Origin of the sequence: Paenisporosarcina sp. NPDC076907 (genome assembly GCF_050269735.1) — a bacterium.
Classification (GTDB): domain Bacteria; phylum Bacillota; class Bacilli; order Bacillales_A; family Planococcaceae; genus Paenisporosarcina.
The window spans coordinates 230,686-461,371 of record NZ_JBNNIX010000002.1; the positions used below are offsets into that span (position 1 = coordinate 230,686).

At 38.6% G+C, this 230,686-nt stretch carries 256 protein-coding genes, 1 riboswitch and 1 other annotated feature (2 of these 258 running past the window's edge); of the genes, 31 read left to right on the forward strand and 225 right to left on the reverse strand.

Annotation, left to right across the window (positions count from 1 at the left end; all coding sequences use genetic code 11):
• The 3 genes in view from ACQKEV_RS08750 to ACQKEV_RS08760 are tightly spaced (each overlapping or abutting the next) and all read left to right on the forward strand, a layout consistent with a single transcriptional unit that may run on beyond the window.
• Positions 1-511, forward strand: partial view of an SGNH/GDSL hydrolase family protein gene (locus ACQKEV_RS08750; protein ID WP_427445884.1) — the 3' portion only. The gene continues 293 nt to the left of window position 1, outside the view; the window shows 511 of its 804 coding nt (coding positions 294-804); the start codon falls outside the window, past its left edge; it ends in the stop codon at positions 509-511.
• Positions 504-1,421, forward strand: a complete 918-nt coding sequence (locus ACQKEV_RS08755) for an ABC transporter ATP-binding protein (protein WP_427445883.1) — start codon at positions 504-506, stop codon at positions 1,419-1,421. The genes ACQKEV_RS08750 and ACQKEV_RS08755 overlap by 8 nt, the downstream gene beginning before the upstream one ends.
• The gene (locus tag ACQKEV_RS08760) at positions 1,414-2,394 is read left to right on the forward strand and encodes an ABC transporter permease (RefSeq protein ID WP_427445881.1); all 981 of its coding nucleotides are present in this window, start codon (positions 1,414-1,416) and stop codon (positions 2,392-2,394) included. Before ACQKEV_RS08755 ends, ACQKEV_RS08760 begins: the two co-directional genes overlap by 8 nt.
• Positions 2,395-2,659: 265 nt before the next feature.
• On the opposite strand, the gene ACQKEV_RS08765 is transcribed toward ACQKEV_RS08760, so the two are convergent.
• The 9 genes from ACQKEV_RS08765 to ACQKEV_RS08805 all read right to left on the reverse strand — a co-directional run bounded on the left by ACQKEV_RS08765 (position 2,660) and on the right by ACQKEV_RS08805 (position 10,038).
• On the reverse strand, positions 2,660-3,130 hold the full coding sequence (locus tag ACQKEV_RS08765; RefSeq protein ID WP_427445880.1) for a DUF4188 domain-containing protein: 471 nt from the start codon (positions 3,128-3,130) through the stop codon (positions 2,660-2,662).
• 441 nt (positions 3,131-3,571) lie between these two features.
• A complete protein-coding gene (gene lepB / locus ACQKEV_RS08770) occupies positions 3,572-4,201 on the reverse strand; it encodes a signal peptidase I (RefSeq protein WP_427445879.1) in 630 nt (209 codons plus the stop codon).
• A gap of 187 nt (positions 4,202-4,388) precedes the next feature.
• On the reverse strand, positions 4,389-5,048 hold the full coding sequence (locus ACQKEV_RS08775) for a uridine kinase family protein (protein ID WP_427446244.1): 660 nt from the start codon (positions 5,046-5,048) through the stop codon (positions 4,389-4,391).
• 1,165 nt (positions 5,049-6,213) lie between these two features.
• A complete protein-coding gene (locus ACQKEV_RS08780) occupies positions 6,214-6,519 on the reverse strand; it encodes a hypothetical protein (protein ID WP_427445877.1) in 306 nt (101 codons plus the stop codon).
• Between the two features lie 16 nt (positions 6,520-6,535).
• On the reverse strand, positions 6,536-7,051 hold the full coding sequence (locus ACQKEV_RS08785) for a hypothetical protein (RefSeq protein WP_427457824.1): 516 nt from the start codon (positions 7,049-7,051) through the stop codon (positions 6,536-6,538).
• 25 nt (positions 7,052-7,076) lie between these two features.
• The gene (locus ACQKEV_RS08790; RefSeq protein ID WP_427457827.1) at positions 7,077-7,472 is read right to left on the reverse strand and encodes a hypothetical protein; all 396 of its coding nucleotides are present in this window, start codon (positions 7,470-7,472) and stop codon (positions 7,077-7,079) included.
• Positions 7,463-8,065: a hypothetical protein gene (locus ACQKEV_RS08795; RefSeq protein ID WP_427445872.1), complete on the reverse strand. Its 603-nt coding sequence runs from the start codon at positions 8,063-8,065 to the stop codon at positions 7,463-7,465. The genes ACQKEV_RS08790 and ACQKEV_RS08795 overlap by 10 nt, the downstream gene beginning before the upstream one ends.
• Positions 8,066-8,102: 37 nt before the next feature.
• Positions 8,103-9,167 carry an ABC transporter permease subunit gene (locus tag ACQKEV_RS08800; RefSeq protein ID WP_427457830.1) on the reverse strand — a complete coding sequence of 355 codons (1,065 nt, stop codon included), beginning with the start codon at positions 9,165-9,167 and terminating at the stop codon, positions 8,103-8,105.
• A 4-nt stretch (positions 9,168-9,171) separates the two neighbouring features.
• The gene (locus tag ACQKEV_RS08805; protein WP_427445868.1) at positions 9,172-10,038 is read right to left on the reverse strand and encodes an ABC transporter permease subunit; all 867 of its coding nucleotides are present in this window, start codon (positions 10,036-10,038) and stop codon (positions 9,172-9,174) included.
• Positions 10,039-10,256: 218 nt separating this feature from the next.
• Between ACQKEV_RS08805 and ACQKEV_RS08810 the strand changes: the two genes are divergently transcribed.
• Positions 10,257-10,490 carry a hypothetical protein gene (locus ACQKEV_RS08810; protein WP_427445867.1) on the forward strand — a complete coding sequence of 78 codons (234 nt, stop codon included), beginning with the start codon at positions 10,257-10,259 and terminating at the stop codon, positions 10,488-10,490.
• Positions 10,491-10,620: 130 nt separating this feature from the next.
• Here ACQKEV_RS08810 and ACQKEV_RS08815 read toward each other — a convergent pair whose 3' ends face one another.
• The 7 genes from ACQKEV_RS08815 to ACQKEV_RS08845 form a co-directional block, all read right to left on the reverse strand.
• Positions 10,621-11,133 (reverse strand): hypothetical protein, encoded by a 513-nt coding sequence (locus ACQKEV_RS08815; RefSeq protein WP_427445865.1) that lies wholly within the window; start codon positions 11,131-11,133, stop codon positions 10,621-10,623.
• Between the two features lie 29 nt (positions 11,134-11,162).
• The gene (lepB, locus tag ACQKEV_RS08820; RefSeq protein WP_427445864.1) at positions 11,163-11,723 is read right to left on the reverse strand and encodes a signal peptidase I; all 561 of its coding nucleotides are present in this window, start codon (positions 11,721-11,723) and stop codon (positions 11,163-11,165) included.
• Between the two features lie 51 nt (positions 11,724-11,774).
• A complete protein-coding gene (locus ACQKEV_RS08825; RefSeq protein ID WP_427445863.1) occupies positions 11,775-12,056 on the reverse strand; it encodes a hypothetical protein in 282 nt (93 codons plus the stop codon).
• 706 nt (positions 12,057-12,762) lie between these two features.
• Positions 12,763-14,133, reverse strand: a complete 1,371-nt coding sequence (argH, locus tag ACQKEV_RS08830) for an argininosuccinate lyase (RefSeq protein ID WP_427445862.1) — start codon at positions 14,131-14,133, stop codon at positions 12,763-12,765.
• The gene (locus ACQKEV_RS08835) at positions 14,130-15,338 is read right to left on the reverse strand and encodes an argininosuccinate synthase (RefSeq protein ID WP_427445861.1); all 1,209 of its coding nucleotides are present in this window, start codon (positions 15,336-15,338) and stop codon (positions 14,130-14,132) included. The genes argH and ACQKEV_RS08835 overlap by 4 nt, the downstream gene beginning before the upstream one ends.
• Positions 15,339-15,499: 161 nt before the next feature.
• Positions 15,500-16,252, reverse strand: a complete 753-nt coding sequence (locus tag ACQKEV_RS08840) for an SDR family NAD(P)-dependent oxidoreductase (RefSeq protein ID WP_427445860.1) — start codon at positions 16,250-16,252, stop codon at positions 15,500-15,502.
• Entirely contained in the window at positions 16,239-17,183 is a 945-nt protein-coding gene (locus ACQKEV_RS08845; RefSeq protein WP_427445858.1) for an MBL fold metallo-hydrolase, read from the reverse strand. Before ACQKEV_RS08845 ends, ACQKEV_RS08840 begins: the two co-directional genes overlap by 14 nt.
• Before the next feature lie 487 nt (positions 17,184-17,670).
• Here ACQKEV_RS08845 and proC point away from each other — a divergent pair, with 487 nt between their 5' ends.
• A complete protein-coding gene (gene proC / locus ACQKEV_RS08850) occupies positions 17,671-18,483 on the forward strand; it encodes a pyrroline-5-carboxylate reductase (RefSeq protein ID WP_427445856.1) in 813 nt (270 codons plus the stop codon).
• A 49-nt stretch (positions 18,484-18,532) separates the two neighbouring features.
• Positions 18,533-19,555 carry an NADPH dehydrogenase NamA gene (namA, locus tag ACQKEV_RS08855; RefSeq protein ID WP_427445855.1) on the forward strand — a complete coding sequence of 341 codons (1,023 nt, stop codon included), beginning with the start codon at positions 18,533-18,535 and terminating at the stop codon, positions 19,553-19,555.
• Between the two features lie 44 nt (positions 19,556-19,599).
• Here the strand turns inward: namA and speD are convergent, their stop codons facing one another.
• Entirely contained in the window at positions 19,600-20,400 is an 801-nt protein-coding gene (speD, locus tag ACQKEV_RS08860; RefSeq protein WP_427445853.1) for an adenosylmethionine decarboxylase, read from the reverse strand.
• A 198-nt stretch (positions 20,401-20,598) separates the two neighbouring features.
• Between speD and ACQKEV_RS08865 the strand changes: the two genes are divergently transcribed.
• Positions 20,599-21,855, forward strand: coding sequence for a TolB family protein (locus tag ACQKEV_RS08865; protein ID WP_427457833.1), 1,257 nt, complete (start codon positions 20,599-20,601; stop codon positions 21,853-21,855).
• Between the two features lie 116 nt (positions 21,856-21,971).
• Here ACQKEV_RS08865 and ACQKEV_RS08870 read toward each other — a convergent pair whose 3' ends face one another.
• The 17 genes from ACQKEV_RS08870 to ACQKEV_RS08950 form a co-directional block, all read right to left on the reverse strand.
• Complete coding sequence (locus tag ACQKEV_RS08870; RefSeq protein ID WP_427457836.1) at positions 21,972-22,502, reverse strand: hypothetical protein; 531 nt, start codon at positions 22,500-22,502, stop codon at positions 21,972-21,974.
• Positions 22,503-22,543: 41 nt separating this feature from the next.
• Entirely contained in the window at positions 22,544-22,672 is a 129-nt protein-coding gene (locus tag ACQKEV_RS08875) for a hypothetical protein (protein ID WP_427445849.1), read from the reverse strand.
• 32 nt (positions 22,673-22,704) lie between these two features.
• Positions 22,705-22,887: a hypothetical protein gene (locus ACQKEV_RS08880; RefSeq protein WP_427457839.1), complete on the reverse strand. Its 183-nt coding sequence runs from the start codon at positions 22,885-22,887 to the stop codon at positions 22,705-22,707.
• 38 nt (positions 22,888-22,925) lie between these two features.
• Positions 22,926-23,456 (reverse strand): GNAT family N-acetyltransferase, encoded by a 531-nt coding sequence (locus ACQKEV_RS08885; RefSeq protein WP_427445847.1) that lies wholly within the window; start codon positions 23,454-23,456, stop codon positions 22,926-22,928.
• A gap of 179 nt (positions 23,457-23,635) precedes the next feature.
• Positions 23,636-24,364, reverse strand: coding sequence for a GNAT family N-acetyltransferase (locus ACQKEV_RS08890; protein ID WP_427445845.1), 729 nt, complete (start codon positions 24,362-24,364; stop codon positions 23,636-23,638).
• Positions 24,365-24,784: 420 nt separating this feature from the next.
• Complete coding sequence (locus ACQKEV_RS08895) at positions 24,785-25,192, reverse strand: hypothetical protein (RefSeq protein ID WP_427445844.1); 408 nt, start codon at positions 25,190-25,192, stop codon at positions 24,785-24,787.
• Between the two features lie 443 nt (positions 25,193-25,635).
• Entirely contained in the window at positions 25,636-26,079 is a 444-nt protein-coding gene (locus ACQKEV_RS08900; RefSeq protein ID WP_427445843.1) for a hypothetical protein, read from the reverse strand.
• 26 nt (positions 26,080-26,105) lie between these two features.
• On the reverse strand, positions 26,106-26,429 hold the full coding sequence (locus ACQKEV_RS08905; protein ID WP_427445841.1) for a hypothetical protein: 324 nt from the start codon (positions 26,427-26,429) through the stop codon (positions 26,106-26,108).
• Between the two features lie 123 nt (positions 26,430-26,552).
• Positions 26,553-26,846, reverse strand: coding sequence for a hypothetical protein (locus tag ACQKEV_RS08910; RefSeq protein WP_427445840.1), 294 nt, complete (start codon positions 26,844-26,846; stop codon positions 26,553-26,555).
• Between the two features lie 644 nt (positions 26,847-27,490).
• Complete coding sequence (locus tag ACQKEV_RS08915) at positions 27,491-27,886, reverse strand: DUF4181 domain-containing protein (protein ID WP_427445839.1); 396 nt, start codon at positions 27,884-27,886, stop codon at positions 27,491-27,493.
• 186 nt (positions 27,887-28,072) lie between these two features.
• Positions 28,073-28,363: a hypothetical protein gene (locus ACQKEV_RS08920; RefSeq protein WP_427445838.1), complete on the reverse strand. Its 291-nt coding sequence runs from the start codon at positions 28,361-28,363 to the stop codon at positions 28,073-28,075.
• Between the two features lie 17 nt (positions 28,364-28,380).
• On the reverse strand, positions 28,381-28,914 hold the full coding sequence (locus ACQKEV_RS08925; RefSeq protein WP_427445836.1) for a GrpB family protein: 534 nt from the start codon (positions 28,912-28,914) through the stop codon (positions 28,381-28,383).
• A gap of 36 nt (positions 28,915-28,950) precedes the next feature.
• Complete coding sequence (locus tag ACQKEV_RS08930; protein ID WP_427457842.1) at positions 28,951-29,391, reverse strand: hypothetical protein; 441 nt, start codon at positions 29,389-29,391, stop codon at positions 28,951-28,953.
• 80 nt (positions 29,392-29,471) lie between these two features.
• Positions 29,472-29,684, reverse strand: coding sequence for a hypothetical protein (locus ACQKEV_RS08935; RefSeq protein ID WP_427445834.1), 213 nt, complete (start codon positions 29,682-29,684; stop codon positions 29,472-29,474).
• Positions 29,677-32,715: an FtsX-like permease family protein gene (locus ACQKEV_RS08940; protein ID WP_427445833.1), complete on the reverse strand. Its 3,039-nt coding sequence runs from the start codon at positions 32,713-32,715 to the stop codon at positions 29,677-29,679. The genes ACQKEV_RS08935 and ACQKEV_RS08940 overlap by 8 nt, the downstream gene beginning before the upstream one ends.
• Positions 32,687-34,222 carry a hypothetical protein gene (locus ACQKEV_RS08945; RefSeq protein ID WP_427445831.1) on the reverse strand — a complete coding sequence of 512 codons (1,536 nt, stop codon included), beginning with the start codon at positions 34,220-34,222 and terminating at the stop codon, positions 32,687-32,689. The genes ACQKEV_RS08940 and ACQKEV_RS08945 overlap by 29 nt, the downstream gene beginning before the upstream one ends.
• Positions 34,215-34,910 carry an ABC transporter ATP-binding protein gene (locus tag ACQKEV_RS08950; RefSeq protein ID WP_427445830.1) on the reverse strand — a complete coding sequence of 232 codons (696 nt, stop codon included), beginning with the start codon at positions 34,908-34,910 and terminating at the stop codon, positions 34,215-34,217. Before ACQKEV_RS08950 ends, ACQKEV_RS08945 begins: the two co-directional genes overlap by 8 nt.
• Positions 34,911-34,999: 89 nt before the next feature.
• Here ACQKEV_RS08950 and ACQKEV_RS08955 point away from each other — a divergent pair, with 89 nt between their 5' ends.
• Positions 35,000-35,734, forward strand: a complete 735-nt coding sequence (locus ACQKEV_RS08955; RefSeq protein ID WP_427445828.1) for a YdeI/OmpD-associated family protein — start codon at positions 35,000-35,002, stop codon at positions 35,732-35,734.
• Positions 35,735-35,774: 40 nt separating this feature from the next.
• Here the strand turns inward: ACQKEV_RS08955 and rnz are convergent, their stop codons facing one another.
• The 5 genes from rnz to mce all read right to left on the reverse strand — a co-directional run bounded on the left by rnz (position 35,775) and on the right by mce (position 41,177).
• Positions 35,775-36,722: a ribonuclease Z gene (rnz, locus tag ACQKEV_RS08960; RefSeq protein ID WP_427445827.1), complete on the reverse strand. Its 948-nt coding sequence runs from the start codon at positions 36,720-36,722 to the stop codon at positions 35,775-35,777.
• A gap of 1 nt (position 36,723) precedes the next feature.
• Positions 36,724-37,989: a DNA polymerase IV gene (locus ACQKEV_RS08965; protein ID WP_427445825.1), complete on the reverse strand. Its 1,266-nt coding sequence runs from the start codon at positions 37,987-37,989 to the stop codon at positions 36,724-36,726.
• Between the two features lie 87 nt (positions 37,990-38,076).
• The gene (locus ACQKEV_RS08970; protein ID WP_427445824.1) at positions 38,077-39,201 is read right to left on the reverse strand and encodes a M20/M25/M40 family metallo-hydrolase; all 1,125 of its coding nucleotides are present in this window, start codon (positions 39,199-39,201) and stop codon (positions 38,077-38,079) included.
• Between the two features lie 12 nt (positions 39,202-39,213).
• Positions 39,214-40,761: an acyl-CoA carboxylase subunit beta gene (locus tag ACQKEV_RS08975; protein ID WP_427445823.1), complete on the reverse strand. Its 1,548-nt coding sequence runs from the start codon at positions 40,759-40,761 to the stop codon at positions 39,214-39,216.
• 5 nt (positions 40,762-40,766) lie between these two features.
• A complete protein-coding gene (gene mce / locus ACQKEV_RS08980; RefSeq protein WP_427445821.1) occupies positions 40,767-41,177 on the reverse strand; it encodes a methylmalonyl-CoA epimerase in 411 nt (136 codons plus the stop codon).
• A 127-nt stretch (positions 41,178-41,304) separates the two neighbouring features.
• Here mce and prli42 point away from each other — a divergent pair, with 127 nt between their 5' ends.
• Positions 41,305-41,400, forward strand: coding sequence for a stressosome-associated protein Prli42 (gene prli42 / locus ACQKEV_RS08985; RefSeq protein ID WP_424472050.1), 96 nt, complete (start codon positions 41,305-41,307; stop codon positions 41,398-41,400).
• Between the two features lie 21 nt (positions 41,401-41,421).
• Here prli42 and ACQKEV_RS08990 read toward each other — a convergent pair whose 3' ends face one another.
• The 13 genes from ACQKEV_RS08990 to ACQKEV_RS09050 form a co-directional block, all read right to left on the reverse strand.
• Positions 41,422-42,414, reverse strand: a complete 993-nt coding sequence (locus ACQKEV_RS08990) for an aromatic acid exporter family protein (protein WP_427445819.1) — start codon at positions 42,412-42,414, stop codon at positions 41,422-41,424.
• A gap of 694 nt (positions 42,415-43,108) precedes the next feature.
• Positions 43,109-43,549, reverse strand: a complete 441-nt coding sequence (locus ACQKEV_RS08995) for a BrxA/BrxB family bacilliredoxin (RefSeq protein WP_427445817.1) — start codon at positions 43,547-43,549, stop codon at positions 43,109-43,111.
• A 62-nt stretch (positions 43,550-43,611) separates the two neighbouring features.
• A complete protein-coding gene (meaB, locus tag ACQKEV_RS09000; protein WP_427445815.1) occupies positions 43,612-44,706 on the reverse strand; it encodes a methylmalonyl Co-A mutase-associated GTPase MeaB in 1,095 nt (364 codons plus the stop codon).
• Positions 44,706-46,859, reverse strand: coding sequence for a methylmalonyl-CoA mutase (gene scpA / locus ACQKEV_RS09005; RefSeq protein WP_427445814.1), 2,154 nt, complete (start codon positions 46,857-46,859; stop codon positions 44,706-44,708). Before scpA ends, meaB begins: the two co-directional genes overlap by 1 nt.
• A complete protein-coding gene (locus tag ACQKEV_RS09010) occupies positions 46,849-48,492 on the reverse strand; it encodes a methylmalonyl-CoA mutase family protein (protein WP_427445813.1) in 1,644 nt (547 codons plus the stop codon). The genes scpA and ACQKEV_RS09010 overlap by 11 nt, the downstream gene beginning before the upstream one ends.
• Before the next feature lie 178 nt (positions 48,493-48,670).
• Positions 48,671-49,987: a dihydrolipoamide acetyltransferase family protein gene (locus tag ACQKEV_RS09015; protein WP_427445811.1), complete on the reverse strand. Its 1,317-nt coding sequence runs from the start codon at positions 49,985-49,987 to the stop codon at positions 48,671-48,673.
• Positions 49,988-50,007: 20 nt separating this feature from the next.
• Positions 50,008-50,991, reverse strand: coding sequence for an alpha-ketoacid dehydrogenase subunit beta (locus ACQKEV_RS09020; protein ID WP_427445810.1), 984 nt, complete (start codon positions 50,989-50,991; stop codon positions 50,008-50,010).
• Positions 50,991-52,001: a thiamine pyrophosphate-dependent dehydrogenase E1 component subunit alpha gene (locus ACQKEV_RS09025; RefSeq protein ID WP_427445809.1), complete on the reverse strand. Its 1,011-nt coding sequence runs from the start codon at positions 51,999-52,001 to the stop codon at positions 50,991-50,993. The genes ACQKEV_RS09020 and ACQKEV_RS09025 overlap by 1 nt, the downstream gene beginning before the upstream one ends.
• A 30-nt stretch (positions 52,002-52,031) precedes the next feature.
• Positions 52,032-53,462 (reverse strand): dihydrolipoyl dehydrogenase, encoded by a 1,431-nt coding sequence (lpdA, locus tag ACQKEV_RS09030; protein WP_427445808.1) that lies wholly within the window; start codon positions 53,460-53,462, stop codon positions 52,032-52,034.
• A gap of 16 nt (positions 53,463-53,478) precedes the next feature.
• Entirely contained in the window at positions 53,479-54,567 is a 1,089-nt protein-coding gene (buk, locus tag ACQKEV_RS09035) for a butyrate kinase (protein WP_427445806.1), read from the reverse strand.
• Positions 54,568-54,648: 81 nt separating this feature from the next.
• Positions 54,649-55,743, reverse strand: a complete 1,095-nt coding sequence (gene bcd / locus ACQKEV_RS09040) for a branched-chain amino acid dehydrogenase (protein WP_424472072.1) — start codon at positions 55,741-55,743, stop codon at positions 54,649-54,651.
• 30 nt (positions 55,744-55,773) lie between these two features.
• Positions 55,774-56,679, reverse strand: coding sequence for a phosphate butyryltransferase (gene yqiS / locus ACQKEV_RS09045; protein WP_427446243.1), 906 nt, complete (start codon positions 56,677-56,679; stop codon positions 55,774-55,776).
• 135 nt (positions 56,680-56,814) lie between these two features.
• Positions 56,815-58,866: a sigma 54-interacting transcriptional regulator gene (locus tag ACQKEV_RS09050; protein ID WP_427445804.1), complete on the reverse strand. Its 2,052-nt coding sequence runs from the start codon at positions 58,864-58,866 to the stop codon at positions 56,815-56,817.
• A 348-nt stretch (positions 58,867-59,214) separates the two neighbouring features.
• Here ACQKEV_RS09050 and ACQKEV_RS09055 point away from each other — a divergent pair, with 348 nt between their 5' ends.
• Positions 59,215-59,469, forward strand: a complete 255-nt coding sequence (locus tag ACQKEV_RS09055) for a DUF2627 domain-containing protein (RefSeq protein ID WP_427445803.1) — start codon at positions 59,215-59,217, stop codon at positions 59,467-59,469.
• 53 nt (positions 59,470-59,522) lie between these two features.
• On the opposite strand, the gene ACQKEV_RS09060 is transcribed toward ACQKEV_RS09055, so the two are convergent.
• Positions 59,523-60,248 (reverse strand): glycerophosphodiester phosphodiesterase, encoded by a 726-nt coding sequence (locus tag ACQKEV_RS09060; RefSeq protein WP_427445802.1) that lies wholly within the window; start codon positions 60,246-60,248, stop codon positions 59,523-59,525.
• 594 nt (positions 60,249-60,842) lie between these two features.
• On the opposite strand from ACQKEV_RS09060, the gene ACQKEV_RS09065 reads away from it, so the two are divergent.
• Complete coding sequence (locus ACQKEV_RS09065) at positions 60,843-61,310, forward strand: hypothetical protein (RefSeq protein ID WP_427457845.1); 468 nt, start codon at positions 60,843-60,845, stop codon at positions 61,308-61,310.
• A 76-nt stretch (positions 61,311-61,386) separates the two neighbouring features.
• Here ACQKEV_RS09065 and ACQKEV_RS09070 read toward each other — a convergent pair whose 3' ends face one another.
• The 3 genes from ACQKEV_RS09070 to ACQKEV_RS09080 are packed head-to-tail and all read right to left on the reverse strand — an operon-like array spanning position 61,387 to position 63,624.
• Positions 61,387-62,148: an N-acetylmuramoyl-L-alanine amidase family protein gene (locus ACQKEV_RS09070; protein WP_427445799.1), complete on the reverse strand. Its 762-nt coding sequence runs from the start codon at positions 62,146-62,148 to the stop codon at positions 61,387-61,389.
• Entirely contained in the window at positions 62,145-62,591 is a 447-nt protein-coding gene (locus ACQKEV_RS09075; protein WP_427445798.1) for a phage holin family protein, read from the reverse strand. Before ACQKEV_RS09075 ends, ACQKEV_RS09070 begins: the two co-directional genes overlap by 4 nt.
• Before the next feature lie 46 nt (positions 62,592-62,637).
• Positions 62,638-63,624, reverse strand: a complete 987-nt coding sequence (locus ACQKEV_RS09080) for a tyrosine-type recombinase/integrase (protein ID WP_427445796.1) — start codon at positions 63,622-63,624, stop codon at positions 62,638-62,640.
• Positions 63,625-63,737: 113 nt separating this feature from the next.
• Between ACQKEV_RS09080 and ACQKEV_RS09085 the strand changes: the two genes are divergently transcribed.
• Complete coding sequence (locus ACQKEV_RS09085) at positions 63,738-63,896, forward strand: hypothetical protein (RefSeq protein WP_427445794.1); 159 nt, start codon at positions 63,738-63,740, stop codon at positions 63,894-63,896.
• 56 nt (positions 63,897-63,952) lie between these two features.
• Here the strand turns inward: ACQKEV_RS09085 and ACQKEV_RS09090 are convergent, their stop codons facing one another.
• The 31 genes from ACQKEV_RS09090 to ACQKEV_RS09240 all read right to left on the reverse strand — a co-directional run bounded on the left by ACQKEV_RS09090 (position 63,953) and on the right by ACQKEV_RS09240 (position 87,934).
• The gene (locus ACQKEV_RS09090) at positions 63,953-65,242 is read right to left on the reverse strand and encodes an O-antigen polymerase (RefSeq protein ID WP_427457848.1); all 1,290 of its coding nucleotides are present in this window, start codon (positions 65,240-65,242) and stop codon (positions 63,953-63,955) included.
• Between the two features lie 81 nt (positions 65,243-65,323).
• Positions 65,324-67,855, reverse strand: coding sequence for a right-handed parallel beta-helix repeat-containing protein (locus ACQKEV_RS09095; RefSeq protein ID WP_427445790.1), 2,532 nt, complete (start codon positions 67,853-67,855; stop codon positions 65,324-65,326).
• Positions 67,856-67,933: 78 nt separating this feature from the next.
• Entirely contained in the window at positions 67,934-68,089 is a 156-nt protein-coding gene (locus tag ACQKEV_RS09100; protein ID WP_427445789.1) for a hypothetical protein, read from the reverse strand.
• An 18-nt stretch (positions 68,090-68,107) separates the two neighbouring features.
• On the reverse strand, positions 68,108-68,422 hold the full coding sequence (locus tag ACQKEV_RS09105; RefSeq protein ID WP_427445788.1) for a hypothetical protein: 315 nt from the start codon (positions 68,420-68,422) through the stop codon (positions 68,108-68,110).
• Positions 68,419-69,225: a phage tail protein gene (locus ACQKEV_RS09110; protein WP_427445786.1), complete on the reverse strand. Its 807-nt coding sequence runs from the start codon at positions 69,223-69,225 to the stop codon at positions 68,419-68,421. Before ACQKEV_RS09110 ends, ACQKEV_RS09105 begins: the two co-directional genes overlap by 4 nt.
• Before the next feature lie 14 nt (positions 69,226-69,239).
• Complete coding sequence (locus tag ACQKEV_RS09115) at positions 69,240-69,824, reverse strand: putative phage tail protein (protein ID WP_427445785.1); 585 nt, start codon at positions 69,822-69,824, stop codon at positions 69,240-69,242.
• The gene (locus ACQKEV_RS09120) at positions 69,821-70,891 is read right to left on the reverse strand and encodes a baseplate J/gp47 family protein (RefSeq protein ID WP_427445784.1); all 1,071 of its coding nucleotides are present in this window, start codon (positions 70,889-70,891) and stop codon (positions 69,821-69,823) included. The genes ACQKEV_RS09115 and ACQKEV_RS09120 overlap by 4 nt, the downstream gene beginning before the upstream one ends.
• Positions 70,888-71,301, reverse strand: coding sequence for a DUF2634 domain-containing protein (locus tag ACQKEV_RS09125; protein WP_427445783.1), 414 nt, complete (start codon positions 71,299-71,301; stop codon positions 70,888-70,890). The genes ACQKEV_RS09120 and ACQKEV_RS09125 overlap by 4 nt, the downstream gene beginning before the upstream one ends.
• A complete protein-coding gene (locus ACQKEV_RS09130) occupies positions 71,301-71,675 on the reverse strand; it encodes a DUF2577 family protein (RefSeq protein ID WP_427445781.1) in 375 nt (124 codons plus the stop codon). The genes ACQKEV_RS09125 and ACQKEV_RS09130 overlap by 1 nt, the downstream gene beginning before the upstream one ends.
• Positions 71,662-72,660 carry an XkdQ/YqbQ family protein gene (locus ACQKEV_RS09135; protein WP_427445780.1) on the reverse strand — a complete coding sequence of 333 codons (999 nt, stop codon included), beginning with the start codon at positions 72,658-72,660 and terminating at the stop codon, positions 71,662-71,664. The genes ACQKEV_RS09130 and ACQKEV_RS09135 overlap by 14 nt, the downstream gene beginning before the upstream one ends.
• Entirely contained in the window at positions 72,657-73,313 is a 657-nt protein-coding gene (locus ACQKEV_RS09140; RefSeq protein WP_427445779.1) for a LysM peptidoglycan-binding domain-containing protein, read from the reverse strand. The genes ACQKEV_RS09135 and ACQKEV_RS09140 overlap by 4 nt, the downstream gene beginning before the upstream one ends.
• Positions 73,310-74,929, reverse strand: coding sequence for a hypothetical protein (locus ACQKEV_RS09145; protein WP_427445778.1), 1,620 nt, complete (start codon positions 74,927-74,929; stop codon positions 73,310-73,312). Before ACQKEV_RS09145 ends, ACQKEV_RS09140 begins: the two co-directional genes overlap by 4 nt.
• A 154-nt stretch (positions 74,930-75,083) precedes the next feature.
• On the reverse strand, positions 75,084-75,482 hold the full coding sequence (locus ACQKEV_RS09150) for a phage tail assembly chaperone (RefSeq protein WP_427445777.1): 399 nt from the start codon (positions 75,480-75,482) through the stop codon (positions 75,084-75,086).
• Positions 75,483-75,548: 66 nt separating this feature from the next.
• The gene (locus tag ACQKEV_RS09155) at positions 75,549-75,971 is read right to left on the reverse strand and encodes a phage tail tube protein (protein ID WP_427445776.1); all 423 of its coding nucleotides are present in this window, start codon (positions 75,969-75,971) and stop codon (positions 75,549-75,551) included.
• 20 nt (positions 75,972-75,991) lie between these two features.
• Complete coding sequence (locus ACQKEV_RS09160; RefSeq protein ID WP_427445774.1) at positions 75,992-77,038, reverse strand: phage tail sheath subtilisin-like domain-containing protein; 1,047 nt, start codon at positions 77,036-77,038, stop codon at positions 75,992-75,994.
• Between the two features lie 27 nt (positions 77,039-77,065).
• The gene (locus ACQKEV_RS09165; RefSeq protein ID WP_427445773.1) at positions 77,066-77,500 is read right to left on the reverse strand and encodes a hypothetical protein; all 435 of its coding nucleotides are present in this window, start codon (positions 77,498-77,500) and stop codon (positions 77,066-77,068) included.
• Complete coding sequence (locus ACQKEV_RS09170) at positions 77,497-77,919, reverse strand: hypothetical protein (protein ID WP_427445771.1); 423 nt, start codon at positions 77,917-77,919, stop codon at positions 77,497-77,499. Before ACQKEV_RS09170 ends, ACQKEV_RS09165 begins: the two co-directional genes overlap by 4 nt.
• Complete coding sequence (locus ACQKEV_RS09175; protein WP_427445769.1) at positions 77,919-78,263, reverse strand: hypothetical protein; 345 nt, start codon at positions 78,261-78,263, stop codon at positions 77,919-77,921. Before ACQKEV_RS09175 ends, ACQKEV_RS09170 begins: the two co-directional genes overlap by 1 nt.
• 1 nt (position 78,264) lies before the next feature.
• Positions 78,265-78,657 (reverse strand): hypothetical protein, encoded by a 393-nt coding sequence (locus tag ACQKEV_RS09180; RefSeq protein ID WP_427445767.1) that lies wholly within the window; start codon positions 78,655-78,657, stop codon positions 78,265-78,267.
• A gap of 11 nt (positions 78,658-78,668) precedes the next feature.
• On the reverse strand, positions 78,669-78,818 hold the full coding sequence (locus ACQKEV_RS09185; RefSeq protein ID WP_427445766.1) for a hypothetical protein: 150 nt from the start codon (positions 78,816-78,818) through the stop codon (positions 78,669-78,671).
• Between the two features lie 61 nt (positions 78,819-78,879).
• A complete protein-coding gene (locus ACQKEV_RS09190; protein WP_427445764.1) occupies positions 78,880-79,974 on the reverse strand; it encodes an SU10 major capsid protein in 1,095 nt (364 codons plus the stop codon).
• Positions 79,975-79,999: 25 nt separating this feature from the next.
• Positions 80,000-80,659, reverse strand: coding sequence for a phage scaffolding protein (locus tag ACQKEV_RS09195; RefSeq protein ID WP_427445762.1), 660 nt, complete (start codon positions 80,657-80,659; stop codon positions 80,000-80,002).
• Between the two features lie 74 nt (positions 80,660-80,733).
• The gene (locus ACQKEV_RS09200; RefSeq protein WP_427445761.1) at positions 80,734-81,660 is read right to left on the reverse strand and encodes a phage minor capsid protein; all 927 of its coding nucleotides are present in this window, start codon (positions 81,658-81,660) and stop codon (positions 80,734-80,736) included.
• Positions 81,661-81,664: 4 nt separating this feature from the next.
• Positions 81,665-81,907, reverse strand: a complete 243-nt coding sequence (locus ACQKEV_RS09205; RefSeq protein ID WP_427445760.1) for a hypothetical protein — start codon at positions 81,905-81,907, stop codon at positions 81,665-81,667.
• A gap of 8 nt (positions 81,908-81,915) precedes the next feature.
• Positions 81,916-83,421: a phage portal protein gene (locus ACQKEV_RS09210; protein ID WP_427445758.1), complete on the reverse strand. Its 1,506-nt coding sequence runs from the start codon at positions 83,419-83,421 to the stop codon at positions 81,916-81,918.
• Positions 83,418-83,870, reverse strand: coding sequence for a phBC6A51 family helix-turn-helix protein (locus ACQKEV_RS09215; RefSeq protein WP_427445757.1), 453 nt, complete (start codon positions 83,868-83,870; stop codon positions 83,418-83,420). Before ACQKEV_RS09215 ends, ACQKEV_RS09210 begins: the two co-directional genes overlap by 4 nt.
• A 32-nt stretch (positions 83,871-83,902) precedes the next feature.
• Positions 83,903-85,663 carry a hypothetical protein gene (locus tag ACQKEV_RS09220; protein ID WP_427445755.1) on the reverse strand — a complete coding sequence of 587 codons (1,761 nt, stop codon included), beginning with the start codon at positions 85,661-85,663 and terminating at the stop codon, positions 83,903-83,905.
• A 229-nt stretch (positions 85,664-85,892) separates the two neighbouring features.
• Positions 85,893-86,102: a hypothetical protein gene (locus ACQKEV_RS09225; protein WP_427445754.1), complete on the reverse strand. Its 210-nt coding sequence runs from the start codon at positions 86,100-86,102 to the stop codon at positions 85,893-85,895.
• Between the two features lie 267 nt (positions 86,103-86,369).
• The gene (locus ACQKEV_RS09230) at positions 86,370-86,954 is read right to left on the reverse strand and encodes a recombinase family protein (RefSeq protein WP_427445752.1); all 585 of its coding nucleotides are present in this window, start codon (positions 86,952-86,954) and stop codon (positions 86,370-86,372) included.
• Between the two features lie 360 nt (positions 86,955-87,314).
• The gene (locus ACQKEV_RS09235; RefSeq protein ID WP_427445751.1) at positions 87,315-87,581 is read right to left on the reverse strand and encodes a hypothetical protein; all 267 of its coding nucleotides are present in this window, start codon (positions 87,579-87,581) and stop codon (positions 87,315-87,317) included.
• Positions 87,582-87,655: 74 nt separating this feature from the next.
• Entirely contained in the window at positions 87,656-87,934 is a 279-nt protein-coding gene (locus ACQKEV_RS09240) for a hypothetical protein (protein ID WP_427445749.1), read from the reverse strand.
• A gap of 171 nt (positions 87,935-88,105) precedes the next feature.
• Between ACQKEV_RS09240 and ACQKEV_RS09245 the strand changes: the two genes are divergently transcribed.
• Complete coding sequence (locus ACQKEV_RS09245) at positions 88,106-88,291, forward strand: hypothetical protein (protein ID WP_427445747.1); 186 nt, start codon at positions 88,106-88,108, stop codon at positions 88,289-88,291.
• 4 nt (positions 88,292-88,295) lie between these two features.
• Here ACQKEV_RS09245 and ACQKEV_RS09250 read toward each other — a convergent pair whose 3' ends face one another.
• The 19 genes from ACQKEV_RS09250 to ACQKEV_RS09340 form a co-directional block, all read right to left on the reverse strand.
• Entirely contained in the window at positions 88,296-88,448 is a 153-nt protein-coding gene (locus ACQKEV_RS09250; RefSeq protein WP_427445746.1) for a hypothetical protein, read from the reverse strand.
• 151 nt (positions 88,449-88,599) lie between these two features.
• On the reverse strand, positions 88,600-88,746 hold the full coding sequence (locus ACQKEV_RS09255; RefSeq protein WP_427445744.1) for a hypothetical protein: 147 nt from the start codon (positions 88,744-88,746) through the stop codon (positions 88,600-88,602).
• A 15-nt stretch (positions 88,747-88,761) separates the two neighbouring features.
• Positions 88,762-89,433 (reverse strand): N-6 DNA methylase, encoded by a 672-nt coding sequence (locus tag ACQKEV_RS09260; protein ID WP_427445743.1) that lies wholly within the window; start codon positions 89,431-89,433, stop codon positions 88,762-88,764.
• Positions 89,430-89,666, reverse strand: coding sequence for a hypothetical protein (locus tag ACQKEV_RS09265; protein WP_427445742.1), 237 nt, complete (start codon positions 89,664-89,666; stop codon positions 89,430-89,432). The genes ACQKEV_RS09260 and ACQKEV_RS09265 overlap by 4 nt, the downstream gene beginning before the upstream one ends.
• Positions 89,667-89,687: 21 nt before the next feature.
• Positions 89,688-90,221 (reverse strand): GIY-YIG nuclease family protein, encoded by a 534-nt coding sequence (locus ACQKEV_RS09270; RefSeq protein ID WP_427445740.1) that lies wholly within the window; start codon positions 90,219-90,221, stop codon positions 89,688-89,690.
• Positions 90,222-90,313: 92 nt separating this feature from the next.
• Positions 90,314-90,493 carry a hypothetical protein gene (locus tag ACQKEV_RS09275; RefSeq protein ID WP_427445739.1) on the reverse strand — a complete coding sequence of 60 codons (180 nt, stop codon included), beginning with the start codon at positions 90,491-90,493 and terminating at the stop codon, positions 90,314-90,316.
• A 320-nt stretch (positions 90,494-90,813) separates the two neighbouring features.
• Positions 90,814-93,303 carry a hypothetical protein gene (locus ACQKEV_RS09280; RefSeq protein ID WP_427445738.1) on the reverse strand — a complete coding sequence of 830 codons (2,490 nt, stop codon included), beginning with the start codon at positions 93,301-93,303 and terminating at the stop codon, positions 90,814-90,816.
• Positions 93,304-93,609: 306 nt separating this feature from the next.
• The gene (locus ACQKEV_RS09285) at positions 93,610-94,689 is read right to left on the reverse strand and encodes a hypothetical protein (RefSeq protein ID WP_427457851.1); all 1,080 of its coding nucleotides are present in this window, start codon (positions 94,687-94,689) and stop codon (positions 93,610-93,612) included.
• Between the two features lie 157 nt (positions 94,690-94,846).
• The gene (locus ACQKEV_RS09290; RefSeq protein WP_427445736.1) at positions 94,847-95,032 is read right to left on the reverse strand and encodes a hypothetical protein; all 186 of its coding nucleotides are present in this window, start codon (positions 95,030-95,032) and stop codon (positions 94,847-94,849) included.
• Positions 95,033-95,078: 46 nt separating this feature from the next.
• Positions 95,079-95,279, reverse strand: a complete 201-nt coding sequence (locus ACQKEV_RS09295) for a hypothetical protein (RefSeq protein ID WP_427445735.1) — start codon at positions 95,277-95,279, stop codon at positions 95,079-95,081.
• A gap of 846 nt (positions 95,280-96,125) precedes the next feature.
• Entirely contained in the window at positions 96,126-96,380 is a 255-nt protein-coding gene (locus tag ACQKEV_RS09300; RefSeq protein ID WP_427445734.1) for a hypothetical protein, read from the reverse strand.
• 52 nt (positions 96,381-96,432) lie between these two features.
• Positions 96,433-96,639, reverse strand: a complete 207-nt coding sequence (locus tag ACQKEV_RS09305; RefSeq protein ID WP_427445733.1) for a hypothetical protein — start codon at positions 96,637-96,639, stop codon at positions 96,433-96,435.
• Between the two features lie 26 nt (positions 96,640-96,665).
• Positions 96,666-99,128 (reverse strand): ATP-binding protein, encoded by a 2,463-nt coding sequence (locus ACQKEV_RS09310; RefSeq protein ID WP_427445732.1) that lies wholly within the window; start codon positions 99,126-99,128, stop codon positions 96,666-96,668.
• Between the two features lie 12 nt (positions 99,129-99,140).
• Complete coding sequence (locus tag ACQKEV_RS09315; RefSeq protein ID WP_427445731.1) at positions 99,141-99,395, reverse strand: hypothetical protein; 255 nt, start codon at positions 99,393-99,395, stop codon at positions 99,141-99,143.
• 12 nt (positions 99,396-99,407) lie between these two features.
• Entirely contained in the window at positions 99,408-99,782 is a 375-nt protein-coding gene (locus ACQKEV_RS09320) for a glycosyltransferase (protein ID WP_427457854.1), read from the reverse strand.
• A gap of 149 nt (positions 99,783-99,931) precedes the next feature.
• Entirely contained in the window at positions 99,932-100,195 is a 264-nt protein-coding gene (locus tag ACQKEV_RS09325) for a hypothetical protein (protein ID WP_427445729.1), read from the reverse strand.
• A 192-nt stretch (positions 100,196-100,387) separates the two neighbouring features.
• Positions 100,388-100,618: a hypothetical protein gene (locus ACQKEV_RS09330; protein WP_427445727.1), complete on the reverse strand. Its 231-nt coding sequence runs from the start codon at positions 100,616-100,618 to the stop codon at positions 100,388-100,390.
• A 29-nt stretch (positions 100,619-100,647) separates the two neighbouring features.
• On the reverse strand, positions 100,648-100,935 hold the full coding sequence (locus ACQKEV_RS09335) for a hypothetical protein (RefSeq protein WP_427445725.1): 288 nt from the start codon (positions 100,933-100,935) through the stop codon (positions 100,648-100,650).
• Positions 100,936-100,948: 13 nt separating this feature from the next.
• The gene (locus ACQKEV_RS09340; RefSeq protein ID WP_427445724.1) at positions 100,949-101,086 is read right to left on the reverse strand and encodes a hypothetical protein; all 138 of its coding nucleotides are present in this window, start codon (positions 101,084-101,086) and stop codon (positions 100,949-100,951) included.
• Positions 101,087-101,222: 136 nt separating this feature from the next.
• Between ACQKEV_RS09340 and ACQKEV_RS09345 the strand changes: the two genes are divergently transcribed.
• On the forward strand, positions 101,223-101,489 hold the full coding sequence (locus ACQKEV_RS09345; protein ID WP_427445723.1) for a helix-turn-helix domain-containing protein: 267 nt from the start codon (positions 101,223-101,225) through the stop codon (positions 101,487-101,489).
• Between the two features lie 707 nt (positions 101,490-102,196).
• Here ACQKEV_RS09345 and ACQKEV_RS09350 read toward each other — a convergent pair.
• The 26 genes from ACQKEV_RS09350 to ACQKEV_RS09475 all read right to left on the reverse strand — a co-directional run bounded on the left by ACQKEV_RS09350 (position 102,197) and on the right by ACQKEV_RS09475 (position 127,355).
• A complete protein-coding gene (locus ACQKEV_RS09350) occupies positions 102,197-103,162 on the reverse strand; it encodes a tyrosine-type recombinase/integrase (protein ID WP_427445722.1) in 966 nt (321 codons plus the stop codon).
• A 161-nt stretch (positions 103,163-103,323) separates the two neighbouring features.
• Positions 103,324-104,115, reverse strand: coding sequence for a sporulation transcription factor Spo0A (spo0A, locus tag ACQKEV_RS09355; protein ID WP_427445721.1), 792 nt, complete (start codon positions 104,113-104,115; stop codon positions 103,324-103,326).
• A 264-nt stretch (positions 104,116-104,379) separates the two neighbouring features.
• Positions 104,380-105,306 carry a SpoIVB peptidase S55 domain-containing protein gene (locus ACQKEV_RS09360; protein WP_427445719.1) on the reverse strand — a complete coding sequence of 309 codons (927 nt, stop codon included), beginning with the start codon at positions 105,304-105,306 and terminating at the stop codon, positions 104,380-104,382.
• A 145-nt stretch (positions 105,307-105,451) separates the two neighbouring features.
• Positions 105,452-107,146: a DNA repair protein RecN gene (gene recN / locus ACQKEV_RS09365; protein WP_427445717.1), complete on the reverse strand. Its 1,695-nt coding sequence runs from the start codon at positions 107,144-107,146 to the stop codon at positions 105,452-105,454.
• Positions 107,147-107,162: 16 nt separating this feature from the next.
• Positions 107,163-107,612: a transcriptional regulator AhrC/ArgR gene (gene ahrC, locus ACQKEV_RS09370; protein WP_269927108.1), complete on the reverse strand. Its 450-nt coding sequence runs from the start codon at positions 107,610-107,612 to the stop codon at positions 107,163-107,165.
• 102 nt (positions 107,613-107,714) lie between these two features.
• Positions 107,715-108,533 (reverse strand): TlyA family RNA methyltransferase, encoded by an 819-nt coding sequence (locus ACQKEV_RS09375; RefSeq protein ID WP_427445715.1) that lies wholly within the window; start codon positions 108,531-108,533, stop codon positions 107,715-107,717.
• The gene (gene dxs, locus ACQKEV_RS09380; protein WP_427445713.1) at positions 108,530-110,434 is read right to left on the reverse strand and encodes a 1-deoxy-D-xylulose-5-phosphate synthase; all 1,905 of its coding nucleotides are present in this window, start codon (positions 110,432-110,434) and stop codon (positions 108,530-108,532) included. Before dxs ends, ACQKEV_RS09375 begins: the two co-directional genes overlap by 4 nt.
• Before the next feature lie 87 nt (positions 110,435-110,521).
• Positions 110,522-111,403, reverse strand: coding sequence for a polyprenyl synthetase family protein (locus tag ACQKEV_RS09385; RefSeq protein ID WP_427445711.1), 882 nt, complete (start codon positions 111,401-111,403; stop codon positions 110,522-110,524).
• The gene (locus ACQKEV_RS09390; protein ID WP_427445709.1) at positions 111,400-111,642 is read right to left on the reverse strand and encodes an exodeoxyribonuclease VII small subunit; all 243 of its coding nucleotides are present in this window, start codon (positions 111,640-111,642) and stop codon (positions 111,400-111,402) included. Before ACQKEV_RS09390 ends, ACQKEV_RS09385 begins: the two co-directional genes overlap by 4 nt.
• On the reverse strand, positions 111,639-112,997 hold the full coding sequence (gene xseA / locus ACQKEV_RS09395; protein WP_427445708.1) for an exodeoxyribonuclease VII large subunit: 1,359 nt from the start codon (positions 112,995-112,997) through the stop codon (positions 111,639-111,641). Before xseA ends, ACQKEV_RS09390 begins: the two co-directional genes overlap by 4 nt.
• A 90-nt stretch (positions 112,998-113,087) precedes the next feature.
• Positions 113,088-113,948: a bifunctional methylenetetrahydrofolate dehydrogenase/methenyltetrahydrofolate cyclohydrolase FolD gene (gene folD, locus ACQKEV_RS09400; RefSeq protein WP_427445706.1), complete on the reverse strand. Its 861-nt coding sequence runs from the start codon at positions 113,946-113,948 to the stop codon at positions 113,088-113,090.
• Between the two features lie 19 nt (positions 113,949-113,967).
• Positions 113,968-114,357 carry a transcription antitermination factor NusB gene (gene nusB, locus ACQKEV_RS09405; protein ID WP_269927028.1) on the reverse strand — a complete coding sequence of 130 codons (390 nt, stop codon included), beginning with the start codon at positions 114,355-114,357 and terminating at the stop codon, positions 113,968-113,970.
• A 126-nt stretch (positions 114,358-114,483) separates the two neighbouring features.
• Positions 114,484-114,891 (reverse strand): Asp23/Gls24 family envelope stress response protein, encoded by a 408-nt coding sequence (locus ACQKEV_RS09410; RefSeq protein WP_427445704.1) that lies wholly within the window; start codon positions 114,889-114,891, stop codon positions 114,484-114,486.
• Between the two features lie 15 nt (positions 114,892-114,906).
• On the reverse strand, positions 114,907-116,259 hold the full coding sequence (gene accC / locus ACQKEV_RS09415; protein ID WP_427445702.1) for an acetyl-CoA carboxylase biotin carboxylase subunit: 1,353 nt from the start codon (positions 116,257-116,259) through the stop codon (positions 114,907-114,909).
• Positions 116,260-116,269: 10 nt separating this feature from the next.
• Positions 116,270-116,782, reverse strand: a complete 513-nt coding sequence (gene accB, locus ACQKEV_RS09420; protein WP_427445701.1) for an acetyl-CoA carboxylase biotin carboxyl carrier protein — start codon at positions 116,780-116,782, stop codon at positions 116,270-116,272.
• Positions 116,783-117,410: 628 nt separating this feature from the next.
• Positions 117,411-117,953, reverse strand: a complete 543-nt coding sequence (locus tag ACQKEV_RS09425; protein WP_427445699.1) for a SpoIIIAH-like family protein — start codon at positions 117,951-117,953, stop codon at positions 117,411-117,413.
• On the reverse strand, positions 117,950-118,390 hold the full coding sequence (locus ACQKEV_RS09430; RefSeq protein ID WP_427445697.1) for a hypothetical protein: 441 nt from the start codon (positions 118,388-118,390) through the stop codon (positions 117,950-117,952). Before ACQKEV_RS09430 ends, ACQKEV_RS09425 begins: the two co-directional genes overlap by 4 nt.
• 56 nt (positions 118,391-118,446) lie before the next feature.
• A complete protein-coding gene (locus ACQKEV_RS09435) occupies positions 118,447-118,608 on the reverse strand; it encodes a hypothetical protein (RefSeq protein WP_427445696.1) in 162 nt (53 codons plus the stop codon).
• On the reverse strand, positions 118,608-119,513 hold the full coding sequence (locus tag ACQKEV_RS09440; RefSeq protein WP_336283212.1) for a stage III sporulation protein AE: 906 nt from the start codon (positions 119,511-119,513) through the stop codon (positions 118,608-118,610). Before ACQKEV_RS09440 ends, ACQKEV_RS09435 begins: the two co-directional genes overlap by 1 nt.
• A gap of 410 nt (positions 119,514-119,923) precedes the next feature.
• On the reverse strand, positions 119,924-120,124 hold the full coding sequence (locus tag ACQKEV_RS09445) for a SpoIIIAC/SpoIIIAD family protein (protein WP_269927019.1): 201 nt from the start codon (positions 120,122-120,124) through the stop codon (positions 119,924-119,926).
• 194 nt (positions 120,125-120,318) lie between these two features.
• On the reverse strand, positions 120,319-120,879 hold the full coding sequence (gene efp / locus ACQKEV_RS09450) for an elongation factor P (RefSeq protein WP_269927018.1): 561 nt from the start codon (positions 120,877-120,879) through the stop codon (positions 120,319-120,321).
• 16 nt (positions 120,880-120,895) lie between these two features.
• Positions 120,896-121,957 (reverse strand): M24 family metallopeptidase, encoded by a 1,062-nt coding sequence (locus tag ACQKEV_RS09455; RefSeq protein WP_427445694.1) that lies wholly within the window; start codon positions 121,955-121,957, stop codon positions 120,896-120,898.
• Positions 121,958-122,401, reverse strand: coding sequence for a type II 3-dehydroquinate dehydratase (aroQ, locus tag ACQKEV_RS09460; protein ID WP_427445692.1), 444 nt, complete (start codon positions 122,399-122,401; stop codon positions 121,958-121,960).
• A gap of 60 nt (positions 122,402-122,461) precedes the next feature.
• Entirely contained in the window at positions 122,462-122,884 is a 423-nt protein-coding gene (locus ACQKEV_RS09465; RefSeq protein ID WP_427445691.1) for a hypothetical protein, read from the reverse strand.
• Positions 122,885-123,777: 893 nt separating this feature from the next.
• A complete protein-coding gene (locus ACQKEV_RS09470) occupies positions 123,778-126,342 on the reverse strand; it encodes a vitamin B12-dependent ribonucleotide reductase (protein WP_427445689.1) in 2,565 nt (854 codons plus the stop codon).
• A gap of 176 nt (positions 126,343-126,518) precedes the next feature.
• Positions 126,519-127,355 (reverse strand): lipoate--protein ligase family protein, encoded by an 837-nt coding sequence (locus ACQKEV_RS09475; RefSeq protein WP_427445688.1) that lies wholly within the window; start codon positions 127,353-127,355, stop codon positions 126,519-126,521.
• Between the two features lie 101 nt (positions 127,356-127,456).
• Between ACQKEV_RS09475 and ACQKEV_RS09480 the strand changes: the two genes are divergently transcribed.
• The 3 genes from ACQKEV_RS09480 (at position 127,457) to ACQKEV_RS09490 (ending at position 129,683) form a co-directional block, all read left to right on the forward strand.
• Positions 127,457-127,837, forward strand: a complete 381-nt coding sequence (locus ACQKEV_RS09480) for a rhodanese-like domain-containing protein (RefSeq protein WP_424471141.1) — start codon at positions 127,457-127,459, stop codon at positions 127,835-127,837.
• Between the two features lie 82 nt (positions 127,838-127,919).
• Positions 127,920-129,188, forward strand: coding sequence for an ATP-binding protein (locus ACQKEV_RS09485; RefSeq protein WP_427445687.1), 1,269 nt, complete (start codon positions 127,920-127,922; stop codon positions 129,186-129,188).
• A 216-nt stretch (positions 129,189-129,404) separates the two neighbouring features.
• Complete coding sequence (locus tag ACQKEV_RS09490) at positions 129,405-129,683, forward strand: hypothetical protein (RefSeq protein ID WP_427445686.1); 279 nt, start codon at positions 129,405-129,407, stop codon at positions 129,681-129,683.
• 191 nt (positions 129,684-129,874) lie between these two features.
• Here ACQKEV_RS09490 and ACQKEV_RS09495 read toward each other — a convergent pair whose 3' ends face one another.
• From ACQKEV_RS09495 to ACQKEV_RS09550, 12 genes are all read right to left on the reverse strand, one after another.
• Positions 129,875-130,312, reverse strand: a complete 438-nt coding sequence (locus ACQKEV_RS09495) for a hypothetical protein (RefSeq protein WP_427445685.1) — start codon at positions 130,310-130,312, stop codon at positions 129,875-129,877.
• 289 nt (positions 130,313-130,601) lie between these two features.
• A complete protein-coding gene (gcvPB, locus tag ACQKEV_RS09500) occupies positions 130,602-132,092 on the reverse strand; it encodes an aminomethyl-transferring glycine dehydrogenase subunit GcvPB (RefSeq protein WP_427445683.1) in 1,491 nt (496 codons plus the stop codon).
• Positions 132,055-133,401, reverse strand: coding sequence for an aminomethyl-transferring glycine dehydrogenase subunit GcvPA (gcvPA, locus tag ACQKEV_RS09505; protein WP_427445681.1), 1,347 nt, complete (start codon positions 133,399-133,401; stop codon positions 132,055-132,057). Before gcvPA ends, gcvPB begins: the two co-directional genes overlap by 38 nt.
• 24 nt (positions 133,402-133,425) lie before the next feature.
• Positions 133,426-134,529 carry a glycine cleavage system aminomethyltransferase GcvT gene (gcvT, locus tag ACQKEV_RS09510; RefSeq protein ID WP_427445680.1) on the reverse strand — a complete coding sequence of 368 codons (1,104 nt, stop codon included), beginning with the start codon at positions 134,527-134,529 and terminating at the stop codon, positions 133,426-133,428.
• A 226-nt stretch (positions 134,530-134,755) separates the two neighbouring features.
• Positions 134,756-134,848, reverse strand: a riboswitch (glycine riboswitch).
• A 142-nt stretch (positions 134,849-134,990) separates the two neighbouring features.
• Positions 134,991-135,509 carry a shikimate kinase gene (locus ACQKEV_RS09515; RefSeq protein ID WP_427445679.1) on the reverse strand — a complete coding sequence of 173 codons (519 nt, stop codon included), beginning with the start codon at positions 135,507-135,509 and terminating at the stop codon, positions 134,991-134,993.
• Between the two features lie 205 nt (positions 135,510-135,714).
• Entirely contained in the window at positions 135,715-136,155 is a 441-nt protein-coding gene (comGF, locus tag ACQKEV_RS09520; RefSeq protein WP_427445678.1) for a competence type IV pilus minor pilin ComGF, read from the reverse strand.
• Entirely contained in the window at positions 136,140-136,439 is a 300-nt protein-coding gene (locus ACQKEV_RS09525) for a prepilin-type N-terminal cleavage/methylation domain-containing protein (protein WP_427445677.1), read from the reverse strand. The genes comGF and ACQKEV_RS09525 overlap by 16 nt, the downstream gene beginning before the upstream one ends.
• Positions 136,429-136,863, reverse strand: coding sequence for a prepilin-type N-terminal cleavage/methylation domain-containing protein (locus ACQKEV_RS09530; RefSeq protein ID WP_427445676.1), 435 nt, complete (start codon positions 136,861-136,863; stop codon positions 136,429-136,431). Before ACQKEV_RS09530 ends, ACQKEV_RS09525 begins: the two co-directional genes overlap by 11 nt.
• Positions 136,853-137,188, reverse strand: coding sequence for a competence type IV pilus major pilin ComGC (gene comGC, locus ACQKEV_RS09535; protein WP_427445675.1), 336 nt, complete (start codon positions 137,186-137,188; stop codon positions 136,853-136,855). Before comGC ends, ACQKEV_RS09530 begins: the two co-directional genes overlap by 11 nt.
• Before the next feature lie 15 nt (positions 137,189-137,203).
• Positions 137,204-138,268 (reverse strand): competence type IV pilus assembly protein ComGB, encoded by a 1,065-nt coding sequence (gene comGB / locus ACQKEV_RS09540; RefSeq protein ID WP_427445673.1) that lies wholly within the window; start codon positions 138,266-138,268, stop codon positions 137,204-137,206.
• Positions 138,237-139,280 (reverse strand): competence type IV pilus ATPase ComGA, encoded by a 1,044-nt coding sequence (gene comGA / locus ACQKEV_RS09545; RefSeq protein ID WP_427445672.1) that lies wholly within the window; start codon positions 139,278-139,280, stop codon positions 138,237-138,239. Before comGA ends, comGB begins: the two co-directional genes overlap by 32 nt.
• A 143-nt stretch (positions 139,281-139,423) precedes the next feature.
• Positions 139,424-139,801 carry a Spx/MgsR family RNA polymerase-binding regulatory protein gene (locus ACQKEV_RS09550; RefSeq protein ID WP_427445671.1) on the reverse strand — a complete coding sequence of 126 codons (378 nt, stop codon included), beginning with the start codon at positions 139,799-139,801 and terminating at the stop codon, positions 139,424-139,426.
• A gap of 283 nt (positions 139,802-140,084) precedes the next feature.
• On the opposite strand from ACQKEV_RS09550, the gene ACQKEV_RS09555 reads away from it, so the two are divergent.
• Entirely contained in the window at positions 140,085-140,327 is a 243-nt protein-coding gene (locus tag ACQKEV_RS09555) for a DUF2626 domain-containing protein (protein WP_427445669.1), read from the forward strand.
• 359 nt (positions 140,328-140,686) lie between these two features.
• Here the strand turns inward: ACQKEV_RS09555 and ACQKEV_RS09560 are convergent, their stop codons facing one another.
• Positions 140,687-141,325, reverse strand: a complete 639-nt coding sequence (locus ACQKEV_RS09560; RefSeq protein ID WP_427445668.1) for an MBL fold metallo-hydrolase — start codon at positions 141,323-141,325, stop codon at positions 140,687-140,689.
• Positions 141,326-141,487: 162 nt separating this feature from the next.
• Between ACQKEV_RS09560 and ACQKEV_RS09565 the strand changes: the two genes are divergently transcribed.
• The gene (locus ACQKEV_RS09565) at positions 141,488-141,667 is read left to right on the forward strand and encodes a DUF2759 domain-containing protein (RefSeq protein ID WP_427445666.1); all 180 of its coding nucleotides are present in this window, start codon (positions 141,488-141,490) and stop codon (positions 141,665-141,667) included.
• A gap of 93 nt (positions 141,668-141,760) precedes the next feature.
• Here ACQKEV_RS09565 and ACQKEV_RS09570 read toward each other — a convergent pair whose 3' ends face one another.
• From ACQKEV_RS09570 to ACQKEV_RS09635, 14 genes are all read right to left on the reverse strand, one after another.
• Positions 141,761-142,867 carry a hypothetical protein gene (locus ACQKEV_RS09570; protein WP_427445664.1) on the reverse strand — a complete coding sequence of 369 codons (1,107 nt, stop codon included), beginning with the start codon at positions 142,865-142,867 and terminating at the stop codon, positions 141,761-141,763.
• A 222-nt stretch (positions 142,868-143,089) separates the two neighbouring features.
• Positions 143,090-144,994: an LTA synthase family protein gene (locus ACQKEV_RS09575; RefSeq protein WP_427445662.1), complete on the reverse strand. Its 1,905-nt coding sequence runs from the start codon at positions 144,992-144,994 to the stop codon at positions 143,090-143,092.
• Positions 144,995-145,389: 395 nt separating this feature from the next.
• Positions 145,390-145,596: a YqgQ family protein gene (locus tag ACQKEV_RS09580; RefSeq protein WP_427445660.1), complete on the reverse strand. Its 207-nt coding sequence runs from the start codon at positions 145,594-145,596 to the stop codon at positions 145,390-145,392.
• 4 nt (positions 145,597-145,600) lie between these two features.
• Positions 145,601-146,173 (reverse strand): 5-formyltetrahydrofolate cyclo-ligase, encoded by a 573-nt coding sequence (locus ACQKEV_RS09585; RefSeq protein ID WP_427445659.1) that lies wholly within the window; start codon positions 146,171-146,173, stop codon positions 145,601-145,603.
• Between the two features lie 57 nt (positions 146,174-146,230).
• Complete coding sequence (gene rpmG, locus ACQKEV_RS09590; RefSeq protein ID WP_016426933.1) at positions 146,231-146,380, reverse strand: 50S ribosomal protein L33; 150 nt, start codon at positions 146,378-146,380, stop codon at positions 146,231-146,233.
• A 160-nt stretch (positions 146,381-146,540) separates the two neighbouring features.
• A complete protein-coding gene (gene phoU / locus ACQKEV_RS09595) occupies positions 146,541-147,200 on the reverse strand; it encodes a phosphate signaling complex protein PhoU (RefSeq protein ID WP_427445657.1) in 660 nt (219 codons plus the stop codon).
• A gap of 20 nt (positions 147,201-147,220) precedes the next feature.
• A complete protein-coding gene (gene pstB, locus ACQKEV_RS09600) occupies positions 147,221-148,045 on the reverse strand; it encodes a phosphate ABC transporter ATP-binding protein PstB (protein ID WP_427445654.1) in 825 nt (274 codons plus the stop codon).
• Positions 148,046-148,072: 27 nt separating this feature from the next.
• Positions 148,073-148,951, reverse strand: a complete 879-nt coding sequence (gene pstA, locus ACQKEV_RS09605) for a phosphate ABC transporter permease PstA (protein ID WP_427445651.1) — start codon at positions 148,949-148,951, stop codon at positions 148,073-148,075.
• Between the two features lies 1 nt (position 148,952).
• Positions 148,953-149,900, reverse strand: a complete 948-nt coding sequence (pstC, locus tag ACQKEV_RS09610) for a phosphate ABC transporter permease subunit PstC (RefSeq protein ID WP_427445649.1) — start codon at positions 149,898-149,900, stop codon at positions 148,953-148,955.
• A 203-nt stretch (positions 149,901-150,103) separates the two neighbouring features.
• Positions 150,104-151,045, reverse strand: a complete 942-nt coding sequence (locus ACQKEV_RS09615) for a PstS family phosphate ABC transporter substrate-binding protein (protein WP_427445646.1) — start codon at positions 151,043-151,045, stop codon at positions 150,104-150,106.
• Between the two features lie 155 nt (positions 151,046-151,200).
• Positions 151,201-153,402, reverse strand: coding sequence for a peptidoglycan D,D-transpeptidase FtsI family protein (locus ACQKEV_RS09620; RefSeq protein ID WP_427445644.1), 2,202 nt, complete (start codon positions 153,400-153,402; stop codon positions 151,201-151,203).
• A gap of 231 nt (positions 153,403-153,633) precedes the next feature.
• Positions 153,634-154,242, reverse strand: coding sequence for a superoxide dismutase (locus ACQKEV_RS09625; RefSeq protein WP_427445642.1), 609 nt, complete (start codon positions 154,240-154,242; stop codon positions 153,634-153,636).
• A 119-nt stretch (positions 154,243-154,361) separates the two neighbouring features.
• A complete protein-coding gene (locus ACQKEV_RS09630; protein WP_427445640.1) occupies positions 154,362-154,841 on the reverse strand; it encodes a DUF456 domain-containing protein in 480 nt (159 codons plus the stop codon).
• Between the two features lie 81 nt (positions 154,842-154,922).
• A complete protein-coding gene (locus tag ACQKEV_RS09635) occupies positions 154,923-156,554 on the reverse strand; it encodes a Na/Pi cotransporter family protein (RefSeq protein WP_427445638.1) in 1,632 nt (543 codons plus the stop codon).
• Positions 156,555-156,740: 186 nt separating this feature from the next.
• Between ACQKEV_RS09635 and ACQKEV_RS09640 the strand changes: the two genes are divergently transcribed.
• The 4 genes from ACQKEV_RS09640 (at position 156,741) to ACQKEV_RS09655 (ending at position 159,422) form a co-directional block, all read left to right on the forward strand.
• Positions 156,741-157,247: a DUF1189 family protein gene (locus ACQKEV_RS09640; RefSeq protein ID WP_427457857.1), complete on the forward strand. Its 507-nt coding sequence runs from the start codon at positions 156,741-156,743 to the stop codon at positions 157,245-157,247.
• 48 nt (positions 157,248-157,295) lie between these two features.
• Positions 157,296-157,628, forward strand: coding sequence for a hypothetical protein (locus tag ACQKEV_RS09645; protein ID WP_427445634.1), 333 nt, complete (start codon positions 157,296-157,298; stop codon positions 157,626-157,628).
• A 94-nt stretch (positions 157,629-157,722) separates the two neighbouring features.
• Entirely contained in the window at positions 157,723-158,829 is a 1,107-nt protein-coding gene (gene ispG / locus ACQKEV_RS09650) for a flavodoxin-dependent (E)-4-hydroxy-3-methylbut-2-enyl-diphosphate synthase (RefSeq protein ID WP_427445632.1), read from the forward strand.
• Positions 158,830-158,843: 14 nt separating this feature from the next.
• Positions 158,844-159,422, forward strand: a complete 579-nt coding sequence (locus ACQKEV_RS09655; RefSeq protein ID WP_427445629.1) for a hypothetical protein — start codon at positions 158,844-158,846, stop codon at positions 159,420-159,422.
• A gap of 38 nt (positions 159,423-159,460) precedes the next feature.
• On the opposite strand, the gene ACQKEV_RS09660 is transcribed toward ACQKEV_RS09655, so the two are convergent.
• The 3 genes from ACQKEV_RS09660 to ACQKEV_RS09670 are packed head-to-tail and all read right to left on the reverse strand — an operon-like array spanning position 159,461 to position 161,504.
• A complete protein-coding gene (locus tag ACQKEV_RS09660) occupies positions 159,461-159,871 on the reverse strand; it encodes a Fur family transcriptional regulator (protein WP_427445627.1) in 411 nt (136 codons plus the stop codon).
• Positions 159,868-160,734 (reverse strand): metal ABC transporter permease, encoded by an 867-nt coding sequence (locus tag ACQKEV_RS09665; protein ID WP_427445624.1) that lies wholly within the window; start codon positions 160,732-160,734, stop codon positions 159,868-159,870. Before ACQKEV_RS09665 ends, ACQKEV_RS09660 begins: the two co-directional genes overlap by 4 nt.
• Positions 160,731-161,504 carry a metal ABC transporter ATP-binding protein gene (locus tag ACQKEV_RS09670; protein WP_427445621.1) on the reverse strand — a complete coding sequence of 258 codons (774 nt, stop codon included), beginning with the start codon at positions 161,502-161,504 and terminating at the stop codon, positions 160,731-160,733. Before ACQKEV_RS09670 ends, ACQKEV_RS09665 begins: the two co-directional genes overlap by 4 nt.
• Before the next feature lie 103 nt (positions 161,505-161,607).
• Here ACQKEV_RS09670 and ACQKEV_RS09675 point away from each other — a divergent pair, with 103 nt between their 5' ends.
• Positions 161,608-161,847: a hypothetical protein gene (locus ACQKEV_RS09675; protein ID WP_427445619.1), complete on the forward strand. Its 240-nt coding sequence runs from the start codon at positions 161,608-161,610 to the stop codon at positions 161,845-161,847.
• A 48-nt stretch (positions 161,848-161,895) separates the two neighbouring features.
• Here ACQKEV_RS09675 and ACQKEV_RS09680 read toward each other — a convergent pair whose 3' ends face one another.
• Both ACQKEV_RS09680 and ACQKEV_RS09685 read right to left on the reverse strand, forming a co-directional pair.
• Positions 161,896-162,783 (reverse strand): deoxyribonuclease IV, encoded by an 888-nt coding sequence (locus ACQKEV_RS09680; RefSeq protein WP_427445616.1) that lies wholly within the window; start codon positions 162,781-162,783, stop codon positions 161,896-161,898.
• Between the two features lie 13 nt (positions 162,784-162,796).
• The gene (locus ACQKEV_RS09685; protein WP_427445614.1) at positions 162,797-164,098 is read right to left on the reverse strand and encodes a DEAD/DEAH box helicase; all 1,302 of its coding nucleotides are present in this window, start codon (positions 164,096-164,098) and stop codon (positions 162,797-162,799) included.
• 122 nt (positions 164,099-164,220) lie between these two features.
• Between ACQKEV_RS09685 and vrrA the strand changes: the two genes are divergently transcribed.
• Entirely contained in the window at positions 164,221-164,748 is a 528-nt protein-coding gene (gene vrrA / locus ACQKEV_RS09690; protein ID WP_427445612.1) for a VrrA/YqfQ family protein, read from the forward strand.
• Positions 164,749-164,813: 65 nt separating this feature from the next.
• A complete protein-coding gene (locus ACQKEV_RS09695) occupies positions 164,814-165,791 on the forward strand; it encodes a 4-hydroxy-3-methylbut-2-enyl diphosphate reductase (protein WP_427445610.1) in 978 nt (325 codons plus the stop codon).
• A 40-nt stretch (positions 165,792-165,831) separates the two neighbouring features.
• Here the strand turns inward: ACQKEV_RS09695 and ACQKEV_RS09700 are convergent, their stop codons facing one another.
• The 8 genes from ACQKEV_RS09700 to ACQKEV_RS09735 all read right to left on the reverse strand — a co-directional run bounded on the left by ACQKEV_RS09700 (position 165,832) and on the right by ACQKEV_RS09735 (position 174,398).
• Positions 165,832-166,950, reverse strand: a complete 1,119-nt coding sequence (locus ACQKEV_RS09700) for a Nif3-like dinuclear metal center hexameric protein (protein WP_427445608.1) — start codon at positions 166,948-166,950, stop codon at positions 165,832-165,834.
• Entirely contained in the window at positions 166,947-167,645 is a 699-nt protein-coding gene (locus ACQKEV_RS09705; RefSeq protein ID WP_427445606.1) for a tRNA (adenine(22)-N(1))-methyltransferase, read from the reverse strand. The genes ACQKEV_RS09700 and ACQKEV_RS09705 overlap by 4 nt, the downstream gene beginning before the upstream one ends.
• Before the next feature lie 236 nt (positions 167,646-167,881).
• A complete protein-coding gene (gene cccA, locus ACQKEV_RS09710) occupies positions 167,882-168,247 on the reverse strand; it encodes a cytochrome c550 (RefSeq protein WP_427445604.1) in 366 nt (121 codons plus the stop codon).
• 141 nt (positions 168,248-168,388) lie between these two features.
• The gene (locus ACQKEV_RS09715; protein ID WP_427445602.1) at positions 168,389-169,528 is read right to left on the reverse strand and encodes an acyl-CoA dehydrogenase; all 1,140 of its coding nucleotides are present in this window, start codon (positions 169,526-169,528) and stop codon (positions 168,389-168,391) included.
• A 140-nt stretch (positions 169,529-169,668) separates the two neighbouring features.
• Positions 169,669-170,799 carry an RNA polymerase sigma factor RpoD gene (gene rpoD / locus ACQKEV_RS09720; protein ID WP_427445599.1) on the reverse strand — a complete coding sequence of 377 codons (1,131 nt, stop codon included), beginning with the start codon at positions 170,797-170,799 and terminating at the stop codon, positions 169,669-169,671.
• 29 nt (positions 170,800-170,828) lie between these two features.
• Entirely contained in the window at positions 170,829-172,640 is a 1,812-nt protein-coding gene (gene dnaG / locus ACQKEV_RS09725; protein WP_427446242.1) for a DNA primase, read from the reverse strand.
• A 302-nt stretch (positions 172,641-172,942) separates the two neighbouring features.
• Positions 172,943-173,746: a pyruvate, water dikinase regulatory protein gene (locus ACQKEV_RS09730; RefSeq protein ID WP_427445597.1), complete on the reverse strand. Its 804-nt coding sequence runs from the start codon at positions 173,744-173,746 to the stop codon at positions 172,943-172,945.
• 13 nt (positions 173,747-173,759) lie between these two features.
• Positions 173,760-174,398 (reverse strand): helix-turn-helix transcriptional regulator, encoded by a 639-nt coding sequence (locus ACQKEV_RS09735; protein WP_427446241.1) that lies wholly within the window; start codon positions 174,396-174,398, stop codon positions 173,760-173,762.
• A 328-nt stretch (positions 174,399-174,726) separates the two neighbouring features.
• Here ACQKEV_RS09735 and ACQKEV_RS09740 point away from each other — a divergent pair, with 328 nt between their 5' ends.
• The gene (locus ACQKEV_RS09740; protein ID WP_427445595.1) at positions 174,727-176,109 is read left to right on the forward strand and encodes a glycine--tRNA ligase; all 1,383 of its coding nucleotides are present in this window, start codon (positions 174,727-174,729) and stop codon (positions 176,107-176,109) included.
• 149 nt (positions 176,110-176,258) lie between these two features.
• Here ACQKEV_RS09740 and ACQKEV_RS09745 read toward each other — a convergent pair whose 3' ends face one another.
• The 26 genes from ACQKEV_RS09745 to gpr all read right to left on the reverse strand — a co-directional run bounded on the left by ACQKEV_RS09745 (position 176,259) and on the right by gpr (position 202,031).
• Entirely contained in the window at positions 176,259-176,816 is a 558-nt protein-coding gene (locus ACQKEV_RS09745) for an N-acetyltransferase family protein (RefSeq protein WP_427445592.1), read from the reverse strand.
• A 107-nt stretch (positions 176,817-176,923) separates the two neighbouring features.
• On the reverse strand, positions 176,924-177,499 hold the full coding sequence (locus ACQKEV_RS09750) for an MEDS domain-containing protein (protein ID WP_427445590.1): 576 nt from the start codon (positions 177,497-177,499) through the stop codon (positions 176,924-176,926).
• A 257-nt stretch (positions 177,500-177,756) separates the two neighbouring features.
• A complete protein-coding gene (gene recO / locus ACQKEV_RS09755; RefSeq protein WP_427445588.1) occupies positions 177,757-178,551 on the reverse strand; it encodes a DNA repair protein RecO in 795 nt (264 codons plus the stop codon).
• 18 nt (positions 178,552-178,569) lie between these two features.
• On the reverse strand, positions 178,570-179,484 hold the full coding sequence (gene era, locus ACQKEV_RS09760; protein ID WP_427445586.1) for a GTPase Era: 915 nt from the start codon (positions 179,482-179,484) through the stop codon (positions 178,570-178,572).
• On the reverse strand, positions 179,468-179,878 hold the full coding sequence (locus tag ACQKEV_RS09765) for a cytidine deaminase (RefSeq protein ID WP_427445583.1): 411 nt from the start codon (positions 179,876-179,878) through the stop codon (positions 179,468-179,470). The genes era and ACQKEV_RS09765 overlap by 17 nt, the downstream gene beginning before the upstream one ends.
• 12 nt (positions 179,879-179,890) lie before the next feature.
• A complete protein-coding gene (locus tag ACQKEV_RS09770) occupies positions 179,891-180,256 on the reverse strand; it encodes a diacylglycerol kinase family protein (protein ID WP_427445580.1) in 366 nt (121 codons plus the stop codon).
• Complete coding sequence (gene ybeY, locus ACQKEV_RS09775) at positions 180,253-180,726, reverse strand: rRNA maturation RNase YbeY (RefSeq protein ID WP_427445578.1); 474 nt, start codon at positions 180,724-180,726, stop codon at positions 180,253-180,255. The genes ACQKEV_RS09770 and ybeY overlap by 4 nt, the downstream gene beginning before the upstream one ends.
• A gap of 12 nt (positions 180,727-180,738) precedes the next feature.
• On the reverse strand, positions 180,739-182,823 hold the full coding sequence (locus ACQKEV_RS09780; protein WP_427457874.1) for an HD family phosphohydrolase: 2,085 nt from the start codon (positions 182,821-182,823) through the stop codon (positions 180,739-180,741).
• 470 nt (positions 182,824-183,293) lie between these two features.
• A complete protein-coding gene (locus ACQKEV_RS09785; protein WP_427445572.1) occupies positions 183,294-184,256 on the reverse strand; it encodes a PhoH family protein in 963 nt (320 codons plus the stop codon).
• Positions 184,257-184,258: 2 nt separating this feature from the next.
• Complete coding sequence (locus ACQKEV_RS09790; protein WP_427445569.1) at positions 184,259-185,383, reverse strand: sporulation protein YqfD; 1,125 nt, start codon at positions 185,381-185,383, stop codon at positions 184,259-184,261.
• A complete protein-coding gene (locus tag ACQKEV_RS09795) occupies positions 185,383-185,625 on the reverse strand; it encodes a hypothetical protein (RefSeq protein WP_427445566.1) in 243 nt (80 codons plus the stop codon). The genes ACQKEV_RS09790 and ACQKEV_RS09795 overlap by 1 nt, the downstream gene beginning before the upstream one ends.
• 50 nt (positions 185,626-185,675) lie before the next feature.
• The gene (locus ACQKEV_RS09800; RefSeq protein ID WP_427445563.1) at positions 185,676-186,122 is read right to left on the reverse strand and encodes a hypothetical protein; all 447 of its coding nucleotides are present in this window, start codon (positions 186,120-186,122) and stop codon (positions 185,676-185,678) included.
• A 35-nt stretch (positions 186,123-186,157) separates the two neighbouring features.
• Positions 186,158-187,168 carry a flotillin-like protein FloA gene (gene floA, locus ACQKEV_RS09805; RefSeq protein WP_427445560.1) on the reverse strand — a complete coding sequence of 337 codons (1,011 nt, stop codon included), beginning with the start codon at positions 187,166-187,168 and terminating at the stop codon, positions 186,158-186,160.
• Positions 187,165-188,493 carry an NfeD family protein gene (locus ACQKEV_RS09810; RefSeq protein ID WP_427445557.1) on the reverse strand — a complete coding sequence of 443 codons (1,329 nt, stop codon included), beginning with the start codon at positions 188,491-188,493 and terminating at the stop codon, positions 187,165-187,167. The genes floA and ACQKEV_RS09810 overlap by 4 nt, the downstream gene beginning before the upstream one ends.
• 493 nt (positions 188,494-188,986) lie before the next feature.
• A complete protein-coding gene (gene rpsU, locus ACQKEV_RS09815) occupies positions 188,987-189,160 on the reverse strand; it encodes a 30S ribosomal protein S21 (protein ID WP_016426884.1) in 174 nt (57 codons plus the stop codon).
• Between the two features lie 102 nt (positions 189,161-189,262).
• Positions 189,263-189,934 carry a deoxyribose-phosphate aldolase gene (gene deoC, locus ACQKEV_RS09820; RefSeq protein ID WP_427445554.1) on the reverse strand — a complete coding sequence of 224 codons (672 nt, stop codon included), beginning with the start codon at positions 189,932-189,934 and terminating at the stop codon, positions 189,263-189,265.
• 329 nt (positions 189,935-190,263) lie between these two features.
• The gene (locus ACQKEV_RS09825; protein ID WP_427445551.1) at positions 190,264-191,001 is read right to left on the reverse strand and encodes a 16S rRNA (uracil(1498)-N(3))-methyltransferase; all 738 of its coding nucleotides are present in this window, start codon (positions 190,999-191,001) and stop codon (positions 190,264-190,266) included.
• Between the two features lie 7 nt (positions 191,002-191,008).
• Positions 191,009-191,956: a 50S ribosomal protein L11 methyltransferase gene (gene prmA, locus ACQKEV_RS09830; protein ID WP_427445549.1), complete on the reverse strand. Its 948-nt coding sequence runs from the start codon at positions 191,954-191,956 to the stop codon at positions 191,009-191,011.
• A gap of 13 nt (positions 191,957-191,969) precedes the next feature.
• Entirely contained in the window at positions 191,970-193,091 is a 1,122-nt protein-coding gene (gene dnaJ / locus ACQKEV_RS09835) for a molecular chaperone DnaJ (RefSeq protein ID WP_427445546.1), read from the reverse strand.
• 364 nt (positions 193,092-193,455) lie between these two features.
• The gene (gene dnaK / locus ACQKEV_RS09840) at positions 193,456-195,279 is read right to left on the reverse strand and encodes a molecular chaperone DnaK (RefSeq protein ID WP_427445544.1); all 1,824 of its coding nucleotides are present in this window, start codon (positions 195,277-195,279) and stop codon (positions 193,456-193,458) included.
• Between the two features lie 33 nt (positions 195,280-195,312).
• Positions 195,313-195,882, reverse strand: a complete 570-nt coding sequence (gene grpE, locus ACQKEV_RS09845) for a nucleotide exchange factor GrpE (protein WP_427445541.1) — start codon at positions 195,880-195,882, stop codon at positions 195,313-195,315.
• A gap of 17 nt (positions 195,883-195,899) precedes the next feature.
• A complete protein-coding gene (hrcA, locus tag ACQKEV_RS09850) occupies positions 195,900-196,934 on the reverse strand; it encodes a heat-inducible transcriptional repressor HrcA (RefSeq protein ID WP_427445539.1) in 1,035 nt (344 codons plus the stop codon).
• Between the two features lie 94 nt (positions 196,935-197,028).
• Complete coding sequence (gene hemW / locus ACQKEV_RS09855; RefSeq protein WP_427445536.1) at positions 197,029-198,168, reverse strand: radical SAM family heme chaperone HemW; 1,140 nt, start codon at positions 198,166-198,168, stop codon at positions 197,029-197,031.
• Between the two features lie 67 nt (positions 198,169-198,235).
• Complete coding sequence (gene lepA / locus ACQKEV_RS09860; RefSeq protein ID WP_427445534.1) at positions 198,236-200,059, reverse strand: translation elongation factor 4; 1,824 nt, start codon at positions 200,057-200,059, stop codon at positions 198,236-198,238.
• Between the two features lie 62 nt (positions 200,060-200,121).
• The gene (gene spoIIP, locus ACQKEV_RS09865; protein ID WP_427445531.1) at positions 200,122-200,949 is read right to left on the reverse strand and encodes a stage II sporulation protein P; all 828 of its coding nucleotides are present in this window, start codon (positions 200,947-200,949) and stop codon (positions 200,122-200,124) included.
• A gap of 32 nt (positions 200,950-200,981) precedes the next feature.
• Positions 200,982-202,031 carry a GPR endopeptidase gene (gpr, locus tag ACQKEV_RS09870; protein ID WP_427445529.1) on the reverse strand — a complete coding sequence of 350 codons (1,050 nt, stop codon included), beginning with the start codon at positions 202,029-202,031 and terminating at the stop codon, positions 200,982-200,984.
• 209 nt (positions 202,032-202,240) lie between these two features.
• Between gpr and rpsT the strand changes: the two genes are divergently transcribed.
• Positions 202,241-202,489, forward strand: coding sequence for a 30S ribosomal protein S20 (rpsT, locus tag ACQKEV_RS09875; RefSeq protein ID WP_016426872.1), 249 nt, complete (start codon positions 202,241-202,243; stop codon positions 202,487-202,489).
• Positions 202,490-203,066: 577 nt separating this feature from the next.
• On the opposite strand, the gene holA is transcribed toward rpsT, so the two are convergent.
• The gene (gene holA, locus ACQKEV_RS09880) at positions 203,067-204,077 is read right to left on the reverse strand and encodes a DNA polymerase III subunit delta (protein WP_427445525.1); all 1,011 of its coding nucleotides are present in this window, start codon (positions 204,075-204,077) and stop codon (positions 203,067-203,069) included.
• A 166-nt stretch (positions 204,078-204,243) separates the two neighbouring features.
• Between holA and ACQKEV_RS09885 the strand changes: the two genes are divergently transcribed.
• On the forward strand, positions 204,244-204,378 hold the full coding sequence (locus ACQKEV_RS09885; protein WP_016426870.1) for a YqzM family protein: 135 nt from the start codon (positions 204,244-204,246) through the stop codon (positions 204,376-204,378).
• 17 nt (positions 204,379-204,395) lie between these two features.
• Here ACQKEV_RS09885 and ACQKEV_RS09890 read toward each other — a convergent pair whose 3' ends face one another.
• From ACQKEV_RS09890 to ACQKEV_RS09945, 12 genes are all read right to left on the reverse strand, one after another.
• Positions 204,396-206,519 carry a DNA internalization-related competence protein ComEC/Rec2 gene (locus ACQKEV_RS09890; RefSeq protein WP_427445522.1) on the reverse strand — a complete coding sequence of 708 codons (2,124 nt, stop codon included), beginning with the start codon at positions 206,517-206,519 and terminating at the stop codon, positions 204,396-204,398.
• Positions 206,520-206,692: 173 nt separating this feature from the next.
• On the reverse strand, positions 206,693-207,274 hold the full coding sequence (locus ACQKEV_RS09895; protein WP_427445520.1) for a ComE operon protein 2: 582 nt from the start codon (positions 207,272-207,274) through the stop codon (positions 206,693-206,695).
• Positions 207,275-207,347: 73 nt separating this feature from the next.
• Complete coding sequence (locus ACQKEV_RS09900) at positions 207,348-207,977, reverse strand: helix-hairpin-helix domain-containing protein (RefSeq protein ID WP_427445518.1); 630 nt, start codon at positions 207,975-207,977, stop codon at positions 207,348-207,350.
• 119 nt (positions 207,978-208,096) lie between these two features.
• Complete coding sequence (locus tag ACQKEV_RS09905; protein WP_427445515.1) at positions 208,097-208,834, reverse strand: class I SAM-dependent DNA methyltransferase; 738 nt, start codon at positions 208,832-208,834, stop codon at positions 208,097-208,099.
• Complete coding sequence (gene rsfS, locus ACQKEV_RS09910; RefSeq protein WP_427445513.1) at positions 208,834-209,184, reverse strand: ribosome silencing factor; 351 nt, start codon at positions 209,182-209,184, stop codon at positions 208,834-208,836. The genes ACQKEV_RS09905 and rsfS overlap by 1 nt, the downstream gene beginning before the upstream one ends.
• A complete protein-coding gene (yqeK, locus tag ACQKEV_RS09915) occupies positions 209,185-209,754 on the reverse strand; it encodes a bis(5'-nucleosyl)-tetraphosphatase (symmetrical) YqeK (RefSeq protein WP_427445510.1) in 570 nt (189 codons plus the stop codon).
• A complete protein-coding gene (locus tag ACQKEV_RS09920) occupies positions 209,747-210,313 on the reverse strand; it encodes a nicotinate-nucleotide adenylyltransferase (protein WP_427445507.1) in 567 nt (188 codons plus the stop codon). The genes yqeK and ACQKEV_RS09920 overlap by 8 nt, the downstream gene beginning before the upstream one ends.
• 2 nt (positions 210,314-210,315) lie before the next feature.
• Entirely contained in the window at positions 210,316-210,615 is a 300-nt protein-coding gene (gene yhbY / locus ACQKEV_RS09925; protein WP_427445505.1) for a ribosome assembly RNA-binding protein YhbY, read from the reverse strand.
• On the reverse strand, positions 210,602-211,444 hold the full coding sequence (gene aroE, locus ACQKEV_RS09930; RefSeq protein ID WP_427445503.1) for a shikimate dehydrogenase: 843 nt from the start codon (positions 211,442-211,444) through the stop codon (positions 210,602-210,604). Before aroE ends, yhbY begins: the two co-directional genes overlap by 14 nt.
• A 12-nt stretch (positions 211,445-211,456) precedes the next feature.
• Positions 211,457-212,560: a ribosome biogenesis GTPase YqeH gene (yqeH, locus tag ACQKEV_RS09935; RefSeq protein WP_427445500.1), complete on the reverse strand. Its 1,104-nt coding sequence runs from the start codon at positions 212,558-212,560 to the stop codon at positions 211,457-211,459.
• Positions 212,557-213,078, reverse strand: a complete 522-nt coding sequence (locus ACQKEV_RS09940; RefSeq protein ID WP_427445497.1) for a YqeG family HAD IIIA-type phosphatase — start codon at positions 213,076-213,078, stop codon at positions 212,557-212,559. Before ACQKEV_RS09940 ends, yqeH begins: the two co-directional genes overlap by 4 nt.
• Before the next feature lie 37 nt (positions 213,079-213,115).
• Complete coding sequence (locus ACQKEV_RS09945; RefSeq protein ID WP_427445495.1) at positions 213,116-213,898, reverse strand: phosphatidylserine decarboxylase; 783 nt, start codon at positions 213,896-213,898, stop codon at positions 213,116-213,118.
• Positions 213,899-213,989: 91 nt separating this feature from the next.
• Between ACQKEV_RS09945 and pssA the strand changes: the two genes are divergently transcribed.
• Positions 213,990-214,529, forward strand: a complete 540-nt coding sequence (gene pssA, locus ACQKEV_RS09950; protein ID WP_427445492.1) for a CDP-diacylglycerol--serine O-phosphatidyltransferase — start codon at positions 213,990-213,992, stop codon at positions 214,527-214,529.
• 85 nt (positions 214,530-214,614) lie between these two features.
• Positions 214,615-215,364, forward strand: coding sequence for an RNA polymerase sporulation sigma factor SigK (gene sigK / locus ACQKEV_RS09955; protein WP_427445490.1), 750 nt, complete (start codon positions 214,615-214,617; stop codon positions 215,362-215,364).
• 13 nt (positions 215,365-215,377) lie between these two features.
• Here sigK and mtnN read toward each other — a convergent pair whose 3' ends face one another.
• From mtnN to recD2, 14 genes are all read right to left on the reverse strand, one after another.
• Positions 215,378-216,070 (reverse strand): 5'-methylthioadenosine/S-adenosylhomocysteine nucleosidase, encoded by a 693-nt coding sequence (mtnN, locus tag ACQKEV_RS09960; RefSeq protein ID WP_427445487.1) that lies wholly within the window; start codon positions 216,068-216,070, stop codon positions 215,378-215,380.
• A gap of 106 nt (positions 216,071-216,176) precedes the next feature.
• A complete protein-coding gene (locus tag ACQKEV_RS09965) occupies positions 216,177-216,884 on the reverse strand; it encodes a YrrS family protein (RefSeq protein ID WP_427445485.1) in 708 nt (235 codons plus the stop codon).
• Between the two features lie 358 nt (positions 216,885-217,242).
• Positions 217,243-217,719 (reverse strand): transcription elongation factor GreA, encoded by a 477-nt coding sequence (gene greA / locus ACQKEV_RS09970; protein ID WP_427445483.1) that lies wholly within the window; start codon positions 217,717-217,719, stop codon positions 217,243-217,245.
• A gap of 109 nt (positions 217,720-217,828) precedes the next feature.
• Positions 217,829-218,467 (reverse strand): uridine kinase, encoded by a 639-nt coding sequence (udk, locus tag ACQKEV_RS09975; RefSeq protein WP_427445481.1) that lies wholly within the window; start codon positions 218,465-218,467, stop codon positions 217,829-217,831.
• The gene (locus ACQKEV_RS09980) at positions 218,464-219,741 is read right to left on the reverse strand and encodes a peptidase U32 family protein (RefSeq protein ID WP_427445479.1); all 1,278 of its coding nucleotides are present in this window, start codon (positions 219,739-219,741) and stop codon (positions 218,464-218,466) included. Before ACQKEV_RS09980 ends, udk begins: the two co-directional genes overlap by 4 nt.
• Positions 219,742-219,758: 17 nt before the next feature.
• Positions 219,759-220,688 (reverse strand): peptidase U32 family protein, encoded by a 930-nt coding sequence (locus ACQKEV_RS09985; RefSeq protein ID WP_427445476.1) that lies wholly within the window; start codon positions 220,686-220,688, stop codon positions 219,759-219,761.
• A gap of 5 nt (positions 220,689-220,693) precedes the next feature.
• Entirely contained in the window at positions 220,694-221,329 is a 636-nt protein-coding gene (locus ACQKEV_RS09990) for an O-methyltransferase (protein WP_427445474.1), read from the reverse strand.
• Between the two features lie 113 nt (positions 221,330-221,442).
• A complete protein-coding gene (gene mltG / locus ACQKEV_RS09995; RefSeq protein ID WP_427445472.1) occupies positions 221,443-222,561 on the reverse strand; it encodes an endolytic transglycosylase MltG in 1,119 nt (372 codons plus the stop codon).
• A gap of 343 nt (positions 222,562-222,904) precedes the next feature.
• Positions 222,905-223,198, reverse strand: a complete 294-nt coding sequence (locus tag ACQKEV_RS10000) for a DUF1292 domain-containing protein (RefSeq protein ID WP_269925223.1) — start codon at positions 223,196-223,198, stop codon at positions 222,905-222,907.
• A 6-nt stretch (positions 223,199-223,204) separates the two neighbouring features.
• Positions 223,205-223,630 carry a Holliday junction resolvase RuvX gene (ruvX, locus tag ACQKEV_RS10005; protein ID WP_427445468.1) on the reverse strand — a complete coding sequence of 142 codons (426 nt, stop codon included), beginning with the start codon at positions 223,628-223,630 and terminating at the stop codon, positions 223,205-223,207.
• A gap of 3 nt (positions 223,631-223,633) precedes the next feature.
• Positions 223,634-223,900 carry an IreB family regulatory phosphoprotein gene (locus tag ACQKEV_RS10010; protein ID WP_016426845.1) on the reverse strand — a complete coding sequence of 89 codons (267 nt, stop codon included), beginning with the start codon at positions 223,898-223,900 and terminating at the stop codon, positions 223,634-223,636.
• 90 nt (positions 223,901-223,990) lie between these two features.
• Positions 223,991-226,618, reverse strand: coding sequence for an alanine--tRNA ligase (alaS, locus tag ACQKEV_RS10015; RefSeq protein ID WP_427445465.1), 2,628 nt, complete (start codon positions 226,616-226,618; stop codon positions 223,991-223,993).
• Between the two features lie 254 nt (positions 226,619-226,872).
• Positions 226,873-227,081: a binding site (T-box leader), on the reverse strand.
• 100 nt (positions 227,082-227,181) lie between these two features.
• Positions 227,182-227,832 carry an HAD family hydrolase gene (locus ACQKEV_RS10020; protein WP_427445462.1) on the reverse strand — a complete coding sequence of 217 codons (651 nt, stop codon included), beginning with the start codon at positions 227,830-227,832 and terminating at the stop codon, positions 227,182-227,184.
• 647 nt (positions 227,833-228,479) lie between these two features.
• Positions 228,480-230,686, reverse strand: partial view of an SF1B family DNA helicase RecD2 gene (gene recD2, locus ACQKEV_RS10025; protein ID WP_427445459.1) — the 3' portion only. Its footprint extends 235 nt past the window's final position; only the last 2,207 of its 2,442 coding nucleotides appear in the window; its start codon lies beyond the right edge, outside the window; its stop codon occupies positions 228,480-228,482.

Genomic DNA, 230,686 nt, shown 5'->3' on the forward strand with positions numbered 1-230,686 from the left:
AGCCATAAAAGGCTTCACTTCCCAACAACTTCTAAAGCAGCTTGAACAAAAAGAAATCCAAAGTCAATTAAGTGATTCCAACCTGATTGTTATGACCATCGGTGCGAATGATTTATTTCAAGGGGGTGAATCCCTCTCTCATCTAGATCAGTCAATTATTAGTTCTCTGGAAAAAAATTATTTAGGCAATCTTAAAAAAATCTTTGACACCATAAGAATAATAAATCCTGAAGCAACTGTTTTCCACGTTGGAATATACAATCCTTTCATTGAATTACCCAATTCCGAAAAAACGTCCGAGGCTGTTCGCAGATGGAATTTCGTTACGGCAGATTTGGCTGCATCTTATAAAAAAATTGTGGTAGTACCAACTTTCGACTTATTTGAAATAAATGTAAATAATAATTTATCCAGTGATAAATTCCATCCAAACAGTAATGGGTACAAATTAGTGGGGAATCGCGTTGCAGCCCTCATTAACTTTGAGAAGGAGAATAAACAAAATGAGTAGCTCTCACCCTCCTTTATTAGTTAAAGATCTTAAGAAAACAATAGGGAAAAAAGAAATCATTAAAAATATTTCATTCGAACTGAAGCAAGGTGAAGTTTTTGGTTTTCTGGGTCCTAATGGAGCAGGAAAGACAACCACAATACGCATGCTTGTTGGCTTGATTAAACCGACTTCTGGGGTGGTTTCCATTTGTGGCTATAATTTAGCACAAGATTTTTCCAATGCCATAAAAAACCTTGGGTGCATCGTGGAAAATCCTGAACTTTATCCTTATTTAACGGGCCGTGAGAATCTGCAACAGTTTGCTCGAATGGTTCCTGGAATCAATGAAGACCGCATACAAGAAGTCATTGGCCAAGTGGGACTTCAAAATCGAATTCACGATCTGGTTAAAACCTATTCTTTAGGAATGCGTCAGCGACTTGGAATTGCCCAGGCCTTATTGGGGAAACCCAAAGTTCTCATTCTTGATGAACCTACAAACGGTCTAGATCCCGTCGGAATAAGAGAAATGCGTGAATTTATTCGAAAGTTAGCAGAGGAAGACCAAATAAGCATCCTTATCTCCTCCCATTTACTAAGTGAAATCCAACTTATGTGCGATCGAGTAGCCATTATTTCAAAAGGGGAAATCATTAAGATTGATTCGGTTGCACACTTACTTGCCGAACAGGAAAGAGTATCTTGGAAACTTCATCCATTGGCACTAGGAAGAAGAGTTTTATCAGAAGAAACAACCATATTGTACGAACACGATGGGCAGTTGATTACCCTTTATGATGAGCAAAAGCTCTCGTTCATTAATGAAAGATTGGTTAGAGAAGGTGTCAAAGTAAGTGGAATCCAAACAAAAATTCCAACACTTGAGGATTTATTTATCGAGTTAACCGGTGGTGAAACGATTGATTAATTTAGTCCAGAATGAACTCATCAAACTTGTTCGTAAAAAGCGTCTATACGTAATTGTCGCCATTGTGGCGGTCCTTGTTGCGTTGTTTACTTACGCTCAAATGAAAGAAGTGAAAACTTTACAAGAACGCTTAGGGACTACTGACTGGAGAACGCAATTGCAGCAGGACATTGTGAATTCACAAAATCGCCTTGCATCGAAAACCATTCCAGATGATTTCCGTAAATATTTACTGATTAGTGTCAGCCAGCAGGAATATTATTTGGAACATGATGTGGATCCTTCAGCGCCTGGAGCCCCTACATTCATGCGCATATTTTTGGAAAACTCTATTGACCTATTGATGCCGTTGATGGTTGTCGTCGTCGTTGGTGATTTGGTTTCCTCCGAATTAAGCGGTGGAACAATTAAAATGCTTCTAACGAGACCAGTTAAAAGATCGCGGATTCTACTAAGCAAGTTTCTTACAATGATTCTTTCAGTTTCCTTTATTGTGTTGTCCCTTGGTATATTGTCCTATCTCATATCGGGAGTAGTCTTCGGCTATTCCGGTTGGACGATGCCTATTCTGACCGGATTTTCAACAAATGGATATGACCTCGTCACAACCAATGTTCACGAAATCGGCCAATGGCAATACCTTCTGATGGAATTTGGACTTACTTGGTTCGTTGGAATCATCGTGGGGTCAATTACGTTAATGCTTTCTGTCTTAATGCGCAGTACGGCAGCTGTAACTGGCGTTATGCTGGCAACTCTTATCTCGGGTCCCATATTGGCTAATATGGCCTCATCTTGGGAATCGGCAAAATATCTTTTTATGGTCAATCTTAGAATTACGAATTATATCAGCGGAGGAGCTCCCCCCATCCAGGGAATGAACCTGGGCTTTTCGATGGTAATCCTTACAATATGGGGAATTACAGCACTCGTTGTTGCCTTTATTACTTTCACGAAAAGAGATGTGTACTAATTTAAGAAAGATTTTTTCAATGAGGAAGAATAAGTAACTAACCTGTAATAGATAAAGAAAAATAGACCTCTTTTCATTAACGACTAGCACAATTTAAAAGCCTGAAATCTATTCAGGCTTTTTCTAATTTCCTATTTTCAAATCAAATCTCCATCTTTAATGACAATCATCTGTTCTTCAGATAAAGCACCTATAATTTTTTACAAATTAAAAAGCATTCCTCATTACTTGGAAATGCTTTGCTTTTTACTAAAAAAAAATTACATTATTTATTTATTCTACGCCTTGCTGAATCTGTCTTTGAAACTACAGGAATATGAGAGGTAGCCTTTGAAAGTCCGAACTTCGGCATATTGTTATATATAGCTTCCGATGCACTTTTTTCAATTATGTATGTTTCATGGTATATCCCCACACTTCCGTCGTCTTTAATCTTTTGATTAAAGCTTTTCCAAGCCGCAGCGTGTGTCTTCCCATGAGCATATGCCTCCAAATCCTCAAAGCTTCTCCAATACTGGATAAGTGTTACCCCCCTCCAGCTAAAAAGAAATTCAGTGTGACGGAAGCCCCATTCTGAGTTCTGATATAATTCTTTGATCATTGGTCCCATTGCCATAAAGACAGGTACCCACTTTGAGAAGGATAAAAATTTATTAATACGCATTCCAATTAAAAATAAAACGAAACTCTCCTCCGTGCTTGCTGTAAACCTACCGTTATAAATTTTCTCTCCCAAAAAGTTACCCCCTATTTGTGTTTAAAGTCGTATATTCTATTTTTAGCTACCAGTTAGCCACCCATGCATCGCAATACCAGCGCTGCACCACAGAGGATGAAAATGTGTACAGAACGGGTATAGATTACTACGGATAGGAGATGAAGGTCGATGAACTATGGTGCCGCAGAGCCCAACCGTTAGTCTGACTCCAACAACCACGGTGTATCACAGAATGTCGCGCCCTTAATGGGTAGCACTCATGGGAGATTAATCCTACTCAGGTTGTTGCACTAGCCAATCACCCTATACTTTTTACAAGGGGGAGGATTTTGATTAAATCAGCTAACAGCTTAATAATAGATCTTACAAGGCTCAGCCTTTTTTAAAAAGTTTTTTACTGGGTCTATTTTAATTTGCACTTTTTTGATTTTAATTTTCATAGGGGTCAAAGAACAAAAATCATTTTGAATAGCCCAAGACTGTTCCTTGTATCCTTTCAACCGGTAACAGGCCAAAATCCTTGCTGTCAGTCCCCCGCCACCACTGATCAACCAATACAAAAACTGTACCTTCTTTTACTTGAATTGGATTCATTTCGGTTTTAAAATATCTCTTTACACTTTCTACGTCTACTACACCGCTCAAATCATTATTTTCAAAGTATTCCTCTTCAGTCCGACCGGTCCTTGTAGCTTCCCCATAGAAGGTATCCAACCGCTCATTGTTTATATACACGTGTCCGTACCTGATCATAACGGTTTCACCAGGTAGTCCCACTACTCTTCCCAAATAATCTTCTGGAATCAATGGATTTTTCTTAATTTCTGATTCGATCATCTTATAATAAACGACATCCCCGCGTTCAAGAGATTCATAATTTGGATTTACCACTAATTTGCTATGTGTTATGGAATTATAATCGTAATTACCTCTATCCATGGAATCGGAACCCCAATCTACTAAAAGGTGTTTTTCATCAGGTGTGACCATTTTGATTTCTGGCGAAGTTTTTTCATCCGTAATGGTTTTCATCTCTGGTGTGCATCCTACTAACAACAGACTGAGCAAAACAAACATCAGCTTCTTCAAATCCACCAACTCCTCTTTACATATTATACCAACGTCATTCTGATACAACACGTAATTTAATGAATTTTCTGTGAATTATTTTATTAAAAGAAGCATGACATACAATGCAACATATTTAATGACCTTTCAGATGGATATGAAAAGAGCTACATTTGCAGCCCCTCGAATTTAACTTAAAGAATCATATTTATGAGCTCTGCCAGCTTTTAATATCAATTTTTTCCGGTAAAAACTCATCATTTGAGTTATTTATAACAATATCAAAATTTCTATGATAAGGATGCATAAATAAATCGTATTGAATTCGTCGTTCTTCATGAGATTGTCTTAAATATTTTATATCCGTTCCTCTTTCAGCAACATCGCGAATACCTCTTCTAATTAACTCGGTTTCTCCATCCGTGTATAAGTAGATTTTTATATCAAACAAATTTGGGTCTATAAATGCCACGCTCATACCTTCGACTATATTTACTTTATTTCTTGATGAAATTACAGTATTGTTCTTAGAATTCGTGCAAAATGAATAAAAATCTAAACCATCTCTCAGCATGCATAGGTCTCTCTCTAAATCAGATAAATTATGTGCAGCAGGATGACATGCAGTCATTTTATAATGATGGTTTTCATTCATATATTCATAATCTATAAAAGTATGTTTCCTAATATTGGACCCTATAATATATGGATCAGTATTAATATAATTTACGTCTCTATGATCGAGAAGTTTAATAAGATTGTTTGCAAATGTTGTTTTTCCGGAAGCACCATGACCCGATATCCCGATGATTATTTTTTTATCATCATTTATAATTTTATTGGCTATCTCGTTTAAGAACTTATCCATAATCCCTTCCCTTTTCTTCTGAATTTGAATAAAATCTTCTGGCATTATTGACACATACTTTTCTAGATTTTAAGCAAAGACTTCCATAAATTTGAATACTTTTTTGTTTCTTCGTATTGAATGTTAAAATCTTTGACTTTAAAGAAAAAGAAATTCCTTAATAATTTGCTTTTTGTTACAAGAAATCTACTGTTGTTGCAGTTTATTCAGTTACTTCTTACAAATCATCTAATTTTTTAGCTGATTTGTCTTTTTCGAACTTCTTTGTTTTTATCAGTGAATACAGTTCTCTGAAAAAGATATAATACGCAAGCAACATCAATGTTATCATCGGATAGGCAATCTTAGGATATTTATCAAATATAAAATCTCGTTGAGCAAGCATAAAATAATGTATCATAATTAATAAAATGAAATAGTAAATTACTGAAATTAATTTATTATGTTTGCTGAAAATAACTAGAGCTACTAAAAACAATACATTTGCTAGAACAAAGGTCCACAAAAAATTAATCACAAATATTGTTGATTCCACTTTTAACACAACCCTAAAAATCCCCTAATTAGATAAAGCGTTATTTACAAGTCAATTGAGTAAGTACTAAAATGACTGTTAGTCCCACTACTAGATAACAATCTGAGTGTAACTAGCGGAATATAAACAGTTTTCAGCGCTAGTTTCCTGCAATTATAAATCCTATTGACGCGGTAGTTGTTCTACCTGCGAATATTTCCCCCAAATAATAACTGTGCAGCAGAATCAATAGCATCGATAAACCTATCCCCATCTTTATTATTTCTGCGCCAACGAATACACTTGCATTGACTAAGATGGATTGTTTTTTTCTTTTAGATACTTTAAGTACGCATCTCTATCTTTAAGATGATTTGATGAGACATCATTTTCTGTAATAATGTTGGACTCTGTGACTGGAGCAGGTGTTAGATTAATAAGTCTAATGTTAATTTCTGTTAGTAAGGATATCCCTCTAAACAGGCAGCCCACAATTATCCCAAAAGCAATACAACCGCCAATGATTGGTCCCAATATGAACAGAAAATAACCTAAAATTGAAAATAACATTATTAAAAATAGAAGCTTCATTGTTCTTCCCCCAATTCAAAAACTACTCTATATTGTATTTTGACAAAATCAAAAAGAACCCTATGCTTCGCCGTAGAATTCAGCGAAATAGAGAAAACCAATCTTTCTAACAAGGAAGTTTCTCAACTCACCTTGAGTTGCTTCTTCGATTGGTGGTTTAGTTAAGGTATATGCTTTTGGGTTTAACTCTGCAATTTTTTCTTGATCAATTTCATTATGGAATTGATCATCTATAATACCGGATGATAATGCCGCTTTTGGATAACTCATAAAAAACACATGCGTTCGAAGTGCCATATGGGGTGTAGAGTGTAATAGAAGAAAAACACCTACATCTAACACGAGAATGCTTATCATTTTTTTCATGCTTATCCCCCATTTATTATTCATAGTAACCATTAGAATCTGGTAATTCTTTGTATTCTTCTTTGTTTGAAAGAATGCTATGAATATGATCTGCCAGCTTCAACAATTTCAATACATCCTCTGGATACCCATCACAATAACTCTGGGTATAAAAGGAATTAGTCTTGCCATCCATTTGAATATTCCAGATTGTATAAGATGGTGGTTCGGTATCACATACCTCTTCTTCTCTCACCGTGAATTTTGAATCATCCATAATATTAATATTCATCATTTCATGATAAGTCTGTTCCATTTCTTCTTCACTAAAAGCGATGTTTACTTCGATCGTGCCGTCCTCAACTAAGTCCTTTACAATCGTATCATTGAATGTGTCGATTTTTTGTTTACCATAAGTACCATAGATCAGACTAAAGTTAAAATCCGCAGGCATTTCTTTAATTTCCAACTTATCAGGTTGGTTAGAGCAGCCAATAAAACTCATGATTAAAAGTGGGATTAGATACAAGAAAAGAGATTTTTTTCTTGTCAAAACAATCACATCCTTCTTGCAATAGTTAACCTTCTAGAAATTTCATATAATAGAAAACTTTATCATCGACCTCGACGATTAATATATCGAGTTCCAATCCGTTTTCACTTGCAGAGTAGATTTTTGTTCCTACCGGTAACTTTGTAGCAGTCCAATCCTTAAAGCCGAAACTACTAGTTGATTGCTTTTGTGTTTCACCTAAAAGAGTGTGTTTTATTAATTTTTCTTTTCGTTCTTGAAACCATTCTAATTCGGTCATATTACTATAGATGAACCCATTTATCTGTATAATATCTGCTTCAGAATCTTGTTTTATCACATCTTTAGCTGTAATGATCCCATCGTCGGCGACACCACAACTCGATAGAATGAAAAGCAAGAGTGAGCATAGTAATAATAAATTTGATTTACTTATAAACAAGATTGATTGTGCTCCTCCTCAAACAATTTTTGTAATTTCCTCGATAACTCTTTCTGTTTCGTTACAAAATCTTCAGTAGATATAATGAAATAAGAAGATGTACCATCTAATTGAATTAATGGGCATTCGTCATAAATTAAGCTGATCATTAACATATTTTTAGGGGCAATTGCTTTTTGGCTCAGGAATCTCTCCAGATCTAGGTATAATGTTCTCCCTAATTCGTCTGTAGACTTCTCAAGCGTGAAACGACCGGCAAAGCTGTTCCACCAGACTCTAAAAGAAAAGTGAATTTCATGATAAGTCTCCAAACTTTCTTCAGTTTTTTCAAATAAACTTTGATAAAACAAGCTTTTCTCATCCATAAAAAGCTTAATATCATTCAATGGATGCTCGGCTATTCTAGATTTCACTTCACTCCACAAACTTCTAAAACGAAATTCAAAATCTTCTTCAAATGCACATTTCGAATAAATAGAAGGGAATTTGTACTGTTCTTTACTGCGTTTCTGATTTAGAAATATATTTTGTATATAAATCAAAAAGTTCAATGAATTGGAAGCTTCTGTTTTGATTTCTAATGTACATTTCATTAAATTAACCCCTTTTCCGGACCCATTATCCTTGAACTTAATCTCTTGCAGATCGCATGGCTCTTAAATGAATTCTCTCGAAGGGATGTTCACCCTTACTAAATTCAATTTCACTTCGTTTTTGAACAGGCTCCCTCGTACTGTCGACTGCTGCTAACACTTTCGTCAATCCTTCCATCATCCCTTTTGCAGATAGGATTAATAGGCAAATAAATAAAATTGGCATGAAAGAAATCCACGGATAGGACGTCCATAAGTATTCCCACCACATCCCTAGCAAACCAGCCCATTCATTTGAATTGGAGACTCGTTTAGTGGAGCCAAATAAATCACCACGGAGGGTATATCCCCCTATGAATAACCCTAGAACGGCTAAATGGGACATTAAAATCAGCGTGTGAATGAAATCTCTTAAGAAAATAATCGCTAGTTGAGGAACGAGAAACGGTTTAATATGTTTATTTACAATTCGCCAATTACTGGCTCCAAGCGTCCTGGAGCTTTCGATAAATTCCTTTTTATAAATGGTCTTTACTTCATTTGCAATCAAGATTGAATTTGTTGGGACAAAAAGAAGAGCAAAAATAAGGATATAGAAAAGTACCCTGCTCCAATAAGGCAAAGGCTCCGGTCCGTTAACTAAAGCACCATCTACCATAAACATCTCCACCTCAGATATTAAAATGCCATTCAATAGAAGAAATGCCAACAAAGTCATCGGGAAGTAGTTCAAAGCATCTGCCATTGATTTAAGGGGTTTTTCAATCTTCTGCAGGAAGAAATGAATGAACAGCCCAATCCAAAAGGACGGGAAAACACGGAGAAATGTAATCAGTATTGCGGCTGCAATTGTATATTTTGCTCCTACAAGCATGACGATAAATAAATCCCGTCCAAAATTGTCAGTTCCTAAGGGTGGAAAGTTTTTATAACTGTAAGGTGCAGGTAATGGTTTCCCCTGGCTATCATAAAGTAATGAGGTTGTAGGAATCCGATCATTAAAGAAGAAAAAATATAGCATGCTAACTACAAACAGACCAATGATGCTGAGGAAGCCGGAAAGAAATAACTTATTTAAGAGAATTCTTTTTAAAATATACACACAATCACCATTCCAATCTTTGGCCTGTATATTTTTCTATAAGGCTAGTAATAACGGCGTATAAGAGGAAAACAGGCACAAAAAACAGTATCAAAGTGAATGCAATCACATTCGGATTTGGATAGCTCGTTATAAACGTAAAAATTCCATAGATGTTGAATAGTTTTTCAAAAATCACCATTGAAGACAATAGATACAGAACAATCGTCTTACTATGACTAAAAATGCTTGGGGCTATATTTCTCAGAACATGGTAAAAGAAAATTTCCGTTTTGTTAAACCCTTTGCTTTTGGCCAATTCTACGTATGATTTAGTCCATTCATCACTGACTAAATGGAGGTTAATTCTAAAAATCATGAATGAGGGAATTAAGGCTAACGTAACAACCGGCAGAAAATACGTTTGGTTTTGGGATGAACCAGCTACAGGAAATAATAAATGACCGCTCTGCTTGAAATATAAAATAACGGAAAATTGAATGAGCATGATGATGAATAAGTCTGGTAGGGATTCGAGTAAGGATACAAATCTAGAAACCAAATCGTTTATTTTTTGTGGAAGCAAGACTGTGAGGTAAGTAATAAATAAACCGCAGATCATAGCAATAAATAGCGCAGAAATGAAAATGGTTACCGAGTAAAAGTAATAATCCCAAAAATTTAAGAAAATAGAATACTCTTGATTAGTCGGTCCTAAAATAATTAAGTTGTCAGGAAAAATTAGAGACTTGATGATATGTAAAACATTTTTCAAAAAAACCGTAAAATCAAGCTGAATTCCATTAGAAAACAACCCTACGAATGCACTTAACAAAATAATTCCAAGGACTACGTAAAGAAAACGCGTTAATACTCTCAAACTTGAAATCATAAGGATTCTCCACCTTAAATTCTTTATCCAAAAATTGTAACTTAAAGTCAAGATTACCATATATTTTTTGGGAGTAATAGCTATTATTAAGTATTTTCCGATAATTAACATTGTTTCGCTTTGACGCAAATAGGAATTGCATTGAAATTCCTGTAAATTCTTTGGTTGTATCTTAACTCAGAATAAAGTTTGGTGATTTTTATTCAGGAGATGAAATTATGACAAACCAACAAAATACAGATCAACAAGGTAACCAAATTTCCAAAGGTATTAAAGAGAAGGCTGGAGCAGCATTTCATGCAGTGCACAGCGCTTTAGAAAAAACTGAAAATGCCGCTATGAATGCGGTGGATAAAACTGCTAATGCAGTTAATGGTCTAACCAATAAATCAAAAAATAAGACCGGTAATTCATCGAACAATCTAACCGCTAACAAAGGACTGCAACATTAGAATATCTGGTTTTAGATTGTTTGATGTCTTCATATATAAAGCACCCACGAATAATAAAATCGTTGGGTGCTTTATCTATTTATATTCGCTCTTACTGAAACAAATAAAAACAGTGAAAAATAATGATACTTTATTTCTCATGTAGCCAGCCTTCCACTTGTTCTTTCATCTCTTTTTCTAATCCGTCGATGGTTTCGGTATCATTCACTGCCATTTTTACGTATTTTTCTGGAAACATTTTCTTTATGGAAGATGCATATTGATTCCCGTCTTTTGGTTCAGTGTACTTAATTACTTCATAACCCGAATCCACTTTCTTTAATTGAATGAAGGCAGGTAATGAGTGTCCTGATTGATTGTTGACACCACTATCCTTATTAAATCCGCCGAAATATGACCACATGTATACGTTGATTATTCCTTTGTACTCACTAGTTCCATAGATCTTATGGACTTCAAATTGTTTTTCTGAAGGATAATATAACTTCTTGTATTTTTCTACTATATACGCTGAAATCACCTCGTCCATTTCTTTAGTTACATGTGCATTTCCATCCTTGATCTCGGGAGAATCTGGAGCACATCCCACTAAAAATACCGACAATATCATGATAAACAATTTATTCATATACCATCTTTTCACTAAGAAAATTCTCCTTGTCTTTCAATAAATTATTCAACCATACCAATTTCCTTAAGTGGCCAAAAGATTATGTTTGTTTTACCTATGACTTCCTCTAGTGGGACTAAACCAATGATTCGACTATCTGTACTGTTTCCACGATTGTCCCCCATAACAAACAAGTATCCTTCTGGAATTACTTTCTCTCCTGTCCGTTCTTCAAGGGTGAAATCTTCTGTTAGAATCCCACCGTTCATAAGTGTTTTATAAGAATCCAAATATGGTTCTTTCTGAAGTTCGCCATTGATATATAGTTGATCATTTTTGTATGCGACATGATCTCCAGGCAATCCAATCACTCGTTTGATATAGTCCTTTTTCTCAGGTGCGTGAAAGACAACGATATCGAATCGACTTGGCTCTCCAACTTCGTAGCCGATTTTACTAACAATCATTCGTTCTCCATTTTCAAGAGTCGGCATCATTGACTCCCCGTCGACAACGATTGGTGTAAACAAAAAGTGACGTATTAACCAAACAGCTGCAAAGGCAATAAGCAATGCTTTTGCCCACTCCCAAATTTCATTTTTTTCTTTTTTCACTTGTTCCATTTTACGACCTCCTGGAATAAAAAAGTTTGAGTTGGATTAAATCTTTAACCATTATTGAATCCATTCCATCACATATATCTTTTTATTTTTCTTATTTAATATGACGACTAAAAAGCTATTGTCTTCATTCAATTTATAAAAATACTGATTGTCTAATATGAATTGGACCGGATTATCTACGAGTACTTCCTGTTTATTTACTTCTACATTATTGTTAAGATCTTTTTGGAATTTCTCAATAAGTGTTGTTACCGTATCCAATGACGTTTCATCAATTGGTAACCACATATCTTTTGCCAATACTTTTTGGATTTGATAATAATCGTAATCCAAAATAGTGTAGGTAGCACCCTCACTAGGAAAACCCTCTCGACTCGTATAAACAACTTCAAATTTTTTAGGCAAAGGCAAGGATATATCTTAATTCAGTTTCCACTCCAATACTGTTGTGATAATTCCAATCATAAAAAACCCTGTTACGGTTATAATCCCCACAATAAATAATGAGAATATTCTTTTCTTACTCTTTTTCATTTACTTCTTTCCCCTCAATAAGACTCAAACGTATCCAATAGTTTTCACATTTTTAAAATTAATCTAATATTGACGACGAAAGGGAAAAGTTAAAAGTTTCAATACAGAACTAAGTTATTTATTCTCATAACCATTTACGAAAGTTAATCCTTTTTCAATTAAGGCGCGTCGTATCAAATCAAGCGCTTTCGGACCCATTCCATGTAATTTCAAAACATCAGCCTCACTAACTTTGGTAAATTGCTCAAGTTGAATGTATCCAGCTACATCAAGTGCTCAACGTGCTGGCGCTCCTATTGAGGTTGGGATGTCACTTTTTAAACTACTATTATTTTTCGTCATTACTTCTCACCTTTCTTGATTGTTTATTCAAAATAAAATTGATAAATATTAATTTCTATAGTCATCCACTTATGTCCTTCTTCCTACCTTTTAAAAAACGGAACACATATAAAACACAAAAAACATCCCGCCTGTAAGCAAATGCTTAACAAGCGGGATGTTTTCATACTAATGATTTTGCTTTTTCAATTTGCAAACGGACTTGGTCAAAACCAGTTCCCCCAAGCGAATTTCTTCGCTTGACTGCCGCTTCGGGTGACAGTATATCGTAGATATCGGGTTGGATTAAACTACTGGCTTCCTGCAAGTCTTCTATCGTTAGGTCCAACAAGTAAATGCCGCGCTGGATACATAGGAATACAAGCTTCCCTGTGACTTCATGTGCTTCACGGAATGGCATGCCTTTTGTTGCCAAGTAATCGGCGAGTTCCGTAGCATTTGAGAAATCTTGATGCACCGCTTCATTTAAGCGTTTTGTATGAACTGTCATGGTTCTGACCATGCCTTCAAAAATTTGAAGTGATCCATTTAAAGTTTGAACCGTATCGAACATGCCTTCTTTGTCTTCTTGCATGTCTTTGTTATACGTGAGTGGCAATCCTTTTAGCGTTGTAAGCAGGCTAAATAAGTTCCCATACACACGACCCGTTTTTCCGCGAATCAATTCGGCCATATCGGGGTTTTTCTTTTGAGGCATGATGCTGGAGCCTGTGGCGAACGCATCGTCGAGTTCAATAAATTGAAACTCCTGGCTCGACCACAGAATGATTTCTTCAGCGAAACGCGATAAGTGCATCATCACAAGTGATGCATTACTTAAAAATTCCACGATGAAATCACGGTCACTCACGGCATCCATGCTATTTTGGTACACTTGCTCAAACCCAAGGGTATTGGCTGCTTTTTCGCGGTCAATTGGGAATGTCGTACCTGCAAGTGCACCGGCACCTAATGGTGAAATATCAATTCGTTTAAGTGATTCGGTCAAACGTTCCTGATCACGCTCAAGCATCCAAAAGTAAGCCATCAAATGATGGGCAAACGATATCGGTTGTGCGCGTTGCAAATGCGTATAACCAGGTGCAATAGTTTCAATATGTTGTTCTGCCTGCGTCAAAATGGCTTTTTGAAAAGCTTTGATGCTTTCGATAATTTCCACAACACGATGCTTTAAAAAGAGGTGCATATCTGTTGCTACTTGGTCATTTCGACTGCGACCCGTATGCATCTTGCCACCAACCGGTCCAATCAAATCAATCAACATCTTTTCGAGATTCAAATGAATATCTTCATTTGCAACTTCAAACACCAGCTCTTCCTTTGCTGCTTTTTCTTTCAGTTGCTCCAAGCCATCTACGATTTTACTTACATCTTCTGCAGATAAAATCCCACAATCGCCGAGCATTTTCACATGTGCCAAACTGCCCGTCAAGTCTTCCATGACGAGTTGCTGATCAAAGCCGATGGATGCGCCAAATTCATCCACCCACTCTTCAGCAGACTTTTGAAAACGGCCGCCCCATAGTTTGGTCATACCGACACCTTCTCTTTTCCTTTGTTGACCATGGCATGAACTTTTGTCGGAAGACCCCATAGTTCAATGAAGCCCACGGCAGATTGATGGTTGAATTCATCATCCGTTGTATAAGTAGCAAGTTTTTCATCATACAGTGAATTCGGAGATTTACGACCTTCGACAATGGCGTGACCTTTAAATAATTTTACACGCACCACACCGTTCACATACACTTGTGTTTCTTTTAGGAATGCTTCAAGAGCCACTTTTAATGGTGAGAACCATAATCCTTCGTAAATCAGTTCCGTTAATTTTTTCTCGATGACCGGTTTGAAATGTGCCAGTTCTTTTACAAGCGTAATGTCTTCAAGTTCTTTGTGGGCTAATAATAGTGTGTGTGCTCCAGGAACTTCATATACTTCGCGTGATTTAATTCCAACTAAACGATTTTCAACGTGGTCGATACGTCCGACGCCGTGTTTTCCAGCTACGATATTTAACTCGGAGATAAGCTCAGCTAGTGGATAAGCTACATCGTTCAATGCGACTGGTACACCTTGTTCAAATGTAATTTCAATCATATCTGCTGTATCTGGTGTATCTTCGAGTGCAACAGTCAAATCATAGGCATCCGCCGGAGGTGCAGCCCATGGGTCTTCCAAAATGCCACATTCATTCGAACGACCCCAGAGATTTTGATCAATTGAAAACGGGCTATCCAAATTGATTGGAATTGGAATGTTATTTTTCTTTGCATAGTCAATTTCTTCTTCACGGGACCAGCCCCATGCACGAACAGGTGCAATTACTTCGAGAGAAGGATCCAGTGCTTTAATCGATACTTCAAAACGCACTTGGTCATTGCCTTTTCCTGTACAGCCATGAGCTACGGCATCCGCACCTGTTTGTTGTGCGATTTCAACCAACTTTTTAGAAATCAATGGACGTGATAAAGCGGAAACCAAGGGGTATTTCCCTTCATACCAAGTATGAGCTTGAAGTGCGAGCAATGCATATTCGTTTGCAAATTCTTCTTTTGCATCGACCATATAACTTTCAACAGCACCAACTTGAATGGCTTTCTTTTTAATGAACTCCAAATCTTTCCCTTCACCAACATCTAGACAAACAGCGATTACATCATAACCTTGTTCTTTTAACCATGGAATTGCTACGGAAGTATCTAGGCCACCTGAATATGCGAGAACTACTTTTTTGTTCATATGTTATTTTCCTCCTGAATGTATTTTTATTCATCTTTTATGAATTAATATACACGAATGATAACATGTAATAAAAATGTATACAAGTGAATACTCATACATTTAAAAAGTTTAACTATTCAAAAAAAGAACAACCGCTATGGTTGCTCTTTTTCCCGTGTTTATTTTTTCATAAAAAAATCTCGTCCTATTCGTTCAATTAGCGATGGAGCCAGATTGTATGCTTTACTCGAAATGCCCATGTACCAAGGCAAGTCCACTTCCCGCACCGGCTGGTCAATTACTCGAACGATTGCACTGGAAACTTCTCCTACAGATAATAAAAACTTTTCTAGTGAATTTTTATATGTACCTGTTGTATCCGCTAAATCCAAAAATGGTGTATCAATAGGTCCAGGATTAATCGTTGTCACGTGAACCCCATAAGGCTGAACTTCCATTCTAGTAGCATTCGCATAACCAAGAAGCGCGTGCTTCGTTGCTGCATAGACGGACGCTTTTGGTGTAGCAACTTTCCCAGCTTGGGAAGCGACATAAATAAGATGCCCTGATTTCCTTTCCAACATGAAAGGTAAAATCCTACTCGTTAATTTCATAGGTGCTGTTACATTGATTGTCATCATGTCATCAATTTGTTGGTCAGAAGTGTCATGTGCCAAAGCAAATGTTCCCACACCAGCGGAAAATACAATGACATCAGGAGCTGGACATTGACTACATACATTCTCTAAACCATGATCAGTTAGCAAATCAGCTTCAATTGTATGAATTCCAAGAGAACTGAGTTTCTCAAGCGCAGATTTGGAACGACCTGTTGCATAAACGGTGTATCCTTGCTTGTGTAAATCATGTGCGACTTGTAGACCTACGCCACTTGTCGCACCTGTAATCAGGACTGTTTTAGGCTTGACCATAAGTGAATACCCCATTTTGATCTCGCGATTCGATTGCAAGTCCTTCAGCAAGTAAATAATCCACTTGTCCAATCGTTTCAGAGAGTGTCAGACCGAGCTCTTTTTCATAAACAGATGGAAATAATTTTTGTGTGATTTCAAAGATAGTCAGTTGTGTCTCTGCAAGCATCGCATGTACTTTCATCGCACGATCATGTTGTTTTTCCAATCGATGTGCAATCAATGCATGAACATTGTATACTTCATTCCCGTGTCCACTGTATATTTTCTCTACCGGCATGGCCATGACTTTTCTTAATGATTCATTATATTGAATCATCGCTTGAGGTCTTCCGGCACTAGGGTCAAGTGGTGGTTCAATCAAAGGATTTGAAGAAATTTTTTCTAATATATGGTCCCCACCAATCATTTCTTTACTTTCAGCGTGCCAAAAAGAAACGTGGCTCTGTGCATGACCTAGTGTTTCCACAACCGTCCAACCTGGATGGCCTGGAAGTGCATCGCCCTCCTCCACTGTCATATCAAGTGGACGATTGCCCATGAAAGCAACTGGGCGTTTCATTTTTTCGACCCAGGCATGATATTTTTGCGGAACGCCTTCTTCAATCAATCGTTCTAAATAAAATTCATCATGATAGGCAAAAAACGCTGGATCCCGAGTCAACCAAAGATCATTATAGGCATGGCCATATACTTTAGCATTTGGAAAAGCATCAATCCAGCCTGCATGGTCTGGGTGATGGTGGGTCAAGAATACTTGCTCAACATCATTGAACGTATAACCCGCTTCCTTTATTCCACATTCGAGTGCTGTATAAGCTTCTGGTGTTTTTGGGCCCGCATCAATTAACGAAAGCGAATCTCCTTTTAATAGATAGGCATTGACATCTCCAACAGCAAAAGGTGTCGGCAAAATAAGTTTGTGGATCATATGGCATTCTCCTTAAAATGAATCACTATTCACTCTATTGTACAAGTTTTCCATGTTCACGTCACTTTTCAGGATAATTAATGGGTGAGCACGATTGAATCGTAAAAGTTGAAATGAAATGGGGAAAGTTCACACCGTTGTTGCATATACTGAAATTACCCAGAATTCTTTTAACTATTCTTCTGTTGACATCCATTCATATGCAAGTCTATAATTTCAATAATTTAGAACGTTCAGGCTTTGATAAAGATCAGTAATCGTGTTGAAGGAATGTAGAGATTGTGTTCACCGGCTGAAAGACACACTTCCCTCTCACAGGATGAACCTACTTTGGAGCCGCCATGCAAACATGGCCGTGCCTTCGCGATAAGAAGGAACAAGTTGTGCTCCATGTGGGGCAAAACAAGGTGGTACCGCGGAAACATGCGTTTTCGTCCTTTTATTAGGACGGGAGCGCATTTTTTTATACAAAAAAGGAGGAGTAACAATGAAAACGATTGTATTTGTTGGAGCGGGTTCAATGGCGCAAGCGATGATTCATGGCTGGATGAAAGAAGCGACTGTTTCCCCGGAGAACGTATTTGTAATGAACAAATCCGATCGCAAAAAGTTGACTTCTCTTAACGAAACATACGGCGTTCAAGTCGTTTCTGAAAACAAAGATGTTTTAAAAACAGCTGATTTAATTATTTTGGCGATGAAGCCTAAAGATGTTCAGGCGGGCATGCAGGCAGTAGCCCCTTACCTTTCCAAAACTGCTGTAGTGCTGTCAATTCTTGCAGGAGTTCCTATAACGACAATCGCTCAAGGACTTGGCGAACGTCCAATTGCCCGTTGTATGCCAAATACGTCGGCTACAATCGGAATGTCTGCAAGTGCAGTAGCCTGGAATGAACTGATGACTCAAACTGATAAAGAGGAAATCTTGAAACTTCTGGGTACAATTGGATCTGTCATTGAGGTAGAAGAAGATCAACTACATGTCATTACGGCTTTATCCGGTAGTGGTCCAGCATATGTTTATTACTTTGTCGAAGCCTTTGAAAAAGCTGCAGTCGCAAGTGGACTTGACCAACAAATTGCTCGTAACTTACTCGTCCAAACATTGGCCGGGTCAGCTGAGATGTTAAAACAATCATCCGATTCTCCATCTACGCTGCGAGAACATGTCACAAGTCCTGGCGGGACAACGGAAGCCGGGATTCAAGCATTGCAGGAGAAAGGGTTTATCGACATGCTTGGAAGTTGCTTGAACGAAGCTGAATCACGTTCTCGTGAGCTTGGGAAGCGCTATATTTAGGGTGAATTTGCTATACTACCTCATATACATAAAGGAGGAATAACATTTTATGGCAAAAGCTAAATTATTTGAAGAATATACAATAAAAAATGTGACGTTCAAAAATCGAATCGTAATGGCACCGATGTGCATGTATTCAAGTCACAATCAAGATGGGCAGGTTGAAGATTGGCATCGTGTTCACTACCCAACTCGCGCTGTGGGTCAAGTTGGCTTAATCATATTGGAGGCTACTGCCGTCTTACCTGAAGGTCGAATATCTGCACAGGACCTTGGCATATGGAGTGATGAACACACAACCGGATTATCTGAACTCGTTCAATCCGTGAAAGTGCATGGCTCAAAAACTGGCATCCAGCTTGCGCACGCAGGCCGTAAAGCAACGGTGGATGGTGACATTTTTGCCCCTTCTCCTTTAGCATTTAATGATCAATATAAAACACCGGTTGAAATGTCAAAAGATGATATTGCTAAAACAGTTAATGCTTTTAAAGCAGGTGCAATCCGTGCGAAAGAAGCTGGATTCGATGTCATTGAACTGCACGGTGCGCATGGCTACCTAATCAATGAGTTTTTATCCCCACTTACGAATAAACGCACGGATGAATACGGCGGAAGCGACGAAAATCGTTACCGTTTACTTCGTGAAGTAATTGAAGCAGTACGCAGTGTTTGGGAAGGACCATTATTTGTCCGCATTTCTGCACACGATTATACGGAAGGCGGCATGACACCAGAATCCTATGTAACGATGACCAAATGGATGAAAGAACAAGACATTGATTTGATCGACGTCAGTTCAGGAGCGAATGTTCCAGCAACGATCGATTCCTTCCCCGGCTATCAGGTGAAGTTTGCTGAAACAATCAAACATGGGACACCGATTGCGACAGGTGCAGTAGGAATGATCACTTCCCCACTTCAAGCTGAGGAAATTCTGAAAAATGAACGTGCAGATTTAATCTTTTTAGCACGTGAATTATTACGAGATCCATACTGGCCTTATCGTGCAGCTAAAGAACTTCGCACAGAAATAAAATCACCGGTACAGTATGAACGTGGATGGTTATAAGACTATAGAAAAAAGGACCCAATTGGGTCCTTTTTTGCGTCTATTTAAGACATATTTTTTGCGTAGAAGATTTCATCCATTTCTTTTTTCAGCTTCTTCGTAATCTCGATCTTTTCTTCTTCAGACAATGTATCTTCCTTGTATCCAAATAAGTAATTGTTAAGATCGAATTTTTTCAGCTTACATTTTGTATGGAAGATATTTTCCTGGTAGACGTTCACATCAATCATTTGGAAAACGTCCTGAACGCTCTCAGGAATGTAGTTCTGGATGGAATTGATGTCATGATCGATAAAGAGTTTATGACCTTCAACGTCTCTTGTGAAGCCACGAACACGATAATCAATGACCATAACATCGGTTTCAAATGAGTGAATCAAATAATTCAATGCTTTTAATGGAGAAATTTCGCCACATGTTGAAATATCGATATCTGCACGGAATGTACTGATACCTTCATCAGGATGGTATTCCGGATATGTGTGAACGGTTATATGGCTTTTATCCAAATGACCGACTACTGCATCAGGACCTGGAGATTGCTTGAAAGATTCCAGTGGGGACTCGTCAACTGGTCCCTCTGAAACCAAAATCGTTACACTGGCCCCTTGTGGTTCATAATCTTGTTTGGCAATGTTTAAAATGTTTGCCTCAATCATATCTGAAACGTTGGTTAAGATGTTTGTCAGACGCTCTGCATTATACTGTTCATCGATATAATTGATATACGCCTCTCGCTCTTCCTTTGTTCTTGTATAGCAAATATCATACATGTTGAAACTTAATGTTTTAGTTAAATTGTTAAAACCGTGTAATTTAATTCTTTCATTCGGAGTTAAACTCATTTTATGTAATCCCCTTCTCAATTGATTATTAGACAAATTTCGCAATTTGTATTCTTCACAGGCTATATTTTTCCCGAATCCATTATTGTGAAACATACAGTCAATTATATCACTTTTTACTAAACGGCAAAAACTTTCCCATTTTCACATGTGTAAGTTCTAGTATACGGTACAACATATCAACTAAGAGGTGATGATATGGCGAGGCTTGTTTATCTGTTTTTGATAGTTTGTTTTTTACACCCTTCCATGACGAATGCGGCACCAACTGATTCGACCGTAAAAGTCGCCTATATTAAGGATGGCTATTTGTGGATCAAAGATAAAGGGTTAGAACAAAAGTTGACTGATCAAATAGCAAATTATCCTAATCCCCCGCAATGGTCTTTTGATGGGAAAATGCTTCTTTATCAAAAAGAAGTACCTGCTACTATAAATGATAGTCAAGGCACTGAAAGTGAATTGTGGGTGTATGATTTAAAAACCAAAAAGCATCGTAAAATTTTTTATGACGGATACAATCCAAAATGGTCGCCAATTGAAAACATTGTAGCGTTTCAAAATGGTGGTGTGTTGAACATATCTGACTTAACTAGTTTTTATAACATCTCTCTCGGAGTAGATGATTATGCATGGCAGCCGAATGGGAAGGGCTTTATCGCATCATCAAGTGCTTCCTTAAGACCAGATGGATGGACAAATCCAATCCTTTATACTATTTCATTAACGGGCGGCAATCAAAACATCAGCGATTTATCTACAAATGCGAAAAAATTCTTTGTGGTTCCAAAAGAACTCCAGAAAGATGAAGTCAAAATCCCTTCAATCAATGTCCAATCATTTGCCTATTCACCAAATAACAAATGGATATCTTTTATTGTGTCCCCTACCGCTTCTTGGTCGATGGACAGTAATATGCTTTGTGTCATTTCAGCAGATGGGAAAGAATTTACCGTTCTTGACGAGGTCATCTTCGAATTCAATCCAAAGTGGTCATTTAAGGATAGTTTACTCGGCTACATCGCAGGTGGAGGACGTATCGTATTTGGTTTCAAAGATAAAGACTTAAAAGTAACTGAACTCCCTGCATACCATACTTTGACCCTTACGCCAAAAAACTATGCAGATATGGGTTTCACATGGGTAAACGAGCGTTCTCTTATTGTATCCAGGGTGAAAGAAAGTGAATGGTCAAATGACCCTGAAAAGCGCCCAAAACCATCATTGTATTTCTTAACTCTGGGCAGTCAGAAACAATTGAAAATTACGATCCCTCCAAAAGATCAAGGTGATTATTATCCACAATTTTTGCCTTCGATTAATAAAATCACTTGGGTAAGACAAATCGATATCGCGAATACTAAAGGGGATTTATGGATAGCTGATCCGAATGGTGAAAACGCGCACATTTGGATAGAAGATGTTGGACCGTACTCTTTCTATCCTTCATCATGAGAAGGATTAACTACTTATACAAAATTAAAGCCAACTCTGAAGAAAGAGTTGGCTTTAATTTTGTACATGATATAGGGATTTTAATGCTCTGTTGTTTCCTTCTGCACTCATTATGCTTAATGATTTTGAATGAACAATGTTCCATGGTCATCCACTGAATAGAAAAAAATATCTAAATTCGTCATGGGAGAAGAAAGTTCAATTGCATATCCATATTTCAAAGTTCCATTATCTTGCACTTCGAAGTAATGATAACTTTCAACAGCTCCATTATTTTTTAACCTTTGTAATTCTTGCATATAAAAAGACCTGAATTTCTGAACATCTATATAGGTTGTGTAAAAATTGGAGCAACCGTCTTCTTGGAATTTAATGAATGTCCTTTCTGGTAGACGCACAGAAAAACTTTGTAGCGCCTCACTAAATTCACATTGATAAGTATCATTAGTAAATAAGTAGCTCTTTATCAAATTATTGAAACCCAAATTCCAAAAGTAGAATTGGATTAAAAGGAACAACGGTAAAACGATTGAAAGAATTTTTTTAGTTGGAGTACTCCCTTTAATCCAATAAAGAATTATTGTAAGTACAATAATCGAAAGAACAATGAAAATGGTGTATGGAATGTAAAGTATATTTCCTGCCATCATCAATTCTCCTTCTTCAAGACGGTCTTCTTTGATAAAAATTATTTTGTCAATGAAATAGTCTTTTCTTGACTCAATCTTTCTACTTCTTGCTCCAATACATGAAGTCGTCTATGAATGCGATAAAAAATCGGTAAATATGCAACAACGACGATCAATAACCACCCCATACATGCACTACCTCCCTAAAATTCTAAAGCTATCAATCCATTCCTCCACCCGAATGATTGTTGTTATCTCCCATCCGGTAATTCGTATCATCCCCTGGCTTCGCATGTGGATGTGTTGATCTAAATGGGTGATTATTAATCTTCTTTCTTCTCCAGTCAATGTACACTCCCAAGCCGAAAAGCATTGTGAACATAGCACCAAAAAACCATCCCAATGTGACCCCTTCCCTTCATTTCAAGCATTATGTTGATATTAAATAAGAAAATCTGTCCATTCACCATTTTCAAATGCAAATTTTTCTCTCGTACATTCCAATTGAAAACCGGTTTTTTCTGCTAGACGAATGGAATGTAAATTGTCCGTATTAATATGCAATTCAATTCGATGAAAACCTAAGTTCTTAAACACCCATTCCTTGGTGGCAGATACACTTTCGGAACCATAGCCAATATGCCAGTATTGATTATGAAGGGAGTACCCCATCATAGCCCATTGATAATCTAGCCTTAAGATCTTGCATAATTCAACTTTGCCTACATTCACTCCATCTTCTTTACGAAAGACTCCGTACTGGTACATTTCATCATTAATTGCTGCTTTATTAAATCCTTCAATCCAGTCGCAAAACCAGTCAAAAGTGGAAGACGGCATATCTGAAGGGCGTCCATCGTCATATTTATATTGGGATGGACGCCTGTTGTCATATTCCGCGTACCAATTCTCATAATCTTCATTTTGATATGGGCGAATAATTAACCTATCCGTTTCAATTTTGATTTCCAACGAAAAAAACTCCTTTATTCGAACATTATCTAAATGGTGAGTTCATATGTAACTAGTTGATGTTGTTCTTCAAAACCCACCTTTTTGTAAATGGAAATGGCTGCTTCATTACTCCGTTTAACACATAAAGTTATTTCATTTATTTCATGAAAGGAGAATAAGAATTTCAGACTTTCGTTTTACAATTGTCTCCCTATTCCTCTGTTTCTTGCATGAGGAGTAACGGAAAAGAAATGAATATCCCCTTCTGAAAAGTTCGGATTCGCTTCACAAAATACATAACCAAGCAATTTCCCATCTGAACATGCAACAAATACTTTATGTTCGCTATTGATTTTCTTGATTATTTCTTTAGCTGTGAAATAAGCATGCTTAAATGCTTCCTCATGCAACAATTTGAAAGAATTGTATTCGTTGGGTGTCATTTCTGCTACATCACAATTTGCTTCATTAGATCGTTGAAGATGTGAACGAGTGATTGTCAGAATCGAATGCTCACCTTTATTTGTAGCCCCTAGCCATTTCATAAAAGAAATACAATTGGTATTATGTGACTGATAAAAACCAAGTGCTTTATTAAGGGACAATGGAAGTTGTTTTACTAATTTATCCCACATCATAATGGAGACTTGCTGCCATTCATCATGGTTGACAAAAGGTCCCCAAATTTCAGCATTCCTTGTATTCCCATCGATATCAAAACCAAGAACGCCAATCATTTTGTCATTTTCGTAGGCTACCACTAATGACTCTTCCAAGGGGAAATCTGAGAAATCATTCAACAATGTATGTAAAATCTCTTCTTCATTTATTCCACAATATCCAACATGATGTAGGGTAATCTTATTCATGTTAGCAATGAACGTAGAAACAGCCTCAACGTCCTTAGAGTATTTAAGTTCAATCATGGTAAACCCTATCCTCAATAAAGTTTTCTGAATAATTAACTTAATTATAACCTTTACGAATATGGAAAACATCTGTTAATTTGGTTTTACTTTCCAAGATGTTTTAAATTATTAATTGTAATCTGTCTAACTTTAATAAATACAAAAACACTGGATTAAAGTCTAAGCCTTTCAGTATTAAATCATTTTCCTTAATTAAAAACCAAAAAAGGCACCCAATTATCATAGAACAATTGGATGCCCTTTATTATTGTTAGATCAAGTTTTGCATCTACTTTACTTCCTAATTGCACACATAATTAACAGTTCAAATAACAGAATAACAATTTTAATTGTTATTGAGCTAATCGACTATCTATTAGGCAACTAGAACGGTAGCACTCGTGGTTGAAAACAGTATTATCTATACGGAGATGATCATCAGTCCCCTTGAGTTATTTCTATTTTAAATGCCTTAGGGTTCAAATTGTTTTTTATTATCGCTTCTTTAATAATCTTGTTAACTTTTTCTTTTTCTTGTGGAGTAACCACCGCGTTATTTGGCATTATAATGTTAAGTCTAATATCATCTTGAGAATATATCATCCCAGCAATAGAATAGTTGTATTTTTCTTTTTTCATTTCTTCATTCACTTGATCATAAAACCCTCCCTTTTTTTCAAGGAGTTCTTGAAAGTCATCTACTTCTTTTAGTAAGACTTCACTTGCCTTTTGGGACATTTGAGAAGAAGCTTTTTCTTCTTTTACAAAGACCTGAGTGTAAATAAATAATGCTACAACAATTAAAAGTAATCCAACTCCGAATACACTAAACTTCCCTAACTTCACGCAGACAACTCCTATTGTGTTTTTCTAATGATATGTCTGAGCAAATGGAAATAGCCGTTAAAATAACCCCCAAATGAGGTAGTTTTCGCGCTTTCTGTTCCATAAGAATGGCAGCATGTCCTTCAACTAAGCACCCGTTTAATAGGGAATTATTAATTTTTTTCATTTATCCACTCTTTGTATTCAGGTAAAGTTGGGATTGTTGGATCCTCCACAAGGGAATGGGACTGATTGGTTTCAATTTTTTGTATGCTTATATCTATCTATATAGAAACTAGATTCGAAAGATTTGGTATCTCATTAATAAACAAATGGAAAAGGATTGTACCCTCTTAATTTGGGTCCAATCCTTTTAACTTGTTAACGATTAAAATGAGAATAAATTTGTCTTTTCTTTATCTAAAGCACTCGTTTGTTGAAGAAAAGGTATATAAATCGAGATGTTATATTCTTATGTCACCAATCTTATTTAGAACTCCCCTAAATTTACTCTGTATTTTTCTACATTTATCACTTCTAATTAATTCATCAATGAACCAAAAAATGAAAGCAGACAAAACTGCACTAACAAAGAAGAAGTTATTCAATAAACTATCTACATCTAAAATAAGTATATATCCTTCATGTGCCCACAGTTGCATTGGAAATAATACTAATAATGCGCCAATAAATACATGAATAATGAACGCCATAAACATTCGATAAAAACCTCTTAATCTTTTAGTAATTAAGTCAGAAAAAATAGAGGATGTTGTTCCATATATTAAAACAATTGGTAGTAGGTACATCCCTAAAAAGAGACTCACCGCAATTTCTTCAAATACTGAATAAATAATAAGCATAATTGCACTAGCAGTAAAAGCAGAAACTATTTTTCTGACAATCAAAAGACCGCACTCCAATCTACTTAAATTTATTTAAACGCATCTTCGACTGTTTTTATCTCAAACTTCATACGGTCCAAATCCCAAACGTCAGCATCAGCATTAGAAAAGACAGTTACTTTAAGTTTCTGCCCAATTTTATATCTCTCTACATTATCTACAGGTATTTCGTAAATATTTCCGTCTTTTCTGCCTTCATCTAACCCGTCATATTCTTTAATAACTAACATTTCTTCTTTAACAAGGATTTCCTCTACTGTTCCAGTGAAAGTAAAGTCCTCTTGATAATCAGAACAGCCAGTAATGAATAAAAAAATCAATAATAATAAACTTATTGTGATTTTATTTTTCACAATAACACCCCCTTGAAAAATTAGATGCATAATGTGAACTAAATTGTCCTATTAGTTCAAAGAAGAAAAATAGTTACTTAAGCAACCCTATGATCTTTAACTAAACACCAATTCGTTGAAGAATTACTGTTTAAACCCAAACCTCGTTTTTACACTAGCCCCTTTTTCATTAGCCTCTATAACAGCATACGGAATACCAAAAAAAGTATAAGCAACTACTTCAGCAGTAACTGGAGGTTCATCTTGTTCATTAAGAGAAACACCGTAAGAGATAATAATTAACCTTTCAACAGCATTATCTAAGGTTAAATTAGTGATGGAGAGTGCATCTGACACAAGCTGTCTATCTTCAACTTTAAAATCTTCTACATTCGTTTTTAACAAATATGGTGGTATGAATGCTAATAAACTAATCACGATTAAAATGCCATTAACACTTTTAAAAATGTTTTCAAATACATCCCCCTTAAGTAATAGGAAAGTTCGAACCCTTTACTAATACGTTTCTTTATCCTAAAAGTTCCAATTCATACTTCAACTGTTGCGTTAGTTGAAGAAGATTAGGTCTTTAATCCTTATTGATGCAAAGCCCTTTTGAATAAGGCTCCTATTTTCAATCCTAAAAACTAATACATCATCAGATATTTGAAAATCTATTTTTTCGCCTCAATTCCCCCTATTAATTGACGTTCATAGTAATCTAGATTTCTCATTTAACCTCCTCCGTTACTCAAATAAGTTCAACAAAAATAGACATTAATCCCTCTCGGATTAATGCCTTCAATTTACAAAAACATTGAGTTAGCAATTTTAAGTAAATCATCTACTGTTATATGCCATATATACAACGATAGCTACATAACGAATTTTGATCATTCTTAACCTCCAATACTAAACTAAAGCACCAGTTCAACAAGATAAATTTTCTAATTCGTTTTTTCGGATTAATAACCTTAATTCCAACAACAACGAATAGCACTATATCTTTTTTACAAATTTTCCCGTCCAAATGATAAAACTCAAATTGAATATTAATTATATGACTTGGGTAGAAGGTAGTTTTATGGTGTAATAAAAAAATTCGCTTTAAATAGAATGGCGATGGCAATTAACATTAAGATACCTTCAGTAAGAGTTAGAATAGCTTGTTTGGGATTCTGTGAATAATTCCTCTCAAAAAAAGCTCTCACTGGATAATCTAGTCCAATGATAATAAGCGGTATTAGTAAAAGGTTAATTGAATAATTTTCAATCAGTACCATGATATTAGTTACCATAATGGTAATAACAGAGGTAATTCTGATTCCCCAATCTATCTTTTTATGCAAATCATTAATGTAGTTATATGAAAAAAATGGCTTTTTTTCTTTTTCAATGTTAAGCATCTTCCTTAAGAAAAGCTTAACTCCCATATTTAAAGCAAAAACAATCAATACAAAAAAAGCCAATTTCACCATGATCAGATGAGCCTCCGATGAGTTTTTTATGAAAAACGCGATATGTTTATTTAGTTGGTATTTTTGTTGTTCGGATGTACTTCTTCCGATTTACCCTACTCAGTAGGGAGACATTCATGTTTATGAAGCTGATAAGAAATAATTCTATTTTTATTTCACTACAGAAAGTAAATTGAATACCGCATTCTAATTGAAAAATTCCAGCCAACTCGGGTAATCATACTGTCCCTTAGAAATCTGAAAGAAGCTCCCCATGAACCCTAGGTGAACGATTCCGTGTTCATAAGGCAATGCCTGCACTGAATAAGTTGAAAAAAGATAAAAGTTTATTCTTTCTACGACTACATCTTCTGGAATCTCTAAGCCAATCGTTTCTTCACTAAAAATTAAATAATCATGTTTGTTTGGATTGAATACTAGAGAAATGATTAGTAGAGACAGTAATAGTAGTAAGGTGATGATTTTTATTCTACTCATTCTCTCTGACTCCTATCTCATCCATTTAGTCTCTTCGCATATATTCCTTTCACGAATTCTTCCTTATGATCTGTGTACGCCAGAATGCCTTTATCAGATTTCTTAACGTAATCCAATTTGAGTTGCTCATATTCTTTTCTAATTGTTTCATGCGAGTTTAAATAGTCTCTGAAGAAAATCAAATTCTTCCAGAGTTCTTTTTCGTATTCAACCAAATGAATGAAATGCGTTTTCTCCTCAGAAGTGTCATCTGTAAATTTTGCAAATACTACTTCTCCAAGACGTTCTATCCGTAACCTTAAAAAACCAGCTTTTTTAAAACCATCCGTAACTGGTTTTTCAATTTGGTTTATTTCATCAAGACCAACCACAATATCCACAATTGGTTTTGCCATGATCCCTTTAATAGATGTGCTGCCAATATGTTCAATCCGATTATTTTCGATTTGAGTATGCTTTTGTATCTGCTGTTTTATCTTGATAAATTCTGCATCCCATTCAGATGTATGTGGTACTAATAAAACCTCATCTTTTTTTAATCCTAGTTTCAAATCCATACTCCCCCTTTAGTGATATTGATGATTGATTTATGGTGCTTGGATCCTATCAGTAGTATTTAATAAAAACTCTTTCAGTAGTTGAGTTTCTTCTTGCGTTAAATGACCAAGGCCTTCTTTCTCGCTCCCACCGTTGATTGTTGCTGTATTATCCGCATTAAACCAAATTTTATATTCATATAAGCGTTCGGGCATATTTTTATCAGTTTCCCACCACAGTGTAACTTGAACATCTTCCTCACGAGACATAGATGGCATTTTGTTCGGTTCCCATTTAATTTCTTTGAATGCTTGATCAATATCAATTAAACTTTGTTCATCAAGAATCATCCAGGTTCCTTCTGACTTGTCATCGGGATTAGTGATTTCGAAATACACTCTAGTTAATGTAGGCGAAACTACATTGCTGCAGCCAACCAGTACGAACATTATTAATGAAATAATGTAAAAACGTTTAAGTATAAATTTCATAACTTTCTCCTTCAATCGGTTTACTGTAAATAAGGAATTTACAAAGAAATAAGTTCCATTAATATAGAGTAATTGTTTTGTCATAGAGAACATTTAGACAAAAGAAATATGACGACTATGCCTAGAAGCACCGTCAAAATCGTTGACATACAACCGCCTTTAGCTAATGCTCCTAAATCACCGACCATTGATCGGTTAACGGCATCTGCGAATTCAATTGTAGGGATTTTTTGTTGTTTCTTAGGCTGTTTGAATTCTGTTTCTACCTCATGATTTTCATGTTTATCACTCAAGCTCCAACCATCCTTCCAAAAATTCACTGAAATCTTCTTCAAAGTAGTCATTGAAGAATGCTGCAAAAGCTTGACTATCGACATATTTAAATTGAAATTCATTGAAGTATGCAGATAAGAATCGAATTGCTTCCTCTTGCCCACCGTGTTCCTTAAAGAAATCTCTTAAGAGAAGAGGCGTTTTCCCATAAACAGTTGAAATGTACTCTGATTGAAACCTATCCAAAGGAATATTGACTTTTTCACTCGGGGTTACACTTTGAAAGAACTTGGTCGGCAACTCGAATGCAAGGTTCTCATCACCATACTTGTTTGACAAAAATAACGATGTTGCAAATGTAGTAATCCCTTCGTCCAGCCAAGCATCCTTATATGGATCATTCGAAACTATATAATAGAACCATTGATGGGCGATTTCATGGACCAGTGTGTTTTCAAAGTAATCTGCTTGATCATTGACTTCCACAACATTTGGATATTCCATTCCACCGTTATTTGCGATAATATCCAATTCTTTTGTCGGATTGTCTCCCAATTTCTCTTCAAAATAGCTGAATGCTTCATTTGCAACCAAAGACATCTTTTCCTTTATGTCGGACTGATTCGCTGGCACAAACAGTCTGATTGTGGTGTCATTTACTTTAGTAGATTTACTAGACCAATGATCTGGCTTTAAAAGGGCCAAATAGAAATCTTTGATATTTTCTCCTTTAATCACTCCTGAGGAGGACGGACCAACTTTACCTTCATCCCCGGAGCTAACCACCAGATAATGATCAGGAAGGTTGTACTTTATTTCATAATTGCCGTAGCTAGTATGGTAGGATTCACCCTTAGCATCGAAGTCCTTAATATTCCAGCCTTCTTCTTGATAATGCCCAAGCATTGGATACCATTGCGCTAGAAAGAAGCTTTGATTGATTTTTGATAAACGAACACCGTTATCAGGTATTTTTAATGTATAGTCAATTTTCACTGTTTTAGTTTCACTTGGTACAAGGTTTGTTCCTAGCTTCAACAAAAGTTTACTATTCGTTAATTCGTAAGGTACGTCTTTCCCATCCGATATAATCGATGTAATAGAAACATCAGCTTTATCAAGTAGAAATTCTGGTTTGTATTTTTCCGTAAATGCATTAGGAATGAAATAAAAACCGATGTCTTTCCAAGAATCCTGTGACTCATTTACAACATCTATTTCTGCACTGATATGAAATATATCTGATTTATCTAAAACGACATCCAAGTAGTAGTTTCCACTTGCTCCAGGCTGGATTTTTCCTGGGCTTACACTATTTGTTGCGGGAGGTATATCGACAACTACAGTTCCTTCTGCATACTCCAGTGTATCGATGAACAAGACCAGCTTGCCGTGACTTTTTGGCACTTCAAAGGTTACGACAACACTTACTTCACCAGGCATAAAAACACGAAGATTATTCCAACTATCCCCTTTAATTGTCTCTACATCTTTTACGAGATACTTATTTCCGTCTTCATCAAACAATTTATAAAGCTGAGGCTTAAAGATATACGAGAATTCGTCTTCACTTTCTTCTTTTAGCGTGACCGGAATGGATAACAAAGTATTTTCCGGATTTTCAGGATGTAAGTTTGGTAAAGGTTTTGTTAACTCTCCAAAAGTTAAGGTTGGTCGGAATGGTTTATCATCAGGATTTGTATTTTCACCTAACGATAAAACTTTCCACGCATTTGATTTTAATTCGGCAAATGCATCACTTTCCTCTACTGGTTTTTCTTCCTCTTCCAAAGGCAACTCGACTTTTTCATTTGTCTTTTTTGAAACTTCAATCATTTCCCCTTCAGTTTTCGAGTCACTATGAGTCGCAACCTTATGAGTCGAATTTTTTTCTAAATCTGGAATCGATAACATAAGTAGAATTAGCACTCCGACAAATAGAGCTGATCCTGAAAAACTAAAGACCACCTTGAAATGTTTTTCCGTTTTTTTAGAGTTCGTAAGCCCTCCGCTTATCGCCAAGTAGGGCTGAATTCCCACGGCTTTTTCTGCTGGTAATATGGCGCCAACAATTCCTGTAATAACAGGAATAATTAAAGTTCCGACTAAGAATGTCATTTCGTTCGTTGGGAATTGTCCATACATCGTAAAGATAATAAAGAGGGCAATTCCTAACCCGACAATACCTGCAATGACTCCACAAATTAATCCTTCAAATAACACAAGCAATCTCGTTTGTTTATTGTGCCATCCCACTGCTTTTAAAACGGCGATTTGTGGTTGTCTTTCTGCAACGTTTTGCCACATGATTTCGGCAGTAGTCAAAACGGCAATCAGTAATGCAACACCCATTGCTACGTAGTGCATCGTTCCAACTTCCAGTGCGACAAATTCACCGAGCCAAGTAGAATACAAGACTCCTTTTAATCGGAATGTGACGAACAGGAAAAATATGAATAAACTGGTCGGAACAGCGATTGCAACGATAGAAAGGATGCTTCTTTTCCACTGTGTAAACAAATAATTTATACTCATTCCAAAAACCGACTCAGCTTTTACAATTCGTTTATATATATTGGATATTTCTCCAGATTTCATCGTCTCGTATGGTCGAATCTTTTGAACCAACCACGCCGGTATCAGAGCTCCCAACAAGTAAATGGACAAGCCACTAACTCCAATCAAAAGGATTCTTATACCCGATGTTTCGATACTATTGGTCACTAAAAATAAACCGAGAATGCCCCAACTGATGAATGCTACAATTAGTCCGAGAATAGTGGATTCTAAAAAAAGCATTTTCGATAATTGTGACGGTCTCCATCCCAAGGCTAAAAGGACGGCAAACTCCTTTTTGCGCGCATACATCATGATAAGGTTTGAGGAAAATACATAGACGATCGCAACCAGGATGACACTCGCAATGACTCCTGATAAACCGAGCTTAGTTTCTTGGAATATGGAGATTGAAGAACCTAATTTTATCCACGGTTGCTGGACCCATCCAAGCGCTTTCTCACCTTCAAGTCCTGGCAAATGGGTTAATGCCAATTGTGGAGAAGATCCAAGTGTTATATCTGTTAATTCCTGTCTTTTGCTCGATTTCGGCTGCTACTTCCTGCAACAACTTTTCACTATCTTCATTCATGGTTTCCACGTCTTTAACATTCACTCGAATTGCCGAAATAGGAGTATCTCCCAGTATTTTCGCAGCCGCTTCAAGCGTCGTAAGCATTAATGGCGGTTTCGTCAAAAATCCATATTCATCATTCGTTGGCTTCATGTCTGTCGGTGGATTAACAGGCTTATTGTCAGAATCCATCACCCATTGCGCTTTCGCTGGGAAATAAGTTTCCATCGGTAATTCAGTTAGTGGGTCCTTTGAAATTTTGAGTTTTTGTGGATCAAATATCCCGACATAATTCATCCGTACTCTTGGCCATTCTGAACTATCTTCACTGAAAGGGTTAAATTGTCGATACATATGTTTGATTAAAAAAGGTGAATCTTCAGGAAGGGTAAATGGTTCTATTTCGTAAGCATACGGCCATCGCTCACCAAAAGGACTTGTTACAGGATTGTATTTAACTGTTGATGGTTTAAAAGCAATCCAGGAGAAATCAGGTAGACGTAGAATTCCATCATAAGAAGGATTCAATATTTTAGTTAGTAATTTTTTATGGACTTCATTTGTGGAATAGGAATATTCCTTAATCGGCATTCCTGGTAGTGTTTCTAAATAGGTTTTTCCTCCTTTCGATTTAATGTCTTCCACAATTTGTTGCTGGTTTTGATTAAATTGAATATCTAGCTTTTCTATTTTATAAGTAAGGCTTGCATCTACGAATTCTTGATTACTAACGATTATGGGTATGCGGGTGTCAGTAATTCCGTCGTTTGCCTCTTCATTCACCTTGTCAGTACTATTAAAGTATCGGCTATTACCATCTGTTATCATTGCCTGATCAATCCCAACGAGTGCCGCTTCAGCCTCAGGATCAATACCAGCTATCATGACATTCGTTCCATATGTCAATGTGTGCATCCCAGGTGATACTCCATAACTTGTTGCATCTGCTGGTTGCCACGCACCTACTGCCACATAATGACTTTCATCAGTTGTCTCGATTTGAGCGCCAGTGTTCGTCTTCTCAAGCATGTTTATACGATAAATTCCGGGATCAGTAATATTGGGATTTTCCAACTCGACATAATTTGTATCTGATCCTATCATCGCGATTGGTGCGGCAATGGAGACATTTTCAATTTCTTTTATTTTTTCATATTGCTCGAGACTAATACCGCCTTCGAGACCGCTTAAATAATTGGGTTCCAAGAGGTTCAAGTCTTCAGTGATACTGCGACTCCCTTGTGGACGGACGACTAGATGATAAGACGATTGCCACCTTTTTTGAAGTTCATCAACCACAGTCCCATTATTAGCTTGTGTGATGCCGATCAAATAACTGAGTCCTGTACTTAAAATCAACACACCGACTAATAGCAAAATAAAACGTTCTTTATTACGCCACCATGAATTCCAGATGAATTTAAGCATGTTGTTTTACCAATGTGTCGGAAATAATTTCCCCGTCTCTCATCTCCACCTTGCGATTTGCGCGCTCCGCAAGCGACGGATCATGTGTGACAAAGAGAACGCCACACCCTTTCTCTTTGTTTAAGGAAAGAAGTAACTGGAAAATAATTTCGCCTGTATCCGTATCCAAATTTCCTGTTGGTTCATCGGCTAGTAACCATTTTGGTTCATGAACTAAAGCACGCGCAATAGCCACACGTTGTTGCTGTCCACCAGATAATTGAGAAGGTAAGGAATTTGATTTGTCTTTAAGACCTACCAAGTCAAGCAGTTGCTCAGCACGTTGTTTTTTATCGTAGCTGACCTTCCTTCCAAACAAAGGAGCCATGATATTCTCAAGAGCGGTCAACGTGGGAATAAGATGAAACTGTTGAAAGATAAATCCAATGTTTTCAAAACGGAAATCGGCCAGTTTCTTGTTGTTCATTTGACTGATGGGTTGTTTTTCATAAAGCATTTCTCCTGCAGATGGAATATCAAGTGTTCCAACAATACTTAATAATGTTGATTTACCTGAACCTGATGGACCAATGACGGATACAAATTCTCCTTCATTCAATGTCAAGTTCACATTTTTTAATGCGTAGGTTTCAATTCCATCGCCTTTAAATCGTTTCTCTATCTGTCTGCATTCGATTAAATTTTTCAAAGTTAATCCCCCATATAGAATAATTTTTCTATTTCGTTTATTCTAAATATAACAAAGAGATTTATAATATCATATGTTTTTTGTATATTATGGAAATCCTTAGGTGTTTTAAATATATAAATGAAGAGAGACAAGAGGAGATTAAGATGAATTCTACGAAAAGCGTTATTGAAAAATTAGGCATACATAAATACTCTACGAAATTAATCTTGAACAAGCCGGAAAATGTCCATGATTTTAACGAATTACACTATGATACGAACATAAAGGAAGCTCGCTACCAGTTCGTGTGCATCTTTACTTTTACAATGGAAGATTTCACACAACAATTAAACACAGTCATTGAAAAGAATTTGATCGAAGACAATGGCTATCTGTATTTTGCTTATCCCAAAAAGAACAATCCAACCTATCAAGAATATATAGAACGCGATCGATTTTATGAAGATTTATCACTTGATGAAGATGGGTATGTGCGAAACAGTCAGATTAAATTTTCGCGCATGGTCAGTCTAGATGAAACATTTACGATTGTCGGTTTGAAATCATTCCCAAAGAAACCGAAAAAAGCGGACAGCACAAAAAATAGCCAGTGTGTCGATGACTATATCGAGTATGTCGACCATATTAAAGAGTATTTAAGCAACAAGGAAGATTTACTGAATGCCTATAACCAATTGACATACGGCTACCAAAAAGATTGGGCACGTTTTGTGTATAGTGCAAAACGAGTTGAAACCCAGGAAAAACGCTTACTGGAAATGGAGAACGTGCTTGGGGAAGGCTATAAGTCGATGGATTTATATCGAAGAAAGAAAAAATAATCGCAAAAAAGCGTACCTGAATGATTACTTCCAGGTACGCTTATTTATTTTTGATTCGTTTTAATTCATCTTGCTTCAATTCATATTCCGCAAAGTCTTCCGCTACATGGATGGAAGGAAAGATGGATAATCCTTGTTTTCGGAGTTCTTCAGCTTGGCTCGGTAAAAATCTAGCACTGATATGTTGAACAATAAGATGATTGGCTCCACTCTCTTTCGCAACTTGTGCTGCCTGCGTAATGGTTGAATGGCCATATGGTTTTGCCAGTTCTTCGGTACCAGCATCAAAGGTTGCTTCATGAATGACGATATCGACATCTCTGCTTAATTCGATCGATGCCTGGCAATACCGTGTATCCCCAAGAATACTTATAGAAAATCCTTTAACTGGCCCTGCGGTCACATCCTGACTTAAAACGGTTTGACCATTTTCTAAAACTACATCCTGCCCATTTTTAAGTTTTGCCAACAACGGTCCTTTCGGTACTCCCATTTCAACGGCTTTTTCGATTAATAACTGCGGAGGCAATGGTTTTTGAATGACTCGAAAGCCAAAACATGGAATGACATGGTGCAACAGTTTGGCTTCAACAGTAAATTGATCATCTTCAAAAATAATACCTTCTTTAATTTCGACAAAGTTCACTTTATACTGCAAAACGGTACGAGATATGCGAAGTGTCGTTGTAATCCACTCTTCGATTCCAATCGGCCCATAAATGGTCAATGGTTCTTGCCCGTCCATAAAAGAACGAGAACCCAGTAAGCCTGGCAATCCGAAAATATGATCCCCATGCAAATGGGTAATAAAAATTTTTTCGAGCTTTCTTGGCTTTAAGGTTGTGTGTAACATTTGATGCTGGGTCGCTTCACCGCAATCAAACAACCAGAACGTTCCTCTTTCTTGCATCAATTTTAATACGAGTGCGCTTGTATTTCGTTGTTTGGAAGGCATACCAGCGCCTGTGCCTAAAAATTGTAATTCCATATCACTTGTTCTCCCTGTCTTTGTGATCGTCTAAAAAGTCTTTACTGAAACTCGTCTTCGATTCATACGTCGGTTTTCTAGCTTGTGTATGACCTCTTGTAATCATATCTTTGCCAAATTTTGATTGGAGCGTTTCCACTAGTTTCAATATAGGTTCTTCTTTTGCATGTTCTTCAAAATTGTAGATGGACAATTGCTCGGTAAAGTCTACACGATCCACTACGTTGCTAACCGTCACGCCAAGCAGTCGGATTGGTTGACCATCCCAATTTTTCGTAAACAATGACCATGCCACTTCAAAGATCTTATCTTTTTCATAAACCAAATTGCGAAACGACTGGCTTCGAGAAGAATTTCTCCAATCTGCATCCCGAATTTGAATGGAAACTGTAGGACCCGCAAGCCGCTTTGCTTCCAAACGGTTCGCTACTTTTGCACTCAATGTTTGAAACACTTTTCGCAACTCCATTAAATCGGTTTCGTCACTAGGAAGTGTTGTAGAGTTGCCCACACTTTTCGTGTCATATACGGAATCCGGGTCAACAATCCGGTCATCCTGACCATTTGCACGATTTTTCAATCGGATGCCATTCTTCCCAAGTGCTTCTTTCAATAAACCATCTTCAGCCTTTGCAATGTCGCCGATTGTGTTCAAACCGATACTGTTCAACTTTTTCCCCGTGCTCTCTCCAACCCCATGCATGTCTAACACAGGTAATGGCCACAGAACTTTATCTATATCCCTCTTTCGAAGGACTGTAATTCCCATTGGCTTTTTTAGGTTCGACGCTGTTTTCGCTAAAAACTTGTTCGGAGCTATGCCAATCGAACAAGGCAAATCCAGCTCTTGCATTAATCTCATTTGAATATCCGCAGCAATTTGAAGTGCCGTCATCGGGCTATCGATTTCTGTGACATCCATATACCCTTCATCGATCGAAACAGGTTCTACTTGTTTCGTGTACGTTCTTAATAAATCAAACATCGCACGTGATGCTATTCGATAACGCTCAAAATTTGGTGGCAACAAAATCAGTTCAGGACATTTTCTTTTCGCTTCCCAAACACTCATCGTTGTATATACCCCACGGGCACGGGCCTCATATGAACAAGTTACCAAAATCCCTCGTCGTTCTTTCGGATTTCCGGCTATGGCAATCGCTTTTCCTTTTAAGGATGGATCATACGATTGTTCAACTGACGCATAAAAACTATTCATATCGATATGAAAAATAATACGAGATTTATTGTGTTTTATTTCCGTCATATCTTCATCGCCTCTTCATGTACTGAATTTAATCATAACAAAAATCGAGACATCAGGTTATCCTGAAATCTCGATTTTATCAGTACATTAAGCTTTAATAGCCGAAACTTTAACAATTTCCACAAGTAAATCAGACAATTTCTCAAGTTCTTCGACTGGCATACGTTCATTTTTAGTATGAATTTCTTCGTATCCAACAGATAAGTTAACTGTTGGAATGCCGAAGCCAGCAATGATATTCGCATCACTTCCGCCACCACTTGTCCCAAGGTTTGGTGTGCGTCCAATATTTTTAACTGCTTGAATGGCAACTTGTGTCACATGTTCATCTTCACCGAAACGGAAGCCAGGATACATTAACTGAACATCAATTTCTGCTTTTCCACCCATTGCTGCAGCGGTCTCTTCAAATACTGTTTTCATATGAGCTGTTTGAGTATCCAATTTACCAGGCACAATAGAACGTGCTTCAGCAAGAATATCCACTTCATCACATACGATGTTTGTTGCACTGCCACCTTCGAATCGTCCGATATTGGCTGTTGTTTCTTCGTCGATTCGACCTAATGTCATTTTCGCGATTGATTTAGCGGCGATGTTAATAGCAGAAATTCCTTTTTCCGGTGCTACACCTGCATGAGCTGTTTTGCCTAAAATTTTTGCCCGAATTTTTGCTTGATAAGGAGCCGCCGTAACGATTCCCCCAACTTTTCCATCTGAATCGACCGCAAATCCATATTTAGCGGTAATCAAAGAAGCGTCCAATTGTTTTGCGCCTGCAAGTCCACTTTCTTCACCAGCAGTAATGATGAATTGAATGTCCCCATGCTCAATGGATTCTTCTTTCAGACGTTTGACCATGTCGAATAACGCCGCAATACCTGCTTTATCGTCCGCGCCTAAAATCGTTGTTCCATCTGAATATATATAGCCGTCTTCGCGAAGCTCAGGTTTGATGCCTTTTCCTGGTACTACAGTGTCCATATGTGTTGTGAAATAAATCGTATCAACATCTGAAAGAGTTCCTTTTAACGTTGCAATTAAATTGCCAGCACCATGGCCACTGCGTGCTGCCGAATCGTCTTCAATGACTTCGAAACCAAGCTCTTCCATTTTGCTTTTTAAGATAGGGGCAATAATTTGCTCGTGTTTTGTTTCAGAATCTATTTGTACGAGTTCGAAAAACTCATCAATTAAACGTTGGTTTGTCATAATAAAACTCCTTTATAATGGAATATTGCCATGTTTCTTGGCAGGTCGAGTTTCTTTTTTATTTCTCATCATATCCAGCGCCTGAATAAGTTTAATACGTGTATCGCGTGGATCGATTACATCATCCACCATTCCTCGAGCTGCAGCTACATAAGGATTTGCAAATTTTTCGCGATATTCCTCGATTTTTGTCGCGCGCGTTTGTTCGGGATTGTCGCTTTGCGCGATTTCCCGGGAAAAGATTACGTTCGCAGCCCCTTGTGGACCCATTACTGCAATCTCCGCATTTGGCCAAGAGAACACAAGATCAGCACCGATGGATTTAGAGTTCAATGCCACGTATGCACCGCCATATGCTTTTCTTAAAATGACTGTCATCTTCGGAACCGTCGCTTCTGAGTAAGCATATAAAATTTTCGCTCCGTGACGAATGATTCCTCCATGTTCTTGCTTAATTCCCGGGAAAAATCCGGTTACATCCTCAAAGGTGATGATTGGGATATTGAATGAATCGCAGAAACGGATAAACCTTGCTGCTTTATCCGAAGAATTGATATCCAGACCGCCAGCCATTACTTTCGGTTGGTTACATACTAATCCTACAACTTCACCTTTGATACGTGCCAGCCCAATTACCACATTACGTGCAAACTCTTTTTGGACTTCCATGAACGAGTCCTGATCCACCACTTGTTCAATAACCTTACGAATGTCATAAGGACGAATGGCATCAAACGGGATGATATCTGTTAAATCAGGTCGATAATCATCCGCTTGGTCTGCTTCCAAACGAGGTGGTTTTTCATCGTTATTTTGTGGCAAGAAACTCAACAAATCTCTAACCTGTTTAAGTATTTCTTGTTCAGTATCAGCTCTGAAATGAGCATTCCCGCTAATGGCATTATGTACTTTTGAACCGCCCAAGTCCTCAGCAGATATTTTTTCTCCAGTTACGGTTTCAATAACTTTTGGACCGGTAATAAACATTTGACTAGTATTATCAACCATAAACACAAAATCAGTAATTGCCGGTGAGTAGACGGCTCCACCAGCACATGGTCCCATAATGACAGATATCTGTGGGATGACGCCGGAATATATGGCATTGCGATAGAAAATATGACCATAACCATCAAGAGATACGACACCTTCTTGAATACGTGCACCACCAGAATCATTCAACCCGATAAAAGGTGCTCCATTTTTGGCTGCCAAGTCCATAACGTTGGCAATTTTCATCGCATGCATTTCACCAAGAGCCCCGCCAAATACAGTAAAGTCTTGTGAGAATAAATAAATGGCACGACCGTTTACTTTTCCGTAACCTGTAACGACTCCGTCACCTGGCCCTTTTTGATTGGCCATGCCAAAGTCGACTGTACGGTGTTCAATGAATGGATTCAATTCAACAAATGTTCCCGGATCCACCAATAGGTCGATGCGTTCACGTGCCGTTAGTTTTCCTTTTGCGTGCTGTTTTTCAATTCTATCGTCTCCGCCACCAAGTTCGATTTCACGCTTGCGATCATATAAATCACTGATTTTCTCATAAATGTCCATGTATTTTACCCCTTTAACCCGCTTTTATCACACAATTCATAAAGTACACCGTAAGAAGATTTTGGATGTAAGAATGCAACTTGAGCACCACCTGCTCCAATCTTCGGCTGTTCATTCAGTATTCGAACGCCTTTTTCACGAAGTTCATTCATCCGTTCTTCTATACCTTCTACCCCGAACGCAATATGGTGAATGCCTTCCCCTTTTTTCTCAATAAAAGTATGAATGGCACTTTGTTCAGACATCGGCTCTAATAGCTCCAGTTTGACGTTACCTGCATCGATAAATGCTACACGAACCATTTCGGAAGCCACTTCTTCAATTTTCAAAACTGTTAAACCTAATATTTCTGTATAATAAGGGATTGTTTCATCTAGATTTTTAACTGCAATGCCGATATGATCGACTTTTTTCAAAATAGCCACACCCTTCTGTTTTCTCCATCCTCTATTGTACCGATTTCTTTTTGAAAACTCTACCTCTTGTGAATTTTTTCAAATTCTACTAAACTTAAGATTAGCTAGGGTAAAGGAGTTGTTTCGCGTGCGCAATGCAAATTTCCGCAAGTTTATCATTTATTTAATGATTATCATGATGGCTTTATCAAGTGTATTGTTTGGTTTAAGTTTATTCTTTTAAAAAAACAGCTTCGAAGGATTGTTATAACTCCTTCGAAGCTGTCTTTTTTTTCATTTTAAATCCAACAAAACTGCGTTTGATGTGCAAGTATTGATCCATCTCCTCGATGAATTGGTACAATGCCGCCATCGCCAGAAAGTTTTCATGATCTTTTGGTAATGGCATTTTCGCAAATTCTTCTTTAACTTCATCAAGTTTTGAGATAAATTTGTTAGCTGTATTACCGGAATGCACGTGATCTGCCAGTTCTTCCATAAAATCTGCGACAATGAAACAATGCGAAACATTGACTGGCAACGCAGTAATTTTCGGTAGCACTCTTTCGATTATTTCGAACTGTTGTTCGCGCATATCAAAGTATAGATAGTACAGATTTTGCCTACGATTTAAATGATTTTCAACATCCTGGTAAGCAAGAGCTTTTCCTTTTTCAATGACTTCAGATGCTTCTACAAGCTCTTTCCCATCCCAGTCAGACTCTCCATTTCTCAAATAAAAAGCAATTTCATGGAATATTTTCGAGTACAGGGACTCAATTTCCAAACGAAAGTTTTTTAAATCCTTGTCAATGGACGGCATGTACGTGTTAACTAGTAGTGCCACGCCAAAACCAACAGCCATTAATTGAGCTTCATTCCACAACAGTGACCATGTCAATTCTTTGGAGTCGAATAAATGAAGAAGGATGACAACGCTCGAAACAAAGCCATCTTGAAATCTTAAAGAAACAAGAGTTGGAATAAATAATATTAAAATAAGACCAAAAACGAGTGGATGATACGCGATTCCTTCAAAAAAGACGAAAGCAAATCCCACACCGATGATGCTCGCAATAATGCGGGAATATACGGCACGGACGGACTTCCGTTTCGTTGGCTGAATGCACAAAACGGTCAAAATAAAGGCAGAACTGTAATAGTCTAAGTTTAAAAACATGGCAATGAGCATGGCAATACTTGCACCAACAGCCGTCTTTAATGTCCGATAACCGATTTTAAATCGTCGGAAATTCATAATACACCAACTTTCGAAAAGAAAAGTGATTTTTCTTACAGTGTAATCATTTGTTAAACACTTAGTAATTTTATTTAGCACCATAAATAAATTCTGTATTAAAATGAGCAGAAATTTTTAAAAATAGCTCAATTTAAACGATATTGTTGATTTTCGTTCCATGCGGACGCTTTCCGCGGGCGGTCCACTAGCCTCCTCATTCGCGGTGCTCACTGCGGGGTCTAGTTTGGACACGCTGATTCCGCTGGAGTCGCCGCATTCTACTACAATCATTAAAGTAAACAGGCGAATGACTTAACTTACGATCTAGTGATATGAAGCATCTCTGCGACGAGTAATCGCAGGAGCCAAAACAGTGAAGACTCCTGCGGGAACAGCGAAGTGCTGAAATCCACTCGGACATTAAGTCCGAGTTAGTTCGGCGCAAGCCCGCGGAAAGCGTAGCTGTTTTGCGGAATATCAACAACAACATTTATCATAGCCTTAAAAATAAATAGAATGCATTTGCGATCCTAGCAACCCGGAGGAAAGAATTTGTCCAAAGAAGTTTTGTTCATATTTTTGGCAACGAAGCTCACGAAGTTGGCTCATTCGGAACGTGGGGCAACCGAAAACCACAAAACAATAAAGTTTAACAATGCCAACCTATAAATAGAGTAGAAAAAAGAGCACTGACTAAGTGCTCTTCCTTTCCTTATAGCTCGTCACAATGTTCTTCAAAAAGTGCTTGGATGTGTGTGATAACTGACATTGGATCGTGCCCTTCAATTTCATGACGACCAATTTCAGCAACAGGTTGTCCATCTTTTAAAAGAACAAATGAAGGAGATGATGGCAAATGTTCGTCGCCAAACAACATACGAGCTTGAGCTGTTGCTTCTTTATCTTGTCCTGCAAATACAGTTACTAAATGATCTGGTCGCTTGTCGTAATGCACTGCATTCGCAGCTGCTGGGCGAGCGATGCCGCCTGCACAACCACATACGGAGTTAATCATCACTAGGGATGTACCTGGACGTGCAAATGCTTGATCAACGTCTTCTGCTGAAGTCAATTGCTCATAGCCACTTGCTTCCATTTCGCCACGTGCCTGACGTACTATATCGTTCATCAATAAGTTAAAATCCATATTCATTTGTAAAACTCCTCTCAAACTTCACTATTAATAATAGCAGGTCGTGAATGGTCGCGCAAAATCTATGTTTTATTAGTGTTTGTAAATAAATTTTCTACTGCTTGGGAAACGGTCTTATCACCTTGTAAAATTTCTTTTTCGAGCAATTTTACTTGAGATTTCGTATCTGGGGTTCCGTAAAATTCATCCATTAAGCGATCCATAATCATTGTATGGAACCATTCTTTTGTCTGAGACTGGCGGCGTTCATTAAATACGCCAGAATCGATCAATGATTCTTGAAAAGAACTGATTACTTCCCACACTTCGCGTATCCCCAGTTTTTCAATTGAAGATACAGGCATTGCTTTAGTGGTCCAGCCTGGACTAGCAGGCTGCAGGAAATGAAGGATTTGCTCATATTCGGCAACCGTTTTTTTGGCCATTTTTGCATTGTCCCCGTCTGCTTTATGCACAATCAATAAATCGGCCAATTCCATAATGCCTTTCTTCATTCCTTGTAGCTCGTCCCCTGCACCTGTCAAAACCAACAACATAAAGAAATCGACCATACCCCGGACGATTGTTTCACTTTGACCCACACCAACCGTTTCAATCAAAATGACATCGTAACCTGCAGCTTCGCAAAGCAACATCGTTTCACGCGTTTTTTTGTGAACGCCCCCGAGCGTTCCTGCGGAAGGAGAAGGTCGAATGAAGGCATTTTCGTGTCGAACGAGCTCTTCCATCCGGGTTTTATCCCCTAAAATACTACCTCCAGACAGACTCGAGCTTGGATCAATGGCGAGTACTGCCACTTTAAAGCCAAGCTCACACAAATATTTCCCAAACGCTTCAATAAATGTGCTTTTTCCTGCACCAGGAACACCCGTGATGCCTATACGAATACTTTTCCCCGTATGAGGCAGTAATTCCTGTAATAACTGTTGACCAGTTCGTTTATCTTCCATTACCGTACTTTCAAGCAAAGTAATCGCTTTAGCTAAATGGAGCCTTGAACCTTGACGAATTTCGCGGGAAAAATCATCGACAGAAATCTCTTTTTTGTGAGATCGTCGAAATTGCTTTCGAGACGTTTGCCCCATGCCGTCATGAGTTGACTTTAATCCGCCCATTACATGCATAGTACTATTCTGCTGGTTCTCTTGACCTTCCATTATTCGCTCACTTCCTCATAACCTAGTCTTCTGTAGATTTCTTCTATTACTTTCCCTGCTGCAACCGGAATGACTGTCCCTGGACCGAATATCGCAGCGGCACCATTTTCACGTAAAAATGCATAATCTTGAGCAGGAATAACGCCCCCGACCACAATCAGAATATCTTCACGATCCATTTTCTTCAATTCACTTTGAAGTGCAGGCACCAACGTCATATGGCCAGCTGCAAGTGAACTGACTCCGATGACGTGAACATCGTTTTCCACCGCTTGTCGCGCTGTTTCTTCCGGTGTTTGGAACAATGGACCAATATCTACATCAAAACCTAAATCAGCAAAGGCAGTAGCAATGACTTTTGCTCCGCGATCGTGTCCGTCCTGCCCCATTTTGGCAATTAAAATCCTTGGACGACGCCCCTCGTTTTCCTTAAAGTCTTCCGTCATATCTTTTACTGCCTGGATTTCCTCTTCATTTGAAAAGTTTGAACTGTATACACCGCTCACGGATCGAATCACCGCCTTATGTCGACCAGATACGCGTTCAATCGCATCTGAAATTTCGCCTAAAGTAGCACGAGCACGTGCAGCTTGAACAGCACATGCCAATAAATTCTCTTCTCCTGTTTCTGCTGCTTTTGTAAGAGCCGTCAATGCCATTTGCACGTCTTCTTCATTTCGCGTTTGTTTCATCTTTTCAATACGTTCAATTTGTTTTTGACGCACGACAGTATTGTCAATATTTAAAATATCAATTGGTTCTTCTTCAGCCAGTCGGAACTTGTTGACACCGATGATGATTTCTTTGCCCGAATCAATCTGCGCCTGTTTTTTAGCGGCTGCTTCTTCGATTTTCATTTTCGGTAATCCCGTTTCAATCGCTTTTGCCATTCCGCCTAGCTCTTCGATTTCTTCAATTAATGCCCATGCTTTTTGCATCAATTCATCTGTTAACTTCTCGACAGCATACGAACCGCCCCATGGATCAATTACTTTCGTCATCATTGTTTCTTCCTGCAGGAACAGCTGGGTATTACGCGCAATTCGTGCAGAGAAATCCGTTGGTAAAGCAATCGCTTCATCCAGTGCGTTCGTATGGAGGGACTGAGTATGACCCATAGCAGAAGCATTGGCTTCAATTAAAGTACGTGTGACATTGTTGAACGGATCTTGCTCCGTTAAACTCCATCCTGACGTTTGCGAATGCGTACGCAGTGCTAGAGATTTCGGGTTTTTCGGATCAAATGTCTGCATCATTTGCGCCCAAATTCTTCTTGCTGCACGCATTTTTGCTACTTCCATGAAATAGTTCATGCCTATTGCCCAGAAAAACGACAATCGGGGTGCGAACGAATCAATGTCGATTCCTGCTTTCAAGCCTGTACGGACATATTCCAATCCATCTGCCAATGTATAGGCAAGTTCAATATCTGCAGTGGCACCAGCTTCTTGCATATGGTAGCCAGAAATCGAAATTGAATTGAATTTCGGCATATGTTTCGACGTGTATTCAAAAATATCCGCGATGATTTTCATCGACATTTTTGGTGGATAAATATAGGTGTTACGTACCATGTATTCTTTCAAAATGTCATTTTGAATCGTACCCGTTAATTGCTCATGCGATACTCCCTGTTCTTCAGCTGTCACAATGTAAAAGGCTAAAATCGGCAATACTGCCCCGTTCATTGTCATGGAGACAGACATTTGATCAAGTGGAATGCCATCAAACAATATTTTCATGTCTTCTATTGAGTCAATTGCTACTCCCGCTTTTCCCACGTCGCCTGTAACGCGTTCATGGTCGGAATCGTATCCACGATGGGTCGCCAAATCAAAGGCTACAGAAAGCCCTTTCTGTCCCATTGCCAAGTTTCGACGATAGAAGGCATTGCTTTCTTCCGCAGTTGAAAATCCTGCATATTGTCGGACAGTCCATGGTCGTGATACATACATCGTAGGGTAAGGCCCGCGCGTATTTGGTGCAATCCCCGGGAAATCCGACATGTGATCGAGTTTTTCTACATCTTCTTTTGAATATCTTGAAGCCAAACGAATGCCTTCATTCGTCAAGTAGGATTCTTTAGATGCTTGTGACTCATGTTGTTGTGTGACAAATTGGTCCAGCTGAACCTTTTTGAAATCAGGCTTCATTTTCGTGGCCCCCGTTCTTTTTAACATCTATCAATTGCTGCATTTTAGCAATGACATCCTGACCTGCAAAAATTGAACCATTCAGACCTTGTTCACGCCAATGATTTTCAACCGCATGTCGACCTGCAACATCAATGATTGTATATGGATCAGCAACTTTTAAGAGTTGCGGCAGAAATTCGTTCGTGATTTCATCCTTCGCTGCAAATACCACATATTCCATCTGGTTAGATTTGACCCAATGCCATGCATCTTGAGCATCTGCAAATAACGGGCTCATAACTGGGTTCAAACCACCCGCTTGCAGGAATCCCTGGACAAAATCAGCTCTTGGTTTCACGTCTTTCAAAACGCCAAACATCACTACGGCAGTTCGAAGAGGTTGTTCACTAAAATATTTTCGTAGCTGTTCGAAAGGAACCGCTAATCTTTCATTTTCATCATCTAAATGTGAGGTTGCGACAGCATCTGTCGGATTAGCATAAACATTCGTCCCAATTAAAGAAGCTTTACGCTTTGCGATTGACTGAGTTCTAGATGATTGAACATCTCTTGCCAGTGACAGCAAGTACTCTTCTTGTTCTGAATGGTTCATTTCCACCAATTTCAAGAACAAATCCCATGCTTGGCGAACAAGTTCCGCAGTTAAAGATTCGACATAATATGAACCTGCCGAAGGATCAATTATTTTATTGACCATGGTCTCTTCACGAATTACCAGTTGTACATTGCGGGCAATACGCTCTGAAGTCGGTGAACTCCCTGTCAATTCATCATAAGGCACAACCGAAATGATATCCGCTCCACCAAGCACTGCAGAAAATGCAGCATTTCCGGCTCTTAGTAGATTGACGGTCGAATCCATTTTTGAATACGATCTCAATGAAGTATTAGCAATGACGGAAATCGCATTTTCGTTTTGTTTATAGGCACTTGAAAACGCTTTCCATAATACGCGGAATGCACGTAATTTAGCGATTTCCATAAAGAAGTTCGTGTCGATTTCAAATTGTACCGCTACTTTTGTTAAATCTCCGTGTTTCGTAAGTGCTAACAATGCATTGGCCAGTTCATGAATCGCCGTCCCACCAGCGTAGTGAATCGCGCTCGTTGTTAGTACTGTGTTTAGAGATGGTGCTGAGACGGAGCCATCAACGTATCCTACCAGTGCATTTAACTGATGTTCAGTCATACCGTCAAATACTTGCATGATTTGATCGTCATTAGCTTGAATCGATAAACGGAATGGATGGTTAGTCAACATTTCAGCTAATTGCTCTAGTTCATGGGCGTTCCATGTCCATGAAGACAATGAGCCTTTATAGACAATCATGTCATTCCCTAGACTTAATTGTTCTTTTGCTTTATGTAAGAATTCTGATGCAGAATTGGCTTTTGTCGTTTGTGCAATTAGCCAATTTGCTTGGTTTTTCGAATGCGAGATTACGGCAGAATGATTCAATGTCTTTTGTAAATGTTCAGCCGTATATAGTGGTTGGAGGTCGATGCCTTCAAATGTTGGAGTGATCAGTTGTTCATACGGCTTCCCTTTTAAAGTACGAACAGCTTCTTCTTGCCAATTTTCAAAATTCGCTTTCGGAAAAGATGTCTTTTTCATTTGTTCGATTGTCATGTGGTCGCTTGCGCTTCCCTCCTTCGAATCTGTTACTCACTCTTAGTCTAACTGAGTTTGGGCTATGATTAAAGCACAAAAAACCCGATGACCGAGAGTTTCGGCATCGGGTTATATTTATGTCCAGTTTCAAGCGCCAAGCTGGAGTCGTACTTGAGTGGCGCTTAACACTTTTGTTTTAATAAACAGACGTGTTTTCTTTTGTCATGTTTTCAAGGATTTCTTTTACGCGAGCTAAGAAGCGTCCGCATACCAAGCCATCCAATACACGGTGATCAAGAGATAAACATAAATTAACCATGTCGCGAGCTGCAATCATTCCGCCATCCATGATGACTGGACGTTTAACGATCGATTCTACTTGCAGAATTGCTGCTTGTGGGTAATTGATGATGCCCATTGATTGAATTGAACCGAATGAACCGGTGTTGTTTACTGTAAATGTACCACCTTGCATTTCGTCCGATTTCAACTTACCAGCACGCACTTTGCCTGCCAATTCATTGATTTCACGACCGATGCCTTTAATTGTTTTTTCATCAGCATTTTTAATAACCGGTACGAATAAAGCATCTTCTGTCGCAACAGCGATCGAAATGTTGATGTCTTTTTTCTGTACAATTTTATCGCCAGCCCACATTGAATTCATCATTGGGAATTCTTTTAAAGCTTGTGAAACAGCTTTAACGAAGAATGCGAAATAAGTCACATTGAAGCCTTCTTTTTTCTTGAATTCATTTTTGATTGAATCGCGGTATTGAACAAGATTTGTTACGTCTACTTCAATCATTGTCCACGCATGTGGAGCTTCATGTTTACTACGCAACATGTTTGCAGCAATGGCTTTACGAATGCCTGTAATCGGAATTTCGATATCACCTACAGCTACTGGTACATTTACAGGTGCAGCCGCTGGTTTAGTAGCTGGAGCTGTGTTTTGTGCCGGTGCTGCTGTTTCTGCTTTAGGAGCAACTTGTTCAGCTTTAGCCGTTGGGATATTACCGCTTTCGATAATCGCAAGCAAATCTTTACGAGTGATACGACCTTCATTACCAGTTCCATCAACAAGTGATAAATCGATGTCGTTTTCTTGTGCAATTTTTAGTACTGCTGGTGAATAACGTGCTTTCGAACCTTTTTCACGTACAGGAGCCGGAGCTGCAGCCTTTTTAGATTCAGCAGCTGGCATTTCAGCAGCTGTTTCTTTTTCAGCAGGAACCTCTTCAGAAGTTGATTCTTCTGAAGTTGCACCACCTTCTGTCTCGATTGTACAAACAACAGCGCCAACTTCCAAAGTTTGACCTTCAGTTGCAATCAATTCTTTGATTACACCTGTAAATGACGATGGAATTTCAGCTGTTACTTTATCTGTATTTACTTCAGCTAGTGAATCATACTTGTTTACTTTATCACCCGGTTGGACCAACCATTTTTCGATTGTTCCCTCCGTTACGGATTCACCGAGCTGGGGCATTTTAATTTGTTCGATTGCCAATTGTAACTCCTCCTTTCAGGTTAAAATTCTGCAAGTTCACGCATTGCTTTTTCGACTTTATCAGGATTGATCATAAAGAATTTCTCCATTGTCGGTGCATATGGCATTGCAGGTACATCTGGTCCTGCTAAACGTTTGATTGGTGCATCTAAATCAAACAAGCAGTTTTCAGCAATGATTGCTGCAACTTCTCCCATGATGCTACCTTCCATATTATCTTCAGTAACAAGAAGAACTTTACCTGTTTTTGAAGCCGCTTCAATAATTGCTTCTTTATCCAATGGATAAATTGTACGCAAATCAAGAATGTGAGCTGAAATACCATCTTGCTCCAAACGCTCCGCAGCTTGCAGTGCAAAGTGAACAGCAAGACCGTAAGTAATAACTGTGATGTCTTCACCTTCACGTTTTACGTCCGCTTTACCGATTTCAATTGTGTAATCATCTTCAGGCACTTCACCTTTGATTAAGCGGTAAGCGCGTTTGTGCTCGAAGAACATAACTGGATCATCATCACGGATTGCTGCTTTCAATAAGCCTTTTGCATCGTAAGGTGTTGAAGGAATAACGATTTTCAAACCTGGTTGGTTAGCAAAGATTGCTTCTACAGATTGTGAATGGTAAAGAGCTCCATGAATTCCACCACCAAAAGGTGCACGGAATACGATTGGACAAGACCAGTCATTATTAGAACGGTAACGAATACGAGAAGCTTCAGAAATGATTTGGTTAACAGCAGGCATGATGAAATCAGCAAATTGCATTTCTGCAATCGGACGCATTCCATACATTGCTGCACCGATTCCGACACCGGCAATAGCAGATTCTGCTAACGGAGTATCCATCACACGGTCTTCTCCAAATTGATCGTATAAGCCTTGAGTAGCTTTGAACACGCCGCCTTTTTTACCAACGTCTTCACCAAGGACGAATACGTTTTCATCACGTTCCATCTCTTCTTTCATTGCGAGTGTAATCGCGTCAATATAAGACATAACTGCCATTATGCGTTCCCCCCGTCTTTTTCAGCATAGACGTATTTTAAAGCATCTTCAGGTGCAGCATATGGCGCGTTTTCTGCATAATCCGTTGCTTCGTTTACTTCTTTCATAATGCGGTCATTCATTTCTTTTTCAAGTTCTTCAGTCAAAATGTTCAACTCTGTTAAATAAGCAGCGAACTTCCCGATTGGATCAGCAGCTTGCCCTTCAGCAAGATCTTCTGCTGTACGGTATTGACGGTGATCATCATCAGATGAGTGAGCAGTCAAACGGTGAGATACCGCTTCGATAAGGCTTGGGCCTTCTCCGTTACGTGCACGGTCTGCAGCTTCTTTAACCACTTTATACACTTCTAAAGGATCCGTTCCATCAACAGTGAATCCAGGCATGCCGTAACCAATTGCACGGTCTGCAACGTTTTTAGCTGCTACCTGTCTGTCATAAGGTACTGAAATCGCATATTTATTGTTTTCTACCATTGTGATACAAGGCAATTTATGAACACCAGCAAAGTTCAATCCTTCGTGGAAGTCTCCTTGGTTGGATGACCCTTCTCCAAGTGTTACGAAAGTAATAAAATCTTTTTGTTGGATTTTACCAGCTAATGCTACTCCTACTGCATGTGGAAGTTGCGTTGTAACAGGAGAAGAACCTGTCAAAATACGATTTTTCTTTTGACCGAAGTGACCAGGCATTTGACGTCCACCTGAGTTTGGATCTTCCGCTTTTGCAAAAGCTGAAAGCATTAAGTCACGAGCTGTCATACCGAAGTGTAAAACAACACCCATATCACGGTAATAAGGAGCAATATAATCTTTTGTGTTATCAAGTGCGAAAGCAGCACCTACTTGTGTTGCTTCCTGACCTTGACAAGAAATAACGAAAGGAATTTTCCCAGCGCGGTTTAATAACCACATACGCTCATCCACTCGACGTGCCATAAGCATCGTTTCAAAAATTTTCAGTACGTCATCATTAGACAACCCTAGTTCTTCATGACGATTTTTTGTCATCTGTACATCCCCCTTTTAATCTGTGATCTTTTACATGTGAATTGCTTTACCCTCTACTGCCAATGCAGCTTCGCCCATCACTTCTGAAAGTGTTGGATGCGGGTGAATTGTGCTCGCAATTTCCCATGGTGTTGCATCTAGAACCATAGCCAGACCCGCTTCAGAAATCATATCTGTCACGTGTGGTCCAATCATGTGTACGCCTAAAATATCATTTGTTTTTTTATCGGCAATAATTTTCACGAAGCCGTCTGATTCACCGTAAACAAGCGCTTTACCGATGGCTTTGAAAGAGAATTTACCAACTTTCACATCAAACCCTTGATCTTTTGCTTGCTGTTGAGTAATTCCAACGCTAGCTGCTTCAGGATTTGAGTAGATACAGCGTGATACCAAGTTGTAATCAATCGCATGCGTTTTTTGACCAGCAATGTGTTCCACTGCCGTAATTCCTTCATGAGAAGCAACGTGTGCCAACTGTAATCCTCCGATTACATCGCCAATTGCATAAATATGTGATTCTTTTGTTTGGAATGTGTCTTTTACTTGGACAAATCCTTTATCGACTACGATATCCGTATTTTCGATTCCGATGCCTTCAACATTCGCTTGACGGCCAACCGATACCAACATTTTCTCAGCAGTAAATGTTTTTGTTTCTCCTTTGAATTCGGCAGAAATCGTTACACTTCCTTCTGCTGTTTCCAATGTTTCCGGTAAAACTTTTGCACTTGTTGCAAATGTAATGCCCTTTTTCGCTAATAACTTCTGCATTTCTTTTGAAATGTCAGCGTCTTCTGTAGGAATGATGCGATCAGCATATTCAATGACAGTCACTTCAACGCCGAAATCATTCAACATAGAAGCCCATTCAATTCCAATGACACCGCCACCAACGATTAAAATCGATTTTGGCAATTCTGTCATAGCAAGTGCTTCATCAGAACTCATGACATGCGTTCCATCAATTGTTAATCCAGGTAGTGTACGTGGACGTGAACCAGTTGCGATGATGACATTTTTCGGGATAAGCATTTCATTCTCATCACCATTGTTCATTTCAACAGAAACCGTGCCGCCTGGAGATGGGGAGAAAATTGAAGGTCCTAACATTCTGCCTGTACCTTCGTATACATCAATTTTCCCTTTTTTCATCAATCCTTGAACACCTTGATGAAGTTGTGACACGATGCTTTCTTTACGAGCTTGTACACGTGAGAAATCCAATGAAACTTCTCCTGTATTTACCCCAAAGTCAGCTGCATGATTTTTTGTTGTCGAAAATACTTCAGCACTGCGAAGTAGGGCTTTGCTTGGAATACAGCCTTTATGTAGACAAGTTCCACCTAAGTTCCCTTTTTCAACGATTGCTGTTTTAAGTCCTAATTGAGCCGCGCGGATTGCTGCTACATACCCGCCTGTTCCGCCTCCAAGAATAACGATATCGTAATTGTGAGCCATAACTTTCGGCCTCCTTTTATTTGAGGTTCGGATATACTTTTGCTTGTTCTTCACCGTTTAATACGCGAATGGCACCTTCAGATAGTGCTTGCAATTCGTTTTCACCAGGCTGGACAACAACATCAGCGATCCAGTTGATGCGTTTTGAAATTGCTTCAACAAAATCTTTGCCATAAGCTAGTCCACCCGTCAAAATGATGGCGTCAATCTTACCTTCAAGTACGGCACTTGCTGAGCCGATTTCACGTGCAACTTGATAAGCCATTGCCTCGTAAACAAGTTCAGCTTCTTTGTCGCCTTTTGCAATGCGTTTTTCAACCGCTACTGCATCATTCGTTCCAAGATAACTGACAAGTCCACCTTGACCGACTAATTTTTTCATAATTTCGTGACGATAATATTCCCCCGAGAAACAAAGGTCGATTAAATCGCCTGCAGGAACTGTGCCTGCGCGCTCAGGACTGAAAGGTCCATCACCATGTAAACCATTATTTACATCAATTACTCGCCCATTTTCATGAACACCGACTGTTATACCGCCACCCATATGAGTGACAATCAGTCTCATGTCTTCATAGGCTTTGCCGCACTTTTTAGCATATCGTCGTGCAACAGCTTTTTGATTTAATGCATGAAATATCGATTTTCGTTCAATTAACGAGAATCCTGAAATACGTGCAATCGGAGCCAACTCATCGACGACCACTGGATCGACAATATAAGATGGAATATTTAAACCTGTTGCAATTTCAAATGCTAAAATCCCACCTAAATTGGAAGCGTGTTGACCTGAGTATCCTTTTTTTAAATCTACTAGCATTGCGTCATTTACCGCATAAGTTCCGCCTTCAATCGGACGAAGGAGTCCACCTCTGCCACAAACAGCGGATAACTTCGAAATATTGATTCCTTCTTCATCCAAGGCTTCTAAAATGGTTTGCTTACGAAATTCATATTGATCAATGATAGAAGAAAATTGTCCGATTTCCTCAGAAGAGTGTCGGATCGTTTTTTCCATCAATAAAACATCGTTTTCAAAAACACCAATTTTTGTAGATGTGGAACCCGGGTTGATGACAAGAATGCGATATGAATGTTCTTGCACAATGATTCCTCCCAAAAATGTCTTTAAAGATAAGAACAGATACAACCATAAATGAAAGTATCTGTTCTTACTTTTTTTAAATTAACGTCCGCTTAAGATATGTTTGCCGTTTTGTAAGAATTGGCTGCGTGATTTACCAACGCGAGCGATACGTTCTTCAGCTAAACGGTCAGCTGCTACGTAAGTTGGAATTCCTTGAGTACGTGAAATTTCCATTACTTTTGCAATGTTGTCATAAACTGTTTCTACACGTTTCATTGCACGTTCACGGTTGTAACCGTTCAATTCATCAGCAACGTTAATTACGCCACCAGCGTTGATTACATAATCAGGTGCGTATACGATACCAAGTTCGTGCAACTGATCACCATGTTTTGTTTCTTTTAATTGGTTGTTAGCTGCTCCAGCAACAACTTTTGCTTTCAATTGAGGAATTGTTTCGTCGTTAATAATTGCGCCTAGTGCACATGGAGCAAAGATGTCTACATCTTGAGAGTAGATTTCATCTGTATTTACAGCAGTAGCACCGAATTCTTCAACTACACGATCAACTGCTGCTTTATTGATATCCGTAACAATCAATTTCGCGCCTTCTTCGTGTAAGTGACGGCATAAGTTATATGCAACGTTACCAACACCTTGAACTGCGATGCGTTTGCCTTCTAGTGAATCGCTGCCGAATGCTTCCATTGCTGCAGCTTTCATTCCACGGTAAACACCGTATGCTGTTACTGGAGATGGGTTACCTGAAGAACCAAATGCAGGTGAGATTCCAGTTACGTAATTCGTTTCTTCATGGATTAAATCCATATCCGCTACAGTAGTACCAACATCTTCTGCAGTGATGTATCGACCATTTAAGCCTTGGATGAAACGACCGAAAGCACGGAACATTTCTTCGTTTTTATCTTTTAATGGATCACCGATAATAACCGTTTTACCACCGCCAAGGTTTAATCCAGCTGCTGCATTTTTGTAAGTCATACCTTTAGCAAGACGAAGTGCATCTTCAATAGCATCTTCTTCAGAAGCATAAGTCCACATACGAGTACCACCAAGTGCAGGTCCTAATGTTGTATCATGAATTGCGATAATTGCTTTTAGACCAGAAGTTTTATCTTGGCAGAATACCAATTGTTCGTAATCATAAGTCTCCATATATTTAAAAATTTCCATTTTAAATTCCTCCTTTGAGTTGGTCGTACATTAATTCTTAGATGTACAAATTGCTAGTGCTAAAGAGTTTAATTTACTCTCTGCACTGTCAGACCGAGAAGTCAGGACAATCGGAGCTTTTGCTCCTACTATCACTGCGCCAACTTTTGCACGGGCAAAATAGACAAGTGATTTGTATAAAATATTGCCAGACTCAATATTCGGTACAAGCAAAATATCCGCTTGTCCAGCGTGAGGACCTTTCAAACCTTTGTGATGAGCTGCCTCAACTGAAATTGCATTATCCAGAGCAACAGGTCCATCAATCACGCAGCCATTGATTTGTCCTCTTATATTCATCGCTACTAAAGCGGCTGCATCCAGAGTCGGTTGCATAGATGGGTTTACTGTCTCTACAGCTGCAAGTGGGGCAACGACTGGCGTTTCGACACCTACTGCGTGAGCTACTTTAACAGTATTTTGCACAATTTGTGCTTTTTGCTGTAAATCAGGTGCTATGTTCATAGCAGCATCCGTTACGAAAATTAAACGATCAAAACCATTTATTTCAAAAGCTGCAACATGTGAAAGTACACTTCCAGTTCTGAGTCCAAAGTCTGGATTCAACACCGCTTTAAGGATAAGAGCTGTTGGAATATGACCTTTCATCAATACATTCGCTTCATTCAAATGGACAGCTTTGACTGCCGCAATCGCTGCTTGTTGATCATCTTTTACATGTTGTGTGTAAATTTTCGGATGATGCAACAAGTGGGGATAGTGTATGACCATCATTTCTTTTAATTTGTGTTCATCATCATATAGACGGAAACTCGCCATATCTTGTTCAATGGCCAAGTTAACTGCTTCAAGTACTTCCAAGCTAGCAGCAGATGCAACAGCAACTACATTATCGTCGGAAGAAGAAGCTTGTCGGATTAAATCATTTAGATTCAATGGAATCACCTCAACATTCATAATTTAAGCATAAAAAGTACCCTGATAACAATCGTGAAAACGCTTTATTTGGCAAGAATTCGTCATTTTAGGTATGCAAATGATTGCAAACCATGCAATTTATTGCACACAATACTATTCAAGCCCATATTTTTCTAATTTATAGTATAAAGTTCGAAGCGAGATACTTAAATGTTTGGCAGTTTTTGATTTGTTCCCTTTTGCCATTTCCAGTGAAGAAGAAAGAATTTCTTTTTCCATACGTTCCATTTGGTCAGCAAGAGGCAGAATTTCCTGCGCTGGTTTGCTAGAGTCAGGTTCCTGATGTTTCAACATGGACAACGGCAAGTGATGATCATCCAAAATGGATTCAGTAGGCTTCATGAAAATCATCCCCCTGCTGATGATATTCTCCAGTTCGCGTACATTTCCCGGCCAAGAGTAAACAATCAGTCTTTGCATGGCTACCTCAGATATACCTTCCACATTTCGACCATACTCCTGGTTAAGCTTCACCAATAAACGTTCAGCAATCGCTGGAATATCCTGTTTGTGATTTCTTAATGGAGGAATTTGTATCGGCATTCGATTTAATCGATAATATAAATCTTCCCTGAACTTGCCTTCAAGCATCGCTTTTTCCATATGTATATTGGTTGCTGCGATTACTCTTACATCAATATGAATTGATTTCGTCCCACCAACGCGAACAATTTCATTTTCTTGCAATACGCGAAGTAATTTCGCTTGCGTATTACTTGAAAGTTCACCGATTTCGTCCAAAAAGATACTGCCATGATTGGCTTCTTCAAAAAGTCCTCTTTTGCCACCTTGTTTTGCTCCGGCAAAAGCTCCTTCTTCATAACCAAACAATTCACTCTCAAGCAAATGTTCGGCAATAGCCGCGCAATTTACACGAATGAACTTATTGTATTTCCGATCACTCGAACTGTGAATCGCATGGGCAAAAAGTTCTTTTCCAGTTCCCGATTCTCCCCGTAAAAGGACGGTAACTGGTGTTTTGGCTGCCAATTTAGCTTGTTCAATCGAAATTCGCATTTCATGTGAATCACCAATGATATCATCAAAAGTATACTTCGATTCCAAAGTTCGAATTATGCTTCGTGCGCGGTCCAGTTCTTTCATCAATGAACTGATTTCCGTCATATCGTGAATGACGCCTACACTACCTTTCAATCGGTTGTTAACGATAATCGGCGCAACATTTACAATGACTTCTCTTTTTAAAGGACCAACTCGCATATTGACTCCGCGTATGGGCTTACGTGTCTGCAATACTTTTAAATGCATACTCTCCCCTTCGCTAATATCTGCAGTGGCTGGTTTTCCAATAATATCGTCCGTTTGCAAACCTGTTATTCTTGTATAGGCTGGATTAATTAAAAGACCTTTACCTTCTTCATCCACAACGGAAATGGCATCGTCACTGGACTGAATAATTGCTTGAAGCATGGTCTGAATCTCTTTTAAATTGGTTATTTCTCCTGCTAAATTTACGACTTCCGTAATGTCTTTGAATACTGAAAATGCACCAATACGTTCGCCTTTTTCATCTATGACAGGAAATCTGGAAGTGACAATTTTCGTGCCATTGCTTAGCATTAATTCACGATTGACTTCCGTTCGACCCGTCTCAAAAATTCGGGGTAATTCACTAGAAGGAATCACTTCATAAATGGGTTTACCCAATGCTCGCTCCATCGAAATATCCGTCATGCGTTCAGCACTTTTGTTGAAGAAATTGACGTATCCTCGAGCATCAATACCGATCATGCCTTCTTCAATCGAATTGAAAATTAATTGTTGCTTATGGGTTTCCTCTCGGATTGTTTGAATGAAATGATCTTTCTCACGCAACAAACGGATCAACATATTCGCAACTGCACCAGGTATTAACACGGTACGGGCTGGGCGTGCCTTCAAAAGCTCTTCGAAAACCTCTGGCTGGCCTGTCAAATCAAATATCATATGTAACTCTTCTGTTAAAAACGGCTTCCACTCCGCACTTGCCGGAATGTTATTCTCCTTGGCAATCTGAATGGCCGGTGCTTGTTCGTTAATATCTACTACTCGCTTAACACAAAAAAATTCAGCTGATAGTAACAACTTTAAAATGGCAGTACCACCAACACCGCCACCAATTATTAAAACATTTTGCAAAGACATTCAAATCCCTCTTTCATCCTGTGCAATCTATTGCAAAACTTTCTTTTATCATACCTTACCGACAAGTTCTATGCAACGAATTCGCGGCTAGTAAAATGGAACGAAAATTTGTTTTCATGTTAAACTAGAATAGATTAAAATTTTTTCGGTTTTGATTAATAACGTTATCCTCTATCGTATAATTGCTTAGCCTTACAGTCCGAATGGTCCCGCAAATTATGAAAACACATCATTGTGGTTTCATAATTTGCGCTCATTTGGCATGGTAGGTGCACTATACTCGATATTAATTATCACAAGCCTTCATTATCATTACCGTTTAAATACAGCAGCAGGAGATGAATACTATTGGTACGAATGTTAGCCTTTCTTGTATTATTGATTCCCGGATTGATGGCGGCCGGTGGTATTAAACTTATACGTGATACTATTTTCGGAAAATTAATTGGTCCCATCCCATTTCTATGGTTACAATTACTAATCGGGATTGCTTTATTAGTTATTGGTTTTGGGTTTTTTGCAGGTTTCTTATTGCATAGAGATCGAAAAAATGGCAAAGTGCAAGCAAAATTCGCTAAAGAAAAACCAAAAAAACAGCCTTGATGACAGTCACTCAAACGTTAAAAATTTCATAAAAAAAGGAATCCCGAGTTCGCTCAGGATTCCTTTTTTAATTGTTTCATTAATACTTTATCCGGGAAGTCCGTAATCCAACCTAATACTACCGGGTGCGGATCAACTAAATATTTTTCATTCCCATCAATTCCGTAAAAACGTAAAGGCATGTTCGATTTAAACGCCAAATCGAGTTTTTTCTGATTGTAATGTCTTTTATGCATATGGAGTGCATCAGCTGCAGTCAATCGACCAAGTTCTTCCCAATTTGTTTTTTTCGTGCCGATATATGCCGTCTGCAACATCGGATTACATTTTTTAATTCGTTCTAGCAACTCATAATGAAACGAAGAAAAATGAATGTTCAAATGACTGTACGACCGTTTAAACAGAAGATCAATTTGTTCTGGAGCATTCAAAAATGTTTCTTTTAACTCAACATTAAGAGCGAGTTCGTTTTTTGCAGCAAACCCCAATACTTCTTCGAAAGTCTGAATAGAATCCCCATTCACCAACCGCCAAAAAGAGGTGCCTAATCTTAATTTCTTTACTTCTTCATAATACATTGACGAAACATTTTTTCGGATTTTTGCTAACCGCCAAAAGTCAGAATCATGAGTAACAATGGGTACTAAATCTTTTGTTAACTGTAAATCAATTTCTAACCCATCTGCTCCCAGTTCAATCGCTTTTGTAAAAGCGGCAGATGAATTTTCAAGTGCATATGCAGATGCACCTCGATGTGCATATATCGGAACTCTCATCATCTATCGTCAACACCTTGTCTATATGTATAGTTTTTACTTACCCTCTCTTCCCTAATATATGCATCTTTTTCCATAGAACAGGGGGAAAAAAACACAGATGCCAAAAAATCGACATCTGTGCTTTAATATTAACTAGCCATATTTTCCAATCGAATTTTATCGGCAATCATTGCAATGAACTCCGAGTTAACATTGACAATAAATCAATGTTTCGAATTGAAAGGCTGATAGGCTTGTAATTGTTAAATTGTTTGTTGGGTATGAAGCAATCTTTATTTACTGTTTTTAGCTCGTTTTATTTATAGATGATATTACCTTACCTATAATGAAGTGTCAATGTATTCCAATATGATTCCACTAATCAACTAAAAAATTAACTAAAAAAATAGAGCTACAACATACAGTCATAACTCTATTTTCATATTCACTTGATGTATTTAAAGGATTTTACATACATTTGATTATTATTTTTTAAGGTGGGCTATTAGTAAGCACCACGTTCATTTAGCTATTAAGTTAAAGTATTTCGAAACTTTTCACAAATTGATTCGTACTTGTCTTATAATAAGAAAAAACTGGATGGAGTGGAATGTTTTGAAGGAGTCAAAATTCAAAGAAATTATGATTGATAAAAAGGCAGCATTAGTTACTTTAATGCTTGTTCTCTTTGGAATTTTTATTGCATTCATGAGTATTGAGGGACAGACTGAAGAAAAATTAAATGGTTTTAAACATGAATCAGTTCAGTTTGAAGACTTTACCTTTGAATTAATGGGATCAAACTATGCAGATAATCAATACACCTTTCATTTTGAAATTGTAAATACTAGTAGTTCTAGCATCAATCCAAGTAAGACTTTTTTCAAAATCAAAAATGATAGTCTGGTATATTCCTCAGAACTAGCTAATATTGAATTTGGCGACTTAAATCCTGGTATGACTACATCTGGAAAAGTGGTTTTTAAAATGAATAAAGAAGACCTTGAAAAAGGTTCCCCCATAATGCAAATTGAGTACGGTTACATCTTCGACGAAACCATAGAGATTGAGCTAAAACAGTAAACCCTTCCATTATAGTGGTTGGGTTTTTCTTTTGGTTAAACAAAAAAAGACCACCCATTAAAGAGTGATCCATCCATCATTTATTCGCTAATTGCTTTTCCAACGCTTCCACTTTTTGAGCCAATCCAACAATAACACTAAATAAATACAAGCGATTAACCTCACCTAATGGATCGTTACCATCCGTTAATTTGAGTCGTTTAGCTTCATCAATCAATGCTTGTTGTCCTGTAGATAGTTTTTGTTCTGACACAGCTTTCACCTCGGTTTTTAGTTTCAAATCCAAATATTCCGCAATTCCTAGAGCAATCGCTTCACCTTGAGTTTTCAATAGCTCATCATTTCTCATAGCAGCAACATCAACTCGTGAGTCCATAAAACCACCCTCTGTTAGTATTGCAGGTGCTTTGATTTCTCGGAGCATATGCAAATTAGCTGACTTGATTCCACGATCTTTTAAACCCATTGCTGACACATATTTCGGATGTACCAATTGGGCAAGTTTAAGTGATTCCGCATAGTTTGCCGTACCCTGCATCGCAAGAGTTTCGATTCCAAGACTACCTGAATTCCATTCACTGTCCTGAGCGTTATGATGAACATCAACATGAACATTCGTCCTCCAGGAGTTTGCCTGATTGCTACGTTCTTTCAGAGGAATATCGAGTTTTCCTGATGGGTCGTCTAGTCTCAGTTGAACAACGCCTTCAAATTGGGCAAGGAAAGCCATTCCAGCACGTACTACTTTATCATTGAACGTCCATTCCTTTTGACCGTCAGGAGTTTGCTTTCCTGGTGTAGTAAGTCCATGTCCAGCTGACCATGTAACTTTTTTCATTTTTTCTCACCTTCTTTAAGCTGCTCGTCCACTTTTGTTCCGATTAACTCTTCTCCGATTTGTTTTGGTAGGCTAGGAGTATCGGACTTTCTTGCTTCAATGACTTTTAGTTTTTCAACTAAGTTTGAGGGTACAAGCACTCCTAATTGAGCCAAATTCTCTGTAATTGAAAGACCTTCATTAGCAATGTAAAAAATAACGGTTGCATATGTTATTGCTCCACCCATACCTAAAATTTGATCCATCACATTGGCAAGGATAATGACACCAAATATTAACAACTTACGTGCGTATCCAAACAAACTTTTTCTACTCCACAAATTTCCCTTTTTTATTGCTTTAGCTATTCCTGTTATGATGTCGACTAACATCAATAAAACTAGTAAATGTAAAAACTTTACACCACCGAATAGAAAAAATCCTACTATTTCTATGTGTTCCAATTTATTTCCTCCTTATAAATAAAAAAGAACGCCCTTTGTGGACGCTCTAAGCATATCTTTTATGAGCTTGTTGCTTACGTTCTTCCGATACCTGAGCGTAAACTTGAGTTGTTCCTATGTTCTCATGTCCGAGGATGTTCTGAACTTCTTCAAGACTCGCTCCGTTGTCTAACATGTTTTGTGCTAGTGTATGGCGCATAATGTGTGGCGTCAATTTCTTCTTCAAGTTTGCTCGTTGTTCAATTTTATCGATTTCATCTTGTATCGTGTGATTTTTCATACGACGATAAGGCTTTCGCTGTGTAACAAAAACAGCATCACAATCATCATCTCTGGATTTAAGGTAGTTTTTCAAATGATACAGGGCTGTCCATGTCAAATAGACAACTCGCTCTTTATTACCTTTACCGATGACAGTGGTGCTCATATCTTGGATGTTAATACGGTCTCTATCCATACTAGCCAATTCAGATAGGCGACACCCAGTAGAGTAAAATACCTCAATAAGTGCTCGTTCACGCTTAGTTTCACAAATTTCTCGAACAAATGCCAACTCTTCCACAGACAATCCTTTAGGCAATCGTTTTTTCTTTTTCGGAGTCTTTATTTTAGCGGTAGGATCTCTCAGTAACATTTCCTCCCGTACCATCCAGCCGAAAAAGCTTTTCAATACGGTCAACTTCTTACCAATTGTGGATGTTTGAACATTTTTCAGGGAAGCCAAATAATTCCGTATATCTGGTGTTTGTATTTGAACTACAGCTTTATTATTTTGCTTAATGAACAAATCCAACTCCATCTTATAATCTTTAAGAGTATTTTCCGATAATCCTTCAAGTCGTTTGGATGATAAAAACAAATTCAGCTTGTCCTGCATATCATTCTCTAAATCTTGCGATGCACGATGTTCAATATGGTAGCGATAAAGAACTTCTTCCAATCTTAGGGCGAGAGTGTCTTGTAATATCTCTGGGCTAAGTGTTGTCACAATGGTTTGTAAATCACTTTGTAATCGACTTGCATCGTTATTCACTACTAATCTCTCCTTTTGTTGTATATATTTTATATAATGTATATACTATAAATTCTTCCATTGTATATGTCAAATATAAAGTATATACTGTATATAAATAAGGAGGTTTTGCAATGAGCGAAAAAAATGAAATCACAAAAATTCTTGTGGGCTTCCCAGAGGATATATTGAATGAAATCGAAACTTATCGATTTGAAAATCGAATCCCTAATCGCACGCAAGCTATACTTGAATTGATTAAACAGGGATTAAAAAAAGAGCCTACTGAGTAATTTCAGTGGCTCTTTTTTATCGCTTAATTACTACTTTCTTTCCCAACAGTATCATCCTACTGTGATAATAACGGTTTTTCGTTTTTTTGGATTAATAAAATTAAGGTAATTAAAACTGGAACAATAATTATCATTGAGTTAAACAATGAGTACCCATTCATATTAATACACAATAGAGTGCTAATTGCGTAGACTGAGATATGCTTTTGACTGATTTTATTTAGCAACCTCAAAATAAACCCCTGCATAAAACCAACTATTAGTATTCCTATCCATCCGAAATTCAATATAGACTCGACTGTAACTCCAAATACATATCCCCAAGAAAGCTGGCTAACGTCTATCGCCCCTGAATCAATACTCAATAAGGGCGCGACGTGTATCGTGAACCATCCTTCTGTAGAAAACCCCTTAAAAGGTGCTAGTGCCCTTGGTACGAAGGCGAAAAGTGTATATACATAACCAGAACCAAAATAAGGTAAGAAATTACTTGAAATAAAACTTGTATTTTCCAATGCCATCCAAAGTGTCCAATTTCGATCAAAGTCTCCACCAATTATTTTACCAATTGTCTTAAAAAATGAAGATTCTCCGCTAAGCATGTAAGAAGCTTTAAATGTAATGGCGTACCAAGCTGCAAAACTTATTGCAATGATAAAAGATGTGACAATAGGGATGAAACTCTTATTTTTGGCGTAAAGCGCAATTGCTGGTAAAAGAAAAATTAAAATTAAATCTGTTCTTTGCCCCCTAATGAAAGCAGTTGTTATTGCCATCAACGTGAAAACGATAGCCATAATAAAAATCCTTTTCCGTTTTTCTTTGATAAATTCGCCCCATAAATACAATGAAACACCTAAAGGGATTTGCAGGAAAATTACATAGGGACCAAAGCTAGCTAAAACATCCCTAGCGACCATATTGTTAGAAAAACTACTAAGTCCCATTGCTAATATTATTTTAGCGACTATAAGAAAAATAATAATTGTAATAAGGAAAGTTAATGGTTTGATTAATTGTTGTATGGGCTTGAAAACTAAAAAAACTTTTACGAATGAGTTTACCAACTTGTTCGAAGCTACGTAACCTATGCCTCCACAAGTAACTGTGAAAAGAATAATTAATAGCCCCCAAGATACTATAGACTCATCTTTTAGAGGATAATATTGAAATTCAAAATAACCCATCCTACCCAAATAGTAAGGCATTATATAAAAAATAAACGTACCAACAATATACCAATCAAACATGTTAAATGTAAGTCGTCTACTTTTTACTTTCAAATATCTAATTATGAAATATGAGATGAAAAACAGAATAAAAACAAATTCTAATAACAAATACATTAATTGCACCCCTGAGTATGAATTCTGGATTTATCATACCATGCCCACAAATTTTATGTTTATATTTGTTAAAAAACCCATTTATACTATAGAACCGCTCTTATCTCGATTCATACTTTTATAAGTTAATGTGCCATTATCAATAATTCCTCCTGTTACCCCACCATCATAACAATCATTACTCGTCAACATAATATTATTGCATCCTATATCATCAATTCTAATAGCAAACCTTGGTTTGTTCACGGTTTCACCCGAACGCACTGTATTTTGTTGGACTGTAGCATAATCAGAATTGAATAAAAAGATATTATCATATACATTATTCGTTGTCTGGCTATTTTCTAACAATTGATTGTTTGAGATACTGACATGATTACAACCTTCCAGACGAATGCCTTCCTTCAAATTATTTGTAATCCTATTTGAAGAAATATCGCAGTAATGAGAACTGCCTGACAATTGTATTCCTCTACTATTGCCTTTTGTTAGATTATTGGCAATGGTGTTTCTTTCAGCAGCAAACACATAAATACCGAAAGAAACATTATTAATGCATATGTTATTTGTTATAATATTTCTTTTTGAACCAGCAATTAATATTGCTACATCTGTATGTTCTCGACACACATTCCCGGTTACCGTATTGTTCTCCGAACCACCTGCAAAAGCAATCGCTTGTTTATTGGCAATACACACATTCCCTTGTATAGAAGAACCGAAGCTACTTGTGATACTTATCGCGGCTTCGTTTGCATGATTCTTCAGTATATTGCCAACAATCGTTACATTATTTGTGTTATAAACAGAAATCCCTCTACCTCTATTAGCTTCAAATGTATTTCCGATAATAGCTATTTGCTTACTTCTTGGATTTACTTGGATTCCATCCGCATTATTGATAAATGAATTTTCTGATATTTTTACATTTTGAACGTAATAAGAGTCACTAAAAGCTTCAAGATCAATGCCAGCAGATGGAGCAGTACCTTGTGTGTCTAAGAATTGACATCTAGTAACCACCAACCCGTCAACGGACTGTACGCTAATTCCTTGCCTGCGGTTATTTTGGAATTTTGTTTTTATAACCTGTATATTCTTAGAAGGTGTTAGCGTATTAGAGATGCCAGAATTAATAAAAATTCCGTCTCCCCAACAATCTGTAATTGATACATCGTTGATAGTAATGTTAGTTGACCCGTTAATAATAATTCCATAACCCCATTCCCCACCGTTGTCCGTATGAGTTAATCTATCACCTTTTACAGATCCACCCTCAACAGTGACATTATCTGCATCTTGTATACGGATTATTGCGTATCTTTGGGAGCTACTTGATATTGATTTTAAAGTTGCATTCTTAGACAAATAAACTCGTTTATTACTCGGTATTTTCAGACCGCCTGTCGTGGGATTATCGTTGCTGTTAGTTACCGCATTGATGAGATACGTCCCATCTGGAATAAAAATATTACTAAAAACAGAATTTAAAGCGTTTTGAATTGCCGATGTGCTATCTTGGACTCCAGTTGGGTCAGCTTGATAATCTTCTACAACGTCTATCCACATTTTTTTTTGCTTTTTCACATTATCCGCCAACTGTTGGGAAAGGTTGCTAATCGTTGTGGCGTTTTGTTTGTCGATTAATTTCCATCCCGTACCTGTTTCAAAGCGATAAGTTTCAGCTAGTCCACTCGCACCCGTTAGTACATTTACTACTGATCCATGAGTTGGATTTGGGTAGGTTGAATTACGCAATGCGATAGTGTCAACAGGAGATAAGTTAACAATCACATTATCGGCTTTCACTTGCTCTAATTCAGCCACTTTAGTATTTGCATTAGCTGTGGCTGTTTCAGTTGCTGTTTTTGCGACAAGCGTATCGTTCTTAACTTGTAGCACTTCGTTCTTAACTTGTAGCACTTCGTTCTTAACTATTTCAGTTGCTATTTTAACCGCATCTGTCGCATTCTTAACTGCTTCAGTGGTATTTTTCATAGCTAAAGTATCTGCTGTAGCTTGTTCTGTTGCTTCTTTGACTGTAAGTGTGTCAGTTTTAACAGCTTCTATTGATACTTTCAAAGATTCCATTTCATCAATCTTATTTTCACTAGCCAATAAAGCATCATTTAATTCATTTGTTGCTTGTGTAGCACCGATAGTTGCAGTTTGTGAAGCCTCAATTAAGACAGGAATTTCAAATAGTGTCTGTTCAATTAGTGTCTTCTCTTCTGTTAACGGTTCATAAGTAGCACCTGTCGGATCGAGTTGAACGTACATACTCTCACGAATAGTTGATACTCGATTTTGCTCTATGTCATACAACTGTATAACTAATTGTGTACGCCCTTCTACAGCTGTTTCTTTTCTTCCAATTTCAAATGAAATGGTTCCTGCATCAGCATCAATATTTCCGACGTTGACTATGGTTTTTCCATCTCTACGTGTACATGCTAAAGTTGCTGTTGATACATTTGTTAGTGGAAAAGCATTGCCATCCTTCTGAACCGTGTAGACAAATGTTATATCATCATTCATCATTACTACTGGCTCAGGTTGCCAATCCAATAAGCTAATATCTGCTGTTCGTTCAATAATATTTTCTAATGGCATTTGCACACCTCTTTCTCAAAAATAAAAAGAACGCCCACAATGAGCGCTCAATTTTTGGGCATAAAAAATAACGCTAGCCTAAGCTGCGTTTAATAGGTCAACTAATTCGGTATATTCAGCTTGAGTGATACGATTGCCTAATAAAAAGATGTCGAGTTTTTGCTGCATATCCTCTTTAGATACATACGATTTTCGCTCAATCTGTGATTTACATGCTCTGTATGTTAGATTCATTTTTATTCCTCCTCAATTTTATAAGCCTAGTTCGATCATGGTTACTCGGAAATCCACGTCCACGATGTAGTCAGAGAGTTGTTCTGTTGGTGATGGTGGTTTAGGTGGTTGCGGTTCGACAACTGGTGGCGCTTTCTTGACAACTTCGACACGGTTATCTGTTCTTTTTAACTCTACATTTTCAAGGTTAGTTTCTATGGTGTCGTAATCTGATTTCACACCTTTGAAATTCCCATAAACATTTAATGCAAGTTCTTGATCCAGAGTTCTCCCCTGCGATATATTCCCAACGATTGCAAGTGTATGCTTGTTATAAATTAATTTTTGCGTCATTTGGTGATCGCCTCCAATTCAAAAGTTTCGGAAAAAGCAACCGGGTTAGCGTTGAGGTTTTTTAGTGTAATTTCTATTTGATTGGTGGTCGGGTTGTAAATTAAACTATCCAATGAAATGCCTGCATGTATTTGACTTCCCCCACTTATCAGTGCTACATTCCCTGCGGAGTTTGTCAAATACGAAATTGTTGTTGTATTATCTTCACCCACGGCAATGCGTTGCGCATATACACGGTTAGCAAGTGCTGCAGCTTTATTCGCTTGAAAGGACATTGTAACCTGGTAGTAGTCAGCGTATAAATTAACTTTAAAATCCACCATTTCACCAGGTAAGGTAATCTTTCGCACATAACTTCCATTGGCAGGTATAGATACTGAATTAAAGATTATTTTTTCGAAATAAGAATTCACACCCGCACTCGGCAAAGCGCTTTGTGGTATTTTCCCAGTACCATCAAGCCCCGCAACTCCGTTAGGCTGATTGATTGATGATTTTAAAACCCGGCTATCGGCATTGTCATTTGCTGTTTTCACTGCCTTGGGTGTTGCGGCTTCTGTTTCTGATGTGCTATTCACAGCGTTATTTAGCTTTGTAATACCTTTGACAGTCAAAGAAGCATCGGGTATTTCTTGTACATTTAACTGATTTGCATGCACTTTTCCATCTGAACCAAGAGTAGCCAGACCATTATTTGCTCCTGCCTTATTGTCCACTGCTTCTGCGAGTGCGTTCATATGGGTTACAACGTCATTCGTCAAGTTTCCCGAAATTGTTGGCAACCCTAATTTTGTTGTAGGCACATCTTAACCTCCTTTTAAAACTCAGTAGTTTTCAAATCTTCATATGTCAATCCTGTTGCTTTTAGTTGGTCGTAAGTCATTCCGTTGACTTTCATGACGTTATATGTGACATATGTGTATTCAAGTCGATACGTCAAATGAGCAGGAATAACTTCACGTAAGGTTTTCTCGAAATCACTCATGTTTGGCGGTATTCCAAGCGTTCCGACAAACCTGATAACAACTGTGTAGTTCGGATTATCTTCACTTACTTCCACTTCACTTGCAGCATAGGATTGAGCCACATTTTTAATTAGCTCTTTCGTAGTTGTTCCTGCACCACGGAGTTTTGAAATCACAACAGACCTACGCTCCTCTAAAGGTTTTGTTTGCTTTGAAGTGATGCCAAGATCATATTCATAGGCTTTCAAACCCCATGTTGCGCTCTGTGCGTTGAATTGATTCAGAGCATCATTGATTCGAGCGTTTAGTAGCTCTAGCTCAACAGCTTCTGTCTCAATAATTGCCACCGATTCCCGATATTCTTCATACTCTTTTGGCATGTAATCAAACATAGAACGCTCAATATCACGTTCAAGATTCGTCCCTAATGGCTTCACGTGAAGTTCACCGTCCCGATGACACCAACTTGATCATTTGTTGGAGTAATGTTGGCTGTTGCTCCGTTTAATAGTAAATTGGAATAGTCAACGATATCTGGAATTTCTAGAAGGACACTTGCAATTCTCGTGTATCGAATCAGTTCACCAGTGAAGGCAATGGATTGAAGGTATGAAACCAATCCCTCGTTAAACAAAGGAAGAACCTCTTCAACCGTTGAGCTATCTGTCAGAGTAAGCGTTGCGCTAACATTGATTGGCAATTCGGTTGCTCCAACAATTGTGACATCTGCACCGATTGGGCGAACGCTTTCAATGTATGCTGTTGCGTCAGATATCACAGCAGCATCTGGAGCAGTCTTTGCATCGTCAAGCAATACTAGTTTCACGGTTCCTGCACCATTCCAAATCGGATAGACTTTTACGTCCCCAACACCTGGAATTTCTTTTGCCCACTGTTCATATTGATATACGTTCCCACTAGTGGCTGGTCTGCGTACTTTTTCATAGTAGCGATTCAGTAATGGTTGATTATCTTCTCGGTCTGTTCCACCAATAAATTCAACGGGGTTAGTCACCGATGAAACCCCCGTCAAATCTCCAAGCACCACAACAGCACTGTTCGGATGAACATTTCCATTTGCTCCACCAATTTCAGCAATAGCAGGAACTGTGACGGTTCCGTTTGAGAGAACACCTTCAGCTGTCGTCAAGAAATAAATAGCTGTTACTTCATCTGTTCTAACTCTTGTCCCATTAGGAATCAAGGTTCCATCTTCTCCAGTGAACGTTAATTGCCCTATTGCTTGAATCGAAGGTTTCCGAGTGATTCCTTGTGTGCTCACTTTCAAGTCCACAAAGTCATCGGGAGTATCTGCTGTGACGTTTAACCCGAGGGCAATAGTGTCATCAAGTGCTACATAAGCCTGTGTAATTTCAAAAGATGCTGGACTGAGTGCGTCATGAATCACAGAACCCTGTCTTTTGTCGATATCATCGCTAATTCTCTCTTTCATCCGTTCCAAAATCGAATCTTCTGTTTCATTTGTGTATAGTCGTTCTATCATACTGTCACCTCACTTTCTACTGTCTGACCTGTTGTCAGAGTCACGGAGAACTGGATGAAAACCTTGTCCCCTATATAAGTGACGACAAAATTATTCACACTTGCAATTCGGTCATCATAAATGAGCGTTTCAGTAACTACCCGAGGGATTTCTTCTTCCAGCAACTCTCGTGTGATGTTGGCTCCAATCAAATTCTCCAGTTCTGAGCCGTATTCATCGTTGTAAATTAAAAAACGATTACGGACAGTCCGAATCGCTTTTGAAATAAACTGTTTAATGGCTTCCTCTCCGTCAATATTTCCACCGATACGACCATTCAAAAGAGCATACGTCTTTGAAGGTTCAATCGTTGGTGTTATGTCAAGAAATTCAGTCTCCACTGTTGCTAGTGCTTCAGGGATAATAGCCATTAGTCCACCACCTTATCAAGTACATAATATTTTTGTGCGTCATTTGCTTCAGCGACCATCACAGAATCACCTGGGCTGATATAGTCGTTAGAAAAAGTCAAGGTTAGCGTGTCTCCATTGAAAATACCGCTGATTGAATCATGTGTCGACTGACCATTAATTTTGACAACACGCTCATGAGGAAGAAAAGATTGAGGGACAAATAGTGACTCATGATCAATCACGAATGGATCACCAGGAATCTGAATAGAGAAAGGAATCACTGACACAACTGTTGCGATATGGTATCGTGTGTCCACGTTATGCCCCTGTTCCTTCATCAATTGCAAAACCCTTGCAGCCCCGTTTCCTTCTAGTCGATTATTGTTTGTCATCGATACCCAACTCCTCATCACTGATTTCAATGGTCGGCATTTCAAGCGACTTACTGATTTCCAGTTGCATAGTGTGACCACTAGATGCGTAAGTATGGCTGTCAGAAGTCACATAATATCCACCAGCAAGACCCGTCATAGGTTCACGTATGTAAACTCCACATCCTGTGACGACACCGTTGATTCCTATCGCTGAAACATCTGCTTGGTCATTGATTACAGCCATTTCTTTTAAGAGCGTTTCAGCTCTCTGTTTGACCTGTGAAGATGTGGATTTTTCGTCCATTTCCTCATAATGTTGCATGATTCCGTAAAGTTTTTGAGTGTTTGCTGACTTAACGGTATGTGTGAATTTATTATCTTTCCCACCTGTTACCTGTACCTGAGTTTTCGTATCTTCAATCGATACTGAATATGAGGCAGAAATCAGGTTTGATCCAGCAGCAAGAATCCAAGGAGTCACATTGTTTTTATGTTGTTTGATGGTCAATTTTCCATTTTCACTTCCAAAAAAGAATCGCTTACCTGTCTGCTTCTTCGTTATTACCAATGCTTTGAGCATCATGTCATATAGAGAATGATTTCTCAGAATCAGCGTAGGGATAACGAATCCAGTGTCTTCAATCGTTCCAACAGGGATTCCGAAGTCGGTTGCCAACTGTTTGATAATGTCCGAAGCTTTCTTGTTTTTAAACTGTCGAGACGTGGTAGATTTCAACGTGTAATAGTTTCGGTCATAGCAAGTGACTGTCATGTCGCCTGACTCGTTAATGACCGTATTGAACACTACACCGACAAAGATTCTAACTGTCCCATCATAGAATTGGACGACCTCACTGTTATTAATAGCAAAAGCCTTGGTTCTCCCATTGATAGTGTTCTTCAATGTTAGAATCAAGGCTCTATTTGGTTTTTCGCTATGACCTTCATTTACAACAGATTCCACAAAGTCAGTAATGTCGATATCTCGTACTAAGACTCTCACGGGAACACCAGCTTCTGCCCAGGGTAGATAAGATTCGGATTCTTACCAATCACGGATTTATTTGCATTGTAGATGTCCATATTTTTAGACCCCTCACCGTAGTGAGCCTTTGCAATTGTCCAAAGGTTGTCCCCTTTTTTAACCGTGTAAGTTTTAGCCGTAGACTTCTGTTGAGAAGGTCTTTTATTTACACTCGGTTTAGTTGTAGCTCCTTTTGTTTCCACCTTTTTGACAACAGGTTCACGGTATTCCACACATGTTATACTGTAAAAGATATCACCCACATGTCCTGCACGTTCGGGTTGGATATCAAAGCTTTCAATCAGAACGGGAATGCTGACATTTGTTCCAGTAATCAGAAATCGAATACTTTTTCGTGTGTCTCTCCATGTTTCCATCTGCAACACCCATTGACGAGGGTTCATGAATCCACTGTACTCACAATATGTCGGGTTGTAGTCACGAGGAAAAAAGGAACCAAAGGTAACATCCTTCAAGTTTCTTTCTCCCGGAATTGTCACTTCACCAAGAGATGCAACCTGGATACGATTCACACCGAACGGAGAAGTTACGGTGAACTCTGATGGATTGACTGGGAGACGGAGATACAATCCTTCTCGATCTTTCAGCCAAAATTGAATAGGGTTTGTCATGCGGTTTGACCCCTTTCACCTTCAAGTAATCTCGCAAGTTGCATAGCAATCTTGTTGATATCGGATTCTTCACGGACGCTCATGTTTTGTACAGTGATATTCACGCCACTACTTCCATTTCGATAGTCCTTAGCTTGTTGAGCAGTTAGAACTTTTTCATCCTTATGCAATATTGGCTGATAGCCGTTGTAAGGTACTCTATCAAGACCAGCAGCATGTCCTTTTTTAACACCTGTATTGCCCCAATTTCTATCAAGTGCATCACTAGCACTTTTTAAAGTAGGTGCACCAACTTCATTCCATGCTTTCTTAGCATTACTGAGCGCACCGGGCAACGTGCCTTTATAAGCGTTCAGTGCCAACTTTCCAAGTGTCGAAGATTGAGCAGCAGACTCAAGTCCGTTGACAATTCCGTCAAGTAAAGATGAACCTAACTTGGCTCCAACTTCTGCGAATGCTTTGGAATTATTTAGAACACCTAACAATGTTTCCGTGACGTCCGAAGCAAATTCGATGAGATTGTCTTTTCCTCCACCGTCATACCATGCTTGTAACTTCTCAGCGATATCGGAAACGATGAAGTCAACTTTTCCAAATAATGTGGATTTACTTTGAAACTCTGGATCGTTTGCGATACTAGTGAACCAATCATATAAGTGAATCACATTGTTAGATAAGCCATTCACCATACTCTCAATGACACGACCACCCCATGTAGCGAACTTCTGTATGTCTTCACCCTCTAAACGGTCAAGCAATCCACCAAGGAACGTGCTGACAGCTTTCAGAGAAGGTTCTCCCATGTCTCGTAGCACTAATTGGAATCGCTCTTTCACCTGTGCCCACATACCTAATGCCGTACCGCCCATTTCATCAATGAGATGAGTTGTCAGTCCAATCTTGTTGAAGTAATCATCCAACTTAGTCAACTGTTGATCTAATGGAAGTTTCTTAATCTCATTCATCACAGTCCGTGGAAGTTCAAATCTTTCAACAATGGACATTGCATCACCACTAAATAACTCTCTCAGTGCGAGAACAGAACCCTCAAGACCTTGTTTCGGATCAGATGCCATCAATCGTTCGGTTAAGTTCCACATCTTTTCCAACTGTTTCACATCTTTGGATTGTGTAATGAAGGACTTACTGTTTCCATACATAGCTTGAGAATCCATGAGTGGCGAATTGATTGAGAATTTATCAATCATCTTCATATAATCAGCTGATAGTTGTTTGTCATTGAACATTGCACCAATGATGACTTCAGATTGTTGCATCTTCATAGCTTCACCAACAGTGGAATTGAATATCTTCACTGCACCATAGGCTGCACTTGCAGCAGCAGCTATCCCAAGAAATCCAGAATTTAAAGGATTGAGTGCTGAGGTTAAACGTCCTACCCCTTTTATTGCTGGGCTCATGTCATAAGCATGAAGCATCTTGCCCATCTTAGTCCCTGAAGTTGCTAATTTATCAACAGCAGTTCCAGTTTGATTCGCTTTTGTTCTCATTTTGTCTAAAGCTCGTTGATTACGTTCAACTTGTTTTTCAACATTTCGCATTGGTTGTGTAAATTTATCAACTAAGCTCATGCGCGCGACTAATTTTACTGCCATTATTTGTTCGCCTCCTTTTCTAACTCAATTTCAAAACGCTGAAATGCCAGGATTGTATTCTTTATGCGTCTTCCTTTTGCGTACAATTCATCCGGCATAACATTGTGTCTACGAAAGGCTTCAAACAGAAAGTACATTTCGCCACCCGCAGTTATTAGTTTTTTATTTCTTCGTAGCTTTCTTCTTCAGCTTCATCGTCACTAAAACCACTAGCAATCAAGATTTCCTGTTCAAGCTTTTGTTGTTCTCCTGGGAGTAATAGAGCCTTAACCACTTCCCATGCAGAGCTTGCACCAGCTTTTTCTTTTAACTGATTGTCGTTTAGGTCAGGATTAACAGTTCCTTTGGCAATGGTCAAATAGCCCAGTTTAACTTTATCCCTCTCTTTTTTACGATTGACTCCCTTGCCCACAAAATAAGTGGCTTGTTCATGAATGCTTTCAACCTCATCAGCAGAAAGTGCTCGAACCTCGAAATGAGTATCAAGTCGTGCAATATAAACTTCTTTTTTGATATTAAAATCAGCTTTCAATAATGCGTCCAATGCGTTCATTTTTTATACCTCCAGTAAATGATAAAAATAAAAAGAGCCAGTGAAATACTGACTCTTGAATGGTTATTAATCTAAATACTCATATCCGCTAAATGTGAATGGTGTTTCCTCTGTCACGATTGAACCAGCTTCATACCCCATCAGGTTTACTACATCGAATTGAACCCCTTTGATTCGAACTCGTTGTTTTCCTTCAGCTGAATCAGGATCATCCAGTTTCAATATCAGCTCCGTCACAAACATAGGTGACTTATCATCTGTAAACTGACCAATTCGTTTTGTTAATTCAGGAGTAATCTTATAACCCGTCATGGAACCACTACCTACAACCGACATCGCCTTATGCCCTACCCAACGAGTACCAGAACGAGTGATTTCCTCTTTGTTGATTTGAACGGATGCTTGAGCAGCAGTCACGTTTGTCAACCATTGCCCCTCATGATGAGCGTATCCGTAAGAACCTGAGATTGTTTTGCTTGCGTCTAACATTTACTGACACTTCCTTTCTTTTAAACTGTGATTGTTAAGAAAATTCTTTCCATCGAGTCTAGTTCACGATAGCTGATTGCTAGGAATACTTGATCCCCGACAGAAGCAACGATTGGATCAAGAGTGACCACGATGTCTGTCAAGACACCATTCTGCTCAAGTGTTTCCAAATAAACTTTGATTGCTGAAATCAAGGCAGCTTGTCCATCTTCATCGTTGTTGACTTTCCCGATGTAGTTGTCACGGGCTGTTTTCTCAACATCCGTAGCAATTGCAATTCGAGATCGTGCTGAACGAATTTTTAAGCCATTCGTTGTGATTGCTGATTCAATCTTCACTTTCTCACCGTCATGAACAAGAACTAACGATCCTGCTTCAAGTGCAGAAACTACTTCACTATTACGGAATCGTCTATTTACATCATCAAGAGGTACTTGAGCGAATGTCAGAGAACGATTGATTGCCGAACCTGCGATAGCTCCTGCGATATATGGTGCATACTTGCCTGAAGAATAGTCCACTCCACCGACATTTCCTCCTACAATTAGATTCACGATAAAATCATGTTCCAATGAAGTGCTACGAGCATTTCCTGTTGCAGGAGTAGAATCATCCGCAGCACTTCCACCCGTTACATACATGAATAGTTTTTTCTCAGCAATGTTTTGCTCAAGCCACGTTTTGACGTTTGCATTTTCTCCAGCAGGTGGTTCAATATCCCAAACAAATACGTTGAACGCACGAGCTTCATACGCTTCTCGCATTGCGATATAATCGGCAGCATCAGGAGTTGCAGGAACTGTATAAACTAGTACTTGTTTGGCTCCACCTTGAAGAACCAATTTCACTGGTGCAATATTCGCAAGACCGAATAGTTCAAGTGCCTGTGATTCATCCTCAATTGTGTAGAAGTTTTCAGCAACCGCTGTACCCGAATACGTATGAAGAGGTAAAGCGACAATTCCACGTTCACCACCTGTGATTTGTGCAATCGCTGCATCTTTAAAATTAATATATAGCCCTGGGCGCTTTGGTAACGCTGTTGGGTTCCATTGTGATATAGGCATTCTCTTGCCTCCATTTCTTTTTTCTAATTAGTAAAACGCTGAAGTGACATTTGCCATCTTTGGAACAACTTCAAATGTTCGGCTGATGGTATATGATGCCTCGACCATACATAGGAAAGAGTGCAACCCACTATCTGTCTTAAAAACACGGGACATTGAATGATCCTGCATTTTAATAAATCGATCTTCGCAAGCCAATGACCCAGTTTCAGTGAAAAGTGCATCTACTTTTGCATGGAGCTCCATCGCTTTGTACATATCTTCAGCATAAAAAATCAATTGGTAGGAACGTTTTCTGTGCACGAGTGTACGATTTAATTCCTCTGCATCCGTTCCGACCACTAAAAAAACAGCCTGACGGTCAGTCGGCTGTTGCTTTGCTTCTGCAATGAGTTGAATAGGCTTCAAATTTTCATTTATTAAGCTTTCAAAAGATGAAAACTCTTGTAGTATAGAAATCATTTGCTCCACCCTATCTTTCCAAGAGCACTGAGTATTCTACCCTCTAATATCGTTTGCCAACGTGACTCATCAACTGACTTGTCCAAGAATTCATATTCTGTTCCAGGAGTTTGAAGTTTCTTACCTTCTGCTTGTAGTTCATGTAGGTAATATCCGTAATTAAAACGTCCATAACCACTCGTATGATTAACAGCATTACCTGTAACCATTACGTTACTCTCAAGACCATCAGGATTAACTTTTCCTTTGATTTGTTTACGTAAATTCCCACTATCAAGTGGTGCAATATCTCTCGCTTCCATGACCCAATCATCTTTAATCGAATCTAATCCCTTTACAGCTGCCTCTCCAGCAACTTTTGGGGCATGTTGAATAGCATCATGTAAACTACTTAAATCCATTTCAAATTTAATAGCCATTACACATACACCACCGTGAGTATGACTTTACCTGCAAGATTACGTTTAGGTTCAATGTCGAGAGGAGTATAAGTTGTGGTAATACCGAGTTCATTTGTGTACTCAATAGTGTCTTCATAACGGATGTCAGCAAGTTTATCCAAAATAATCCGAGCACTAGACTGAACTTCATTGGACATAGATTGGTTTACACCAACACTACTTGATGCTCTCTTTACTGTTTTTTGTTGTTCATCCAAGCGACACTTCATTGTTACGGTTTCTGGCAATAACGGACGATTGTATTTATCAGTTTTGTAGGGTTTAGTTACTGTAATTTCTTGCTTCAACGGTATCAACGCCACTTTAAAACACCGTCCATTTAGCAATCTTGATGTGTGGATTCAATGATGTAATTCCATTTTCAGAAGCTATAAAATCTAAAGCAGATTGTGGAATTAACTCTGATAAATCGCTTACAGAACGATTAAACCTGAATGAACTAACATCTGGAATGGAGAACTGTTCGACTCCCTGCATTTGCAATTTATTAGTATCATTAGTTGCTGTTGCTAAAGATGCGGCATACTCATAAACAGCAAGATCAGGAATCACATATTCGGGAAATTTAGATTTCAAAATTCTTTCCGATGTGTTTAGTATTCTCTGTTTCCTTTGCTCGTCTGCTTCAATCCAGTCATCAATATCAATGACATTAAGACCGATGTATAAATCAGCATCTACAATAGTTATGGGCATTGTTACCCCTCCTATTTGTCACTCGCTTTTTTAATCCCTTTAACTTTTAACAGGGCTGCTTGTAACTTTTTATCATCTGTCGTGTATTCGTAATCAAAAAATTGAATGGCTTCATCGTTAATGTAAACCGTTTCATTTTTATACATTGATTTAAATTTCATTTTGATTACCTCCTTCTTTACAATTAAAAAAAGAGCCCACAAGAAGTGAGCTCCAAAAATATTATGCTAAGTTGAAGATACGTGCGTGTGCTTTCTCTTGTTGGAATTCAAGAGTGTACTCACCCACTAGCATACCTTCTGTATAATCACCTTTAGTACCAAGGTAAGTATGACCGAACTCACGAGTCTGTAATGGACGAATAGCTGTGCGGTTTGTATCGAAAATGATTACCTCATCAGAAGATAAGTTGTCATTTAAAAGAATTTCAGCACTACCGAAGTCTGATAAGAAATAATCAACAACTTGACCTCGACCATTATCTTGACGGTCTAAACGGATGTCAGCTTTACCGAACGCTGAAATCACTCGTTTTTGCTTAGCAGGAACCATGATTTTGTAGTTACCGCCTGTTTTAAATCCACCAGCAGCCCAAATCTTTTGCAACTGATCAGAAAGCATATCAGCATTTAATGCACCAGCTGATGCATTAGCAACATTTGTTTGAATAAATGAACGCATACCGCCCATTTGAGCAACCGAACCATTACGATATTTAACTCCATTTACAATTGCTTTTTCAAGCTGTAAACCAAGCTCAATAATCTTCTTAGCTTTCTCTTTCTCGTATTCATTGGCAACTCCGTATTGAGATACAGCAGCAGCAGTCCCTGAAATACTGATTGATTCATCAAAAATCTGCGTGTAATTATTCTTAGGAACACGAGCTTTGTAACGAGCTGAACGAGCATCTGCACCTTCAGATCCTTCAACGAACTGCACTTCGATTTCAGCACCGTTTGCAATTGCAGCAGCAGTTGTACCTGCATAGCCACGGTCAACCGTTAATGTTTTTGTGCCAACATTGACTGCTGTCACTTTTAACATTTCTGATCCAACTTTGACAATGTGTCCTACTCGGAATGGTTCTACATCTGCTACAACAACTGCGGTAGCTACGTTAGTTACTGCTCCATTTACTGTTGATTCAGTACCGAACATTGAATCCTCAAACCATTCGTGGTTTGTTGCTGTTACCGCTTCAGAGAAGCCAAGCAAGTTTAATAATGGTGTTTGTGCTGGATTTAGTAAAAGAAAAGCATCCGTTACACTTTGTTTTACGCCTACTAATTTTGGGGATAAGATTTCTACTGTCATTTTTTGTTGCCTCCTAGTGTTTTGGTTACATATCCAATTCTTGTTTTAACTTGTTATAGTTGGCTAAGTCTTGAATACGTCCCGTTTTCTTGTATTGTTCTCCTGCTTCTTTAAGAAGTTGTGCTTTAGTACGTGTACGATCTTGATTACCTGGATTTGAAGGAGTACCGATTTCCGCTGACTCTTCAGACAATAAAAACGGCTTTTCTTCAGCAAGTGTTTTTACGACATCTTCTAATCCTTCAATCTTTCCATCTTCACCAATTGTGAAGGCAGACATATCAATTAACTTCATTGCATCGTCCACGTATTTAATTTTTGCTTCTTTAGCAGCAGTTTTGAAAGCATTCACAATTTGATTTTTTGTTTGTTGTGCTTTCATTTCGTTGAGTTCTTTTTCAAGTGTCGCAGCATGTGACTCTTTATCAGTCAATTGTTGCTTAATCTTATCGAACTCGGTTAAATCTTTTTCCTCATATTCCTTCAACTTGCTCTTGAGTTCATCGTAATCAGCTGGTGGTTCGTTTTTAATCCTAGCCACTCGTTTTTTGATGATTTCTTCAAGTTCTGCTTTCGTGAAAGTTTTATCTGCATCTTCATTGTTGTTGCCATCTAGTTGTTTATCTTCATGCAAATTATTCTCTTCCGCAAAAAATTGAAGGTTAAGCTTTGGAAATTTTGTCATATTTACTCCTCCGTTTTAAGCCCGTTCGGCAATCTCAATGAGTTTTTAACGTCTTCACGGATTGGACGTTTTTGTTAACTGACCAATGGATTTCGACCACCTATTGCAAGTGCTCGCTTTCCTAGTTCTGCTTGTTCTTCTGTACGCTTCTTACGTTTTTCTGATAACTCATCCAAACTACGAATAGGTGTGATTACATGTTTACAATTCGGATGAAAAATTTGACCGCTATTACGTAACTCTTCGATTGTTGGATAATCGCCTGGTGCATTTGGATCAAGTTTTACAATGCGTCCCTCATGGAATCGACAAGCATTTGGAGCATTATGAGAAGAAACAATTGCATATTGAACTCCATTTTCAAGAGCTTCATTTGTTGTAGCTTCAATGTGAGCATTTAGCATCTTAGTACGAACAACCATTTCAGCGTAAGTCGCTGGTTTCCAACGTCTACCTGCTTTGTCGATTATTCCAGTTCCTAATGCATCGCCAAGGTCTTTTTTCCACTCTTTTAATACATCTCGCTTGAGTGCTTGAGTGCCATTTATACCTTGTGTCAAGTTTGCTCTCATGCTTTTACCAGTTCCCTTACGAATTGCGTTTCGGAGTTTACGAGATACATTGTTTGTAACTTGCAATAAGTCATCTTGTGTATCTGCTACAATTGCCCGTACTAACAAATCGTTTATTTCGGAAAACTGAACCATTTTTCGTGCATCCTTCATACTTTCGACCAAAGATAAAGAGAATAACGTAGTTGCTATTCCCTCAGTTACGGCACTAGGCATGAATGTACTTGTCCATGTAGTGACACCAGTATTTAGTTCTTCAAGAATAGCTTCTATGTTCTTCTGAGTAATTAGAATTTGAGCACGTTGGAAATCATTTATAAAAAGAGTGTTCATTTCTTTTTCTAACCGTTTTATTGCAAGTTCATATTCCTTAACTAATAACTGAATATCATCGTTATAGTTGGGTTGGGGTGCTTCCCGAATAGACATTGAATCAACCCCAATCTCTCATAGAATCAAGAAGATGGGTTTTGAGAACTTCCGCAAGACCGATTTGGACAACCTTTGAATCACTGTTCCAACCTGAATGAAAATCTCCATTTTTCGTTTGAATCATACAAATGATACTTTCAACTTCTCCACTATCGATAAGTGCCTGAATCGATTCCAAAAGCTTACTAGGTGTGATTTCACCGTTCTTTTGAGCCTTAAACTCTGTCAAATCTTTGATTTTCATCTCTTCACCTACTCATTAAATACGTTAGAACTGACTGGCTCATAACGCATCTCATCTTCAGCAATTCGTTTCAAAATCTCATCAGCTTGCATGTCATCCAGTTCATCTTGACGTTTAATTGCCGTCTTTTGGTCAAGTGTTGGTTTATCACCTGTACGGATTGCCATGATTTCAGCCTCTTCTTTTTCGTTCTTTGGAATTCCATCTTTCCAATAGATTTTTGGATAGATATCTTTACCTGTGTAAGTACCATGTGCTTTATCTAATTGGAAACATGCCCATAGAGCATCACGGACAGCTTTATCAAATCCATTACGAATTCTTTTAACTTTAGATAAAATTGGCATGAATCTTGCTTTAATTGCTGTGCCATCTGAATGACTAGTTCCTGTTCCTCCTGCATTTCCGTCACTAATTGTGGTACCAAACAACCATTGTGGCGTTTCAGACATTTGGAAAATATACGAGACTAAGAACCCAATCTCTTTAAAGGCACCTTCCATTTGACTATCCCATGTGACAGCACCAGGCTGAACATCATCTTTACCTAACGGAATGTACTTCCCACCAAATTGAGTAGCAGAAGGAGTACCAGCAACACCAGATAATTCGGGACCATATAACAATGGATCAGTATGCTTTAATAAAACATAATCCAATTGAGCTAAACGATCTTCAAGAGCTTGCAATGCGTGTTCAACAGTTTCGATGAATCCTTTCCCTTTCCAATCATCATCAACAGATGAATAAGGAATATGGAATACTAATGGATGTTTTGCTCCTGTTTTCACTACATCTTTATCGAGTCCTGTATCTACTTTTTCTTCAATTAGATATGTAGAAATAGGATAACCATATTGATTGTTAACTGTTTCAGGAATTTCTTTCATTCGATATCGCTCATTAATGATGTAACCAGGCAAATGTTTTTCTACTATTAAATAGGGAACTTCTTTTTTACCTTCATCAACCCACTCAATTACACAGACATTAAATGCCTTGAATTTTTTCACATTGCCTTCAACGACTTCAGGAAAAACCATATCAGCAGCTGCATGTTCAATAATTGCTTCAGAACGTCCTACACTGGTTAATCCATATTTAGCAAGTTCAGTAGTGTCTTCACGTTTACCAAAACGCACCTTTAAGAAACTGTCTCCTCGATATGATCCACTTGTTGCACTTTCGTAAATCAAAGTGTTTAAGTCATTTTCTTCGACGTAAGAATTGAGTGCTTTTTGTTCTTGAGAGTCATCTTTTTCGCCACTATCATATGTCGGTCTGTCACCAATCAATAAATCAGCTGGTTTTAATGACAAGATATATGGCAAATTAACCGCAATGTATAATGTTTCAAGTTGAGGTTTTTGTGGAGAGTCTTTCAATAATCTGTGCATACGATCATAAATATCTGCGTGATTACCGTTAAAATAAGCTTTCATTCGATGATATTTAGCAATCCGTTCAATATGATTTTCAGGTGGAAAAGTTTTGCCCACTTCAATCAAGCTCATTCATTTCCCTCCTCTAATAAACTGTCGATATCTGCAATAGTTTCCTCAATCTGATCGTTTGAATGATTACTATCAGATGTGTCATGTTGTTCAACAATCTGACGTTCAGTTAGTAATCCAAATCGACGATAATACAAATCAATCGCCTTCACAGAAGGTTGTCCATTATCAATTAATGACATTAACTTCTTATTAACAACCGCCCTCTTTTCTAACAAGAAATCGTCAGCAATTGCATTCTTGTATTCAATAAACTCAGGAATCGAACGCCACTCATACAATGTGTTTCGATGAATTCCGCAAGCTTTTGCAACATCATCATAATTTGCATGACCTTCTTCACCTTTGTCTTTAAGCTCGTATGAGAGTAGTTCATATGCGGCTTTTACTTTTTGAGTTCCCAGTTTTGCTTCAAGCTTTTTCATCCGTGCGCTAGGTTTAATGCTCATTTATTTCACCACCATTCAATATTTTTCGATTTTTAACCATATAAAAACGCTGGCTTATCGACCAGCGTTGCTTTGCGTCTAAATACATTGTCAACTGCTCCTTGTAGTGCATCTATGGAGTCTACATAATCCCCAAAAGGATATTGAGCGAGTTGGTCAATTAGTATTTTATGTTTGTCATTTAGTATCAGTGTTTTATTGTGGAATAATGGCTCAAGTGATTCCATTCGTTGCTCCTTACTCGATTTATGACTCTTTACATCATTGATTCGAGTAGAAGATAAACCTTCCACACGAACAGCTTCTTGTAACTGTCTAAAGTATTCATGTTGAGCATTAATCGTTTCAACTGAGAACACTTGATGACCAAATTGACGGATTTTCTTAATAATGACATCAATATATACATGAGCTGGTTCCTTAGAGGCGTATTCATCTAATACAAATATCAATCCTGTCTTATCATGCTTACCTACTGTAATAACCGCATTGTAACAACTACGTGCATTCTTACCTTGAGCTATATCCCAAAAGCCACTTATGGTTAATTCGTTCATTGGAATGAGCAAATCCTCGTACTGAATGAACGTTTTTCCATTTTCAATTCGATAATGATATTTGCCATAATTGTCAGGGAAGAAGAATTGTTCATCTTCTGAAAATGCGAGATTACGATACTCTGAATTATAAGCACGTGTGCCCATATTCACTTTCTCATGCATTAATGCCCTATATGACCATCGCCAAGACCATGCAACAATTACACCATCTTCAAGTTGTTCCTTATGAGCTTCATAAAAAGCATCAGGTTCATCCATACTCTCAGATTTAGCGTACAGTTCGTTATATTGATCCCATAACTGAGGATTATTCGGTTCAGATACGACAGCACCATGGAAGGATGCTTTGAAGTCTTTACGTTTCAATACGTGATTCAGTAATCCTGTTGCAGATACCATTGTTCCGACTAAAACTATTGCAGTTCCTTTGGCTCCAAGTGGTACAACTTCTGTATTAAACCAGTGAAGCATCTTCTCACGTGCTTCTTTTGTATTCTCATTGTGACTTGACGAAGCATCATCGATAATGACTAAATCAGGTCTTAAGGCTCCATGACGTGAACCACGGAGACGTTTACCAGATGATGAAGCTTCAACAAGAGAGCCTTCAGTCGTAATGAATAGCTCCTCGTTGTCCTTTGTATTCATACTCTGTTTTGGGTAGAGTAACTCACCAAAGTCTGAACGTAATTTTTCATTAAATTTAAGCTGTTTATTTATCCAACCAATTAATTTCTTGGATAGTGTATCTGTTTCAGTTACCACTAAGATGTATTTACGTTTTCTAAATACAAGATTCTTTAATGGGAAAGCATTCGAGAATGTTCCCGATTTATTATGACCCCTTGCAGCAGCAATCGCTAAACGAGCATCGATTTTTTCATTGTTCACATAGTCGCATAAGTCGAAGAATTCTCTGTGTATTTGTGCAATCTGTTCAATTGGATCATGAGGTGTTCCATCAGGTGCATGACGAATAATATTATCATCGTTATCTGGATTTTCTAAATCGGATAAGTACGCATATGAGAAATAAGCATCATCAACTTCAGCTCGATGTATACGTTTTAGTCGTATTAGTTCATTCTTATCAGCCATCATTTGTTCAGTATGAAATTCAGTTGCCATTTGACGTTTATGTAATTCAACTAATTTCTTCAAGCGATTCGAGATGAGATTTATTCTGATTGCTCTATCTGTTCGATTTATCCATTTATCTGATACCCATGCCATATGCGTACCTCCTTTCTTATTTGTTTGGTTTTACTGTGAATTAAAGTTCAAAAATTTTCTTTGGTTTTGGTATATGTGAAGGTCAAAGGATGCGGAAAAGATTGATGATAAACGTAGCAATAAGCAAGGATATTGCCATTCTGCTTACTCTGATTTCCACCTTTTCTTTAATCATGTATGTGTAAAAACGTTTCATCCCTGCCACTCCCTTGTTGTTATCTGTTGTGTCTTATTTGACATAACGGTCAATTTCCTTCTTTGTCTTACCAACGATTTGTATATAAGCATCATCCATCGTCACAGTGTCTGAATATAGTCTTATGTCGTTGAAATCGACACTTACAAACTTCCCATGTGAGCGATAGTGTAGTAGTAGGTCAACTGCTTCTTCGATTGTAGAACCTAAAATCAAATTCACCTTTTCGTAGTTTTTATCCATTTAGCATACCTTCCTTTCTTCCTTCACCGTTTGAATCAAGTGCAACGGCATTTATACGCTCATTGGTGCATCCAAAGGGGGATTATGGACACACCAATCAGCATACAATTGTGGTTAGTGTGATTCGTTTAATAATCAGCTGACTACCTGAGTTAGAAAAAATGGTGCGTAATTTTAAAACAGCAGTTGTAGGATATGGAAAAGGGTGGCTTGGGGGTAGGAACATTTGTTCTTATTCAGACATTAAAAAAACGCAAGCATATACGCTCACGTCTTTGGTTGCTTATTAAGTTTTGCATAAATAGTTGGCTTAGGAACACCAGTAATTTTCACAATATCTGCTACACTCATACCATTTGTGCTTCGATTAGCCATAAGTTCTATTGCTTGCTTTACCTTCTTATCTGGCTGTCCTTTACGTCCCATATGCTTACCTTGTGCCTTAGCTCTCTCACGTCCTTCAGATGTGCGTTCTACTATGATGTCACGCTCAAACTGTGCGAATGATCCAAGGATATTAAACATCAAATTGTTTACACCTGTAGCACGTTCCCCTGCATTGAATGTTAGGTTATCCCGTATGAATTCAACGCTTACACCCTTCTTATTTAACTCAGTTACAATCTTATTTAAGTCGATAACACTTCTTGCCAAGCGATCAATCTTCGTTACTACTACAACGTCTCCATCTCGTACATTTTCAATCATTGCAGCTAACTGAGTACGTGGTGCAGTGGATGTACCAGTTACCTTCTCAACATATAAGCGTTCACATCCAGCTTCATTTAAAGCTAGTTCTTGTGATTCTAACTCTTGACCTACCGTTGAAACCCTTGCATATCCAATTCTCATTCTTATTACCTCCGTCTTTATGTTAGGTTAACTTCTATACTTTTAATTATAGACTAACATTTATACAATTTCAAGTAATAAAAACAGCGTTTTATCGGTAAATTTAATTGGATTGGATTAGGTGTATATAAGTGTTAACTTTTAGACTACTAACCCCCTGAGTTTTGACAGATGGATTCGCTTCAGACCTTTGCAGTAGTTGTAATCCATTCGTCTGAACAAATTTGAACTAGATATATCAATCTCATATCACTCACATAATAGCTACAGTTTCAAGGTTTCTTCATTAATCATCAGTAAATAACTACATGGCTACAATTTAATTTCCCCATAAGAAAAAGCATCCGATTACTCGAATGCTCAATCTTTCCCATGTTCCAAAGTTTCAATTGAATTTATTGCCCTTAATAAATCTTCTTTACTAAGAACTAACTCGCAAATTTTTCTCATGGAATTGTTTTCTGTTTCTGTCATTACGTTTACCATAATGTAATCTTTATAAGTAATCAAAGTATTAAACTGTAACCACCTACTCGAAACTTGACAAGGCACGTATCCATTACCATGCTCATTGATCTTTCTTTGTTCATAAGAAATTGGAATTTTTACAATTTTATTCTCATCCAAACTAATCACCTCAATTGTAAGATGATTATATTCTATCATGAATAACCTTTGTCATTACTAAAGCACATACTTTATTATTCTGATTCATCAAATCCGTAATAACCGCAATCCCAACCATGAGACATGTACATATCTACCTGTGATTTCAACACATCATCATCATTAGTTTCAATGTTTAAAACTTCCAAGTAAATGTATGCGTAATCTTCTTCATAGTTGATCACTATTTCTACTACTCTTACTTCTTCGTCTGATTCAAATGCCGAAGATTCAATTCGATCTTTTACACTTGGTATCACATTTGACTGGAAAGTCTTTGTAACAGTTCTCCATTTTTTAGGATTGTAATTCAAAGTAATACCACGACTAATAATAATATCCAATTCTTCCACCTCACTTCCATTCCTAATAATAGGATAAAAGCGAATGGGTGTAAATGAGAATTTTCAGAAACTAATTATGAATAAGCTCTTTTTCAATTCCCCATACTGTTTGCAATAACTACAAAAGGATTGGTGACAACAATGTCAAATGACTACTCTGAAGGAGACAAAATGATTTTCGCTTCTTATATAATGCTTGAGGTTGCTGCAATGCAAGCAGAAAATGAAATCTGCAAAGCAAATGGGCATTATCCTAAATTTAATGGTAATGACTTTGCTAAAGCAGTTAAATGGGCAAATGAAAGAATGAGAGGAGGATGGTTTTAAGCACCTACCCTCTTTTATTAGCATCTTCTTCATCTAGCACAATATTTTCATTAATCAATTTATCCAGGTTTTCAACTAATTCCTCTGGACATTTTTCTTTGAACTCTTTGCGAAATCGCTCTTGTACTTCTGGATTCTTTCTAATTTTCATTTTCAATTGATACACACCTCTTTCATTTTAATGAAAAAGAGTATAGCCATAAATCGCTATTGCAATACGTAAATTTTTCCATTACAAAACAAAAAAAGAGGTTAGGCAATTGTGGATCAAATGGGAACACCCCAACCACATGTCGCAAACCCTCTTTTTATTTTCGTCTACTCTCAATACTATGTTGCAGTTCCAATTGGTCACGATTAATCTTAGCTAATTCAAGACTATGCTTTAAAAACCACACTTCTTGCTCTAACTCCTTAATCTTCATTTCATATTCAAACTTTAAATCATCATTCACTATGGTTGTCTCCTTTCATACACTCATCAAATGTCTAGGAAATTCTTCACTCTCAACCAATGGCTCATACATAATTCCGTCATCCCATTCAACTTTCAAGAAGTCCGCAACTTCCTGTGTATATGGCATTACATTCAAGCTGCTAAACATCATATGGTCATCTTTTTCATTCTGGACAAAGAAACATCCTTTTGACTTCCTACTTAGCACATCACAATGAACCACAATGGCATTCATTCCTCGAATCATACAATTAAACAACAAAAAAGGTATGCACCTATCACTCAATTCCTCACAGTGATATACATACCAACTCGGCTTATAATCAAATGGACTATGATTCATTCTATCCTTTTGCCATGCTTGAATTGTGATTCCTCCAGTACCTGCACATGGTTCATATCTAGTCCAATTGTCAATCTCAGGATCATTCATCAATTCAACTAACAACCTTGCTACACTAACAGGAGTAAAATCTTGCTTCTTGTTCTTCCTATCCGCATGTTCATCTTGAAAATATTCATGAAACCAATCATAGCTAACATCAAAGTCAAATAACTGAAGAAACTCCATAAATACCTTCTCACGCTTATCTTTATCTCTTAACATCTTCATCAATGCTTCAGGTGCCTTGTATGAATCATCAATTCCCAACAGTTCATTAATCTTCTTTGTAATATCACTCATTCAATAACCGGTTCAACTTTCAGATACTTTTCCTTAGCCGACTTAATCAAATCTAATTCACTTTGAATCTCATCAAATTTACCCTTCTTCAGCAATGATTCAATCAGCTCAATTTTCCCATTAAATCCTTCATTAAATTGTTCAACTCTATAATCCATACGGTCTGATTTAGCTTTCAAATTTTTGTATCGTGTATTTGGTACATATGGAATATTTTCAATTGTAATTGTCATGTAATTATTAATCCCCTCTAATTAAGATGCTTCTTCTTGATCTTCTAATAGATGACTCCACGATAAACCACGATTAATAAAGCTGATATTGACTTGTGTGACATTAAATATTTCAGCTATTTGCCATTGTCGTAAATCTGTTGTATCTAACATTTTTCTAATATTAAATACGTCTTCTTCAGTCAGTTTAGAGTTGTAACATTTTTCACCTTGTTTTTTTAGTCGCATTTTCTTTTTAGCTTCTTCAGTATGTTTAACACCCTTTAATCCAGCTCCACCTTGATTCCTGTTGTATCCATAATTAAACGAATTACAGAAACGAATCCAGTATGTTTCCTTCTCAATACCTTCTTGCATGTTATCTGCTTCATCAATAACTTCCCAGGTGAATTTATCAAATCCAATTTCCATCATATCTTCGTAGAATGCATGATTTTTAATGTTTCCTGACTTAGCTAAAAATTCATGACGATATTTGCGTTCCTCTAAGCTGAACTTTGTACACCCAATATAAGATTTTCCATTAATTTCATTTGTCGCCTTGTAAATAATCATTTTAATTCCCCCATTTTCTTTTTTGTTTTAGTTTTTTTACAAAATAAAAAGCCACCACTCACAACGGAGTAACGGCTTGTCGATTATTTGTTTTATTTGCTTGCGATGTACTGTTTCAATTGTTGGACGTGACGATCACTCATGTTTGTTTTTAAAGCAAAGAAGTTACACACCCATGCACAAGAAACTTGTAAATGTTCTGCCAAATCTTTTTGTTTGATCTTCTTCATTTTCATTTGTATAAATAGCTCAAATATTTCTTTTTCACTCATTTGATTTGCTCCTTTCAATTTATTTTCAATTCTTATATTGACTTCTTAAAATTTTGACTGTATTGTTAAGTTGGGTAAATTTAATTATTTGTTTAAAAAATTAATATAAAAATTATCTCCATATATTAAAAAATGTCTCATCACCTTTTACAGCGATAAGACTAAAAAATGGAGAAACAGGAAAGAAAGGCTGACATACCTTGACCTTCCCTATAGACCATTAACTTAATAATAGTGACAACACGATATTACCGTATTTTTCGATAGTTTATTAAGATATTAATTTCCCTATATTAATTTCTAAAGCGTGACATTTATTGTCATGAAACTTTCTTCTCTCGACTCTTCTGTTTGCGTAATCGAGCTGCTTCTTTCTTCGCTTTTTCTGCACAATCAGTACATTTAACTTGTCGATTACTTGCAGGTTCAAACTCCTCTGTACATTCACAACGTTTCAACTTACCAAGATTACTTTTCATATTCCAAAGAATTTCTGCACCAAAACAATCCCACATAAATTTCGAATATTCACTGCCATGCAAGTGTTTAATCAAGACATCTACAACATAATTAATATCTTCATTAAGCTCTAGCAGCTCTTTTCGTAACACTTGTATAGCAAATAACCGAGCTGGAGTATCGCCTTGTAGCTCTAATTGCGTTTGCATTTTAAAGTATCTTGTTGCTGTTAATTCCTTGTATTTCTTAACGATCACATCATCGACTTTTACATTTGCGTTATTCATTAAAACTTTATAGTCAAAATCTTGATTATCGAACATTAAGCGTTTAGTCTGCATTACGTCATATAATCGATTAACTGTACTGTTATTGCGCTCCGTCACTTGCTTTCTCTTCTTATCTTTTGCCTGAATAAAGAAAGTAGGTAATTTCACACTATCTAATTTCTTCAGTTTATTTGACAATTCCAATGGAACTTGCGCAATCCACAGTGTTTTAGCATAGTCGATGTACTGGTTGTTGATATAGCATAATTGTTTGACCATTTTTAAGTCGTCTTCAGTAATCACATCTTGATTAAACACTTTTGTAATCTTATTGCTCACTTCACCAATATTTTTACTGTAAGCACTCTTCAATGATTTTGTTATATTATTACCATTTATTTCACTCGCTTCTGCAACACCTAAATCAAATTGCAATGGCACAACGTCAATCATATGAGCCTTAGCATTCTTTACGAATGTCTCATTATCAATGATTAAAGCCGTATCTCCGTCAACATCAAACATCAATTGTGTGCTGATAGCATCACGGACAGATGTATATACACCATTAGTTGTAAACCATCGCTTTACTTTTTCATTAACTAAATTTTGACGTACACAATGTTCAATATACAAATGAGGACTCCTTAAAACATCCAACTCTTTACCGTCTTCATAGAGCTGGCAACTCACTTGTCCATCTTCTAACAATCCAGTTACCTTTAATCCAAATAACCACTGACAGAAGGCATAGCAATCAGGAATAAGGAATGTTCGTTTTGTGTTAGGAATAACAATTTTTCCACTTCTAGCATCTTTAATCATTGAAGCTTTCTTATCTTTCACCATCTTCTTGAAGTAAGCATCATTAATCAATTCAGGATGCAGCAATAACGCTTCGTGCCATGGTTGCTTGTATTTCTTATCTTTAGTCGCTCCAATAAATTCAATCATGTTCTGCGTTGACGAAGTAGCATTCTCAATCGTTTCCTTTGTGTGACTAGTGATTTCCACTAAATCTTCGTGCGACATATCATACAACGTTTGCAACATTTGATAATTCAACGTCTTATCTTCAAATACATCTCCCTCAATGTCGCAAATAGAAAACTCGCAGCCATACTCATTAAAGTCCGTTTTGTACTCATCCCAGGACTTGAAATACTTAGCCATTTTGAATTGCGACTTAGTAAAAATGATTTGAATATCATCCTCAACAATATTATGTTCCGTCCCCCATACGTCTTTTACAATCGGACTAGCCACTTCATGCTCATTTATAAATTTAATGAAATCAAATGGAGTTAATAATCCCTTAAACCACACTCCACGGAATTGAATGTTCTTGTCAATTACACTTGGTAGCATTAATCCTGCGCCATCCACCACTTGATTACTAATATCAGCAACTTTTCGGTTCACCTCATAATCTGATCCGATGAAATCAACTGTCTTATCCTTAATAGTGAATTCGAAATCATCAACGACAATGGCTTTATTTAGATCAATATCCCATTTGACACTTGAACTATTAGCCAGAGCTTTGTAGGCAATCAGCTTATTAATACTAATTCCACCATTATCATTAATTATCGAATCTGTTAATCCGGCAGTCAGTTTATTTTCAATTTGCTTAAAGCATGATTCTTTTATGAATACTAATTTCTTCGTTCTAATCTGTCCTGCACTACTAAACATGTAACGATAATGTTCACCATTATGCTTAAATCCATTAGAAATTAAGCTGTCCATTATCGCATAGTGATACACTTGGACAATCATGATATCCTGACTCGGAATATTGCTATTACTATCTAATTCCAATGCTCGTGTAAGGCTGCTTTCAAATTGTGCAATTGTAGTGGATTGATTTAATGCAGATGCATTCAGTTCACGCACTCTTAAATCCTGTATCATCAATTGATTCAATTCGTCTTTCAATTCATTAATTCGTTTCGTTGTATCTGATTCACCCTTCATTTGTAAATCATAAATCTCCTGTTGCTTCATTTGCTCCTGTTCATTGTAAAAAGCCTTAGTTGTTACCGAGTATAAGTAAATTTGATTTGTTTGTTTTGTCATTTTATATTCCTCCATTAATTAAGTGTGTATTCTCCATCTATTTATCTATCAGTCCATTAAGCCAACAATTTATATTCATCAAGGTTCATCATTTCAAGCATGATTTTCTTCATCATCTCTTCCATTTCATCGTCTGATTTAGCATCAAGAAATTCTTTGTAAAGGCTTTTCAAGTAGGGATTCACTCCTTTCGTATTAATGGTTGCTTTATATGAGTTTGGTGTTATAATATTTAGTGGATAGATGTTTTTACTTTTGCTTTAAGATTCATAAAAAATAAGGTTGCAGCCTTATGAATATGAGTTCTTAAAACATAGATGCTAAATTTTCATATTGAGGTTTTTGAATAATAACTGTTTCAACTTTTACCTCATGAGATACAACTTCTTGTTCAATTCCATTTACCTTCGTGTAATACAATTCCTCTGCCTTTTCCCATTCTTCTTTGAATTGTGGATTACCTTTCAGACGATCAATTCGTTTTTTCGCACTCGCTAAGAATTTAGATTCCAATGCAGTAGGCTTACGGTCTTTCACATTGTCCACAACTTCCATATAAAACTCATAATCGTCATACGTCGGAAATACGCTTGTACCTTCTTCATCTGTATACATGTTGAAAATGTCTGTCTCATTGATTAACCATTCATCATAATCAGTAAGGTTCTCTTGACCCTCATGAATCTTATCAGTGGCTTTTTGGATTTCATTCTTCTTGGTCATATTAGATTTTTCTTCTTTGCTAAATGGTTTGATTTTATAACTGTTAACATCTCGCTTCTTTTGCTCAAGATAATCTCCAACATTGCAGTAAATTGATTTATGTTCAATCGCATTAGCCACTTTTTGTATTGCAGTATTACGTGAGCACATTAAAATACTCGCCCATCTGTCAAGCGAACAATTGAATGAACCTTTCCATTTTGCGACTGTCAGATGGATATATAAATCTGATATGTCATTAGCAGAATCAAATAGGAGGTATGGCAATTGATAAAATCCTTCACCTTTCAACTTAGGAATTGTAATTCGTAATGACTGATTTCCTTTTGGATCATTGATTATTTCACCTTCTTGATTGGACACTGTGATAACCGATTTGTTTTGCAATCCCACTAATGCCTCTTTGACATCTTTAATATTCCTGTCACGTTTATTGTTGAATGGAACTAGAAGGAAGTCGGCTGTTAATGAAGTTGTAGTCTTAATATCATCGCTCAGATGTTGCTCTCTCTTCATGTGGCAATATAGATATAATTCCTTTTCCGTGAGATGTTGCTTATTGCCTTCCATTGTGAAAGAGTTTAATACTTGAATGTAACTCATGATTTCATCTTCTCCTTTGATTAGTCTTACATATAATTGATTAGTAAGTAGGCTTGTCATCCACCCACTTCTTTTTTCCTCTCTGTAGTAATCTCTCTTTATAGGTAGTCTTTCTGTAATCAGTCCAAAATCTGTGGTAATTTACACCAGAATTTGCACTACCTATGTCAAAAACTGTGGTAATTTACACCAGATCCTGACACAACTTTGGGGTAATTTACACCAGTTTTTGCACTACTAAACTGCTGAATGTGTTGATGGAGTCGTTTAATTCGTCTGTAACCTCAAACAGATAAAATACCTTATTGGATTTTGGAGCAATTGCTCTTGTAATATGTTGAAATCCATTTTTATTAAGATGTCTAGCCATCGTCTTGTTGTAGCAAAAAAAATAGTTGTTCATGTATGACTCTCCTTGTAATTGATTATTTTGTATTTGAAATCTTTCCTCACACATTACTTTCAAGAAAATTCTGCACAGTCTTCATGCGTTGTTCAGCAAATGTTTCTTTCCCATTGATCCATCTGCTAAACGTTACATGGTGTACGCCTATCTGACTTGCGACGAATAGCTGCTTAATACCTTTCAGAGTAATTAACTCTTCCATTTGAACACGTAGCTTCTCATTTAAAATTTCTCGTGTATTCATCTTTATCAACTCCTTCTTCAACACATTAATAATTGTTAATGTAAGTGGTTAAAAAAAGAAAATTCCCAAATTACCCCTTACACTACTTTATATATACATAAAATGGACTTTTATCAATAGCAAATGAAAATAAATTTTATCCCTCATATCCCTAGCCTTGAAAACGGGGTTTTTGATACGTTTTTCGCCCAAATCACTTTTTGAAAATATATCCTACATAGTTTAAGGGGGTGGGAAGGTAGTTTTGTCCATGTTTCCTGCAATTTGAAATTTATAAATAGCTCCCTCATTAGTTTATGTCCCACTTCCAAAATCACGAAAATTGCCATTTAACTATGATGATTCCTGCCTAAAATGCCGATTTTGGCAATTTCGTTTTTCAGGTAAAAATTTCTCTATTTGTGTCTAAATTGTGAACATTTGTAACAATTACCAATTACCATTATGGATAGTGTCCGAAGAATCCCTCTGAAATATTTTTTTGGCTCAAATTAATTTCCAGTTAGGTTCATCTCATCGTAGCAGTTTGAAAATGGTCAAATTTTCATTTCACAATTCCACTATCCATCTGAACATCTAACTGACCTCACAGAATCGTTTTATTAATACGTAGAATGCTCTCAGAGCTTCCGTTTTGAGCTTAACGAATATTTGGTTGTCTGTTAGAATGGCTGTGAGAGCGTTGTGGGATTACATTCAAAATTCTTCAAAATAATTTAAAACTAATTTGAAACATTTGAACCTGTCTACCCCAATAAATGAGAAAAGTTTAAAATTGTTTTGAACTTGTTTGAATGGGCAAAAATAAAAGCACCTCAATTTAATGAGATGCTTGATGCTAATTCCTTATAAGTATTTGCTGGCAATTTCAAGAAACATTTTAGAGTCGATTCCGTTTTCTTCAGCAATTGTTTCTCCAAAGCTTAGAATATTTTCTAAAGAAAGTTTCACTTCCTCGTCAGCGATGATCTCTTTTTCAATTAATAATTGCACTAATGATTTTATCTTAATGCCGTCTAAAGTTTTTTCTATTTTTAATTGTACAAGTTCACTAATTATTTCTTCATGAGTCATCTCGTAATCAACAACATTAATTTTCATTTCATAACCTCCTACTCTCCTAATTCTACAAAAGATTTCCAATACCTCTAATTCATCTTGTTTCAATTAAAATTCTCAGAATTGACTTCCGTTCCTCTTTATCTTTGTAATGCTCCACTATAGCTTTAAATACATCCTCATAACTGTATTGGACAAATTTATGTGTATTCGTTTCTCCATCAGCAAACTGTACGATTACATCATAATCACTAGTTGCAATTCTTTTTCCTTCATCTATATACATCGTAGCCTTCTTCATAGTGATCCCTCCACACACTTACAATTCTACAATGCCTCTTGTAATTCCTTCCAACTTCGACCATAGATTTGAGCATGTCGTTTCGTTAAAAATGAGTTATCATATGAAAGTTTAACAGGTGGTTTCATGTGACAGATGAATGCAGGTTGCAACTCCTTAGCTGCACGAACAGATACAATTGCATAATGATTAGGTAGATGAGTCGCTTGATCCATCGGTAAAGTATCTTCAAAACGATGCTTCGATAATTCAAACGTTTTTAAATGGTCATTAGCAAATAGGAATTGTTGAACTCCTCCACCTTGTAAATTCTCCTGTAAACTATTCGGCAACTTATTCCAATGGTGGAACGCATACAGCGATCCTAATCGTTCTTTACGTCCTTCTGTGCCAATCCTTCCCATCAGCTTAGTTAAACCTTCAGTTGCGTACTGTTCAGGCTCATTGAACACGATGAAGCATCCATTCTCCTGTTTTTCCTTATCCATCAACATACGAGTCATGAAAGTTTTAAGCGTAATCCAATGGACTAAAGTTTTGGTTGCTAATTCTCCAAGTACACGATTAGGAATCCGAATGATTACAACTTTACCTTCTCTCATCCACTTTTCGAAATCTACTTCTTTCTTCGGCTCCTGGGCGAAAATATCATAAAGCGTATCATTACCAAAGAACGTATCTAATCGGTCAAGGATAGGACTAACTTTATTCCCTAAATCATCATTCGTTCCCCAACTGATTAAATCACGAGCTAATCGTGTATTTCCTTCTGATTGAAGTTGCTCAATACGATCAAGACGGAATTCTTCATCTTCAATAATCCGTTTAATGTTGTAGAGTGAACCACCTGAAGCTTTAGCTGCTTCTCGTAGATACTTTGATGACCTCGATAGTCCTTCAATACCCATAAAGTCAATCATTTCATCACCGAATCGTGAAGCACCTTTTCGACCAAGTTTAGTAATGACCTCTGTTAAATCCATCGGAACAATCCAGTCTCCATTTCCTAAATCAATATCAATGATTTTGTCAGCTGGCAATGAGTCCCGTATACCATCAGCCATACCCCTTTCACCATCCTCACATATTGCATCAGGAATGATGGCTGAAATGTTGTGATTTAAACATCCGTCAATAATCCAGTTTTTAATAGCTGTATCTTTCCCTGCACCTTGCCCACCTATAAACGTATATCCTCTATATAACACATCTGGATTGTCTACAGGCATGAGAATAGGTATCTTCTCATCTTTAACCTCAGCTATGCCTAATTCGATACCATTTGGATTACGTAAAGCACTTGGAATAGATACTTCTGCACGACTTTTCACGTCTAATTCATCTGCATATCTACGTTGTAAATCTTTAGATGGGATTTGTAGTGCTAACTTGCTCATCTCATCTGTAGAGACAAGATTTGCGTTAACATCGTATTTCGTTTTAACTGATAGCTTCATAGTGTTCAATTCCTCGACTATTTGCAATCTACGTCCTCCACGAGCAGTAAAGCCTTGTAATTCGTTATCTTCCACCATGTCATTCATAGACAACGCTAATGTCTCGCCTATCGTGTCACGAGTCAGTTTGTCGGATGAATGAGCTGCAATACGAATATGACTCTTAAATACAGGTTGATTGATTTTATCTAGGCTTGCTCCACTTAATCGACTCGAATTGATAGCATCTTGAAGCGTATAGCCTTTTTCAATTATTTTGTCACTCTTAAAATCCTTTTCAGACTTGAAGAAGACGTTTGAGAACGCTTGAAACGTATCAACAAGCAATCCGTTCACTTCATTGATAATTCCAGCTACGGTCATCTTAAGCAATGGAACAGCATTATTTGGACTAAGACTAGCTCGTTGAGGAACTTTCCCTTTATTTAGCTTCTCTCTTGCCCATGAAGCATTCTTGATCCATTTCTTACGACTTTCAACTTCATTACAAATTGACAGTCTTGCCATATCACCATCAAATTGTAAATCTTCAACTGTATTTAGGATTGATGAAATTGGAGTTTGTTTTTCATTTGCGTTGGTATTTAACGAGAAGATGTCATGACGTAAGTAGCGTAATTCTTGTATAACGGTGTTTTCTACGGGGATTTGTAAAGCAGATATTGGAACTACTTTTAGTGTAACGTCCATTTTGTTTTCAATTTTACGCTTCAATTTGACTGCTTGGAACTCAGTTGTTGATACATAAAATTCAATCTTTCGTTGCCCATTAATTTGACGAAAAATCACATCAAACCAAAAGTAATCTTTTTCACGAAAATGAAACTTGAATCCATCTCGTTCTCTACGACTACCGACACTTTCATACATTTCATACATTTTGTGAATGGATCGCCACAACCGCTTATTGTTATTAGCGACAATGGAATGAGGAATAATCCTGTAAACTACTACTTCATTTGTGGCAACCGTGACAATTTTCATTTTTTTCCTGTACCAAGGTCTTTTAATGATTACTGGTATGGCATCCATGCTTCTCCTCCTTTAGACTGTTGTTAAAATACAGACTGCGACAATCAAACCTCCTGCATAAATAGCAAGTGGCTTCATCATACCTCCACTACCAACCATCGAACCTAAAACGATTGCTCCAGCTGCTAATAATGCACCGTAACCCATGACATCAGGTAATACTTCTACAAACCAATTCCAAGCTCCTGAAGCAACATTTTTAAAGAATTCGCCTACTGGTTGCATGATAAATTTATCGCCTTGTTCCTTCGCCCATTCGCCAATCATTAGTAATCCCCCTTAGATGCTTTTTAAGAAGTCACGTACATCAACAGCGTGTCTTGCCAAAATGTAACCGCAACAAACTCCAATTAATATCTCTAATGCCTTTCCTCTGTGTCCTAATGCCCAAGCTGCTCCTGCAAAAATTATTACCATAACTACACCTACGTCAAATGCTCCCATTATAGCTGAGTGTACGTTACCAAAAGTTGCATCTGCACTAGCCGCAAAGATTTTTAGTGGCAAAGATACAAATAAAACACTTGTTGACATAAGCGTTTTTGAAAGCATTTTTGAATCATGAGTATCATTTTCAAGCAACATAGGAAACACTAAACCTTTACTCGAAAAATCTGTATAGTCCTTTTCTTGAACTACTTTGTATTTCCGCACAAAATTCCCCTTTCTTGTATCAAGTTTTGATGACCGTGACATACTAAACAAAACATGTGAGGAAAGGATGATTGTTGTGTTTATTGCATATCTCCTAATTGGATATGGAATTGGATTATTTGTTAATACATTAGTGGGATGAAGTCGGTTTAATGCCGACTTTTTTTATTTTGCTCTTTTAATTTTGCCAATCGATCACTGGATGATTCTTTGACTGAGGTTGTTTCTGCTAAATTTGTTTGAGCCAATATCGCTTCTGTTTCTCTTATCAAGATGTCTGCAAGCAACAGTTTTTTTACATATCCACTAAAGTTTCTTCGTTTAATCGCTTTCAGTATTTTGGCATCTGTTTCATTTGTGATGTTGAAGCTAACACTTTTAATTACTTTGTTTTTTGGTTTGTTGTTTGTCATGATTGAAAGCCTCCTTTGTGGTTTTTATATGGTATGACCGATATGACCAAAAGATTCCTGACAATAAAAAATGACCAAGCATTTGCTCGGTCATACTTTTCTGATTCGTTATTAACGTGTAGTTCCGTTACTTAACGATATGCGAATGTGATGTAAAACGTGCATGATGAAAACTTTTATTTCGTTGCAATTTTAATACTCATCAGCCTCAAATGTTTCAAGCTTCTCAATTGAGTGATTAAACACTTCTACTTCATATTCTTTTTCCTCAATTCGTGATTGCATAATCAATTTGACATCAGCAAGTAAAGCATCAAATTTAACTGCTACTTCTTCTTTTGTTAGCCCCTCAACTGCAAACTCAACTTGCATGATCCCGTGTGTAGAAACTAATCCATCTTTTACTGTGATTGTTGCTGCCATTTGCTCATTTCCCCTTTGTTTGTGTGATTTTATTTTTGAGTTACTTTAAAGCCTAATCCCTCAATTTCAAAAGTATTAATGCAATTTATCATACAATAATCCCCTACAGAATTGTAAAAGGCATCCATAAAGAATGAATTTTTTGATTTTGTTTCAGCGTATAGTCTTAACAAAAGTGTTCCAGTGCCTTGATGAATATTGAAATTTTTAACAGTGTAATTTCCAGTTTCAATGTAAAATTTCACTTCTTTAATGAATTTTGGTGAAGTTATTTGCTCAAGCTTATCAAAATCAAATTTCTCGCCCATTTGAACCATCTTAAATCCCCTTTTAAATTGATGTAGCAACAAGTAAAACTAATGCAAAGACAATTGAATATGATCCATAAAACCATGCGTAATCGCTCCAGTGGATTACTTCACCTTCTTCAGCTATAAAAAAATGATTGATTGCTTTTATCACCTTCATCCATTTTGACCTCCTTAATAAAATCGTTTAACTAATATCGTTTAACTAATTGAATCATACAACGAATTTAGTTAAACGTCAATAGATTTACTAATTTATTTTTTTGGTGTATAATCAGAATGAATGAGGTGATAAAATGACTGTTAGAATAACGTTAAGCGATACTCTCCAGCGACTTGAAAAACAGGGTGTTAATATGACCAAGAATAAAATTGCCGTTGAGTCTAAAACAAGACCCTCAACCTTATCTGATTTATTTAACGGTAAAACAAAAGCAATAAAGCTGGACACATTAGATGATATTCTAAATGCAATGAATCGCTTATATCCTGAAGGTAATTTTACAATTGAGGATATAGTGAATTATGAACAGGATCAAAAAATAAAAGAGCAGAAGGATTAATCTCCAACTGCTCTTCTTCTATATAAATTTGTTATATTTTCTTTGATTTTTTTCTTGACATCTTTTACGCTTTTTACCACAAAACTGATTGCTTGGCTCAGGCTTGGTGCTTAGTTTGTCTGCCTAATGTAAGCTAAACTAAATGAATAGTAATAACTTACAAGACAGACAATCACATTTCACAAAACGTCATGATGGACGAGTATCGTATGCCCTTGTTTGATTGCGAGAATCTCTTCTCAACATATCTACTAATCTACTACTGCCCCCGATAGTTCGCTTACTTCACACACAATGATTCAATTGCACATGATGAATGTATATCCGTCTTTGCGGAACTCTACAACGTAAGGTCTGTGATATGCTCTACAACGTCCGTAAACGTTCAGTCCTTCCACTCCTAGCCGTTAATGGTCGCTAACACCATTCAGATACACGACAAACAAGGAAAGTCGTTATTTGTATCCTAGACGTTTGTTTGCAACGGGAACGTCAAACCTTTCCAGTTTTGTTTAAAGTCCTGTTAGTGGGCAACCAAGACTGAATCAACACTAAAAAAGAGTGCACTTAATAAACCTTTGCATTTCCCAATTTTTTTTGGTATAATGAAGGACATAATACACTTATTGCTGGTAGGCTTTTAGTGTGATTCATATTTAACTGTGAGAAGGTCGGGTGCGTCAACACCTAGCCTTCTTTTTTTGTGCTTAAATGTCTAAATTTTGTAATGGTGAATGCTTTTTATATTTAGTCATGATTTCTTTATCGGCAAAATCGAGATAGATCTGGCTGGTTATTTCTATCGAGGCGTGTCCTAGCAGCCTAGATAAAGTCGCTAAATCCCCACCATTAATGAGATAGCGTTTAGCAAAGTTATTTCTCAATAGATGCGGGTGAACCTGTAAGCCTACATCACGACTTCTCAGTCTAAATGATCGCTCAATGCCTTCAATTTTCAACTTGTTGCCTTTTAATGTAGGAAAAACAAAATCCGAGTCAGAATATCTGTCTTTATAATCAAGCCATGACTTTAAATTTCGTCTTGTCTTATCGCTAAAGTACACAAATCGCTGTTTTTTGGATTTCGTTTCACGAAGCAAGATGGCATTAGCTCTCAAATCAATATCAGATGGAACAATAGCCAACAATTCCCCTACTCTTGCCCCTGTATCAAAAATTACCCTAGCTATAATCCAATCACGGAACTGGTCGAATTTAGAGACATCAAATGCTCTAAAGAATTGTTTCAGTTCATTGTCCTCTAACATCACCTTCATTTTTCGTTCTGGCTTAATATTCTTGATACTCTTCATTGGATTTTTTCGTATGATTTTCTCGTTTTGTAGGTGACTGAAGAAAACCTTGATGTTTCTTGTATAATTTGCAATTGTCGATTGAGAAATTTTCTTTCCAAAATCTTGTCTTCGTTCAGGAAAATTGATTGGTTTATTAACGGATGTCATTTCATATTTACCACGTTCCGCTAAACTTCTCATGTAACTTTTGAGATGCTCACCTTCAACTGCTTTAGGTGTGTAAATTTTAAATTCATTCTCTAGCCATCTTGCAAAAAGTTTTAATGATTGCTCATATGATTTCATTGTCTTAGGTGACAAACCTTTGGCTGAACAATCCAACATAAATCGATCTATCTCAATATCAAAGTCAGACATAACAAAAAACACCTCCACTTCACGATTAAAAACTCGCAAAATAAAGGTGTTCCATATTCAACGTATACAATTTAACTATAACTCAGACGTTTTTTAGTTTGTCGGGTATGTCACCGTGATTCTAATAGTGAACAATCCTTACAGACATCTGTGCTTTAATATTAACTAGCCATATTTTCCAATCGAATTTTATCGGCAATCATTGCAATGAACTCCGAGTTTGTTGGTTTGCTCTTCAAATGATGCACTGTATAACCGAAAGTTTTGGAGATAGATTCATAGTTTCCACGATTCCATGCCACTTCAATCGCGTGACGGATTGCACGTTCTACTCGGGAAGACGTTGTATTAAATTTAATTGCAATCTCTGGGTAGAGGACTTTTGTAATCGATCCCAATAATTCGATATCTTCATAGACCATGTGAATAGCTTCACGTAAGTATGCATAACCCTTAATATGAGCCGGTACACCAATTTCTTTAATAACTGCCGTGATTGTTGTATCAATCATTTTTTGATTCGCTTTTGGCTGCGGTTGGCTTTGTAGAATGCTTGTGCGTGGTGCTGTTTCCGTTTTATGGCCAGCCACTTGAAGAATTTGATTAACCAAGCGATCAAATTCAAATGGTTTAAGCATAAAGTAGGAAGCGCCTAATTCCACAGCTTGTTTCATTACATCTTCTTGACCGAAAGCTGTCAGCATAATCACTTGCACTTTTGCAAGGTTTTCATTTGACTGCATCATTTCGAGTACTGCCAAACCATCTAAGTGAGGCATGATAATATCAAGCAACAATACGTCTGGTAACTCATTTTCCATCATGCTAAGAATCACTTTTCCATTTGGAGCAGTTGTAATTACTTCGATTTGAGGGTGACTCGACAAATAGGACTCAAGAGTTTTCACTAATTCTTTGTTATCATCTGCGATTGCGACCTTTATTTTTTCCAATGGTATTTCCCCCTTAAAACGTCTCTTGCGAACATGGTTGTTTGTTACACGGCACATTCTACCAATTTTCACACTGCAAAGTTAATTCGACATTTACAACGCAATCCCTTTAATGATTTAAAAAACGAGTAATAAGTTGGATGATTTAGACAATTTTCGTCTATTGTCAAGTTTTTCTAACAAAATGTCGAATAATCGTTACATTCATCATAAACAATTACGCAAAAAAATACCACACTTTTTACAGTGTGGTAAAAAATATTTTTAGGGACGTTTTTTCATCATTTCTCGGATTGGGATGGCTGCTCCTTTAACAGGATTATCCACCACCATATGTGTGATGGCTCCAGCAAATTTTCCATCTTGTATAATTGGAGAACCACTCATCCCTTGGAGAATTCCGCCGGTCTTATTAATTAGTTCCTGATCCGTCACGATGAACTGAAATGTTGTTTCTTCCACTTTGATGATTTCGATATCATAAGCTTGAACGTCATTTCCATCGATTGCCGTAAACAATTCTGCACTACCCTTTTTTATATTTTTGGCAGTCAGCGTCGGAATTGCATCTCCTTGTTTCATATCTGATTCAAGCAATTCCCCAAAAACACCATAAACAGTGTTTTCTTTCACATTGCCTGCTTGGACATGAACAGCTGCCTGTTTGGCAATTTTGTATCCTGGATTACCAGGAGTGCTTTTGTGTATGCGGGCAATTTCAGATAAAAAAATCGTTCCACCCAAAAATGGTGGGGTTTCTGAGATTTGTTGATCCACTATTTGATGTCCAAGAGCTCCATATTCCTGGGTTTTTGGGTCAACGTAAGTGATGGTACCAATTCCTTCAGTGTGATCACGCATAAAAGGAAGCATACTTTCCAACTTATCTGTTGATACTAATACAGATTTTCTTTTATTTTCACGAAGGATTTCGATGGATACTTGCACTTCATTTACATTTTTGCTTAATTTCTTCCAATCGGCAATCGAACCGATGGATTTTTCATTTAGTGAAAGAACTTGGTCTCCACTTTTGAACCACCATTGATCATTGATTAAAACGTCATGAACAAATGTTGGTTTTTCTAATTTCAATTGCACACCAATAGACTGACCCAGCGGAATTAAAGCATTGTCGTTCTTCTCAGCAAACGAATGAGCCGGTAACAAAAGCAAAAATCCCAAAAACATGGTTACAATCCTTTTATTCGCAACACATCGCATATTTCACCTCCGTTTAACAGGATGTTCTTACTATGTGTCTGAACGGCATTGTTATGAACGGTAAATTTTCGAAAAAAAAAAGCACATGCTGTAGCAGCAGTGCTTGACGATTCTATACATGTGTTATTTTTTTTCGTTGCTCTGCAATCGATAATAATTCACTGGCATGTTCCAAAGTCAACGAAGTAATTTCAGCACCGGACATCATACGACTTAACTCTTGAACGCGGTCTTGTCCGGTCACTGCCGTCAACTTCGTCATCGTCCGTTTTCCCATAACTTGTTTCTCAATTAATAATTGCTGATCGGCCATCGCCGCAACTTGAGGCAAATGCGTGATACACAATACTTGTGAAGAACGGGAAATGTTTGCTATTTTTTCAGCAATTGCCTGAGCAACCCTGCCGCTTACACCCGTGTCCACTTCATCGAAAATGATAGAAGTGATTCCTTGGTGTTTTGAAAAAATTCCTTTTAGGGCAAGCATCATTCTCGATAACTCACCGCCAGAAGCAATTTTCGAAATCGGCTTTGCAGGTTCTCCAACATTTGTTGACATATAAAAAGATACATCATCTTTTCCGTTTTTATCAAAAATGTTCGTAGATTTGAAAATCACTTCAAAAGTCGCTTTTTCCATAAATAATTCACGAAGCTGAACAACTATGGCTTCGCTCAGTTTTTTTGCTGCTTTTTTTCTGATTAGCGTTAATTCTTTAGATTCAACTTCCAAGTCTTTTTCCACTTGATCTAACGCTTTTTGACGTTGCTGAATGCGTTCATCTCTATTAACAAGAGCATCCAGTTCGTCACCGATTTTTTGTCGATATAAAAGAATTTCTTCTATAGAATCCCCATATTTTCTTTTTAATGATTGAATCGCAGCTAATCTTTCTTCAATGACATTCAACCGTTCTTCATCAAATTCCGATTCGTCCATCTCATTTTTCAATTGATAGGACAATTCCTGGAGTGAATAGAAAGAATTTGACACGAGTTCTGCTTGCTCTTTATAGGATTCATCAAATGATGCAATGTCTTCAAGTTCACTCATTGCATTTCCGATCCAGTCTAAACCTTTTGACTCTCCATTCAATGCTTCGTATGCAGCAGAAATACGCTCAAACGTTTTATGGTAATTCTGGAACTTCTTACGTTCCAATTGGAGTTCTTCGTCTTCATTTTCAATTAATTGCATGGCATCAATTTCATTGATCTGGTACTGATACAAATCAATTCTTTGGGCGATTTGCTGTTCATTGTCACTGACTGAAGCCAATTCTTTTTTCAACTTTATGTATCTTTGATAAAGACCATTGTAACTTTCTTTTGCTCGGTGTATTTTACTTCCTGCAAATTGATCTAGCAAGGAAATATGTAAACGTTCATCCATCAATTCCTGGCTTTCGTGTTGTCCATGTATATCAATCAATGAGCCGCCAATTTCTCTTAAAATAGCAATGGTAACCAATTTTCCATTGATCCGGCAAACACTTTTTCCGTGATCGTTAATATCTCTTCGTAAAATAACAGAATCATCATCTGCTTCAATTCCGACATCCTGAAGTTTTTGAAAAACAGGATGCTGAGCATTTTGTATGAAAAATAATCCTTCAAGCTCTGCTTTTTTTGCTCCATGTCGAATAAATTCCTGCGAACCTCTTCCACCGGCCAGTAAGTGAACAGCGTCAATAATGATCGATTTTCCTGCTCCCGTTTCGCCGGTTAGAACCGTCAAACCTTCAGAAAAGCTCACCGATACTTCTTCAATTATGGCAAAGTTTTTTATTGATAATTCTTTTAGCACAATGAATCACCTCTTTTTAAAGCATTTCAAGTAATCTTGTTCGAATGATATCTCGCTCGTCGGTATCTTTGCAAATGATTAAACATGTGTCATCTCCACAAATAGTCCCAAGGATTTCTTTCCAGTCCAAGTGATCGATTAAAGAGCCAATTGCATGCGCATTCCCTGGCAAAGTTTTCATCACAAGAAAATGACTTGCGCCGTCTATACTTACAAAAGCATCTGTTAATGCACGATGTAATTTTTGCATGGGGTTAAATCGTTGGTCGGCTGGCAGGCTATATTTATATCGTCCGTCCTGTAAAGGAACTTTGACTAAGTGGAGTTCCTTAATGTCCCTGGAAACTGTAGCTTGCGTTACATTGTATCCGGCATTTTTCAGAATCTCTACTAAATCATCTTGTGTTTCAATTTCGTGATTCGAGATAATGTCTCGAATCCGTATATGGCGTTGCCCCTTGTTCATCATTGGTCACTCCTAAAAATGAATAATTATGCTTAATTATTAATATCGTACCATTTACTGGTCTTGCGTACAAGAAAAACACGGCCTACAAAGTAGGCCGTGTCATGATAGTTGTGAATGTGCTTCACGTACAATTTCTTTTAATTGTTCTTCTGTAAAGGTTGTTTCATTTTCCTCAGTTGCCACTAAGTGAAACAGAAATTCAATGTTCCCTTCCCCACCTGTAATCGGTGAGAAAGAAGCATTTTTTAGTGTGAAGCCGGTTTGTTGTGCAAAGCTCGCGATTGTTTGAAGTACGTTTACATGCACTTTCGAATCACGAACCACACCTTTTTTCCCGACATTTGCTTTTCCTGCTTCAAATTGAGGTTTTACCAGTGCAATGACATCACTGCCAGGCACCAACAAAGTTTTTAGAACAGGCAGAATCAGCTTCAATGAAATAAATGAAACATCGATCGTTGCAAATTCCGGCATACCTTCTGCCAAGTCAGCTGCTGTTACATAGCGGAAATTGGTACGCTCCATAACCGTTACACGTTCATCTTGACGGATTTTCCAAGCAAGCTGATTGTAACCTACATCCAGCGCATAACAGTGACGTGCTCCGTTTTGTAAGGCACAGTCTGTGAATCCGCCAGTGGAAGCTCCTATATCAAGCATTAACTTATCTTTTACATCCACTTGAAAAAATTCAAGTGCCTTTTCAAGCTTCAAGCCGCCTCTGCTTACATAACGCAGTTCATTGCCCTTCACTTGCAAAGGAGCATCCATAGCGATTTTTTCGCCTGGTTTTTCTAATCGAAGTTCATTCGTATAAACAGTTCCGGCCATAATAGCACGTTTTGCTTTTTCTCTTGTTTCACAAAGTCCACGTTCCACTAAAAGGACATCGACTCTTTCTTTTGGGGTTTTTATCATAATACGTGAGTACCAGCCTTACCGATCTTATTCATTTTATTTTGTATACGCGTGACTAATTCATCCGCATTTAAATGTATTTCGTTCAACAATTCATCGACGTTTCCGTGCTCAATAAATTGGTCCGGAATTCCCATACGACTGACGGAAACGCCCGTATACTCATGATCCTGTATGAATTCCAAAATACTGCTGCCAAAACCACCTTGTAGTATCGCTTCTTCGACTGTAAATAGTGGAAGATTGCGCTCAACTAAATCATGAAGCATTCTTTCATCAAGTGGTTTTATGAACCTTGCATTAATTACTTCCACTTGAATACCTTCACGAGAAAGTCGTGTTGCCGCTTCCATTGCCATCGGAATCGTTGTACCGAATGTTAAAATCGCCGCATCCGACCCTTTTCGTAAAACTTCCCACGAACCGATTGGTATCGCTTGTAATTCGGCATCCATCGGAACTCCGAGACCATTTCCTCTTGGGTAGCGTAAAGCGATTGGGCCATCATTGTAATCAATGGCGGTTTTCACCATATGCTGGCCTTCATTTTCATCTTTAGGCATCATAATTACCATGTTTGGCAAGTGTCGTAAAAACGATATATCGAAGACGCCTTGATGCGTTTCACCGTCTGCGCCGACTAAACCTGAACGGTCAATTCCGATAAAGACATTTAAATTTTGTCGACATATATCGTGTAAAACTTGGTCATATGCACGTTGAAGGAAAGTTGAATAAATCGCTAAAAACGGTTTCATCTCCTGAGTAGCAAGACCTGCAGCCATTGTAGTTGCATGTTGCTCCGCAATTCCAACGTCATAGAAGCGCTCAGGGAATTCAGAAGCAAAGCCTTCCAATTTCGAACCTACTGGCATTGCAGGTGTAATCGCGACAATTCGCTCATCTTCACGAGCAAGTTTACGCACGGTTTCAGCTACCAATCCACTCCAAGATGGAGCCGTTGTCGATGACTTTACAAATGCACCAGTTTCCATTTTATAAGGACCTGTACCGTGCCAAGTTCCGATTTTGTCTTCTTCAGCAGGACGGTACCCTTTGCCTTTTTTCGTAATGACATGAACCAATACTGGTCCCTTCATTTTTTTTGCATATAATAAATTCTCTTGCAAATCTTCGTAATTATGTCCGTCAATAGGACCTAAATACGTAAATCCAAGTTCTTCGAAAAACACACCAGAAACTAGTAAATATTTTAAACTGTCTTTTACTCGTTCAGCCGTAGCTGCGAGTTTCCCGCCTACTGCAGGAATCTTTTTCAGCAAGTACTCTAATTCATCTTTTGCCTTGTTGTATTTTCCGGCTGTACGAAGTTTTCCTAGTACGGTATGAAGTGCGCCAACGTTAGGTGCGATTGACATTTCATTATCATTCAAGATAACAATCATATCCGTTTTTTCATGACCGATATGATTTAATGCTTCCAATGCCATTCCGCCGGTCAAGGCGCCATCACCGATAATCGGGATAATATGATTTTTATCTTTTTTGATATCCCTTGCAGCCGCCATACCCATCGCTGCCGACAAGGACGTAGAGCTGTGACCTGTTTCCCAAACATCATGTTCACTTTCAATGCGTTTTGGAAAACCACACAATCCTTTAAATTGGCGAAGTGTATCAAATTGATTAGCCCGACCAGTTAAAATTTTGTGGACATACGCTTGATGTCCCACATCCCATATAAATTTATCATCTGGACTATTAAAAATTCGGTGAAGAGATACAGTCAGTTCGACGACACCCAAATTTGGACCGATGTGTCCACCAGTAATCGATAATTTTTCAATTAGAAACGAACGTATATCTTCACTTAACGTCAATAGTTCTTCTTGAGATAAATCTTTTATAAAGGATGGACTTGTAATTGTATTTAAATCCATCGACATCACACACCTTTACACAATACTTGCGATTATTATCTTTCATTATATCAATGTCAACTGAATGTACAAACATTTACCTGATAACTATTTGCTGCGATTAACGATAAAAGCAGCTAATTCATCCAATAGACCAGGTTCACTAGAAATAAGGCGAAGTGATTCGATGGCTTGGTTATAATGCCAATCGCGTTTCATTTTTGCTCCATCGAGAGTCAATAATGCTGGGTACGTATTTTTTTCACTTGCAACGTCTTTTCCAGCCGTTTTCCCTAGCGACTCCGTTGTGCCTTCAATATCCAAAATGTCATCCTGAATTTGAAAGGCCAGTCCAATATGAAAACCGAAATCTTGCAATGCCTTTTTTGCATGAGCATCAGCAGAAGCTAAAATTGCCCCCGCTACAATACTAAATGACAATAGTGCACCCGTTTTGTTGATATGTATGGTTTCCAATTCATCTACTGAAATGGTTTTTCTTTCACTTTCGATATCCAAAACTTGTCCGCCAACCATTCCTTCAGCTCCTGCTGCCTCGCTCATTAGCTGAATCAATTCCAGTTTATTTTCGGGTGATACGGTTTTCAGGCGTGAAAGAACCCCGAAACTGTAAGTTAATAATCCGTCTCCAGCTAATATAGCCATTGCATCGCCATAAACTTTATGATTGGTCAATTTCCCTCGACGGTAATCATCATTATCCATGCTTGGTAAGTCGTCATGAATGAGAGAATAGGTATGGATCATTTCTATTGCCGCTCCAACAGTTGCGGCTTCAGAATGTTGCACCTTGAAAAAATCCAGGACAGCTAGTAAGAATAACGGTCTTACTCTTTTGCCACCTGCAGCCAAAGAATAATTCATTGCCTCTTTTAAAATACTAGGTGCATTAATTGACTGGATTTGCTCAGTCAATTGTTGATCGATTAAAGGAACATGCATTTCGGTAAAAGTTTGAAGACAAGTCATCGGGATGCGTCCTCATTTTCAATAGCATCAAAAGGAACTTTTTCACCGCTATCATCCATAATTGAAATCAATTGTTTTTCTGCATTATGAAGCTTCTCGTGGCAGACCGTTGACAATTCCATCCCTTTTTTATAAAGAGAAATGGCATCCTCAAGAGGGACATCGCCTTGCTCCAACTGACGCACGATTTCTTCTAATTGTTCAATGGCTTGGTCAAAAGATACAGTGTTTTTTGTCATGATGATTCTCCTTTAGACTGTTTGGTAATAGAGTCTATAGATGCAATTACGACTCCATCTTGTAATTTGATATGCAGTGGCTGAGTTGGATTGATTTCTTCAATTGATTTGACAACCTGGTCATTTTGATATGTTAAACTGTAGCCTCGATCCATTATTTTCAAGGGATTCAAAGCTTCCAGCAACTGAATCATGTTGCTGAACGATCGGCCTTTAGCCTGCACATTTTTTTGAGCAGCCAACCGCAGTCGTTGTTCATAATTGATTACATTTTTTTGATGTTGTAAAACCATTTTCTGCGGATTTTGCAACGTCAGACGCATGGTTTGCTGTGCAATCTGTTGTTGTTTTTGTTGTAATATTGTCCGTCCATTTTTCTCCAACTGTTCATTGGCTCGCGTTAGCCTCTCAACAAATGGTCGATACAATCTTTCTGGGTAAGCAAGTGGATATGCAGATACGACCCGATTTAACCTTTTTCGCTCCTGCGATAAGATGGCTGTGACAATTGAAACCATTTGTGACTTTCTATTGGAAACTCGTTCAAGCAAATCCAGTTGATTTGGTACAGCAAGTTCTGCTGCAGCAGTGGGAGTCGGCGCACGCAGATCAGAAACAAAGTCAGCAATCGTTGTATCCGTCTCATGACCTACCGCACTGATGATCGGAATGGTACTGTTCGCGATTTCCCTTGCAACAACCTCTTCGTTGAAAGCCCATAGATCTTCAATCGAACCGCCACCCCGCCCGACGATACAAACATCCAAATCAGGATAACTATGAGCACGTTTTAATGCTTTGACGATACTCGGTGCCGCTCCTGCGCCTTGAACAAGAGCAGGAAAAATAATAACTTCCGCTAACGGATAACGTCGGCTTAACGTCGTAACGATATCGCGGATAGCAGCTCCTGTGGAAGCTGTAATGACCCCGATTTTTTGAGGATATTTAGGAATCTGTTTTTTTCTCGAAGGATGGAAAAGCCCTTCTTTTGCCAGTTTTTCTTTCAGTTGTTCAAATGCCACAAACAATTCACCTATTCCATCTGGTTGCATTACTTGAGCATAAAACTGATATTGGCCTGAGCCTTCATAAACATTTACATCGCCTTGCAAAAGAACATTCATTCCGCTTTCTGGTTTGAATTTCAAACTTCTTGCCTGAGCCGCAAACATGACAGCAGGCATCCTTGTTTGATCGTCTTTAATGGTGAAATAAATGTGTCCACTCGTATGTATTTTGACATTGGATAGTTCACCTTTGACGTAAACGTTACGCAAATGGGGATCCGCATCAAATTTTCTTTTTATGTATTTGGTCAGTGCTTTCACTGTTAAATATGAAGTTGCAGTCACGTGTATTCGAACTCCTCACGAAGAAGAAATAGAAAAGCTGTCTTTCTATAAGAAAAACAGCTTCTTCCCTTTATTTTACCTGTTTTAACTTCATTTGTCTTGACGCAACTCATTTTCTGCGGATTGCACGGTGTTGGCCATTAACATAGTGATTGTCATCGGTCCGACTCCACCTGGAACTGGTGTTATGTATGATGCTTTTTCTTTTACCGTTTCAAAATCCACATCGCCACACAAACGATTATTTTCATCCCGATTCATGCCAACATCAATGACGACGGCACCGTTTTTAACATATTCACTCGTTATGATTTTTGTTTTACCAACAGCAACCACAAGTATGTCCGCTTGCAATGTAATTTCCTTTAGATTAGGTGTCTTGGAATGCGCATAAGTTACAGTTGCATCTTTTTGTAATAGCAACTGGCCCATTGGTTTTCCGACAATGTGGCTGCGTCCTACTACAACAGCGTGTTTGCCAGAGAGATCAATCCCAGAGAATTCCAGGAGTTTCATCACTCCATATGGCGTACAAGGCAGGAAAGTTTCCTGTCCGAGCATCATTTTCCCAACACTGATTGGATGGAAACCATCAACATCTTTTGTTGGATCTATAGCAGCCAATACAGCTGATTCTCCAATGTGTACCGGTAACGGCAGCTGTACTAAAATGCCATGTATGTTAGGGTCATCATTCAAAGAATGGATTGTTTGTAAGAGTTCACTTTCGGTTAAGTCTGCCTCAAAAGAAAGTAAACGAGAATTCATGCCAAGTGCTTCACACGTTTTTTGTTTATTGGAAACATAGGTCTTCGAAGCTGCGTTGTTACCAACTAAAATAACCGCTAAGCCCGGAGTAATGCCTTGATTCTTCAAGTAAATGATTCGTTCGGTTAAATCATCGCGTATCTCTTGTCCAATTTCTTTTCCGCTAATTAATGCACTCGACATGTCTTAATTCCCCCTGTTGTCAGTTAGAAGTCTCGACCGTATATTTAGATAGAACTCCGTTTACAAACTTGCTTGATTTCTCATCACCAAACGTTTTGCATAATTCAATCGCTTCATTCATTACAACTTTTGAAGGTGCATCTTGCATAAATAACAATTCATAAACTGCCAAACGCAATACTGTGCGTTCAATCTTAGGTAAACGATCCAAAGACCAATTTTCTAATTTTGTTTTAAGTGATTCATCTATTTGCGCTAGCTGTTCAGTCGTTCCACGAACAAGTTTTTCATAGAAAGAATCATTGTCGCCATCTAATACGTGGCTCATTGCTTCTTCAATTGTTAACTCCGTGTTTTCTAACTGAAACAAAGTTTGCAACGCTTTTTCACGAGCTTCTCTACGTTTCATGGGTAGTCTCCTTTTATATGCATTCGAACACATCATAGCATATTTCGCGTACACAAGACATCCTCAAAGGGAAGTTCGAATGTTCAGAAAAAAGCATCGTTCGGATTGACCGAACGATGCTTTAGGTTATTCGTTAGTTGGTTCTTTTTGCTGTTCAAACTGGACGCCCGTAATATGAACATTTACTTCCTGTGTTTCTAGAAGTGTCATATTCAAAATTGCTTGTCGCACTTGGCTTTGAACTTCTTTTGCTACTTTAGGAATTGATGCGCCATATTTCACGGTGCAATAAATTTCAACAAAAAGACCTTGGTCAGTCAACTCTGTTTTGATCCCTTTACCGTGAACTTTTTTACCTAAACGCTCGGCAACTCCAGTTGCAAAACTTCCGCGTGTACCTGCCACTCCTTCAACATCTGTCGTGGCAATGCCTGCGATTACTTCCAGTACTTCTGGAGCTACTTCGATTTTACCTAACTCTTCTTTACCAGCAGGAGTCATTTGCAAATAAGCAGTTGTTGTTTTTTCAGCCATTTCAATCATCCTTTCTTAGGAATTCATAACGTCGTATTTCTCTAAAAACTTCGTATCGAAATCACCAGATTTGAATTCTTCATGGTCCATCAATTTCGCATGGAAAGGAATTGTTGTATAAACACCTTCCACAACAAACTCACTTAGCGCACGCTTCATTTTTGCAACCGCTTCTTCACGAGTATCCGCAAAAGTAATCAGTTTGGCCACCATTGAATCATAGTATGGAGGAATGCTGTAGCCTGAATACATAGCTGAATCCACACGTACACCATTTCCGCCCGGTGCTAGATACATTTCAACTTTTCCAGCTGAAGGCATGAAGTTTTTTGAAGGATTTTCCGCATTGATACGACACTCAATTGCCCACCCTTTAATGGTTACGTCTTCCTGCGTATACGCTAATGTCTCGCCAGAAGCTACTTTAAGCTGCTGTTGAATCAAATCAATGCCTGTCACCATTTCCGTAACAGGATGTTCAACTTGAATACGTGTATTCATTTCCATAAAGTAAAACTTTTGATTAATATGGTCAAATATAAATTCAACTGTTCCCGCACTGCGATAATTCACCGCTAGAGCAGCTTTCACCGCCGCATCTCCCATTTGACTACGGATTTCTGGAGATAAAGCTGGAGATGGCGCTTCTTCTACCAGTTTTTGCATACGACGTTGGATTGAACAATCACGCTCACCTAAATGAATCGCATTTCCAAAATTATCAGCCAGAACCTGAATTTCAACATGTCGGAATATTTCAATGAACTTTTCAATATAAACACCAGGGTTGCCAAAAGCAGCCGCAGCTTCTTTTTGAGTAATCTGAATGCCTTTGACCAGTTCTTCTTCCGTACGTGCCACGCGGATCCCTTTACCGCCACCACCGGCAGTTGCCTTAATAATGACTGGGAAGCCTATTTTATGGGCGATCTCTAAACCTTCTTTTTCGTCCGCCACAATACCAGTAGAGCCCGGTACGACAGGAACACCAGCTTTTCGCATCGTTTCACGTGCAACATCCTTCGTTCCCATTCGTGAGATGGCATCAGATGTTGGACCGATAAACGTGATATTGCATTGTTCACACAGCTCTGCAAAACTTGCATTTTCAGCCAAGAAACCATATCCCGGATGAATCCCATCACAACCCGTCAACTTAGCAACACTAATGATATTGCTAAAGTTCAGATAACTATCTTTCGATTGTTTTGGACCGATACAATAAGCTTCATCCGCCATTTGAACATGCAACGCTTCACGATCTGCTTCCGAATAGACAGCCACTGTTTCAATATCCAACTCTTTACACGCACGAATAATACGAACCGCGATTTCACCGCGATTGGCAATTAAAACTTTTTTCATCATCCGTTCCCCCTCAGTTCGCTTTTACTAAGAACAGAGGTTGGCCGTACTCTACGAGTTGTCCATCTTTTACTAAAATTTCTACAATCTCGCCAGACACTTCTGCTTCGATTTCGTTGAATAATTTCATTGCTTCTACGATACATACAACTCCATCTTCCGTTACTTTATCGCCTACTTGAACATAAGCTGGCACATCCGGTGACGAAGATTGATAGAACGTCCCTACCATTGGTGAAGTAATTTGATGAAGAGAAGCATCATTAACTGCTAATTCTTTTGCTTCAACATCAGTTTTTGCTTCTTTAGCAGTTGGAGCAACCGGTGCTGGATTCACTTCCACTGAAGCAGGTGTTTCAATAGCTGGTGCTGCTGGTTTCGCTTGAGGAACAATTGTTTCAGTAGTTACCTGTACACCATTTTTTTTCAGTTTCACTTTCGTGCCTTCTGCCTCGTAAATAAACTCATCGATTGATGAATGGTCAATTAATTTAATAATTTCACGAATTTCTTGTACTTTTAACATTCCGAACTCCCCTTACCTCGTATCGAATTACGTACCTCTTCTATTTTAGACGTTATTGAGAAAATTTGAAATAGATAACCAAAACTTTTTAAGAGTTGGTACTAATTCGGAAAGTTCGGAGAAGTGAGAAATTAATTATTAGTCAACTATTGTAGCTTATAAATACAATTCCACTCTTATTGAAACCTGAAAGTTTTGACGACAAAACAAATACCTTTCTCCGTGGTTGATCATGGAATCAAGAGTAGTGCATGTTGCGGAATCTTTTAACGAGTATTGATAATTGGTGATTCAAACCGTCATGATCTTTTTTTCAGACGTCATGCCTCGATTTTCAGACGTCATCTCCATTTTTTCAGACGTGAATCGCTAAAAGTCAGACTGAGCGTCCGCTCACTCAAAAGTAACACAGTCGATTGTTTTATTTATTAATTGTAATGGCCATTTATCTTATTTCTCACCACTCCAACGACTTTATATTAACTCACGACTGGTTATCGTCTACTTAGCAGTCAGTTTTGTCCATACAGTACTATAGCAATTCCAATGAGTAAACGATCCGTACTAATTCACTACTAATCTCATATACTCGCAAAAAAAAGGACCTAAATTCGGCCCTTTTCGTTCATTATGAAGCTGGTTGGAATGTTACCGTTACTTTTTTCGCATCTTCCCATTGTTTCATGACAGTGTGAATAATTTGATTTGCTTCGGATTTTCCAAGTTCATCAGCGATTACTGTTACATCCACTTTTCCTGTATCTGTTTGTACCAAGGCATCTGAATATCCTAGTGAACGAATGAGCATTTCAAGCATAGCTTCCGTTGACTCGCGTACAGTTAAATCATTCATATCAGAGTATGCTTCATTCACTTCGTCAGCCGACATTTCGTTAGAAGCAATTCTTGCTGTTAAGTGTTCTTTTAACTGACTGCGTTCGTTTTGTAATTCCATTCTCATTTCTTCAAATAACGCACTTTGAGCATATACTGGTGTCACTGATTCATCTGCAGTTGTGTCATCGACCTTCATTTGATTAAGGTCTTCATCTGAGAAAATAGCTAAACCATCAAAGGGCATATTGTTGGGTTCGTTCACGTAATACACCGAAATTACTGCTACCAAACTTAATAGAGTTAGCATCCACACTGTACGTTTTTTGACTTTCATTTAGAAACCCCTTTCTCATCCATCGGGACGACGACAATTCGATGTTGTGGCAGCAATAATACTGCCGATAAATATTCTTTTAACATTGATCTGGTTTTTGCTTGATCCGCTCCACTGGCTACTACCAATACGGATTGAATAGTGCTTTGCTCACTGGTTGTCTGATCAAACAAGGCAAAGCTAGGTTTTTCCGTAACTGTTTGATGAGGCTCGTTCGTGCCTGTATAAAAAAATAATTCGACTTCACCTACCCCAGCCATTTTTTCCAATGCCGTTTTCAATGAGTTTTCTTGCGATATTGCATCTTGTGACTGACTGGATGAGTTAGATTGCTTGGTGAAAATGGATTCACTGAACAAGAAAAACACCATGAATACCAAGAGACTAGCGAGCAGGATCCCGCTCTTCATTCGATTCGTTTTAATGGATGGAATCACGCTCCTCTCTTAAGTGAGACAGGCATTTGATAAACTATATGACAAGCATTCCTCAACTATTCATAGAAAAAAGAAGAGATAAACAATAAGATATACATGGCTAGTCCCAGTTTGGTATATTCCTCTATCTTTTCGTTGGAATCAGAATGCTGAAAAATTGCCTGAAGAATTTCACTGAGAAGAATAATGAACACTAATCCTTTTAACCAATCAGCCATCATGAACCCCTCATCAGCATCGAGAATTTAACCAATATTACAATAAAAATGGCCGTATAGAAAAAGGCGAAGGCAATCAGGAAAGATAAGATACTTAAGACGAAAATCGATTTTCCGATATCATCCAGAAAACTGGCAAGATCTTCGGGTCCGAATGGTTCAATAATTGCTGCCACCAATCGATAGCAAAAAGCAATACTGATTGTTTTTAATGTAGGAATCAACACAACCAGAAGAATGGTAAAAGCAATACCACCGCCAGTAATGGACGTGATGGATGATGAAAAGCGTGTAAATGTACTTAAACTCTCTGAAAAAAAAGAACCCACAAACGGAATGTTCTGTTGAATGATTTTTTTGATGGGTTCTGTAACTGCACTTGAGATATTCCAGGAGATAAAACCTTGTATAGAAATGAAAAAACTATAGATAACTACAACTGCTGAAACGATACTGAGTAAAGACGTCCGTATAATATCGGTCAGTTTTGAAAACGGGGTAGCTGGATGGAAACGACTGATGAAATCTAGCAGGATGGTGGTCATTAATAACGGGATAAGAATTCTTTCGGTAAGCACCACAGTAAATTGAATAAATACATAGAGTGCAGGATTCCAAATAGAAAATGCCATCGTTCCGCTATTCATTAACAAGCCAGCCGTCAACACGGGATAGACACTCATAAAAACAGTTACCATCTGTCGTGCAAATTGCTGCATAATATGCATGGCATCAATTGCTGGCGTCAGAGTGTACAGCACCGCAATACAAAAAAGGGATAACCTTGTCCATCGTTTGGCCTCAGGAAATAAAATATCGATAATCATCGCAAAAATAATTGCGATGAGAAGTACGATAAAGTATCGGGTTACACCAAAAAAATAGGTATACAAGGGTTCAAGCATGAACCTTCCCACCTCTTTTACACCTAAAATTATTCGATCAAAAGCCGAGTCAGCGTATTAAACATTTGCTGTATGAGTGGCAACCAATAGGTGAGAATCAAAACATGACAACTTATAGATATGATTGGAACAAACGTATTCAAATTTAAATTTCGACACCATTCAATCAAGGCTTCTCCCAAAAACGTCAGGAATACAGAGATTAACAGTACCCGTGCAATTGGAAGTGCTTCTTTCGGAGCTTGTTCTAGTACCTGTCTTACGATTGGAAAGAGCGTTTGGAATAAAATATTTGAGAGTAAAATAAAAAAGAAAAAGCTGAGAATCAGAGGTGAAAATTGCGGAAGGATTTGCTTAAGCAACAACATCAGAAACATAATTACGATTGTGACCAGGATGATTTGCATATCTTACACCGAAATGGTAAGCCATTCGAAAAAAGTGGTGATTTCTTCAAAGAAGAAACGTAGAAAACGCAACATTTCCACGGTCATATACAGATATCCAAATACAAATAAAAAAAATGAAAATTCTTTTTTCCCTGTCTGTTCAAAGAAAAGGTGCAACAATGCAAGAATCAATCCAATTCCTGCCACTCGAATTACATCCATAAATTCCGACTTGTCCCCTCCTCTGTCTATTCATCGTATGCAAAAACGAGCGTAGACATGAAAAAAAGTTGCCAACTGCACGATGTGCAATTAGCAACTCTTTTTTAGGATGTGTGTTATAAAGGCATCGCGACACGTTGCCGCGTATTTAGCCTTCCTGACGCCAGACTAGATTAGACTTGAATTTTTAAAAATTATTGAGCTCTAGAAACGTAAGCTGCTTCTGAAGTATTGATGATTAACTTATCACCTTGGTTGATGAAGAAAGGAACTTGTACAGAAAGACCTGTTTCCAAAATCGCAGGTTTTGTACCGCCACTAGCTGTATCGCCTTTAATACCTGGTTCTGTTTCTGTAACTTCCAAAACAACTGTATTTGGCAATTCAACCCCTAGAGTTTCCCCTTGGTATTGCATGATCTGAACTTCCATGTTTTCACGAAGGAACTTCAATTCATACTCGATTTGGTTTGAATCAAGTTCAATTTGTTCATACGAATCCGTATCCATGAAGTTGTGAGTATCGCCGTTTGCGTATAAATATTGCATTTTACGGTTATCAATTTGAGCTTTTTCCACTTTTTCACCAGCACGGAATGTTTTTTCATTAACAGCACCAGTTCGAATGTTACGTAATTTCGAACGAACAAAAGCAGCACCTTTACCTGGTTTTACGTGTTGGAAATCTAGTACGCGCCAGATTCCGCCGTCTACTTCAATTGTTAAACCTGTTTTAAAATCGTTTACTGAAATCATGAGTGTTCCTCCAAAATTATAAGATAAGTAATTCTTTTGTAGAATGTGTTAATTTTTCAAGTCCTGTCGCTGTCACTACTGCATCATCTTCAATACGAACCCCACCGATACCAGGTAAATAAATGCCTGGCTCAATCGTGATCACCATACCTTCTTCGAGAACTGTTTCCGAACGGAACGATAATCCAGGCCCTTCATGTACTTCCAGTCCGATACCATGTCCTAACGAATGACCGAACGCTTCCCCATATCCTTTGGACTTGATGTAATCACGTGCGATTGCATCTGCCTCAATACCAGTCATACCTGGTTTGATTTTCTCCAAAGACAATAATTGTGCGTCTAGAACAACTTGATAAATTTCTTTCAATTTTTCACTTTGTTCCCCGACAGCTACTGTTCTTGTTACGTCTGATACATATCCATTATACAATGCGCCGAAGTCCAATGTAACAAAATCGCCTTTTTCAATGACTTTATCCGTTGCAACTCCGTGTGGAAGTGCTGATCGAAGCCCTGATGCGACAATGATATCGAATGAAGAAGATGACGCACCTTGTTTGCGCATAAAGAATTCAAGTTCATTGGAAACTTCCAATTCCGTTTTGCCAGGTGCAATAAATGTAAGGATGTGTTCAAAAGCCGCTTCGGCAATATCAGCGGCAGCCTTAATAATAGTAATCTCTTGCGGCGTCTTAATCAAGCGGATTTTCTCAATAAGGCCTGAGACAGGTACTAGTTCTGTATTAACTGCTTTTTTATAGCTTTCATACATCGCATAGCTCATGTCGTCTTTCTCAAAACCTACTTTTTTCACATTCATTTTTTCCAGTTGTACACTGACTTCTTCCAACATCGTTTTCGTGTGTTGAACGATTTCAAAGTTCTGGATCTGTTTTGCTGCTTGTTCCGTGTAACGGAAATCCGTAATAAAAACCGCTTGATCTTTAGAAACGATTGCTACACCAGCCGTCCCAGTGAAATCAGTTATGTATCGGCGATTGTGACCGCTTGTAATTAGCAATGCATCAATCTGATGTTCCTCTAATGCTGAACGTAATTTAGACAATTTCTCCATTTAAGATTCCCCTTTTCTTCTATGTAAAAATGTTTCTAGTGCCAATGTATAACCGAATATTCCTAGACCACAAATTTGACCGACACAAACAGGAGCTAGGACAGATTGGTGACGAAAACTTTCTCTGCTATGGATATTGGAAATATGAACCTCTATTACCGGAACTGTTATGGAAGAAATAGCATCACGAATTGCGTAACTTGTGTGCGTATACGCTCCCGGGTTGAAAATAATACCATCGATTTGATCGTCTTCAGCATCATGAAGCCAATCGATCAATTCACCTTCATGGTTCGATTGCTTGCATTGGACGGTAACTTCCGATTGCTTTCCTCGGTTTTTCATCATTTGTTCCAAATCTTCCAATGTCTCATATCCGTAAATAGCAGGTTCACGTTTACCTAAACGATTCAGGTTCGGTCCATTTAAACAAAGAAATTTCATCTTTTTCCCTCCAGTTCCATCGTGCCCCCTTCATTTTATCATAACAAATAGTTGCAGCAACTACTTTCGTTTGTCCTCGTAAACCTCTTGATCATAATAAACAATAGTCTCAGCAAGCGCTCGACTAATAATTAAAATCGAAGTTACTATTGGGATAGATTTCCAACTAATATGAGAGAAATTTTGATAAATACTCCATTCCAACAAAATCCAAATGGCCAATCCCACGGCGATTGAAGTGGCAAAAGCAGGCATTTTTTTAATCAGTAAAAATAGCCCCATCGCAATATTTATGACCATGAAAATGACAAGGAAAGTAAGAACCCATTTCACAAATGGGTGTGCCGCGGAAAACACTTGCCACTTATCGGTCCAACGTATGGGATTCCATGTAATATAATCAAATACAAACAGAAACTTCAACATGATTGTAAAGGCTAAGGCGTGTGCTGAAGATATTGTAATAAAGTGTGTTGCTTTCATTCCAATCACTATCCTTTCTATCTAATCAATTTTGACTAACCTCACTCTCTCTATTCATAGATATAGTCCTTTTCCAAAAAAATTAGTACAATAGGTAACTCAACTTTCTCAGCATGAAATACACTTTCACCTTACTGAAACCTAAAAAAGACTTGTTTAATATAGAATCTTGAATTAAGAAGGAAATGTCTTTCTCGATGCATTTACCTGGAATCACATCGACTTCCAGCTCGCTTTGGACTTCAATTTACTGCACCTTTGACCTGAACCTCTGGTAAAGTGACGTTATCACTTCTCCAGAGTCTTTCTCTTGGTCAATCCTGCTGCGAATTTTCGTCCATCGCACCACGGAAATCGATGTGCCCATGTTTTAGTGCTTTTGGGTAACGAAAGATACGACACCTAGTCTCGGGAAAACAACCAGCCAAAGATGAAATTTTGGCTGGTTCCTTCATTTTTTATCCGGTTGTGCGAAGCTTATTTCTATATCGTATATAGTGTGAACGGTTTTCAGTTGTTGATCTAGGACAAACCCGGCTCTTAATTGTAATATATGACGCTCATGTAGGAAAAATTGAGCTCCACGTAGGAAATTTTGGCGTTGACGTAGGAATAATCGACGTTCACGTTGTAAATGTATCTTTTAGCATATGCTTCTTCTCGGCAAAACCAAATCCGCACCAATACCTTCCTAGTTTCTGAGCTTCACTACATAATAAGCTTTCTGTTTTGAAGAATAACCTATTAAAGAACGAATCTTGAACGACCTAGGCAATGGCCATTGCATCGTTCAATAAGTTTATTGAAGTCAAAAAAACGCACGTTGTATCGAAATGATACAACGTGCGTTTTTTTGTTTTGTCATTCAAGTGCTGACTTAATGGGCTCAGTGTTTATAGTCCACATTTTAATTGAGCACCGCAATTTGTACATGTATTGCAGCCACCCATTTCTTTTACTGTTCCCTGTCGGCAAACCGGACAAGTATTCCCAACTTCAGAACCGATTGTGACATTTGTCGAACGTAAATCTTGAATCGTATCAATCAGTACCACTGGACGTTTCCCAATGATGGTTTCTTCATAATGATGTTCATCCATTACGTTCTCTTCGGCTTTTAAAGTAAGTACTTGAGCATCTCGACTTCCATCGACATAAACAGTCCCACCTTTAGCCCCACCGCGATAAAGTCTTTCATACACGCCTTGCACCTGTTCTACTGTATATCCACGTGGCGCATTGACTGTTTTCGAAATGGAACTGTCAATCCAGCGTTGAATGATACATTGCACATCGGCATGAGCTTCTGGTGCCAATTCCATAGAAGCAACAAACCATTCAGGCAAGGTCTGCTCATCTGCTTCAGGATTTGCGTTCAAGTATTCCTGAACGATATCTGCTTTTACTTCTATGAATTTACCAAGACGACCACTGCGATAGTAAGTAAAAGAGAAATAAGGCTCAAGACCCGTTGATACGCCTACTAATGTACCTGTAGAACCCGTCGGTGCAACAGTTAATAAGTGAGAGTTGCGAATGCCTTGTTCTTTGATTGACTGGCGAATATGTTCAGGCATTTTTTTCATAAATCCAGTATTGATGAAAGCATCACGCAAACGGTTTGTTTCTTCATCAGTTTCACCTTGCAAGAACGGGAAACTACCTCTTTCCGAAGCAAGTTCAGCAGACGTTTCGTATGCCGTTACTGCTATCGTTTCGAAAATTTGATCAACAAGTACATTTCCTTCGTCAGAACCATACTCTTTTTCACAATAGATTAATAAGTCCGCCAGACCCATCACACCTAGGCCTACTCGGCGTTCTCCTAGTGCTTGTACTTTATTTGCCTCAAGGAAATATGGAGTAGCATCAATGACGTTGTCCTGCATACGAACTCCGACACGAACAGTTTCTTTCAGACTTTCAAAATCGACTGTTTTCGTATCTTTCTGTGCAAACTGCGCTAAATTCACTGCCGCCAAGTTGCAAACTGAATTTGGTGCTAATGGTTGTTCTCCACACGGGTTGGTAGCAACCACTTGTTGTCCATAAGCTTTAGCATTGGTCATCTCGTTCGCATTGTCGATAAAGAAAATACCTGGCTCTGCAGAATACGTTGCACAAATGTTAATGAGATTCCACAAATCTTTTGCTTTCATCGTACGGTAAGTACGGATGGCATGTCCTTGTTTTTCCCATTCACGCACGTCCCCGACTTCGTGCCATTTCTCATTGTACGTTGCCATTTCTTCAGCTGAATAACTTTCAACAGCTGGGAATCGTAACTCGTGAACTCCGTCTTCCTCCACAGCTTTCATGAAATCGTCTGTCAACGTTACTGAAATATTAGCACCTGTTAAAAATTCCGAATTATTGACACTATATGTGCCGCCGTCATGCAGCTTCGTTTCTGCATCTCGTATAATTGCGTCACTGAAACCACCCAGACCAGGAATCGTTTTGTAGTTTACAATACCTTGATACATTGCTTCTTCTTGTTGTGTCAAAGCTTTAAATTTAAGTTTGTCTTTAGCTAATTGCTTAATCGTTTCATCATTTGTATTTTCAATCAAGAAACGCAGGATTCTTGGATTTTGCATCTTGGAAATGATGAATTCCGCAATGTCCGGATGCCAATCGGCCAACATAATCATTTGAGCCCCTCTGCGACTGCCTCCCTGCTCAACCAGATGTGTAAGTTTAGCTATATCATCTAACCAGGAAACGGAACCAGATGATTTACCATTCACACCTTTTGCTAGTGTATTGCGTGGACGCAATGTTGATCCGTTTGTTCCAACACCACCACCGCGACTCATTATTTCCATGACTTGTTTACGGTGATCGGAAATGCCTTCACGGGAATCAGGCACAAATGGCATGACATAACAATTGAAATATGTAACATCTGTTCCTGCGCCAGCTCCATAAAGCACGCGACCTGCTGGAATAAATTTCAATTGTACCAATTGCTCATAAAACTTCTCAAACCATTCTTGTTTCTTCTCTTCAGATGTTTCAACAGAAGCAAGTCCGGTCGCATTGCGTTTTGCAATTTGCTCATAGAAAACTTCCAGAGGTTTTTCGATGACATTAATGGAACGATTGACAATGCCCGACTCCAGTTCCGTTCGATCATCAATTGCACTACGGTAATCTTCTTCAATTAAAACACGTGCTTTATTTGTCGAATGATCGATGGAAACAATATAACCCAATCCACGTGCAGGGAATTTCGGGTCTTCCTTCACTGTCAATACGACAAAATCGCCTTCTTTTAGTGTTTTCTTTTCAGTATCTTTAAATGAATAGCGGTCAATCATGACTAACCTGGATACACCTTTGTGAGTTAATGTCATGTCATTCGTGATGGGATGGACTTGAGGGAAAGAAACGATGTCTTTGTTCAAAGTTTCAATGTTTAATTGCCCAATTTTTTGATTAGAAATTAGTACCATTAGCTACTCCTCCTTAATTAACAGAAAAAACACAACATATAGTGTTATACGTTGTGTTTAGGGTACTATATATTGACATCTAAATCAAATAATGTGGAAGTATGTTCGAACATACACACATCGCGTCTATAGTAAAATAGAACTTATTTTTCGATAAAATTAATTCCTTTTACCTACTATTTACGGTATGTCCATTCATCATTTGCATAGCGTCGAATCTCTAGCTGTTTTACATATTCCATTTGCTCGATTGTTAGCATATATGGTTGAAAATTGATATCAAGACCTTCAGCAAAACCTTCTTTAAAAGCGTCTACACACTCTTCAATTGTGACAGGAGTTTCCCGCAAATGATTGATTGCTACCGCTTTTTTTGAGAGACTTCTACGCACTCGTTCCTTCACTTCATCTGATGGATAGTTAAACAATGATACTAATTTATCTTCATCTAAATCCAAAAGAATCGCTCCATGCTGAAGAATAACACCTTTTTGTCTTGTTTGTGCACTACCAGCTACTTTTTTACCTTCTACTACTAATTCATACCATGAAGGCGCATCAAAACAGACGGCACTTTTCGGATTTTTTAAATCACTCTTCTTTTCTTCCGTGTCTGGGACTGAGAAATATGCGTTCAACCCAAGTTTTTGGAAGCCAATCAAAAGTCCTTCACTTAACACGCGGTAGGCTTCTGTAACGGTCGCGGGCATATTGGGATAATCTTCACTGACAATAATGCTATATGTTAATTCATGTTCATGCAAAACACCACGTCCACCAGTGGGACGACGGACAAAACCTAAATTATGATTTCTGACGGCATCCATGTTGATCTCTTTTTCTACATTTTGAAAATAACCGATGGATAGTGTTGCAGGTGTCCACCCATAAAAACGAACAATTGGTGGTAGGAGTCCTTCACTATGCCAGTCCAGTAACGCTTCATCCAGTGCCATATTGAAGGACGGACTGCAAGCTCCAGAGTTTATAAAATACCAAATTGGTTTAGACATCTTTTTTCCTCCTCACAATGCTATTCATATTAACAAACTCGTTGTATTGTGGCTATACTTTCTTTTATAATAAGAACATAGATAGAAAGGGGAAAGTTGTCTTGACACTTATATACATTATCACTGCTGCATTGTTTGGTTTGATTGTTTACTTTTTAATCTCATCAATGCGATTAAAGAAAGCAGTATCAGGTTTAACACAAGAACAATTTATTGAAGGCTATCGCAAAGCACAGCTTGTGGATGTTCGTGAACCAAAAGAATTTGAAGGTGGACATATTCTGGGAGCACGTAATATTCCTTCATCACAAATGCGTCAGCGTTTTAAAGAAATCCGTGCGGATAAACCCGTATACTTATATTGCCAAAATAGTGCAAGAAGTGCACGTACTGCATTGTTCCTTCAGAAAAAAGGTTATAACCAGATTTACCAACTGCAAGGCGGTTTCCGTCAGTGGACGGGGAAAATTAAAACAAAATAATTTATTCAAAGTTCTTCCAAACGGAGGAACTTTTTTTCAAATTAAAACGTATGTATGGAGTCAAACAATAACGGAGGTCACTATGAAACCAAACACACTTATTTCTCATCATGAAAATACAAGAGAATCACTTCCGCACTATGAAGATCTTGCGTTTGTTTCCCGCAGAATTATCGAAACTTTGGAAAACAGACTGTCAGGTACATGGCAGCAAATATACATTGGAGAAACCATTGCTCAACTTGATGCACATGTTCTTGAAATGATGGAAAAAGGATTACTTTCATATGAACCCCTCAGTCATATTTATGAATCTCGGACTCTTGGTAAAGTGGCGGCAACTTCCGAAGATGCAAATGATAACCTTTTGAAAGTCGTAAATACTTTTGAGAATCAAATCATCTATTTCCCTGATCATGAAGTGGCATTAACGGTTATTTATTTCTACACAACAGACCATAGTTGGCCAGAATTTCAATGCTATGCCCAGTCAGCTGAAAAAGCGTTGGAATTCCTAAAAGACATCAATGAAAAACTACGTCAAATGCTGATGCAGTCCGTAACCTTTCTAGTAGACACAGAGGACGGTGTGAAACGACGGAATTACGGTGAGCATGCTGTAGTCAGCCGCGAGGAAGTCATGTTAGAAGAATCAATTAAACAGGACATATTTCGTTCCATTGATCAGTTCTTTACGGCGGATGGCCAATTTTTCAAAGAATACGGATTGCCATACAAACGAGGAATTTTGTTGTATGGGTCACCAGGTAACGGAAAAACAACGCTTGTAAAATCGATTACGGGGTCAACCAATGCACCAGTTGTTTATTGGCAAATCACAGAGTTCACTGGTAGTCATTCAATACAGGAAGTGTTTGGCATTGTAACAAGATTGGCACCTGCCATTCTTGTTATCGAAGATATCGATTCCATGCCGGAATACACTCGCTCCGTCTTTCTCAATACACTGGATGGCACACAATTGCGTGAAGGGCTGTTTATCATCGGAACAACCAACTACCCGCAAAAAATAGATCCCGCTTTGATTAATCGAGCCGGCAGATTCGATCGTGCTTACGAAATTCCAGCACCTTCTTTATCCGTACGCGAACACTACTTAAGAAAAATGGATTTGAAAGATATTTTCTCAAAAGAACAAGTACACGATATGGCAAAACTGACAAAAGGCTTATCCATTTCCCAATTAAATGAATTGTATATGTCAGTCGCACTGAATTGGCATTACGACGGCGAACTTGCTTACGAAGAACGAATTAAAGAGCTGCAAAAACAAAATAAACGGTCAAAGAAAAATGATTGGGAACATGAAGAAGCATCCATTGGATTTTAACAAAATCAAGTATTTAATAATGAAACCAAATTAGCATCGCATTTTGCGATGCTTTTTTTAATGGTTAAAATCGAACAAAAAAACAACCAATAGGCTGAGTTTCCTATCCAATATTTTTTTGCCAAAAATAACTTTAAAATACGTTTTTCCGTTTACATGAATATGACTTGGAAAGGCAAACTAATATGAACCTTAATTCAGAAAGGAAGATGTACTGTGGGCAGAGATGATAATAAATCAACGAGTAATAATAAAAACTCCTTACCTCAAACGCCGAAAACCCAAAAAACTCCAAGAGAACGGATAAAAGAAGAAACAGCGAGTGAATTTGCAGAAATAGGTTCCAAAGCATTGGAAGTTTTAAACAAGACCACTAATCAAAAAATTGCACCAGATCATATTAAAGCTGAACTCGCGCGTGAATTTGCAGAAATAGGTACCAAATCGTTAAAAGGTAAAAACACATCCATCCTATACACAACTAAGAAAGAGTAGCTTTACACAATTCAACAAAAAATATGCACTCACAACAAATACCTTTTGTATTGTGGGTGCATTCCCCACTGATTTCACAAAAATGAAATAGTTGCTCAGGCAAACAGCCCCAGTTTTAAGCTTTTCTAACACCAAACATTTTTGCGTTTAAAACATGCATCCCTCTATCAACGTGTCGTAAAGTTGATCGACTAAAGTTGCCTTGATCTTAAAACAACGAATCCAAGTAATAAAACACCTACCCCAATTAAGATCCATGAATAACCGCTATACAGAATATCTGTAATATGGAAAGGTGCCTCGTGTACATACTCTGCTTTAATAAAGTTGTTTGGTTTTGATTCCACAGCAATGGCTTCACTCGTAGAAACTTCTTTAATTTCAAAGTACCGTGTGCCAATTTTATAATAATTAGAGGCGTTTCCGAAATATTTACCGCTATGTTCATCAGCTTTAGTTTCCACTTTTCCAATCATATCGCCTAACTCACTTTGTGTGATAGGAATACCTTCTTTAACTTCGTAGACTTTTCCGTTATGTACAACAAACGAATACGCCCAGGATAAAGCACTCGTAGAAGTTGAGTAAAAAAACAAACAAGCGATAAATAAATACACAATTTTTTTCAATTATTTTCTCCTTAGAGTGTAATTTGTTTAACTATTTTCTGCGATGAAGCCCCAAAAACCATAATCACAGAAAATTACTAATTACTAATTACTAATTACTAATACCTATATTCTTCTTAGTCCCTGCCATGTTCGCTCAATTTGTAACATAGTTCTCTTTTATTAATTATACCAATAATATCCAATTACAACTAAGAAATATGAAAAATGAACCAGAAAATAACAGTATAGGTTAACAGAAATTTAAATAAAGAAAGAGAGCTCGTGAATGAGCTCTCTTCCTTTTTCATTATGCTTTTTTATATCGCAATACTGGTGTACGTGCAGCTTTTGTCTCGTCTAGACGTTTAATAACCGTCGTATGAGGAGCTTGTTGCACGATTTCTGGTGTTTCTTCAACTTCTTTGGCAATTTGGATCATCGCATCGATGAACGCATCCAATGTTTCTTTGGATTCCGTTTCTGTCGGTTCGATCATCATCCCCTCTTCCACATTCAATGGGAAGTAGATTGTTGGCGGATGGTATCCGAAGTCAAGCAGGCGTTTTGCCATATCCAACGTACGTACGCCCAATTTCTTCTGACGGCGACCACTTAACACAAATTCATGTTTGCAATGACGGTCATACGGTAAATCGAAGTGAGGTTGCAGGCGACGCATCATATAGTTTGCATTCAGTACCGCATATTCTGTTACAGCTTTCAATCCGTCTGGACCCATTGAACGGATGTACGTATAGGCACGTACATTGATTCCGAAGTTACCATAGAAAGGTTTCACTCGACCGATTGATTGTGGACGATTGTAATCGAAGTGGTATCCTTCTTCTGTTTTCACGAGCACAGGTTTTGGTAAGAATGGGATCAAGTCTTTCTTCACGCCAACAGGGCCAGATCCAGGTCCACCGCCACCATGTGGTCCTGTGAATGTTTTATGCAAGTTTAAATGAACACAGTCGAAGCCCATATCTCCTGGACGTGCTTTAGACATAACTGCATTTAAGTTTGCACCATCATAGTACAACTTCCCGCCAACACCATGAATAATTGCAGCCATTTCTAAAATGTTTTCTTCAAATAATCCTAAAGTATTCGGATTCGTCAACATTAAAGCTGCTGTGTCGTCTCCAACTACTCGTTTTAGATCTTCTAAATCAACTAAGCCATTTTCGTCTGATTTCACTGTGATCGTATCAAATCCAGCAACTGTAGCTGATGCAGGATTTGTACCATGTGCGGAGTCAGGTACGATTACTTTTGTACGATGTGTATCCCCATTTGCTTCATGGAAAGCACGAATCATCATAAGAGCTGTCCACTCACCATGAGCACCTGCAGCCGGTTGAAGGGTTAAATCATCCATTCCCGTAATCTCAATCAAATGTTCTTGTAGGTCATACATTAATTCCATTGCACCTTGAACAGTATCTTCGTCCTGAAGTGGATGAATATTCGCGAATCCTGGGAAACGCGCTACTGATTCATTGATTTTCGGATTGTATTTCATTGTACAAGAACCCAGTGGATAGAATCCTGAATCGACACCATGATTACGTTTGGAAAGGGCTGTATAGTGACGCATAATGTCCAATTCCGATACTTCCGGTAGCTCTGCTGCTTCTTCGCGAAGCAAGCCTTCTGGCAATAGTGTTGATAAATCGACTTCAGGAATATCAAGTTCCGGTAAGCTGTAACCCACGCGGCCCTCTTTCGTCATTTCAAAAATTAGTGGTTGGTTATCTTTATGCACGGAAAGACCCCATTTCTTGCACAAGTGCATCGATTTCTTCTTTCGTCCGTTGTTCAGTTACAGCGATTAACGTATGACCTTCCAAGTTCTCATCAACTTTCCCTAAGTCGAATCCACCAAGAATGCCCTTATTAAACAACTCTTTATTTAGCGCTGTTATGGATGTTTTAACGTTGACAACGATTTCGTTGAAGTGTGGACCTTGGTACACCACTTCAAACCCTGCCGCTTCAAATGCTTTCTTCGCATAGTTTGTTTTAAGGATATTTTGAGTGGCAATTTCCTGCACACCTTTTTTCCCAAGTGCTGTCATTGCTACTGAAGCTGCAAGAGCATTTAACGCTTGGTTTGAGCAAATGTTAGAAGTCGCTTTGTCACGACGAATATGTTGCTCACGCGCTTGTAAGGTCAAAACAAAACCTCGACGGCCAACTTCATCCGTTGTTTCACCTACTAAACGACCTGGAACTTTACGCATCAATTTAGTCGTAACCGCAAAATAACCACAGTGTGGTCCACCGAACGATTCCGAGATTCCGAATGGCTGCGCATCCCCTACAACAATATCTGCGCCAAGTTTACCTGGGGAAGTCAAAATTCCAAGTGCCAATGGATTAGAAGAAACTACCATCAAAGCTTTAGCTTCGTGTGTGACTGCTTCCACTTTGCGCAGGTCTTCAACTTGACCGTAAAAGTTAGGATATTGAACAAGAACCGCTGCTGTATTGTCGTCAATCATTTCGTTTAATGCATCAATATCTGTAACGCCGTCTTTCGTCGGAACTTGAACAACTTCAATCGACTGTCCCAACGCGTACATACGAACCACATCTTGAGATTCGGGATTAACCGCACCAGAAATAAGAAGCTTTTTACGTTTTGTATGACCAGCTGCTAGCATCCCTGCCTCTGCAAGTGCTGTTCCACCGTCATACATGGAAGAGTTTGCTAGATCCATTCCTGTCAATTCACAAATCATTGTCTGGAATTCAAAAATGGCCTGTAGTTCACCTTGTGAAATTTCCGGCTGATAAGGCGTGTAAGCTGTATAGAATTCCGAGCGTGAAATCACATGGTCTACAATAATTGGTTTATAGTGATCGTAAACACCAGCACCTAAAAATGATGCATATGCTTTATTGTCCGCATTTTTCGCAGCCATCTGAGACAACTCTTTTAATAAAGAAGACTCTGATTTGGCCGGTTTAATTTGATATTGTCCTTGGAAACGAACTTTTTCTGGAATGTCCGAAAACAGCTCATCTATAGAAGAAACACCAATTGTATCCAACATTTCTTTTTGATCTTGTTCCGTCATAGGCAAGTAACGATGTTTCATTGGGTCATGACCTCTTTCCAACAATTATTTTTGGCGTTTATAAAACGGAGTTGCCACAGTAACAGCCTTTAACCGCTTGCCGCGAATCTCCACTTCAACTTCAGTTCCAAGCTCAGTAAATTTACTGACAATCAACCCTAATCCGATATTTTTCTTCAGCGTGGGAGATTGTGTACCAGTAGTAACTTCCCCGATCACTTCATCATCTTTAATAATCTTATATCCATGTCTTGGTATACCTTTGTCAATCATTTCCAAGCCAACTAACTTACGTGGTACACCTGCTTCTTTTTGCCCTACAAGTGCTTTTTGACCAATAAAGTCATCTTCTTTTTTCAATTTCACAGCAAAACCGATACCTGCCTCAAGCGGTGAAATATCTCTAGAAAGTTCTTGACCGTAAAGAGCTAAACAAGATTCAAAACGAAGAGTATCGCGAGATCCCAGACCACAAGGAAGTACACCGTCTTCTTTTCCTTCTTCAAGGATCAAGTCCCATAAAGCGATGATGGATTCAGGAGTAGCGTAAATCTCAAAGCCATCTTCACCTGTATAGCCTGTACGTGAAACCAAAGCTTCGTAATCTCCAATTTTCACATCCGTTTTGAACTTGAAGAAACCTATTTCACTTAAATCTTCTTTTGTCAGACATTGTAGAACTTTTTCTGCAAGTGGTCCTTGCAACGCAAGTTGACCATATGAATCTGAAACATTATGTACAGTCGTGTCACCAATCATAAACTTTGTCATCCACTCAAAATCTTTTTCGATATTTGAAGCATTGACTACCAGCAAATAATCATTTTGATCGACTTTATAAACAAGTAAATCGTCGACAGTTCCACCGTCTTCGTAGCACATCGCACTATATTGAGCTTGGCCGTTTTGAAGCTTAGAAACGTCGTTTGTCAGTAATTTTTGTAGATAGGACAAGCTGTCTTCACCACGAACGATAATTTCACCCATATGTGATACATCAAATAATCCCGCTTTTGTACGTACTGCTTCATGTTCTTCTTTTATACTGGAGAATTGAACAGGTAGTTCCCATCCGCCAAAATCAATCGTTTTGCCACCGTATGTTTTGTATGAATTAAATAACGGAGTGCGTTTTAAATTTTCTGACAATTCATTTTCCTCCTCTTCACTTAAAAAGCAACTGTTCTCTTTCGGGAGAAACATTTCCCCCAATTTTTCTTAAGAAATGATTGAAATCAAGCAAACTTATTTTTACACAAAAAAGGACAGAGAATCCCCTTTATGTGAGAATTCTCTGTCCTGGCACCTGAAAGTTTACCTGAAATCGGCTTTCCTCTTTGGTAGCTATAAGATTCAATAGCGTTCTCCAGAGATGCGTCCTATACGAGTCTTGTTTACCTGAGAGATTCGTAGCTTCTACTTGCTCCTTCGGCGACGCGACTGGCGCGTTCTCTCCCCGTATATTCATCCGCCCAAAACATCCGTTTTGGCATATTAAGAAATCAATGTACAAAAGCGTGTATCGCTTTGTGTATATCCTAACATTGATTCTAAGTAAGCGCAATCTATTTTGCGTTTACACTCCAAACACGAACAATAATTAAATCAAACTAAAAATCGTTCGATTTTAGACGATTAACTTGAAATGCAGCATATTCAGTTATCTGTCTTAACGAGCGTCCTTCAGTTCTTATTGTAATATGTGCGGTTGCTTTATAATGACGCTTTCGCATCGTGTACAACGCTTCCAACGCTTCTTTTGTGGATGACTGTACAATAGGTCTGTTAACATCTCGATGAACTCGTTTCCAGATATCAGCAAACGTTGCATCCAAAAACAATACAAGGCCGGTCTGTCGCATGAGTTTGCTATTGCTCGGGTTGACAGCTACCCCTCCCCCAGTCGATACGATACACCACTCATCTCGAAACGTTTTAAGGAATTCATGTTCTTGTTGACGGAAAAAAGATTCACCATGTCTCTCGAAAATTTCAGGAATGGTCATTCCCATTTTTTTTACTATCTCCTGATCCATGTCGTAATAAGGAATTTTTAGCAAAAAGCTCAAACGTCGTCCGATCGCACTTTTTCCTGATCCCATGAAACCAATTAAATAAATTTTTTTCATATCCCTACCCCGCTCATTTCACTCCAAATCATCACAAAACGACTACTATCGCTAATTTTCCATTTTTATAATAGTAGCAGAAATATAATGACTTTCCAACATTTCATAGATATTCATCTGCGATATGTAAGAAGTAGTAAAGTAAAGCAGTATGCCGGACACAACAAATAATAAAACGATGGCTACAGGAAGTAAAAATCCGGACTCATTCCTGGGACAAATAAACTTCATAAACTCGCGCCTCTTTTCGTCCATTCGCAAACTCAGCGTCGATAAATACTTGATCACCCAAAACTTGAAATTTACAATTTCTTACTCCAATTAACATAGGCTCATGTCCTAAACGGTTTCTCTGCTTTCGAATTAGCGACTGATAACATTCAATGTCATATTCAGCACCATCTTTTACAAACCTTATTCCCGTCTGGTTAATTTGTTCTTCAATCGCTGTCACACCAAAAAGATTATTTTCGATTTCTGATGAAACCAATTCCCATTCAAGTGGTTCCGTTTGAAAAAAATGCTTCTCGACTTGTTTAAACCAAACTGAATAGAGCAATAGGAGTTGAGAAAATAATAGGAGGACCATTAATTGAAGAATAGCATCCACAAATGTGTAACCTTCTTGAGTCAATACATTTCGCATGATTCTTTTAGCTCTTCAAATAAATAATAGCGAACACATAGAGTAGGCTCCGACCAATGCCAGGAGTAAGGCATATTTTCTAGAAAAATTTCACCGGATACATCCCCTTTTCTAATCTTAGTCGCCGCTTGATTTTTAGCAACCGCAACATGTAATGCAACTTTCTTTTCCGCTAAATTAAACATCATTTGATTTGCCAATGGCAATAATGTACCAAACACCAAAAATAGTATGCTTAGCGTTAGAATCATTTCAACGAATGAAAACCCTTTCTCATTGTTCAAGGATCATCCGTCCTTTCCCAATATATATCCGTACAATCTTTATTCCACCAGGTGTCACAAACGAAATCGTCCCGAATTTTTCAACGGTTCCATTCGGTAAATAGGCCAGCTCCTTTAAGGTGCTGCTCGAAGATAATGTGTATCCTACCGGTAATTTCCTCTCAAAAAGAGGTTCATATAGTGATTTTCTTCCTATATACCGAGTTCCTCCAGCATCGAAAATCAGTTTCATGTACCTCTGTTCTTCCGTTGCCTTCAATTGTATGTGCATCGCATCCAGCTTCAGTTGGTTATAAAACAGATCGAAAGTATGCTTTTCCACATATCGATTTTTCACATATAGTGCACTCGAACTGATGACCAGTACAATGGCTAACACAAGCAACAACTCAATCAGAGAATAACCTTTTTGATCAAGAGACATCTTCCGGTTCCGTTGGAGATTCCGAAACAAGTCCAGTAGTTGCATCGATTTGAATCGATTTACCATTTGGACAGGTCGTTTCTCCTTCGTTTAAATAACCACTCGTCGTTAACTCGACAATTGTTGGAATGGATTTTTCATCAATCCGATATGCCTCCACCTGTCCTTGAACCATTTTTATATAGGCTTCGCACCCTTTTTCATCAATTGTCGCGGAATGCTTGGTTACATTCGGAATTGCGATTAAGATCAACACGGAAATAATAAGTAAAACGACCATCATTTCAATTAAAGTGAATCCTTTTTGCCACTTAATTTTTTTCATTGCTGTTTCCTCCTATTAAATAAAATCGATCATGCCGTATACAGGCAACAATATGGATAAATAAGCGGCTAAAATACAAATTGCCAACACTCCAAATAGTACAGGTTGGACAAAAGATAGAGATTTCGTAAGGGCCGCTTCTGTTTGTTCATTCAATAACTCACTATATATCAATAATTCCCTGTCTAGATGGCCACTGATCTCTCCGTGTGAAATGTATGTAGGAAAATCATCTAAAAAACATTCTGCTATCTGCACCGCATGTTTTAATGAATCCCCCATTAAAATAGATGTGTATATACTCTCAGAGATCACTTGCAGGTAAGGTTGATAATTTTGACTTTTCAGTACATCCAGTGCATGTTGCAACGATAACCCACTGGCTAATAATGTCCCAAGCTCCTGTGCAAAATTCTTCGTCCAAAATAATTTCATCCATTTGGAGAGGATTGGTAACTTCAATAAGATCGTTAATTGATGTTTATATGAATTTCTTTGAATGAACCATCTAGAAATAAACGCAATAAAAATGACTAATACACTCAATATGACTAAGACATCCGGTAAATGCAGCAGGAGGTTTGTCCAATTCATCGATGATGAAGATGTAGACTTCTGTCTGGAATCGGCAAGCATCTGCATATTCGGCAGAAAATAAATACGAAACGCCAAAAACAAACCCGCTAGCATACAAAATAAAAACACCGGATAGACAACCACTTTTTTCAAGCTTGCTTTTGCTCTGTCCAACATCGCAATATGTGTATGAAGGCTTTGTAATGCTTGATGTAATTTACCATGTGACTCCGACATTTGAATGGATAGTAAATAACTACGGGGAATCCCCAATGTCATTAACAAAGTAGTGACCCCTTCCCCATTTTTCAAATGGACCTCCAAGGTATTATTTGCTTCTTCACTCGCTTTCACATGATGTGGTAAAAGCATCACCAACGAATCATAAAACGTGTAGCCTTCAGACAAAAGTGTAGATAGTCTTTTAATGAACTGAGCTTGTTTTTTCTTCGGTATATGACTTCTCTTTTCTTCAATACGTGACGGGGGAAACTTGAATGACACCTAGTTTCACTCCTCGCTCATATTGATTAGAAAGCGTATTCTCAAAGGGCATAGAGAAATTTTCACCTGTCTTAATCGATACAATCGCTTGCTCAAGAACTTGGCCATGCAGAATTTCATATAAAGAAGAACGGTTCGATGTAACGCGGTCGCCTTCCCGTTCAGAGGACGAAATGACAAGTTGTTGACTTGTAATTCCGAGAATTGCTTGTTGCAAGTCATCAATGGGAATACCTAAATCCATTAATCGATAAAGACATCCTAGTGGATTTTTAGCATGTAAAGTCGTTATGACAAGGTGTCCTGTCAAAGAAGCTCGAACAGCTGCTTGCGCTGTTTCGGCATCTCGAATTTCACCTATCATAATGACATCAGGAGAATGCCGTAATATCGCTTTTAATCCGGACGCATACGAAATGCCTGAGCGTTCATTCACTTGGATTTGAAGCAAGTGAGATTGGCTGTTTTCTACTGGGTCTTCTAAGGAAATCACATGCCGATTCAATTGATGTGCACTATAACTCGTAAGGGAATACATAGTTGTGGTTTTCCCACAGCCCGTCGGACCAGTTATGCAAATCAACCCTTGACGGCTTAGCATCAACTCATGGAGTAGTTGTGCTGTTTCCTGAAATAGAGCAAGTTCTTGCAGTGGTTTGGAATCGTCATGTAACTGTACCCTAATAACTAAACTTTCTTTATTTTGTACAGAAGGTAATGTTGAAACGCGAAAGGAGCATTGCTTGGAATTGAAGATTTGTTGAAATGAACCGCTTTGGGGTTTTCGTTTTTCACTGATGTCGAGAGAGGATAAAAACTTGAAGTAAGAAATCATGCGATCCCCGATGTCCAGGTGAAGCTTACCTGCAGGAACCAGTTTTGTGTGTAAGCGAAAATAGATTGTATATAATCCGGAAGCTGGAATTAAATGAATATCGGAAGCGCGTGCCAGAACAGCTCGATTTATCAACTCTTCGCTTTTCTGTTCAATAATATTCTGTAATTCAGTCATGTGTAATACCATTCACCCTTAACAGGTTAGGACCGCTCATACCCTGTTCTATGGATTATAAAGTCTTTATGAAATAAATTAAATACTTTGCCCCAAAATTAAAATTTCCCGCCTTTTAGAGCAGGAAATTTTAATTTTGCCACTTAAACTGCGTGGAATAATTTACTTTTGCGGCAAAAGGTCCCCAAATGTTCAGGTTGATACCCCACTACCAATTGTTTACCATCCGTAAGAATCGGTCTTCTCAATAATTTAGGATTTTCCACAATTAATTCAACCACTTTTGATAAAGGCAAATCATTGATATCCAGATTCAGCTCTTTAAAGGATTGACTACGAGTGGCCAATATTTCATCGAGACCTTCTGTTGTCAGTGACAAAAGAAAAGTGAGTTCTTCTACAGAAGGAGTTTGACGGAATAAATGTCTTTCTTCGAATTGAACTTGGTTCGAGATCAACCATTTTTTTGTTTTTCGACATGATGTACAAGACGGGTAAGTGTAAAATTTTAAATCAGCCATTTGAATCCCTCCATTTTTCGTTTAATTTGTTATACAGAGTGTACAACATTTGTATAACTATTGTCATCTGAAAAGGGAGAAATATTCAATAATTTTTTAAATGTGATTTTTTTGGGACATACTTTATGGATCCGCATAAAATTTTTGACTCTTTTTAATTAAGAATTCACAACTTCCACTGTTCTGTCACATTCTAAAGACATTCTAGAGTTTACATCTGGGAACCGAATCATCTATAATGAGGTAGAGATTATTGTATAGTTGTAAAAGGAGGGGACTACTCATGAACAATATGTATAAAGTGATGGGTTTCTGGACAGGAATTTTCGCAGTTATGTTTTATTTAGGTGATATGCATTCGGCATCATTATTATTTCTAGCAAACACTGGTCTATTTATTCTTTTAGGTTTCTTAAACCTCTCAGAACGTATGTACATTTACATCTTCGGAGCATATTTAACGGTGTTTTTTGCTGGCTTCACTTACTATACGACATTTATCCACGTACCTGGTGCTGGACACTAATCAAGCATATAAAAAGACAGTCATTTCAAATGACTGTCTTTTTATTTGATTAACATTAATTTAAGCTGTAGATAAACTATAAAATAGTTTGACACTTCGCTTCCCTCGCTAGAGTCTACGCTGTTTTCTCCTGCGATTACTCGTTGCAGCGAGGCTCCATATCTCAAAATAGAAAGCTCTTTATGGTGCTAAAACCGAGAAATTAGGAAGGAATTGGTGCAGGCGTGTTTTTCCGATAAGAAGCACATGCTAAAAGATGCTTTTACAACGTGAACGTCGATTTTTCCTACGTGGAGCTCAATTTTTCCTACGTCAACGCCGATTTTTCTTACGTGAACGTCAATAATTTCAAATATTTGTCAAAAACCATTAAGAAACGGATTTTGACTCATTTCTTCTTCAGGTGTCGTTGGATTGCCGTGTCCAGGATAACAGATAGTGTCTTCGGGTAAAGTCAGCAGCTTATTATGAATGGATTTGATAAGCTCTTTATGGTTACCATGAGGAAGATCTGTTCTACCAATGCTACCTTGGAACAATGTATCGCCTACGATGGCAAATCCATCTTCTTTAAACCAATAGGAAATACTTCCCGGTGAGTGTCCAGGTGTATGGAACATTTGACATGAAAATGGACCAACTTCAAGCGTACCTTCTTGCTCAATTAATACATCGGCAGGTCTTCCCTCCACTAACGGCAATTCGCGGAAACGAGCTGAACCATTTTTTGTCGAATCAGATAGCCAGTTTTTTTCAGCCTGATGAATATAGACTTGAATATTAAAAGCGTCCCGTACAACATCAACTGCCCCAATATGGTCAAAATGAGCATGAGTCAAAATAATTGCTAACGGCTTTACCTGCAATCTTCGTAATTCTTTTATTAAAGCCTCTCCTTGCTCACCTGGATCAAAAATCAAACATTGCTTCTCTTTATTGGAAACCACATAACAATTTGTCTGTAATGGTCCCAATGGAAACGTGCGTATATTCAACATGTATATCACCTCAGGATAATTGTAGCAGAAACTACGCCGGCATACTCGCAGTTCATATATCCGACACTTTTTAATCCTCGACAAATGCTATATTAAAACTTATAATAAGGTAGAAAACTTGTACTCGGCATTCATTTTCTGATGTCAAAAGGAGTGTCTATAATGAACTTATTAATGGTTATTTTTGGCCTGGTTGCAATCTTTGGTGCAATTGGTACTTACCAAGCATTTAAAGAGAAAAACCTTTTAGGTGTTGTCTTCAATCTTGGAACTTTCACTATTTTTGGATGGTTCACAGTGATGACGATTTTGAACCACGGTTATCCACCAGCATTACACTAAACCCATAAAAAAGCTGACGTTCATTTGAACGTCAGCTTTTTTCGTTTTGTATCGATTTGTTGTAACTTAAAATTATCGACTAAACTTCTTTCATTATTCCTGCAAAGTGATCCAAGGATGGATTTCCCCACTCTCAACTTCCAGTAATTTTTCCAATTGGACTCCCGTTAAACAAAGAAGTCCTGAAGGATTACATGCAAAGGATTCATACGGACCTTCTAGAATTGTGTTCTTAGGTTTATCAATGGATAGTTGAACAAGGTCGAACTCAGATGGGATTTCATCCATCAAACCAGCCTGTGCTGACTCATACGTCAGCATAGTCCCATCACTGAGCCATTCTATGTCAGGCACAAACCACTGTGAATAATTACTGATAGCCGGCAACTCGAACGTTTTCGTTTTTCCATCCAGATATCGCATCAGTGTATATAAAAACTTTTGCTGATCACTAGAAACACTTACCCGCACTTCTACTCCATCCGTAGCTTCTACGTAAATAATGGTAGACTCTGAATCCTTGGGGGTCATATCTATCGTATTTATTTCACGTAAGGAGCCACCACTTAAAGTATCGTTTTCTGGCCAATTAATCGTATAAATCGAGGATTCTTTTCCCCATTTCCCAAAGGGATCGTTTGTTTCAAATCGTTTCATTTCCTTACTTAAGCTTGAGTAAACAAATGAATCGAATGTCCAATCTTCATAAAATGCACTAAAAAATATGTCATTGGATTTAGTGGGATGCCAGTCCCAATACAATTCTGATGATTCAATCGTTAACATATCCACTTCCACCCCTGCTATTGAAAATAATTGTATGGATGCGCTTAAGGAATTACTGGAGGTTACTACGGCAATTTCCGTGAGACTCGGATGTATCCTTACTTCTATAATTGGTTCTGTAATCGTCAGTAAAGTTCTATTCTCCCCAGACTTGACGTGATAGGCATTCAATAAGTAGTTTGATTGCAGTCTGGTGATATAAAGTATTTCTTGATCTGAAAGCCATCCGATAATTCGTTCAAAATCCCCGTTTAGTTCTGTTAACGGTTTGATTGTTTCTTCTTGAATCGGAGGTTCACGTTCAGGCTCTGTTGAAATTGATTTCTCAGGTAGGATAGGTTTGGAGACATTCGGTTGGCAACTCGTTAATAGTAGCAACAAAAAAATACTGCCTAATTTTACGAAGTGTCGCATCACCAAATTCCCCCTTTCCTATTTATGTAGTACGTTTCAAATGGATATGTGTTTCAAAAAAGGGTCTCGATAATTTTCACAGTTGATTATCAAAAATAAAACTGTTCCCTTTCCACGGACTAAGCTAGCAAAGCAATGATGGCCGACGAGTATCCGCAATAATTTAGCTCAAAAAAAATCGTCAAAAAGTGCATCTACACTTTTTGACGATTTTTAATGAATCTACTTTTTACCTTCAGTTGTTTCATCAATCAATAGGTTACCTGTTTTTTCATCATAAAAACGAAGTAAGTCTCCATTGATGATTTCATCTGAATAGCCAAGTTCTTCAGAAGCCCGTTCGATATATGGAGCACATGCTTTAGCATCGGTTTCTAATCCAGTTTCCTTGTCGTAACAAATATTTCCTGCATAGACCACTTTGTCAGTAACAAAGCGTCCGTCACGGAAAACGACAAACTCTTCATGGTCTTTCGAAAAGACGTCTGCACCAAGCTGCATATCTTTACTCGTGTCAACACCAAGTAAATGTAGAATCGTTGGGCGAATATCGATTTGTCCCGCTACTTCTTCTACAACCTCACCTTTGTTTGATCCAGGGACATGGATGAACATTGGTACACGTTGCAGTTGAGCACTTTCGAATGGTGTAACTTCTTTACCTAAATATTGAGACATCGCTTCATTATGATTTTCAGAAATCCCATAATGGTCACCATACATCACAATAATTGAATCCTCGTATAAACCTTTAGCTTTTAAGTCTTCGAAAAGAGTTTTAACTGATTCATCCATGTATCGCACTGTTTGGAAGTAGCGATTCAAAGTGCCTGAATTCGAATCGTATTCAGGGATAAATTGATCTTTTTCTTCCAAATGGAATGGATAGTGATTCGTTAAAGTTATTAATCGTGAGTAGAAAGGCTGTTTCATTTCAGCCATATGATCAACTGATTGTTTGAAGAAAGGAATATCTTTCATACCCCAGTTAACGGAATCTCCTTCAGCGATATCGTAACTTTCCACATCATAGAATTGATCAACATTTAAAGCATTATACATCATGTCGCGATTCCAAAAACTCTTGTTATTCGCGTGCATGACATTAGTGAAATACCCTTTTTCATTCAGTGATTCAGCCATTGAATTATAAGTGTTTCCACTGTGCGTGAAGAATACCGCCCCTCCACCTAATGGATATAAACTGTTTTCCACCAGGAACTCCGAATCAGAAGTTTTACCTAATCCAGTTTGATGGTAGAAATTCGGGAAGTAGAATGTATCTTTGTCTTTTGTTAATTCATTTAAGAACGGTGTAACGACCTCGCCGTTCATTTCTTCATTCACAACAAAAGATTGTAGTGACTCCAATGAAACAACAATTACGTTTTTCCCTTCAGCAGTACCAAAGACTTCATAATTAGGCTCTGCTTGATTAGATCGTACATAGTTATTGACTTCAACCAGTTCACTGCCATCAGCCAACGCACGCGCTGCATGCGATTTAGACTGAATATAAATATCGTATAAATGATAATTGTACGTTCCGATATTTTTCACCAATAATTCACGGTCAAAGCTTCTAGTTAACAATTGTGGACGTTCAGTTTCTGATAGTCCCAAGTTTAAGAATAAAACTGCTGCCGCCAACACAAAATATGCACGACGGATTGCTGGTTTAACAATTGCCATCTCTTTCGCATTCGGTAACCATTTCATTGCTGCAAACAACAATACAACGTCAATGAAATAAAAGACATCTGTGAAGTAAATACTCTCAGCTGCAGATGCACCCAAGTCCCCGAAATTGCTAGTTTGGAACAATACAGGAAGTGTAATGAAATCACTAAAGAATCGGTAAAAGGCTACGTTTGCGTACAAAATAACAGCTAATATTGAACTCGTAATTAATAAATATCGATTTCTGGCTTTAACGGATTTAAAGAATAATGAGATACCATACACCAAAAGCAGGAAGCTTAATGGGTTTAAAAACAATATTACTTGTTGCATGACATTTTCAATTTTCATATCAAAACTCGTATGGTATACCACATAGGTCTTAATCCATGTTAGTAAAATGGCTACCGCCAAAATCGAATGTTTAGGTAGTTTCATGTTCTTCATTCCTAACATCCTCCTTATCACTTTCAAATCTTTGATTTTCATTAAAAAGTCGTCGTGTGTTCCCACTAATAATAAAGGAGGAACCGACTGACCTTCACAATGATATTCCGTGACATAAACGGCAAGAGCCATTTTATTTCACAAAGTTTATTTTATGCAACAAAAGAAAGAAACATTAGTATATCTTAATCCTTTTTTTACAACCATGCAACTTTCTGTTAATAATCATATTGTAAAATAGATGGATGTCTCCATACCATGTTACCCCTTATAAGACGAGTGAAACCAATTAAAGTTTCGTTTTTGTTAAAATAAAGTAGATTCTTTTCATTCACAACCTATTATTTACCAAAAATAAAACAATCTGAACGATCACATCCAGATTGTCTAACGGTTTATTTTATGTTTTTGTCAATCAAACGTGACCGTTCCTGCCGAATTAAAAGAATAGCCATTTGAAAGTCCTGTGTTTCCATCATATGCGAATTATACAGCTCACGTATCTCTTCTTCCATTAACAATAAATCAGCTTGCCGATCCGTTGTGTATATAAAAGTTCCGTAGCGTTTTAAATATTGAAGTACATCATAAATTGATTTCATTGTTTCACTCCATCTTAAAGCATTCTATCCTTTTTGTTTCTGTCATAATCAATTGTACAGGTAAATCATATTGTTCAACAGGAACTTGTGCAATAACCTGTTTATTAAAAGCCATAGCAATCGTTGGGCCGGAGTATTTGCTCAAGAAACGATCATAGTAGCCTCCACCGAAACCAATGCGATATCCTCTTGAATCAAATACGACCCCAGGAACAATCAGTACATCGATTTGTGATGCTTCCATTTTTGTAGTTCGCGTAGGAATAGGTTCTTTTAATTTCATATAAACAACCTCTACTTGATCAAAGGAGGTGATTTCATAAAAAGTCATTTGCTTGGTTTTAGGCGCACACTTCGGAACAGCCACTCTTTTTCCTTGCTCCCACAACTCTTCAATCAGCGTCCACGTATCAACCTCTGGAAATGCAGAAAGAGTGATGCCAATAATTTGTGCTTTTGTAACTGTTTCTTCTATTAATACTTTCTTATGTATAACATTTGATTGTTTTTGATGCCACTCTGTTGAGAGGTTGTTTATATCATTAAGAATAGACTTTCGAATAATGGATTTTTCCAAAGTTAAATTCCCTCCATGAAAAAAACCAAAACCTGAGCAGGTTTTGGTTAAATGGTTTTATTTTGTTTCACGGTGTAAAGTCATTTTCTTTTCACGTGAGCAATATTTTTTCATTTCAAGACGTTCCGGGTTGTTACGCTTGTTTTTCTTAGAAATATAGTTGCGCTCGCCGCAATCTGTGCAAGCTAGTGTGATGTTAACGCGCATCATTATCCCTCCCACTCTAATTCAGGAATCTTTTAAATCTTATGAGCATGATTTATACGACTAACCTATTATATCATACCTCATTAAAAAATCTACTACCAACTGCGAAATATTTATCGGCATAGAAAGAGAAAGACTAAAATTGTCTTTCTCCGTCAAATTAGTTATTTAATTCATAGTGTCTACCCTTAACCAAATAAAATAATTGTTCCGCTATATTCGTTGCGTGGTCAGCAGATCGTTCCAAGTAACGGCAAACAAATGATAGTTGAGTAACTTGACTTAACATTTGGGGATTTTCAGCCCCCACCTTTAAAAGCTGTTGAATCGTTTGACCATATAATTGGTCTACTTGATCATCTAGCTCAGCAATCTTGCGAGCATCTTCGATATTTTCTTCGATAAATGCTTTCATCACTTCTGTAAGCATCGTGATGGTTTTAGAACGCATTTCTTCAATGTTCTTGATTGGTGAAATGAAATCCGCTTTACCGATACGGATATTTTCTTTTGCTATATTAACCGCATAATCACCAACACGTTCCATATCATGTGCTGCTTTCAATAATACAATCAATCGACGCAAATCTGTGGCAACCGGTTGCTGTTTAGCTAACAATAATATGACGCGATCATTAATTTCTTCTTCCATACGATTGATATGGATATCATTTTCAATGATTGATAGGGCAGCATCAACATCGTGGCTTAATAATGCATCAATCGATTTGTTTAATGTTGTAATGGCTAAATTGCTGAGCTTTAAAAATTGCTCCTGAACACCTCTTAGCTCATGTTCAAATTTTTCTCTTACTACCATTTTAATTTCTCCCTTCTGGATCAACCAAAGCGTCCTGAAATGTAATCTTCTGTACGTTTGTCAGAAGGTGTAGAAAAGATTGTGTCAGTCTTATCAAACTCGATAACTTCTCCATTTAGGAAGAATGCAGTCTGATCTGAGATACGTGCTGCTTGCTGCATATTATGTGTCACGATGATGATCGAATAATTTTGTTTCAGTTCCTGTACTAGTTCTTCTACTTTAAGTGTAGAAATTGGATCAAGAGCAGAAGTTGGCTCATCCATTAAAATAACATCTGGTTCAATCGCAAGGGCACGCGCAATACAAATACGTTGTTGTTGACCACCTGAGAGACCGTATGCATTTTCATTCAGACGATCTTTCACTTCATCCCAGATTGCCGCGCCACGTAAACTTTGTTCTACAATATCATCCAAGGTTTTTTTGTTTTTAATCCCATGAATGCGTGGACCATACGCGATATTGTCATATATGGATTTAGGAAATGGGTTAGGTTTTTGGAAAACCATTCCAACTTTCGTACGTAATTCTTCAACACCATAGTCTGCATCAAAAATATTACGGTCCCGGTATATGATTTCACCAGAAGTTTTTACCGAAGGTACTAATTCCACCATACGGTTCAATGTCTTGATATATGTCGACTTCCCACAACCTGATGGCCCTATAATAGCAGTCACTTCATTTTCTTTGATGGCTAGATCGATGTTCTTTAATGCGTGGTGATTGCCATACCATAAATTTAATTGGCGTGTGTCATATACAATGTTGTTGTTTGTTGTATCTTGATTACCCGTAATTTCACTTGTTGTTTTTTTATTGTTCACATTCAGTTGAACCATTTTGAAACCCTCCCGTGCCGCATAGGCTTAATAACGTTTTTGGAATTTATTTCGAATGATCACAGCAATTGAGTTCATCAGTAGCAAAAATATCATTAACACAATAATACCAGCTGCTGCCACACTTTGAAATGCTTCCTGTGGTCGTTTTGCCCAGTCAAATATCTGCATTGGCATGGCAGTAAATTGACTAAGTAGATTTTCCGGCAAAAATTGAATAATTACTGGGATACCGATTACCACAAGTGGTGCTGTTTCACCGATTGCTCTAGATAAAGCTAAAATTCCACCTGTTAAAATTCCTGGTATCGCAGAAGGCAAGACAACTTTTACAATTGTTTGCCATTTAGTAGCACCCATTCCATAAGAAGCTTCGCGCAAATGCTTTGGAACTGCTCGAATTGATTCTTGTGAAGCCACAATGATAACAGGCAAGATAAGTAAACTCATTGTAAATCCAGCAGCTAACACACTATTTCCTAATGCTAATGCTCTTACAAAAATCGTTAAACCGAGTAAACCAAATACAACAGATGGAACGCCAGCTAAATTCGAGATATTCATGCGAATGAATTGCGTTATTTTATTTTGCTTTGCATACTCTTCCAAATATATTGCAGAACCCACACCTAAAATTAAAGATACAGGTGCTACAACGGCCATCATCCATAGTGATCCAATTAAAGCCGCTTTTATACCTGCTTTTTCCGGGAAGCGCGATCCAAAGTTATTAAAGAAATCAGGCGTTAAGAAACCTATTCCCTGACTCACTATTCGATAAAACAGGACTGCAAGGGATAACAATGCAAATAAAGTGGCCATAAAAAATATGATTTTAAATACTTTGTTGACAACCATTCTGCCGCTCATTCGTTTGATTACAGATGTATGATCGATATATTTCATCTTAATATTCCTCCCTAAAGCGTTTTGAAATCGCATGAGCTAACCAGTTCATGAGAAGTGTGAAGAGGAATAATGTAAATCCTACTGAATAAATCGAATAATAGATGGTTGTTCCATATCCGGCATCACCTGTTGAAACTTGAACGATATATGCCGTCATCGTTTGAATTGAATCGGTCATATCCAAATCGAACCTTGGTGTTGATCCACCAGCCAATGAAACAATCATCGTCTCTCCGATGGCACGTGACACTGCAAGTACGATTGAAGCCATAATACCTGATAATGCTGCAGGTAAAACTACTTTAATTGCAACTTCCAGTTTTGTTGCTCCAAGAGCTAACGCCCCTTCACGAATGGAGTTTGGTACTGAGGTCATTGCATCTTCTGATAAGGATGCAATCATCGGTAAAATCATAATCCCGACAACAATACCTGGACTTAGCGCATTGAAAATTTTTAGTTCAGGAATAAATTGTTGAAGAAATGGTGTAACAAATGTTAAGGCAAAGAAGCCATAAACAATGGTTGGAACTCCTGCTAGTACTTCAAGAACTGGCTTAATTACCCGACGCATATTGTCACTTGCATATTCACTTAAATAAACAGCTGATGCTAATCCAAATGGCACCGCAACCACTACAGCGATTAATGTGACTTTAAGTGTTCCCGCGATTAAAGGTAAAATCCCATAAAGAGGTTCATTATTCGAGAATGGCAGCCATTCTTTTCCGAAAACAAAATCTAGGAAAGGTACACGTTTAAAGAATTCCAACGTTTCGAATAGCAGTGTAAATACAATTCCAAACGTAGTAAGTACTGAAATTGAAGCAATTATTAAAAGAAGAAAAGGGATTGATTTCTCAACCCACTTCTTCCCTTTCCTGCCTTTTTGCTTAGCGATCATCTGTTGGACAGATAACTTGGAAGCTTGTTCGTTTAAAGCCATTTGAAATCCCCCTATTGTAAGAAAAGTTAAGAAGCAAACCCGAGACTTAAAGCCGAAAAAATCGGTTCTGAAAAGGGTTACGGCAAAGTGTGATTTGGCGTTCACACTTTGCCTTTTATGTCCTTCCAGCTTTTCTTATCATTTAACAAGAGAAGAGAGTAGCACCAGTGCTACTCACTTCTTTCCCGCTTATTGCAAATCTTTTATTTTAATCCTTCTAATGCTTTAAGATCTTCTTCATACTTATCTTCTGGCAAGCTTACATAGCCAACTGCTTCAGCCATTTCTCCAGCATTTTCAAGTGTAAACTTCATGAAGTCATAAACCGCTTCATTTTCTTTTACCGACGAATTTTTCACATATACGAATAGCGGACGAGAAAATGGTTTATATTCACCAGACTCAATCGTTTCATTCGTTGGTTCAACTCCGTCAATTGTCACAACATTCATTGAATCTTTATTAGCCAAATAGTATGCATAACCGAAGAATCCAATTGCATTTTTATCACCTTGTACACCTTGTACCAATACATTGTCATCTTCAGATAGAGTTGCTGATTTTACGATATCTGCATCTTCAAGAATGACTTCATTGAAGTAATCGAACGTACCAGAGTCTGTACCTGGTGAATAGAATACTACTTCTTCATCTGGCCATTCTGGGTTAATATCTGACCATTTTTTCGTTGTTCCATCTTCTACCCATAACTTTTTAAGATCTTCTACAGTTAAATCTTTTGCCCAGTCGTTATCTTTGTTTACAACGATTGATAACCCATCATTGGCAACTTCTAATTCAGTGTAGTCAATTCCTGCTTCTTTAAGTTTTGCTGCTTCTTCTTCTTTAACTGGACGAGAAGCATTCGAGAAGTCTGTTTCGCCAGCAATGAATTTTTCAAAACCTCCACCTGTACCCGATGCTCCAGCAGTTACTTTAACATCTGGTTGAACAAGTGCATATTCTTCAACTAATGCTTCCGTAATTGGAGCAACTGTAGATGAACCATCCCCAGAAACTGAACCAGACAGTTGCTCTGTCGCTTCACCGTTTCCATTACCTTCTTTTTCTCCATTACCACATGCACCTAGTACAAGTGCTGAGCCAATCATTGTTGACATCATAAAGAATTTCAAGTTTTTCATCCGTTTAGTTCCCCCTAGAGTTGGTTGGTTGTTGTATTCCCTTACAAACAATACTTTAAACGTCCTATGTTGAGGACATATAAACTGAATGTAAAGAATTTGTAAACATAAAAAAGACCATGATATTGAAGTTATCATGGTCTTTATTTCAAATATTATTCAACTGATTTTTCGGTATCTTCTTCTATTATAGTATCGGAAAATGCCGGCTTAATAGATTTTAAGGTAGAGGAATCCACTTCTTCAGAAGCGCCATTTTCTTTTTGTATCGCAAAATAAGCATCGACGACTTCACGTGCTAGGATTGTACCTGTGCTTTCATAGGTGCCATTATAATATGGCGCCCACGGAATCATAACAGCATAAGCAATTTCAGGATTGTCAAATGGTGCGAATCCGATATGCGTAGAGTTGATGGTACTGTCTCCCCAGTTTTCTTGTTTTGGTCCGTAATATACTACTTGGGCAGTTCCGGTTTTACCGGCTGCCTGGAACGGTGCATCTCCAAAGTACGATCTTGCTGAACCTTGATTTCCATAATAAACACGGGACATACCTTTTTTAATATGTTCTATTTGGTTTTGTGTATTGTGAATACGATTCAATATTGTCGGACCAATTTCCGTCACAAGTGAACCCATCGTGATTCCGTCGGATGAAGGTTCTCTAATCTCTTTGACGACATGAGGTTGTACTCGATTACCACCGTTGGCAATAGTTGAGACATATTGTGCCATTTGAAGCGGTGTATATGTATCGAACTGACCAATCGTTAAATCGAGCAGTTTACCTGCTTTCAGTTCTTCTCCTTTAAATCCGCTAGCTTCACCAGGTAAATCAATGCCCGTTGGCACGCCTAAGCCGAATTGAGAATAGGAATTGCGCAGAATGCCAAATGCATCCTTATCAATATTGATAGATTGTTCCGGTTGGTAAATGGCATTCGCTAAACGGAAACCGATTTTAAACATATAAACGTTTGAAGATCTTTCAAGCGCTTGCAGGTCACTCAATGGAATTCTAGAAGAACGATTGAAAATCGAACTTTTCGGCTTTGTTCCTTTAATGCGAATCGGTTCATCCACGATTACTTCATTCATTTCAAGGACACCTTGGTCGTAAGCTGTGAGAATTGTTGCCGGTTTGACGGTTGATCCAATTTCATACGACGTGGTGAATGTCCCGTAAGCATAGTCGTTCATTACTTGTTTACCGTTTTTGTCTTTCCCTAGCTGTTTCCCAACCATTGATATCACTTCACCGGTATTAGGATCCATTATGACAACAAATGCGCGGTCCAATAAGTTTGAACCATTTTTCTTTTTCATATCCAGTAGTTTTGTTTCTACTAAACTTTCGACTTTTGCTTGAATTTCACTGTCGATTGTTAAGACGAGGTCTTTTCCGGGCTGACCTTCAAAGACCGTTTCCGTTTCGGTTACTGTCCCTTTTCCATTGGTAATGTTCTTCACAACAGTTTTTTGGCCTTGAAGGATATCTTCATACTGCTGTTCAATATAACTGCGACCTACCCGATCATTTCTCGTATAATCACGTGCCATGAAGTAGTCCAATTTAGACTTTGGAATCCCTTCTTTTGGAGATGTGGTACGACCTAAAATAGCCAGTGGTGATTTAGGCACTCGCACCCAGTCGGTCGTGGTATTGACGCCAACCATTTCTGTCAGTCGTTCAGAAACACGTGCAAATTCTTCAGGCGTAACATTTTCGCTCTTAATGATTTGGGGTGATAAAGCATAACCGGATGCCATTTCACGGTAAATCGCCAGAACTTCAAGTTGTTCGTCTGTCAAACTGGCAAGTTCTTCTTCCGTTATCCGATCTCGCACTAATTTATCAATTTTTTGTTGAATTTCCGCGGACGTTAGGGTTTCATCAGATAGTAATTTGTTTTCATCTTTTTTGGATACTTTTTCATAAGCTTTTTCTTTATGTAGTTGAATCCAATAATCCTGTTTATCCCGTAATGTCACATTATCTGGCTCTTTTTTGATTAACTTTGCCAGTTTTTCAGCAATGGTTAACATTTCCTCTTGTTTAGTCGTTTGCAGTTTTGTGTAAGTTATTGCGTTTTTAGGTTCGTTATCTACTAAAATACGCCCTGCACTATCATATATTCTTCCTCTTGGAACACTTGAATTTACTGGAATTTCTTCCGTTCTTTCCAGTTCACGGACAAAATCTTCTCCTTTGACAATCTGTAAAAATCCGAGGCGTAAAATGAGGATAGAAAATAACAAAAAGATGGAGAAAAAGAGGATGTTCATTCGAAATGCGACATTTGCGCGTTGTTTTGCTTTTGCACTCGCCGCTCTCTTTTTTGATGTTTTGCGCACTGCAGCAGTCCTCCTTCTAGCATTCTAACTGTAATGTAGTATATCATTTTGCGCAAAAAAACACACACCCATTTAACGAAATGAGTGTGTGTTTTGTTTCATATTTCGATATTTTTCGTGTTGCTTCACGTTTAGTCAGAGATAAAGTACCAGGTCTTCTTCCGAATGAAAAGGAAACACTTCATATATATCCGGAATGAAGCTTTTGTGACAACACTTTATGTTTTCTTATTATTTAGCAGATTCGTAGCGTTTTGAAACTTCATCCCAGTTAACTACATTCCAGAATGCACCAATGTAGTCAGGACGACGGTTTTGGTAGTTCAAGTAATATGCATGCTCCCAAACATCTAATCCAAGGATTGGTGTAGCACCTTCCATGATCGGAGAATCTTGGTTTGGTGTAGAAGTTAATTCTAATTCACCATTATTTACTGATAACCAAGCCCAGCCAGAACCGAAACGAGTAGTAGCTGCTTTAGCAAACTCTTCTTTGAATGCATCAAAGCTACCAAATTTCGTATCAATTGCTTCAGCTAATGCACCTGATGGGTTTCCACCACCGTTTGCAGATAGTAATTCCCAGAACAATGAGTGGTTAGCATGACCGCCACCATTGTTACGAACTGCTGTACGAGCAGACTCAGGAACTGCATCTAGGTTAGCAATCAATTCTTCCACTGATTTGCTAAGAAGGTCATCGTGACCTGCTAGAGCGTTGTTTAAGTTTGTAACATATGTGTTGTGGTGTTTCGTGTGGTGAATATTCATTGTTTCTTTGTCAATATGCGGTTCTAGTGCGTCATACGCGTAAGGTAATTGTGGTAATTCATAAGCCATGTGTCATTTCCTCCTAAAGGATCTCTTATTAGTTTTTACATTTAATAGCGTATCAAAATTAGTACTTTCGTTCAAATATAAACAACGCAATTTTGTGAATTCAGACTTTGGTCTGAAGATCAGACCACCCAAAAGAAAATGGCGATCATGACAATTTGCACAACACCCTTTGTAATTACCGAAGTCAAGAACCCTATTACTGAACCAAAACCAGTCTTAATTGCTTGTTTGATAGATGAACGGGTAATGAGTAACTCTGCAATAATGGCACCTAAAAACGGTCCGAGAATGATTCCCGCGAATGGCAAAACAATCGGTCCTATTAGTAACCCAATCGTGCTTCCCCATATTCCGGCCTTGCTACCCCCATATTTTTTAACACCAAATGCATTTGCCATCATGTCCGCTCCAAAAAGCAAAATAACAAATAATATTTGGATTAACCAGAACCACCATGGCAGTTCAGCAAAAGAGAAAAACACGCCATGCAACAAAAATCCACCCATAATAAAAATGACAGATGGAATAATCGGGTAGACCAGCCCTATGAATCCGATAACAAAACTGATTATAATTAATGCCCAGCCTAAAATTTCCATGTTTCCCCTCCAAATAAAAAAATCTCCTCTTAATCGTGCCTTACATCTTGGTAGATGTAAAGCACTAGAGGAGATTTCATTTTATGCTCTTTTACCTAAAACGGCTTCCGCAATATTAACAGCGTGATCACCGATTCGTTCTAAATTACTTACGATATCCACAAAGACAATCCCTGCTTGAGGAGAACATATGCCTTCATTGAGACGTAAAATATGTCTCTTCCGGAATTTACGTTCCATTTTATCAATTAAATCTTCTTGTTGAGCAACTTCACGCGCTAATTCGTGACTGTTCAAATCTAATGCTTCTAACGCTTTCTCAACAGTTTCTATTGTTAATGTAAACATGTCTGTTAAATCTGCAAGCGCCTCTTCTGTTAATTTAAGGCGGTTAACTTCTTGGTAGTCAGTTAATTCGATGATGTTTTCGAAGTGATCGCCCACTCGTTCAATATCACGAACAGTCTCCATTAACATGATATGGCGTGATGAATCAGCAGGCGAAATTGATTCAGCAGAAATTTTCACTAAATAATCGGTGATTTTGTGATCCAGATTATTTATTGCGTCTTCCAGTTGATAGCCTGTTTCAGCATGTTTTTTGTTATGCGTTTTTAAATATTCGAATGATACCTGCAAACCTTGAACGCTGAATCGACCCATTCGCAAGATTTCTTCTTTCGCCTGTCCGATCGCAATGGAAGGTGCAGTCTCAATGAAATGAGGATCTAAATGTTTAGGTTTATATTCAATCGTCACTTCTTCACCTGGGATAAATTTCGTTACCAAGTATGCCCAAGCACCGATTAAGGGAAATTGTATGATTGTGTTTACGATATTAAAAGTACCATGAGCAAAAGCAATCTGCATTTTTTCTTCTAAATCTAAAACTCCGGATAACCACTCTACATACATCGTAAACGGTCCTAGAATTATCATGAAGATAACTGTACCTACTACATTGAATAAAACGTGTGTAGCTGCTGCGCGTTTAGCCGCAATAGATGCACCAACTGAAGCAAGAACTGCAGTTATTGTCGTTCCTATATTATCACCAAAGAGTACTGGTAATGAAGCATTTAAGTCTAGTATTCCTTCTGAATATAAACCTTGAAGTATACCGACAGTTGCACTGGAGCTTTGAACGACTAATGTAAACACGGTTCCGACAATTACACCAAGAATGGAATGTTCACTCATATTAATTGTTAAGTCGATAAATGCTGGTAATTCACGAAGAGGTTTCATACCACCACTCATTAGTTCCATCCCTAAGAATAACCCACCAAAACCAAAAATAACTTCACCTAAGTTTTGTACCTGGTTTTTCTTGAAGAAGAAAATCAGGAATGCACCTAATGCCATTATTGGAAGTGCTGCTTCTCCTACGTCGAACCCAATAATGAATGCCGTTACTGTTGTACCTATATTAGCACCCATGATGACACCGATTGCTTGTCTTAATGTCATAAAGCCGGCACTAACAAGACCTACGGTAATAACCGTCGTACCCGAACTGGATTGAATTAAAATCGTAACAGCGATCCCGACCAAAACGCCCATAAAGGGGTTCGTCGTAAATCGATCCAAAATATCACGTAAGCGATTTCCTGCTGCTTTTTGCAACCCGTCACCCATGTATTTAATAGCGAACAAGAAAATCCCTAGACCGCCAATAAATTGAAACAGCATTTCCTGCCAATTAAGTTCCACGATTCAACCTCAACTCCTATTTCGACAATCTTCAACAGTCCCAATTATGTAGAGTTTAACAAAGGTATGTAAAGGTCCTTCACATAAAATTTACAATTACTTAACATTCTGTACCACTTTGTACGTATTTTGTACAAAAATTCCTTAAAATTCACCTTTAGAAAGTAGTATGATAGTGAATAAGGAGTGATTTTCTTGTCATTAGTTCAACTATTTCTCGCTTCAATAACTAGTCCAAAAAAAATTGCCGCTTTCCGGCTACTGCCTATTGGCAAGGTGCTTACATATGTGTTCGTATTTGTCGCAATCCTATCTATACTGTCCTTCATACAATTTACGACGGAACTTAAAAATGACTCTTCTTCGATCGTTGGTTTACTAGACTATGTAGAAGACATGGAGTGGATTCTGTACCCCTTTGCCTTCATCATTCAATTTATAATGTCGACACTATTAATCTTCATCCGAATTAGTATAATGGCATACGTGGGAATGCTGATTCTTAAAGGATGGAAACGGCGCGGAGATTATCGACACGTCTGGCGTACCACTGCATTTGCCTATACAGTCCCGACCTTGATTTCGATTGTTTTCCTATTTAGTGGCCTATCAGACGGATGGATTACCCTCAGTACTACTATAGTTTGTGTCATCTATTTAGCACTTGCCCTAAAATACTATCCAAAAAAATAAGTATATTCCTTCTTTCATCAGCATACGTTGAGGAAAGGGGGATTTTTTATGCGCATAATTGGACTCGCAATTTTAATACTATTACTTTCATATATAATAAAAGTTGATTTACTGGATGGCACTATCTCTTTGGCTGCTTTTACAAATAGTGAACCTGAATGCCTACAAGAAGACGAATATATTGTCTTTCCTGTTCAGACGCTCGAAGGAGATACTGTATTGTCGTTATTCAGTGTTTACCCATCTGAGGTTTGGGTCAGCTTCCCTGAACGATTGGAAGCTTTCTACAAAGAAAATCCTCATTTACGAAACCAGACACTGCGTGCAGGCGAATTTGTCGATGTTCCCATTTACAAAGATACACAAAAATCCTGTTCATAATTACCAAGTAACGTTTCCTCCTTGTCATATCCTTTTCATGACTGCTAAAATAAAGAGTAGTGAAGGCTTTTAGCCCGAAAAGGAGAGAATTTTCATGAGTGAAATTATTCACCGTTCCAAAACTCGCCCCGTTCGTGTAGGCGAAATTACTATTGGTGGCAGTAATGAACTTTTCATACAGAGTATGACCACAACAAAAACACATGATGTTGAAGCAACTGTTGCAGAGATTCTGCGTCTCGAAGAAGCAGGTTGTCAAATTGTCCGCGTAGCATGCCCGGATGATCGTGCGGCAGATGCCATTGCTGAAATTAAAAAACGTATCAATATTCCACTTGTTGTGGATATTCACTTTGATTATAAATTAGCATTGAAGGCAATTGAAAATGGAGCGGACAAAATCCGCATTAATCCGGGTAACATTGGCCGTCGTGAAAAAGTGGAAGCCGTTGTTAACGCTGCTAAGGCAAAGGGTATTCCAATTCGTATCGGTGTAAATGCTGGATCTCTTGAACGCAAAATTATTGAGAAATATGGCTACCCTACGGCAGATGGTATGGTTGAAAGTGCCCTGCATCATATAAAAATATTAGAAGACTTGGATTTCCACGATATTATCGTATCTTTAAAAGCATCTGATGTTAGCTTAGCGATTGAAGCATATGTGAAAGCTTCACAAGCATTCGACTACCCTCTGCACCTTGGCATTACAGAATCCGGCACATTAGTAAACGGCTCTATCAAGAGTGCTGCTGGACTTGGTGCACTTTTAAGTCATGGAATTGGTAATACATTACGTGTGTCTTTAAGTGCGGATCCTGTAGAAGAAATAAAAGTTGCACGTGAATTATTGAAAGTGTTCGGTCTTTCTTCAAATGCCGCAACTTTAATTTCATGTCCAACTTGCGGTCGGATTGAAATCGATTTGATTTCCATTGCAAACGAAGTAGAAGATTACATTTCAACCATCAAAGCACCGATTAAAGTCGCAGTACTGGGATGTGCAGTAAATGGACCAGGAGAAGCCCGTGAAGCCGATATCGGCATTGCTGGTGCCCGTGGTGAAGGATTGTTGTTCATGAAAGGTAAAACAGTCCGTAAAGTGCCTGAAGCAACGATGGTTGAAGAACTGAAAGTAGAAATTGATAAGATTGCCCAGGAATACTTCGACAAACAAGCTTTGGAAAAAACAAACGCGTAAAGGAGTTTCAGCATATGTCAAACTACCGATTCGGTATCGATATAGATGGTACGGTCACATGTCCGACTTCTTTACTCCCCCATATCAATAAAGCTTTTGAATGCAACTTGGTACTGGACGATATTAAAGAATACGATTTAACAAAAGTTTTCCCGGTTACATCGGAAGAATTTTATAAATGGTTTAAGCAAGCCGAACCTGAAATTTATGCAACTTCCCCTATTCAGTTAGATGCACACGCCATTTTGACTCAATGGAAGAAAGAGCATGAATTGTATTTCATTTCGGCTCGTGGTCACAATGTACGCGACGTGACATTGCAATGGTTTATTGAACAAAATCTTGAGTACGATCATATCGAACTGATTGGAACACACGATAAAATTCAAACTGCACGTAATTTTGAAATTGATGTATTTTTTGAAGATAAACATGACAATGCAGTCGGCATAGCGGAAGAATTAAACATTCCGGTATTATTGTTCAACACACCATATAATCAAGATGCAGTCCCAAACGGGGTAATTCGAGTGAATAACTGGCGTGAAGCAGACAATTGGATCCAACATACCTTTCTAAAACAAAAAGCGTGAGGCCTATGCCTCACGCTTTTTTAATGTCTCGAAACTTCTTATTGGCACTCCGGACATTTGCCGTAAATTTCGAATTTATGATTATCAATTTGATAGGCAGGCAATTTCTCTTCGAGCAAATCCATTGGACATAAATGAATTTCTTTGATTTTGCCACACTCCATGCAAATGAAATGATGATGGTGATGGTCCGTTTCACACTGCATCCTGAAATGACGTTCTCCGGATAACTCGGTTTCTTCTAGAATTCCAAGCTCAACGAATGTGCTCAAGTTTCGATAAATCGTGTCATAACTCATCCCTGGGTAATCCTTCTTCATAACGTCAAGCAAATCACGCGCTGTCAAATAGCGTTCATTATCTTTGAACAAATTCAAAATCTGCTCTCTTTTATCCGTTTTTTTATAGCCTCTTTCTTTTAAAACGTCCCATGCCTTCGGAATATTCATACGAGACGACCCCTTTCATTCTTCGTCACGACACTCAACCAGATCTTTTTAGCAATTAATACAATCAGTAAAATTGCGATGGATGTCACGACGATTGTTCCTCCGGGTGCAATATTTAAGTAAAAAGCAGTCACTAGACCGATAATCACTGCAGCCTCTCCGAATAAAACAGCATACAGTATGGCTTGTTTAAACCCTTTTGCAAGACGCATGCTTGCAGCAACCGGTAAGGTCATTAAGGATGATACAAGTAGAATTCCTACAATACGCATACTCGCAGCAATGACGAGAGCGGTAACAATCATAAACAACAAATGAACCCATTTCGCAGGAAGACCGGATGCTTTCGCATATTCCTCGTCAAAAGATAATAAAAATAATTCTTTATAAAACATCACCAAAAACACGATGACAATGAAAGCAATGACAAGAACAATCCACAAATCTTGTCGACTAACAGCTGAAACCGAGCCAAATAAATAACCGAATAAATCAGAACTGAATCCATTGGCTAATGAAATGAAAATGGCACTAAAACCGATACCGGCAGACATAATAATGGGAATCGCCAATTCTTCATAATGTTTATACAAACGTCGCAATCTTTCAATCAAAACTGACCCCGTAACAGCTGCGACAATCCCTAAATATAATGGGTTTAATAAGGCAAAAAAGGCAGTTGTTTGCGATAAATATAAACTTCCGGCAATTCCCGCTAAAGTGACATGGCTTAGAGCATCTGCAATGAGTGATAGTCTCCTGACGACAATGAATACACCAAGAAGTGGTGCAATCAACCCAATGATAATGCCAGAAGCGAAAGCATTCTGCAAAAATTCATAGTTAAATAATGCTGATATCATCGAGATCCCTCACTTTTCGCATGGTGAATTTTACGAACCGAGTGACCATACCAAGCTTGACGATCTTCATCGCTCAGCTGAACAAAATCATTTTTGAAGCCGTGGAAGTGAATGGTCTGATTCAAACAGGCCACATGACTAATGTTGCTTGAAACCGTATCGACATCATGCGTCACAAGAATAAGAGTAATCTGCTGTTCACGATTCAATTCCGCAAGCATATTATAAAACGATTGCACATGCTGATGATCGATTCCTACGGTTGGTTCGTCCAATATTAAGCACTTTGGCTCAGCAACCAGCGCTCGTGCGATAAACACCCGCTGTTGTTGACCACCAGACAACTCTCCGATCGATTGATTCAGAAAATCAACCATTCCGACAGCTAGCAAAGCTTTTTCAACTCGTTGTTTCACGTCTTTCGGATATTTATTAAATAGTCCTGATTTTTTCACGAGACCACTTGCAACAACTTCATATACGGTCGCAGGAAAACCAGAATTGAATGCATTGGATTTTTGTGAAACATATCCAATCCATTCTCTATTTTTAAAGTCCCTACTTTTCTGACCAAATAATTCAACTTTCCCAGAAGACGGCTTTAATAATCCTAAAATAATTTTCAACAATGTAGACTTCCCTGAACCATTTGGTCCCAAAACTGCTAGAAAATCACCTTGTTTTACCTGTAAAGAAATGTTTTTCAACACAACTGTCTGATCATATTGAAATGACACATCTTGTAGTTCGATATTATATGGCGCTTTCATCAAGCTCGCCTCTTTCTAATTCATAATCATTACGATTTACAATGGATTAGTATAACGAAGAAACGACAAGAAGTAAACTTAATTATCTTGAAAGGATGACTTAGTGGATATTTGGGAACTGATTCAAGCAATTAAAGATAAACCTGATGAGGAAATTGCCAAAATGACGAGCATACTTCCTGTTACGCTGACGCCTGCCGAAGTAAAACAAGTCCGTCCAATTTTTGAAAAGGCTTCACTGCAATGGCTTCTGTTTGGCCCACCGGCGCATGTTCATAAACAACTTCAAACGATTCTTGGTAATACACGGACTAAAAAACTATTTGCTCATTTTGGTCTTTAAACTAGACAAAAAAGACTCAAGCAAAAAGTTGCTTGAGTCTTTTTTGATTTAAGCACGCAAATTTTCAATGCTTTCCGGCATGAACGTTTGTTGCTTGAACATTTCAATTTCGTAGAAATATGGTGGTTTTTTGTTTTTTGCATCTAAGCCAACGAAAGGCGTTTCAAGAATTTTAGGTACTGAAGTCAATTGGGGATGATGCACGATATAGTTGAGTGCATCAAAACCTATTTCACCAAACCCTATATTCTCATGACGGTCTTTGCTTGCACCACGGATATTTTTACTGTCATTGATATGAAGAACTTTCAAACGATCCAGTCCGATCAATTGATCAAATCGATTCAATACACCATCGAAATCATTCACGATATCATAACCAGCATCATGTGTATGGCATGTATCAAAACATACCGACATTCTTTCGTTATGTGTCACGCCATTAATTATCTCTGCAAGTTCTTCAAAAGATCGACCACATTCAGTACCTTTTCCTGCCATCGTTTCTAAAGCGATTTGCACAGGGAAATCTTGCGTAAGCACTTCATTTAAGCCTTCAATAATCTTTGCAATGCCAACATCCGCTCCAGCCCCAACATGAGCTCCGGGATGGAGGACGATTTGTTTAGCACCTAGAGCTGCAGTTCGCTCAATCTCTTTTTGTAAAAAGTCGACGCCAAGTGAAAATGTTTCTGGCTTTAATGAGTTCCCGATATTAATGATATAAGGTGCATGAACAACTATATTAGACATTCCATTCGCCATCATATGTGCTTGTCCCGCTTCAATATTCAAATCTTCAATCGGTTTACGGCGCGTGTTTTGAGGTGCACCTGTATAAATCATTAAAGTGTTGGCACCATACGACGCTGCCTCTTCACTTGCTGAAACTAGCATGTTTTTCCCACTCATGGAAACATGTGAACCTAATAACATAAAGAACACCCCTTTACTTTTTACGGTTTTTGATGCGGCGTTCTCTCTTTTTAATTTTATCCATTTCCCATTTCATATTACGTTTGTATCCTGGTTTTACTTTTTTCGGTTTACGGACCATTGATTTTGCTTTCGCATCTATTTCATCTTCAGTCGTCTTTTTGCGATTTTTGCGTGTGTGACGTTCTTTTAAAGTTGACCACTCACCATCAACGACATCGACATGAACAAACGGGATTCCCATTTTTTCAATACGGATAATCGCGTCTTCGTCAGTCGGTTCATATAATGTAATAGCTGTGCCTTCCAAACCGGCACGAGCTGTACGTCCAACACGGTGAATAAAGAACTCCAAGTCTTCTGGCAGTTCATAGTTAATCACGTGACTTACACCTTGAATGTCAATTCCACGAGCAGCAAGATCCGTTGCCACAATGTATTGATACTCAAGATCGCGGACTTGTTTCATCATGCGTGTACGTTCACGAGGCGCTAAGTCCCCATGGATTCGTCCAACACGATAACCAGCTTCAGCTAAATAATTGGCAACATCATCTGCATTTTTTCGAGTGTTTGCAAAAATAATCGCCAAGTAGGGATTAATTCCATTCAACACTTCAACCAATCGTTTCTTTTTCGACTTACTTCGGACTGGAACCAGATTGAAGACAATTCCTTCTGCCACCGGACGTTTTTCACCAATATTAATGTGTACTGGAGATTCCATGTATTTTTTCAAGAATGGCTGCAAGCGTTCAGGAATGGTCGCAGAGAATACGAACATTTCAAGTGAATCTGGCATTTTTCCTGCAAAAGCATCAATATCTTCGATAAAGCCCATGTCAAAAGCGAGGTCTGCTTCATCTACTACTAATATAGGTGCCGTATGAACCAGCAAAGCATTTTCTTTAACTAAGTCACGAATACGACCTGGTGTCCCAACAACAATATGTGGTTGTGATTTTAACTTGTCAATCGAACGTTGTTTATCAGTACCACCGATAAATATTTTTGATTGAATTTCCGTACCTTCAGTCAGTTTGCTTAGTTCTTCGAAAATTTGTGAAGCAAGTTCACGCGTTGGGGACGTAATGATAGCTTGTAATTCTGCTTTGCCAGTGATGATTCGCTCAACAATCGGAATTAAAAAACTATGCGTTTTCCCTGTACCCGTATGTGCTTGGCCAATCGCACTTTTTCCTTTAAGAATTAGAGGTATCATTTCTTTTTGAATAGGGGTTGGTTCGGTAAAACCTAATTTACTAATGGCATTCTGTAAAAAAGGTTGGAAATCATAATCTGTATATTTGGACATTTTTGTCCCTCCTTACGTTCTTTCATTGTAACATGTTTTGTCTATTTTGAAGACCATCAGCTTATCATAGTTGTAGTGTGCCCTCTGCGTCAATTAACTATTTATTTAGAAAGGAGGATTATATGCGTTATCAATCATTTTATCCATTCGCACAATCACAAATACCGAATGTTGCGCAACGCTTCCCAGTTCCGCCAGGCAATCTTCCTGGCGGTCTATCCCAATCGCCTTTTGGCGGTTTCTTAGGTGGTCTAGGTGGCCTAGGCGGTTTAGGTGGGACAGCTGGTAGAGGTGGTTTAGGTGGTTTAGGTGGGACAGCTGGTAGAGGTGGTTTTCGTGGTTTAGGGAATGCTTTAGGAAATTCTGGATTGCCGCAAGGAGCCAACCGTATTGAGCAGTTCATGGAAACCGCTGACCGTTTCTTGAACACTGCTCAGAAACTGACACCAATGGTCCAACAAGTTGCACCTATGGTTCAAAACATCCCGGCGTTATTTAAAATTTACAGAGGTTTTCAAAACATGCCTGATGCCACATCTACTGCCTCCGCCGCCGCTAGTGGTGCTGTCCGAAATGCTGCATCTGCTGCATCCGCTGCCCCCCGCACTGTTGGGGCATCACAACCACGAATTTTCCAGCCACCAATTTGATTTTTGAATTCACCACTCCTCTCCGTTATAATAGAAATTAACAACTTCTGAGAGGAGTGCTACATATGCAAGTACTCAAAATTTCCCCACGTGGTTATTGTTACGGCGTCGTGGATGCAATGGTTATCGCTCGTAATGCAGCGATGGATACTTCCCTTCCACGCCCGATTTATATATTAGGTATGATCGTTCATAACAAACATGTAACCGATGCCTTTGAAAATGATGGGATTATTACGCTGGATGGAGAAAATCGTAAAGAAATACTGGATAAAGTGGATGGCGGAACCGTTATCTTCACTGCCCATGGTGTATCGCCTGAAGTTCGTGAATTAGCCAAACAAAAAGGTCTAGTTTCGATTGATGCCACTTGTCCTGATGTCACAGTTACTCACGATTTAATTCGTGAGAAAACTGCCGAAGGTTACCAGGTCATTTACATTGGTAAAAAAGGACATCCAGAGCCAGAAGGCGCTGTAGGTGTGGCACCACACGCTGTCCATTTGGTACAAACGGTTGAAGACGTCGAACAATTAAACATCCAGGCAGATAAATTGATTGTTACGAACCAAACGACGATGAGTCAATGGGACGTTGCTGCTCTAATGGAAAAATTATCACTAAAATATCCTCATATCGAAGTGCATAAAGAAATTTGCCTGGCTACACAAGTTCGACAAGAAGCTGTAGCAGATCAGGCAGGAGCTGCCGAATTGTTGATTGTTGTCGGAGATCCAATGAGTAATAATTCAAATCGACTGACACAAGTCTCTGAAGAAATTGCCAACACTCCTTCCTACCGAATTTCTGATTTGTCGGAGCTTAGACTGGAATGGCTAGAAGGCATTGAACGAATTGCCGTGACAGCTGGCGCTTCTACACCGACACCTATCGTAAAAGAAGTTGTCCACTTTTTAGAGAAGTATGACCCACTTGATCCACAGACCCATCATTTAGAACGGACAGTTACGATTGACAAAATTTTACCAAAAATCAAAACGCCTAAACCTGTAGATCGAATTGAACCTTATAAACTTACGTAATGAAAAAGCTATCCAGTGTTTAATAACTGGATAGCTTTTTTTATAGAATTCTGAACGGTTCAGTTGAAATTTTCGATGCAATAAAAGTACAGTCGAATTTTTTCTCAATACACATCCTGTTCATTTTTTTGGAAACACCTTTTTTCATAATCGATTCAACATGGTGGCCCGGATCAATTACATTCAGACCAAGTGCTTGCGCATCCTGAGCTACATGGAAATACAAATCCCCAGTGACCAGGACATCTGCGCCTGCCCTTTTGGCTTTTTGAATGTACTTATTGCCATCGCCACCAAGAACAGCAACTTTACGAATGTTTGCTCCAGCCTCGCCAACAATGCGTACAAAAGGTACAGATAGTCGGTCTTTAACTTGTTGCGCAAACTCATCAAGAGACATTGGCTGTTCAAGAATTCCTATACGACCGATGCCTTGTTCCTGTGTTTTTGTATCAAGCGTCCATAAATCAAACGCCACTTCTTCATAAGGATGTTGTGCATACATGGCTTTCAGAACCTTGGATTTGATGGAAGCAGGGAATACCACTTCCACTTTCTCCTCAATCACTTCTTCCAAGTGATTCTTTGTACCAATAGCAGGGTTCGCACCTTCTAATGGTTGGAATCTCCCCGTCCCACCAGATGAAAAACTACAGCTGTCGTAATTGCCAATTTTACCAGCTCCTGCAATAGCAAGCGACTTTCGTATATCCCCTGAGGCAGAAGTCGGTACATACACAGCTAACTTCATCATCGGTTCTGCATATGTTTCTTCAAGCATAGTGATTTCTTTCAATCCAAGTGCTTCTGCTAACAAATCATTGACCCCGCCCGGTGCCACATCAAGATTGGTATGGGCCGCATATACCGCGATGTCATGCTTAATACAAAGAGCAAACATTTCACCTGATGGCGAATCGGTACGTAAATTTTTTAAAGGACGGAAAATTGGTGGATGATGTGCGAAAATCATCTGGCATTTTTGATCAATTGCTTCCTGGATAACTTCAAGTGTCACATCCAGTGTGACCAATACTTTTTGTATCGGTCGATTCAATTGGCCGATTTGTAAACCGATGGGGTCATCATCCAATGCATAAAATTTTGGCGACCACGACTCAAACAATTGAATGATTTCGTGTCCATTCGCAGTTTTCATGCACCAAGAACCTCCTTAACAATCGTCAATTTCTCTTCGACTTCTTCTTTCTTCATCTGAACTTCTTTCGATAATTCAGCAACGCGAATCGCTTCTAATATACGTTTCCATTCAGCTGATTCTTTTTGCCATTTTTTTCGGAACACATCATTACGAACCTTCATTAAAAATGGGCCAAGCAATAATTCGGCTGCAGATAGAGTCATCTTCCCTCTTTCCAACACCAGTATTTCGTATATTTTGTCGTCTTCTTGCAAAATTTCTTCTGCCACAATCTTCCAGTCATTTAATAACGCCCATTCACGTATTGCTTTCGCATGAATATTCGGTTGTAAAATAAGCCTGTTGACCGTTTTTAATTTGTCGATATCTTGATCTAGAATGGAGGCAATCAATGGCCCTCCCATCCCTGCAATAGTCACTGTATCAACATGATCTTCACTTTCAATTGCTTGCAGTCCGTTTGCAAACCGAACCGTTATGTAATCTTGTAATTGTTCAGCGCGAACTTGCTTGCGTGCGGATTCATACGGTCCTTTTGCCACTTCACCCGCAACTGCTTTGTCCGCGATTTGCTGGTGAACGAGATAACATGGTAAATATGCGTGGTCACTTCCGATATCCGCCACGATTGAACCTTTTTCAACATATGAAGCGACACGTGTTAATCGCTCTGAGAGACGTTGTGCGTTCAACGAAATCCTCTCCTTTCTTCTATAAACAAGATTGTACCATAGACACGAAAAAACGGGTTGCAGAAGGTGAATGAGATGAGCGGCGGTTCGATCTATTTGTCTATTGGGGGATTGGTGGTGTCTATTCGCGTTCCAGCATGTTCTATTCGCGTTCAGCGGTGTTCTATTCGCTTAACACAACATAACAGTCCTAGAGCATGAAAAAACCCTTATCCAAATCGGATAAGGGTTTCGGCTTATTTAAGAGTTAAAATATATTCTGCCATTTGTGCAGCTTGATCTTCAGGTAGTAAACCGGCAGGCATGCCCGATCCTTTACCATTTACGATTGTTTCAGTAATTTCTTCCTTAGATAAAGAAGTACCTGCTAAAGCAGGACCAACTCCACCTTTAAGATCTCCACCGTGACAAGAAATACATTTCCCTTTTGCCATCTCAGCATCGAACTCTTCAGTTTCTGCTTTTTCGCCGCCCTCAGCGCCTTCTTCATGTCCAGCAGCAATTTCTTCTTTTTTCTCAGCGCCTTGAATTGATAAGAAGAAGATAAGGCCAATACCAAATGCCATAATTAAAATGAAAGGAACTATTGGATTTTTTTGCATCATGTAACCTCCTTTTTTCGTTCATTCTTTTTCTAAAATAGAATCAGTCAACACTGTTATTGTACTGCATTCTATCTAAAACGAAAAGTCTTATCTCGGAAGTTTTCACGGATTGTGATAAATTCGACAATTTAGCGAAATTTAGCAACCGATTAAACGTGCAATAACCATTCGTTGCACTTCAGATGTACCTTCACCAATTTCACACAATTTGGCGTCGCGCATATAACGCTCGACTTCATATTCTTTCATATATCCATAACCACCGTGAATTTGAACGGCTTGATCCGCAATTTGCATCGCGATTTCTGATGCATATAATTTACACATTGATGCTTCTTTTGAGAATGGACGGCCTTGATCTTTCAACCATGCAGCTTTATAGACCATCGTTCGAGCCAATTCAATCTTCATGGCCATATCAGCCAATTTGAATTGCGTAATCTGGAATTCGGATAATGGTTTGCCAAATTGTTTTCGTTCTTTAGAATAACGAAGAGCACGATCAAACGCCGCTTGAGCAATTCCTACTGCCATTGCTCCAATACCGATACGACCACCATCAAGAGTCACTAAAAACTGACGGAATCCTTCTCCACGCTTACCTAATAAGTTTTCTTTTGGAACTCTTACATTCTCTAAAACTAGTTCTGTTGTATTTGAAGCATTTAAGCCCATTTTTTCGTAGTTATCAATAACTGTGAAACCTTCTGCATCCGTTGGCACGATAATCGCACTGATTTCTTTCTTGCCATTTACTTCTCCGGTAATTGCAGTAATTGCCAAGTGTTTCGCATAGCTAGCGTTCGTAATATATACTTTGCTGCCATTAATAACGAAATCGTCACCATCTTCAACGGCACGTGTTTGCGTTCCGCCGGCATCAGAGCCAGCATTTGGTTCAGTTAACCCGAATGCACCAAAAGATTCACCTGTGCAGATCGGTGTTAAATATTTATGTTTTTGCTCTTCAGTACCAAACAAATTAAGAGGTGCCCCACCTAACGAAATATGAGCTGAATAAGTAATTCCAGTAGATGCACATGCTCGACTCAGTTCTTCCGTTACGATAGCAAAACTGATTGTATCTGCGCCCGCGCCACCATATTCTTCAGAAAACGGTAAGCCCATCATCCCCATGTCGGCTAACTGTTTAAAAATTTCTTTTGGAAAAGCTTTTGTACGATCACGTTCTATCGCGCCAGGTGCTACGACTTTATCCGCAAACTCTTTCATTGTTTTGCGAATCATCTGATGTTCTTGCGATAAATCAAAATTCACTACATTCAACCCCTTTTAATTTTAAAACGCTTTCATTTTTCATTATATCTGAAATATTCTAACATTCACAACTATTATTCTTTTATTAAAAAAAGAGAACAAAAAAAGATGCTCACGGGTGTGAGCATCTTTTGGGAAGTCTATTCTAAAAAGTCTTTTAGTCGTTTACTTCTTGAAGGATGACGCAATTTGCGTAAAGCTTTCGCTTCAATTTGACGAATACGTTCGCGTGTTACGCCAAATACTTTACCTACTTCTTCAAGCGTGCGTGTACGGCCGTCATCAAGACCAAAACGTAATCGCAATACATTCTCTTCACGATCAGTTAAAGTGTCTAAAACGTCCTCTAACTGCTCTTTTAATAATTCATATGCCGCGTGATCAGATGGAGATTGTGCATCAGAGTCTTCAATGAAGTCTCCTAAGTGGGAATCATCTTCTTCCCCAATAGGTGTTTCTAGTGAAACAGGCTCTTGTGCAATCTTCAGAATCTCACGTACTTTCTCAGCTGGCAATTCCATTTCTTCCCCGATTTCTTCAGGAGAAGGTTCGCGACCTAAGTCTTGAAGCAATTGACGCTGAACACGAATTAATTTGTTAATCGTCTCGACCATATGAACTGGAATACGAATCGTACGTGCTTGGTCAGCAATTGCACGTGTAATTGCTTGTCGGATCCACCATGTAGCATAAGTACTGAATTTGAACCCTTTACGGAAATCAAATTTTTCCACCGCTTTAATAAGACCCATATTTCCTTCCTGAATCAAATCCAGGAACAGCATTCCACGACCAACGTAACGCTTGGCAATACTTACAACAAGGCGCAAGTTCGCTTCAGCTAAACGCTTTTTCGCTTCTTCATCGCCAGCTTCAATACGTTTTGCCAAGGCAATTTCTTCATCTGCAGAAAGTAAATCTACTCGACCGATTTCTTTTAAGTACATACGCACAGGATCATTGATTTTAACGCCCGGTGGTACACTTAAATCGTTCAAATCGAATGTTTCTTCTTCTTGCCCTTTTTTCATCAACTTTTCCAAGTCTTCTTCATCGCCGTCTTTACGACCAAGTTCCACGCCTTGTGCTTCCAGCTGTTCGATAAATTCTTCGATTTGATCGGATTCCAACTCAAATACGGATAATTTTTCAGCTATATCAGCAAAAGTTAGCTCCCCCGATTTTTTACCTAATTCGAGTAGAGATTTTTTTGCTTCTTCTAATGTGACTTCATTTTCTACCTCTTTTGAACGTTCAGACTTGTCCGCCATAAGTCTTCCTCCTTTAAAAACCAATCAATTTACATCGTTGATAACGATTTTTTCAAATCGATTATTTGTTTTGCAAGCTCTAAAGCACGTTTCATATCCTGAAGTTTTTCTGCTTCTTTGGATTCGTGCATTTTCGTTTGTATTTGAAGCTCGATTCGGTGTTTATTTATTTGTCGTAAGCAGTCCGAGACTTCTTCAATAGCATGCTCTGGGTCCCGTTCTGTTAACGTTGCTTCCATAACCAATTTTCGTAGTTCTGTGTCTTCTAGAATTTCTAGAAAACGATGTGTATCAGCTTGAGGATAGGTGTCGTAGAAACCTATAAGTCGAACAAATATTGCCTCGTAAGGATCGTGGATGAATACATGAAGGCCATGATCTTGGTGTAAACGATCGACTATATCGACTTGATGTAGCATATGCGCGAGCAACAATTTTTCAGCCCTGTCAATCGCTTGGACGCGCTTTCGACTTACGGGAGCGTTTTGGGCAACTGGAGGAGCCTGTTGTCTCGAGTTTTGTTTAAGGTTCTTACCTTCAATCTTTCGAAATTGCTGATAAATTGCATCTTCCGAAATATTGGTTTCTTTGGCTAATTGCCGAATATATAAATCGCGTTCAACCGGTGAAGAATTCCCGACAAAATGTTCCAGAACTTCTTGCACGTATTGTAACGTGTCATTTTCAAATTGAAAGTTTTTATTACGTCTTGCGACCATCATCATAAAAGCTAAATAAGCATGAGGTCGTTCAATGATTTGTTTTTCAAATGCCTCAGCACCATTTTTTTGAACAAAGTCATCAGGATCCATCTGATCGGGCAGGATGGCAATTTCAGTTTTCACTTTATTCTCCATTAACAGCTGTGCAGCACGTTTTGCAGCTTCTAATCCTGCGCCATCCCCATCGTAACAAAGTATCACAGTGTCGGATAATCGCTTCAGTTTATGGATATGTTCTTTCGTAAGCGAAGTGCCCATAGTGGCTACAGTATTCATAATACCCGCTTTTGCCGCTGCCATAACATCCATAAAACCTTCCATGACAATCACTTTATGTTTTTTACGGATTATCGGACGTGCAACATCCAAATTGTACAAAACTTTGCTTTTTTGAAATATCGGTGACTCAGGACTGTTCATGTACTTAGCATCTTGAGTTTCAGTTGTTAACACACGTCCTGAGAATGCAATGACATGTCCCGCTTCATCACGAACCGGAAACATGATCCGTTCTCTGAATCGATCAAAGTATTCATTTTTATTTTCTTTTTGAATGAGAAGACCACTTTGTGCCATTTCGGCTAGATTGAATCCTTTACGTTCGAGTAACGTTGTTAAGGCATCCCAATTTGGAAGTGACCACCCAATTCTATATTGTTCAATAAGCTCTCTGGAAAATCCTCTTTCTTCTAAATAATGAAGAGCTTTTTCACCTTCTTCTGTATTTAGAAGCAAGTGATGATAATAATTCATTGCAAACGTGTGCGCTTCTTTCATTCGTGTTTCTTCTTTGGACACCGTTTTGGTCTCGCCATTTTGTGGTTCAATCTCAACATCGATCCCGATACGAGACCCTAACTTACTGACGGCTTCTTGAAAGGAAAGATTGTCTATATCCATTACAAAGGTAATGGCATTTCCTCCGGCACCACATCCAAAACAATGAAAAATTTGTTTGTCTTGTGAAACTGAGAATGACGGTGTTTGTTCTCCATGAAAAGGACAAAGTCCAAACCAGTTACGTCCACGCTTTGTCAATTGGACATATTCACTAATGACATCAACAACATCATTACTCGTGCGAATATGTTCGATTGTTTCTTCAGGAATTCGTTGCATGTTGTCTTCACCATCTTTTAACGGGCTAAATATTGAATTCGAGAGATTTGATGAAAATCCTGCAAGTTTCGACAAAATAATAAAAAAACACATATTACTCCCTTTGAAGAGGGTAATAATGTTATTTTTCTATAGTGATTTTCAAAAATCAAAATTATTGAAATCTTGACAAATCTTACAAAATGACAACTCTTATTAAATATTTTTACCACAATTTTTTATTATAAAACGTTTTTCTTGAAAAATCTATAAAAAATTATTATTCCAAAAGAAAAAACCTTCCCAAAAGAGATGGTTTTCACTTACTGGATTTTGTTTAAGATGACATTTGCCGTTTCTTCGACTGCTCGATTCGTGACATCAATCACGTGACAGCCAATTCGGGAAACAACTTTTTCAAAATGGACGATTTCTTGTTTAATACGTTCCAATTTTGCATAGCTTGCATCATCATTCAAACCTAAAGCGATTAATCGTTCTTTGCGAATTGAGTTGAGCTTATCTGGTGAAATAACAAGTCCGAAACATTTTTCCGGATCAACTTTGAATAATTCTTCTGGAGGTTCCACTTCAGGCACTAAAGGAACATTCGCCACTTTATATCGTTTGTGTGCTAAATACTGAGATAATGGGGTCTTTGATGTACGTGAAACGCCAACTAGAACGATATCTGCCATTAGTAAACCACGTGGGTCACGCCCATCATCATATTTGACAGCAAACTCGATTGCTTCAATTTTTTTAAAATAATCATCATCCAATTTACGAACCAGACCTGGTTCTTCAAAAGGAATCTCATTCAAGTCAAGTTCCAACATGTCCATTAGTGGACCCATTAAATCGATGGATCTCACACTATGTTTTGCACATTCCATCTGTATACTATAACGCATCTTTTTTTGGACGAGCGTATATAAAATCATCGCCTGCTGCATTTGAGCAAGATGAACAATCTCTTTCACATGATCAAGTGTTTCAATATGTGGGAAACGTTTTAAGGATGTGTCCTGTAAACCAGGTCTAAACTGACTTACCGCCGCTTTCGCAACTAACTCCCCTGTTTCACCAACTGAATCCGAAACAATAAATATTTGCAGCTTTTTCATGGTTTCCATCACCTCACAAATCGTGATTTTCCGCTAATGACAGAAAAGCACCTGTAATGTTTGTTTTCGTCAAACGCCCAATCACTTCGTAGCCATCTGGATGTTGTTTTACAATTGGTAAAGCATCAATCTGTTTATCAATCAGTTTTTTCGCCGCATGGAACAATGAATCGTGTTTAAAACAAAATGTAATATTCGGCATCCTCGTCATGATGATATGTACGGGGATTTTGTTCAAATCCTGTTGACCTAAACTCGTTCTAAGTAAATCTTTTCGAGATAATACTCCTGTTAAATAAGCATTTTTGTCGACGACAAAAAGCGTTCCGACATCTTCCAAGAACATGTGACAAATGGCATCATATACTGTCATATCTTCAGCCACTACAATAGGGATTGATTGGAAATCTCGAACCTTCATATTCATCATGCTATCAGAAACAGCTTGACCAGTTTTTTTGCCTGAATAGAAATATCCTACTCGAGGTCTTGCATCCAAAAACCCCGACATGGTTAATATAGCTAAATCCGGTCGAAGTGTAGATCTTGTTAAATGCAGACGTTCTGCAATTTGTTCTCCTGTAATCGGACCATTTTCTTTTACAATTTGCAAAATGTCCTCTTGACGTTTGTTGAGTTCGATCGGACTCACCGCCTCAAAAAGTGTTATACTCAATGTTCAATATTATATACTAATTAAGCAGGCTAATCTAGTACCCAGCTTAAGTGGCATTATTAAATTGTGTATGCTACAATATAGTCAATTATATAGACGAAGATAGGAAAATAAGTATTGTTCACATTAGCGAGCAGAGACAGTGAAAGTCTGCAAGGAACAAGAAAAGGCGTCCTGGAGTCATGTTAATGAAAGTGGATTGCGTAAAGCAATCAACTGGGGTGGAACCGCGGGTATAATGCACTCGTCCCCGGACATTTATTGTCCGGGGACGAGTGCTATTTTTATTTTTGGAGGGATTGTTATGACAATCACAATGGAAAACGTAGTAAGTTTAGCAAAACACAGAGGGTTTGTATTCCCTGGCTCTGATATCTACGGAGGCTTAGCCAATACTTGGGATTACGGTCCACTTGGAATTGAATTGAAAAACAATGTTAAAAAAGCATGGTGGCGCAAATTCGTTCAAGAATCTCCATACAATGTTGGTCTTGACGCTGCTATCTTAATGAACCCTAAAGTATGGTCAGCATCAGGTCATATCGGTAACTTCAATGACCCAATGATCGACTGTAAGAAATGTAAAGCGCGTCACCGTGCAGACAAATTAATTGAAGATGCACTTGAAGCTAAAGGGATCGAAATGATCGTTGATGGCCTTCCATTCGAAAAAATGGAAGAGTTAATTAGCGAACATGCAATTACATGTCCAGATTGTGGTGCTCAAGAATTTACGAACATCCGTCAGTTCAATTTAATGTTCAAAACTTCTCAAGGTGTGACTGAATCTTCATCAAATGATATTTACTTACGTCCTGAAACTGCACAAGGTATTTTTGTGAACTTTAAAAACGTTCAACGCTCAATGCGTAAAAAAATGCCGTTTGGGATTGCTCAGATCGGTAAGAGTTTCCGTAACGAAATCACGCCTGGTAACTTCACTTTCCGTACGCGTGAATTTGAGCAAATGGAGCTTGAATTCTTCTGTAAGCCAGGTGAAGATTTGGAATGGTTTACTTTCTGGCGCGATTATTGTAAAAACTGGTTATTGAACTTAGGTTTAAACGAAGAAAACATGCGTTTACGTGATCACGATAAAGAAGAACTTTCACATTATGCTTCGGCTACAACAGATGTGGAATATAAATTCCCATTCGGCTGGGGCGAGCTTTGGGGTATTGCAGACCGCACAGACTTCGATTTAAAACGCCATATGGAACATTCAGGTGAAGATTTCAACTACATCGACCCAATCACGAACGAACGTTATGTACCGTACTGTATCGAGCCATCATTGGGGGCAGACCGTGTCACACTGGCATTCTTATGTGACGCTTATACTGAAGAGGCTCTTGAAGGTGATGATAAACGCACAGTACTTCGTTTTCACCCTGCCTTAGCTCCAGTAAAAGCAGCTATTTTACCATTATCAAAAAAATTAGCTGAAGGTGCTGGTGAAGTGTTTACTGATTTGAGTAAATCATTCATGGTCGATTATGATGAGTCTCAATCCATTGGTAAACGCTACCGTCGACAAGATGAAATTGGTACACCGTTCTGTATCACTTATGACTTTGATTCAGTTGAAGATGGTCAAGTAACCGTTCGTCACCGCGATTCAATGGAACAAGTACGTATGCCGATCGTTGATGTTAAAGCTTATATTGAAAAGCACTTAGAATTTTAAGCTCTTCGATTGTGAAGGCTCACAGCTCTACAAGAGCATTATGAATTAGAGAATAGTTAAGGGAGGGAGATGTGATTTCGTTCACACCTCCCTTCCTTTTTACTAGGTTATATTTTTCGTTTTATTAGGAAGAAGGACTCCACCTGGCATTAGTCAATGACTGATGGCTTAACCCTTCCCATGATAATGGTATTATAATAATTTCCGTCAGATAGCAATTTATCTTTTCTTAATATACCTTCCACTTCAAACCCGAATTTCTTATAAAGCTCGATGGCTTTTTCATTGGTTTCGAGAACATTTAATGTTATCTTCTTAATTTCTTGTGTGTCTGCCCAATGAATTGATTGTTGTAAAAGATTTTTTCCGATACCATATCCCCAAAATTCCTTTAATACACAGACACCAAATTCTACTTTATGCGAACTTCTTCTTAAATTGCTTCCTTCACATCTGGAAAAACCGACAATTTTATGATTAACTTCAGCAACTAAAAACAGGTTATTAATACTTTCTGTATCATCTTTAATAATCTGTTTAAAGCCTGATTCATTTATGTATGCCTCGCCTTTTTCTCTATCTAAGTTTTCCGTTTCACCATCTACCTGCAACCTGACTTCGGACAGGCTGTTGGCATCTTTCTCGCTTGCTGATCTAATCTTATATTGTAAGTCATGAATCTTGAATTTGATTTGGTTAACTTTCATACCCTCTCAATCCCCCCTCATCAATGCACTCTGATATGTAAAAATTAATCGCCCGCATTATTGTTAATGGAAATAAAACACACTTAGGAATTCCCTAAGCGTGTCGTTTATTTATTCGTCACAAATGATTGCTGGTATTGATTCGAGACCACGAAATCATCTTCCATTAGCACATACGGATGTCTTTCCAACAACATATTTTTTATATATTCTGGCATTCTATTAGCTTCGTATGCACAAATTAATGGAAACGACAGCTCATTTACTGCTTCGTCGATAATTTTCTCAAAATCTTCTATTAGATGTAGCGGCTCTTCCATGGTAGCCCACTCAACATGTGCCCATGATCGGAAAGTCAGTTTATTTTCCAAATAGGGCTCTATCATTTTACTAAAGTAAGCCGTAATTGCAGGAGGATGATAACTGCCACTTGAACAATAGAAATCAAAGCTGTTTACATAATGTAGAAACTCCAGTTGACCTATAGATAACCGTGTGACTAGTTCCTTTTGAATTATTGGATAAAGACGGGAATTTTCAATTAAAATAACGTAATCTCCCGCAGCAATACCAGTTTCAATAAAATCCAAAACCTGTTTTATATAATTCTCCTGTTCAGTAAACGAATACAACACATGAACATTTCGTTGGTCCTCAAACATTTGATTCATTTTGTTTTTCATTTAGTCATCCCTTTGCTTGCGTATCTCTCCATTATACTAAATTAATATGAGTAGAGAAATAAGAAAAAATTGATAATTCTTCCAATTATCAATCTTTTCCAGCTGAATTAGTTCCACAAATTGAAATCGAAACGTTCTCTTCCATTCATTTTAATCGTCTTACCTAGCAGTCTGTTTCAATTCAGCGTTGCTCAGTTCATTGTGCAGTCTATGTGAATTTTTAGTTAGAACATTAATTTCAACATAAAAAAACCGCCTTACTGTCCTTCATCAGGATCAGTAGACGGATTTTCTTTTTTGGGGAAATATTGAGGTGAGCGATCGAGTTGGTCAATGAATGACCTTGACTTCAATCGAATACCTGTTTGTTCTTCATAAATGGTCCTGACAATTTTCTTAATAAAAGTTTTAGTTTCTTTTTTTAAGGTCAATTTCCCAACTTGCTCAATCGGTACAGTATAAAAAGTCCGAATGAGTTTCACTTGAGCAGGCGTTAATCGAATGATATAACGATCCACGGCAAAACACCGATGACATAAAAAACCGATTTGCTGGAAAGAGAAAGCAAATTCTCCATCTGTCGCTCCACAATTGGCACATTGATGCAATGTTGGGTAAATGCCGGTGACTGGCAACATCTTCCACTCAACGAACAATGCAATCGCTTCTGGGTCATATTCTTCTGAGATAGCATGCAGCGCTTGTTGTAGCAAATTGAAAATAGCTGGTTGAGCCGTACGGTCTTCTACCGCACGATCAATTAATTCCACCACAAAACTGGCGTACGCAGTTGCTTCGATATCCTCACGAATATGACGATACGATTCCATCTGCTCTCCTTGCTGCATAGTTCCCATTCCCCGCCCTTGTTGGACCAGGAATGAACCATGGGTGAAGGGCTGCGTGATCGCTGCGAGTCTACTTGCTGGTTTTTTAGCCCCTCTTGCCATCGCGGTGACCTTGCCACCTTCTCGCGAATAAATGGTGACTATTTTATTGGATTCCCCGTAATCTTGCGTTTTTAAGACAATGCCTTCAATTCGATTCAGCAACTGCCCCCACGTCCCTTATTAATATTCGTCGTCGCGGAAACCGAAATCACGTAAATGGACTTGTTTATTACGCCAGTCTTTTTGGACTTTTACCCATAGTTCTAGGAATACTTTGCTTCCAAGCAACATTTCGATATCTTTACGGGCACGCATCCCGACTTCTTTAAGAAGGGCCCCTTTTTTACCAATAACGATTCCTTTTTGTGAGTCGCGTTCTACCATAATAGTCGCTGTCACTCGAATTTTATCACTATCTTCATCTCTTTTTATTTTCTCAATTACGACTGCAATTGAATGTGGAATTTCTTCGTGTGTTAAATGAAGTACTTTTTCACGAATCAACTCAGAGATAATAAAACGCTCTGGATGGTCTGTTACTTGATCGGCAGGGTAATATTGTGGTCCTTCTGGCAAGTGCTCAGTCAGGACTTTCAGTAACCCCTCGATATTGATGCCTTCAAGAGCAGAAATCGGTAAAACATCCGCGAAATCAAATTCATTTCTGAACGATTCTGTTACGCTCAACAACTTGTCTGGATGGATTAAATCGATTTTATTCATCACCAAAAAGACTGGTGTTTCATTGCCTTTAAGCATATCTAAAATATAACGATCTTGTTTCCCAATACGATCCGTAGAATCAACCATCAACAGAATCGCATCGACTTCACGTAATGTGTTTTTTGCAACTTTCAGCATAAAATCCCCTAGTTTATGTCTAGGTTCATTTATACCAGGAGTATCAATGAAAATAAGTTGTTCTGTGTTCGTCGTTAAAACACCTTGAACTTTATTTCTTGTCGTTTGTGGCTTGTCACTCATAATCGCAATTTTTTGCCCAATTACGCGGTTCAAGAATGTTGATTTTCCAGCGTTTGGACGACCAATGATTGAAATGAATCCCGATTTGAACCCTTTATTTGTTTCCAGCATTCGCTAAATCCTCCGGAGAAAATGCACCTGGTAACAATTCAGCAACAGTCGTTTCCTGTAAATCACCTTTTAAGTTAATCAGATAAACAGGCATGTTTGGCTCACAGAACTCGGCAATCACTTGACGGCAAGCTCCACACGGCGATACAGGGCCCTCTGTGTCAGCTACGACTGCTAGTGAAGCAAAATCGCGAATACCCTCAGAAACCGCTTTAAAGATTGCTGTGCGCTCAGCACAGTTGGTCATGCCAAATGATGCATTTTCAATGTTACAGCCGTGGAATATTTTGCCTTCTTTCGTTAATAAAGCAGCGCCTACTTTAAATTTAGAATATGGTACGTACGCGTTTTCGCGTGCGATTTTTGATTCTTCCATCACTTGTAATTTATCCACTATTTAAACACCTCAATTAATAATTTCCATCCACTTAGGTAAAAAGATGAGTATTCCGATTATAGCACTTGCACAGGCAAATACAAGGACTGCAGCGGCGCTCATGTCTTTTGCAAGCTTAGCTAAAACATGAATATCCGGAGAAGCCAGATCAACCACTCTTTCCAAAGCAGAATTGACTAATTCAAGACTCAACATACCTGAAATACATAAAATCAATACAATCCATTCAATTGTTGATAAATGACTAAAGCTACCCGTTAAAATCACGACAATTGTGGCGAGTAAATGAAATCGAAAATTCCGCTCATTTTTACTGGCGTGAATGAGTCCAGCAAATGCAAATTTAAATGAAGAAATGAAATTATTGTTTTTCATTCACGTCGCAATCCAAAGGACTGTAAAATCGCCTCTTGCTTTTCTGTCATTTCTTTTTCTTCATCCACTTCCATATGATCATAACCAAGCAAATGAAGGAAACCATGGATTGCTAAAAATCCCAATTCCCTTTCTTCACTGTGACCGTAATCGGCTGCCTGTTCCTTTGCACGTTCAACTGAAATGATGATATCACCTAGCATACGTGGTACACCTTCCACTTCAATTGCCATTTCCCCTTCGCCTAATTCTTCCATAGCAAATGATATGACGTCTGTCGGCACATTTTTCCCTCGATATTCATGGTTGATTTGTTGAATCTCTTCATTGTTCACGAATGTTACGGATAACTCGCTGCCTGATTCAATTCCTTCAGCCTGAGCGGCGTGATGTAACATTTTTTCAATCATTTCCAGGTTTTCCGTTGATAACGATTCTGTTTGGTCGATTAAATCTAATGTTAAATGCATATGTGTGCTCCTTTATTGGGGGTATTCAATTCGAGAATGGAAAATACCATTCAACGTTTCACACAAAACGCGTTCCACGGTTTTGAGTTCTCTTAATGTTAAATCGCATTCATCGAATTGCCCATCATGTAATCGGTCTTTAATTATGGAATGGACGATTTCCTGTATTTTTTCTGCTGTTGGATGCTTCATGGAACGGACTGCCGCTTCCACACTATCTGCAATGGAAATAATGGCCGTCTCTTTTTTCTGAGGTTTAGGACCTGCATAACGATAATCTCTTTCATTGACAGATTGCCCTTCCTCTTTTGCCTTATAGTAAAAATATTTCAATAAACTGGTGCCATGATGTTGTTCCGCAATATCAATGATTTCTTTCGGCATTTTGTGTTTTTGCAGTAATTTCGCTCCATCACTTCCGTGGGATAATATGATATCCCGACTTGTTTCTGGGGGCAATGAGTCATGAGGGTTGGCGTGACTCATTTGATTTTCAATGAAAAATCCAGGGCGTTTTGTTTTTCCGATATCATGATAGTAACACCCGACTCGTGCTAGTAAGCCATCAGCCCCAATGGATTCACAGGCTGCATCAGCCAAATTTGCGACCATCACACTATGATGATAGGTTCCTGGAGTTTCCGTTAAGATTTTTTTCAACAATGGATGATTCGGATTCGATAGCTCAATCAGTTTCATCGTGGAAATTAAACCGAAAGCTGATTCAAAGAATGGCAACATTCCGATGGTCAAAGCACCGGATAAAAGACCTGATGTAATAGCGGCAATGCCGTAAAACAACAATTCGCTGACTCCATAGTCTGATTGGGTCATTAATAAATAGAAAGCCATAAAAACAAAATTGACAACCGCTACGCTTAAACTCGTTTGCAGTAAGTGTGACCGTTTTTCCGCTCCTTGAATCACGTATAGACCAGCAAGTCCACCAAACAAAAGATAAAGAGCGATCTCCATTTGAAGAACGACGGAATAACCTTCTTGGAATACGATTCCTGCAATTGCTGCAGTTAAAAAAGCCATCAAAACGGCAAAGCGTTCATTAATCAATGAACGCACAAGCATTGGAGCTAATGCGGTTGGGAAAAGAAAAGCGATTGAAACATCAAAGTTATCCGAAACTAAACTAATTAATTTCATCCCGATAACCGACATAATTAAAATCAGCATGACCACAAGAAGGGCACGTTGCCTTTCTTCTTTACTGGCACGCCATTTTGTCATTTGAATATGTAGTAGCCACATACAAAGCGAAATAAAAAGAATAAGTCCGAGAATTGGTTTCATTGAAGATTGATTGGTAAGCATTCCTAGAAGTTTTAGTTGGCGAAACACTTCCCGATCGATAATCTGGCCTTCCTGAACAATTACTTGTCCTTGGAGAATCCGGGTTGGCTCAATACTTGCTCTGGCCTGTTCAATTCGTGCTTCGGTTAATTCTTCATTTAATGTTTCATTTTCATTAATGCTATATCGGCCAATTAATACCGCTGTTGGCAACACACTCTCCGGTATTTCCAAATTTCCGCGGATGCGTCTTTCGATTTCATTTTTAGCATTGGCCACTTGCTCCGAACGTATCGGTTTACTCATAATATCGCGGATGGAAGCAGTGAGAGAATCTCTTAAATTGATTAAAGATTCATTATCCAATAAGAGTAATGAAACCAAAGCGCCATCTGTAAAGCGAATTCCTTCGCCATCTGTTTCCAGTACATTGAGATTTTCCTTCAAGTCATTTACTTGCTTTTCTATCGGAGCTAACGATTCAACTGACTCTGCTTTTTCTTCCAAAACATAATCAATTACTGACGTAACAATCGCTGCACGATTTTCGCCAATTTCTTCGGAAAATTGGTAAACACTTGTAACTTCTGAAGCGGCTCTTTGACGCTCTTCTTCCGTTTTCACAGGATCTTCAACCGTTTTGATAGAACGAATTGTATCGTTTGATAAATGAAACTCTTTTATATCATATTTTTCGGGTCTGACTCCATTTATGAGTAGTAAAAAAAGGAGTAAACCTGTTAAAACAATCGTTAAAACTGTAAATGTTCGGTAGCCCACTAGTGACTGCATTTTCTTAACCCAGCTGTCCACTGCATCACCCCATCTTCTACCTACTATCATATCAAGAATTTTCTATCATTACACCGACTATTGTAAAAGATTCAAGAAATACAATACATCGAAGCTAATCACTCAATGTAAGATTACTTGTTTAATATAGTTTTTCTAAGGTTATTTTTTTTATGTTTTGTGGTGGATTGGTTAGTTGCTCCAAAACCAGTGAAAGTTGCTCTCAAATTTGAAAAGTTGCTCCAAAAACAATGAAAGTTCCTCCTATTTTGGAAAAGTTGCTCCAAAACTCTAAAGTTTCAAAAAGAGCATACTCATATTTTCAGCTGACTTGACTAGAGTGTGATGAGGGAGAACTGCAAGCATGTGGTATTCAAACTAAAAGGTGGCCCATACGAAATTTGAGTCTACTGATGTAAATTAAACAACAGAAAATATTAACAAGAGCTAAAGTAAAAAAAACAGCAGCCTTATTCCGGCTGCTGTTCTTCGTATGCATGGATAATTTTTGCGACAAGAGGATGACGTACAACGTCTCCTTGTTCGAGCATTTGGAAGTGAATGCCACTGACATTGTGCAAAATTTTCTCGGCTACTTTCAAGCCGGATTCTGCACCTCGCGGTAAATCGATTTGCGTTTTGTCGCCAGTGATCACCATCTTCGAGCCGAAGCCCAATCGTGTTAAAAACATCTTCATTTGAGCTTTTGTCGTATTTTGAGCTTCATCCAAAATGACAAATGCATCATCTAGTGTACGTCCACGCATATAAGCGAGAGGCGCAATTTCAATCGTTCCTCTTTCCAAAAAGCGCGTAGTTTGTTCTGTTCCGAGCACATCATGAAGAGCATCGTATAAAGGACGTAAATAAGGATCTACTTTCTCTTTCAAATCCCCTGGTAAGAATCCTAAGCTCTCGCCTGCTTCAACAGCAGGGCGGGTCAAGATAATGCGTTTAACATGACCATTTTTTAATGCTTGAGTGGCAAGCACGACTGCCAAATAGGTTTTCCCGGTACCCGCAGGTCCAATACAAAACACCAGATCTTTATGGCGAATGGCATGAATGTATTCACGTTGACCGATTGTTTTAGCACGAATCGCTTTCCCTTTTACATTACGCGCAATTTCTTCATCGTACAATTCTGCGAAATATTCTAAAGTTCCAGCAGTACTCATTTCAATAGCCGTACTTACGTCACGTTGATTAATATTTATTCCTTTTTTTATAACTTTTAATAGTTGTTCGATCAGTTGTTTAGCAACCGCACGCTTTTCGACATCCCCTACAAGACGAATCGCTTCGCCTCTGGTGATCACTTGAACGCCCAGCTCTTGTTCAATTAATTTCATATTGCCATCAGAAATTCCTAGCAGTAAGATGGCTTCATTTGGATCTTGAACGTGTAATTCCGTATATAGTTCTTCCTGCATTCTCAGTCTCCTTGATGTATAGGTCTTTTACCTGCAATATTATCATTCATGTAATACAGTACTTTCCCTTTTACTGTATCATTTGACCAGGTCATGTGTAAAACTTTTTCATCCTTAATCTTTCCATTTGATGACAAACTGGATGCTGTTCTCATTCTTAACATGGGCAAAAATGCTTCTTTAATCCACTGTTCATTTACAGTCACTGAAGATTTTTCAACAATTGTATTACGCTCTACCCGGAAAACACTTTTGAATATTTCAATCAGATGTTCTACACTTTGCTCTTTTTTGAAAGCTTTCCATGGCTTAGACACTTGTAGAATTTTCACTTCTTCGGATACGAACTTATCATAGATAATTTTTGTTGGTAATTGAAAAGACATTTCAAGCCAATAGTCGGCAAACACTTGCCCCTCTGCCCCAACAATTAAATTTTTATTTCCTTGTTTCAGTATCCCCGTTACTAACATATCTCCTTTTTTTACCGTTTCATGTAATGGTATCAAACGCTCTCCTGAGCGGAGATCATAATGGGTAATGACGCCTTTACGCAGAGCCACCAAATTCGAAGGTGCGGTTTCATCTACTTGATCACGGATAATCACAGGAGCGGGAACAGAAGTAATATGCATTTTTGCTCCGATACGTTTAATATGAATCCAGGAAAGATCGTGATTGTTTGCTAAAATAACTTGGCGAATTTCAGAATCCGGGACCAGTGATTTCAAGCTCTTTCTTTCGATTACATTTAATTCATGTAGTTCCTGTTCGAGTTTCACTTGCCGTTCATCTGATTCATCTTCAATTGATATTTGCCATAAAAATAAAGAACAGATATATGGAACTAAAATGAATCCAAACAATCCTGCGAGCACTGACCAATGAAATTGAAGTACGCTTGAATGATCTGGTCGAGAGAAATGGATTGATATTCTGTACTTCTTTCTGATTTTACGGACCTTCGGAATATCTTTTTCATAAATCATAAAAGTAGTTCCTGATTTATTTGTAGATAATTTTATTATGTAAACTTTATTTAGCTTTAAAGCTTGAAGAAATGAGTATGTTTGATCATGGGGCTTTAATTGACAAGTGATTTTTCGACGGCTTTCTAAAGATGCCATTAGACCATATCCAATTTTCGTAGTTCCAGTTTGGTTAAATCTCGAACACTGATTGTGACTTCATCTTCATTCATGGTGGAAATAATCGTTTCGCCTGATTCTATGGTCAAAGCAAATCCTTGTCCCTTTAACTGACATGAATGAGGACTGAGTGACAATAATTCAAAGGGTCCATTCACACGAATAGATTGAAAGTCATCAATATGGATAAATGGGGTCAATTGCAGATGATTGTTTAACAATAAAAGACCTCCTTTCCATCAGCATATGCTGACAGATTGGAGGTCATGAGTTAACGCTTCGATTTTGGAGGAGCTAAAATCTCAGAAAAAACAATCGCTTGAAGCAGTTCCTTTTCTGAAGACGGTACCAGTGAAATTGAATCAGAAGATGTCGTTCTGATGTCTTCTTTTGACTGGTGCAAGGAAAGTCTTCCTGGACGAGCAGCTAATGTTGGAGCTGTTTTCGCTTTTTCCTTAACCGGCAAAACAGTTTCTTTCACTTGCTTCAATTGCTGGATCACTTCAGGTTTTGTTGCTGTTCGGGTCTGTCTTTCAGAGATTTGTTTTTGCACATCTCCATATATTTCTTTCGCATAATCTTCAAGCTTTTTCATGGATTGTTGATTTGGCGATTGAGGCAGAAATGGTTTTGTTTTCCCACCATCATCACTTGCATTTTTCCGTTTGAAAATCGCACTAATAACAAATGCAAGAATCGCAAAAATGATTGGTTCCACTGTCGAATCCCTCCTTAAAGGGCTACTGATTCAGGTTAATCTTTAGTTAGATCAGTTTTAGATTTATCGCCACCCATTTTACTGATTGAATCGCGCATGCTTGTATCTGCTTGTAGATTTTTATAATTCATATAATCCATAACTCCGATATTTCCTTCACGTAAAGCCTCTGCCATAGCTAAAGGAATCTCTGCTTCTGCTCCAACTACTTTTGCACGCATTTCCTGAACTTTGGCAATCATTTCTTGTTCAGTAGCTACAGCCATTGCGCGACGTTCTTCAGCCTTAGCTTGCGCAATTTTCTTGTCAGCTTCCGCTTGCTCTGTTTGAAGTTCGGCACCAATGTTTTTACCGATATCAACGTCCGCGATATCAATGGATAAAATCTCAAAAGCCGTACCAGAATCAAGACCTTTTGATAATACAGTTTGAGAAATCATATCTGGGTTTTCAAGAACTCTTTTATGATTTTCACTAGAACCAATTGTTGAGATAATCCCTTCACCTACACGGGCTACAATTGTTTCTTCACCCGCACCACCAACTAGACGATCGATATTAGCACGAACAGTAATACGTGCTTTTGCTTTCACTTCAATACCATTCATAGCTACACCGGCAATAAACGGCGTTTCAATCACTTTCGGGTTAACAGACATTTGAACGGCTTCCAGTACATCACGGCCTGCAAGGTCAATTGCTGCTGCACGTTCGAATGGCAAATCAATATTTGCTCTATGAGCGGCGATTAATGCATTTACAACTCGGTCAACATTACCACCCGCTAAATAGTGACTTTCTAGTTGATTAATTGAGACGGTAAGTCCTGCTTTATGAGCTTTAATTAATGGATTGACTATGCGTTGTGGAATAACTCGTCGTAATCTCATCCCCACTAATGTAAATATGCTGATGCGTACACCAGCTGCCAATGCCGAGATCCATAACGCAATAGGTACAAACGTCATGAATATAGCCAGTAGTATGAATGCGGCTATAATGGCAATGATAATGCCGATTGTGCTTCCAGTAATTCCTTCAATCATGCTTCATTCTCCTCTTCTTTGACTTCCCGGACAACTGTACGGGAGCCTTCAACTTTGATAATTTTTACAACTTTATTTGCATCCACGTAACCACCTTCAGTGACTGCATCGATTCTTTCACCATCCAGCATAATTGTTCCAGAAGGACGGAGTGGTGTCATGCTTACAGCCATTCTACCTAATAATTCATACCGGTTGACGTTAGAAACATAACCATGTTCTGTATCCGTGGCATCTTTCAAAATAATTTTATTGAACAGCTTGAGGTTCTTTCCAAAAAATTTCATAAGTATCACCATTCCTACAATTGCGACAATCAATGCGATCAACACGGCAATTCCCATGTGGAACACATTTCCCCCCGCAAGAAGTATACTACCGATAATTAATGCTGCCCCTATAATACCTGCAACCGCACCAGGGAGGAACAGCTCAGCTATTATAAACCCGACTCCAATGACAAATAGAATAATGGATTCATAACCTGCCAACCCCGCAACCATATGACCGAAAAAGAATAGTCCAATCGCAGTCAATCCCATTGTTCCAGCCACACCAAATCCAGGTGAATATAATTCAACAACCAATCCTAAACTTGCGATCGATAAAAGAATGGGAACAATAATTGGATCCGTAACAAAGCGCGCTACTTTCTCAGCAAAAGTTTCATTTACTGAAGTAACATTAGCTTTATTCAGCTCCAATTCCTTCAATAATTCCTCGAATGAAGCAACAGTTCCCTCAGAATAGCCAACTTCTTCAGCTTCAGTAGCTGACAACGTTAGAAGTTTCCCTTCTCCCGCACGGTATTCTGGTAAGTCTATAGATTCATCTGCCATCGCCAAAGCGTAGAGAGGATCACGGTCGGATGATTCCGCTGCTGTTTTCATCGATGTCAACCAAGCACTATTGGCCTTCTCTTCCGCAGCGTTCCCCGCTCCATCTATTACTTTTGCAGCTCCGATACGTCCGCTTGGCACCATGTAAATTTCATCTGCATGCAAGGCAATAAAAGCACCGGCTGATAACGCATTTTGATTGATAAATGCGACCGTTTTCAATGGCGTTTCATCCATTAACTTCGCGATGTTTTCAGCAGAATCCACAAATCCACCAGGCGTATTGATGTCTAAAATCACAACATCAGCATCTGCTTCTTCTGCTTCTTCAAAAGCACGTTGCAAAAAGGCATAAAGACCTTTTTCCACTTCATCCGTTATAGGAATCCGGTAAATTTCCGATGCGTTGACGGGCAAGCTAGGCAAGATTAATAGAATGGAAATGAAAAGCAGTAAATACCCACTTACGAACCGCGTCCACCTCATAACGCCCCTCCTTATCTATGTAACAATTCGGCTTTCTATAGTATGTACGGATGAACAGGAAAAAAGATTCATAAAGAAAAAAATAATGTGGAAAAATAGCAGGGCATTGAGTGATAGTTTTAAAGTTTGTGACTTAGTGTGAAATTGCGAAGATTTATAAGTGAGTTATGATCAAGTGCATTTGTCTTTCCGTCCCGAGGAAGATTCCATCCAGTCAAAAATAATTTTCATCCACTTTCAACGTTCCGTCCATTCAATGTAAGTCGTATAAAACATACGTCTCCTCATATTAGAGGGAAAATAAAATAAGCCGAGAAATCCGTAGATTTCTCGGCTTACATATGGAATTTCTTTAGTCATCAAGTAGTACGTGTTATGAACGTAGGGATTAAAGGAATTGATCACTAACGTTTACGCGCAACTTCTGATTTCTTTTTACGCTTTACGCTTTGTACCCATGAAAATCGCGATTCAAGATTACGTAAAGATTAAATTAGAATTTACGCTTACGCGCAGCTTCTGATTTCTTTTTACGCTTTACACTTGGTTTTTCATAAAACTCGCGTTTTCTTACCTCTTGTATTGTTCCACTTTTAGAAACAGTACGTTTGAAGCGGCGAAGAGCATCTTCAAGCGATTCGTTTTTGCGAACGACAGTTTTTGACATCTCTCTTTCCCTCCCTCCGAACACACGTCAATACATAACCTAGTGTTATGTACTCCAAAATTATATCGTATCATATCATTTTGGTCAATACGTTCTCGATAATTAATAGTCTGAGTTAGAAGTTAACCCTTGAATGATCTGAACTCCTGAGCTTGCACCAATACGTGTAGCCCCTGCTTCGATCATTTTTTGAACATCTTCCAAGCTACGAACGCCGCCAGATGCTTTCACACCAAGGTCTGGTCCAACTACTTCGCGCATCAATGCAACATCTTCAAATGTTGCTCCACCTGTAGAAAAACCAGTAGATGTTTTAACGAAATCAGCTCCAGCGTCTTTAGACAATTGGCTTGCAACTTTAATTTCTTCTTTAGTTAGCAAACAAGTTTCTAAAATTACTTTCACAATTGCTTTCCCTTTAGCAGCATTAACTACTGCTTCTACGTCGCGTTTTACTAAATCAAGGTCTTGAGATTTCAAAGCGCCCACATTCAATACCATATCAATTTCACCAGCACCGTTATTGATTGCATCCGTTGTTTCAAATGCTTTCGTTTCAGGTGTAGATGCACCAAGTGGGAAACCGATTACTGTACAAACTTTTACAGGAGTTCCTGTTAAAAGTTCAGCAGATGTTTTTACCCAAGTTGGATTTACACAAACAGATGCAAATGTGTATTCTTTTGCTTCTGCACAAAGTTTTTCCACTTGCTCTTTAGTAGCTTCAGGTTTTAATAATGTATGATCGATCATTGACGCAATATTTGTAGTCAAAATGGTTTCACCCTTTCGGAAGTTGTCCGTACCTCTTCATTTTACCATGATAGTCATTGCTTTTCACTAAAAATCACATAAAGTTGGCATAAAGCCAATTGTGAAATGGTCTTTTCGCGAATTTGGAGATGCTATTCGCGCTAATTACTGCATTATTCGCGTTAAAAACGATTCTACATTAAAAGAAACACATCTCCACAGATAATTTCCTATTCGCAATAAAAATCCAGTACACCGAAATGTACTGGATTTTTTTGATGACGAAGTCTTTGACCGGTTCGATCAATCGCGCTAATCCACGGATTTAGCATAACCAAGATTTAATCTTCTCATTCAAATTCATATGAAATGGCAGATAGTACATACAAAGGAGCAGTTTCCGCTCTCAAAATACGCGGCCCTAATGAAATGGATTGGAATCCCCGCTCCATTAATGCTTGTATTTCAGTTCGGGACAATCCCCCTTCTGGTCCAAATACAACACAGATAGAATGCTGACCATTCATTTTTGATAATATTTCAGCAAAACGAGTTCTTTTTTCCAGCTTCGCGTCTTCTTCATCTGCAACGAAACATACATCGTATTTCTCAGTTATCTGAAGTAATTGCTTAAAAGTCACAATATCTTGAATGCTCGGAACTACATTCCGGTGAGATTGTTCTGCGGCTTCTTTTGCAATTTTTTGTAGACGTTGCTGTTTTTTACTGCCTTTTTGAGCGTCCCATTTCACAATAGAACGTTCCGCTTCGAACAGAATGAGTTCATGCATCCCAAGTTCCGTTGCTTTTTGCGTAATCAAATCCAATTTTTCACCTTTTGGTAAGCCACAACAGATTGTTACTTGGATAGACAGCTCGTTTGAGCGCAACGCATCCAATGATTTTTTCACCCGGACATCCTGTCCATCGAAACGTTCAATTGTTGCTTCATAAGCCTGCCCTTCAGAAACAATAATGATGGATTGGCCTTCTTGCATACGCATAACTTTTTGAATATGTTTGGCATCCTCACCAGATATGACAGCCATTTCATCAACAAATGGTTCTTGAATAAAGTATCTTTGCATCGATCCTTTATTCCTTCACTGGTTTCTTAGAAATGATTGTTACCCAGTCTTCCATCATCATGACTTCTTGAATCGTAAAGCCAGCCGCTTCAAGTGACTGCTTTACATCGTCTTTTTTCGCTCCGATGATTCCTGAAGTAATGTACAATCCGCCTTCTTTGACGACCTTGAATGCATCTTGAGTAAAGGACATGATGATTTCAGCTAAAATATTCGCCACAACAACATCAGATGGCTCTTTGACAGTATCCAGTAAGTTGCCATGGACTACATCTGTCGTTTTTTGAACTTTGTTCAGTTTGACATTGATTTTAGCAGAACGCACAGCTACTTCATCCAAATCAAGTGCATGCACATGTTTTGCTCCAAGCAAAGCTGCACCGATTGCCAAGACACCCGAGCCAGTGCCGATATCTGTAACATAGTCACCAGGTTTTACGGTCTTCTCAAGTGCTTGAAGACACATGACGGTTGTCGGATGAGTTCCTGTACCGAATGCCATTCCCGGATCCAGTTCAATAATCAATTCATCTGTTGAAACCGGTTCGTATGTTTCCCAAGTAGGCACAATCGTAAAGCGTTCCGAAATTTTCACTGGATGATAGTATTTCTTCCATGCAGTTGCCCATTCTTCTTCGTTGACCTCACTAATTTTCACAACGTTTTCGCCAATGTTGATATCGTAATTGATCAGGTTATTGATCGCGAGCTTCACTTCTTCGACTGTTTCACCTAAAAAACTTGTAACAGGTAAATAAGCTTTCAGAATTACTCCTTCTGTCGGGAAATCATTTGGATTCAAAGCATAAATTTCACCGAATCGATCCTCTCGTTCTCGTGCGAACTCTTCTGAATCCTCAATGACAACACCGCTTGCTCCTGCTTCGTGCAAGATATTCGAAACTGCTTCTACCGCTTCATGCGTCGTATGAATGGATAGCTCTGACCACTTCACCTGCGTCAACTCCTTAGTCACCTTTTATCGTGCGTTTGATTTTATCAAATAATGAACTGCTTTGTTCTTCAGGGATGTCGCCACTGATTTCAGCAAAATCTCTTAACAGTTGTTTTTGTTTCTCAGTTAATTTAGATGGCGTCATCACTTTCACTACTACGTGTTGATCACCGATTCCGTAACCATGAACGTTCTTCACGCCTTTTCCTTTTAAGCGGAAAGTCGTACCTGATTGTGTTCCGGCTGGAATTTTTAATTTCACTTTACCGTTTACTGTTGGCACTTCAATTTCATCGCCCAAAGATGCTTGAGGGAAAGTTAATTTCAATTCGAAATAAATGTCATCTCCGTCACGTTCAAAGCGATCATGAGGTCTAACGCGGAACACTACATATAAATCGCCAGCTGGTCCGCCATTTTTGCCTGGCTCCCCTTGTCCGGAAACTCGCAATTGTTGACCATCATCAACACCAGCAGGAATTGTGACTTTAATTTTCTTGCGTTTTTTCACACTGCCTTGACCATGACAAGTTGAACATTTATCTTTAATTAACTTACCTGTACCTTGACAGTGATGACACGCACGGCGATTCACCATACGTCCGAAAGGTGTATCTTGGGTCACATTTAACTGGCCAGTTCCTTGACAGTGATGACAAGTCTCAGGTGATGTACCTGGTTTCGCACCATTTCCGTGACAAGTATCACACGTTTCTTCTTTTGGAATTTCAATTTCAGTCTCTTTGCCGAAGACAGCTTCTTCAAAATCGATGGTCATTGAATACTGTAGATCATCGCCTTTACGCGGGGCATTTGGGTCACGACGACGTGATCCTCCACCACCAAAGAATGAACTGAAAATGTCATCGAATCCGAATCCGTCTCCACCGCCTCCGAATCCACCAAATCCTTGATTAGGGCCAGCATGACCGAACTGATCATATTGAGCTTTTTTCTGATCATCGCTCAACACTTCATATGCTTCTGTTATTTCTTTGAATTTATCGACTGCATCCGCCTCTTTGTTAATGTCGGGATGGAATTGTTTCGACAATTTTCGATACGCTTTTTTTATCTCTTCTTTTGAAGCACTTTTTGTTAATCCAAGTACCTCATAGTAATCTCGTTTATTCATTCGTCACACTCCTGATCAAACTTTCATAAAAAACTGCATTTTCAGTGTATTTGTCGCAACCATTCGAGCTATTAGTTGTCGTTTTTTCTCAAAAAAATATGACAACATATTGCGGGATAGCATCTATTGTAACACGCGTTTATCCGCAATGCCAAAGACATTGAAAAAGCCAAAGTCGGTATTCCAGACTTTGACTTTTTCGGTTGTAAGGAAGGGAAGAGAGTATATTCCTCCTCTTCAAATTCTTACTGTCTAGCTCGCTAGGTTGGCCGCACCTAAGCTTCAAGCCCTCATTCGAAAACGGAGTTTCCGATTCGGACTTTCCAGCGCCGGTATCGGCCATGTTCACCTAGCTCCGCTTTTCTTATTTATCGTCGTTTACTTCTTCGAATTCAGCGTCTACGACACCATCATCTTTTTTAGTACCTTCAGCGCCTTCTGCTCCTTGAGCTTCAGCAGCAGCTTGTTCGTACATTTTCATAGTCAATGCTTGAACGATTTCATTCAGCTTGTCTTTTTTCGTGCGAATTTCTTCTAAGTTGCCAGCTTCTAGAGCCGCTTTTAACTCGTCTTTTGCATCTTCAGCTTGTTTCTTCTCTTCTTCAGAAACTTTGCCTTCTAAGTCTTTTAATGTTTTTTCAGTCATGAAGACCATTTGATCTGCTTCATTTTTCAATTCAGCTTCTTCTTTACGCGCTTTATCCGCTTCAGCATTTGCTTCCGCTTCTTTCACCATACGATCGATTTCTTCGTCAGTTAAAGCTGTATTTGATTGAATCGTGATATTTTGTTCTTTTTGAGTTCCCAAGTCTTTCGCTTTAACTGTTACGATACCATTTTTATCGATATCGAAAGTAACTTCGATTTGAGGTACGCCACGTGGTGCTGGTGGAATATCAGCCAATTGGAAACGACCTAAAGTTTTGTTGTCAGTTGCCATTGGACGCTCACCTTGTAAAACATGAATGTCTACAGCTGGTTGATTATCTGCTGCTGTCGAGAATGTTTGTGATTTAGATGTTGGAATTGTTGTGTTACGTTCGATTAACTTCGTGAACACGCTACCCATTGTTTCGATACCAAGTGATAGTGGAGTTACGTCTAGAAGTACTACGTCTTTAACGTCTCCAGTCAATACGCCACCTTGAACAGCAGCACCCATTGCTACTACTTCATCCGGGTTAACGCCACGATGTGGTTCTTTGCCTGTTTCTTTTTTGATTGCTTCTTGTACCGCTGGGATACGAGTAGATCCACCAACTAAAATAACTTTGTCGATTTGTGAAGGTGAAAGGCCAGCATCTTTTAATGCTTGACGAGTTGGTACCATTGTACGTTCTACTAAAGAAGCAGTTAATTCGTCAAATTTCGTGCGGCTTAAAGTTATTTCTAAGTGAAGAGGACCTGCTTCGCCAGCCGTGATGAATGGCAATGAAACTTGAGTAGAAGTTACACCAGAAAGATCTTTTTTCGCTTTTTCTGCTGCATCTTTCAATCGTTGTGTAGCCATTTTATCTTTAGATAAATCAATGCCGTTTTCTTTTTTGAACTCAGCAACGAAATAATCCATTAATAATTGGTCAAAGTCATCTCCACCAAGACGGTTGTCACCAGCAGTTGAACGCACTTCGAATACGCCATCGCCTAATTCAAGGATCGATACGTCAAACGTACCACCACCAAGGTCATAAACTAAAATTGTTTGATCTTGATCCATTTTATCCAAACCGTAAGCAAGTGCTGCGGCAGTTGGTTCGTTAATAATACGCTCTACTTCTAAACCAGCGATACGGCCAGCATCTTTAGTTGCTTGACGCTCTGCATCATTAAAGTAAGCAGGTACTGTAATAACAGCTTTTGTTACTTTTTCACCTAAGTAATCTTCTGCATAACCTTTTAGGTATTGAAGAATCATTGCAGAAACTTCTTGAGGTGTATATTCTTTATCTTCAGCTTTCACTTTATGGTCTGTACCCATATGACGTTTAACTGATTGAATTGTATTTGGGTTTGTGATTGATTGACGTTTCGCTACTTCCCCAACTTGGCGTTCGCCATTTTTAAATGCTACAACCGATGGAGTTGTACGGTTACCTTCTGGATTTGGAATTACTTTTGGTTCTCCACCCTCAAGAACTGCCACACATGAATTTGTTGTACCTAAGTCAATACCGATAATTTTACTCATTCTATTATTCCTCCTAGATGTTTGAAAGTTAGGTTATTCGTTCACTTTTACCATAGTAGGTCGAAGTACGCGATCTTTGTACTTGTACCCTTTTTGCAACTCTTGTAACACGATGCCAGATTCTTTTGAGTCGTCCGAATCCGTCATAACTGCTTGGTGTAAATTAGGATCAAACTCAACGCCTTCTGCTTCAATTACTTGCAATCCTTCTTTTTCAGTAGCTTCAACCAATGTCTTGTAGACCATTTCTAAGCCTTTACGCAATGATTGTGATTCTTCCGAAGCTGATTCAACTTGCATCGCGCGCTCGAAGTTATCAAGTACTGGCAATAAGTTTGAAAGCAAGTTCTGTGCTTTATATTTATCCGCAGCTTCACGGTCTAAATGTGCTCGACGTTTAAAGTTTTCGTAGTCTGCACGCAAACGCAAATGACGGTTTGTTTCTTCATCCAATTGTTTTTGTAACAATTCGAGCTCATTTGGCTCGTCACTGTTTGTTTCCTGGTTTGCTAGTTCTTCTTCAACACCAGTTGCTTGTTCAGAAGGTTCCACGGTTTCTTGTTCCGTGTTTGAGACAACTTCTTTTTCTTCAGATTGCGACACGTTTATTTCCTCCTTCTTTATCGTGAGCCACGCAGAATGCGTGTGAGTTCACGAGACAAATCCCCACTCATCACATCCAATAAAGTGACGACTCGTCGATAATCCATTCTTGTTGGGCCAATAATAGCAATGGAGCCCATTTGTTCTTCCCCAATGGTGTAAGATGCTGTGATCACACTGCAGTCTTCCATTTCCATCAAGTTATTTTCAGAACCAATTCGAATATGAATACCCGCTTGGTTCGGCGAAAACAGAGATGAAATTTGATTTGCCTGATCCATCATTGTAATTAAACCCCGTGCCTTATGAAGGTCACTGAATTCTGGATGATGAAGCAGTTTCGATTTGCCGCCATAGAATACTTTTTCTTCATGTGGGCTTGAGATAGCAGCGCCAAATGAAGCCATGAGTTCACCGTAACGACCAATATGCTGTTTTAATAAAGCGGCCGTTTCTTTTTCTAGCACACGTTGAAGTTCATGCAAGTGAACACCGGTCAGCTGTTCATTTAAAATGTTTACCATCTTCTCAATATCAGATGCTGTCAGCCCTTGAGGCAATTGGAACAATCGATTTTCTACATGACCTGAATCAGTAATAATAATTGCGACTGCCGAATCATTTGTTAAAGGAACGATTGAGAATCGTTTAACTCGGTGTTTGCGTACATCAGGTCCCAGCAAAATCGACGTATAGCTCGTCAGTTCGGACAAAATCATGGCCGTTTTCTGAATGACTTGTTCCGTCTCTGTAATTCTTTCGTGGAAGACAGATTGAATTTGCTGCATGTCATCTGAAGATGCAAGTTGAGGCGTAAGCAAATGATCAACATAAAATCGATACCCTTTTTCAGAAGGAATTCGACCAGACGACGTATGCGTTTTTTCCAAATAACCTAAATCTTCTAAATCAGCCATGTCATTTCGAATCGTAGCAGGACTGAACGGCACTTCTTCTTTTTTAGATAGTTGCCTTGATCCCACAGGTTGAGCAGTCTGAATAAAGTCATCAACTGTTACTTGCAGTATTAGCAATTGTCGGTTCGTTAACATGATTATCACCTCTGTTAGCACTCATCACTTGTGAGTGCTAATACTCATACATAAATTATCAAATCCGTTGACTAAAGTCAACGGATACGATTATTTATTCCATTAAAAAAGATTGGAAAATTTCATTTCCGATAAATCTTCCTTTTCGAGTTAAAGCGACACACTCATGAGTATCAATTATTGAGCCAGTATCCATATGTTTGGATATTACTTGTCCATACATTTCTTCCAGTGATTTGCCGAATTTATCTTGAAACAGTTTTTTATCAATTCCTGACACTTTTCGTAAGCCCAAAAACATTTCTTCTTCCATACGTTCAACAGCTGTCACTTCGTGTGTAGAATTTATCGGGAACTCACCACTTAATAGTGCGTCCATATATTTTTTGATCGGACCGATATTTGCATATCGATTTCCTAAAGCATAACCATGAGCCCCTGCCCCAAATCCTGCGTATTCTACATTGTCCCAATATAAGTTGTTATGTTTTGAATGGAACCCCGGCTTTGCAAAATTACTGATTTCATATTGTTGAGTACCTTTTGATTCCATAGCATCCATCAATACCCCATACATATCAGCTTCTAGATCTTCACCTGGTAAAATCAGCTTGCCTTTAGTCATTAAATTATAAAAAACGGTCTTTGGTTCTACAATCAATGAATAGGCGGAGTAATGCGGCAAATCCAGTTCTAAAGCTTTTTGCAAAGTAAAATTCCACTGATCCATCGTTTGGCCAGGTAAACCATACATTAAGTCAATGCTAATATTCGTGAAGCCAATGTCTTTCGCCATCTGAATCGTTTTATATACATGTTCGTTAGAATGCGTCCGGCCCAATCGGCTTAATATATCCGCATCAAAACTTTGGACACCCAAACTAAGACGATTAATTCCGTTGTTTTTCATGACCACTAATTTATCATGGGTCAATTCATCCGGATTTGCTTCAGAAGTAAATTCCTGTACATACTGCATCGGTAAATACTGTTTAATCAGCTCGAACAATCTTTCTAATTGGTCCGCACTTAATGCGGTTGGCGTTCCACCACCTAGAAAGATGGTTTCCATATGTAAATGTTCTTTATATTTTTCAGCAAACATCTTCATTTCCATCCCGAGCGTCTCTATGTACTCGTCGACGGGTTGATTTTTAAAGAATACTTTATTGAAATCACAGTAGTGACATATTTGATGACAAAAAGGAATGTGAATATAAGCTCCTTTAATCATGGCATTTCCTTCTTTCTTATAGAAAAAGGAGGCCAACTAGTAGCCTCCATTAACAACCATATTTTAATCAATCTTCATCCATTTTCAGTACAGCCATGAACGCTTCTTGAGGCACTTCAACTGAACCTACTTGTTTCATACGTTTCTTACCTTCTTTTTGTTTATCAAGAAGTTTACGTTTACGAGAAATATCTCCACCGTAACATTTAGCAAGAACGTTTTTACGGATGGCACTGATTGTCGAACGTGCGACAATTTTTTGTCCGATTGCTGCTTGTATCGGCACTTCAAATTGTTGTCTAGGAATTAATTTCTTTAATTTCTCAACAATAATTTTTCCGCGTTCGTAAGCAAAGTCATTGTGCACGATAAAGCTTAAAGCATCCACTTGTTCTGCGTTCAATAGGATATCCATCTTCACAAGTTTCGAAGGTTTGTATCCGATCAACTCATAATCAAATGACGCATAACCTTTCGTCCCTGATTTCAATTGATCAAAGAAATCGTAAACAACTTCAGATAATGGCACTTCATAAATGATACTTACACGCGTTTTGTCGATGTAATCCATCGTCATGAAATTACCGCGTTTCTTTTGACAAAGTTCCATAACCACACCAACAAAATCGTTCGGCACCATGATGGTAGCTTTTACGTAAGGTTCTTCAATACGGTCGATTTTTTGTGGATCCGGCATCATTGACGGGTTGTCCACTTTTTTAATCTGACCATCTGTCATATGAACATCATAAATTACACTTGGAGCAGTCGTAATCAAATCAATATTGAATTCGCGCTCTAAACGTTCTTGAATGATTTCCATATGTAGAAGACCAAGGAATCCACAACGATAGCCAAATCCAAGCGCTTGAGAAGACTCGGGTTCGAATTGTAACGCTGCATCATTCAACTCCAGTTTTTCCAAAGCATCGCGTAAGTCATTGTATTTTGACGTGTCAATTGGGTACAAACCACAGTACACCATCGGATTCAAACGACGGTAACCAGGTAAGGATTCAGTAGCAGGATTTGCAACATGTGTGATTGTATCCCCTACACGTGTATCTCCAACATTTTTGATTGATGCTGTTAGGAAACCTACGTCTCCTACAGTCAATTCGTCACGAAGTGTTGCCTTAGGCGTAAACACACCCGCTTCAATCACTTCAAATTCTTTTCCGGTTGCCATCATGAGGATTTTGTCCCCAGGGCGGACCGTTCCTTCCATTACGCGTATATAAGCTACTACACCACGGTAAGGATCATAAAGGGAATCAAAAATAAGTGCTTTTAAAGGTGCCTCAGGGTCTCCAGTTGGAGCGGGCACTTTAGCAACGATTTGTTCCAGGATTTCTTCAATCCCAATTCCAGCTTTTGCGGAAGCAAGAACTGCTTCAGAAGCATCAAGACCGATAACTTCTTCAATTTCTCCGCGAACGCGTTCTGGATCAGCTGCCGGTAAATCAATTTTATTGATGACCGGTAAAATTTCAAGTTCATTGTCCAACGCTAAATAAACGTTAGCCAACGTCTGCGCTTCGATTCCTTGCGCAGCGTCTACAACGAGAATTGCCCCTTCACAGGCAGCCAAACTTCGGGATACTTCATATGTGAAATCGACGTGTCCCGGTGTATCAATTAAATGGAACGTGTAATCTTCGCCATCTTTTGCGCGATAGTTCAGTTGAACAGCATTCAACTTGATTGTAATCCCACGTTCACGTTCTAAATCCATTGAATCGAGAAGTTGAGCTTTCATTTCTCTTGAAGTCAATGCTTTTGTTTGTTCTAAAATTCGATCGGCTAAAGTTGATTTACCGTGATCGATATGGGCGATAATTGAAAAATTTCGGATATTCTGTTGACGTTTGTTACGTTCTTCTCGATTCATGCAATGTCCACTCCTAATTAAACTATCTAGAATTATAGCAGTGAACAAGTCTTTCTTCAATGTTAGGTTTCAGACGTCTCCTCAAAGAAGTTGGAAATTGCCTTTGTCAGGATGGCAATGGTCCGATTGATTTCTTCTTCCGTATTCTCAATTCCACCCAGTTCAACCAAAAGTGAGCGGCTTGAAAGATCTTGATTATAAACCCCATTCCCAGTATCTCTGGTTTTTTGCAATACACCCTTGGAGATTTCTGGAACCATTCCATTCACTTCATTGGAAATTGCTTTTGCAAAGGCTTCATTCAATTTGTAGTTTGCATGTTCAGCTCCTACAACAAACGACATTCTTGCATATGTCGTCCCGTTAAACTGTGTTGTTGTCTTTTCGCGTTTGATGGAATCACGATGAATATCTAATAGAACATCATAGTGATTGTCGGCTAATTGCTTTTGCAAATATGGTCGGATTTTTGTATAGGCGCCGGTAATTTGCATACGATTCATATTGTCAAATTCCAGCACATCGACCGTATCGCCATTCAAACTGAAATGTTGGACGACAAGGTCACCTACATTTGATATGTTGGCGGTAGGGTGATAATTAACTTCTTTCAGACCTAATTTCTTTTCAACGATCGGCTGATACGATTCCTGAATATGTGTGAAATACAACAAAACATTAATGGGATTAGCTGTTGGATTCACTGTGATTTCTTTTGTCGGTTCATTTGTGATTTCTTTCGTTACATTTGCTGCGTACGCTACTGGTTGAGTTTCAACCTTTTCAGTTGCATTGCTTCCAAAGGCGAGCATGGGGAGTTTAATCATTAATATTGGCATTAAAAATAAAAATAGATAGAAACTCATGACTTTCTGCAATGTTTTGCGCATTGTTCACCCCTCCTCCTACAACTTACGTAGGACTAGAGTCGGTTAGAACTAAAAATATCCTCTTGAAGCCACTTCATAACACCAGCTTGAATCATGTCTGCGTGCCTTACCACCCATGTATCAGTTTCTTTTGGTGTTACAAATAATTGTTGATGATGAGGAGGCAATACTTCTTGTAAGAGCGCTCGGATTTCATCGCTCGACCAGCCTGCCCATTCACCGAAAATCGGTTTAATGGCTTCAACATTGACGGGTTCATCTGTGCTTCTCAACCAAGATCCCACAGATAGTGCAGAAGAAGGTTTCGTGGTTTCCCCAATTTGGGCAGAAATCACTTTGAATACCGTCTCAATTGCGTCAACAACTAGCACCGGCGCATCTACAACCATTGGTACACCGATTGCAGTGACAGGAACACCCAACGATTCGTGTGAGATTTCACTACGTGCATTCCCGACACCTGAACCAGGATGAATCCCGGTATTGGTCAACTGAATGGTTTTACAGAGGCGGTCTTGATTTCTAGCTGCCAGCGCATCAATAATCAAAATTAAATCCGGTTTGACATGCTCTGCAATCGCTTTGACAAACTCACCTGTTTCCAGACCAGTTTGACCTGTTACTCCTGGTGCATAAAAAACGACTTGTCCTGTTTCGAATGGAAAATGAAACATTTCTTCATGGAAACGGTCAATGGCTAAAGGACCAATTGCATCCGGCGTAATCGTCCGATTACCCAACCCAATAATAAGAACTTTGGATTGTGCAGTAAAATTCAGTTGCTTATGAATATCTTCCAGTGATTGAATAAATTGTTGTTCTAGTTCCTTGAAACCTTCGTCGTCTTCAGCTGTCAATGTGGGGACCGATAACGTAATATACGTCCCTGCTTTTTTACCAATCGACGTTGCCCCTTCTTCATCGGTTTCAATATGGGTTATATGAACACGGCCTTTGCGTTCTTCATTCATTTGAATTCCTGGCGTTTCATACAATGTATCTTTCTCTTTTTCTGTTCGATGCTGAACCACTTCGGTTGCTTCATCAATTAAATCCGTCCGCATTAAATTACGTAATTCCATCTAAATCACCTCAAAAAAAGTTTGCCCAAGGTGTCAAGTAAATATTCTTTGCGTGAATCTATTGCAATTTAATTTTTGGTTTGTTAAAATAATGCTTGTTGTATTGATATTACTGATCTAATACTTAAAGCAAATAGCGCCATAAATGCGCAAAAACGCTTAAACTCGAGAATCTCTTTATCTCGGACCTTTTATAGGAGGTGAAAGATATGCCAAACATCAAATCTGCGATCAAACGTGTAAAAACGAATGCTTCTGCTAACGCACAAAACTCTCACACGAAGTCTACAATGCGTACAGCAGTTAAGAAAGCTGAAAATGCTTCTCTTAACAACGAAGAAAACGCAAAAGAACTTTTACAATCTGCTATCAAGCAAGTAGATAAAGCAGCTTCTAAAGGATTAATTCATAAAAACACAGCGGCTCGTAAAAAAGCTCAGTTAATGAAAAAAGCGTAATTATATGAAAGACCAGATTCGATTGCCGAATCTGGTCTTTTTTTGACTTTTACTGGATGCAGAATTTATTTTTCAGACGTGAACGACTATTTTTCAGACGTCATGTCCATTTATTCAGACGTGGACTTCATTTTTTCACACGTCAATGAAATATTCTCAGACGTGAAATTTTATGGAACCTTTTTCAATAAAGCTCAGTTAAACGAGATTGTTGATTTACGTTCCATGCGGACGCTTTCCGCGGGCGGTCCACTAGCCTCTTCATTCGCGATGCTCATTGTGGGGTCTAGTTTAGACACGCTGATTCCGCTGGAGTCGCCGGATTCTACTACAATCATTATAGTAAACAGGGAAATGACTTAACTTACGATTTAGTGATATGAAGCAAAACAGCGAAGACTCCTGCGGGAACAGCGAAGTGCTGAAATCCACTCGGACATTAAGTCCGAGTTAGTTCGGCGCAAGCCCGCGGAAAGCGTAGCTGTTTTGCGGAATATCAACAGCAACATTTAACATAGCCTCCAATAAAAAAAACGGACTTGATTCGCTTTTAATAATGCGATTCAAGTCCATTTATTTATAAACGATTCATTAAAAATAATTCCAGGATACGTTCACGACGGCCGCTGCTGGTTTTCAATTGATAGTCAGCACTTGCAAGTCGATGCAGTACTTCGAGTAATCGTTCTTCCCCTACTTGCTGTCTGCTTTCGACAATCAGTTTGACTCGGTACGGATTGACTTTTAATTGCTTCGCGATTGCCTGCGCATGGTAGCCTTTCTTTTGTAGATAGCGAACATTCGACATGAGGCGAATTTGTGACGCGAGCAATGCAGTCAACATGATCGGTTCTTCTTTTTGACGCAACAAATCATGGTAGACTGACAATGCCGTTGTTGTATCTCCGCGCAGATACGCATTGAGCAACTGGAAAGCATCCTGTTCCAATGTGCGCGTCATCAACAATTCCACGACATCTTTAGTGATTTCGGGTTCTTCCCCAATATAGGTTGCCATCTTATGTAATTCTGACTGAAGTTGGACTAAGTCCTGTCCTACCGTTTCAATCAATCGGGCTATGGCATCTGCCGTCATGCTTTTGTGTTCCTTCGAAACGATTGATTGCACCCAGACGGTTAGATCATTTCCTTCCAATGGTTTCGCTTCCAGTAACAGAGCTTTATCCTTCATCAGTTTTGTCACTTTTTTACGCTCGTCCAATTTTTCATAAGGAGCTATAAAAACTGTGATTGCTGTTTCAGATGGGTGCTGAACCCAATTTTCAAATGATTTTAAATCATGATCTATTTTTTCTTTTCCTTTTTCTGTCGCTTTTAAAAATGAGGCATTTTTGGCGATAATTAATTTACGATCTGTAAAAAACGGGATGGTATCCGCTTCTTCTATTACATGCTGAACGGGCACTTCATCTAAATCAAAGACCAGGACATCCGTTTCCCCGGATTGATTAAGTGATTCTTTCAGACGACGGATCGTTTCGTCGAAAAAGTAATGCTCAGTGCCGACAAGCAAATAAATCGGGCTGAATTCACCGTGTTGAATTTTTTTCCAAATACTTGAGAACATAAAGAACCTCCTCTGACACACCTTCCCTTTCATTATACATGAAATTAAAAACCACAGGTGTTTGAACAAAATGTGTCATTCACTTGAAATCACTGAAAAAAACTTGTTGTTTATGGATTTTTCCGAAGCAATCACTTATAATTAATTTGAATTAGGAGGGGTAGCAATGAACGAATTTGAAAAGAATGTCCAAACCAGACGTAACGATGTGGTTGACTCGGGTATTGGTTTCGTTGTATCTTTTGTTTTCTTTGCAGCGATTTTCACCATTGCGACTGTAATTGACTTCATTACAAAATAAGCAAGAAAAGAGACTTCTCATTTTGAAAGGTCTCTTTTTTTTATGCTTTTTTCGTATGACGTTTGTACAGTCATTATTCGTTTATCATAGCGGACATGTATGGAGCCTACATCAGCAGTCGTTAGCGTTGGCAAATGAAAGTCCTTGAATCTCTCAACCACTTCACTACTTGGATGCCCATAACGGTTGTTTTGACCTGCTGAGAAAATGGTGAGTCTAGGTTGAAGCTTATCTAAAAATGCCTCGGAGCTCGATGTGTTACTGCCATGGTGCCCTGCTTTTAGTAACATGACAAATTGCAATTCTGCATAACTTTTCAGTAAATCCTCTTCTCCATCTTGTTCTAAATCTCCCGTAAACAATGCTGTAAACAAGTCATGTTTTAAATAGAGGACGAGAGAATCATCATTGCCTTCGTACATAGTATCTTGTGGTGATAAATAGGTGAATTGAGAATCACCAATTTGAAAACCATCCCCCGCCATTTTTTCTTTGACCGGAATATTTTTAGTCAATGCTGTTTGTAAAGCTTGTTGCAATGAATTTTCGGCAATAGCTCCAGGCGTTACATGTATTTCTCTTACATTCATTTCCTCCAGTATTTCTTCGGCCCCTTCAACGTGGTCACTATCCGCATGTGTCCATATAAATGTATCAATCGTATGAATGCCCCGTCCTTTCAGAAAAGGCACAATAACTTCCCTTCCCATTTCAAAAGGGCTGCCAGAATGTTTCCAAGCAGCTTGATCAAACCGCAATAATCCTCCTGAATCAATCAAAATGGTTCCTTGACGGTGCGGGAGCTCAATTAGTGTTGCATCTCCTTGACCAACGTTCAGGAACGTTACTTCGATTGCAGAGTCGAAATAAAGTGAACCCTGTATGATGATAACCGGTAAACCTAATGTCAACGCGAGACGTTTAAAAGAGTATTGAAGCTCAAGAACAAAAAATGTACCAAATACACCTGTAAATGCAAGTACCATTTGCCAGTTTGATAATTTGCCGGGATTCCACAACTGATGAGGCAAGGAAGCCAGTTTCAGAATGAAGGTGGTGAGAGCCATTCTTAAAGGTTCATATAGGATGAATAGGAAATCTGCTAAAGACGGGAGGATGAACGTAAATAGAAATAGCACTAGATTAATAGGTAAAATAATGACGGAAAAGAGCGGTACAAACAGAAGATTAACCACAAAAGAGGAAAGAGATATTTCATAAAAGTGATAAAGAAGAATCGGTGCAACCCCGATCTGACAAAGAAATGTAATCCAGAAAGATTGCTTGAACACTGTCGATTGAACTTGTATAAAAGGTGAAGAAAATAGCAATACAGCGGCTGCCACATACGACAATTGAAAGCCAACTTGAAGCAACACTCCTGGCTGCAAATAAATATATAGAAGTAAACTGATGGCAAAAGCGTCCTGTATTGCCAAGCGCATATGAAACTGTCTTGAGAGTAATAGTATTTCTACCACCCCCACCGCCCGCCACACAGATGGAGCTCCCCCTACTAAACTAGCATAGACTGGCAAACAGATCAGCAAACACCACACAGCGACTTCTTTTCGGATTGACAGTCTCAGAAGCGATTGGTAAAAAATAAAGGTCAGGAATGCCACATGCAGTCCTGAAATAGCAAATAAATGTGTGATACCAAGTATTTGATAGGCTCGGCTTTGTTGTGGGTCCACATCATCTCTCGAACCAAGTAAAAGCGCCTTGGTTTCTGCTTGAAGTGAAAGTGGAAAATGAAGTTCAATATGCTTTTCCATTTGAAACCGCTGCTGGGCAATCCAACCGGCTACTCCTTCCGGCTGTGAGACTTGTTTCATTGAGATGATCGACAACATTCCTTCAGCCCCATGGCTTATTAAATAGGTGTGCATATCGAAACCATATTCATGAGCAGGCAACGGCAATTCGGTTTCTTGACCCTTCATCAAGAAAGCTGCACCTGTCAAAGACTGATTCAGAAAAGAGACCTTCTCTTTTTCAGATTCAAAAGAGTAGGTCAAATACCACTTTTCTTTATGCTGATTGACAGCAAATCCTCTTAATTTTGAGCCATTGATTGTATAAGTCGAAGTCCAGGTAAAAATATCTTCGTGAGCAATCTCATCTGGTTTGATCGACATCTTGTCTTGTGCATGCATAAAGAAAAAAACGGCTACAGCTACATAGCTTAATAAAAAAAATATCGTAAATCGATTACGGACAAATAATAAAATAAGTGGTGCATGTATTAAAAGTAGTTGGGTGTAGCCAAAAGCCGCGATTGTTGAAACAATGGCTGAGAAGGCTAAATAAATTAAACGTTGTTGCCAATGGTTTTGCCAAATAACTCATTCACCTGCGCTTCGTATGAAGCCAGTTCTTCTGCAGAAACACCATTTTCCCTTAATTTTTGAAGCATATCCAAATACAGTGTGATTTTCTGGTCGCTTAAGAAATCGATTTTTCGCTCATCAAATGGCACATGCACAACTTCCACATTTGCCTGGGCAAGTAATTGAATCGCATATTCATTGTTTTTATAATCTTTCGCGTAATATAAACGTCGAATTCCTGATTGAATAATTGATTTTGTACATGGAAGGCATGGAAAATGAGTCACATATAAATCAGCTTCATTTGTCGAAATGCCGTATTTTGAACATTGGAGCAAGGCGTTCATTTCCGCATGAATCGTACGGACACAATGGTGATCCACAACATAACAACCCTGATCGATACAATGATCGCCACCTGAAATGGAACCATTATAACCGCCTGCCATGATTCGTTTATCCCGAACGATGGTCGCCCCTACCGCCAGTCTTGTACATGTGCTTCTAAGTGCTAGTAAATGGCTTTGTGCCATAAAGAATTGGTCCCATGTTATTCGCTCCATAAAAACGCCCCCTGATTATAAACTCATATCTAGTTTAGTAGGAACACGTTTCAAACGTCAATTGTATACGATTTTATTTAATCGAAATGAAATCTTTCAGGCTAGCGAATGTCGAATCACCGATTCCAGAAACTTCCTTCAGTTCTTCAATCGTTTTAAAAAGCCCTTTTTCTTCTCTGTAGGAAAGTATGGCCTTCGCCTTTGAAGGACCAATCCCAGGAAGTGTCATTAAGGTCGTTTCATCTGCAGAATTGATGTTGATAATCGTCGATTTTGTTGAAGATGAATCTGGCGTGGACGGAATCGTAATTGGTACTTCCGTTTCTCCGATCAAAGGGACATAAATGACCATTTCATCTATTAATTTCGCAGCTAGATTTAAAGCTTTTTCTTCAGCGGATGGCAAAATACCGCCAGCAAGTTGAATAGCATCCCGTACACGACTTCCTTCAGGCAAAGTATAAACGCCTGGTACAAGGACTTGTCCTTTGATATCGACCACAACCACTTCAGTCATTTTTTTGTCAGGTTCATCTGTTTCATTGTGTTCTTCAGTTGGAATTGGTTTTATGTTGGGGGTTTGAATAGTGTCGAGCGTATTGGCAAGTGGGGGTGCCGGCTCGTTTGAAAATGGTTTAAACAATAAGACAAATAAAATGGTTCCTATAACTGCTAACGCAACTTTATTTGTATGTTTTTTCATCCATGTGGGAATCAGATTGGGTCATCCTTTCCTACAGGGAGCAATTCTTATGGAGTTATCCATACTATAAACGAATTGCTCATTATTGGAAAGTTTTATGTGAATCGGAGTCGAAAATATTATTTAATTGCATGGAAAAAAATTCGTTCACTGTTTTCTTCAGGCGACTGATTCGTCCAGTCTGCAGAAATTTCTATGTTTGAGAATCCTGTTTGCTGTAAGAATGACAAATAATCGCTTATTGCAAACGACCGTTGATAATGACTTTCTTCGAACCGGTCATATGAGTCACTTTTATTTCGCATAAAGAATGTTAAATCATGATAAACAGAGTGAGGTTGCTCGCCTGGCTCTGTGTGCCATATATAGGCAACATTTTCATCTTCATATGTAAATGGACCATCCAAAAATAATTCATCCATTTTATAAACAGAATGTACATCAAAGAATAGTTGTCCACCAACTGCAAGTGATTCATAAATGCCTTTAAACGTTTGCAAAACCTGCTCCTCATCCTCAAGGTAATTCAACGAATCTATCGATAGAACAGCTACATCGATTTCCTCGAACCCGTCCAAATCCGTCATGGAGACATGGAACAATGGAATAGCAAGACCTTGTTTTTGAAAACGGTCAACTGCAATCGCAAGCATTTCCTCGGACAAATCGACTGCTTGAACAAGAAAACCCTGTTCTGCAAATTTCGCAGACAGGACTCCGGTTCCACAACCAATATCTAATAAAGATTTCCCATTCACATTTTCAACACTTGAAACAACCTTATCAACATATTTGTCATAAGGAATATCGGTCATTAAGGCATCATAAATGTGTGCAAATTCTTTATAACTAGACATTACGCTTCTAAGTCTACAGAGATGATTGGTGCATCTCCCCATAAGCGTTCCAAGTTATAAAATGCGCGTTCATCTTTATGGAATACATGTGCAACTACGTCGCCCATATCCACTAATACCCAACGAGCTGCGTCAAAGCCTTCTAATCGTTTCACATCAAAACCTGATTTGCCTGCTTGATCTGCCATTTCTCTTGCAATTGCTTGCACTTGACGGTCAGAATTTGCGTGACAAATAATAAAATAATCGGCCAGCAAAGATACACCTTTCATATTCAATACGACGATATCTTCTGCACGTTTGTCATCTGCTGCTTTATAAGCAACCTCTAATAATGTTGGAACTGTCATTCAGTCATTTTCCTTTCGTGTAACCAAATCATTATAGCAATGAATGGAATCCGGATATACCGGTTGATTTTTTTGCATTAAAAATTGTATCGAACGTTGAACACAAGCTTTCATTAGCTCATTTAATCCTTGTTCATCCTGTTGTCTTAATTCATCGACTCCAGGGAAATTTCGATTCGGTTCTATCATATCTGCACAATAAAGTATTTTTTCAAGTTTTGTCATGTTTGCTCTTCCAGTCGTATGGTAGCAAATCGCATTTAAAACATCTTGATTTGACACACCAAATTCCTGTTGAGCGACGTATGCGCCGACTGGAGCATGCCACAATTCATGATGAAAATTTAAAAGGGTCGGATCCATCTGTTGTTCGACAATGGTTTGTTTCATCCATTCCCTATCTGCAAATTTCACGACATCATGTAAAATAGCCGCAAGTTCAGCATCTTGTTCAGATACGTCATATACTTTCGCCAATCGAATGGCGGTTTCCATTACTCCTAAAGTATGCACAACTCGTTTCTCAGGCATCCGTGTACGTATAGCATTAATCAAATCATCTCTATTCATACAATTTCTCCTGACGAATATAAGTTTGTACATTCTCTGGCAGTAACAATGATACATCTTTTCCTTCTTTGAACCGATTGCGCAGCGTGGTAGAGGACAAATCAATTAACGGTGCATCGATTAATGTCACAGGATAATCAGAACGTTCATCATATCCTGGACGTCGAACACCGATCAATTGGACTTCTTCGACCAGTTCATCAATCTTATACCATTTGTCCAAAGAAGAAATCATATCGGCACCAATCAAAAAACTGAAATGTGTTTGCGGTTCGTGGGATTTCAGTTCATTCATCGTATCAAACGTATACGATAAACCTCCTCTTTCAATCTCAATCGGTTCCACTTGAAAATATGAAAATGGCTCGGTAGCAAGCTTCAACATCTGCAGTCTTTGCTCACCACTTGCCAGTTGCGATGTTTCTTTATGAGGTGGCTTCGCATTCGGCATGAATCGAAGTTCATCGAAATCCAGTGCATGAAACACTTCATTTGCCATGATTAAATGTCCAATATGTGGAGGATTGAAAGTCCCGCCAAAAATGCACACCTTTTTCATCGTTAGCCTCTTGTCGGCAATTCGATTTTTTTGTTGTTTTTAGAAGCTTTGTATAAAACGACCGTCAAGCCGATTAATTGAACAAGTTCCGCTTTTGTTCCTTTTGCCAAAGCTTGCGCCACTTCTTGCTTATCGTCTTCACAGTTTTGCAAAATGCTGATTTTAATCAATTCACGAACTTCTAAAGCCTCTTGAATTTGTTTAAGCATATGTTCATTTACTCCGCCTTTTCCAACTTGGAAAATAGGTGATAAATGATGTGCTTGACTACGTAAAAAACGTTTTTGTTTACCTGTTAACATGTGGACCTCCTAGTGTTTGTTCGACTTGCTCTATCGTTTGTTTCGTATCAGGTTTGCGATTTGTCCACTTTTGAAATGAGAATGCTCCTTGATGTACAAACATCCCAACGCCATTTAAACAACGTGCTCCTCGATCTTTTGCTTCCGCCAAAAAAGGCGTCAATAATGGATTATACACAATATCCGCAACAATTGCTGAAGATGTTACATTTTCAAGCGACATTGGCATGTCGACATCAGATGTTTTCATCCCTGCAGGCGTTGTTTGGATAATGATTTGAAACAGTGCAAGTTGTGATTCAGCCTGTGAAAGTGACAACGCACGATCACCTTCTATATCGTCAATTAATCGTTTGGCAGAATCGATTGTACGGTTGGCACAAGAAATGTGTTTATATCCTTGACTTTTCAGAGCGAATGCAATCCCTCTTGCTGCACCACCGGCACCAATAATTAAAATTGGCAGCTCTTTCAGATTTGTCCCCATCGCCTCTTCTAGCGAATTGACAAAACCGATGCCATCAGTGTTATAACCTGTAAGGGAACCATCCTCTTCCACTACGACCGTATTGACAGCCCCCATCAAGGTAGCTGTCGAATCCATGCGATCCAGTAGAGGGATAATGGTTTCTTTATGTGGAATGGTTACATTCCAACCGCTCGCCCCTAAACATTTAAGTGACTGGACAGCATTCACGAGCCTGTCTCTTTTTACATGCAACGGAATATACGTGGCATCGATTGATAAATCGGCAAACCACTTGCTGTGCATGCTTGGTGACATCGAATGGGAAATGGGATCCCCAATGACTGCATACCATTTTTTCATTTCAGCCGCCCCCTAAATCAATGATGGACGAACTTGAATTTCTACTCCTTTAGGTGCATACGCTGCAATCACGACGTTCGGTTGATTGACAGTAATCCAGCCTAGACCGGAAAACACAATATCCGTCTTCCCTGCTTTAACAGAAAACTCGTGACGAACAAGTGGCGGGAAATCATCTTTGAATTCTGCTGATGGTGGTGCAAGCATTCCACCAAGATGTTCAGCATACAAAGCATCCGCATTTTCAAGTTTCGTACGGTGAATATTTAAGTCATTCGAAATATGAACCGTAAATGACGCTCGTTCACCTTGAATGAAATCAAATCGTGCAAGCCCACCAAGGAATAAAGTTTGTCCTGAATTCAACTGGAAAATTTTAGGTTTAATTTCTTTTTTAGGTGTGATCCATTTTAATTCAGATGAGTCAAGAAAATGCGCCATTTGATGGTGATTGATAATTCCTGGCGTATCAAAAAGTGACTGATCGTCATCTAAAGGAATTTCAATTAAATCAAGTGTTGTACCAGGGAAATGTGATGTTGTGATTACTTCTTTTTCACCTGTCACTTGTTTGATGATACGGTTGATGAACGTCGATTTTCCGACATTTGTACAACCAACTACATATGCATTCTTGCCATCACGAAGACGATCGATCGCTTCCATTGCCTCTACCATGCCTGTCCCTTTATGGGCACTGACTAACATGACATCTACTGGTTTCAATCCTAACTTCTTCGCTTCCTGTTGTAACCACTGGATAACGCGATGTTTCTTCACTGATTTAGGCAATAAATCCACTTTGTTCGCCACAAGTAAAATTGGATTGTTCCCAACAAAGCGGTGCAAACCTGGCAACCAGCTCCCATTGAAATCGAAAATATCAACGATTTTCACGATCAAACCTTGTTCATTGCCAAGACTGTTCAAGATACGAAGGAAATCATCATCTGTTAAAGAAACAGGTTGCAATTCGTTATAATTTTTCAGACGGAAACAACGTTGGCAAATGATTACTTCTTTTTCCAACGAAGATTGTGGTGCATATCCGGGTTCTTTTGGATCTTGTGTTTGTATTTGAGTACCGCATCCGATACATGTTGGTATAGTTGTCAAACTTCTTCCTCCCAAGTTACATAACCTCTTCTTTTTAATGCTCTAAAAATACGACGTTCAACCAATCGATTGAAACGAGTGAAAAAACCGTCCGATTTTGCGACAGGCAATACTAAAATCGTATGTAATCTAATGCGATTGCCTCCGACAACATCCGTCAACAGCTGATCGCCAATCACTACTACTTCTTCACGTTTCACGTCCATTAATTGAAGCGCTTTACGAAAGGCTTTACCCATCGGTTTACGTGCTTTATAAATAAAAGGAATACCAAGTGGATCTGCGAATGATTTCACGCGCATCTCGCTATTGTTCGAAACAATCGTTACCTGAATTCCTGCGTCTTTCATACTTTTCAGCCAGTTCACAAGTTTGGGCGTCGCATCTGGACGGTCCCATTCAACTAACGTGTTATCCAGATCCGTAATGATTCCTCGGATTCCCTTATCAAGCAATCGTTCTGGCGAAATGTCGAAAACACTTTTCACAAATTCGCTCGGTAAAAATTTTTTATACACCGTGACACACTCCGTTCAACCTATTTTTCTCTAATGATTATAACATACTCCCTATTTTCTCACCCACTCGTACCCGACTTCCAGGAGTAATGGACGAATCCAGTTGAAATGCGTCTTTTTCAAAAAGCAAAACGACAGTAGAACCAAACGTGAAATAACCGATTTCCTCGCCTTTGATCCAGTCCCGTGATGTGTTTGTCATTTCGATTGAGTTCACAAACATGGCACCCACACTAATGACTGCACAGTTTTTTTGATTTGGACAAACCAAATGGGTAACTTGTCGATAGTTTCCGCTGATTGGCGTTTTTCCATAAGTCAATCCAGCCTGATTTACAGGGTAGGATTTTTCCCCGAGTGTCATTTGTTTTTTCACATGACCGTTGACTGGACTATGAATACGATGATAATCAGCAGGACTTAAATAAAAAACCATATAGGTTCCACCTACATATTGTGATGCCAAATCCACATTTCCAACCAAATCCGTCACGGTATATGACTTTTCCTTCACTAAAAAAGTGCCGGTGGATGAAATCGAACCAATTGATTCAACCTTTGCATCAACAGGACTCCCAGCTTCCATTTCACCTTGTGCAATAGGTCGATGCTGTGCATCAATTTTGCGGATAAAAAAATCATGCAAAGTAGGAAAAGTTTCGATAGATTGTGAAACTTCGTGCATTTGTATTCCGTATGTACGTATATAAGATGGAATCACTTTGCGACTCAAGGACGATTTAGCGAATTTTTGGATAGCCATCGAAGACCACTTGCCATTCGTCAGTTCAATAAGTGTTTGGTAAATTTTCTGTTTCACATTATCCCACCTGTTCTAAATATGTTCTACCTTTTTTTAGTTGAAAGAAGTATAATGAACTAATACTTTACACAAGAAGGAGTGTCGTCCATTGTTTTTAATGCATCGAGTGGATCACACAATCAAGAAAATGAAAGCCCATGCAGCAAATATGATCACCATCGGGAATTTATCCTTTGGTGGTGCTTCCATAATGACCACATTAAACGAATCTTATAGCTATAGTGTTCTGTTTATATTTATCGCAGCGTTACTGGATCGTTTCGACGGGATGGTCGCTCGTAAACTAGGTCAAGAATCGGAACTTGGAAAACAACTCGATTCCATGAGCGATATTATCTCATTCGGCGTTGCCCCTGCGATTCTCATATACATGGTTGATTTATTTGAATTTGGAACAGCTGGAATGGTCATCACCATCATTTATATTGCAAGCGGTGCTTTTCGTTTGGCCCGTTTCAATATCATGGATTCGAATGGCTACTTTACTGGTCTCCCGATCACCGCTGCCGGTACGATATTGACGCTTTCTTATTTTGGATTGTCCCTGTTTGCACCAGTCTTTTATATGTTCCTCGTGCTTATTCTGGCTATATTAATGATTAGTACATTTACATTAAAAAAAGTGTAACGACCGCAAATTGTGGTCGTTTTTTTCATGCTTTTTATGTCGTTCACATATAGTGACAAAAGACGACATGGAGGTGCACATCATCATGAGTGGTTTATTGTCTGCTGTCCTGCAATTATGGATTGAAATTCCAGCAGTCTTAGGTTACTTGAAAGGTCAGGCATTTAGAAAGCCCCTATCCCAAGAAGAAGAAGCCATATATGTTGAACGTTGCCTAACCGGTGATGAGGAAGCCAAACACGAATTGATTGAACGAAATATGCGACTTGTCGCGCACATCGTCAAAAAATTCCATCCAAAACATGAACAACTCGATGACTACATTTCAATCGGTACAATCGGTTTAATGAAAGCCGTCGCAAGCTACACTCCTGATAAAAAGACCCGCCTCGCCACATACGCCGCCCGCTGCATAGAAAATGAAATTCTCATGCATTTGCGTTCCCAGAAAAAAGTTCAGAAAGATGTCTCACTCTACGAACCGATTGGCACAGATAAGGATGGCCATTCACTCCAAATTACCGATCTTCTTCAAACTGACGAAGATACTGCCCAACAAACGCTGGAACAAAAAGAACAAATGGCAAGACTTTATCGACATTTGGACAAATTAGAAAAACGCGAAATTGAAATTATTGAGCGCCGGTATGGGTTGCACCAATTTGAACCGATGACACAAAAACAGATCGCCAAGCAATTGAATATTTCAAGAAGTTACGTTTCCCGCATTGAAAAGCGAGCGCTCGTCAAGCTGTATCAATTGTTTAAACATGAAAAAAACTCTCTCGATTCACTGGATATCGAAAGAGCCTCCAACAATCAATCTCTATTTTAACATGGAAACGTGCTTATAATTTACTGATAACGTGTAAAACGATTTGTGTCGAATGTTTTGCAGCTGTCGGAAGGAATTCATCAAAACTAATTGAGGATTCTTTTCCTGCAATGTCCGACAACGCACGAATAACGACAAATGGTACGTCGAATTGGTGGCACACTTGCGCAACAGCAGCCGCTTCCATTTCCGCAGCCTTCATGTGAGGGAAATGTGTACGCACGCTCTCAACGCGTATAGGATCGTTCATAAACGAGTCTCCTGTAGCAATGAGTCCAGTTGCAAACTGATGCTGGCCTAATTCTTCCACAGCCTCTTCAGCTAGCTTGCGAAGTTTTGCGTCCGTTGTGAATGCTGCAGGTAGCTGGGGTACTTGTCCCATTTCATAGCCGAATGCCGTTACATCCACATCATGGTGACGTACTTCATCCGAAATGACAACCGCTCCCACTTCCAGTTCAGCGTCAAATCCGCCAGCAGAACCTGTATTGATCACTGCATCCGGTTTGAATTGTTGAAGTAAAATCGTCGTCGACATTGCTGCATTTACTTTACCGATTCCACTTTTTAGCAAGACCACTTCATGTCCTGCATATGTACCTTCAGTGAATTCACTGTTTGCGATGACAGTTGTTTGTGGATTTTCAATTGCCAAACGTAACGCTTCAACTTCTTGTTCCATTGCGCCAATTACTGCTATTTTCATATCGTTTACGCCTCTTCTCTGTTTTTAAAAACACTTGATGCCATACTGTTTTTTATTGTATCGTGCAAAAACACTTCCCTAAAAATAATAAAAGCGGCGCCGAAAGTCAATAGGCGCCGTCCAATGTTTTCAAAGTCTCCATTTTTACAGGTTTCCAGCCTTCGCCATCCACCCACTCTAAATAGACACGATATTTTTCTTTTTTATCTTTAGATGATACAACACCGATGGATTTCTGAGGACTTCCACCGTTTTGAATTTGCCAAACAATCATGTTATCTGCGGATAATCCCGTTGTATAGGCAATAGCTTTTAGTTTTTCATCCCAGTCCACATGACCTTCGGAATAAACCGACGTATGTTCACCTGTTTGTGATGTTCCTATCGGTTTCCAAGCTGTGTTGACGATGCGTTCAGATACAAGTGGGTCATCAGAAGGTGTTGAAGTGACAGTGCCACCTGTCGTTGAATCTTCAGTAGTTGTAGATTCATCTTCAGTTGCTGTTTCTTCTTCAGTCGATTCACTGTCTTCAGTTTCTTCTGCAGTTTCTTCAGCAATTTGTTCTGAACCGATTTGGTCTTCAGGGTCTACATCTTCTTCTTGCGAGCCATCTGCCGTTTCTGCAGACTCCGTATCTTTCGTGCTATCATCTTTCCCAGCTTTTTCTGGTTTATCGTTGCCTAGGAAAATAAACCCGGCAGTAATGATAATAAGGACGACTACAAGACCTATAAGTGCATTTAATATTGTGTTCGAGCTTGGTTTTTTTGGTCGATTACTTCTTGAGGTATATCGACGCTGAGTATTTGCCATATGCGTACTCCCCCTTATATACAGCATGATACCATAAATGTTGATGACAATTTAGACGAATGTGTTAAGGAAATGTTTCATTTGGATGTGGTCTTGGCTAAATTTTGGATCTGGAAATGTATTTGGATTAACTTTTGGGTTTTTGGAGCAACTTTTGTGAATTTGTAGTAACTTTTGTGAATTGGGAGCAACTTTAAATTTTTTGGAGCAACTTTCGTGATTTGGGAGCAACTTTTACAGTTTTTGGAACAACTTCACCAATTCCTCAGTAACGAACCAATTTCGTATTACGTCCTAATTACTATTCCCCACAAAAAACAAAAAATCCACTCCCAAATACAGGAGCGGATTTTGAAAATTATTTGATTGATACAATCTTGACGTCCATTTCGCCGCCAGGAGTAAGTACCTTAACTTGATCTCCAACGGAACGGCCAATCAGGCTTTTCGCGATTGGTGAGTCATTTGAAATAAGACCTTCCATCGGATCTGCTTCCGCTGAACCAACGATTGTGTATGTCTCTTCATCACCGTCTGGAATTTCAATAAAGGAAACTGTTTTTCCAAGGGATACGATGTGGTTGTTTTGCTCGTCTTCTTCAATAATGACCGCATTGCGGATCATAGATTCTAAAGTTGAGATACGTCCCTCAACGAATGCTTGGTCTTCTTTTGCAGAATCGTACTCTGAGTTCTCGGACAAGTCACCGAAGCTACGAGCAATCTTAATACGTTCTACCACTTCTTTACGTTTAACTGTTTTTAAGAATTCAAGTTCGTCCGCTAATTTCTGCTTTCCAGCAGCAGTCATAGGGTATTGTTTTTCTGTTGACAATGTATTTCACTCCTTCAACTACTTGCTAACTCATAAAAATACTATGTCTCGCAGCTTATGAATATGCGGCTAAGTATTTAGATAATTTTGTCAGTCTTTCACAATCATATTACACAATGATATCAGATTCAAGAATTGTTTTAATTTTTGTAACCATTAAATCGATGGCAACTTGATTTTGGCCGCCTTCAGGAATAATGATATCTGCATATCTTTTTGTCGGTTCAATAAATTGGTTATGCATCGGACGTACTACAGAAATGTACTGTTCGACAACCGAGTCGATTGAACGTCCACGCTCATTAATGTCACGTAGTATCCGACGAATGATGCGTAAATCCGAATCCGTATCGACAAACAATTTAATGTCCATCAGATCCCTCAAGCGCTCGTCTTCAAGAACCAAAATACCTTCCAATATAATAACATCCTGTGGTTCAATAGCAATCGTTTCGTTTGCACGTGTATGAATTGCATAATCATACACCGGTTTTTCGATTGCTTTACGATTTAAAAGTTGGTGTATATGTTCAATTAATAAATCTGTATCGAAAGCAAGAGGATGGTCATAGTTTGTCGTAAGACGCTCCTCAAATTCTAAATGGCTTTGGTCTTTATAATAGTAGTCTTGTTCGATTACTACAACGGCTTTTTCTTTGTAAACGTCATAAATTGCCTTGGTAACACTTGTTTTCCCTGAACCAGAGCCACCAGCAATACCAATAACAAGCGGGCGCTTAAATGTCATCGTACAAGCTCCTTTCTCATCATGTTATTTGGTCGTACGGGGATGTCAGATTTGAAACGAACGATTTGTAACGGATGGCGTGCAACATCCAGTTCATTCCCTTTTTCATCCCATAATTCTGTAATGATCATGCGGAAATTTTCAATATCCGGGCCGAAGAATTCCACTTCTTGCCCTTTTACGAAGTAATTTCGTTGTTGCAAAGTAACCATTTTCGTTTCTTCATCATAGTCCAGCACAAGACCGATAAAGTCCGTTGTCGTTTTTCTTCCATGGACACCGTACATCTGCTCTTCAAATGTTGGTTCGCCTTCAAAGAATGCAGTTGCCGTATCACGGTTCGCACATTTTTCAAGTTCTTCAAGCCATTCGCGTTTTATCACAAAGTTTTCTGGATCTGCACAGTATGCATCGATAACTTTTCGATATACGCTGACCACAGTTGCAACATAATGAATGGATTTCATGCGGCCTTCAATTTTCAGTGAATCAATTCCCAGCTCGATCATGCGAGGGATGGATTCGACCAATTTTAAGTCTTTAGGACTCATGGCAAATGGTGCATCACCTTCACTGAATAAAGGTTCCTGCTTGCCATCGTTCTCTTGATACAGATCATAATCCCATCGACAAGACTGACAACAGCCACCACGGTTTGAATCACGGGCTGTCATGTGATTCGACAACGTGCATCGTCCACTGTAAGCGATACACATGGCTCCATGAATGAACGCTTCGATTTCAATATCGACTTTTTCTTTCATTTCCTCAATTTCGTCTCCACTCGTTTCTCGGGCAAGGACGACACGGTGCAAACCTTCATCTTTCCAGTATTGGACAGCTTTCCAGTTGGATAAGGATTGTTGTGTACTTAAATGGATTTCAAGTTTCGGTGCTTCCAGGCGGCAAGTTTCAATAATTAATGGATCTGCAACAATAATGCCTGTCACTCCTGCTGATTCAATATCTTTTAAATATTGAGCCAGACCGTACATATTTTCGTTATGTGCAAAAATATTTGTCGTAACGTAAATTTTCGCACCATAGCCATTTGCAAACTCAACCGCTTGCCGCATTTCATCTATTGAAAAGTTCCCCGCATTTGAACGTAATCCAAATTCGCGGCCACCAATAAACACCGCGTCTGCACCATAATGAACTGCGATTTTCAGCTTTTCAAGATCTCCTGCAGGAGCGAGAAGTTCTGGCTTTTTAACAATGACGCGTTTGCCATCAATGATTTCACTAATTCGGTCATGTCTAAGCAATGCCATGCTAATACTCCCCTTCCTTAATACACGGTTTCTTTGAAGAAGAAGCCGGTATCGAGTGGTCGAAGTGACGGTTGCATTTCTTCAATTTCCGTTAGTAAATCATCTTTTATTTGGTCGTACTTATCTGGTGTGTCCATATAAGCATCAATAGCTTGACGGTAAAGATCTGTCACTTTTGTCACATAGTCAGCTTCTTGCAAAATGCCGTCGATTTTAAACGAATCAATTCCTGCATCAATTAGCTCATTCAACTCATCAATAAGGCACATATCGTTCGGACTGAAAATATGCGTACCGTTGCCATCCTCAAAAATAGGATATTTGTTGTGACGTTCTTTATCATGTAAAAACATGTTCTTGTTGTTTGAACGATTTTCGATTTCCATTGCTTTATCCTGATATAAAAAGTAATTTCCAAGCAAAGAGCGCTTCGACTGGAACATACAGGTCATACCATGAACTTGTACTTCCACAGCCACTTCTGCGTTTTCTTTGATTTCAATAACTTCTTCCATGCTTAACTCCCGAGCCAGCACAGCACGATTGGCGCCGCGTCTTCCCCAGTAGTTGGCAGTGAACCAGTTTGTTGCAGTCGTTTCCGTATTCCAGTGAAGCGGGATTTTAATTCCACCTTCACGTTTTGCCATGACAACGGCCGGATCTCCGAATGTTATGCCGTCAACTCCGATAGCTTCAAGTTTTTCCATATACGGACGTAAAGCATTAACACGGTCATTGTGATAAAGCGCATTCATTGCAACATATACTTTTTTGTTGGCAGCGTGTGCAAGAGTTACAGATTTTTCAATATCATCAATCGTAAACTCCCCTGCTAATCGCAGACCAAATTGTTGTTCCCCGATTAAAAACGCGTCTGCTCCAGCTTCAATCAATTGTTCCAGATGCATCACAGACTGCGGAGTCACAAGTAATTCTGGTTTTTTCATGCGAGTCACCTCTTTATACTGATCGTAATTCCATCACCGATTGGCAGGAATGTCGTTTCATATTCTTCATGATTCATTAGCCATGACGTAAACTGTTGCAAGTTACGAACCATCGTACGTTTTCTTCTAGGTACGTCTTGAATATCAATTTCCGTAAAACCATGCATGAGCATGTTATCACAATAAATAACACCACCGCTAGGAACGAGTGGTGAATACTTGTCAAAGAAACGTTGATATTGACCTTTTGCAGCATCAATAAATAACGCATCATACTGACCAAGTTTAAAATTGTTTGTATCTATTTCCAGTGCATCGCCTTGTAAAAGTTGAATTCTTTCCGTCAATTCAGCTTGATTCACATAGATTGAAGCCAATTGAAAACGGCATTCATCTTTTTCTATAGTCGTCATGACTGCTTCTGGTAAAGCCAGTGCCATTCGGATGGCTGAATAGCCAATGGCTGAACCGATTTCCAAAATGGATTTCGGTTGCTGCAGACGGAGAAATTGAAGAAGTGATTCAATCGCTACAATTTCCATGATCGGAATATGCTGTTCTTTGGCGAATTGTTCCATATTCGATAGGAAAGATTGGCGTTGCTTAATATGTGAAGTAATGTAGGATTGTGAAGTTTCCATGTCCAATCTGACTCCTTTAACGCACAAAAATTACACCCAATCTTATCATAAAAAAAGAAGGAAAGCGATAGCCTTCCTTTCTTTCTGCGATAATGGTGACAATCTTGTCACGATTATCGTAAATATTGTTCAATTTTCGCTAAATGTTCGTCATACGTTTTCGAGAAATGATTGACACCTTCTTTATCAGCAAGGAAATAAAAATTCTCGGATTCCGGTGCATTCAGAACCGCTTCGATAGACTTTATTCCTGGATTGGAAATCGGGCCAGGTGGCAATCCTTGAATTTTATACGTATTGTATGGGTGATCGATTTCTAAATCATCATACAACACGCGGTCTTTATGTTCACCTAAGGCATATAGAACAGTTGGATCTGTCTGCAAAGGCATTTTCTCTTCCATGCGGTTATTGAAAACACTTGCAATCATTTCGCGATCTGTATCTGCTGTTGCTTCTTCCTCTAGCAGTGAGGCAAATGTTAACAACCAATGAACAGATTTTTGTTCTTCAGCAAGCTGGTCTGTGTATTGTGCCATTGTGTTTGCAGTCTTACTCAACATTTGATCGACAATGGATTCTAAAGAAGGATTTTCTTCATAATAAGAATAGGTTGCCGGGAATAGATACCCTTCCAATGCATGACGAAGATCCGGACCTTTTATGTCTTCCGTCAAGATATTTGGGTATTTGGCAATCATCTGATCAATGAAATCCGGATTTGTGACAAGATCCAAGAATTCTTTGGACGTATACGATGTTTTTTCTTCCACACGCGTTGCAATTTCTTCTAGCGTACGGCCTTCAGGAATTGTCATTGAGAAGATTGGTTCACGGTATACTTTACCGGACTTCAAACTTTCAATTAATTCGTCAAAAGTCATCGATTTGGTTAAGCCATAATCACCTGCTTGGAAATCTGATTCATTATTGAACTTCGCATAGTATTTGAAGATACGCGCATCTTTAATGATTTCATTCTTTTCAAGTAGCGCTGCAATCGAATCGAGGTTCGAACCAATTTCGACTTTGACTGGAATGATTTCTTCCGATTTTTCATCGACTGGCTGCAATGCGCTTTTTACATACTTGTATCCACTATAAGCTGTAATTCCTCCACCAATCAATACAATCAAAACGATTGCAAGCACGATACGTCTGACAATTTTCACTTCTTTTTTCTTTTCCTTCATGCGTTTAAACATAATATCTTTTTTTGTTTCATTCTCCACGGGTTAACCCCCTCTATCTGACATTTATTATACAAGATTATTATCAAAAAGAAAAAGGCAGAATGTATATTCATCATTCTACCTAATAGGATCGCTTCCTCTACTAATATGATACGTGCTTACCATTATAATTCGGTTATCATATATTTGCGCTAGTTTCATGCTCCGCATATGCCAACAAGGATAAAAACTACTTACTTGGGGGTCTCATTCTTGCAAAGTGCTAATCCTGCGGTTACTCATCGTTAATGCACTCTCTTGTATGTACTATACAGTTTAGTTAATAGAATCAAAAAAACACAACCTGTCCCATGCGGGGGCAGGCTGTGTTTTGAAATTAATTCTACTCTTCGTCTTCCTCTTCTTCTTCTAAGAAAGTGTTTAACATTTCTTCGATCATAGCCCACTCTTCGTCAGATTCGATCGGCATTAATTCGCCATCTTTTCCGTCTTCAGATGGTGTGAAAGCAGAAGCGTGAATTTCGATTTCTTCGTTCTCATCTTCTTCCGCACCTAGTGGATAGTATAGTACGTAAGATTTGCTGAACTCATCTGATTCAAATGTAAATAGTACTTCACATAGTTGTTCGTTACCGTTATCGTCTACTACTGTAATGTTTTGTTGACCGTGGTCCATGTGTAATCACCTCTTAATAGATTGACTATCTAGATAGCCTTGTAAAATCATAACTGCGGCCATTTTATCTATGACCTCTTTGCGTTTTTTCCGACTGACGTCTGCACTGATCAGCATCTTTTCCGCAGCGGATGTTGTTAAACGTTCGTCCCATAGAAAAACGGGTTTTTCAAATGTTTGACGCAACAATTCCGCATATCGTTCAGAAGCTTCGGCGCGTGGTCCGATCGAATTATTCATGTTTTTCGGATATCCAACCACAAACGATGATACTTCATGCAACTTCATCAACTCGGCAATACGTTCCATACCGAATTTTTCGTTCGCTTCATCAATTTTGATGGTTTCAATCCCTTGGGCGGTCCAACCGAAAGCGTCACTAATTGCGACACCAACAGTTTTCGTCCCAACGTCCAAGCCCATTACTCTCATAACTTATGCCTCGTTATTCTTCTTGATGTAGAACTTTACAAGCTCTTCTAAGATTTCATCACGCTCAAGCTTACGGATTAAATTTCGTGCATCCTGGTGGCGAGGAATATATGCCGGATCACCCGAAAGTAAGTAGCCGACAATTTGATTGATTGGGTTATACCCTTTCTCTTCAAGCGCCGAATGGACATGAAGCATAACTTGCTTCACTTCTTGTTCCATGGACTCTTCCGGAAAATTAAACTTCATTGTCTTGTCAAATGAACTCATGATCAGCACCTCGCTTTCGGAGTAAAATCTGATTGTCTTGTACAAGCATATTTTCGTTACTTGTTCAGTATAACCGATTTCAACTTTTTATTAAACGGATTTGACATAATCATACACAGATTGTAACGCTCCATCAAGTTTCGACGAATCTTTCGCACCAGCCATTGCCATATCGGGACGACCGCCACCTTTGCCGTCGCACTGTTCAGCAACATGTTTCACAATATTCCCTGCGTGATACTTTCCGCCAGTTAAGTCATTTGTAACACCGGCAATCAACATTACTTTATCACCTTCAGATGCTCCAAGCACAATAACCGCTTCAGTCATTTTCGTTTTAAGATCATCCATCATTTGACGAAGCTGGTTGTTGTCTTTTGATTGAACGCGAGCAGACAATACTGTCACACCATCGATTTGCTGTGCCTTTTCCAAAATGGAAGATGCTTGGCTATTGGCGATTTTAGCAGATAATGATTCATTTTCACGTTGAACTTGGCGAAGTTCCTGTTGCAAGCCTTGCACGCGAGCCACAACATCTTTTGAGTTTGCTTTTAAAGCAGAAGCCGCCTCTTCTAAGATGCTCTCTTCTTCTTTTACAAGCTGGTATGCTGCTTTTCCTGTTACAGCTTCAATTCGGCGTGTACCTGCACCAATTCCACTCTCACTAACAAGTTTGAAGAAACCGATTTGAGAAGTGTTGCTTACGTGACATCCGCCACAAAGCTCTAGTGAATATCGATCAATTGAAACAACTCGTACGATATTGCCATATTTTTCACCGAACAATGCCATTGCACCCATTTGCTTCGCTTCGTCAATTCCATGATAGCCGGTAACCACTTGAATGTCTTCCCAGATTTTCTCGTTCACTTGTTGTTCGATCGTCAGCAATTCTTCTTTCGTTACTTGGCCGAAATGAGAGAAATCAAATCGCAAACGATCTGGACCAACATAAGAACCAGCTTGGTTTACATGTGTACCCAGCACGTCTTTTAACGCTTGGTGTAGTAAATGTGTCGCTGTATGATTTTTGACTGTAGACTTGCGTTGTGTCTGATCAACAGTCGCAGTTACGTCAGCTTCAACTGAAAGTTCTCCAGATTCAATCACTACAGTATGAAGATTTTGTCCGTTTGGTGCTTTTTGAACGTCTTTCACAAATCCTTTGAATAAATCGTTCTCGATATTTCCGTGATCGGCGATTTGTCCGCCACTTTCTGCATAGAAAGGAGTCTGATCAAGTATGACTTTTACTTCATCGCCTTCTTGTGCAAGGTTGACACGCTCTCCATCTTTAACGATTACCAGGACTTTTGATGAAACTGCCGTCGTATCGTAGCCAATAAATTGACTTTCTTCTTTAATATTCCCTAACACTTCTGACTGCACCTGCATGGAATCAACATCTTTACGAGCTGAACGAGCACGTGTACGTTGAGCTTCCAGTGATGCTTTAAAACCTTCATGGTCAACTGTCATGCCAACTTCTTCAGCATATTCTTCCGTTAACTCAACAGGGAAACCGTATGTGTCATATAGACGGAATGCGTCACTGCCTGGAATGATTGAAAGACCAGCTGCTTGCTGAGTCGAAATGACATTAGACAAAATGCCAAGACCGTCTTGTAATGTCTCATGGAAACGTTCTTCTTCATTTTTAATTACACGCATGATGAAGTCTTGTTTAGCTTCTACTTCTGGATAGAAATCCTTCATGATTTCGCCGATAATCGGTACTAGGTTGAACATGAATGGACGGTCAATTCCTAGGTTTTTACCAAAACGAACTGCACGGCGCAATAATCTACGTAATACATAGCCGCGACCTTCATTTGAAGGAAGTGCTCCGTCACCAATTGCAAAAGCAACTGTACGTGTATGGTCAGCAATCACTTTAAACGCTAAGTCATCGGCTCCACCATTGCCGTAAGTTTTACCGGATACTTCTTCAGTTTTGCGAATAATTGGCATGAATAAATCTGTATCAAAGTTCGTTGGAACATTTTGTACGACACAAGCCATACGTTCAAGACCCATTCCTGTATCAATGTTTTGTTTTGGAAGCGGTGTGTACGTGTGATCTGGATTATGGTTGAATTCCGAGAACACCAAGTTCCAAATTTCTAAGTAACGATCATTTTCCCCACCTGGATACATTTCTGGATCCGTCATGTCGTTGCCATAGCTTTCGCCACGGTCGTAGAAAATTTCTGAGTTAGGACCACTTGGACCTTCCCCAATATCCCAGAAGTTCCCTTCTAAGCGAATGATACGAGCTTCTGGAATACCGATTTCGTCTCTCCAGATTGCGTATGCTTCTTCATCTTCTGGGTGAACTGTGATGGATAACAATTCTGGATCAAATCCGATCCATTTTTTGTCCGTTAAAAATTCCCATGCCCAGTGAATTGCTTCTTTTTTGAAGTATTCACCAATTGAGAAGTTCCCTAACATTTCAAAGAACGTATGATGACGAGCTGTTTTACCGACATTCTCAATGTCATTTGTACGAATTGATTTTTGTGCATTCGTGATACGTGGATTGTCAGGAATCACTCGTCCATCAAAATATTTCTTCAACGTCGCTACACCACTGTTGATCCAAAGTAGTGAGTTATCGTTAATTGGTACTAGTGGTGCGCTTGGTTCCAGTGCATGACCTTTTTCAATAAAAAAGTCCAAATACATACGACGGATTTCTGCTGCAGTTTTCATTAAGTATTCCTCCTTATATTAGAAAGCATAAAGCGCATGTTCAGCTCGACACCATGAAATGTTGAACAGGTCGCTCTTATCCGACTCAGGGGCTGAAACATCTGAATCCGAAGACGAAGATGTAGAGCTTAAAAGCGGAATGGCCTGTAAAACTAGACACTGACCTTTTGAGTCGTGAGTCGAGAAGCCTGCTGGCGCTTGCGGGAAGAGCTGGTCCTGGAAGTTTAGACAATAGAAAAAGCCCTCATCCCTAAAAAAGGGACGAAGGCTTCAATTCGCGGTACCACCCTAGTTACAGCAAACGAATTTGCTGTCTCTCGATTATGCCTTAACGCGGCTCACGGCAGTGATTAGCTGCACTCAGGAGTAGCTTTCCATAACATCCACTTGAAGGTTCTTTCAGCCAAGGAACCTCTTTCTTTTACAAGCTTCACAAATGTACTTTCTCCATCAACGTTTTCATTCATTTGTTTGAATTATAAAAAACAAATTCGGCTGTGTCAAATGCCTTTTGTTAAGTATACGAAAAAATACTGCTGTTGAGCCTGTACCATAGACAGTTATTACACTATTTCTTTAAGGATTAGCAGCAAAGGTCGTTCCGCCATCGAAGAAAACCTTAAACTGTAATCTTCAAAAGCAAGATTGGTTGTTACCGGATTCGGGAAGATTACACACTTCAAGCCGGCTGCTCGAGCCGCCTTCAATCCATTTAAGGAATCTTCAAATGCTACTGCTTCTTCTGGTTTCACACCTAATGCTTGGATGGCTTGCAAATATAGTTCTGGATCCGGTTTAACGGATGTTACATCATCTCTTGTTTTAATTACTTCAAAATAAGGAAGAATGTGAAGCTGCTTCAAATACTTTTCTACCCAACTTCTTTCTGAACTTGAAGCCAATCCAATTTTTAGCCCCGCTTCTTTAGAGGCAATTAAATAATCTTCTACTCCCTCTCTTAAAATAGGCTGTCCAATTTTTTCGTGAAATAGATTAAGTGCTATTTCACGGACTTCAGTAATAGTTGTCGACTCTTTTAAATTGTCCATCATGTATTGATTCAAGACCGTATCATCCGTGCCAATGACCAACGCAAATTGATCAATGCTCAAGTCTACCTCAAACTGACTGAGGGCTTCTTTAAATGCTTCATACCAAATAGTCTCCGTATCAATAATCAGCCCATCAAAATCGAAAATAACTGCTTTTATCATCGCACACCTCTTTTCAATTTTCATTTTCTACAAGTCACAATATGTTGGGGAATTGTTTTGTCTTCGCTCTCTGGAAATCGATGTTGATGGCAAATATAGTATCGTTTTTCATTTAAAATTGATTTAGTAACTTTATTTTACAACTAATGAGCAGATTTGGATCAGTTTCTCAAGGGTTTTGGAACAACTCTTCAAAAATGAGATTACCTTTTTTGATTTGGTTGCAACTTTTCGAATTTGGTTGCAACTTTTACCGATTTCGTTGCAACTTTCCTAATTTGGTTGCGACTTTTACCGATTTCGTTGCAACTTTCCTAATTTGGTTGCGACTTTCGAGATTTGGTTGCAACTATCCAATTATCTCCTAATTTCGAACTCATTCCAAATGGAAATTTTCTCTTTCTTCTTTTTATGAGATATGGAGAAAAACCGCAGAGACTCCAGCGGGAAAAGAGAAGTGCCAAACTACTCGAACGCTTAGTTCGAGTTAGTTTGGCACAAGCAGGCGAAAAGCGCAGCTGTTTTACGGAGTATCATCCGTCACATTAATTGAATTATACCTGAAGCCAAGCCCACGGAAAGCGAAGTGGCTGTCCCTGCCTGATTTCCATATACAACTTCTACTCAATATTTAACTTACATACGCGTCATTCAGCTTTTTCTAAAAAGTCATAAGGAGTGGTGCCGTTCATGCCAACTAAAGGATGAATCGTCAAATGGTTCGAAGCTGTCAAAGAAATTTCCTTTTCGTTCTCATCAGCAACTTCACTCACAACTTCACTGCTTTCATCCTCGACAATCGGTTCAGTAACAGGCACTGCCTCTTCACTTAATCGTTCTTTCAGTGAGGTTAGACGCGCAAGATCATCATTGCGCTCGATACCAAATTTGAAGACATCTGCGTCCCCACAAAGAATGAGAAAGTTTTTAGCGCGTGTTATCCCTGTATACAGTAAATTTCGTCTTAGCATTTTCATGTAACTGCGGACAACCGGCATGATGACGATTGGAAACTCACTGCCCTGCGATTTATGAATCGAGCAACAATAAGCGAGCGTCAACTGTCCCAGATCATTCCGTTGATAAGTTACTTCAATCCCTTCGAAAGATACAACCAACATGTCCTGTTTCTCGACATTTTCGCTGGCTTTCGAGATACTGATGACTTCGCCCATATCGCCGTTATACACTTGGCTTTCCGGCTGATTGACAAGTTGCAGTACTTTATCGCCAATTCGATAAGTCGTTTCACCGAAAACAATTTCCTTACGCTTTTTCGTATCATTTGGATTGACCATTTGCTGGATCATTTTATTGAGTGCATCAATGCCTGCAGGACCTTTATACATGGGTGCCAGCACTTGCAATTCTTTTATAGTATGGCCTTTAGCCAAAGCACTTTTGATGACTTGTTCAACCACTTTAGAGATTTGCTCAGGACCTGCTTTTATGAACGATCGATCACTTGTTTTATCAATTAGATTCGGAGGCAATTGCCCTTTTTTCATTTGATGTGCAAGTTCGATAATGGATGAACCTGCAGATTGTCTATATATATCCGTTAGTTCCACCGTTGGAATGCGTTTAGATGCAAGCAAATCTTTCAAGACTTGACCTGGTCCAACAGGAGGCAATTGATCCTGATCACCCACGAATATCACTTGTGCTCCTTCAGGAATTGCTTTTAGCAATTGATGGGCAAGCCATGTATCGACCATAGACATTTCATCGATAATGATGAGATTTCCTTTAATATCGCGTTCTGTTTTTTCTTCTTTTTCCTGACCAGTAAAACCGAGCAAACGATGGATGGTCATGGACGGAAGACCAGTAGATTCATTCAAACGTTTTGCTGCACGGCCAGTCGGTGCCGCTAAAATAATCGGAAAAGGCTCCTGTTTTTTAGCGTATTCTTTTGGATCGAGCGTCAATCCGTGCAATTCAGCGTAAACTTCGACAAGTCCCCTGACAACGGTGGTCTTCCCTGTACCAGGTCCTCCGGTCAGCAACATGACGGAAGCGTTCATTCCGAGTTCAATGGCCGCGATTTGCGTCTCTGCATAAGAAACCCCAAGTCTCTCTTCCGCTTCGCCTAAAGCTTTGCGAATTTCAGACGTTGGAAAGCCCGTTCGTTCCTGTTGTTCGTGAATCAGCGTTTCCAGTTTGGAGGCGATGCCAACTTCAGAAAAATAGAGAGATGGCAAATAAAAACGAGACATCTCGCCAGCCAGTTTTCCTTCCTCAACCAGTTCCATACATGCTGTCGAAATAGCATCGTATGGAACTTCTTCAAATTGGCTTGACTCCAGTAATTGCTTGACGTTCGGCAAAATATGCTCCGCATGCAAATAAACATGCCCTTCACTTAGGGAAGCAGTATTCAACAAGTGGAAAACAGCCGCTTTGATTCGGTCAGGATGTTTACCAGTCATGCCTAGTTTGGAACCAAGCTCATCCGCGCGATGAAAACCAATACCTTCCACATCCTCAATGAGACGGAACGGGTTTTTCATCAACACTTCAATCGTTTCTTCACGGTAAGTCTGGTAAATTCGCATCGCAAGTTGAGGACCAAAACCCCATTCATTTAATTGAATCATGACTCGTTCCAAACCAAGATTTTGCTCAAGCGTCATCCGGATCGTTTCTTTTTTCTCTTTCGCTAACCGCGGTACGGCATCAAGTGCTTCTGGATCATCTAAAATGAGACGGATTGCATCTTTTCCTAGCTTCTTGACAATGGTTTCGGCCGTTTTTCGACCAATTCCATGAAATAAGTCACTCGATAAATAATGAATGATGCCTTGTTCGGTCTCTGGCACATCTTTTGCGAATGTTTCCACTTGAAACTGTG

Coding starts and splice junctions, on each gene's coding strand:
- ACQKEV_RS08755 (WP_427445883.1), top strand. CDS start 504: ATGAGTAGCTCTCACCCTCCTTTATTAGTTAAAGATCTTAAGAAAACA.
- ACQKEV_RS08775 (WP_427446244.1), bottom strand. CDS start 5,048: ATGGATAAGTTCTTAAACGAGATAGCCAATAAAATTATAAATGATGAT.
- ACQKEV_RS08780 (WP_427445877.1), bottom strand. CDS start 6,519: ATGAAAAAAATGATAAGCATTCTCGTGTTAGATGTAGGTGTTTTTCTT.
- ACQKEV_RS08795 (WP_427445872.1), bottom strand. CDS start 8,065: ATGAAATGTACATTAGAAATCAAAACAGAAGCTTCCAATTCATTGAAC.
- ACQKEV_RS08805 (WP_427445868.1), bottom strand. CDS start 10,038: ATGATTTCAAGTTTGAGAGTATTAACGCGTTTTCTTTACGTAGTCCTT.
- ACQKEV_RS08810 (WP_427445867.1), top strand. CDS start 10,257: ATGACAAACCAACAAAATACAGATCAACAAGGTAACCAAATTTCCAAA.
- lepB (WP_427445864.1), bottom strand. CDS start 11,723: ATGGAACAAGTGAAAAAAGAAAAAAATGAAATTTGGGAGTGGGCAAAA.
- argH (WP_427445862.1), bottom strand. CDS start 14,133: ATGACCAAACTATGGGGCGGCCGTTTTCAAAAGTCTGCTGAAGAGTGG.
- ACQKEV_RS08835 (WP_427445861.1), bottom strand. CDS start 15,338: ATGAACAAAAAAGTAGTTCTCGCATATTCAGGTGGCCTAGATACTTCC.
- ACQKEV_RS08840 (WP_427445860.1), bottom strand. CDS start 16,252: ATGGTCAAGCCTAAAACAGTCCTGATTACAGGTGCGACAAGTGGCGTA.
- ACQKEV_RS08845 (WP_427445858.1), bottom strand. CDS start 17,183: ATGATCCACAAACTTATTTTGCCGACACCTTTTGCTGTTGGAGATGTC.
- proC (WP_427445856.1), top strand. CDS start 17,671: ATGAAAACGATTGTATTTGTTGGAGCGGGTTCAATGGCGCAAGCGATG.
- namA (WP_427445855.1), top strand. CDS start 18,533: ATGGCAAAAGCTAAATTATTTGAAGAATATACAATAAAAAATGTGACG.
- speD (WP_427445853.1), bottom strand. CDS start 20,400: ATGAGTTTAACTCCGAATGAAAGAATTAAATTACACGGTTTTAACAAT.
- ACQKEV_RS08865 (WP_427457833.1), top strand. CDS start 20,599: ATGGCGAGGCTTGTTTATCTGTTTTTGATAGTTTGTTTTTTACACCCT.
- ACQKEV_RS08870 (WP_427457836.1), bottom strand. CDS start 22,502: ATGGCAGGAAATATACTTTACATTCCATACACCATTTTCATTGTTCTT.
- ACQKEV_RS08875 (WP_427445849.1), bottom strand. CDS start 22,672: ATGGGGTGGTTATTGATCGTCGTTGTTGCATATTTACCGATTTTTTAT.
- ACQKEV_RS08890 (WP_427445845.1), bottom strand. CDS start 24,364: ATGATTGAACTTAAATACTCTAAGGACGTTGAGGCTGTTTCTACGTTC.
- ACQKEV_RS08915 (WP_427445839.1), bottom strand. CDS start 27,886: ATGGTGAAATTGGCTTTTTTTGTATTGATTGTTTTTGCTTTAAATATG.
- ACQKEV_RS08920 (WP_427445838.1), bottom strand. CDS start 28,363: ATGAGTAGAATAAAAATCATCACCTTACTACTATTACTGTCTCTACTA.
- ACQKEV_RS08930 (WP_427457842.1), bottom strand. CDS start 29,391: ATGAAATTTATACTTAAACGTTTTTACATTATTTCATTAATAATGTTC.
- ACQKEV_RS08945 (WP_427445831.1), bottom strand. CDS start 34,222: ATGCTTAAATTCATCTGGAATTCATGGTGGCGTAATAAAGAACGTTTT.
- ACQKEV_RS08955 (WP_427445828.1), top strand. CDS start 35,000: ATGGAAATCCTTAGGTGTTTTAAATATATAAATGAAGAGAGACAAGAG.
- rnz (WP_427445827.1), bottom strand. CDS start 36,722: ATGGAATTACAATTTTTAGGCACAGGCGCTGGTATGCCTTCCAAACAA.
- ACQKEV_RS08965 (WP_427445825.1), bottom strand. CDS start 37,989: ATGACGGAAATAAAACACAATAAATCTCGTATTATTTTTCATATCGAT.
- ACQKEV_RS08970 (WP_427445824.1), bottom strand. CDS start 39,201: ATGACAAACCAACGTTTAATTGATGAGTTTTTCGAACTCGTACAAATA.
- ACQKEV_RS08975 (WP_427445823.1), bottom strand. CDS start 40,761: ATGGACATTTATGAGAAAATCAGTGATTTATATGATCGCAAGCGTGAA.
- ACQKEV_RS08990 (WP_427445819.1), bottom strand. CDS start 42,414: ATGAATTTCCGACGATTTAAAATCGGTTATCGGACATTAAAGACGGCT.
- ACQKEV_RS08995 (WP_427445817.1), bottom strand. CDS start 43,549: ATGAATATGGATTTTAACTTATTGATGAACGATATAGTACGTCAGGCA.
- meaB (WP_427445815.1), bottom strand. CDS start 44,706: ATGGAAGGTCAAGAGAACCAGCAGAATAGTACTATGCATGTAATGGGC.
- scpA (WP_427445814.1), bottom strand. CDS start 46,859: ATGAAGCCTGATTTCAAAAAGGTTCAGCTGGACCAATTTGTCACACAA.
- ACQKEV_RS09010 (WP_427445813.1), bottom strand. CDS start 48,492: ATGACAATCGAACAAATGAAAAAGACATCTTTTCCGAAAGCGAATTTT.
- ACQKEV_RS09020 (WP_427445810.1), bottom strand. CDS start 50,991: ATGGCAGTTATGTCTTATATTGACGCGATTACACTCGCAATGAAAGAA.
- ACQKEV_RS09025 (WP_427445809.1), bottom strand. CDS start 52,001: ATGACAAAAAATCGTCATGAAGAACTAGGGTTGTCTAATGATGACGTA.
- lpdA (WP_427445808.1), bottom strand. CDS start 53,462: ATGGCTCACAATTACGATATCGTTATTCTTGGAGGCGGAACAGGCGGG.
- bcd (WP_424472072.1), bottom strand. CDS start 55,743: ATGGAAATTTTTAAATATATGGAGACTTATGATTACGAACAATTGGTA.
- ACQKEV_RS09050 (WP_427445804.1), bottom strand. CDS start 58,866: ATGTCTTTGCAAAATGTTTTAATAATTGGTGGCGGTGTTGGTGGTACT.
- ACQKEV_RS09060 (WP_427445802.1), bottom strand. CDS start 60,248: ATGATGAGAGTTCCGATATATGCACATCGAGGTGCATCTGCATATGCA.
- ACQKEV_RS09070 (WP_427445799.1), bottom strand. CDS start 62,148: ATGAAAAAAGTTACATGGTCAGCTGGACATGGACTTACTACACCAGGA.
- ACQKEV_RS09085 (WP_427445794.1), top strand. CDS start 63,738: ATGAGCGAAAAAAATGAAATCACAAAAATTCTTGTGGGCTTCCCAGAG.
- ACQKEV_RS09090 (WP_427457848.1), bottom strand. CDS start 65,242: ATGTATTTGTTATTAGAATTTGTTTTTATTCTGTTTTTCATCTCATAT.
- ACQKEV_RS09095 (WP_427445790.1), bottom strand. CDS start 67,855: ATGCCATTAGAAAATATTATTGAACGAACAGCAGATATTAGCTTATTG.
- ACQKEV_RS09100 (WP_427445789.1), bottom strand. CDS start 68,089: ATGAATCTAACATACAGAGCATGTAAATCACAGATTGAGCGAAAATCG.
- ACQKEV_RS09105 (WP_427445788.1), bottom strand. CDS start 68,422: ATGACGCAAAAATTAATTTATAACAAGCATACACTTGCAATCGTTGGG.
- ACQKEV_RS09120 (WP_427445784.1), bottom strand. CDS start 70,891: ATGATAGAACGACTATACACAAATGAAACAGAAGATTCGATTTTGGAA.
- ACQKEV_RS09125 (WP_427445783.1), bottom strand. CDS start 71,301: ATGGCTATTATCCCTGAAGCACTAGCAACAGTGGAGACTGAATTTCTT.
- ACQKEV_RS09130 (WP_427445781.1), bottom strand. CDS start 71,675: ATGACAAACAATAATCGACTAGAAGGAAACGGGGCTGCAAGGGTTTTG.
- ACQKEV_RS09140 (WP_427445779.1), bottom strand. CDS start 73,313: ATGACAAACCCTATTCAATTTTGGCTGAAAGATCGAGAAGGATTGTAT.
- ACQKEV_RS09145 (WP_427445778.1), bottom strand. CDS start 74,929: ATGGCAGTAAAATTAGTCGCGCGCATGAGCTTAGTTGATAAATTTACA.
- ACQKEV_RS09150 (WP_427445777.1), bottom strand. CDS start 75,482: ATGAACGCATTGGACGCATTATTGAAAGCTGATTTTAATATCAAAAAA.
- ACQKEV_RS09155 (WP_427445776.1), bottom strand. CDS start 75,971: ATGTTAGACGCAAGCAAAACAATCTCAGGTTCTTACGGATACGCTCAT.
- ACQKEV_RS09160 (WP_427445774.1), bottom strand. CDS start 77,038: ATGCCTATATCACAATGGAACCCAACAGCGTTACCAAAGCGCCCAGGG.
- ACQKEV_RS09165 (WP_427445773.1), bottom strand. CDS start 77,500: ATGATTTCTATACTACAAGAGTTTTCATCTTTTGAAAGCTTAATAAAT.
- ACQKEV_RS09170 (WP_427445771.1), bottom strand. CDS start 77,919: ATGGCTATTAAATTTGAAATGGATTTAAGTAGTTTACATGATGCTATT.
- ACQKEV_RS09180 (WP_427445767.1), bottom strand. CDS start 78,657: ATGCCCATAACTATTGTAGATGCTGATTTATACATCGGTCTTAATGTC.
- ACQKEV_RS09185 (WP_427445766.1), bottom strand. CDS start 78,818: ATGAAATTTAAATCAATGTATAAAAATGAAACGGTTTACATTAACGAT.
- ACQKEV_RS09190 (WP_427445764.1), bottom strand. CDS start 79,974: ATGACAGTAGAAATCTTATCCCCAAAATTAGTAGGCGTAAAACAAAGT.
- ACQKEV_RS09195 (WP_427445762.1), bottom strand. CDS start 80,659: ATGACAAAATTTCCAAAGCTTAACCTTCAATTTTTTGCGGAAGAGAAT.
- ACQKEV_RS09200 (WP_427445761.1), bottom strand. CDS start 81,660: ATGTCTATTCGGGAAGCACCCCAACCCAACTATAACGATGATATTCAG.
- ACQKEV_RS09205 (WP_427445760.1), bottom strand. CDS start 81,907: ATGAAAATCAAAGATTTGACAGAGTTTAAGGCTCAAAAGAACGGTGAA.
- ACQKEV_RS09210 (WP_427445758.1), bottom strand. CDS start 83,421: ATGAGCTTGATTGAAGTGGGCAAAACTTTTCCACCTGAAAATCATATT.
- ACQKEV_RS09215 (WP_427445757.1), bottom strand. CDS start 83,870: ATGAGCATTAAACCTAGCGCACGGATGAAAAAGCTTGAAGCAAAACTG.
- ACQKEV_RS09220 (WP_427445755.1), bottom strand. CDS start 85,663: ATGGCATGGGTATCAGATAAATGGATAAATCGAACAGATAGAGCAATC.
- ACQKEV_RS09225 (WP_427445754.1), bottom strand. CDS start 86,102: ATGGATAAAAACTACGAAAAGGTGAATTTGATTTTAGGTTCTACAATC.
- ACQKEV_RS09230 (WP_427445752.1), bottom strand. CDS start 86,954: ATGAGAATTGGATATGCAAGGGTTTCAACGGTAGGTCAAGAGTTAGAA.
- ACQKEV_RS09245 (WP_427445747.1), top strand. CDS start 88,106: ATGTCAAATGACTACTCTGAAGGAGACAAAATGATTTTCGCTTCTTAT.
- ACQKEV_RS09260 (WP_427445743.1), bottom strand. CDS start 89,433: ATGAGTGATATTACAAAGAAGATTAATGAACTGTTGGGAATTGATGAT.
- ACQKEV_RS09265 (WP_427445742.1), bottom strand. CDS start 89,666: ATGACAATTACAATTGAAAATATTCCATATGTACCAAATACACGATAC.
- ACQKEV_RS09270 (WP_427445740.1), bottom strand. CDS start 90,221: ATGATTATTTACAAGGCGACAAATGAAATTAATGGAAAATCTTATATT.
- ACQKEV_RS09275 (WP_427445739.1), bottom strand. CDS start 90,493: ATGAGTGAAAAAGAAATATTTGAGCTATTTATACAAATGAAAATGAAG.
- ACQKEV_RS09280 (WP_427445738.1), bottom strand. CDS start 93,303: ATGACAAAACAAACAAATCAAATTTACTTATACTCGGTAACAACTAAG.
- ACQKEV_RS09285 (WP_427457851.1), bottom strand. CDS start 94,689: ATGACAAGCCTACTTACTAATCAATTATATGTAAGACTAATCAAAGGA.
- ACQKEV_RS09290 (WP_427445736.1), bottom strand. CDS start 95,032: ATGAACAACTATTTTTTTTGCTACAACAAGACGATGGCTAGACATCTT.
- ACQKEV_RS09295 (WP_427445735.1), bottom strand. CDS start 95,279: ATGAATACACGAGAAATTTTAAATGAGAAGCTACGTGTTCAAATGGAA.
- ACQKEV_RS09300 (WP_427445734.1), bottom strand. CDS start 96,380: ATGAAAATTAATGTTGTTGATTACGAGATGACTCATGAAGAAATAATT.
- ACQKEV_RS09305 (WP_427445733.1), bottom strand. CDS start 96,639: ATGAAGAAGGCTACGATGTATATAGATGAAGGAAAAAGAATTGCAACT.
- ACQKEV_RS09310 (WP_427445732.1), bottom strand. CDS start 99,128: ATGGATGCCATACCAGTAATCATTAAAAGACCTTGGTACAGGAAAAAA.
- ACQKEV_RS09315 (WP_427445731.1), bottom strand. CDS start 99,395: ATGATTGGCGAATGGGCGAAGGAACAAGGCGATAAATTTATCATGCAA.
- ACQKEV_RS09325 (WP_427445729.1), bottom strand. CDS start 100,195: ATGACAAACAACAAACCAAAAAACAAAGTAATTAAAAGTGTTAGCTTC.
- ACQKEV_RS09330 (WP_427445727.1), bottom strand. CDS start 100,618: ATGGCAGCAACAATCACAGTAAAAGATGGATTAGTTTCTACACACGGG.
- ACQKEV_RS09335 (WP_427445725.1), bottom strand. CDS start 100,935: ATGGTTCAAATGGGCGAGAAATTTGATTTTGATAAGCTTGAGCAAATA.
- ACQKEV_RS09340 (WP_427445724.1), bottom strand. CDS start 101,086: ATGAAGGTGATAAAAGCAATCAATCATTTTTTTATAGCTGAAGAAGGT.
- ACQKEV_RS09345 (WP_427445723.1), top strand. CDS start 101,223: ATGACTGTTAGAATAACGTTAAGCGATACTCTCCAGCGACTTGAAAAA.
- ACQKEV_RS09350 (WP_427445722.1), bottom strand. CDS start 103,162: ATGTCTGACTTTGATATTGAGATAGATCGATTTATGTTGGATTGTTCA.
- ACQKEV_RS09360 (WP_427445719.1), bottom strand. CDS start 105,306: ATGTTTTTGGGATTTTTGCTTTTGTTACCGGCTCATTCGTTTGCTGAG.
- ahrC (WP_269927108.1), bottom strand. CDS start 107,612: ATGAACAAGGGGCAACGCCATATACGGATTCGAGACATTATCTCGAAT.
- ACQKEV_RS09375 (WP_427445715.1), bottom strand. CDS start 108,533: ATGATAAAAACCCCAAAAGAAAGAGTCGATGTCCTTTTAGTGGAACGT.
- dxs (WP_427445713.1), bottom strand. CDS start 110,434: ATGGATTTAAATACAATTACAAGTCCATCCTTTATAAAAGATTTATCT.
- ACQKEV_RS09385 (WP_427445711.1), bottom strand. CDS start 111,403: ATGACTTGTCTTCAAACTTTTACCGAAATGCATGTTCCTTTAATCGAT.
- ACQKEV_RS09390 (WP_427445709.1), bottom strand. CDS start 111,642: ATGACAAAAAACACTGTATCTTTTGACCAAGCCATTGAACAATTAGAA.
- folD (WP_427445706.1), bottom strand. CDS start 113,948: ATGTCGAGTGCATTAATTAGCGGAAAAGAAATTGGACAAGAGATACGC.
- nusB (WP_269927028.1), bottom strand. CDS start 114,357: ATGAAACGTAGAGAAGCTCGTGAAAAAGCGTTGCAAACTTTGTTTCAG.
- ACQKEV_RS09410 (WP_427445704.1), bottom strand. CDS start 114,891: ATGGCTGAAAAAACAACAACTGCTTATTTGCAAATGACTCCTGCTGGT.
- accC (WP_427445702.1), bottom strand. CDS start 116,259: ATGATGAAAAAAGTTTTAATTGCCAATCGCGGTGAAATCGCGGTTCGT.
- accB (WP_427445701.1), bottom strand. CDS start 116,782: ATGTTAAAAGTACAAGAAATTCGTGAAATTATTAAATTAATTGACCAT.
- ACQKEV_RS09425 (WP_427445699.1), bottom strand. CDS start 117,953: ATGAAAGTCAAAAAACGTACAGTGTGGATGCTAACTCTATTAAGTTTG.
- ACQKEV_RS09435 (WP_427445696.1), bottom strand. CDS start 118,608: ATGGCTGATTGGTTAAAAGGATTAGTGTTCATTATTCTTCTCAGTGAA.
- ACQKEV_RS09440 (WP_336283212.1), bottom strand. CDS start 119,513: ATGCTTGAACCCTTGTATACCTATTTTTTTGGTGTAACCCGATACTTT.
- ACQKEV_RS09445 (WP_269927019.1), bottom strand. CDS start 120,124: ATGGATGTAATTCGAGTGGCAGGAATTGGATTGATTCTTGCATTGTTG.
- efp (WP_269927018.1), bottom strand. CDS start 120,879: ATGATTTCAGTAAACGATTTTAAAACAGGTTTAACAATTGAAGTAGAC.
- ACQKEV_RS09455 (WP_427445694.1), bottom strand. CDS start 121,957: ATGGAGAAATTGTCTAAATTACGTTCAGCATTAGAGGAACATCAGATT.
- aroQ (WP_427445692.1), bottom strand. CDS start 122,401: ATGAAATTTCTTTGTTTAAATGGACCGAACCTGAATCGTTTAGGTAAA.
- ACQKEV_RS09465 (WP_427445691.1), bottom strand. CDS start 122,884: ATGAAAGCAACACACTTTATTACAATATCTTCAGCACACGCCTTAGCC.
- ACQKEV_RS09470 (WP_427445689.1), bottom strand. CDS start 126,342: ATGGTACTAATTTCTAATCAAAAAATTGGGCAATTAAACATTGAAACT.
- ACQKEV_RS09475 (WP_427445688.1), bottom strand. CDS start 127,355: ATGTCTAAACCAATTTGGTATTTTATAAACTCTGGAGCTTGCAGTCCG.
- ACQKEV_RS09485 (WP_427445687.1), top strand. CDS start 127,920: ATGAAACCAAACACACTTATTTCTCATCATGAAAATACAAGAGAATCA.
- gcvPB (WP_427445683.1), bottom strand. CDS start 132,092: ATGCACTTGTGCAAGAAATGGGGTCTTTCCGTGCATAAAGATAACCAA.
- gcvPA (WP_427445681.1), bottom strand. CDS start 133,401: ATGAAACATCGTTACTTGCCTATGACGGAACAAGATCAAAAAGAAATG.
- ACQKEV_RS09515 (WP_427445679.1), bottom strand. CDS start 135,509: ATGAAAAAAATTTATTTAATTGGTTTCATGGGATCAGGAAAAAGTGCG.
- comGF (WP_427445678.1), bottom strand. CDS start 136,155: ATGCGAAATGTATTGACTCAAGAAGGTTACACATTTGTGGATGCTATT.
- ACQKEV_RS09530 (WP_427445676.1), bottom strand. CDS start 136,863: ATGTCTCTTGATCAAAAAGGTTATTCTCTGATTGAGTTGTTGCTTGTG.
- comGC (WP_427445675.1), bottom strand. CDS start 137,188: ATGAAAAAAATTAAGTGGCAAAAAGGATTCACTTTAATTGAAATGATG.
- comGA (WP_427445672.1), bottom strand. CDS start 139,280: ATGACTGAATTACAGAATATTATTGAACAGAAAAGCGAAGAGTTGATA.
- ACQKEV_RS09550 (WP_427445671.1), bottom strand. CDS start 139,801: ATGGCTGATTTAAAATTTTACACTTACCCGTCTTGTACATCATGTCGA.
- ACQKEV_RS09555 (WP_427445669.1), top strand. CDS start 140,085: ATGAACAATATGTATAAAGTGATGGGTTTCTGGACAGGAATTTTCGCA.
- ACQKEV_RS09560 (WP_427445668.1), bottom strand. CDS start 141,325: ATGTTGAATATACGCACGTTTCCATTGGGACCATTACAGACAAATTGT.
- ACQKEV_RS09565 (WP_427445666.1), top strand. CDS start 141,488: ATGAACTTATTAATGGTTATTTTTGGCCTGGTTGCAATCTTTGGTGCA.
- ACQKEV_RS09570 (WP_427445664.1), bottom strand. CDS start 142,867: ATGCGACACTTCGTAAAATTAGGCAGTATTTTTTTGTTGCTACTATTA.
- ACQKEV_RS09575 (WP_427445662.1), bottom strand. CDS start 144,994: ATGAAGAACATGAAACTACCTAAACATTCGATTTTGGCGGTAGCCATT.
- ACQKEV_RS09580 (WP_427445660.1), bottom strand. CDS start 145,596: ATGAAATCAATTTATGATGTACTTCAATATTTAAAACGCTACGGAACT.
- rpmG (WP_016426933.1), bottom strand. CDS start 146,380: ATGCGCGTTAACATCACACTAGCTTGCACAGATTGCGGCGAGCGCAAC.
- phoU (WP_427445657.1), bottom strand. CDS start 147,200: ATGGTAGTAAGAGAAAAATTTGAACATGAGCTAAGAGGTGTTCAGGAG.
- pstB (WP_427445654.1), bottom strand. CDS start 148,045: ATGGTTCAACTGAATGTGAACAATAAAAAAACAACAAGTGAAATTACG.
- pstA (WP_427445651.1), bottom strand. CDS start 148,951: ATGAAATATATCGATCATACATCTGTAATCAAACGAATGAGCGGCAGA.
- pstC (WP_427445649.1), bottom strand. CDS start 149,900: ATGGCTTTAAACGAACAAGCTTCCAAGTTATCTGTCCAACAGATGATC.
- ACQKEV_RS09615 (WP_427445646.1), bottom strand. CDS start 151,045: ATGAAAAACTTGAAATTCTTTATGATGTCAACAATGATTGGCTCAGCA.
- ACQKEV_RS09625 (WP_427445642.1), bottom strand. CDS start 154,242: ATGGCTTATGAATTACCACAATTACCTTACGCGTATGACGCACTAGAA.
- ACQKEV_RS09630 (WP_427445640.1), bottom strand. CDS start 154,841: ATGGAAATTTTAGGCTGGGCATTAATTATAATCAGTTTTGTTATCGGA.
- ACQKEV_RS09645 (WP_427445634.1), top strand. CDS start 157,296: ATGCGCATAATTGGACTCGCAATTTTAATACTATTACTTTCATATATA.
- ispG (WP_427445632.1), top strand. CDS start 157,723: ATGAGTGAAATTATTCACCGTTCCAAAACTCGCCCCGTTCGTGTAGGC.
- ACQKEV_RS09655 (WP_427445629.1), top strand. CDS start 158,844: ATGTCAAACTACCGATTCGGTATCGATATAGATGGTACGGTCACATGT.
- ACQKEV_RS09660 (WP_427445627.1), bottom strand. CDS start 159,871: ATGAATATTCCGAAGGCATGGGACGTTTTAAAAGAAAGAGGCTATAAA.
- ACQKEV_RS09665 (WP_427445624.1), bottom strand. CDS start 160,734: ATGATATCAGCATTATTTAACTATGAATTTTTGCAGAATGCTTTCGCT.
- ACQKEV_RS09670 (WP_427445621.1), bottom strand. CDS start 161,504: ATGAAAGCGCCATATAATATCGAACTACAAGATGTGTCATTTCAATAT.
- ACQKEV_RS09680 (WP_427445616.1), bottom strand. CDS start 162,783: ATGTTATTAGGTTCACATGTTTCCATGAGTGGGAAAAACATGCTAGTT.
- ACQKEV_RS09685 (WP_427445614.1), bottom strand. CDS start 164,098: ATGTCCAAATATACAGATTATGATTTCCAACCTTTTTTACAGAATGCC.
- vrrA (WP_427445612.1), top strand. CDS start 164,221: ATGCGTTATCAATCATTTTATCCATTCGCACAATCACAAATACCGAAT.
- ACQKEV_RS09695 (WP_427445610.1), top strand. CDS start 164,814: ATGCAAGTACTCAAAATTTCCCCACGTGGTTATTGTTACGGCGTCGTG.
- ACQKEV_RS09700 (WP_427445608.1), bottom strand. CDS start 166,950: ATGAAAACTGCGAATGGACACGAAATCATTCAATTGTTTGAGTCGTGG.
- cccA (WP_427445604.1), bottom strand. CDS start 168,247: ATGCAAAAAAATCCAATAGTTCCTTTCATTTTAATTATGGCATTTGGT.
- rpoD (WP_427445599.1), bottom strand. CDS start 170,799: ATGGCGGACAAGTCTGAACGTTCAAAAGAGGTAGAAAATGAAGTCACA.
- dnaG (WP_427446242.1), bottom strand. CDS start 172,640: ATGCAACGAATTCCTGAAGAAACAATCGAACATATTCGCACGAGTAAT.
- ACQKEV_RS09730 (WP_427445597.1), bottom strand. CDS start 173,746: ATGAAAAAGCTGCAAATATTTATTGTTTCGGATTCAGTTGGTGAAACA.
- ACQKEV_RS09740 (WP_427445595.1), top strand. CDS start 174,727: ATGACAATCACAATGGAAAACGTAGTAAGTTTAGCAAAACACAGAGGG.
- ACQKEV_RS09745 (WP_427445592.1), bottom strand. CDS start 176,816: ATGAAAGTTAACCAAATCAAATTCAAGATTCATGACTTACAATATAAG.
- ACQKEV_RS09750 (WP_427445590.1), bottom strand. CDS start 177,499: ATGAAAAACAAAATGAATCAAATGTTTGAGGACCAACGAAATGTTCAT.
- era (WP_427445586.1), bottom strand. CDS start 179,484: ATGCTGGAAACAAATAAAGGGTTCAAATCGGGATTCATTTCAATCATT.
- ACQKEV_RS09770 (WP_427445580.1), bottom strand. CDS start 180,256: ATGAAAAACAATAATTTCATTTCTTCATTTAAATTTGCATTTGCTGGA.
- ybeY (WP_427445578.1), bottom strand. CDS start 180,726: ATGCATTTAACATTAGATTTAATCGACCAAACAGAATCGTTATCAACG.
- ACQKEV_RS09780 (WP_427457874.1), bottom strand. CDS start 182,823: ATGCAGTCACTAGTGGGCTACCGAACATTTACAGTTTTAACGATTGTT.
- ACQKEV_RS09785 (WP_427445572.1), bottom strand. CDS start 184,256: ATGCAGGAAGAACTATATACGGAATTACACGTTCAAGATCCAAATGAA.
- ACQKEV_RS09790 (WP_427445569.1), bottom strand. CDS start 185,383: ATGGCATCTTTAGAAAGCCGTCGAAAAATCACTTGTCAATTAAAGCCC.
- floA (WP_427445560.1), bottom strand. CDS start 187,168: ATGATTGAAGGAATTACTGGAAGCACAATCGGCATTATCATTGCCATT.
- ACQKEV_RS09810 (WP_427445557.1), bottom strand. CDS start 188,493: ATGAGGTGGACGCGGTTCGTAAGTGGGTATTTACTGCTTTTCATTTCC.
- rpsU (WP_016426884.1), bottom strand. CDS start 189,160: ATGTCAAAAACTGTCGTTCGCAAAAACGAATCGCTTGAAGATGCTCTT.
- ACQKEV_RS09825 (WP_427445551.1), bottom strand. CDS start 191,001: ATGCAAAGATACTTTATTCAAGAACCATTTGTTGATGAAATGGCTGTC.
- dnaJ (WP_427445546.1), bottom strand. CDS start 193,091: ATGAATAAACGAGATTACTATGAGGTACTTGGATTAACAAAAAGTGCT.
- dnaK (WP_427445544.1), bottom strand. CDS start 195,279: ATGAGTAAAATTATCGGTATTGACTTAGGTACAACAAATTCATGTGTG.
- hrcA (WP_427445539.1), bottom strand. CDS start 196,934: ATGTTAACGAACCGACAATTGCTAATACTGCAAGTAACAGTTGATGAC.
- hemW (WP_427445536.1), bottom strand. CDS start 198,168: ATGATTAAAGGAGCTTATATTCACATTCCTTTTTGTCATCAAATATGT.
- lepA (WP_427445534.1), bottom strand. CDS start 200,059: ATGAATCGAGAAGAACGTAACAAACGTCAACAGAATATCCGAAATTTT.
- spoIIP (WP_427445531.1), bottom strand. CDS start 200,949: ATGCGCAAAACATTGCAGAAAGTCATGAGTTTCTATCTATTTTTATTT.
- gpr (WP_427445529.1), bottom strand. CDS start 202,031: ATGGAATTACGTAATTTAATGCGGACGGATTTAATTGATGAAGCAACC.
- rpsT (WP_016426872.1), top strand. CDS start 202,241: ATGCCAAACATCAAATCTGCGATCAAACGTGTAAAAACGAATGCTTCT.
- holA (WP_427445525.1), bottom strand. CDS start 204,077: ATGTTCTCAAGTATTTGGAAAAAAATTCAACACGGTGAATTCAGCCCG.
- ACQKEV_RS09885 (WP_016426870.1), top strand. CDS start 204,244: ATGAACGAATTTGAAAAGAATGTCCAAACCAGACGTAACGATGTGGTT.
- ACQKEV_RS09890 (WP_427445522.1), bottom strand. CDS start 206,519: ATGTCGATCAAACCAGATGAGATTGCTCACGAAGATATTTTTACCTGG.
- ACQKEV_RS09895 (WP_427445520.1), bottom strand. CDS start 207,274: ATGGAGCGAATAACATGGGACCAATTCTTTATGGCACAAAGCCATTTA.
- ACQKEV_RS09900 (WP_427445518.1), bottom strand. CDS start 207,977: ATGAAAAAACATACAAATAAAGTTGCGTTAGCAGTTATAGGAACCATT.
- ACQKEV_RS09905 (WP_427445515.1), bottom strand. CDS start 208,834: ATGTCTAGTTATAAAGAATTTGCACACATTTATGATGCCTTAATGACC.
- rsfS (WP_427445513.1), bottom strand. CDS start 209,184: ATGACAGTTCCAACATTATTAGAGGTTGCTTATAAAGCAGCAGATGAC.
- yqeK (WP_427445510.1), bottom strand. CDS start 209,754: ATGAATAGAGATGATTTGATTAATGCTATACGTACACGGATGCCTGAG.
- ACQKEV_RS09920 (WP_427445507.1), bottom strand. CDS start 210,313: ATGAAAAAGGTGTGCATTTTTGGCGGGACTTTCAATCCTCCACATATT.
- yhbY (WP_427445505.1), bottom strand. CDS start 210,615: ATGTTAACAGGTAAACAAAAACGTTTTTTACGTAGTCAAGCACATCAT.
- aroE (WP_427445503.1), bottom strand. CDS start 211,444: ATGAAAAAATGGTATGCAGTCATTGGGGATCCCATTTCCCATTCGATG.
- sigK (WP_427445490.1), top strand. CDS start 214,615: ATGAGTGGTTTATTGTCTGCTGTCCTGCAATTATGGATTGAAATTCCA.
- mtnN (WP_427445487.1), bottom strand. CDS start 216,070: ATGAAAATAGCAGTAATTGGCGCAATGGAACAAGAAGTTGAAGCGTTA.
- ACQKEV_RS09965 (WP_427445485.1), bottom strand. CDS start 216,884: ATGGCAAATACTCAGCGTCGATATACCTCAAGAAGTAATCGACCAAAA.
- udk (WP_427445481.1), bottom strand. CDS start 218,467: ATGACATTTAAGCGCCCGCTTGTTATTGGTATTGCTGGTGGCTCTGGT.
- ACQKEV_RS09980 (WP_427445479.1), bottom strand. CDS start 219,741: ATGGCATTGCTTAGACATGACCGAATTAGTGAAATCATTGATGGCAAA.
- ACQKEV_RS09985 (WP_427445476.1), bottom strand. CDS start 220,688: ATGAAAAAACCAGAATTACTTGTGACTCCGCAGTCTGTGATGCATCTG.
- ACQKEV_RS09990 (WP_427445474.1), bottom strand. CDS start 221,329: ATGGAAACTTCACAATCCTACATTACTTCACATATTAAGCAACGCCAA.
- ACQKEV_RS10000 (WP_269925223.1), bottom strand. CDS start 223,198: ATGGACCACGGTCAACAAAACATTACAGTAGTAGACGATAACGGTAAC.
- ruvX (WP_427445468.1), bottom strand. CDS start 223,630: ATGAGAGTAATGGGCTTGGACGTTGGGACGAAAACTGTTGGTGTCGCA.
- ACQKEV_RS10010 (WP_016426845.1), bottom strand. CDS start 223,900: ATGAGTTCATTTGACAAGACAATGAAGTTTAATTTTCCGGAAGAGTCC.
- alaS (WP_427445465.1), bottom strand. CDS start 226,618: ATGAAAACTGCAGCAGAAATCCGTCGTATGTATTTGGACTTTTTTATT.
- ACQKEV_RS10020 (WP_427445462.1), bottom strand. CDS start 227,832: ATGATAAAAGCAGTTATTTTCGATTTTGATGGGCTGATTATTGATACG.